This is a genomic window from uncultured Roseibium sp., assembly GCF_947494555.1.
Classification (GTDB): Bacteria; Pseudomonadota; Alphaproteobacteria; order Rhizobiales; family Stappiaceae; genus Roseibium.
Map to the genome: position 1 here is coordinate 458,739 of NZ_CANLVF010000002.1, position 230,686 is coordinate 689,424.

At 56.5% G+C, this 230,686-nt stretch carries 206 protein-coding genes (2 of these 206 only partly in view); 108 read left to right on the forward strand and 98 right to left on the reverse strand.

Annotated elements, in window-relative coordinates; translation table 11 throughout:
• The 5 genes from Q0915_RS10630 to Q0915_RS10650 all read right to left on the reverse strand — a co-directional run.
• A protein-coding gene (locus tag Q0915_RS10630; RefSeq protein ID WP_299471147.1) for a DUF971 domain-containing protein crosses the window boundary here: on the reverse strand, positions 1-261 show its 5' portion. 108 nt of this gene lie to the left of the window's left edge; only the first 261 of its 369 coding nucleotides appear in the window; it begins with the start codon at positions 259-261; its stop codon lies off the left edge, out of view.
• A 63-nt stretch (positions 262-324) separates the two neighbouring features.
• On the reverse strand, positions 325-1,761 hold the full coding sequence (locus Q0915_RS10635; RefSeq protein WP_299471149.1) for a deoxyribodipyrimidine photo-lyase: 1,437 nt from the start codon (positions 1,759-1,761) through the stop codon (positions 325-327).
• Positions 1,762-1,868: 107 nt separating this feature from the next.
• On the reverse strand, positions 1,869-2,303 hold the full coding sequence (locus Q0915_RS10640) for an SRPBCC domain-containing protein (protein ID WP_299471151.1): 435 nt from the start codon (positions 2,301-2,303) through the stop codon (positions 1,869-1,871).
• Positions 2,300-2,641 (reverse strand): metalloregulator ArsR/SmtB family transcription factor, encoded by a 342-nt coding sequence (locus Q0915_RS10645; RefSeq protein WP_299471153.1) that lies wholly within the window; start codon positions 2,639-2,641, stop codon positions 2,300-2,302. The genes Q0915_RS10640 and Q0915_RS10645 overlap by 4 nt, the downstream gene beginning before the upstream one ends.
• Entirely contained in the window at positions 2,638-3,084 is a 447-nt protein-coding gene (locus Q0915_RS10650; RefSeq protein ID WP_299471155.1) for a cupin domain-containing protein, read from the reverse strand. The genes Q0915_RS10645 and Q0915_RS10650 overlap by 4 nt, the downstream gene beginning before the upstream one ends.
• A 157-nt stretch (positions 3,085-3,241) precedes the next feature.
• On the opposite strand from Q0915_RS10650, the gene Q0915_RS10655 reads away from it, so the two are divergent.
• The 3 genes from Q0915_RS10655 (at position 3,242) to moaA (ending at position 5,989) form a co-directional block, all read left to right on the forward strand.
• Positions 3,242-4,348: a twin-arginine translocation pathway signal protein gene (locus Q0915_RS10655; RefSeq protein WP_299471156.1), complete on the forward strand. Its 1,107-nt coding sequence runs from the start codon at positions 3,242-3,244 to the stop codon at positions 4,346-4,348.
• Positions 4,341-4,787, forward strand: a complete 447-nt coding sequence (locus tag Q0915_RS10660; RefSeq protein ID WP_299471158.1) for a MarR family transcriptional regulator — start codon at positions 4,341-4,343, stop codon at positions 4,785-4,787. The genes Q0915_RS10655 and Q0915_RS10660 overlap by 8 nt, the downstream gene beginning before the upstream one ends.
• Before the next feature lie 212 nt (positions 4,788-4,999).
• Positions 5,000-5,989, forward strand: coding sequence for a GTP 3',8-cyclase MoaA (moaA, locus tag Q0915_RS10665; protein ID WP_299472306.1), 990 nt, complete (start codon positions 5,000-5,002; stop codon positions 5,987-5,989).
• A 57-nt stretch (positions 5,990-6,046) separates the two neighbouring features.
• Here moaA and Q0915_RS10670 read toward each other — a convergent pair whose 3' ends face one another.
• A complete protein-coding gene (locus Q0915_RS10670; protein WP_299471160.1) occupies positions 6,047-7,285 on the reverse strand; it encodes a multidrug effflux MFS transporter in 1,239 nt (412 codons plus the stop codon).
• 328 nt (positions 7,286-7,613) lie between these two features.
• Complete coding sequence (locus Q0915_RS10675) at positions 7,614-8,756, reverse strand: Mrp/NBP35 family ATP-binding protein (RefSeq protein WP_299471162.1); 1,143 nt, start codon at positions 8,754-8,756, stop codon at positions 7,614-7,616.
• Positions 8,757-9,003: 247 nt separating this feature from the next.
• Between Q0915_RS10675 and Q0915_RS10680 the strand changes: the two genes are divergently transcribed.
• The 7 genes from Q0915_RS10680 (at position 9,004) to glp (ending at position 14,549) form a co-directional block, all read left to right on the forward strand.
• On the forward strand, positions 9,004-9,684 hold the full coding sequence (locus Q0915_RS10680) for an SDR family oxidoreductase (RefSeq protein ID WP_299471164.1): 681 nt from the start codon (positions 9,004-9,006) through the stop codon (positions 9,682-9,684).
• Positions 9,685-9,719: 35 nt separating this feature from the next.
• The gene (locus Q0915_RS10685; RefSeq protein WP_299471166.1) at positions 9,720-10,310 is read left to right on the forward strand and encodes a GNAT family protein; all 591 of its coding nucleotides are present in this window, start codon (positions 9,720-9,722) and stop codon (positions 10,308-10,310) included.
• Positions 10,311-10,517: 207 nt separating this feature from the next.
• On the forward strand, positions 10,518-10,976 hold the full coding sequence (locus tag Q0915_RS10690; protein WP_299471168.1) for a BLUF domain-containing protein: 459 nt from the start codon (positions 10,518-10,520) through the stop codon (positions 10,974-10,976).
• A gap of 234 nt (positions 10,977-11,210) precedes the next feature.
• Entirely contained in the window at positions 11,211-12,107 is an 897-nt protein-coding gene (gene fdhD / locus Q0915_RS10695) for a formate dehydrogenase accessory sulfurtransferase FdhD (RefSeq protein ID WP_299471170.1), read from the forward strand.
• Entirely contained in the window at positions 12,107-12,757 is a 651-nt protein-coding gene (gene mobA / locus Q0915_RS10700) for a molybdenum cofactor guanylyltransferase MobA (protein ID WP_299471172.1), read from the forward strand. Before fdhD ends, mobA begins: the two co-directional genes overlap by 1 nt.
• Positions 12,754-13,275, forward strand: coding sequence for a molybdopterin-guanine dinucleotide biosynthesis protein B (mobB, locus tag Q0915_RS10705; RefSeq protein WP_299471174.1), 522 nt, complete (start codon positions 12,754-12,756; stop codon positions 13,273-13,275). The genes mobA and mobB overlap by 4 nt, the downstream gene beginning before the upstream one ends.
• Complete coding sequence (glp, locus tag Q0915_RS10710) at positions 13,272-14,549, forward strand: gephyrin-like molybdotransferase Glp (RefSeq protein WP_299471176.1); 1,278 nt, start codon at positions 13,272-13,274, stop codon at positions 14,547-14,549. Before mobB ends, glp begins: the two co-directional genes overlap by 4 nt.
• Positions 14,550-14,588: 39 nt before the next feature.
• Here the strand turns inward: glp and Q0915_RS10715 are convergent, their stop codons facing one another.
• Positions 14,589-15,584 carry an MBL fold metallo-hydrolase gene (locus Q0915_RS10715; RefSeq protein WP_299471177.1) on the reverse strand — a complete coding sequence of 332 codons (996 nt, stop codon included), beginning with the start codon at positions 15,582-15,584 and terminating at the stop codon, positions 14,589-14,591.
• Between the two features lie 181 nt (positions 15,585-15,765).
• Here Q0915_RS10715 and Q0915_RS10720 point away from each other — a divergent pair, with 181 nt between their 5' ends.
• A complete protein-coding gene (locus Q0915_RS10720; protein ID WP_299471179.1) occupies positions 15,766-16,692 on the forward strand; it encodes a LysR family transcriptional regulator in 927 nt (308 codons plus the stop codon).
• Positions 16,693-16,702: 10 nt separating this feature from the next.
• On the opposite strand, the gene Q0915_RS10725 is transcribed toward Q0915_RS10720, so the two are convergent.
• The gene (locus tag Q0915_RS10725; protein ID WP_299471181.1) at positions 16,703-17,350 is read right to left on the reverse strand and encodes a glutathione S-transferase family protein; all 648 of its coding nucleotides are present in this window, start codon (positions 17,348-17,350) and stop codon (positions 16,703-16,705) included.
• A 400-nt stretch (positions 17,351-17,750) separates the two neighbouring features.
• On the opposite strand from Q0915_RS10725, the gene Q0915_RS10730 reads away from it, so the two are divergent.
• The 4 genes from Q0915_RS10730 to Q0915_RS10745 all read left to right on the forward strand — a co-directional run bounded on the left by Q0915_RS10730 (position 17,751) and on the right by Q0915_RS10745 (position 21,404).
• Positions 17,751-18,527, forward strand: a complete 777-nt coding sequence (locus Q0915_RS10730; protein WP_299471183.1) for an ABC transporter substrate-binding protein — start codon at positions 17,751-17,753, stop codon at positions 18,525-18,527.
• A gap of 130 nt (positions 18,528-18,657) precedes the next feature.
• Positions 18,658-19,371: an ABC transporter permease gene (locus Q0915_RS10735; RefSeq protein ID WP_299472307.1), complete on the forward strand. Its 714-nt coding sequence runs from the start codon at positions 18,658-18,660 to the stop codon at positions 19,369-19,371.
• Positions 19,368-20,195 carry an ABC transporter permease gene (locus Q0915_RS10740; RefSeq protein ID WP_299471185.1) on the forward strand — a complete coding sequence of 276 codons (828 nt, stop codon included), beginning with the start codon at positions 19,368-19,370 and terminating at the stop codon, positions 20,193-20,195. Before Q0915_RS10735 ends, Q0915_RS10740 begins: the two co-directional genes overlap by 4 nt.
• A gap of 42 nt (positions 20,196-20,237) precedes the next feature.
• The gene (locus tag Q0915_RS10745; RefSeq protein ID WP_299471186.1) at positions 20,238-21,404 is read left to right on the forward strand and encodes a PLP-dependent aspartate aminotransferase family protein; all 1,167 of its coding nucleotides are present in this window, start codon (positions 20,238-20,240) and stop codon (positions 21,402-21,404) included.
• Positions 21,405-21,518: 114 nt separating this feature from the next.
• Here the strand turns inward: Q0915_RS10745 and Q0915_RS10750 are convergent, their stop codons facing one another.
• The gene (locus Q0915_RS10750) at positions 21,519-22,088 is read right to left on the reverse strand and encodes a hypothetical protein (RefSeq protein ID WP_299471188.1); all 570 of its coding nucleotides are present in this window, start codon (positions 22,086-22,088) and stop codon (positions 21,519-21,521) included.
• A gap of 140 nt (positions 22,089-22,228) precedes the next feature.
• Positions 22,229-23,080 (reverse strand): glutaredoxin 3, encoded by an 852-nt coding sequence (gene grxC / locus Q0915_RS10760; RefSeq protein ID WP_366525282.1) that lies wholly within the window; start codon positions 23,078-23,080, stop codon positions 22,229-22,231.
• A gap of 383 nt (positions 23,081-23,463) precedes the next feature.
• On the opposite strand from grxC, the gene Q0915_RS10765 reads away from it, so the two are divergent.
• Positions 23,464-23,763 (forward strand): hypothetical protein, encoded by a 300-nt coding sequence (locus tag Q0915_RS10765; protein ID WP_299471192.1) that lies wholly within the window; start codon positions 23,464-23,466, stop codon positions 23,761-23,763.
• A gap of 50 nt (positions 23,764-23,813) precedes the next feature.
• Here the strand turns inward: Q0915_RS10765 and Q0915_RS10770 are convergent, their stop codons facing one another.
• A complete protein-coding gene (locus Q0915_RS10770; protein WP_299471194.1) occupies positions 23,814-24,728 on the reverse strand; it encodes a LysR family transcriptional regulator in 915 nt (304 codons plus the stop codon).
• A 98-nt stretch (positions 24,729-24,826) separates the two neighbouring features.
• On the opposite strand from Q0915_RS10770, the gene Q0915_RS10775 reads away from it, so the two are divergent.
• From Q0915_RS10775 to Q0915_RS10785, 3 genes are all read left to right on the forward strand, one after another.
• Entirely contained in the window at positions 24,827-24,979 is a 153-nt protein-coding gene (locus tag Q0915_RS10775; RefSeq protein ID WP_299471196.1) for a hypothetical protein, read from the forward strand.
• 123 nt (positions 24,980-25,102) lie between these two features.
• Positions 25,103-25,984 carry an NAD(P)-dependent oxidoreductase gene (locus Q0915_RS10780; protein WP_299471198.1) on the forward strand — a complete coding sequence of 294 codons (882 nt, stop codon included), beginning with the start codon at positions 25,103-25,105 and terminating at the stop codon, positions 25,982-25,984.
• 55 nt (positions 25,985-26,039) lie between these two features.
• Positions 26,040-26,702, forward strand: coding sequence for a DNA alkylation repair protein (locus Q0915_RS10785; protein ID WP_299544275.1), 663 nt, complete (start codon positions 26,040-26,042; stop codon positions 26,700-26,702).
• 7 nt (positions 26,703-26,709) lie between these two features.
• On the opposite strand, the gene Q0915_RS10790 is transcribed toward Q0915_RS10785, so the two are convergent.
• The 3 genes from Q0915_RS10790 to Q0915_RS10800 all read right to left on the reverse strand — a co-directional run bounded on the left by Q0915_RS10790 (position 26,710) and on the right by Q0915_RS10800 (position 31,202).
• Positions 26,710-27,783, reverse strand: a complete 1,074-nt coding sequence (locus Q0915_RS10790; RefSeq protein ID WP_299471204.1) for a hybrid-cluster NAD(P)-dependent oxidoreductase — start codon at positions 27,781-27,783, stop codon at positions 26,710-26,712.
• Between the two features lie 4 nt (positions 27,784-27,787).
• A complete protein-coding gene (locus tag Q0915_RS10795) occupies positions 27,788-29,023 on the reverse strand; it encodes an aromatic ring-hydroxylating dioxygenase subunit alpha (protein ID WP_299471205.1) in 1,236 nt (411 codons plus the stop codon).
• 142 nt (positions 29,024-29,165) lie between these two features.
• A complete protein-coding gene (locus Q0915_RS10800; RefSeq protein ID WP_299471207.1) occupies positions 29,166-31,202 on the reverse strand; it encodes an NADH:flavin oxidoreductase in 2,037 nt (678 codons plus the stop codon).
• Positions 31,203-31,382: 180 nt separating this feature from the next.
• Between Q0915_RS10800 and Q0915_RS10805 the strand changes: the two genes are divergently transcribed.
• The gene (locus tag Q0915_RS10805; protein WP_299472309.1) at positions 31,383-32,012 is read left to right on the forward strand and encodes a TetR/AcrR family transcriptional regulator; all 630 of its coding nucleotides are present in this window, start codon (positions 31,383-31,385) and stop codon (positions 32,010-32,012) included.
• 27 nt (positions 32,013-32,039) lie between these two features.
• Here the strand turns inward: Q0915_RS10805 and Q0915_RS10810 are convergent, their stop codons facing one another.
• The 3 genes from Q0915_RS10810 to Q0915_RS10820 all read right to left on the reverse strand — a co-directional run bounded on the left by Q0915_RS10810 (position 32,040) and on the right by Q0915_RS10820 (position 34,770).
• Complete coding sequence (locus tag Q0915_RS10810) at positions 32,040-33,347, reverse strand: glycosyltransferase family 87 protein (RefSeq protein ID WP_299471210.1); 1,308 nt, start codon at positions 33,345-33,347, stop codon at positions 32,040-32,042.
• 173 nt (positions 33,348-33,520) lie between these two features.
• On the reverse strand, positions 33,521-34,006 hold the full coding sequence (locus Q0915_RS10815) for an Lrp/AsnC family transcriptional regulator (protein ID WP_299472310.1): 486 nt from the start codon (positions 34,004-34,006) through the stop codon (positions 33,521-33,523).
• Between the two features lie 161 nt (positions 34,007-34,167).
• Positions 34,168-34,770 (reverse strand): uracil-DNA glycosylase family protein, encoded by a 603-nt coding sequence (locus Q0915_RS10820; protein ID WP_299472311.1) that lies wholly within the window; start codon positions 34,768-34,770, stop codon positions 34,168-34,170.
• 168 nt (positions 34,771-34,938) lie between these two features.
• Here Q0915_RS10820 and Q0915_RS10825 point away from each other — a divergent pair, with 168 nt between their 5' ends.
• Positions 34,939-36,489 carry a HAMP domain-containing sensor histidine kinase gene (locus Q0915_RS10825; RefSeq protein ID WP_299471213.1) on the forward strand — a complete coding sequence of 517 codons (1,551 nt, stop codon included), beginning with the start codon at positions 34,939-34,941 and terminating at the stop codon, positions 36,487-36,489.
• A 2-nt stretch (positions 36,490-36,491) separates the two neighbouring features.
• Here the strand turns inward: Q0915_RS10825 and cobT are convergent, their stop codons facing one another.
• A complete protein-coding gene (cobT, locus tag Q0915_RS10830) occupies positions 36,492-37,514 on the reverse strand; it encodes a nicotinate-nucleotide--dimethylbenzimidazole phosphoribosyltransferase (protein WP_299471215.1) in 1,023 nt (340 codons plus the stop codon).
• 104 nt (positions 37,515-37,618) lie between these two features.
• Here cobT and Q0915_RS10835 point away from each other — a divergent pair, with 104 nt between their 5' ends.
• The 4 genes from Q0915_RS10835 (at position 37,619) to Q0915_RS10850 (ending at position 40,671) form a co-directional block, all read left to right on the forward strand.
• Positions 37,619-38,491 carry an adenosylcobinamide-GDP ribazoletransferase gene (locus Q0915_RS10835; protein ID WP_299471219.1) on the forward strand — a complete coding sequence of 291 codons (873 nt, stop codon included), beginning with the start codon at positions 37,619-37,621 and terminating at the stop codon, positions 38,489-38,491.
• A gap of 28 nt (positions 38,492-38,519) precedes the next feature.
• The gene (locus Q0915_RS10840) at positions 38,520-39,707 is read left to right on the forward strand and encodes an alpha/beta hydrolase (protein WP_299471221.1); all 1,188 of its coding nucleotides are present in this window, start codon (positions 38,520-38,522) and stop codon (positions 39,705-39,707) included.
• 71 nt (positions 39,708-39,778) lie between these two features.
• Positions 39,779-39,958, forward strand: coding sequence for a DUF1289 domain-containing protein (locus tag Q0915_RS10845; protein WP_299471223.1), 180 nt, complete (start codon positions 39,779-39,781; stop codon positions 39,956-39,958).
• Positions 39,958-40,671: a TIGR02281 family clan AA aspartic protease gene (locus Q0915_RS10850; protein WP_299471226.1), complete on the forward strand. Its 714-nt coding sequence runs from the start codon at positions 39,958-39,960 to the stop codon at positions 40,669-40,671. Before Q0915_RS10845 ends, Q0915_RS10850 begins: the two co-directional genes overlap by 1 nt.
• A 226-nt stretch (positions 40,672-40,897) precedes the next feature.
• On the opposite strand, the gene Q0915_RS10855 is transcribed toward Q0915_RS10850, so the two are convergent.
• The 6 genes from Q0915_RS10855 to Q0915_RS10880 form a co-directional block, all read right to left on the reverse strand.
• Complete coding sequence (locus tag Q0915_RS10855; RefSeq protein WP_299471229.1) at positions 40,898-41,524, reverse strand: VPLPA-CTERM sorting domain-containing protein; 627 nt, start codon at positions 41,522-41,524, stop codon at positions 40,898-40,900.
• Positions 41,525-41,552: 28 nt separating this feature from the next.
• Positions 41,553-57,794, reverse strand: a complete 16,242-nt coding sequence (locus Q0915_RS10860; RefSeq protein WP_299471232.1) for an Ig-like domain-containing protein — start codon at positions 57,792-57,794, stop codon at positions 41,553-41,555.
• Between the two features lie 611 nt (positions 57,795-58,405).
• On the reverse strand, positions 58,406-59,425 hold the full coding sequence (gene dusA, locus Q0915_RS10865; protein ID WP_299471235.1) for a tRNA dihydrouridine(20/20a) synthase DusA: 1,020 nt from the start codon (positions 59,423-59,425) through the stop codon (positions 58,406-58,408).
• Positions 59,426-59,522: 97 nt separating this feature from the next.
• Positions 59,523-60,587: a TRAP transporter substrate-binding protein gene (locus Q0915_RS10870; RefSeq protein ID WP_299471237.1), complete on the reverse strand. Its 1,065-nt coding sequence runs from the start codon at positions 60,585-60,587 to the stop codon at positions 59,523-59,525.
• Positions 60,588-60,603: 16 nt separating this feature from the next.
• Positions 60,604-62,160: a TRAP transporter large permease subunit gene (locus tag Q0915_RS10875; RefSeq protein ID WP_299471240.1), complete on the reverse strand. Its 1,557-nt coding sequence runs from the start codon at positions 62,158-62,160 to the stop codon at positions 60,604-60,606.
• Positions 62,157-62,678, reverse strand: a complete 522-nt coding sequence (locus tag Q0915_RS10880) for a TRAP transporter small permease subunit (protein ID WP_299471243.1) — start codon at positions 62,676-62,678, stop codon at positions 62,157-62,159. The genes Q0915_RS10875 and Q0915_RS10880 overlap by 4 nt, the downstream gene beginning before the upstream one ends.
• A 176-nt stretch (positions 62,679-62,854) precedes the next feature.
• Between Q0915_RS10880 and Q0915_RS10885 the strand changes: the two genes are divergently transcribed.
• Entirely contained in the window at positions 62,855-63,730 is an 876-nt protein-coding gene (locus Q0915_RS10885) for an NHL repeat-containing protein (RefSeq protein WP_299471246.1), read from the forward strand.
• 43 nt (positions 63,731-63,773) lie between these two features.
• Here the strand turns inward: Q0915_RS10885 and cydX are convergent, their stop codons facing one another.
• The 5 genes from cydX to cydD all read right to left on the reverse strand — a co-directional run bounded on the left by cydX (position 63,774) and on the right by cydD (position 70,413).
• Positions 63,774-63,899, reverse strand: coding sequence for a cytochrome bd-I oxidase subunit CydX (gene cydX, locus Q0915_RS10890; RefSeq protein WP_299471250.1), 126 nt, complete (start codon positions 63,897-63,899; stop codon positions 63,774-63,776).
• 12 nt (positions 63,900-63,911) lie between these two features.
• Positions 63,912-65,069, reverse strand: coding sequence for a cytochrome d ubiquinol oxidase subunit II (gene cydB, locus Q0915_RS10895; protein WP_299471253.1), 1,158 nt, complete (start codon positions 65,067-65,069; stop codon positions 63,912-63,914).
• A gap of 6 nt (positions 65,070-65,075) precedes the next feature.
• Positions 65,076-66,680, reverse strand: coding sequence for a cytochrome ubiquinol oxidase subunit I (locus Q0915_RS10900; protein WP_299471255.1), 1,605 nt, complete (start codon positions 66,678-66,680; stop codon positions 65,076-65,078).
• 272 nt (positions 66,681-66,952) lie between these two features.
• Positions 66,953-68,623 carry a thiol reductant ABC exporter subunit CydC gene (gene cydC / locus Q0915_RS10905; protein WP_299471257.1) on the reverse strand — a complete coding sequence of 557 codons (1,671 nt, stop codon included), beginning with the start codon at positions 68,621-68,623 and terminating at the stop codon, positions 66,953-66,955.
• Positions 68,620-70,413 (reverse strand): thiol reductant ABC exporter subunit CydD, encoded by a 1,794-nt coding sequence (cydD, locus tag Q0915_RS10910; protein ID WP_299471259.1) that lies wholly within the window; start codon positions 70,411-70,413, stop codon positions 68,620-68,622. Before cydD ends, cydC begins: the two co-directional genes overlap by 4 nt.
• Positions 70,414-70,664: 251 nt before the next feature.
• Between cydD and Q0915_RS10915 the strand changes: the two genes are divergently transcribed.
• A complete protein-coding gene (locus Q0915_RS10915; protein ID WP_299471261.1) occupies positions 70,665-70,982 on the forward strand; it encodes a hypothetical protein in 318 nt (105 codons plus the stop codon).
• Between the two features lie 57 nt (positions 70,983-71,039).
• On the opposite strand, the gene Q0915_RS10920 is transcribed toward Q0915_RS10915, so the two are convergent.
• Positions 71,040-72,539, reverse strand: coding sequence for a CoA-acylating methylmalonate-semialdehyde dehydrogenase (locus Q0915_RS10920; protein WP_299471263.1), 1,500 nt, complete (start codon positions 72,537-72,539; stop codon positions 71,040-71,042).
• A gap of 305 nt (positions 72,540-72,844) precedes the next feature.
• Between Q0915_RS10920 and Q0915_RS10925 the strand changes: the two genes are divergently transcribed.
• Positions 72,845-73,726, forward strand: coding sequence for a LysR family transcriptional regulator (locus Q0915_RS10925; RefSeq protein WP_299471264.1), 882 nt, complete (start codon positions 72,845-72,847; stop codon positions 73,724-73,726).
• 8 nt (positions 73,727-73,734) lie between these two features.
• On the opposite strand, the gene Q0915_RS10930 is transcribed toward Q0915_RS10925, so the two are convergent.
• Complete coding sequence (locus Q0915_RS10930; RefSeq protein ID WP_299471266.1) at positions 73,735-74,343, reverse strand: thiamine phosphate synthase; 609 nt, start codon at positions 74,341-74,343, stop codon at positions 73,735-73,737.
• Between the two features lie 42 nt (positions 74,344-74,385).
• Positions 74,386-74,910 (reverse strand): DNA topology modulation protein FlaR, encoded by a 525-nt coding sequence (locus Q0915_RS10935; protein ID WP_299471268.1) that lies wholly within the window; start codon positions 74,908-74,910, stop codon positions 74,386-74,388.
• 147 nt (positions 74,911-75,057) lie between these two features.
• On the opposite strand from Q0915_RS10935, the gene Q0915_RS10940 reads away from it, so the two are divergent.
• The 3 genes from Q0915_RS10940 (at position 75,058) to Q0915_RS10950 (ending at position 77,834) form a co-directional block, all read left to right on the forward strand.
• A complete protein-coding gene (locus Q0915_RS10940) occupies positions 75,058-75,993 on the forward strand; it encodes a pirin family protein (RefSeq protein ID WP_299471270.1) in 936 nt (311 codons plus the stop codon).
• Positions 75,994-76,222: 229 nt separating this feature from the next.
• On the forward strand, positions 76,223-76,939 hold the full coding sequence (locus Q0915_RS10945; protein WP_299471272.1) for a class II aldolase/adducin family protein: 717 nt from the start codon (positions 76,223-76,225) through the stop codon (positions 76,937-76,939).
• Position 76,940: 1 nt separating this feature from the next.
• Positions 76,941-77,834: an ROK family protein gene (locus Q0915_RS10950; RefSeq protein ID WP_299471274.1), complete on the forward strand. Its 894-nt coding sequence runs from the start codon at positions 76,941-76,943 to the stop codon at positions 77,832-77,834.
• Positions 77,835-77,838: 4 nt separating this feature from the next.
• Here Q0915_RS10950 and Q0915_RS10955 read toward each other — a convergent pair whose 3' ends face one another.
• Positions 77,839-78,837 (reverse strand): DMT family transporter, encoded by a 999-nt coding sequence (locus Q0915_RS10955; protein WP_299471276.1) that lies wholly within the window; start codon positions 78,835-78,837, stop codon positions 77,839-77,841.
• A 310-nt stretch (positions 78,838-79,147) separates the two neighbouring features.
• Here Q0915_RS10955 and Q0915_RS10960 point away from each other — a divergent pair, with 310 nt between their 5' ends.
• On the forward strand, positions 79,148-79,657 hold the full coding sequence (locus Q0915_RS10960) for a MarR family winged helix-turn-helix transcriptional regulator (protein ID WP_299472312.1): 510 nt from the start codon (positions 79,148-79,150) through the stop codon (positions 79,655-79,657).
• A 38-nt stretch (positions 79,658-79,695) separates the two neighbouring features.
• On the opposite strand, the gene Q0915_RS10965 is transcribed toward Q0915_RS10960, so the two are convergent.
• Complete coding sequence (locus Q0915_RS10965) at positions 79,696-80,559, reverse strand: LysR family transcriptional regulator (RefSeq protein ID WP_299471278.1); 864 nt, start codon at positions 80,557-80,559, stop codon at positions 79,696-79,698.
• A 94-nt stretch (positions 80,560-80,653) separates the two neighbouring features.
• Here Q0915_RS10965 and Q0915_RS10970 point away from each other — a divergent pair, with 94 nt between their 5' ends.
• Positions 80,654-81,796 (forward strand): TauD/TfdA family dioxygenase, encoded by a 1,143-nt coding sequence (locus Q0915_RS10970; protein ID WP_299471280.1) that lies wholly within the window; start codon positions 80,654-80,656, stop codon positions 81,794-81,796.
• Positions 81,793-82,401: an HD domain-containing protein gene (locus Q0915_RS10975; RefSeq protein ID WP_299471282.1), complete on the forward strand. Its 609-nt coding sequence runs from the start codon at positions 81,793-81,795 to the stop codon at positions 82,399-82,401. The genes Q0915_RS10970 and Q0915_RS10975 overlap by 4 nt, the downstream gene beginning before the upstream one ends.
• A 52-nt stretch (positions 82,402-82,453) precedes the next feature.
• Here the strand turns inward: Q0915_RS10975 and Q0915_RS10980 are convergent, their stop codons facing one another.
• Positions 82,454-83,491: a M23 family metallopeptidase gene (locus Q0915_RS10980; RefSeq protein WP_299471284.1), complete on the reverse strand. Its 1,038-nt coding sequence runs from the start codon at positions 83,489-83,491 to the stop codon at positions 82,454-82,456.
• Positions 83,492-83,601: 110 nt separating this feature from the next.
• On the opposite strand from Q0915_RS10980, the gene Q0915_RS10985 reads away from it, so the two are divergent.
• Positions 83,602-84,366 (forward strand): FKBP-type peptidyl-prolyl cis-trans isomerase, encoded by a 765-nt coding sequence (locus tag Q0915_RS10985; RefSeq protein ID WP_299471286.1) that lies wholly within the window; start codon positions 83,602-83,604, stop codon positions 84,364-84,366.
• A 50-nt stretch (positions 84,367-84,416) separates the two neighbouring features.
• On the opposite strand, the gene Q0915_RS10990 is transcribed toward Q0915_RS10985, so the two are convergent.
• A complete protein-coding gene (locus tag Q0915_RS10990; protein ID WP_299471288.1) occupies positions 84,417-85,838 on the reverse strand; it encodes an 8-oxoguanine deaminase in 1,422 nt (473 codons plus the stop codon).
• 114 nt (positions 85,839-85,952) lie between these two features.
• Positions 85,953-87,353, reverse strand: a complete 1,401-nt coding sequence (gene sthA / locus Q0915_RS10995) for a Si-specific NAD(P)(+) transhydrogenase (RefSeq protein WP_299471291.1) — start codon at positions 87,351-87,353, stop codon at positions 85,953-85,955.
• 408 nt (positions 87,354-87,761) lie between these two features.
• Between sthA and Q0915_RS11000 the strand changes: the two genes are divergently transcribed.
• The 3 genes from Q0915_RS11000 (at position 87,762) to Q0915_RS11010 (ending at position 91,693) form a co-directional block, all read left to right on the forward strand.
• Complete coding sequence (locus tag Q0915_RS11000) at positions 87,762-89,948, forward strand: anthranilate synthase component I (RefSeq protein ID WP_299471293.1); 2,187 nt, start codon at positions 87,762-87,764, stop codon at positions 89,946-89,948.
• A 66-nt stretch (positions 89,949-90,014) separates the two neighbouring features.
• Positions 90,015-90,539, forward strand: a complete 525-nt coding sequence (locus tag Q0915_RS11005; RefSeq protein WP_299471297.1) for a TerB family tellurite resistance protein — start codon at positions 90,015-90,017, stop codon at positions 90,537-90,539.
• Between the two features lie 215 nt (positions 90,540-90,754).
• Positions 90,755-91,693: a hypothetical protein gene (locus tag Q0915_RS11010; RefSeq protein ID WP_299471299.1), complete on the forward strand. Its 939-nt coding sequence runs from the start codon at positions 90,755-90,757 to the stop codon at positions 91,691-91,693.
• Positions 91,694-91,710: 17 nt separating this feature from the next.
• On the opposite strand, the gene Q0915_RS11015 is transcribed toward Q0915_RS11010, so the two are convergent.
• Together Q0915_RS11015 and ilvD are read right to left on the reverse strand one after the other, a co-directional pair.
• The gene (locus tag Q0915_RS11015; protein ID WP_299471301.1) at positions 91,711-92,802 is read right to left on the reverse strand and encodes a metal-dependent hydrolase; all 1,092 of its coding nucleotides are present in this window, start codon (positions 92,800-92,802) and stop codon (positions 91,711-91,713) included.
• Between the two features lie 134 nt (positions 92,803-92,936).
• Complete coding sequence (gene ilvD, locus Q0915_RS11020; protein WP_299471304.1) at positions 92,937-94,781, reverse strand: dihydroxy-acid dehydratase; 1,845 nt, start codon at positions 94,779-94,781, stop codon at positions 92,937-92,939.
• A gap of 355 nt (positions 94,782-95,136) precedes the next feature.
• On the opposite strand from ilvD, the gene Q0915_RS11025 reads away from it, so the two are divergent.
• The gene (locus Q0915_RS11025; protein WP_299471306.1) at positions 95,137-96,486 is read left to right on the forward strand and encodes a sugar porter family MFS transporter; all 1,350 of its coding nucleotides are present in this window, start codon (positions 95,137-95,139) and stop codon (positions 96,484-96,486) included.
• Between the two features lie 126 nt (positions 96,487-96,612).
• Here Q0915_RS11025 and Q0915_RS11030 read toward each other — a convergent pair whose 3' ends face one another.
• The 3 genes from Q0915_RS11030 to Q0915_RS11040 all read right to left on the reverse strand — a co-directional run bounded on the left by Q0915_RS11030 (position 96,613) and on the right by Q0915_RS11040 (position 99,712).
• Positions 96,613-97,719, reverse strand: coding sequence for an alkene reductase (locus Q0915_RS11030; RefSeq protein WP_299471309.1), 1,107 nt, complete (start codon positions 97,717-97,719; stop codon positions 96,613-96,615).
• A gap of 116 nt (positions 97,720-97,835) precedes the next feature.
• A complete protein-coding gene (locus tag Q0915_RS11035; protein ID WP_299471312.1) occupies positions 97,836-98,432 on the reverse strand; it encodes a TetR/AcrR family transcriptional regulator in 597 nt (198 codons plus the stop codon).
• Between the two features lie 101 nt (positions 98,433-98,533).
• On the reverse strand, positions 98,534-99,712 hold the full coding sequence (locus tag Q0915_RS11040; protein ID WP_299471314.1) for an ABC transporter substrate-binding protein: 1,179 nt from the start codon (positions 99,710-99,712) through the stop codon (positions 98,534-98,536).
• Between the two features lie 286 nt (positions 99,713-99,998).
• On the opposite strand from Q0915_RS11040, the gene Q0915_RS11045 reads away from it, so the two are divergent.
• The 3 genes from Q0915_RS11045 to Q0915_RS11055 all read left to right on the forward strand — a co-directional run bounded on the left by Q0915_RS11045 (position 99,999) and on the right by Q0915_RS11055 (position 103,183).
• On the forward strand, positions 99,999-101,207 hold the full coding sequence (locus tag Q0915_RS11045) for an SH3 domain-containing protein (protein WP_299471316.1): 1,209 nt from the start codon (positions 99,999-100,001) through the stop codon (positions 101,205-101,207).
• 139 nt (positions 101,208-101,346) lie between these two features.
• Positions 101,347-101,844, forward strand: a complete 498-nt coding sequence (locus Q0915_RS11050; protein ID WP_299471319.1) for a hypothetical protein — start codon at positions 101,347-101,349, stop codon at positions 101,842-101,844.
• A 142-nt stretch (positions 101,845-101,986) separates the two neighbouring features.
• Positions 101,987-103,183, forward strand: a complete 1,197-nt coding sequence (locus Q0915_RS11055) for a lytic murein transglycosylase (RefSeq protein ID WP_299471321.1) — start codon at positions 101,987-101,989, stop codon at positions 103,181-103,183.
• A gap of 384 nt (positions 103,184-103,567) precedes the next feature.
• Here the strand turns inward: Q0915_RS11055 and Q0915_RS11060 are convergent, their stop codons facing one another.
• From Q0915_RS11060 to Q0915_RS11070, 3 genes are all read right to left on the reverse strand, one after another.
• Positions 103,568-104,491, reverse strand: a complete 924-nt coding sequence (locus tag Q0915_RS11060; protein ID WP_299471323.1) for a class I SAM-dependent methyltransferase — start codon at positions 104,489-104,491, stop codon at positions 103,568-103,570.
• A gap of 272 nt (positions 104,492-104,763) precedes the next feature.
• Positions 104,764-105,327, reverse strand: coding sequence for a cupin domain-containing protein (locus Q0915_RS11065; protein WP_299471325.1), 564 nt, complete (start codon positions 105,325-105,327; stop codon positions 104,764-104,766).
• 17 nt (positions 105,328-105,344) lie between these two features.
• Positions 105,345-106,049, reverse strand: coding sequence for a metal-dependent hydrolase (locus tag Q0915_RS11070; protein WP_299471328.1), 705 nt, complete (start codon positions 106,047-106,049; stop codon positions 105,345-105,347).
• A gap of 143 nt (positions 106,050-106,192) precedes the next feature.
• Here Q0915_RS11070 and ruvX point away from each other — a divergent pair, with 143 nt between their 5' ends.
• The 12 genes from ruvX to rpmG all read left to right on the forward strand — a co-directional run bounded on the left by ruvX (position 106,193) and on the right by rpmG (position 119,157).
• On the forward strand, positions 106,193-106,678 hold the full coding sequence (ruvX, locus tag Q0915_RS11075; RefSeq protein ID WP_299471331.1) for a Holliday junction resolvase RuvX: 486 nt from the start codon (positions 106,193-106,195) through the stop codon (positions 106,676-106,678).
• A 160-nt stretch (positions 106,679-106,838) separates the two neighbouring features.
• Entirely contained in the window at positions 106,839-107,804 is a 966-nt protein-coding gene (locus tag Q0915_RS11080; protein WP_299471335.1) for an aspartate carbamoyltransferase catalytic subunit, read from the forward strand.
• A gap of 12 nt (positions 107,805-107,816) precedes the next feature.
• Positions 107,817-109,118 carry a dihydroorotase gene (locus tag Q0915_RS11085; RefSeq protein ID WP_299471339.1) on the forward strand — a complete coding sequence of 434 codons (1,302 nt, stop codon included), beginning with the start codon at positions 107,817-107,819 and terminating at the stop codon, positions 109,116-109,118.
• Positions 109,119-109,248: 130 nt separating this feature from the next.
• Positions 109,249-110,028, forward strand: coding sequence for a DUF3108 domain-containing protein (locus Q0915_RS11090; protein ID WP_299471343.1), 780 nt, complete (start codon positions 109,249-109,251; stop codon positions 110,026-110,028).
• Positions 110,029-110,190: 162 nt separating this feature from the next.
• A complete protein-coding gene (gene plsY / locus Q0915_RS11095) occupies positions 110,191-110,856 on the forward strand; it encodes a glycerol-3-phosphate 1-O-acyltransferase PlsY (RefSeq protein ID WP_299471345.1) in 666 nt (221 codons plus the stop codon).
• Positions 110,853-111,998, forward strand: coding sequence for a DNA-processing protein DprA (dprA, locus tag Q0915_RS11100; RefSeq protein ID WP_299471349.1), 1,146 nt, complete (start codon positions 110,853-110,855; stop codon positions 111,996-111,998). The genes plsY and dprA overlap by 4 nt, the downstream gene beginning before the upstream one ends.
• A 187-nt stretch (positions 111,999-112,185) precedes the next feature.
• Entirely contained in the window at positions 112,186-114,849 is a 2,664-nt protein-coding gene (topA, locus tag Q0915_RS11105) for a type I DNA topoisomerase (RefSeq protein WP_299471352.1), read from the forward strand.
• A gap of 62 nt (positions 114,850-114,911) precedes the next feature.
• Positions 114,912-117,164, forward strand: a complete 2,253-nt coding sequence (gene rnr / locus Q0915_RS11110; protein WP_299472313.1) for a ribonuclease R — start codon at positions 114,912-114,914, stop codon at positions 117,162-117,164.
• Positions 117,161-117,631: a DUF983 domain-containing protein gene (locus tag Q0915_RS11115; RefSeq protein WP_299471354.1), complete on the forward strand. Its 471-nt coding sequence runs from the start codon at positions 117,161-117,163 to the stop codon at positions 117,629-117,631. The genes rnr and Q0915_RS11115 overlap by 4 nt, the downstream gene beginning before the upstream one ends.
• Positions 117,628-118,374, forward strand: a complete 747-nt coding sequence (locus tag Q0915_RS11120) for an NUDIX hydrolase (RefSeq protein WP_299471356.1) — start codon at positions 117,628-117,630, stop codon at positions 118,372-118,374. The genes Q0915_RS11115 and Q0915_RS11120 overlap by 4 nt, the downstream gene beginning before the upstream one ends.
• A gap of 68 nt (positions 118,375-118,442) precedes the next feature.
• The gene (locus tag Q0915_RS11125; protein ID WP_299471359.1) at positions 118,443-118,835 is read left to right on the forward strand and encodes a RidA family protein; all 393 of its coding nucleotides are present in this window, start codon (positions 118,443-118,445) and stop codon (positions 118,833-118,835) included.
• 154 nt (positions 118,836-118,989) lie between these two features.
• On the forward strand, positions 118,990-119,157 hold the full coding sequence (gene rpmG, locus Q0915_RS11130) for a 50S ribosomal protein L33 (protein ID WP_299471361.1): 168 nt from the start codon (positions 118,990-118,992) through the stop codon (positions 119,155-119,157).
• A gap of 529 nt (positions 119,158-119,686) precedes the next feature.
• On the opposite strand, the gene Q0915_RS11135 is transcribed toward rpmG, so the two are convergent.
• Positions 119,687-120,058 carry a response regulator gene (locus Q0915_RS11135; RefSeq protein WP_299472314.1) on the reverse strand — a complete coding sequence of 124 codons (372 nt, stop codon included), beginning with the start codon at positions 120,056-120,058 and terminating at the stop codon, positions 119,687-119,689.
• A gap of 143 nt (positions 120,059-120,201) precedes the next feature.
• On the opposite strand from Q0915_RS11135, the gene Q0915_RS11140 reads away from it, so the two are divergent.
• From Q0915_RS11140 to Q0915_RS11150, 3 genes are read left to right on the forward strand one after another with little or no spacing between them, the layout of a single operon-like run.
• Complete coding sequence (locus Q0915_RS11140; protein ID WP_299472315.1) at positions 120,202-120,492, forward strand: DUF3572 domain-containing protein; 291 nt, start codon at positions 120,202-120,204, stop codon at positions 120,490-120,492.
• Positions 120,485-121,147 carry a hypothetical protein gene (locus tag Q0915_RS11145; RefSeq protein WP_299471363.1) on the forward strand — a complete coding sequence of 221 codons (663 nt, stop codon included), beginning with the start codon at positions 120,485-120,487 and terminating at the stop codon, positions 121,145-121,147. Before Q0915_RS11140 ends, Q0915_RS11145 begins: the two co-directional genes overlap by 8 nt.
• Positions 121,148-121,194: 47 nt before the next feature.
• Positions 121,195-122,499 carry a DNA polymerase IV gene (locus Q0915_RS11150; RefSeq protein ID WP_299471365.1) on the forward strand — a complete coding sequence of 435 codons (1,305 nt, stop codon included), beginning with the start codon at positions 121,195-121,197 and terminating at the stop codon, positions 122,497-122,499.
• Between the two features lie 2 nt (positions 122,500-122,501).
• On the opposite strand, the gene Q0915_RS11155 is transcribed toward Q0915_RS11150, so the two are convergent.
• The gene (locus tag Q0915_RS11155; protein WP_299471369.1) at positions 122,502-123,377 is read right to left on the reverse strand and encodes a cell envelope integrity EipB family protein; all 876 of its coding nucleotides are present in this window, start codon (positions 123,375-123,377) and stop codon (positions 122,502-122,504) included.
• A 276-nt stretch (positions 123,378-123,653) separates the two neighbouring features.
• On the opposite strand from Q0915_RS11155, the gene Q0915_RS11160 reads away from it, so the two are divergent.
• The 3 genes from Q0915_RS11160 (at position 123,654) to Q0915_RS11170 (ending at position 126,410) form a co-directional block, all read left to right on the forward strand.
• A complete protein-coding gene (locus Q0915_RS11160) occupies positions 123,654-124,118 on the forward strand; it encodes a RidA family protein (protein ID WP_299471374.1) in 465 nt (154 codons plus the stop codon).
• 56 nt (positions 124,119-124,174) lie between these two features.
• Positions 124,175-124,951, forward strand: coding sequence for a glycerophosphodiester phosphodiesterase family protein (locus tag Q0915_RS11165; RefSeq protein ID WP_299471376.1), 777 nt, complete (start codon positions 124,175-124,177; stop codon positions 124,949-124,951).
• A 127-nt stretch (positions 124,952-125,078) separates the two neighbouring features.
• Complete coding sequence (locus Q0915_RS11170) at positions 125,079-126,410, forward strand: GNAT family N-acetyltransferase (RefSeq protein ID WP_299471378.1); 1,332 nt, start codon at positions 125,079-125,081, stop codon at positions 126,408-126,410.
• A gap of 15 nt (positions 126,411-126,425) precedes the next feature.
• Here Q0915_RS11170 and Q0915_RS11175 read toward each other — a convergent pair whose 3' ends face one another.
• The 4 genes from Q0915_RS11175 to Q0915_RS11190 form a co-directional block, all read right to left on the reverse strand.
• Positions 126,426-127,280, reverse strand: coding sequence for a GNAT family N-acetyltransferase (locus tag Q0915_RS11175; RefSeq protein WP_299471380.1), 855 nt, complete (start codon positions 127,278-127,280; stop codon positions 126,426-126,428).
• A 205-nt stretch (positions 127,281-127,485) separates the two neighbouring features.
• A complete protein-coding gene (locus Q0915_RS11180; protein ID WP_299471382.1) occupies positions 127,486-127,806 on the reverse strand; it encodes an antibiotic biosynthesis monooxygenase family protein in 321 nt (106 codons plus the stop codon).
• A 91-nt stretch (positions 127,807-127,897) separates the two neighbouring features.
• Positions 127,898-129,112 carry an aminotransferase class I/II-fold pyridoxal phosphate-dependent enzyme gene (locus tag Q0915_RS11185; protein ID WP_299471384.1) on the reverse strand — a complete coding sequence of 405 codons (1,215 nt, stop codon included), beginning with the start codon at positions 129,110-129,112 and terminating at the stop codon, positions 127,898-127,900.
• A gap of 29 nt (positions 129,113-129,141) precedes the next feature.
• The gene (locus Q0915_RS11190; protein ID WP_299471386.1) at positions 129,142-130,077 is read right to left on the reverse strand and encodes a LysR substrate-binding domain-containing protein; all 936 of its coding nucleotides are present in this window, start codon (positions 130,075-130,077) and stop codon (positions 129,142-129,144) included.
• A 124-nt stretch (positions 130,078-130,201) separates the two neighbouring features.
• Here Q0915_RS11190 and Q0915_RS11195 point away from each other — a divergent pair, with 124 nt between their 5' ends.
• Positions 130,202-130,387, forward strand: a complete 186-nt coding sequence (locus tag Q0915_RS11195) for a YdcH family protein (protein WP_299471388.1) — start codon at positions 130,202-130,204, stop codon at positions 130,385-130,387.
• 35 nt (positions 130,388-130,422) lie between these two features.
• A complete protein-coding gene (locus tag Q0915_RS11200) occupies positions 130,423-130,620 on the forward strand; it encodes a hypothetical protein (protein ID WP_299471390.1) in 198 nt (65 codons plus the stop codon).
• Between the two features lie 112 nt (positions 130,621-130,732).
• Here Q0915_RS11200 and Q0915_RS11205 read toward each other — a convergent pair whose 3' ends face one another.
• The 4 genes from Q0915_RS11205 to Q0915_RS11220 all read right to left on the reverse strand — a co-directional run bounded on the left by Q0915_RS11205 (position 130,733) and on the right by Q0915_RS11220 (position 137,313).
• Complete coding sequence (locus Q0915_RS11205; RefSeq protein WP_299471392.1) at positions 130,733-133,837, reverse strand: efflux RND transporter permease subunit; 3,105 nt, start codon at positions 133,835-133,837, stop codon at positions 130,733-130,735.
• Between the two features lie 33 nt (positions 133,838-133,870).
• Positions 133,871-134,965, reverse strand: coding sequence for an efflux RND transporter periplasmic adaptor subunit (locus tag Q0915_RS11210; RefSeq protein WP_299471394.1), 1,095 nt, complete (start codon positions 134,963-134,965; stop codon positions 133,871-133,873).
• Positions 134,966-134,984: 19 nt separating this feature from the next.
• Positions 134,985-135,542: a TetR/AcrR family transcriptional regulator gene (locus Q0915_RS11215; RefSeq protein WP_299471396.1), complete on the reverse strand. Its 558-nt coding sequence runs from the start codon at positions 135,540-135,542 to the stop codon at positions 134,985-134,987.
• A gap of 163 nt (positions 135,543-135,705) precedes the next feature.
• Positions 135,706-137,313: an EAL domain-containing protein gene (locus Q0915_RS11220; RefSeq protein ID WP_299471398.1), complete on the reverse strand. Its 1,608-nt coding sequence runs from the start codon at positions 137,311-137,313 to the stop codon at positions 135,706-135,708.
• A gap of 192 nt (positions 137,314-137,505) precedes the next feature.
• Here Q0915_RS11220 and Q0915_RS11225 point away from each other — a divergent pair, with 192 nt between their 5' ends.
• Complete coding sequence (locus Q0915_RS11225) at positions 137,506-138,405, forward strand: sugar kinase (protein WP_299471400.1); 900 nt, start codon at positions 137,506-137,508, stop codon at positions 138,403-138,405.
• 122 nt (positions 138,406-138,527) lie between these two features.
• On the forward strand, positions 138,528-139,700 hold the full coding sequence (locus tag Q0915_RS11230; protein WP_299471402.1) for a hypothetical protein: 1,173 nt from the start codon (positions 138,528-138,530) through the stop codon (positions 139,698-139,700).
• 111 nt (positions 139,701-139,811) lie between these two features.
• Here Q0915_RS11230 and aspS read toward each other — a convergent pair whose 3' ends face one another.
• A complete protein-coding gene (aspS, locus tag Q0915_RS11235; protein WP_299471404.1) occupies positions 139,812-141,593 on the reverse strand; it encodes an aspartate--tRNA ligase in 1,782 nt (593 codons plus the stop codon).
• Between the two features lie 195 nt (positions 141,594-141,788).
• Between aspS and Q0915_RS11240 the strand changes: the two genes are divergently transcribed.
• The 3 genes from Q0915_RS11240 to Q0915_RS11250 all read left to right on the forward strand — a co-directional run bounded on the left by Q0915_RS11240 (position 141,789) and on the right by Q0915_RS11250 (position 142,958).
• The gene (locus tag Q0915_RS11240; RefSeq protein ID WP_299471406.1) at positions 141,789-142,079 is read left to right on the forward strand and encodes a hypothetical protein; all 291 of its coding nucleotides are present in this window, start codon (positions 141,789-141,791) and stop codon (positions 142,077-142,079) included.
• Between the two features lie 126 nt (positions 142,080-142,205).
• Positions 142,206-142,361, forward strand: coding sequence for a DUF5993 family protein (locus tag Q0915_RS11245; RefSeq protein ID WP_299471408.1), 156 nt, complete (start codon positions 142,206-142,208; stop codon positions 142,359-142,361).
• 9 nt (positions 142,362-142,370) lie between these two features.
• Positions 142,371-142,958, forward strand: coding sequence for a disulfide bond formation protein B (locus tag Q0915_RS11250; RefSeq protein WP_299471410.1), 588 nt, complete (start codon positions 142,371-142,373; stop codon positions 142,956-142,958).
• 99 nt (positions 142,959-143,057) lie between these two features.
• Here Q0915_RS11250 and Q0915_RS11255 read toward each other — a convergent pair whose 3' ends face one another.
• Entirely contained in the window at positions 143,058-143,411 is a 354-nt protein-coding gene (locus Q0915_RS11255) for a helix-turn-helix domain-containing protein (protein WP_299471412.1), read from the reverse strand.
• A 106-nt stretch (positions 143,412-143,517) separates the two neighbouring features.
• Between Q0915_RS11255 and Q0915_RS11260 the strand changes: the two genes are divergently transcribed.
• Positions 143,518-144,630 carry an NADH:flavin oxidoreductase gene (locus tag Q0915_RS11260; protein WP_299471414.1) on the forward strand — a complete coding sequence of 371 codons (1,113 nt, stop codon included), beginning with the start codon at positions 143,518-143,520 and terminating at the stop codon, positions 144,628-144,630.
• Positions 144,631-144,709: 79 nt separating this feature from the next.
• Here Q0915_RS11260 and Q0915_RS11265 read toward each other — a convergent pair whose 3' ends face one another.
• A complete protein-coding gene (locus Q0915_RS11265; protein ID WP_299471416.1) occupies positions 144,710-145,336 on the reverse strand; it encodes a ParA family protein in 627 nt (208 codons plus the stop codon).
• Between the two features lie 147 nt (positions 145,337-145,483).
• Between Q0915_RS11265 and rnd the strand changes: the two genes are divergently transcribed.
• A complete protein-coding gene (gene rnd, locus Q0915_RS11270) occupies positions 145,484-146,668 on the forward strand; it encodes a ribonuclease D (RefSeq protein ID WP_299471417.1) in 1,185 nt (394 codons plus the stop codon).
• An 8-nt stretch (positions 146,669-146,676) separates the two neighbouring features.
• On the opposite strand, the gene Q0915_RS11275 is transcribed toward rnd, so the two are convergent.
• The 4 genes from Q0915_RS11275 to Q0915_RS11290 form a co-directional block, all read right to left on the reverse strand.
• Entirely contained in the window at positions 146,677-148,197 is a 1,521-nt protein-coding gene (locus Q0915_RS11275) for a Ppx/GppA phosphatase family protein (RefSeq protein ID WP_299471419.1), read from the reverse strand.
• A gap of 1 nt (position 148,198) precedes the next feature.
• Positions 148,199-150,409: an RNA degradosome polyphosphate kinase gene (locus Q0915_RS11280; RefSeq protein WP_299471422.1), complete on the reverse strand. Its 2,211-nt coding sequence runs from the start codon at positions 150,407-150,409 to the stop codon at positions 148,199-148,201.
• 113 nt (positions 150,410-150,522) lie between these two features.
• Positions 150,523-151,200 (reverse strand): AAA family ATPase, encoded by a 678-nt coding sequence (locus Q0915_RS11285; RefSeq protein ID WP_299471424.1) that lies wholly within the window; start codon positions 151,198-151,200, stop codon positions 150,523-150,525.
• Positions 151,201-151,211: 11 nt separating this feature from the next.
• Complete coding sequence (locus Q0915_RS11290; RefSeq protein ID WP_299471425.1) at positions 151,212-152,297, reverse strand: AI-2E family transporter; 1,086 nt, start codon at positions 152,295-152,297, stop codon at positions 151,212-151,214.
• A gap of 226 nt (positions 152,298-152,523) precedes the next feature.
• Between Q0915_RS11290 and purM the strand changes: the two genes are divergently transcribed.
• Entirely contained in the window at positions 152,524-153,606 is a 1,083-nt protein-coding gene (purM, locus tag Q0915_RS11295) for a phosphoribosylformylglycinamidine cyclo-ligase (protein WP_299471427.1), read from the forward strand.
• Positions 153,603-154,253 carry a phosphoribosylglycinamide formyltransferase gene (gene purN, locus Q0915_RS11300; protein ID WP_299471429.1) on the forward strand — a complete coding sequence of 217 codons (651 nt, stop codon included), beginning with the start codon at positions 153,603-153,605 and terminating at the stop codon, positions 154,251-154,253. Before purM ends, purN begins: the two co-directional genes overlap by 4 nt.
• Before the next feature lie 26 nt (positions 154,254-154,279).
• On the opposite strand, the gene Q0915_RS11305 is transcribed toward purN, so the two are convergent.
• Positions 154,280-155,173, reverse strand: coding sequence for an amidohydrolase family protein (locus Q0915_RS11305; RefSeq protein WP_299471431.1), 894 nt, complete (start codon positions 155,171-155,173; stop codon positions 154,280-154,282).
• A 187-nt stretch (positions 155,174-155,360) separates the two neighbouring features.
• On the opposite strand from Q0915_RS11305, the gene Q0915_RS11310 reads away from it, so the two are divergent.
• The 3 genes from Q0915_RS11310 (at position 155,361) to Q0915_RS11320 (ending at position 158,702) form a co-directional block, all read left to right on the forward strand.
• Positions 155,361-156,527 (forward strand): exo-alpha-sialidase, encoded by a 1,167-nt coding sequence (locus Q0915_RS11310; RefSeq protein WP_366525283.1) that lies wholly within the window; start codon positions 155,361-155,363, stop codon positions 156,525-156,527.
• A gap of 197 nt (positions 156,528-156,724) precedes the next feature.
• Positions 156,725-158,119 (forward strand): PLP-dependent aminotransferase family protein, encoded by a 1,395-nt coding sequence (locus Q0915_RS11315; RefSeq protein WP_299471434.1) that lies wholly within the window; start codon positions 156,725-156,727, stop codon positions 158,117-158,119.
• Positions 158,120-158,294: 175 nt separating this feature from the next.
• On the forward strand, positions 158,295-158,702 hold the full coding sequence (locus Q0915_RS11320) for a DUF983 domain-containing protein (protein ID WP_299471436.1): 408 nt from the start codon (positions 158,295-158,297) through the stop codon (positions 158,700-158,702).
• A gap of 90 nt (positions 158,703-158,792) precedes the next feature.
• On the opposite strand, the gene Q0915_RS11325 is transcribed toward Q0915_RS11320, so the two are convergent.
• The 4 genes from Q0915_RS11325 to ndk form a co-directional block, all read right to left on the reverse strand.
• Positions 158,793-159,464 carry a hypothetical protein gene (locus tag Q0915_RS11325; RefSeq protein ID WP_299471438.1) on the reverse strand — a complete coding sequence of 224 codons (672 nt, stop codon included), beginning with the start codon at positions 159,462-159,464 and terminating at the stop codon, positions 158,793-158,795.
• A 107-nt stretch (positions 159,465-159,571) separates the two neighbouring features.
• Entirely contained in the window at positions 159,572-161,671 is a 2,100-nt protein-coding gene (locus Q0915_RS11330; RefSeq protein ID WP_299471440.1) for a molybdopterin oxidoreductase family protein, read from the reverse strand.
• Positions 161,672-161,785: 114 nt separating this feature from the next.
• Positions 161,786-162,901, reverse strand: a complete 1,116-nt coding sequence (locus tag Q0915_RS11335) for a YHYH protein (protein ID WP_299471442.1) — start codon at positions 162,899-162,901, stop codon at positions 161,786-161,788.
• 172 nt (positions 162,902-163,073) lie between these two features.
• Positions 163,074-163,496, reverse strand: coding sequence for a nucleoside-diphosphate kinase (gene ndk, locus Q0915_RS11340; RefSeq protein WP_299471444.1), 423 nt, complete (start codon positions 163,494-163,496; stop codon positions 163,074-163,076).
• A 263-nt stretch (positions 163,497-163,759) separates the two neighbouring features.
• On the opposite strand from ndk, the gene Q0915_RS11345 reads away from it, so the two are divergent.
• Entirely contained in the window at positions 163,760-164,623 is an 864-nt protein-coding gene (locus tag Q0915_RS11345; RefSeq protein ID WP_299471446.1) for a DUF4344 domain-containing metallopeptidase, read from the forward strand.
• On the opposite strand, the gene Q0915_RS11350 is transcribed toward Q0915_RS11345, so the two are convergent.
• Positions 164,593-165,630 (reverse strand): AraC family transcriptional regulator, encoded by a 1,038-nt coding sequence (locus Q0915_RS11350; RefSeq protein WP_299471448.1) that lies wholly within the window; start codon positions 165,628-165,630, stop codon positions 164,593-164,595. The two genes, Q0915_RS11345 and Q0915_RS11350, sit on opposite strands and share 31 nt — an antisense overlap.
• 138 nt (positions 165,631-165,768) lie before the next feature.
• Between Q0915_RS11350 and Q0915_RS11355 the strand changes: the two genes are divergently transcribed.
• From Q0915_RS11355 to Q0915_RS11370, 4 genes are all read left to right on the forward strand, one after another.
• Entirely contained in the window at positions 165,769-166,845 is a 1,077-nt protein-coding gene (locus Q0915_RS11355) for an alpha/beta fold hydrolase (protein WP_299471450.1), read from the forward strand.
• A gap of 106 nt (positions 166,846-166,951) precedes the next feature.
• Positions 166,952-168,835: an ATP-binding cassette domain-containing protein gene (locus tag Q0915_RS11360; RefSeq protein ID WP_299471452.1), complete on the forward strand. Its 1,884-nt coding sequence runs from the start codon at positions 166,952-166,954 to the stop codon at positions 168,833-168,835.
• Between the two features lie 510 nt (positions 168,836-169,345).
• Positions 169,346-169,516 carry a hypothetical protein gene (locus Q0915_RS11365; RefSeq protein ID WP_299471454.1) on the forward strand — a complete coding sequence of 57 codons (171 nt, stop codon included), beginning with the start codon at positions 169,346-169,348 and terminating at the stop codon, positions 169,514-169,516.
• A gap of 146 nt (positions 169,517-169,662) precedes the next feature.
• Positions 169,663-170,430 carry a hypothetical protein gene (locus Q0915_RS11370; protein ID WP_299471456.1) on the forward strand — a complete coding sequence of 256 codons (768 nt, stop codon included), beginning with the start codon at positions 169,663-169,665 and terminating at the stop codon, positions 170,428-170,430.
• A 59-nt stretch (positions 170,431-170,489) separates the two neighbouring features.
• On the opposite strand, the gene Q0915_RS11375 is transcribed toward Q0915_RS11370, so the two are convergent.
• The gene (locus tag Q0915_RS11375; RefSeq protein ID WP_299471458.1) at positions 170,490-170,942 is read right to left on the reverse strand and encodes a DNA polymerase III subunit chi; all 453 of its coding nucleotides are present in this window, start codon (positions 170,940-170,942) and stop codon (positions 170,490-170,492) included.
• Between the two features lie 448 nt (positions 170,943-171,390).
• Complete coding sequence (locus Q0915_RS11380; RefSeq protein ID WP_299471460.1) at positions 171,391-172,890, reverse strand: leucyl aminopeptidase; 1,500 nt, start codon at positions 172,888-172,890, stop codon at positions 171,391-171,393.
• Between the two features lie 233 nt (positions 172,891-173,123).
• Here Q0915_RS11380 and lptF point away from each other — a divergent pair, with 233 nt between their 5' ends.
• From lptF to Q0915_RS11415, 7 genes are all read left to right on the forward strand, one after another.
• Positions 173,124-174,308, forward strand: coding sequence for an LPS export ABC transporter permease LptF (gene lptF, locus Q0915_RS11385; RefSeq protein ID WP_299471462.1), 1,185 nt, complete (start codon positions 173,124-173,126; stop codon positions 174,306-174,308).
• Positions 174,305-175,399 (forward strand): LPS export ABC transporter permease LptG, encoded by a 1,095-nt coding sequence (gene lptG, locus Q0915_RS11390; RefSeq protein WP_299471464.1) that lies wholly within the window; start codon positions 174,305-174,307, stop codon positions 175,397-175,399. The genes lptF and lptG overlap by 4 nt, the downstream gene beginning before the upstream one ends.
• Positions 175,400-175,404: 5 nt before the next feature.
• Complete coding sequence (locus Q0915_RS11395; protein ID WP_299471466.1) at positions 175,405-177,777, forward strand: LPS-assembly protein LptD; 2,373 nt, start codon at positions 175,405-175,407, stop codon at positions 177,775-177,777.
• Positions 177,778-177,981: 204 nt separating this feature from the next.
• Positions 177,982-178,902 carry a peptidylprolyl isomerase gene (locus Q0915_RS11400; RefSeq protein WP_299471468.1) on the forward strand — a complete coding sequence of 307 codons (921 nt, stop codon included), beginning with the start codon at positions 177,982-177,984 and terminating at the stop codon, positions 178,900-178,902.
• Between the two features lie 5 nt (positions 178,903-178,907).
• Positions 178,908-179,927, forward strand: a complete 1,020-nt coding sequence (gene pdxA / locus Q0915_RS11405; RefSeq protein WP_299471470.1) for a 4-hydroxythreonine-4-phosphate dehydrogenase PdxA — start codon at positions 178,908-178,910, stop codon at positions 179,925-179,927.
• Positions 179,927-180,769 (forward strand): 16S rRNA (adenine(1518)-N(6)/adenine(1519)-N(6))-dimethyltransferase RsmA, encoded by an 843-nt coding sequence (gene rsmA / locus Q0915_RS11410; protein WP_299471472.1) that lies wholly within the window; start codon positions 179,927-179,929, stop codon positions 180,767-180,769. The genes pdxA and rsmA overlap by 1 nt, the downstream gene beginning before the upstream one ends.
• A 272-nt stretch (positions 180,770-181,041) precedes the next feature.
• On the forward strand, positions 181,042-181,965 hold the full coding sequence (locus Q0915_RS11415; RefSeq protein WP_299471474.1) for a LysR family transcriptional regulator: 924 nt from the start codon (positions 181,042-181,044) through the stop codon (positions 181,963-181,965).
• Between the two features lie 18 nt (positions 181,966-181,983).
• On the opposite strand, the gene gmk is transcribed toward Q0915_RS11415, so the two are convergent.
• From gmk to fabD, 7 genes are all read right to left on the reverse strand, one after another.
• On the reverse strand, positions 181,984-182,679 hold the full coding sequence (gene gmk, locus Q0915_RS11420) for a guanylate kinase (RefSeq protein ID WP_299471476.1): 696 nt from the start codon (positions 182,677-182,679) through the stop codon (positions 181,984-181,986).
• Positions 182,680-182,684: 5 nt separating this feature from the next.
• Positions 182,685-183,578 carry a YicC/YloC family endoribonuclease gene (locus Q0915_RS11425; RefSeq protein WP_299471478.1) on the reverse strand — a complete coding sequence of 298 codons (894 nt, stop codon included), beginning with the start codon at positions 183,576-183,578 and terminating at the stop codon, positions 182,685-182,687.
• A gap of 69 nt (positions 183,579-183,647) precedes the next feature.
• Positions 183,648-184,778, reverse strand: coding sequence for an endolytic transglycosylase MltG (mltG, locus tag Q0915_RS11430; protein WP_299471480.1), 1,131 nt, complete (start codon positions 184,776-184,778; stop codon positions 183,648-183,650).
• 123 nt (positions 184,779-184,901) lie between these two features.
• On the reverse strand, positions 184,902-186,167 hold the full coding sequence (gene fabF / locus Q0915_RS11435; RefSeq protein ID WP_299471482.1) for a beta-ketoacyl-ACP synthase II: 1,266 nt from the start codon (positions 186,165-186,167) through the stop codon (positions 184,902-184,904).
• An 83-nt stretch (positions 186,168-186,250) separates the two neighbouring features.
• Complete coding sequence (locus tag Q0915_RS11440) at positions 186,251-186,484, reverse strand: acyl carrier protein (RefSeq protein ID WP_008194310.1); 234 nt, start codon at positions 186,482-186,484, stop codon at positions 186,251-186,253.
• A 243-nt stretch (positions 186,485-186,727) separates the two neighbouring features.
• Complete coding sequence (fabG, locus tag Q0915_RS11445; protein WP_299471484.1) at positions 186,728-187,465, reverse strand: 3-oxoacyl-[acyl-carrier-protein] reductase; 738 nt, start codon at positions 187,463-187,465, stop codon at positions 186,728-186,730.
• Positions 187,466-187,531: 66 nt separating this feature from the next.
• On the reverse strand, positions 187,532-188,476 hold the full coding sequence (fabD, locus tag Q0915_RS11450) for an ACP S-malonyltransferase (RefSeq protein WP_299471486.1): 945 nt from the start codon (positions 188,474-188,476) through the stop codon (positions 187,532-187,534).
• Between the two features lie 444 nt (positions 188,477-188,920).
• Between fabD and Q0915_RS11455 the strand changes: the two genes are divergently transcribed.
• The 11 genes from Q0915_RS11455 to Q0915_RS11505 all read left to right on the forward strand — a co-directional run bounded on the left by Q0915_RS11455 (position 188,921) and on the right by Q0915_RS11505 (position 199,607).
• On the forward strand, positions 188,921-189,409 hold the full coding sequence (locus Q0915_RS11455) for a VPLPA-CTERM sorting domain-containing protein (RefSeq protein ID WP_299471488.1): 489 nt from the start codon (positions 188,921-188,923) through the stop codon (positions 189,407-189,409).
• A gap of 350 nt (positions 189,410-189,759) precedes the next feature.
• Positions 189,760-190,206, forward strand: coding sequence for a 30S ribosomal protein S6 (rpsF, locus tag Q0915_RS11460; RefSeq protein WP_299471490.1), 447 nt, complete (start codon positions 189,760-189,762; stop codon positions 190,204-190,206).
• 6 nt (positions 190,207-190,212) lie between these two features.
• On the forward strand, positions 190,213-190,461 hold the full coding sequence (gene rpsR / locus Q0915_RS11465) for a 30S ribosomal protein S18 (RefSeq protein ID WP_029066450.1): 249 nt from the start codon (positions 190,213-190,215) through the stop codon (positions 190,459-190,461).
• A gap of 109 nt (positions 190,462-190,570) precedes the next feature.
• Positions 190,571-191,179 (forward strand): 50S ribosomal protein L9, encoded by a 609-nt coding sequence (gene rplI / locus Q0915_RS11470; protein WP_299471495.1) that lies wholly within the window; start codon positions 190,571-190,573, stop codon positions 191,177-191,179.
• A 369-nt stretch (positions 191,180-191,548) separates the two neighbouring features.
• A complete protein-coding gene (locus tag Q0915_RS11475) occupies positions 191,549-193,033 on the forward strand; it encodes a replicative DNA helicase (RefSeq protein ID WP_299471497.1) in 1,485 nt (494 codons plus the stop codon).
• Positions 193,034-193,268: 235 nt separating this feature from the next.
• Positions 193,269-193,544 carry a PilZ domain-containing protein gene (locus tag Q0915_RS11480; RefSeq protein ID WP_299471499.1) on the forward strand — a complete coding sequence of 92 codons (276 nt, stop codon included), beginning with the start codon at positions 193,269-193,271 and terminating at the stop codon, positions 193,542-193,544.
• Positions 193,545-194,014: 470 nt separating this feature from the next.
• A complete protein-coding gene (alr, locus tag Q0915_RS11485) occupies positions 194,015-195,157 on the forward strand; it encodes an alanine racemase (RefSeq protein ID WP_299471501.1) in 1,143 nt (380 codons plus the stop codon).
• A gap of 11 nt (positions 195,158-195,168) precedes the next feature.
• Positions 195,169-196,563 carry a DNA repair protein RadA gene (gene radA / locus Q0915_RS11490; RefSeq protein ID WP_299471503.1) on the forward strand — a complete coding sequence of 465 codons (1,395 nt, stop codon included), beginning with the start codon at positions 195,169-195,171 and terminating at the stop codon, positions 196,561-196,563.
• A gap of 75 nt (positions 196,564-196,638) precedes the next feature.
• Positions 196,639-197,250 carry a CvpA family protein gene (locus tag Q0915_RS11495; protein ID WP_299471505.1) on the forward strand — a complete coding sequence of 204 codons (612 nt, stop codon included), beginning with the start codon at positions 196,639-196,641 and terminating at the stop codon, positions 197,248-197,250.
• A 145-nt stretch (positions 197,251-197,395) separates the two neighbouring features.
• The gene (purF, locus tag Q0915_RS11500; RefSeq protein ID WP_299471507.1) at positions 197,396-198,868 is read left to right on the forward strand and encodes an amidophosphoribosyltransferase; all 1,473 of its coding nucleotides are present in this window, start codon (positions 197,396-197,398) and stop codon (positions 198,866-198,868) included.
• A gap of 10 nt (positions 198,869-198,878) precedes the next feature.
• Positions 198,879-199,607 carry an SDR family NAD(P)-dependent oxidoreductase gene (locus Q0915_RS11505; protein ID WP_299471509.1) on the forward strand — a complete coding sequence of 243 codons (729 nt, stop codon included), beginning with the start codon at positions 198,879-198,881 and terminating at the stop codon, positions 199,605-199,607.
• 227 nt (positions 199,608-199,834) lie between these two features.
• On the opposite strand, the gene Q0915_RS11510 is transcribed toward Q0915_RS11505, so the two are convergent.
• On the reverse strand, positions 199,835-200,149 hold the full coding sequence (locus Q0915_RS11510; RefSeq protein WP_299471511.1) for a hypothetical protein: 315 nt from the start codon (positions 200,147-200,149) through the stop codon (positions 199,835-199,837).
• 263 nt (positions 200,150-200,412) lie between these two features.
• Here Q0915_RS11510 and Q0915_RS11515 point away from each other — a divergent pair, with 263 nt between their 5' ends.
• A complete protein-coding gene (locus tag Q0915_RS11515) occupies positions 200,413-200,784 on the forward strand; it encodes a VOC family protein (RefSeq protein WP_299471513.1) in 372 nt (123 codons plus the stop codon).
• A 7-nt stretch (positions 200,785-200,791) separates the two neighbouring features.
• Here the strand turns inward: Q0915_RS11515 and Q0915_RS11520 are convergent, their stop codons facing one another.
• The 6 genes from Q0915_RS11520 to Q0915_RS11545 all read right to left on the reverse strand — a co-directional run bounded on the left by Q0915_RS11520 (position 200,792) and on the right by Q0915_RS11545 (position 206,663).
• Positions 200,792-201,592: an inositol monophosphatase family protein gene (locus Q0915_RS11520; protein ID WP_299471515.1), complete on the reverse strand. Its 801-nt coding sequence runs from the start codon at positions 201,590-201,592 to the stop codon at positions 200,792-200,794.
• A gap of 85 nt (positions 201,593-201,677) precedes the next feature.
• On the reverse strand, positions 201,678-203,105 hold the full coding sequence (gene der, locus Q0915_RS11525) for a ribosome biogenesis GTPase Der (RefSeq protein WP_299471517.1): 1,428 nt from the start codon (positions 203,103-203,105) through the stop codon (positions 201,678-201,680).
• A 151-nt stretch (positions 203,106-203,256) separates the two neighbouring features.
• Positions 203,257-204,609, reverse strand: coding sequence for a PQQ-binding-like beta-propeller repeat protein (locus Q0915_RS11530; RefSeq protein ID WP_299471519.1), 1,353 nt, complete (start codon positions 204,607-204,609; stop codon positions 203,257-203,259).
• Entirely contained in the window at positions 204,606-205,289 is a 684-nt protein-coding gene (locus tag Q0915_RS11535; RefSeq protein WP_299471521.1) for a tetratricopeptide repeat protein, read from the reverse strand. The genes Q0915_RS11530 and Q0915_RS11535 overlap by 4 nt, the downstream gene beginning before the upstream one ends.
• A gap of 197 nt (positions 205,290-205,486) precedes the next feature.
• Positions 205,487-206,065: an NnrU family protein gene (locus tag Q0915_RS11540; protein WP_299471523.1), complete on the reverse strand. Its 579-nt coding sequence runs from the start codon at positions 206,063-206,065 to the stop codon at positions 205,487-205,489.
• Positions 206,066-206,252: 187 nt separating this feature from the next.
• Positions 206,253-206,663 (reverse strand): Fur family transcriptional regulator, encoded by a 411-nt coding sequence (locus tag Q0915_RS11545; protein WP_299471525.1) that lies wholly within the window; start codon positions 206,661-206,663, stop codon positions 206,253-206,255.
• Between the two features lie 402 nt (positions 206,664-207,065).
• Here Q0915_RS11545 and Q0915_RS11550 point away from each other — a divergent pair, with 402 nt between their 5' ends.
• Positions 207,066-208,460, forward strand: coding sequence for a mannose-1-phosphate guanylyltransferase/mannose-6-phosphate isomerase (locus Q0915_RS11550; protein WP_299471527.1), 1,395 nt, complete (start codon positions 207,066-207,068; stop codon positions 208,458-208,460).
• A 90-nt stretch (positions 208,461-208,550) separates the two neighbouring features.
• The gene (pcaF, locus tag Q0915_RS11555; RefSeq protein ID WP_299471529.1) at positions 208,551-209,756 is read left to right on the forward strand and encodes a 3-oxoadipyl-CoA thiolase; all 1,206 of its coding nucleotides are present in this window, start codon (positions 208,551-208,553) and stop codon (positions 209,754-209,756) included.
• Here the strand turns inward: pcaF and Q0915_RS11560 are convergent.
• From Q0915_RS11560 to puuE, 4 genes are all read right to left on the reverse strand, one after another.
• Positions 209,723-210,115: a hypothetical protein gene (locus Q0915_RS11560; protein WP_299471531.1), complete on the reverse strand. Its 393-nt coding sequence runs from the start codon at positions 210,113-210,115 to the stop codon at positions 209,723-209,725. The genes pcaF and Q0915_RS11560 overlap by 34 nt on opposite strands.
• A 197-nt stretch (positions 210,116-210,312) precedes the next feature.
• Complete coding sequence (locus Q0915_RS11565; protein ID WP_299471533.1) at positions 210,313-210,696, reverse strand: helix-turn-helix domain-containing protein; 384 nt, start codon at positions 210,694-210,696, stop codon at positions 210,313-210,315.
• Complete coding sequence (locus tag Q0915_RS11570) at positions 210,693-211,136, reverse strand: hypothetical protein (RefSeq protein ID WP_299471535.1); 444 nt, start codon at positions 211,134-211,136, stop codon at positions 210,693-210,695. Before Q0915_RS11570 ends, Q0915_RS11565 begins: the two co-directional genes overlap by 4 nt.
• Positions 211,137-211,799: 663 nt before the next feature.
• Positions 211,800-212,711 (reverse strand): allantoinase PuuE, encoded by a 912-nt coding sequence (gene puuE / locus Q0915_RS11575; RefSeq protein WP_299471536.1) that lies wholly within the window; start codon positions 212,709-212,711, stop codon positions 211,800-211,802.
• Between the two features lie 232 nt (positions 212,712-212,943).
• Here puuE and Q0915_RS11580 point away from each other — a divergent pair, with 232 nt between their 5' ends.
• Positions 212,944-213,093 carry a hypothetical protein gene (locus tag Q0915_RS11580; RefSeq protein ID WP_299471538.1) on the forward strand — a complete coding sequence of 50 codons (150 nt, stop codon included), beginning with the start codon at positions 212,944-212,946 and terminating at the stop codon, positions 213,091-213,093.
• A 28-nt stretch (positions 213,094-213,121) separates the two neighbouring features.
• Here Q0915_RS11580 and Q0915_RS11585 read toward each other — a convergent pair whose 3' ends face one another.
• On the reverse strand, positions 213,122-213,502 hold the full coding sequence (locus Q0915_RS11585; RefSeq protein WP_299471540.1) for a hypothetical protein: 381 nt from the start codon (positions 213,500-213,502) through the stop codon (positions 213,122-213,124).
• Positions 213,503-213,818: 316 nt separating this feature from the next.
• Between Q0915_RS11585 and Q0915_RS11590 the strand changes: the two genes are divergently transcribed.
• The 5 genes from Q0915_RS11590 to Q0915_RS11610 all read left to right on the forward strand — a co-directional run bounded on the left by Q0915_RS11590 (position 213,819) and on the right by Q0915_RS11610 (position 221,644).
• Complete coding sequence (locus Q0915_RS11590; RefSeq protein WP_299471542.1) at positions 213,819-214,370, forward strand: PadR family transcriptional regulator; 552 nt, start codon at positions 213,819-213,821, stop codon at positions 214,368-214,370.
• 24 nt (positions 214,371-214,394) lie between these two features.
• On the forward strand, positions 214,395-215,498 hold the full coding sequence (locus tag Q0915_RS11595) for an efflux RND transporter periplasmic adaptor subunit (RefSeq protein WP_299471544.1): 1,104 nt from the start codon (positions 214,395-214,397) through the stop codon (positions 215,496-215,498).
• Positions 215,495-219,475 (forward strand): efflux RND transporter permease subunit, encoded by a 3,981-nt coding sequence (locus Q0915_RS11600; protein WP_299471546.1) that lies wholly within the window; start codon positions 215,495-215,497, stop codon positions 219,473-219,475. Before Q0915_RS11595 ends, Q0915_RS11600 begins: the two co-directional genes overlap by 4 nt.
• 143 nt (positions 219,476-219,618) lie before the next feature.
• Positions 219,619-220,527, forward strand: coding sequence for a fatty acid desaturase family protein (locus tag Q0915_RS11605; protein ID WP_299471548.1), 909 nt, complete (start codon positions 219,619-219,621; stop codon positions 220,525-220,527).
• Positions 220,528-220,693: 166 nt separating this feature from the next.
• Positions 220,694-221,644 (forward strand): bifunctional helix-turn-helix transcriptional regulator/GNAT family N-acetyltransferase, encoded by a 951-nt coding sequence (locus Q0915_RS11610; RefSeq protein WP_299471550.1) that lies wholly within the window; start codon positions 220,694-220,696, stop codon positions 221,642-221,644.
• A gap of 10 nt (positions 221,645-221,654) precedes the next feature.
• On the opposite strand, the gene Q0915_RS11615 is transcribed toward Q0915_RS11610, so the two are convergent.
• From Q0915_RS11615 to Q0915_RS11630, 4 genes are all read right to left on the reverse strand, one after another.
• Positions 221,655-222,188 (reverse strand): N-acetyltransferase, encoded by a 534-nt coding sequence (locus tag Q0915_RS11615; protein WP_299471552.1) that lies wholly within the window; start codon positions 222,186-222,188, stop codon positions 221,655-221,657.
• A gap of 81 nt (positions 222,189-222,269) precedes the next feature.
• The gene (locus tag Q0915_RS11620; RefSeq protein ID WP_299472317.1) at positions 222,270-223,022 is read right to left on the reverse strand and encodes an SDR family oxidoreductase; all 753 of its coding nucleotides are present in this window, start codon (positions 223,020-223,022) and stop codon (positions 222,270-222,272) included.
• Positions 223,023-223,103: 81 nt separating this feature from the next.
• Positions 223,104-223,910: a phosphatidylcholine/phosphatidylserine synthase gene (locus Q0915_RS11625; RefSeq protein ID WP_366525287.1), complete on the reverse strand. Its 807-nt coding sequence runs from the start codon at positions 223,908-223,910 to the stop codon at positions 223,104-223,106.
• A gap of 74 nt (positions 223,911-223,984) precedes the next feature.
• Positions 223,985-224,689, reverse strand: a complete 705-nt coding sequence (locus tag Q0915_RS11630; protein WP_299471556.1) for a phosphatidylserine decarboxylase — start codon at positions 224,687-224,689, stop codon at positions 223,985-223,987.
• 350 nt (positions 224,690-225,039) lie between these two features.
• Between Q0915_RS11630 and Q0915_RS11635 the strand changes: the two genes are divergently transcribed.
• A complete protein-coding gene (locus Q0915_RS11635) occupies positions 225,040-225,930 on the forward strand; it encodes a hypothetical protein (RefSeq protein WP_299471558.1) in 891 nt (296 codons plus the stop codon).
• Positions 225,931-226,005: 75 nt separating this feature from the next.
• Here Q0915_RS11635 and Q0915_RS11640 read toward each other — a convergent pair whose 3' ends face one another.
• A complete protein-coding gene (locus tag Q0915_RS11640; protein ID WP_299471560.1) occupies positions 226,006-226,923 on the reverse strand; it encodes a LysR family transcriptional regulator in 918 nt (305 codons plus the stop codon).
• Between the two features lie 96 nt (positions 226,924-227,019).
• On the opposite strand from Q0915_RS11640, the gene Q0915_RS11645 reads away from it, so the two are divergent.
• Positions 227,020-227,211, forward strand: coding sequence for a hypothetical protein (locus Q0915_RS11645; protein WP_299471562.1), 192 nt, complete (start codon positions 227,020-227,022; stop codon positions 227,209-227,211).
• Positions 227,212-227,231: 20 nt separating this feature from the next.
• Here the strand turns inward: Q0915_RS11645 and Q0915_RS11650 are convergent, their stop codons facing one another.
• The 3 genes from Q0915_RS11650 to Q0915_RS11660 form a co-directional block, all read right to left on the reverse strand.
• Positions 227,232-229,106: an ABC transporter ATP-binding protein/permease gene (locus Q0915_RS11650; RefSeq protein WP_299472318.1), complete on the reverse strand. Its 1,875-nt coding sequence runs from the start codon at positions 229,104-229,106 to the stop codon at positions 227,232-227,234.
• Positions 229,107-229,217: 111 nt separating this feature from the next.
• Complete coding sequence (locus Q0915_RS11655; protein ID WP_299471564.1) at positions 229,218-229,610, reverse strand: metalloregulator ArsR/SmtB family transcription factor; 393 nt, start codon at positions 229,608-229,610, stop codon at positions 229,218-229,220.
• 134 nt (positions 229,611-229,744) lie between these two features.
• A protein-coding gene (locus tag Q0915_RS11660) for a LysM peptidoglycan-binding domain-containing protein (RefSeq protein WP_299471566.1) crosses the window boundary here: on the reverse strand, positions 229,745-230,686 show its 3' portion. 873 nt of this gene lie beyond the right edge of the window; 942 of the gene's 1,815 nt are visible here — the last part of the coding sequence; the start codon falls outside the window, past its right edge — the gene reads right to left on this strand; the stop codon is at positions 229,745-229,747.

A 230,686-nucleotide genomic window follows, 5' to 3' on the forward strand; every position in this document is an offset into this window, starting at 1 on the left:
AGAGTTGTGCATGTCGTCGAAATGGATCCGGACTGCGTAATTGCCAACCGGTTCTACTTTGATGATCTCAACATTACGTTTGCCGGGAACCGTTTTCTTCTGGGAGGGTGCATGTCCCTTGACCTCTGCCGATGGCGAACAAACACGCAGATACTCCGCCGCGAGGTCGTGTTTCGCGCCATTGTTGAAGGCGATCGTCAGCGTTTTCCTGTCACTGGAAACGCGCAGTTCGGTTGGCCAGGGGTCTGAGTTTGCGGTCATTTGGAGATTTGCCTGCGAGATTTCATCAACTTGGTGCGGACGATAGCGAGCAGCGTGCCTCCGTCAAGCGGCGTTTTGACCCGCAAGCTTGACGGCTTCGTACCCTTCCAGAGCCGCTTGCCTTGCAGCCGCGTGATCGACAATCGGCGAAGGATAGTCGATACCCAGAACAATACCGGCACGCTCCAAGGCCGCTTCCGGCGCGTTGAACGGTTCAAACAGGTAGGGCGTCTCTAGATCACACAACTCCGGAACCCACCGGCGCACATAAACACCCTCCGGATCGAATTTCTGACCCTGGGTGATCGGATTGAATATCCGGAAATACGGCGCTGCGTCGGCGCCTGACCCCGTCACCCACTGCCAGCTTGCGGAGTTGTTTGCAAGGTCAGCATCCAGAAGCGTGTCGCGGAACCAGGCTTCGCCGTGGTGCCAGTGCAGACGCAGGTGCTTGACCAGGAAACTTGCAACGATCATGCGAACACGATTGTGCATGTATCCGGTCTTCCAGAGTTCACGCATGCCTGCGTCGACGATCGGATATCCCGTTCGCCCTTTCTGCCAGCGCTCCAGATCGTCCGGGACCTCCCGCCATGGATAAGCGTCGAATGTTGGGCGCCAGTTAGATTTCGGCAACTCGGGGAAGTGATAAAGGAGGTGGTAAGAGAATTCCCGCCAGGCAATTTCCGACAGGAATTTCTGGCCGTCTTTGCCCAGGTCTGGCGCTTCGTTCATAGTCTTCTGTGTCTCAAACCAGATCTGCCGCGGAGAAATATCTCCAATGTGCAAATGCGGAGACAATCTCGACACGTTTGGAAGATCCGGCCGATTGCGCAGGGTTCCGTAGCCTTCGAGATCTGCTTCCAGGAACGCTTCCAGGCGCTCCTTCGCACCCAGTTCGCCCGGTGACCAAAGATCCTCCCAGCCTTCCGCCCAGTTCGGATTTTGCGGCAGAAGTCCAAGGCACTCCAGCGGCTCCCCCTCAGAATACGCGACATATTCGATATTTTCGGGCTCCGGGAGCGGCGCTTTCACGTCCAGTTGCTGAGCGGTTTTCCAGAAAGGCGAATACACCTTGAAAGGGCCGCCGGCCTTGTTGGTCAGCTCCCAAGGTTCAAACAATAGCGAAGCCTTGAAGCTCTCCACATTGAACCCGTCAGACCTCAACAGTGCCTTGATCTCGGTGTCCCGTTCGATCGCATGTGGCTCGTAGCACCGATTCCAGCAGACATTGCTGACCTCAGCCTGCCTGGCAATTTGCGGTAGGAGGAAACGGGCATCCCCTTTGAGGATCACAAGACCTGGAAGTCTTTGCTGCAGAGCGGACAGGCTGTGATGCAGCCACCACTTGCTTGCACCTCCAAGGGGATAAGGGTCTCCGGTCTGTTGCGGGTCTTCATGAATGAACACCGGCAAAACCGGCCCATTCTTGGCGGCCTCAAACAATGCGGGATTATCCGCGGTTCTTAAGTCCTGCCGGAACCAGACGAGTGTCGACATGCTGCCTCTTCATAACGCGTGTTACCCAATACGTCAGAGATAGCAGCTGGATCAATGATGCGGCCGGCGAACATGTTCGCCGGCCACTCTGCCTCAAGAAAGACCAATCAGGCCGGCTGGAGTGCTTTCGCCACCTCCCGCAGCCGCCCGAAATGTGCGTCCCAGCCGGCATCAAGGGCGCTCAGCATTTGGAATGCGGCTTGCCCCGCGGCTTCTTCAATCCCTTCGTGCGAGAGCGACAAACGCGTTCCACCAGCCGCATTCTCCAAAGACCAGCGCACGGTCGTCATCGCCCCATTAAGGGGCTTCACCGTGAAGGTGTAGACGAGGCTTTCATGGGGCCGCATTTCGAGCACCTTGCCCCAGCAGATTTTTTGCATGTCGCCGTGCTGATCGAGAAGTGTGAAGTCTTCACCTTCCTTCAGATCATCCTGCGCCGGATGAAACCAGCGTGCCAGCTTGTCCTTTTCCGTTAGAAACGACCACACGACGTCGCGTGGAGCATTCAGGAACACTGTCTTCGTGATGGTTGTCGCACTCATTTTTTGCGTCCTTTCTCTTCCTGCATCTCCTTGGCAATTTCCCTCTGCAGATCAGAGAGTTTGCCGTCCCAGAACTGATCGAAATATCCAAGCCATTCGAATGCCGACTTCAAAGGCGCGGGTACCAGGCTGCTCCGCCGCTCTCGGCCAATGACTTCACGTTTGATGAGGCCCCCCTCTTCAAGGATCGCCAGATGTTTGTTTATGGCCGTTCGTGTGATGTCGAACCGAGATGCGATATCTGCGATTGCCAGGCTCTCACGCGACAGATGAACCAGGATTTCGCGCCTTGTCGGATCGGCCAGAGCGCGAAAGACGCCCTGTGGTCCGGTGTTCATTGCCCCTCCTCCCCAACCGGTAGAAAGTCGAACGCGCCGTCCTGGTAAAGAAATGTGACGCAGTCCGACTTTGAGACACATTTGCTCAAATGGGCCAGCCCGGCAGGGATTTCGTAGAAGTCTCCAGCCTTCAAAACGGTCTCTTCACCAACAACGACCTGGTCCGGCAAGTGGACCATTTCCCCCTCTACGACGATGCCGTACATGCCGGCGCTCTTTACGTGAACGGGACTGACGAGGCCGGCCGGCAGACGAACCATCGCCATGTAGCTCTCCTCAAACCGTTTCCCTTTCAAAGCAGCGAAGGCGACGCCCTCCGGCGTTACTTCCCAGGACAAATCAGACTGCGTTGCCAGCCTGATGTCAGTTGCCCCGGCCTGGAGAACGTTCAAAAACCCGACAGTCGAAACAGCGGCCGTTCCCAAAAATTTTGCAATCCACATACCATGCTCCTCATGACACCTTTTGGTGACATATTAAATGACACCTTTTAGTTTCATTTCAAGTCTTCCTGAAAAATTATTTCGATCCAAAGATCAGATATTGATTTTAGTTCGACTTCGCACTATTTAGTTCGACATCGCACTAATGGAGTTACAAATGACTTTGACGCGCAGAAAAACGCTCGCAATCCTCGGGGGCGGCTTCATTGTGGCGGCAGGAGCTGCCACCGGTACATTCTTGACAACCAGAACCCCTTCCACAGCACTTGCACCCTGGGACGCAGCAGGGGCGTTTGAAGATCCACGCCTTTTTGCACTCTCCTACGCTCTTCTGGCTCCCAACCCTCACAACAGGCAGCCATGGCTTGTGGAGCTCGACACGCCCGACGGCTTCCTGTTGCACAGGGACGTCAAACGGGATCTGCCGCATACTGACCCGCACCAAAGACAGATATTCGTCGGACTCGGCTGCTTCCTCGAGTTGATGGCAGTTGCGGCAACCCTGAAAAACAGAACCGCCGAGGTTGACCTGTTTCCGGATGGAACGGACGGCCCTGTCGCTCGAGTGCGCCTGGCGGCCGGCGGCGGCGTCGACCGCCTGGCAAATCAGATCCTGGCCCGCAGGACCTGCAAGGAACCGTTCGAAAACCGCCCCGTGCCGCAAGAAAGCCTGGCGCAATTGAGACAATACGGAACAGCCATCACGGATACTGCTGAAGTGGCGCGCATCAGAAAGCTCACCTGGGACGCATGGCTAACGGAAACGAATACCCATCGAACGTTGAAAGAGAGCGTGGATTTGATGCGGTTCGGAAAGTCGGAAATCAACGCTAACCCGGATGGTATTGATCTTGGAGGCCCCTTTCTGGAGAGCCTTATGCTGGCCGGTATTCTTACGCGAGAAAATCAGCTCGACCCGGAATCGGCAGGCTTTCAGGAAGGCATAAAGATCTACCAGGAGATGCTGGCAGCGACACCGGCCTACATGGTTCTGACGACGCCACAAAATTCCAGACAAGACCAGATCGAAGCGGGGCGCCGCTGGCTGCGACTGAACCTGGAGACGACCCGGCTTGGCCTGTCGCTGCATCCTGTCAGCCAGGCGCTGCAGGAATTCAAGGAAATGGAACCTTACTATCAGCAGGCCCACCAGCTACTTGCCAAACCCGGAGAAACCGTTCAGATGCTTGGGCGGCTGGGTTATGGACCGACAGTGCCGCCCTCGCCCCGCTGGCCGCTCGAGACACGGATCATGAATGGATAACGATACCCGGACACTCTTTTTCTCTTTCTTCAACGAAGTCGGGATCATTGCGCAACTCAGCCGCACCGCTCTTGAGGCGCGGCTGCCAAAGGGATTGACCTTGCCGCATTTCAGCGTCGTGAACCACCTGATCCGCGTGAAAGACGGACAAACGCCGCTCGCGCTCGCCAACGCGTTCCAGGTGCCCAAGACGACAATGACGCATACGCTTGGTGGACTGACCGCAAATGGATTTGTTGAGATACGTCCGAACCCTGACGACGGCCGCAGTAAAACTGTCTGGCTGACAGATGCCGGTCGACGCTTTCGCGAGGATGCGATCCGATCGATCGATCCGGACATCGAGGTTTTCAAATCGCAATATCCGGAAGAGAAAATTCGCGAGATCGTTCCGGAACTTGCAGCTATTCGTGCCCTACTCGACGCAGCACGCGACTAGAGCGCTTTTAGCCGCCGATTGACAAAATTACACCGACAAGTTTACCTAGTGACGCAATCCGGACAATGATCGTCCAGTTTTGATTGATATTGCCTTCAAGCGCGCCATATGATGGGGCCAAGAACAAAGAAGTTTTGGGAGAGCAGAGCGTGACAGACGGAAAGATAGTCGTACCATCGAAACAGTCGGACGGCCCAGAAGTCCCTTCTCCGATGATCGATCCCTTTGGTCGCGCTGTCACATATCTCCGGGTTTCAGTCACAGACCGCTGTGATTTCCGCTGCGTTTATTGCATGGCGGAAGACATGACGTTCCTGCCCAAGCGAGAAGTCCTGAGCCTGGAGGAACTCGACCGTCTTTGCACCGCATTCATTGAAAAAGGTGTTCGAAAGCTGCGTCTGACCGGCGGAGAACCGCTCGTGCGCAAGAACATCATGAGTCTGATCCGGGGCCTTGGACGCCATCTTGACAGCGGCGCGCTCGAAGAACTTACGCTCACGACAAACGGCTCCCAGCTCGCACGTTTTGCAGACGAACTCTATGACTGCGGCGTCCGGCGCATCAACGTGTCGATCGATACGCTCGATACACAGAAGTTCAAGGCCATTACGCGCTGGGGCGATCTCGGCAAAGTCATGGATGGAATTCGGGCCGCGACCGAGGCTGGCCTGAAAATCAAGATCAACATGGTCGCGCTCAAAGATGTGAACGAACATGAGATCGTCTCGATGATTGAGTGGTGCCATGACCAGGGCCACGATCTGACTTTGATCGAGACAATGCCCCTTGGCGAAATCGACGGTGATCGCACCGACCAGTATTTGCCGCTGTCGAAAGTGCGTGCAAACCTTTCGGAACAGTTCACACTCACCGACATTCCCTACAAGACCGGTGGTCCCGCGCGATACGTCACGATTGAAGAAACAGGCGGACGTCTCGGGTTTATCACGCCGTTGACCCATAACTTCTGTGAAAGCTGCAATCGCGTGCGCGTCACATGCACCGGCCAGCTTTACATGTGCCTTGGCCAGGACGACATGGCAGATCTGAGAGCACCGCTTAGGGCATCAGAGGGCAATGACCTCCTGAATGATGCGATTGACGAGGCAATCGGGCGCAAACCAAAGGGTCATGATTTTGTGATTGACCGGAAATCAAGGCAGCCCGCTGTGTCACGTCACATGAGCGTCACGGGCGGCTGACGGCCAAAGCACCACCAACACAAACTTCTAGCTCGTGCCTTCGCCAGGTCTACGCGCTCATTCCGCAGGCATCAGTTCCTGAGCACCTTCGACGCGCTTGATTGAGAGCGCGGCGAACAGACTGATCACGATACCTATTGCCATGATCAGGATCATGCTCCAGGGAGAGCCCGCAAGGAAGCTTTCAGCAAACAGCCAGGCCACGAGCGAGCCGGCGAATGCGCCCATACCGACCTGCATCGACGTGACTAGTCCGGATGCCGCACCGGCGAGTTTCGGACGAACGCTGACGGCACCCGAGATCGCACTCGGGAGGCAGACACCGTTACCAAGTCCCAAAACGAACATCGGCAGAAACAGGCTTGCTGCCGTTACGATGCCGAAATAAGCAAAGCCGCCTATCAGGCAGACCGAGAACACACTTATGAGCGTTCCCGTCAATATCATCGGATAAAGGCCAATCCGCGCTGCAAATCGGCCGGATATGTAATTACCGACAATGTATCCAAGGGCAACGAACATGAAGTAGAAGCCCATCTCCGCTGCACTTAGAGACAGAAGTTGCGCGGCAATGAAAGGAGCTCCACCGAGATAGGCAAAATAGGTCAGCGCTGAGAATGCAGCCGTCAGTGCATAGCTCCAGAAGAGACGCTCCTTTATCAGGATGCCATAGGAACGAAGAACCTGCCCCGGACCGACACGGCTGCGATGACGGTTTGTTTCCGGCAGCAGGAAAATGCTGGCTGCCAAAACGGCTAACCCAATCAGCAACAGCAGAAAGAAGCCGCCCTGCCATCCGTAGAACTGGTCAAGCAGCCCCCCGACCGCCGGCGCGATGGTGGGCATCACTGCCATGCCCATTGTCACATAGCCGATCATGCTTGCCGATTGCCTTGGACCGTAAATGTCGCGGACAATGGCACGCCCGAGGACCATACCGGTACACCCACCGGCCGCCTGAAGAACGCGGGCTGCAATCAGGGCTTCGATTGTCGGTGCAATCAGGCACAGGATGCTGCCGAGGACGAACAAAACCATGCCGACCACAATTACCGGACGGCGGCCAAACTGGTCTGACAACGGACCCCAGAAGAGTTGCGAGACAGCGACAGCGATAAAATAGGCCGACATGGAGAGTTGGATTTCACCTGCAGACGCCGAGAAGACAATCATCATCCCGGCCAGCGAGGGCAAATAGATCTGCATCGCCAAGGGGCTGACCGTTGAAATCGCGATCAGCACGCCAATGGAAGGAACACCTTCATTTTGCACTGGTTTTGAATGGCGAAGTGCCATGCCCGCTGATGTACCTTCTACATAGAATTGAAGAGTCGAATGACTCAACGGAGGGTACTCTAAGCACGTGGCGTGATCAGCGCGTGAAACCCCAGATAACGCTAGGTAAACCTGTTAATATCCGGCGGCAGGCAAGGAACGGTCCGCGCGTAACATACCTCATAAATATCTGTAAAATAATATCTTTACGCAGAGACCATTCAGTCCAGCCTACTGAATTGAACAGCCGTTTTCACCAGCTGACGTGACAGGGTCGCAAGCCCAAAAAGAAGGAGAACCCGTTTTGGCCGGTGTTGGTACCGGCCAAAACGAGTTTCATTGCCATGCATTAATCGAAGACGATTTTGGGCGCGCTGCGATCAGCATTGGCCGCAGGGTCCTCAATCGCGGACACGACCTGTGCCGCGATCTGCTTGTAGATCGCGGCAACCGGCCCCTCGGGGTCGGAAACCACAATGGGTGTTCCCGCATCAGACGTTTCCCGGATTTTCATGGTCAAAGGAATTTCGCCCAGGAACGGGACGCCAAGTCTGGTCGCTTCCGCACGTGCGCCGCCATGACCGAAGATATCATGCCGGCTGCCGCAGTCCGGGCACATGAAATAGCTCATGTTTTCGATGATGCCGAGAACGGGAACATCGACACGCTTGAACATATTCAGCCCCTTGCGCGCGTCGATCAGGGCGAGATCCTGCGGCGTGGACACGATAACAGCGCCTGCAAGCGGCACCTGTTGCGCCATTGTCAGCTGGGCATCGCCTGTTCCAGGAGGCATGTCGACAACCAGAACATCAAGATCTCCCCAGGCGACTTCCCTCAACATTTGAGTAAGCGCCGATATGACCATCGGACCACGCCAGATCATCGGGGTTTCCTCTTCGACCATGAACCCCATCGACATCACCTTGATGCCATAACCTTCCAGCGGTTTCAGAATCCGACCGGAAACCGACTCGGGCCTGCCCGACACATTGAACAACCTCGGCACCGACGGACCGTAGATGTCTGCGTCCAGCACGCCCACCTTCAGGCCGTTGGACGCCATGCCGAGCGCAAGGTTTGCCGTTGTGGTCGATTTGCCAACACCGCCCTTTCCGGATGCGACGGCGACAATGTGTTTGATCCCCGGAACACCGGGCTTTGGTGTGGCCTGCTCTTCCGCCCCCCTCTGAGGCTGGCGTGGCGCAGGCTTTGTCGGCGTATTGCGTGCGCCGCCCGGCGCGCGTTCGGCTGTGAGGGCAACCATCGCGTTTTCAACGCCATCGACTTCACGGACCACTTTTTCCGCAGCCTGGCGTAAGGGCTCGAGTTCCTGCGCCCTTTCGGCCGGCACCGTTATGGAGAAGGCGACACGGCCATCCGACACGAAAACGTCGGAGACAAGACCGAGCGAAATGATATCCCCTTCCAGATCCGGGCCCTTGATTTGCCGCAGCTTTTCGATGACCGCATTTTTGGTTGTTTCGCTCATAGACAGGTCCTGTTGTTTCACCTGCAAAATAGCAAGTGAGCTGGTATTTTGAACGGAAACTTAATTTCCACGGCGACAAAAACAACCTGCCAAATTGCTGCAATTGCCTAATTGGGACAGCGGCAGCCATTTCTTGCTTCTTTTATTCGGATGAAAAAGATCAAAGCGGGTTGCGTACGAGAGCTCCGGAGATAGTCTGAGCCACCAATTCACACCGTTCCGGTTCGCAATAAATTCAGGACGATCAATGCCCACATGCCTTATCACCGCAACCAATCGCGGGATCGGATTCGAACTTGCTCGTGCAGCACTCTCAGATGGTTGGCAAGTGTTTGGTTCTGTCAGAACACCTGACGCTGCCCGCCAGAGCGCCGAGCAGCTTGGCCAAGATTACATTCCTCTGGTTTTCGACGTGACGGATCGAGAGGCCTTAAGCGCTGTTGCTCATGAAATACCGGGAAAACTGGACCTTCTGATCAACAACGCGGGCGTCCTCTCAAGGGAGCGGAACTCGCCGCTGGACATGGATTTCGATGTCTTCCTGAAAACGCTTGAGGTCAATACGCTCGCACCGCTTGCGGTTTCCCAGGCGTTTCTGCCGCATCTTCGCAAATCTGACAGCGCCAGAATCCTGACGATCTCAAGCCAGATGTCGTGGATGGGTTATCGCAAATCGGACGCGCTCTCCTATCGCGTCTCAAAAGCCGCGGTCAACAAGGTCATGCAAGGCCTTTCGACCGAGCTCGAACCGGAGGGTATTCCCGTCGCCCTGATCGATCCGGGCTGGGTGCGGACGGATATGGGTGGCCTCGGCGCTGACAATGATGCCGCTGTGGTTGCCAAAGGGATACTGAACGTTGCTTCCTCGCTGCAGCTAACCGACACAGGCAAGTTTTTCAAATGGAGCGGTGAAGAACGGCCGTTCTAACGCAATCCGCACCCTATCCATGTTGGAGTATCTGAATGAGCTGGCCTCCTGCAATCACCTTGAACGGCACGCATGCATCGCTCACCCCGCTTTCGCAAGCTCACGCGGCCGAGCTTGCCGAAGCATGTGCGGAAGCTGACCTCTGGAAGGCCTGGTACACTTCCATACCTTCTCCAGATCAGGTGTCACACGAAATCGATCGGCGTCTTGCGCTTCAAAAGACAGGATCCATGCTGCCGTTCGCAGTGCTGACGCCGGACGGCAAGGCAGTCGGCATGACCACATACATGAACATCGACGCGGTACATAAGAGAGTGGAAATCGGCTCGACCTGGTATCGCAAGTCCGTTCAGCGCACACCGCTCAATACTGAATGCAAGCTCATGCTACTCGCCCATGCCTTTGAAGATCTTGACTGCATTGCGGTAGAATTCCGCACTCATTTCATGAACAGGCAAAGCCGCACAGCGATCGAGCGTCTTGGGGCAAAGCTAGATGGCGTGCTCAGATCCCATCAGCGAACAGCGGACGGTTCGCTTCGAGATACGGCCGTTTATTCGATTCTCGCGCACGAATGGCCAGCAGTTAAAAATGGGTTGAACTTCAAGCTAACCGAGTATCGCTGAGCCGGACTTTCCACACAAAGATCAGGAACGGTTGTTTTACACAGCTTTCTTTAACCAAGAACGCATCTGTGAAGCACAACTTTTCCCGGAACCTTGGGATATTCGTGTTGTTTTCCACGCTCTTCTTTGAAATTGACTAAGATTTTAAGCAATTGTGAGGAATTGAAGCGCAGGCTGGTTCTATCGGCAAAAACGATTGGACACGCAATGGAGCTTTACCGCGCTTGCTATCGCAGCAAAATCAAATGGGGAAACATGCGTTTACCCCTTCCCGACGAAATCGACAGGACCCTGCTTCGGATCCGCCGGATCAACCGGAAGGCCGGTGTGACGGGTGCGCTTTTGCTTGTGGACCAGCACATCATTCAAGTGCTCGAAGGCCAGACAGGACAGGTCCTGGACACGGTCTACTGTGTGATGAATGATCCGCGGTTGAACGACATCGAAGGCATCATTCACGAACCGGTCGACTTTCGTCTGTTTCCGAATTCACTGATGTTCTTCCGAGATCTGACCGACGGCGTCGCTGCCTCGCAATATCCCGTTCTGCGTCCGCTGCTTGATCATCCCGCAGAAGTAACGCGCGACGAGGCCTATTTGGCGTTCAGTCACTTTGCTTCGGAACTGCAGGCGGGCAGACTGACCAACGACATGCTGATGATCTGATCTATTGGTCTTATCGCTCTTTTGAGCAAACGCCTTTTGTCAGGTCGTGCGCGCATGAATGACAAATCCCGGGATCAGGGTGAATTTCGGCTCCATGCTGTCCAGTGCCCACCCTGTTCTTCCCGGGTCTCGCGACGTTAAGGTCGTTTGCCGATTTGGACACAAGCGTCTCTTTTGCAAAGTAAGTTCTTGCCCTTCCCCTTTTGCGTCCCATAGTGTTTCGAAAACAGATACATGTGGAGTCGCGCGCCTTTGTCAGGCCCTTACCTGCTGCAACCCGATCCTCTGGATTCCAGGCTTTCAACCTCCGTCAGCGGCACAGACCAGAACGGAGCTGTTGTTGAAACACGGGTCGTAACCGAGAAGCCGTTGACGCTTTACCTGAATTCACAGGAAGTCGTCACCATGATGACTATCGGCGATCATCCCGACTTGCTAGCCGTCGGCTACCTTAAAAACCAGAACATGCTGGCGGAAGACGACGTCATCACCGGGATCGATTTTGACGAAGACCTCGATGTCGTTGTGGTGCGGACTGAGCGGGAAACGAATTTTGAGGAAAAACTCAAGAAGAAAGTCCGAACCTCAGGATGTGCCCAGGGCACTGTTTTCGGCGATGTCATGGAAGGCTTCGAGACAGTCTCTCTGGCACCGGATGCAAGGCTAAAGACTTCCTGGCTCTACGCTCTTACAAAAACCATCAACACAACTCCTTCGCTTTACCTGGAGGCGGGTGCGATCCACGGCTGCGTTCTGTGCCGAGAGGACACGCCTCTGGTTTATATGGAAGATGTCGGCCGGCACAATGCAGTCGACAAGATCGCGGGCTGGATGGTGCTGAACGAAGTCCCGGCGGAGGACAAGATGTTTTACACCACCGGCCGGTTGACATCCGAAATGGTCATAAAGACCGTCATGATGGGGATCCCCATCCTTGTTTCGCGATCAGGTTTCACGGCCTGGGGTGTCGAGTTGGCCCGGCAGGCAGGCCTAACCCTGATCGGACGCGCCAGAGGCAAGCGCTTTGTTGCGCTGTCAGGTGCCGAACGCATCGATTTCGATATGGATCCGGGCAGTGCGGATGACGAACCTGAGAAGGTGAAACGAAAAGGGAGTTTGGCAGCAAAATGATGGCGAAGCGGAAAGCTTTGACCGCAGACAAGGTGCTCGGCTGTGTTTTGGCGGGCGGCCAATCCAGACGTATGGGCGGAGGCGACAAAAGCCTTTTGGATCTCGGCGGAAAATCCATGCTGGACATAATTCTTGCCAGGTTGTCACCTCAGGTTCCGAACATCATCTTGAATGCCAATGGCGATCCTCAAAGGTTCGCTCGGTATGAACTGCCCGTTATGGCGGATCCGATTGGCGAATTTGCCGGACCATTGGCAGGTGTTCTTGCAGGACTGACCTATGCCGCCGAAAACTGTCCAGGCGTCAGCCACGTGGTCTCTGTTGCCGGCGATACGCCGTTTTTTCCAACCGCGCTTGTTGAAAGCCTGATCGGCGCTGTTCCGGCAGATGAACCGGTGATCGCCCTTGCGTCCTCGTCCAGCAAACTCCATCCCGTGTTCGGGCTTTGGCCTGTCAGCCTTCTGAATGATCTTCAGACCTGGCTTCGAACCGGTCAAAGTGGAAAGGTTTTGGCATTTGTCGACCGGCACGACAGTGTCGAGGTTTCCTTTGATCTGGACCCGGCAACCGGGCTCGACCCGTTCTTCAATGCAAACCGGCCCGACGATCTGGCCACCGTACGCAAAACTCTGAGTGCCTGCTTCTCATGACACATACACCCGTCTTCGGTATCACGGGCTGGAAGAACTCCGGCAAGACGCAGCTCGTGACCCGTCTGGTTGCCGAATTCACGGCCCGCGGGTTCAAGGTGTCAACGGTGAAACACGCACACCACAATTTTGATATCGACCGGCCCGGTGCCGACAGCTACAGGCACCGGGAAGCCGGGGCAAGCGAAGTCGCTCTTGTCTCGGGACGACGATGGGCCCTCATGCACGAACTTCGAAACGAAGAAGAACCACCTCTTGAAGATATCCTCGCCCGTCTGGCTCCATGCGATCTCATTTTGATCGAAGGCTACAAGCGCGAAAACCATCCCAAGATCGAGGCGCGTCGCACCGAAACCGTCGATCGGGGACCTCTCGCACCGAAGGACCCAAATATTTTAGCCGTCGCTGCCGACCATCCCCTGCCCAACGAAGCTCTTCCGGCTTTCGATCTCGACGACGTCGCCTCTATGGCCGATTTCATTCAAGATCACCTCAAGCTCAGCGGAACGGCACCATGACGGCAAAAACCCTGCTGGACGATTGCTTCCTGCATGACAAGGATCGTCTGAGGCACGCTGAAGCCCTCGAGATCCTCAAGAGCAGACTCACCGCTATTACCGGAATTGAAACGGTCAGGCTTGAAGATGCTCTGGAACGCATTCTGGCTGAAGACCTCACAGCTCCACGTAATGTTCCCCTGGCGGATAATTCAGCGGTCGACGGATACGCCTTCCGGCACGCGGATTTCGACGAAGCCGGAGGTTTTTTCCGTCTACAGCAGCGCGTTGCCGCTGGGCACGCGAGCAACACCCTGCTAGGGCCATGGGCGGCAGCCCGCATATTCACCGGTGCCGTCATGCCTCCCGGATCCGACACCGTCGCGATGCAGGAAGATTGTGAAACGCACGTTCAGGACGGCGAGAATTTCGTTATCGTGCCACAGGGCCTGAAGAAAGGTGCAAATTGCCGGAAGGCTGGCGAGGATGTCGCGGAAGGCGCATCTATTTTGCAATCAGGACAAAGACTGCGCCCGCAGGATCTTGCCGCAATTGCTTCAACCGGACAGCCTGATGTGCAAGCCTACACAAAACTGAATGTTGCGCTCATCTCGACGGGAGATGAACTGCGGCGCCCCGGCGAGCTGATCACGGTTGGCGACGTTTATGATGCCAATCATTTCCTCTTGCGAGGTCTGGCCGACACAGTCCCCGTCAACATCGAGGATCTCGGGATCCTGAAAGACGATGAAGACGTGGTCGAGGGAACCTTGCGTGACGCGGCTGCGAAGTTCGACATCATCCTGACAACAGGAGGGGCAAGCCGTGGAGAAGAAGACCACGTGCTTCATGCTCTCGACAGGCTCGGCAACAGGCATATGTGGCAGCTGGCCATCAAGCCCGGCCGGCCAATGATGTTCGGAAACATCGGATCGTGCGTTTTCCTCGGTTTGCCGGGCAATCCGGTTGCGGCGATGGTGTGCTTTCTTCTTTATGCACGCCCGGTGATCAGCGTGCTTGCGGGCGGTCCGTTTCTTGAGCCACAAGCGTTTCCGTTGCCGGCGGCATTTGACATTCCGAAAAAGAAGGCGGACAGGCGCGAATTCTACCGTGGCTTTTTGCAAACAGACGAACACGGCAGAACCTGTGCCCAGAAGTTCATGCGCGACGGTTCGGGCCTGATCACGGGGCTGCGCGAAGCAGACGGTCTCATCGAAATCCCTGAAGATGTCACGCACATCAAGAAGGGCGACACCGTCGCCTTTCTTCCGTTTTCCGGGTTCGGCATAAGGTGAGCCCGGCAGTTTCCCGCCGGGCGCAATAACGGCAGCTTATCAATAGGCGTAAGGCCAGTTCGCCGGCACAAAGCGGTAGGTATCACCGGTCTTCACGACCCGTCCCATGCCCGGGAAGGGAATATGAGCACCGGCAAAGAACAATTTCTCGCTCGCGGCCTGGTCGAAGAATTTCTGGCGCGTTTGAGCCGCCTGGGCGGAATCGATGTCGAAGCCGATGCCCCAGTCCGGTTTGTCGAACTGATACACCGTCATGTGAATGATGTCGCCCGCGACCACCAGGGTTTCCCCATTGCTGTCAAAGACATATCCGGTATGACCAGGTGTGTGACCAGGCAACGCCATCGACCGAACGCCAGGCATCAGTTCCTTGTCGCCCGAGAACAGCGTCTGATTGCCCTTGTAGGCATCAGCTGCCTGGCGCGCACCGAGAAAGAAGGTTTTGAACTGTTCCGGTGCACCATTCATCGCAGCGTCGTCAAACCAGAAAGCATTATCGACTTCCGGGAGAATGAGCTCGGCATTGGCGAACACTCTGTTGCCATCGCCATCCACTGCACCGAACAGGTGGTCCGGATGCATGTGGGTGATCATTATCGCATCGATTTGGTCAGGCGATACACCCGCGGCTTCCAGCGCGGACGGCAAACGCCCCATTGTCGGGCCGAGGGCATCGGACGTACCGGCATCAACCAGCACAAGGCGTTCGCCCGTATTGACCAGATAGGCATTCACCGGGATGCGCAGAGCGTCCCCATCGATGAGCGCTGCTTCGCGCAAGCGCTGACCTTCGTCCGCGTCGTAGCCGACAACCACTTCCGGAGTGACATCGAGGTAACCGTCCAATAGAGCGGTAACTTCCATGTCACCCACCTTGTAGCGCAATGCACCGGCCATCGGCTCGCCAGCCTTCGGTGCTGCTGCGTTCGCTGCGCCAGGCACAAAAGTGACACCGCCAGCGGCTGCAAGCGCGCCTGCCCCGGCCGCCGCGCCCAGAAGAGATCGTCTGGAGAGAGAGAGATTGGATTGGGTCATGTAGTGCCTCCCGGCTTGACCTGAAGAAGATGCTTTTGAAGAACCCCGGCCGTGACACCGGTGGGGCTCTCTAGAAAGTGTTTCATTCGACGCGGTTTAGAAGAGCTGCAAGCCTTATAAAACTCATAAGCAAGAGTTATATATCGGCCCGGTACCCACGCTCTTTGGAATGCGAGATAATATGGACAAGCTCAGCGCGCTTTCCGGATTCGTTCAGTCGGTCAATCTTGGAAGTTTTTCCGCCGCGGCCAAGCACCTCGGCGTTTCCCAGCCCGCTATCAGTCAGCAGGTCAGGAGCCTGGAGGACCAGCTCGGCGCTCGTCTCTTGAACCGCACCACCCGGCAATTGCGTCTGACCGAAGCAGGTGAGCGTTACTATGCTTACGCACGCGATATCCTGGAGCGGCTCGTGGAGGCCGACAGAGCGGTTCAAAGCGATGAGGCCCAAATGTCGGGACAGCTCTCGATCGGGCTGCCACTCGGATTTGCAGAGAGCGTCCTGTCGGATTTCCTGATCCGCTTCAAGAAAGAGCACCCCTGCCTCGTCCTCGATGTTTCAATGTCCGATCAGTTCGTTGACGTTATCCAGGAGCGTCTCGACCTTTCCATCCGCATGGGCGAAATCAAGGACGAACGGCTGATCGTGCGACGGCTGGGCGTCGCACAGCGGTGCCTGGTCGCTTCACCCGATTATCTGGCGAGGAAAGGTCGTCCGCGCCACCCGGCAGATCTGCCGGATCACGACTACCTGCTTTACAAGAACATCTCGACCGGCGACCGCGTGCCTTTCATAAGCAAGCTCGGGGAAAAACTATCCATCAAGATCGCCCCCACAATGATCGTCAACAACTCAGCGACATTGCGCCAGGCGGCGCTTGCAGGTCTTGGAATTTCGATCGCCAACCGCTGGCTGATCGAGCCTTACCTGTCGACGGGCGAGCTGGAACTGGTGCTGCCGGAGTGGCAGTACCCGCCGCATCCGATTCATGCGGTCTATCCGTCCAACCGGTTCATTCCGACCAAGGTTCGCCGGTTCGTTGATCAGCTTCAGGCTTATTTCAGGGAAAAAGGCGCCCTGGACCAGTCGTTCCACGGCAAGGCAAATTGAAAGGTCTCGCCTAGACCTCGTCCACCGCGACGTACCAGGTTTCCTTCAGCGCGTCCGCTTCCCAGGCTTGCCAGGCGTCCGTTCCTGTCAGGGCCGCATGATATTGCTGGTAAACCGGAGCATCCGTCAAAGTGTAGGTCGCGAACCTGCTGACGACCGGCGCATACATGGCGTCGGCTATGGTGAAATCACCAAAGAGGAAAGGACCGCCTGAATTCTCCAGGCATTCACTCCAGATCTCGAGGATTCGCTCGATATCCGCAGTAACGGCCACGTCCACGGCCAAAACCTCTATTGGGCGACGCATATTCATTGGGCATGCGTTGCGCAGGGCGGAAAAACCGGAATGCATCTCGGCAGATACGGCGCGGGCCGTGGCACGTGCTCTTTTGTCTTCCGGCCAGAGACCTTTTTCCGGGAAACAATCGGCAGCGTATTCAAGTATCGCCAGACTGTCCCAGACCGTCAGATCGCCGTCTTTAAGAACGGGGACTTTCATGCTCGGAGAAAACGCACGGAACTCGGGATTCCCGTTTTCAAAATCAAAGGGAACAAGTTTCTCCTCGAACGGGATCTTCTTGTGGCGAAGGGCGATCCAAGGCCGCAGTGACCAGGACGAATAGTTCTTGTTTCCGATGAAGAGTTCGAAAGATGTCATCCTGCACTCCTGCTTCGCGGCCAATAGCACTTATAAAAATCGGGCGATCCGAATTTGCGTTTGACCATTGCTAGTGGGTTGGAGCTGCGAGAACCAATTCAACTGTTTCATGGTTTGATGAACAAGTTTGATCCATCGCCTCTTCGCTCCCCCTGTGGAGAGGCCGATACCACACCCTCGCCACTGCCCGGAAAACGGTCGGATTGTACTTTCAACTCACAGCCTAGCGATGCCTTCCCCACGGGCACACACGCGCAAGGCGCGAAAAACACAAAATTGCACTGTGTTTTTTTCGTAGGCATGCTTGAAATTTAGTCGGAAGTGTATGGAATAGGGCCATCGGGCAAAAAGGCGGGACGAACCCGCTTGCGCCGCGAACAAAATATTAGGGGAATTGAAAATGCGTGTTTTGCGTATGGCTGCAGCCGCTGTTGCTGTTCTGGCTGCCGTTGGCGGCGCTCAGGCGAAAGATTGGTCAAAGGTCCGTATCGGCACTGAAGGCGCCTACCCTCCATTCAACAATATGACGGCAAACGGTGATCTGGTCGGTTTTGATATCGACGTCGCCAAGGCTCTTTGTGAAGAAATGAAGGTCGAGTGTGAATTCGTCATCTCTGATTGGGACGGCATCATTCCAGGCCTGCAAGCCGGAAAATTTGACGCGATTATCGCGTCAATGTCCATCACAGACGAGCGTAAAGAAAAAGTAGACTTCACCAACAAGTACTACAATACACCGCCTGCTATCGCTGTGCTGAAGGAGTCAAAACTGGCCGGCACGACCGACGCAGATCTGGACGGGGCGAAGTTGGGTGCACAGTCTGCATCGACGCACTCGAACTATGCTGAAGAGAAACTGTCTTCTGCGAGCCTGAGCCTTTATCCAACCGCGGAAGAATACAAGCTCGATTTGTCCAGTGGCCGACTGGATGCTGTCATCGATGACGTTGTCGTGCTTTCGGAGTGGCTGGGGACAGAAGACGGAACTTGCTGCAAAATTCTTGGAACTCTCACACCGGACCCTGTCATCAATGGTGAAGGCGCAGGTATTGCCATTCGCAAGGACGATGGCGAGTTGAAAGAAATGTTCAACAAGGCCCTCGAGACAATATTGGCAAATGGAAAATACAAAGAAATCAACGACACGTATTTCACATTTGATGTCTATGGTGGCTGAGTTTGTTAACTTAGCAACTTGATTCAAGCGCGGCGCGCTCACACGTGCCGCGTTTTTTGTGATTGAAGAATGTATCTTCAGCCGACTTGGGACCTTTTCATCAAATTCCAGAAGAAAGTTTCAATGGCCCATGAATGAAATATTGACGCTTTTGTCCTTCGGGGATGAAGGCTGGGGTGATCAAATCGCCAGAGGCGTGCTTGTGACGGTTTCTCTGGCGGTTGTAACTTTACCCTTCGGGCTTGTGCTTGGCTTTTTTATTGCGCTCGCAAAAAACTCTTCCGAACCCAGTTTGAAGCTAGCGTCGAATATCTACACAACAATTTTTCGCGGCCTTCCCGAACTGCTTACGCTTTTTCTGGTTTTTTACGGGCTTCAGATTGGACTTCAACTAGCGCTCAAACTAATGGGTTTCGAAGTCGCAATTGAGGTCAATTCCTTCGCGGCCGGAGTGGTCGCTCTTTCCGTTGTATTCTCATCTTATGCTTCAGAGGCGTTTTTGTCGGCGTTTCGCGGCATACCGCAAGGACAATATGAAGGCGGATACGCTCTTGGACTTTCAAAAACACAGACACTCGGACTTGTGGTCCTGCCACAACTCATACGACTTGCGCTTCCTGCGCTTGGGAACCTTTGGTTAATTCTTCTCAAAGATACCGCACTTGTCTCTGTGATTGGCCTCGAAGATCTGCTGCGTATGTCCGGCATTGCGGCACGGGTGACTAAAGAACCATTCCTATTCTTTGGTTTGGCATGTCTGATTTATCTTGTTCTTGCAATGTTGTCTTCCACGGGTCTCGTGCGCATTGAGCGCTGGTCGAAACGGGGAGACGTTTCAAAGTGATAGCAGCCTCCCCTGAAACTGGAAAAACGCGCCCGCCATCTCCACCACGCCCTTGGACCAATACACGTATTGCAGGCCACGTGCTGATGGTGGTTTGGATCCTTTCGGGCATTTCCCTGATCTACTATCTGGGCTCCAACATTCAGAGCACGTTTTTCCAAAAATACTGGTTCAAGTTTGTAGTGGGGTTCGTCGTTACGCTTCAGATTGTGTCGGTCTCACTTCTTATTGGCGCTATTTTGAGCCTTGTGATCGCACTTGCCAGGAATTCAAAACAAAAAATCTTTGCTTGGCCCGCGTACGCTTATGTCTATTTCTTTCGCGGCACACCGCTCATAGCGCAGACATTTTTGATCTATTACGGAGCGGGTTCATTCAGACATGAACTCGAAGCTGTTGGTCTTTGGACTTTTTTCCGGGAGGCCTGGTATTGTGTCATTTTGGCGTTTTCGCTGAATACGTCAGCATATCAGGCGGAGATCCTGCGTGGTGCTATTCTGAATGTTCCGAAGGGGCAGTGGGAAGGAGCATCCGCACTGGGGCTTTCACGACCCGTTACGTTTTTCAAGGTCATTCTGCCGCAAGCACTGATGGTCGCGCTTCGTCCCTACGGCAACGAGATCATTCTAATGATCAAGGGGTCGGCAATCGCGTCCATCGTCACGATCTATGATCTGATGGGTGAGACACGACGCGCCTATTCCCGTTCCTATGACTTTCAAGCCTATATCTGGGCGGCCGTCCTCTATCTTCTCATCGTGGAAACGCTTCGCCGGGTCTGGGACAAGATTGAAGCGCGTCTCACCCGCCACCTGAAGCGCTAATCTCGGTCGCCATTTCCAAACGCAAGAACCCGACAAGGTCACATGTCCAAATCTCCAACTCAAAGCGCCGGTCTTCATCCCGACAGCCTTCTTGCGCATGCCGGTGGTGGCTTTGACCCGGCGACGGGCGCTGTCGTTCCGCCGATCCAGACGGCGACGACATTCGTGCGCGATGAAGACTACCAACCAGTTCTCGCCGGTCACATTTACAGCCGGGACAGCAATACGCTTTACGATAAAACGGAGAAGCTGATCGCCTCTCTCGAAGAAGGTGCACAGAGCCGCCTGTTCGCTTCAGGCATGGCTGCAATCGCGGCGATTATTCGCAGCGTCAAGCCGGGTGGAACGGTGCTGGCGCAGTCCGGTATCTATTGGGGCACAACTCTTTTTCTTCGCAAGCACTGCGCGCGCAACAACATAGTGCTCGTGGAGGCTGACGCGAGTGATCTGGAAGCTTTTCGTGACGAGTTTTCGATCACACAGCCCGACATGGTCTGGCTTGAAGTGCCCAGCAATCCCTTTTTGAAGGTTGCGGACATTCGGGAGATCTCAAAACTCTGCAAACGCGGGAACGCAGTCCTTGCCGTTGATGCAACTGCGGCAACACCCCTGATCCTGAAACCCCTCGCCTTCGGCGCGGATCTCGTCGTGCATGCCGCCACGAAGGCCCTCAATGGCCATTCCGACCTGCTCGGCGGTGTGGTGACGGTCGCTGATCCGGCCAGCGAAACCTGGACATTCATTTGCGAGGAGCGACAGAACGCCGGTGCGGTGCTGGGTTCCTTCGAAACCTGGCTGTTGCTCCGCGGGCTTCGAACTTTGGCCCTTCGTGTTGAAAGAATGAATGCCAATGCCATCCATCTGGCAAACTTTCTCCAAACACACACGAACGTCGAGGCAGTGCTTTATCCCGGACTTTCAAACCACCCGCAGCACGAACTGGCCAAGTCCCAGATGACCGGCGGCTTCGGGTCGCTGATGTCCGTGCTTGTCAAAGGCAACGAAGGGTCTGCGCTGAAAGTTGCCGGAAATCTGGATGTCTTCCAGCGAGCCACGTCTCTTGGTGGGACGGAAAGCCTCGTGGAGCACCGGTACACGATCGAAGGTGAAGGCTCGGGCATCCCGGAAAACCTTCTTCGCCTTTCGATCGGGATAGAACACGGACCGGATCTCGTTGCGGACATGGATCAGGCGCTGACTTCGATTTAGCCGCTTTTCTGCAAAGTCAGTGCGATCTCGAGTGCGACGCCGTGTCGGCCGTATTTGAGGTCGGCTCCCTAGACATCTGGGCATCGCAACCATCCGAAGCGTCTGGTCGAAAGGTCACTCCAATTCCCGGTGTCGTTCATGAATTCCTTCGCGCGACAGGACCAGCCATGCGTCCCGCGCCGCCTCAATGGGCCGGACAATCATGACACCGTTGGCGTTGGCATAGCGTCGCTGTGTGAGGGCACTGTCCCAATTCCGCTGCAGCAGTCCCTCAAAGGCGGCAACCGTCGAATTCACCTCGATGACCTCGTCGAACTCCGAAAGCGTCATGTAAGGACGTGTTGCAGGATGAAGCGCTATGGTTCTCGGCCGCTCGATATCGGACCGTCTCAAAACAGCCAAGGCCTCGCTGCTGGCAATAAAGGTGTCGGTCAAAAGGATACCGTGGACGTATTGGGCTATTGCGACCATCTCCGCAGCATCCGGATGAGCGGCGCAAATCATCAAATGCGTGGCATCTCCCTTGACGCAACGCTCCAGCATGCCGCTTGCATCCGCCGCATAAAGTATCTGCGCCTTACTTCGGCGTTCTCTGAGATGGTTGCGCAACACAAAATCATGGTTGGTGCCTTCGCGGCCCAATGTGACGTAAATCGCTTCGTCTTCCGCGCGTGAGTGTTGCAATTGCTTCCCCCCTAACCGAACGGATGTCCGTATTTCGCTGAGATCTTGTATTGTGTGAACCGGACTTCATCGCCCTGCCCGTTTTACCGCAGCCGGGACATCAATCCGGATCAGGCTCGCAATGCCCCCTTTCACCAGCGCTATGTCTTCTTACCCGCAAGCAATGCCTCCAGCCGATCGCCGTTCTCAAGCGCAGCCAGGTCATCGCCCCCACCGATGTGGGTTGGGCCGACAAAAATCTGCGGAACCGTGCGGCGGCCATTACTGCGTGCAACCATGACATTCGCCGCTTCCGGATCGCGCTGAACGTCAACCTCGACAAAAGGCACCTCGTTTTTCTCCAGGAGCGCCATTGCTGCGCGGCAATGGGGGCAACCGGGCGCTGTGTAAATCAGAACGCCGGGTCCATGCTCGCGAGCCACATTGTCCTGAAGCCATGCGATTACCTCGGCAGCCGACCTGTTGGGCGGGAACACAGGGTAAAATACTTGCTCAACGGTGCCGTCCTTGACGATAAGGGTAATTCGTTTGATCAGCCGCATGCCCTCCGCCACCACGGTCGGCAGACGCATGGCGTCGGAGAGTTCGAAATCAGCGTCGCTCAGGATCGGAAATGACAGATCCAGGCGATTGGAAAGCTCGTTCTGATACGCGGAGGTCTGCGTGCTCAAGCCGAACACTGTCACTCCGAAGGCCGCAAACACATCCTGTTCGGCCTGAAACGATAATGTCTGCGGCGTGCATCCGCGCGCGCCGGGAATGTCGTTCCAGCCAGGCGGCAACTCGACGCCTGGAACGCCCGTCATCGGATAGGCATAGACGACCACTCGACCCGGCAGTTTGGACAGATCCACCCGGTCTCCGGACGTTGCGCGCAATCGAACAGCGGGCATTTTCATGCCCGTCAGATGATCTGCACCGCCATCGTCGGCCGGGCGCGGAAGATCGTCGGGAAGAACGAGTGGATTGGTCGTATTTTGCGCACCTGTCATGCGTTGTGTTCTCCGATTGCCTTCGTTTTCATGCCTCAAAAGAGGCCGCTCGGACAGATCCAGTATACGGATTAAGTCTGTACTGGTTGGGTCAAGGTGCTCCTGAAAGATGTGGATCTTTCGTTGATGCGCTGCGAGTGAGGCACGGATGCGTCCACTTCGCCTGGCGAATTGCAGCGCTCATTACGGCTGTCATATCCCGCCAGAAAGCAAAGGCTGCCTTTTGTCGGTCTTTCTCCGGATTTGCCGATACTGCGAGGCCGGATTTGCCCTGTGTTCCATTCAAACGCATTCGCGTGACAACAGTCACAGACAAAATCCGCTTCAGCGAATAGCGTCCTTTCTGAAGGCCAAGGCCTGTTTTTTAAGAAAGGATTTTCGTAATGCCACATTTCAAAACCTGGGATTTCCCAAGATATCAGGGGCTCGGTGCATCCAATGCTGACACTTTCGAATTTGTCAAAGACCTCAAGGACGAGACCGGACAGGATCCGACTTCCACCGATCTCACCGAATTCGACAATGGTCGACAAACCGCGTCTGATGGTGCCGTTCCAACAGAGGATTTTTCCCTGAACTTTGAAGAAATCAAGGTTACCTTTTCAGACGCTGCGGTTCTCGATTTCGAATTGACGGGAGACCCGGCGTTTTCACCAAGCATCATTGACGATTTTACATTTTAAGCCGATGAAAAACGGATAGGGCAAAGACCGGGCAATCGACGAGACAAAGTCTATGTGTCGAAATCCTGGCCGTGTGCCCTATTCGCATCTTCTCCGATCATGGTGCACAGCCAGGTCATCAGTTTCTTCAGGGGCGGACGCTTTACGCCCTGCCGCGTCAACATGTGATAGCCGGTTCCCGGGTCTTCTTCATCCTCGAAAAGCACCTGCAGGCTGCCGGCATCGATATCCGGCTTGATGAAGGCCTTTGCAGTCGCCGACACCCCCTCGCCGCGCCGCAGCCCCTCAAGGAGCATGTAACCTGGCAGATGGATGATGTTGAGCTTCTCGCAGGGCACGACTCCCTGATTTTCCATCCAGATCGCAAGTTCGTTGGTGCCGTATTCCTGCAGCCACGGAAAACCAAGAATGTCCTCAGGGCCGCTAATCGCCTTGTCGCCGATAAGACATCTCGCTGCGACGACGGCAAAGTTTGTGGGCAAAAGCATTTCGGAATCCAGACCGGGCCAGTCTCCCTTGCCGAAGCGGATCGCCAGGTCCGTACCACCCGGGGTCAGTTCAACGACCTCCGCCGTTGGATTGAGCATCAACTCTATGTCCGGGTGCTTCAGCCGGAAATCGTTGATGCGGGGCATCAGCCAACTGACCGCGAATGTGGGGGTCATGGTGATATTCAACGGCCTTGCCTGATCGTCCTTAAGCAGTGCATCGACGGATTCCCGAATGGCCTCAAATCCACCTTTCAGACCGCTGAACAGTTGCTCCCCCTCCAGCGTCAGGGCAACACCCCGGCCCTCCCGCACGATCAGCTTCAGCCCCATGAAACTCTCAAGGCTCCGGATCTGCTGACTGACGGCTGCGTGGGTGACATTAAGTTCCCGTCCTGCTGCCGAAAGACTTTTCGCTTCTGCAACGGCGGCAAACACTTTGAGACTGTTCAGTGGAGGGAGCGAACGCCAATCCATATGTTATTTTTCCTTACATATCTAAAATCTTCCTGACTCGCACTTTTCCATGTTCTTAGCCATATTCGTTACAGCAACGACGTGAGGAGTGTAAGTCAATGTTAGATATTTATGCACGTAGCTTCCTGGAAGCAACCCGTGTCGACACGACTGAACGGCAAGACCCGGCAACGAAGAAGCGTCTGGCGAAAGAAGCGGCTCAGGAAGCCATTCTCGACCGCATCTGGCGTCGCAGGCCTTATTGGCTCTGATCAAAGCACCTTTGCCGGCCGGCGATGCTGACAGGCGCCGGCAAATATCCTAAAACGCAGACGATAAATTCATCGAAAGGCCCGGTTCGCATACCGGGCCTTGTTCTGCGAAGGGAGCGCGTCATGGCAAAGGTTGCATTCATCGGTCTGGGTGTCATGGGATATCCGATGGCCGGCTACCTGAAAACCAAGGGCGGTCATGACGTGACGGTCTATAACCGCACAACGGCAAAGGCCGAGAAATGGGCAGCCGAATATGGCGGTGCATTTGCCGCAACACCGAAAGAGGCCGCAGATGGATGCGACTTCGTGTTTGCCTGTGTTGGCAACGATAATGACTTGCGTTCGGTCACCACGGGTGAAAACGGCGCATTCCACGCACTGAAGGAAGGCGCCATCTTCGTCGACAACACGACGGCCTCTGCAGATGTTGCCCGCGAACTCCATGCGGCTGCCAAAGCAAGGGGATGCGGTTTCATTGACGCGCCGGTTTCCGGTGGACAGGCGGGCGCTGAAAACGGCGCCCTTACTGTCATGTGTGGCGGTGATGCAAAGGATTTCGAGGCGGCTCAGCCGGTGATTGAGTGCTTTGCAAAATTCGTCGGCCTGATGGGTGACAGCGGCGCCGGGCAGTTGACCAAAATGGTCAATCAGATCTGCATCGCAGGGCTCGTTCAGGGCCTTTCCGAGGCGATCCACTTTGCAAAGAAAGCGGATCTGGACGTTGAAAAGGTAATCTCGGCCATTCGCGGCGGTGCCGCTCAGTCGTGGCAGATGGAAAACCGCTGGGAAACCATGCGCAACGGCCAATTCGAATTCGGATTTGCCGTGAATTGGATGCGCAAGGACCTCGGCATTTGTCTGCAGACTGCCAATGAAACCGGTGCCCGCCTGCCGGTTACGGCACTTGTCGATCAGTTTTATGGCGAGGTCCAGGCGATGGGCGGACAGCGCTGGGACACATCAAGCCTGATCGCGCGCCTGGAACACGCCGAAAAGAAATAGTCGTCCGCCCATGTCGTCAGCATCATCATCCGCGCCTGGCTGGACCGCCACAGCAGTGCTCGAGAGGCTCGAGGAGTTGGGCTCGGAAGAAAACCGAACCGGCTTGGCCCGGTTCGGGATCGACGCGAGCAGGGCATTTGGCGTTCCGCTTTCAATCCTGCGACCATTTGCAAAGGAAATCGCGGGATCGTCGGCCCTTGCTGGTGAACTTTGGGCATCGGGATTTCACGAAGCCCGTCTGCTTGCGATCCTGCTCACAAAGCCCAAGGACATGACACCTGACCTTGCGCAGTCTTGGCTCGAAGACATTCAGTCTTGGGATTTGTGCGACCAGCTCACCAATGTTCTGGCGAGGCGCAAAGACTCCGATGCCCTCGTTCAGGGTCTCGTCGGCGATGAACGGGAGTTTGTCAAACGCGCCGGGTTTGCGCTCATCGCCTGGCGCGCGGTTCACGCAAAATCATCACCAGACAGCGAGTTCATCGCCTATCTCGACCTGATCCGCGAAGCGTCGACTGACGAGCGTAACTTTGTCTGGAAGGCAGTCCACTGGGCCCTGCGCCAGATCGGCAAGCGGTCTGCAGAATTGCACGGTCCGGCTCTCGTCCTCGGCGAAGAACTTGCCTCTTCAAACGACAAAACAGCCCGCAAGATTGGCCGCGAAACTGTCAAAGAGCTTTCTTCCGACAAGGTGCGGGCACGCCTGTCGCTGACCTAGTTCATCCCTAAACCTCTACTTCGACGGTTCCAATGGGGTTGGAACAACAGGCAAGAATATAGCCCGCCTCGATATCGTCTTCGCTGATGCCACCGGAATGGACCATGTGCACCTCGCCGTCGACCTTCCTGACCTTGCAAGTACCGCAGACGCCGAATGTACAGCCGGACGGTATGTTGAGGCCCGCATCCTTTGCAACGGCAAGCACCGTATCCGTTTCCGAGCACCATGCTGAAACACCGGAATTGGCAAAAACGATTTGCGCCTGACTGTCTTCCTGGGGGACCACGTCGTCGAATTCGGTGAGTTCCGCCTTGGTTTCCGCTGGAGCCTGAAAACTCTCCTGATGATAGCGGTCCATGTCATAGCCGAGCGCGTTCAGGATCTCGCGCACCGCATCCATGAAGCCTTCCGGACCGCAACAATAGACATCCCTATCAAGATAGTCATTGCACATCAGCCCAAGCATCAGCTGGTTGAAATGCCCCTGATAACCGGTCCAGACCTCGTAAGGATCGCTCTGGTTTACGACAAAATGGAGCTGCAGCCCGGTGACCCTGCTCGCCATGTATTCCAGTTTCTGGCGGAAGATCAGTTCGACGGGCCGGTTGGCGCATTGAATAAAGCAGATATCGGGATCTTCACCACGCTCAAACAGTGTCTGTGCCATTGACATCATGGGCGTCACACCGGAGCCGGCCGAAATGAACAGGAACTTGCCGTCAGGGTTCGGAGGCAGGTGAAAAAGCCCCGCTGGTCCGAATGCCTTGAGCTGCATGCCAGGCTTCAGATTGTCGAGCATCCAGCGTGAGCCACGGCTGTCCGATTGCGCCTTTACAGTGACGGACACATAGGCATTCGACACCGGAGAAGACGACAGCGTGTAGGTCCGTTGAACGTTGCCTTCCGGAACAGGGAGGTCCAACGTGATGAACTGCCCTGCCCTGTAGACAAACGTTGCCCCGGAGGGCGGGCGAAACGAAAAGGTCTTCACGTTGGGGGCTTCGGGAACCACCATCACGCATTCAAGCAGTTCACTGTCGTTCCAGACAGGCGTTTCTCGGCCGGGCTTCGGGATCATCACGTTACTCCGCAGCCACACGGAAACGGCCGATCAGTGCCGCCTCAAGCGTTCGCGCATACCAGTCGACAAACTGGATGACGCCGCTTTCCTGAACAGGTGAATACGGTCCAGGCTCATAGGCCGGAGAACAGATACCGATCTGGTTTTCTTCAACAATCCGCCGATCTTCGTCGTTCGTGTGGGTCCAGACTTCGGTCAACCGGTCAAGGTCATAATCGACCCCTTCCTGTGCATCCTTGTGAACCAGCCAGGTCGTCGTTACCTCCGATTCCATGGGACCGACCGGCAAGACCCTGAAGACCAGGACCTGATCTGAAAGGAAGTGGTTCCAGGTGTTCGGATAGTTGAAGAACAGGCACGTTCCGGCATTGTCAAAGGGAACCGAGCCAATGCGCTTCGATACTGCCGCCTTGCCGTCCATCGTGTAGCTGACGGCTTCGCCAAGAAACGGGATGCGGACCAAACGCCATTGTTCATTGTCGGAAATCAGGTACTTGGCCGGCAACCCGGCATTTTCACAACGCTCTACATGGGCTTTTCCCGCGTTGGAAGTCGAAGAATCGTCAGCGCCCACGAGGTTGGGATCATCAGGAAACGTCCGGCACAGGGAAGGATGCGAACCGGAACAGTGGTAGCACTCCCGGTTGTTTTCAAGCACCAGCTTCCAGTTACCCTTCTCAGTGATTGTCGATTGGTGTGCGACTTTCAGATTGCTGAGATCATGAGGACCAAGATACCGCTTGGCCTGTTTCTGAAGGTCCGAAATGTCGGGGGCAATTTCGGCGAGACAGATGAACACCATCCCAGAAACATCGACGCAGTGAACTGTTTTCAGACCGTGATCAGCCGGCTTGAAGTCCGATCCCATCTCACGTGCCCAGAGCAGCGCGCCGTCCAACTCGTAGGTCCACTGGTGATAAGGGCAAACGAGCTTCGGCGCGGATCCCCTTGCCGCGGAACAGATGCGGCTGCCACGATGGCGACAAGAGTTGTGAAAGGCCCGGATGACGCCGTCGGCGCCACGTACAACGATGACCGAATAAGCGCCGATCTGAAGCGTCACAAAATTACCCGTCTTCGGGATCTCCGAAGAAACCGCCGCGAAAACCCAGTCCTTCTGCCAGATATGCTTCAAGTCGGCCTGAAAGACGGTTTCTGCAGTGTAAAAAGCCTGCGGCAGTGAATAGCCTTCCCGCCGGCTCATCAACAAGGAGAGAATGTCCGCATCGCTGTACATGTTTCGATCCTGATTCTACCGGGTCCACCGGTCGTTTTGCGTTGCGAAAATTAGGCCTGCCACTGTCTCGTTTCGTAGCGCAAAAACGGCATTCACTTATCCAAGTGAGACGCTGCTCAAAAAAAGCGCAGAGCAGAATTTGTCAGATGTCTTTTACAAGCCGTAGCGCGTCGTAAATGGCTGCGTGGGTGTTACGCGCCGCGACTGCGTCGCCGATACGAAACAAGGCAAATTCGCCTGCCGGATTGGCATCCAGGGGCTGAGGTTGTCCGAAGATCAGAGCTTCCTGCTTCACAGCGCCCAGGTTTTTTGAGCGCGGTTTGAGTTCGAAATAGAGTTCGTCCATCGGGACCGTGCCATGATTGACAACAATCTGGTCGAACGCTCTTTCCTCAATGTGTTTCGAATAGTCCGTGCCGATCACAGCAGTGAGCATGTTCCCGGACCGCCGGGCGGCCCGCAAGCGATAGGTCACTGTGAAGCGAACATCCTTGCCCTGCAGCGCACGCATGTAGGGTACCAGGTTCATCGCCATAACATCGGGGGCAAACGATCTGTCCGGTGTCATGATTTCAACGTGTGCGCCGGATGCTGCAACGATTTCAGCGGCTTGCAGTGCCGCGTGATCACCCGCATCGTCATAAACGAGAACCCGCCTGCCCGGCTTCACGTCTCCCGCAATGATGTCCCATGAAGACACAACGAGATCGTTGCCTTCCGACAAAACTTCCGTGTGCGGCAGTCCTCCCGTGGCAACAATCACCACATCCGGACTGTCGGCTGCAATGTCATCAGCTTCCGCGAACGTATTGAATCTGAAGCGCACATTTCGTGCCATGCACTGTTCAAGCCGCCAGTCGATGATCGAGATCATTTCCCGCCGGCGTTCGGACTGAGCGGTCAGCCGGATCTGACCACCGGCGTCCGCGGCTGCCTCATAGACAGTGACGTCGTGACCGCGTTCAGCGGCAACCCTGGCAGCTTCCATACCCGCAGGCCCCGCGCCGACGACAACCACCTTCTTTTTTTCGCCTGCCTCACGTATTTCTTGAGGCATGGTCAGTTCCCGGCCCGTGGCCGGGTTATGGATGCAAAGAGCATCACCGGCCTGATAGATCCGGTCGAGACAATAAGTTGCACCAACGCAAGGACGGATGTCTTCTTCGCGTTTTTCAGCGATCTTTCTGACGATGAGAGGATCTGCCATATGAGCACGCGTCATGCCGACCATGTCCAGGAGCCCCTCCGCAATTGCGTGGCGAGCCGTCGCAACGTCGGGAATCTTCGCCGCATGAAAGGTCGGCAGACCGATTTCCCTGCGGATCTTTCCGGCAAAGTCCAAATGCGGCGCGTTGCGCATGCCCTGAACCGGAATTACGTCGGTCAGGCCCGGATCGGTATCGATGTGGCCGCGGATGACATTCAAAAAATCAATCTGACCCGTCTGCTTGAGGGTTCGCGCGATTGCCAGGCCGTCTTTTTCGGTCAGCCCGCCTTCCATGTCTTCATCCGCTGTGAACCGGATCCCGACGATAAAGTCGTCACCCACCCTTTTGCGCACCGCGTCGATGACCTCGATCGAGAATCGCATCCGGTTTTGCAGCGAACCGCCATACGGTCCATCGAGCGTGTTCGTGGAAGGTGACCAGAACTGATCCATCAAATGACCGTAGGCCTGGAGTTCAATGCCATCCATTCCGCCTTCTTTCATGCGCTCGGCGGCATCTGCATAGTCCACGATAATCCGATCAATATCCCAGTCTTCAACCTGCTTGGGGAATGCCCTGTGCGCTGCTTCGCGCTCGTGGCTCGGCGCGACAGCGGGAAGCCAGTCGCCTTTGTTCCAATGCGTCCGGCGCCCGAGATGCGTGAGTTGGATCATCACGGCGCACCCGTGTTCGTGACAGGCGTCGGTCAAGCGCCTGATCCAGGGAACGACCTCGTCCTTATAGGCAAGGATATTGTTGAAGACCGGCGGAGAGTTCCTTGAAACAGCTGCCGATCCGGCCGTCATCGTCATGGCAACGCCTGCCCTTGCGCGCACCTCATGATAGGCCCTGTACCGGTCCTTCGGCATACCGTCTTCCGGATAGGCAGGTTCATGCGACGTGATCATGATCCTGTTTTTCAGAGTAAGGTTCTTCAGCTGATACGGTTGCAGCAACGGATCCCTTGACATGCGCTTCCCTCATCTTGCGGCCGGTCGCGGTGTTCCCGACCGCATGCGACACTAAATTGTGCTGCAGGTCGATGAAAAGTCTCAAATCCGACATTAATGTCGTTTTTTATGACACTCATGTCAGTTTTGATTGAAAGCGCTGCCGTCTGCTGCTAACCCGAAGCTATGAGCGACCCTTTGATCGAAAAGACCAGCGGTTGGCGTGGCACGCGCGATGTCTGGATTCAGGCGGCATATGAGGCATTGTTGGACAGCGGCATCGACTCGGTAAAGGTCATGCCGCTTGCCGATCGGCTCGGTCTCTCGCGCACCAGTTTCTACGGCCACTTTGCAGATCGCGACGACCTCCTGAGTGCCTTGATTTCGCTCTGGCAGTCAAAAAACACAGGAAACCTCATCAAACGATCAGAGGACTACGCAGACTCGATTACCGAAGCGATCCTCAATGTGTTTGACCTTTGGCTTTTGCCGGAACTGTTTGATTCCCGACTGGAATTTGCCGTTCGCAACTGGGCGCACACCGAACAGCACCTCGCAGACATGCTGGATGACGCCGACCGAACAAGGGTCGCCGCACTGCAGGCAATGTTCGAACGCTTCGGCTATGACGCCCAACATGCGAATATCCGCGCCAACACTGTCTACCAGACCCAGATCGGATACATATCAATGAAGAAGGACGGCCCGACGGACCCGTTGGAACCCCGTCTCAAGCGGATGCGCTACTATGCGGAGATCTTCGCAGGCCAGCCGGTCAGCGATGCAGAAGCTGCGCGTTTCTTCTCAAGACATCCTTTCAAGGCCAGCTGATCGCGCGACGCGATAGACTTCCGAAAGTCACGATGCGGCGTGCATACGCGTCCCGTCGCCTTGAGAGTGCCCGGGCCGCGAACGAGCTTCCCTGCTAAGAAGCACCCAGACCTGACACAGCACCACCAGAGCTATCAGGGGCACGAGGCTCGAGAATATCATTGATGTCAGCCAGTCGCGGGCGGACAGGACGTCGTGGATTGTCGGAGAGATCCATAAAAGAGCGGCGGTTGCCTGCAATGTCAGCGGCCACCTTGGCACCTCTTTCAAGACAATCAACAACGCAATCGAGTAAAACAGCCAATCGTAGTACATAAAGGACGGTGACGCCAAAGTGACGGCCAGCATCGAGACGGCAACAGCACGTATCCTTGGGAGCCGCCGCGCGGCAAACCACACCACCACGGCAGCAAAGGCAATCGACAAAAGTTGCGTTGCAAGACGCATCTCCGGCGATACACCCCACTTTCCAAACGAGCTGCCGACCGTCGACATCATACCGTGATTGGCTGAGAACTGAATAGAATGTGCTCCATCCTGCATTGAGGTCAGGAACGCTTCCCAAAGCCCGGCACCATATATGGCAACAGACAGAGCAAGCAGACCAATCGTGCCGATTGTGGCGTAGAAAAAGGTGCGCCAGTCCCGTGCTGCGAAAAGAAACACAGGTAGCAGCAATCCGTACTGTGGTTTGATTGTCACCAGTGCAAGAGCCATTCCGCTCAAAAACGGTTTGTCACGGCTGTGCAACATTGCAAACAACAAGAGAAAAGTGATCAACGGCGAGAGCTGGAGGAGTTGAAAAGCGTAGAACGCGCCAGGCGACAAAAGCATGAAGAGATACGGCCACGCGGCAAGATTTGGCCTGATCATGTAGATCATTCCGAAGAAACTTGCGAAGAAGACCGTCATCCCGACCAGCTTTGCGGCCGGATAACTCAACAGCGCCAGCGGTTCAAAAATGAGCAAGGCGTGAGGCGGGTTCAGAAACAGAAGATTTTCATTCTTTTCGGAAAACGGTGCGCTGAAAAGGACGGGGTCGTAAGCTTCCGCGGCCCGGCCCTGGAGAGCCATTTCGCCGGCCCTGTAGAACGCGACGAAATCTTCCCGCTGCACGTCAGACAAGTTGCTGTGGAAGTCAAACAAACCGCCCCAGTCGTTCTGGTACCAGGAAGATCCCAGGAAGATGGATACGGCTATCAAAACAAAGACGAAAACCGGTCCACCAAACCTGTTGTTCAGATCGTCAGCTCTGAGGAGATCAAGCAAACGCGCCCGAACCTTCAAAAGGCCGGTGCAGGCTGACGAAATCGTATTAAAGGCTGCAGAAACCAAGTCCGGCCTCGCGGTTCTGAAAACACGTTTAAACCAAGTTACTTGGCTCCCGTGAAATTGCAGTTAACCGGCTTGCTTAACGCGATATTTATGCTCCGCCCCCCCCCGCTTTGGCGAATGCGAAGCTTATGGAATCCGGACAGCAATTTTGTTTCGCTGCCTTTTGTCCGCCATCAAGTCTCTGCGCGTGGTTTTTCGGGTATTACGTAGGCTAAGGGCAAAGCCGTCGTATTCTTTATCTGTTCCATTGCGAACGTCGTCGACACATCCGAAATGTCGATCTTGGCAATGAGCTTCTTGTAAAAGGTATCATAGGCTTCGATGTCGGGAACAGCGACCCGGAGCAGGTAGTCGACCTGCCCGGCCATACGGTAAAACTCTACAACTTCCGGAAACTCCTGAATGACATCGGCGAATTTCTTGAGCCAGTCCTCGGAATGCTGGTTGGTGGTGATCGCGACAAACGCAGTCACCTTCGCGTTTACCTTGGCCGGGTCGAGCAACGCGACACGTCCTGTAATGACGCCATCTTCTTCCATTTTCTGGATCCGCCGCCAACAAGGTGTTGTCGACAACCCTACCCGTCGTCCAATCTCCGCGACGGGAATGGTGCAGTCTTCCTGCAGGATGGACAGAATACGGCGATCGATGCGGTCAATCATTTCCGAGGCCTTCGGTTCGACGGCTTTTTCATGAGAACACTTGCGCTCTATCCGCAGCATTTTTTTCCGCGAAAGAAGCGATATACGTATCCTATTTTTCGAAACGCCTGTCAATTCTCGAAAAAATTAGGATTTTTTGCCAATCCCTTTGCATCTTCCTAAATCAGCCGCGCCACTTCCTTTCGCAAGACCGGGAGCAATTCGCTGTCAAACCAGGGGTTTTTCTTGAGCCACGCATTGTTACGCCATGAGGGATGCGGCAAAGGGATAACTTTGGGCTTTCCCGGTTTTGGAGCTGCTTCGAAATAGATGGTCCAGGCAGCGACTGTTTCCGTCAGGCTCTTCTTGCGCGCGGGACCGAGGTGATAGGCCTGAGCGTATTGCCCGATCACAATGACCAGCTCGAGTTGCCCCATCTGCGCAAACAAATCGTCGTGCCAAAGACTGCGGCATTCCTTTCTCGGTGGAAGATCGCCGCCTTTTGAATCCAGACCCGGAAAACAGAAGCCCATTGGAATGATCGCCAAACGGGCCGGATCGTAGAAAACCTCCTCATCAATATCCATCCAGTTTCTGAGCCGGTCACCGGACGGATCGGTAAACGGCCTTCCGCTTTGGTGGACACGCGTACCGGGCGCCTGGCCGCAGATACAAAGCCTTGCGGTGGAAGACACCTGAAGCACCGGACGGGGCTCGTGTTGCAGTGGTTTTCCACTCGGATCCTCCAAGCACTTACGGCAAGCCCGGATGCGCTCTGAGATCCCTTCGAGCTTCGAGGAATTCGGTTTGAAAGACAACGAGTTGCACCTTGATACAGCTGATTAAGACAATCCTTACCACGATCTTGAGGACGATCTTAAGGAATGGTGAGTCAGTGTGGCGAAACACGCAGTATCACAATAACGAAATCAACACCGTCCGGGCGTCCGATGAAGTCCCACGCGTCACAAACCGAAAGCGATATTCTCGCTATCAACAAGCAACGTGCGCTCCGGCGCCGGGAAATGGCGCGTTCGGTCCGCGACATCCGCAGCCGCCTCGGGGCTTCTGATACGCGGCAATCGACATTTGAGCACGAGCGTCAGCATCTATTCGCCGATACCCGCATAAATGCCGCTTTTGCCGCACCGCTTCTGGCGCTCATCGTGGCGGCGATTTCGTCGTTGTGGGTTAGTCCGCAATTTATGGGTGCCTGGTTTTTGGTGACTATCTGCACCCACTTTCTGATGGTGGTCATCAGCCATTCATACGAAAAGGCTCCGTCCGATCAGAAAGTACGCATCATCTGGCGCAGACGCTTCACAATCGGCGATTTCATCTATGGATGCAGCTGGGCCATGTTCTTCCTCATGCCCGAAGCCATCGGGTCCGGCGACGGTCTGGTGATCTTTCATTTCGCCACGCTGTTGATCGTGATCGCGATGAATACGATGCAGTCCGCCAATCTGCCCAAGTGCCTGCTGGCAAGCACATTACCGATCACGTTCGTCGTGACTTTCAGTTTCCTGCAACAGTCCAGCGCAGTTCACTATACGCTCGCAGCAATGGCGATCGGCGCGCAAGGCTTCTTCCTCATTCTGGGAAACCAGCTTCTCAAGAATGCAAACACGATGCTGGAGTATCGCGCCGAGAAAGACCACCTCATTGCGGAACTGGAGACGGCAAACTCCGTTTCCGATGAAGCGCGCCGCCGCGCCGAGGCCGCCAATCTGGCCAAATCCCGTTTTCTCGCAACAATGAGCCACGAGTTACGCACCCCGTTGAACGCCATTCTCGGTTTCTCGGAAATCATGAAGGACGAAGTTCTCGGGCCGATGGAAAACAAGAACTACCGGTCCTATGCCGAGGACATTCACGGCTCAGGAGATCATCTCCTCAATCTGATCAACGAAATTCTGGATCTGTCGCGGATCGAAGCCGGTCGGCATGAGCTGCACGAAGAGCCTATTCTTCTGGAGGATGTCGTCGCCGAATGCGGAACCATGATGAAAGTGCGCGCAAAGGCAAAGTCTATCGCGCTGCATCACTCGCATCAGGCAGACCTGCCGCGCGTTTGGGCCGACGAACGCGCGCTGAGGCAAGTCATTTTGAACCTTATGTCAAACGCGGTGAAATTCACGCCGGTCGGCGGAGAAGTCCGCGTCAATCTCGGTCCGACCACCGACGGTGGCCAATATGTTTCCATCCGCGACAATGGCCCCGGCATACCGGAAGAAGAAATTCCAACGGTTCTGGAAGCCTTCGGTCAGGGATCACATGCGATCAAGAGCGCAGAACAGGGAACAGGACTTGGGCTTTCCATCGTTCAGGCGCTTGTCAGCATGCATGACGGCAAATTCTCCATAAAGTCGCGGCTGAGAGAAGGCACCGAGGTTACAGTCAGCCTGCCTCCGTCCCGAAACATGAGCTACGCGAAGGAAACGAAGGCACGTCCAGCAGAAGCTTTTGACCCGCGCAACAGAAATGCCCGTTCCGCCTGACGTCAGGATTTTCCGGAAACACCCGCGTCTGCGAAGGTTGCCATTCCCGAATGCGTCTCGGCGGCTGCCTTGACGAAACCGGCAGCAAGCGCTGCGCCCGACCCTTCCCCCAATCGCATGCCGAAATCGAACAGAGCGTCCTTGCCCATGTGTTCAAGAACCCTGGCATGCGAGTGTTCGGCCGAAACATGTGCAAACAGACAATGGTCGAGACCGGCCGGATCCATTGCATAAACGACGGCTGCTGCCGCGGTCGTGACGAAGCCGTCGACGATTACGGGCACACGCTGTAACCGGGCCGCAACGATCAGGCCTGCCATTGCCGCAATTTCCCGCCCGCCAGTCCGGCGCAGAATTTCCAGCGGATCTTTCTCTCCGTTCAAGCGAGCAACGGCCATTTCGACCGCGGCGCGTTTTCTCGCGAGGCCGTCGTCGTCAACACCGGTTCCGCGTCCAACCCAGTCGGCTGCATTTCCGCCAAACAACCCGTGAAACACGGCTGCAGCGACAGTTGTATTGCCAATGCCCATTTCACCAAGACAGATGAGGTCTATTCCACCTGCCAGCGCTTCCATTCCATAAGCCATCGTCGCCGCGCAATTGGCTTCATCCATCGCATCTTCGCGCGTGATGCTTGGCGTCGGCATGTCCACCGCAAGATCAAACACCTTCAGACCGATGTCGTTCGCGCGGCAAAGCTGATTTATGGCCGCGCCACCTGCCGCGAAGTTCTCAACCATCTGCTTGTTTACAGCACTGGGAAATGCGGAAACGCCTTCTTCGGCGACGCCGTGCGCCGAGGCGAAGATCGCGACCATCGGTCTGGTGATCTTCGGCGGTGCCTTGCCTGACCAGGCCGCAAGCCATTCCGTGATCTCCTCGAGCCGCCCAAGCGATCCTGCCGGTTTTGTCAACTGACTGTCGCGCTCCCTGACTTTCGCCAGCGCTTCCTCATCCGGGCCCGGCATCGACTTTACGAGGTTCCGGATGTCATCAAAGGGAAGCGCAGTTTCGGAAAGGGACATTTTCTTTTTCCCGGTCTGTTTTTGGTTGCGAGCCGACATTTGGTCCTGCTAGGCGGCTGATCTATAACCGCGCCTTGGAAAAACTCAAGCACAGGACCGGCCTGATGAGCCCCGAAACCGACCAATACCCAGTTTCTGGACAGAAACCGCGTCCCGACGCGCCAAAACCCGGTTCCAAGGACATCGCGTACCACATCAGGCTATTTGCGGCTGATACCGCAACGTGGGTCCGGTTCTTCTCTCGTTTGTCCTTGCACCAGGTGAATTCGCTGGACAATCCTGCGGCAGCACCCCAATTCGACAAGTCCGCCAGAGCTGCTCCGCTCGCGGGATTTGTGGTCGGACTACCGGCAGCAGGCTTCGGCATGCTGCTCGCATATACGGATCTACCGGCGCTTGTTGTTGCCGCATTTGCGGTCGCTGCGCTCGCAGCCACGACCGGAGCACTTCATGAAGACGGTCTGAGTGATCTTGCGGATGGATTTTTTGGTGGCGCAACGCGCGACAAGCGCCTGGAGATCATGAAAGACAGCCGGATCGGTTCATTCGGTGCGCTGGCTCTTGCTCTGTCAGTTTTGCTGCGCGTCGCCCTGCTGGCCGCCTTGTGGCAACGCTTCAGCCCGGCAGATGCTGCATTGTTGTTTTTGGCATCCGAAAGCATCAGCCGGACACTGCTCGTATGGCAGTGGCATCAGCAGACCCTTGCCCGTCCGAAAGGACTGGCTGCCCGATTTGGCAAACCTGACGGCAGTGCCCTGAAACAGGCGGTCCTGATCACCGTCCCGTTGCTGGTACCTGCCGCTCTGCTCCTTTCAATTCCTGCACTTTTGCTCGGACTTTTAATCGCAACTAGCGCCGCATATGGCCTTGGACACATGGCGTTTAAAAAAATCGGTGGTGTTACGGGCGATGTCCTGGGAGCTATTCAGCAAATCTGCGGGCTTGGATTCTTGACTGGTATGCTTATGGTGCCCTGAGAAGGCGCAGCGTGGGCAGCTATTCACAATGACACCGAGATATATCGCAACGACATCCGACACTCGTTCCCGGCCTATCCGGGAACTGGTGCTGCTGGTGTCTTTTATTATCCTGGCCGCATGCGGCAGCCGGCCTGAGGTCGGCGCTCTGGCGTTGAGCGAAGTTCCGGCGCAAGGGGCTGAGACGCATGATATTTTGGTTGTGACGACACGGGAGCGTGACAGCCGACCGGACACTTATTTCAATGGAGAGCGGAGCCAGCAGACCAGCTATGCGCAGGCGAGCATTTCGGTTCCACCCAGCCACGAAATCAGTCAAGTGGAATGGCCCGACAAGCTGCCGGGAAATCCGGAAACCGACTTCGTCGCCCGCAGTGCCAGCTATATCGAAGACAAAAGCGCCTTCACGCGGGAACTCAATGCGAAGCTGGCGAAACTGCCCAAAGGCAAGCGGGAAGTATTCCTCTTTATCCACGGGTACAACACCCTCTTTCCAGAAGCGCTTTATCGCTTCGTGCAGGTCGTCCATGACGGAGACATCGAGGCCGTACCGGTTCTGTTCACCTGGGCATCACGCGGAAAACTGCAGGACTACGTCTATGACCTGAACAGCGCCGCCATAGCGCGCCAGGCGCTGGCGGAGACGATGCTCCAGCTATCGAAATCAAACGCAGAAAAGATCACTGTACTGGCTCACTCCATGGGCAACTGGCTGCTTATGGAGACCGCGATCCAGTCGTCACCCGCGCAGCGCAAAGCCCTTGAAGGAAAAGTCGACGTTGCCATTCTGGCAGCGCCGGATATCGACATTGACCTCTTCAAAGCTCAGTTGAGGAAACTCGGCACGCCTGCCAACCCCTACGTCGTTGTGGTTTCGCGCGACGACAGGGCATTGCGTCTTTCCAGAGCAATCGCAGGCGGTAAGGAACGCGTCGGCGCCTACTCCAATGACGCAGAACTCGCCGAGCTTGGCGCAATCGTCATTGATGTGACCGAGCTCGATTCCCTTGACGCAGCAAACCACTCCAAGTTTGCCCAACTGGCCCAACTCAGCCCTGAATTTCGCAAGACGCTCGGTCAGACCGGATTGCGTTCCGCGTCGGACACCGCGCGGGGGGCAAAGCTTGGCGACAGCCTTGGCACATTTGTCGGAAACACGGTCGCGTTGCCGGTCAACATCATTACAGCACCGTTCACATACTCCGGCGGCGGCTGACGACGTAATTTGGACCCCGCCAGACGCTTTTAAGTCTTGGCAAGGACACAATCTGTGTCCATATCCGCCATATGAACTCGCCATGCATACAACTTTGCCAAATTGACGAGACGACCGGCCTGTGCGCCGGCTGTTTACGCTCGCTCGACGAAATTGCAGGTTGGACCGGTTTCAGCGAAGAACGCCGATCGGAAATCATGACCGACCTTTCCAGCCGCCGCCTCCTTGAGAGCGAAGAAAGCCTCGATTAATGGGTGGCCCCAGGCAGATCCGTGGCTTTGTCGTTGCCGCCCTCGTAATTGTTATGGGCGTAATGGCGTTTTTCTTTTTTTTCGGTGATCCGACAGATCCCGAGAACATCAACTTCGACGATTCCGGCCCTCGCGTTGTCGCGCTATCCGCACTTGCATTTGTGTTTCTTGCGAGTTTTGTGTTCGGTCAGCCCAAGGTGCGGGAAATTGTCCAGGGAACGCTGTTTTGGGGCGGTCTTTGTGCCTTGCTCGTGGTTGGCTATACCTATCGTACCGATCTGGTGCAGGCTGGATATCGCGTTCTCGGCGCGCTTGCCCCCGGCCTTGCTGTAACGCAACCGGACGGCTCCATCCTGATTGTTCGCGATGCCAGTGGCCATTTCGTTGTAGACGGCCGCGTCAATGGATCCCGGACAAACTTTCTTCTAGATACGGGTGCCAGTGCGGTTGTCTTGACGTTTAACGATGCCAAGCGTGCAGGTTACGATCCGGCCGAGCTTTCCTTCACCGTGCCTGTCTCGACTGCGAATGGCCGTGCGATGGTTGCTCCAATTCAGATCGATACCATTTCGGTCGGCGATCATACGTTCAGCAATGTCAGAGGGTTTGTTGCCCGCGATGGATCGCTGGGAGGCAGCCTTTTCGGCCTCACAGCCTTGGACCGGCTCAGAAGCTGGCGCATTGAGGGCGATCGTCTCATCATGAACCCATGACCACTAAGCCCCCTGCCAAAACGCAAGGGGAAAGTGCATCTGATACGAAAATCGCAGCCGAGCCTGGCATCAACTCGACTGCGCTCAATTCACGTCAAAAGGCTAATAACGCGGACAAGGTCAGCCTGGGCCAACCTTGAACCGTCAAATTTCAAAAGGCGTAAGACATTCCGCTGCAGGCTGTGTTAAACCTGCTAGCGGCTGGCAAATTCCATGGCCAGTGTTGTCAGGCGAGCGTGCGCCTGCGCAGCCATCCAAGACCGACGAGTGCGGTCAGCAGAAGTGGCAGACCGGCCGGTATCGGTATGACCGCCGACGGGGCAACCTTGGCAATGCTCACAGAACCGATGTAAGGGCCGTCAAATCGTACCAACTCGGTGTCCTCCAAATTGTCGAACGGATTGTCACCCAGCATCTCGAACGTGTCGAACGCGATTGTCATCAGAACCTGGCTACCGAATGCACCGGATGCGGATCCGCCGATGACATCGAGCAGAAATTCTATCGTATCCGTTTCATACCCGGCATCCGTTGCAACGCCGGACAGAAACAGACCGTTGTCATCGAAAACGTCGAAACCGCCGGTAAGTGTATTCGCCGGGTCAGTCGGATCGAATCCGATGATGAAATCGACAAAGGCGGCTCCGGTTGGGCTGACCCCATCCGAAGAATCGATATCGGCGCCGAATGTGGCGAGGTCACCGAATGGCGCGTTGTCAAAGTACTCAATCAGAGCAAAGCTCGCATTGAGCGTCGGTGGCTCGGTCGTAAGACCAAGCCCCGCAGCCGATGCGCCTTGAACCCCAAAGGCCAGGCTGATTGTCATAAACACACTTATAACAAGTCTTTTCATTTAAAATTCCCCTGTACGCCCAAACAAGTTAAAGGATATCAGGTCCATTATCGTTGATTATTGTCAGATTGTCAGCAGTCACATTATCTCCGCGTACGTAGATCGCGTCACGATCGCCATCAAGGTAAATGATGGCACCGCCAGAGAAGTTCCGAATAAAGGACACGTCGGCTGCACCCGCTTCAAATACAATCTCATCGACACCGACTTCGTAGTCAAGAATAACGTCACGCTCACGAATACCGTTCAGTGTCTCTTCTCCGAAGATAAACTGATCGGCACCGCCGTCGCCAACCATTCTGTCATACCTGCCGCCGAGTGAGCGGATCGCATCGTCCTGGTCAGTTCCGACAAGATAGTCGCTTGCGGATGTTCCGATGATCTCGTTGGGTCCTCCACCTTCGTTCACATCCGTCACGCTGACAAAGACCAGTTCGGAATCCGTCAGTGTTCCGTCGCTTACCTGCACTTCGACTTCGTAGACGTTGTCGGTATCCGCGTCGCCCGGAGCTTCGAAGTCCGGCGCATTTATAAAGCTGAACGTTCCATCGGACGCCATCTGGAAGAGAGCTGCATCCGCGCCACCCGAGATCGAGAATGTTAGTATGGCATCGTCGACATCTGTAGCTGTTGCAGTTCCAACCGCGGTTGAGTTTTCCGGGATCGAGATCGGACCGATTGCGGCCAGCACAGGCGCATCATTGACGCCAGTGACGGTAACCGTCACATCGTTCTGAACCGTCGCGCCTTGCTGATCCTGCGCCTCGACCGTGATCGTCACATTGCGGGTTTCCCCGTCGTTCAGATCCTGGAAGCCTGTGCCTGGATCGAACGTCAGAGTGGTTCCCAGGATCGATGCGGAGCCTTCCAAAGGTTGGCCCGCCACCGTGTAGGTGAGCGTTGTGCCGTCGTCTTCGCCATCCGCGTCGTCACCGAGCGTGGCAAGATCAAGTGTGACAGCCGGACCATCCTCTGCAGCATTCAACACACCTGCTGCAAGCGTCGGATCGTCGTTGACGCCGGTCACAGTGACCGTCACATCGTTCTGAACCGTGGCTCCACGTTGATCCTCAGCCTCGACCGTGACTGTCACATCGCGGGTTTCCCCCGCGTTCAGGTCCTGGAAGTCTGCTCCTGGATTGAAGGTCAGAGTGGTTCCCAGGATCGATGCGGAACCTTCGGACGGCTGTCCCACCACCGTATAAGTCAGCGTCGTGCCGTCGTCTTCGTTATCCGCGTCGTCACCGAGGGTCGACAAATCGAGCGTTACGGCCGCTCCGTCTTCAACGGCATTCAGGACGCCTGCCCCCAGTGTCGGGTCATCGTTGACGCCCGTCACGGTAACCGTGACAGTTCCTTCACTAGATGATGCTCCATGGCTATCGGTTGCCGTGACGCCGATAATGACACCACGGGTTTCACCTTCATTCAGATCCTGGAAGTCTGCCCCTGGATCGAAGTTCAGGTTAGTTCCGTTGAGCGAGGCCGTACCCTCGCCGGGCAGTGTCGTGACACCGTATGTCAGCGTCGTTCCGTCATCGTCGGTGTCAATGTCGTCGCCGAGCGTTGACAGGTTGAGACTGACAGGCACACCATCCTCAGCCGCATTCATCACGCCGTTGGCAACCGTTGGCGCATCGTTCACACCTGTCACCGTCAGTGTAACATTGGCTGTGCTGAATCCGCCGTTCCCATCGGTAATTGTATAGGTGAAGAACTCAGCGCTGCTGGATCCGACCGCGAGATCTTCAAACGCCCCGTTGGGATCATAATCGAAGGTTCCATCAGAGTTGACCGTCAGGATTGCTCCAGAGTCCAGATTAATCGGCACGCCGACATTTGCCGGATCGCCATCGACTTCGGTCACCGAAAGCGGATCACCGTTGGGATCGGAGTCCGCACCGTTCCCGTTGTCGGCAAAGAGGCTTCCAGACAGTGGGTTGTCTTCGTCCGTTGTCAGATCATCGTTTTGTGCGATCGGCGTACTCGACCCCTGAACGTTGACGGTTACCGTCGCCGTATCAAAACCGCCGTTGCCATCGGTGATCGTATACATGAACTGAGCCGCACCGGTGAAACCTGTCATCGGTGTGAACGTCACGTTGCCGCCCGCAAGCTGCACCGTGCCGCCCGAAACCGCAGTTACACCGGTCACCGCGAGTGGCTGAACGACTTCCGGATCACCGTCGTCGTCATTGCTGAGCAAGGTGCCCGTCGCGATCACAATCGGTGTTTCGAAGCCCGTCGAAATGCCTGCATCGTCATTTGCAACAGGGTCGTCGTTCACCGGGTTCACTGTAATCGTAGCAGTTGCCTGCACGGTTCCGCCGTTACCGTCGCTCACCTCATAAATGAAGCTGTCAGTGCCGTTGAAGTCAGCGTCAGGCGTGTAGTCGAATGACCCGTCTGCGTTCAAATTCAGCGTACCGTTCGAAACGTCTGAAATCAGCTGACTGATTGTAAGTCCGTCGCCGTCGACATCCGAATCGTTGCTCAAGACGCCAGTGCCAACAAGGACATTCAACGAACCGTCTTCGTCGAGCGAATAGGTATCGTCTTGGGCGTCAGGATCATCGTTCACGCCCGCGACCGTCACAACAACGTCGTTTTGTACCGTCGCACCCTGTTGATCCTGCGCTTCGACCGTGATCGTCACGTCGCGGGTTTCACCGACACCGAGGTCCTGGAAATCAGCGCCGGGATCGAAAGTCAGTGTCGTCCCGAGGATGGATGCAGACCCTTCGGACGGCTGTGCCGCCACGGAATAGGCCAGCGTTGTGCCGTCATCTTCACCATCGGCGTCATCACCGAGCGTGGACAGATCCAGCGTCACAGCCGGACCGTCTTCAGCGGCGTTGAGTATACCCGCGCCCAAGGTCGGGTCGTCGTTCACGCCAGTCACGGTCACTGTGACGTCGTTTTGAACTGTCGCACCCTGCTGGTCCTGAGCCTCCACCGTGATCGTCACGTCGCGGGTTTCGCCGGCGTTCAGATCCTGGAAGTCTGCCCCCGGATCGAAGGTCAAGGTCGTACCAAGGATCGATGCGGACCCTTCGGACGGTTGTGCTGCCACGGAATAGGCCAGCGTTGTGCCGTCATCTTCACCATCGGCGTCATCACCGAGCGTGGACAGATCCAGCGTCACAGCCGGACCGTCTTCAGCGGCGTTGAGTATACCCGCGCCCAAGGTCGGGTCGTCGTTCACGCCAGTCACGGTCACTGTGACGTCGTTTTGAACTGTCGCACCCTGCTGGTCCTGAGCCTCCACCGTGATCGTCACATCGCGGGTTTCCCCGGCGTTCAGATCCTGGAAGTCTGCCCCTGGATCAAAGGTCAAGGTCCTACCAAGGATCGATGCGGACCCTTCGGACGGCTGCGCCGCCACGGAATAGGCAAGCGTCGTGCCGTCGTCTTCACCATCGGCGTCATCACCGAGTGTCGACAGATCGAGCATCACAGCCGGACCGTCTTCAGCAGCGTTGAGAACACCTGCGCCCAGTGTCGGATCATCGTTCACACCGGTCACGGTCACCGTGACGTCGTTCTGGACCGTAGCTCCCCGTTGATCCTCAGCTTCGACCGTAACTGTCACATCGCGGGTTTCCCCGGCGTTCAGATCCTGGAAGTCAGCTCCCGGATCAAAGGTCAATGTCGTACCAAGGACCGATGCGGACCCTTCGGCCGGTTGCCCTGCCACGGAATAGGTCAGCGTCGTGCCGTCGTCTTCGCTGTCCGCGTCGTCACCGAGTGTCGACAGATCAAGCATTACCGCCGGACCGTCCTCAACAGCATTGAGAATGCCTGCGCCCAGCGTAGGATCATCATTCACGCCGAGAACCGAAACGGTAACGGTGCCTTCGTTGGAAGATGCCGCGTTGCTGTCCGTTGCGGTCACGCCGATCGTGACGTCACGGGTTTCGCCCTCGTTCAGATCCTGGAAATCCGCGCCGGGATCGAAGTTTAGGTTGGTACCGGTGATTGAAGCTGAACCTTCGCCCGGCTGTGTCGTGATCGCATAGCCGAGTGTGGACCCGTCATCGTCGCTATCGACGTCGTCTCCAAGCGTCGCAAGGTTCAGGTTGACAGGCGCGCCATCTTCGACGGCATTCATTGCACCATTTGCAACCGTTGGATCGTCATTGAGACCCGTGACGGTTACGGTGACAACACCGGTATCGGAACCATTGTTGCTGTCGGTGATCGTGTAACTGAACGTATCCGTCGTCGACCCGCCAACCGCGAGGGACTCAAAGCTTCCGTTCGGATCGTAGTCGAAGGTTCCATTTGCGTTGAGTGTTAGCAATGCGCCGGAAACCAGCGTGATTTGCGAGCCGACGGACGCCATCAGACCATTCACCGCCGTGACGCTGAACGGATCTCCCTCAGGATCAAAGTCGGCACCGTTGCCGTTGTCCAGGAAGACACTTCCGGAAAGCAATGTCGCTTCGTCCGTCGTGACGGAATCGTTCTGCGCAACCGGCGCGTTGGAACCCTGAACAGTGATATTCACCGTCGCAGTTGCCATTCCACCATTCGCATCTGTTATGTCGTAGGTGAACGAGTCGGGGCCCGAATACCCATTGTTCGGGGTATAGGTTACCGTTCCGTCCAGTTCGATGACCGCCGTACCGTTTGAAGGCGTGCTGACGGCCGTTACGGTGAATGTATCACCATTATCGACGTCGAAATCATTGCTTGCCACGTCGATGTTGACCGGCGTGTTCAGCTGAGTGCTGCGCGTATCATCGTTCGCCGTCGGATCATCATTTACGCCGGTGATGGTAATCGTTCCCGTCGCTGACGCGGTGAGGTTCGAGCCGGCCTCTTCAACGACGTATGTGAACGAGATATCACGGGTATCGCCCACATTGAGTTCGTTATACGTGTTGGCCGTATCGAAGCTCAGATCACCATTTGCATCGACCTGCAGAACGCCTCCGCCGGCCACGACGATCGGCGCTCCGACAAGGCCATTATTGCCGTTGATGGACACCACAGTCAGCGCATCGCCTTCCGGATCGATATCCGCCCCGTTTCCGTTGTCGCTGAAGACATTACCCGCAAGCGTACTGTCTTCATCAACCGTGAAGTCGTCATCCTGCGCATTCACATTGTCATCAGCGCCGGAGATAAACGCGGTGACCGTTGCCGTGTCGCTCAGCCCCCCATCGTCAGTGATGGTGTAAGTGAAGCTGTCGGTAGTGTTCTGACCGCTTGCAAGCGATTGGATGCTTGTCGATGTTGTCGGATCATAAACCAGGTCTCCGGTTGCGGAGATGCTGACCGTTGCGCCAGACGCGAGCACAATGGTTGCGCCCGGTGTGTATGCGTTTCCGTCAATCGCGGTAATCGAGAACGGATCGCCGCCCGGATCACTGTCGCCGACAAAGACATTCACGGTGTTGCTAACAGTATCTTCGTCGATCGAGAAGCTTTCGTTGTCCGCGTTTGGCGCTGCGTTATCGACAGTCACCATGAACGAGGTGCTTTCCACCGAGCCGTTCTGATCGTCGATACTCAGGTTTACCGTGTAAGTGCCTTCGCTCTGGTAGAAGTTCACCAGGCTCGGCATTTTCGACGTGGTGGTGAAGTTTACGTCTGGGTCACCCTCGCCGTAATTCACGGTTATCGCGTAAGTGTCGTTGTCCGGATCGCCAATTATGGCCTGGATATTGAGGTTGGAACCTTCTGAAATCGTCTGGTTTCCAATCGGTGCCAGAGCGACAGGATCATTGACCGGCGTGACGGTGATAAACGTCTGCGCGATCGCCGAGGCAAAGCTGGTGCCATCCGAACCAGTCCATCCAAAGTCCGCAGATCCGTTGAAGTCCGCAGGCGGAATATAAACAAGCGCGCCGGCATTGAGCTCGGCAACCGTGACGACCTGACCTGGCGCGACCGGTGAATTGTTGTATTCCAGCGTCCCTGTGGATGGGAGAACGTCAATGCGGATCTCGGCCAGCGCCTGGTTTTCGGCATCCTGGTATCCGGCCTCAAAGGTGGCCGCATCGAAGACAAGGTTCGTGTCTTCCGCCGTGGAGGCATTGATATCCGTCACCACCGGCGCAGAGTTCGAGAACACTTGATAGAACACGCCATCGCTCGACCCGTCCCCGGCCGACGCGCTGGTAACCGATGTCCAGCTGACAACAAATCCGCCATTGTCGAGCGCGGCCACTGACGGCTCGTCCTGAGTGCTGGACGTTTCGGTGTTGACCTGTAATGGACCGTCAATTCGGTTTCCATTGGCCGCATATTGCTGCGCGAAGATGCCCCAACCGCTTCCGTCTGTTCCGTTATTGTCCGCAAAGACAATGACATAACCACCGCTGGACAGCGCAGCTATATCAACCTGACTTTGGGTATTTATACGTTGATCGTTGACGCGGAACTCCTGTCCGATCGGCAGTCCGGCAGCGTCATATTGCTGAGCAAAGACCCCATCCGCCGAGCCGTCCTGACCCGAGCTCTCCCATACGATCACATGACCGCCACCGACAAGGCCGACAATTTTCGGGTTGTCCTGCGAACTGTCTGTGTAGCTGTTGGCCTGGAGTTCGCCACCAACCGCGGTGTAATTGGCAACACTGTCGGCATAGACCTGATAGAAAACACCGTTCGAGTCACCGTCACCCGCCGATCCGGAATTCTGCGATTTCCAGGTGATGGCAAAGCCGCCATTTGCGAACGCTGTAACGCTCGGCTGATCCTGAGTACCGGAGTTCTCGGAGTTGACAAGGAATTCCGCGCCAATCGCCGTGCCATCGGGCTGGTAAACCTGCGCCCAGACATCCCAGCCAGAACCGCCGCCTCCAGTGTTACCGAAACTCGTCCAGGTGACGACATAGTCGCCGTTGGCAAGAACCGTGATGTCCGGTTCGTACTGCGTGGAACTGAAATAGGTGTTGACCTGGGTTTCCGCTCCAGCCGTCGTCCCGTCATCGTTGTAGCGTTGCATGAAGACGCCGGAGCCACTGCCATCGGAACCACTGTCATCACGCCAGGTTACAGCCCAACCGCCTGTATCCAGACCGGTTACACTCGGTTCGTACTGAGAACTCGCAACCGTGGTGTTTACCAGAAATTCCGTTCCAACGGCGTTGCCGTTTGCATCGAACCGCTGGCCGTATACGCCGTAGGTGTTTACCGAGTCCTGATTGTAGCTTCGCCAGACAATGACAAAACCACCGTCAATCAGGTAGGCGACATCGCTCTGAGACTGTTCGTTAATTGTCTCGGTGTTCGCACGCCGTTCACCAAATACCGGTCCCGCGCCATCAATTTCAGAGGTGACATTGATTGTCACGAGGCTTGGATCGCTTACACCGCCATCACCATCGCCGACCTGCACGCGAACCACACGGCTCGCATCGGGATCATCTGACGTATTGCGGTAGGTCAGGTTCTCGACCAACAATTCGACAATTGCGATTGTGGCATTGGCATTCAGCGAGATCTCGAAGGGATCTCCGGCAACACCGGATTCGACTATGGTGCCGACCTGCGTGCCGTTGACGAATACATTGTTCGCTGTAATCGTGATGCCCTGGTCCTGACGCAGCCCGAGATTGTCCTGCGTAAAGTTATCCGGTGCCGATACCTGGTTCTGGTAGCCGCGCGTGCTGATGACGTTGTCGAGACGGATGAAACCGCCATCGAAATCCGCGCTATCACTATCCGAAAGCGCTACCGCATTGTTCGCATCGAGCAGTTGCGGCCCGATGTTCAGCTGATTTTCAAGATAGGTGACAGTTTCATTGACACCTTGCAGGATTGGGCGTCCGACCAGGTTGAAGTTCGCCGGATCGCCGAGGATCTGGCTGAAGACCCCATTGGAAGACCCGTCCCCTGCCGATGCACTTGTGGTCGACGTCCAGCTTACAATGACGGATCCGTCAGCCAGAAGATCGACAGATGGTTGGTTCTGTGTCGATGACGTCTCGGTATTGACGGTGATTTGCCCGTCAACACGATTACCATTGGCGTCGAACTGCTGCGCCATGATCCCCTGACCAGAGCCATCAACACCGGTCGTATCCCGGAAGACAACAACAAAACCGCCGTCTGGTGTTCCGACAATCTCGGCGTTATCCTGAGAATTCGTAACAATCTCATTCACAAGGAATGGCTGCGTGGTTGCAACACCGGTGTTCGTGAAGAGTTGCGCATAGGTGCCATTGGCAGAGCCGTCACGACCGCCCGTATCCGTCCAGGACACAACGAAGCCGCCACCTGCAAGCGAGGTGATGTTCGGCTGTAGCTGCGAGCCCGAGAACGAGCTTGTCAGGTTTATTTCGCTCGTTGCGAAGCTGTTGGTCCCGTTGACAATCCGCAGAACGATGTCGGATGTGCTCGAATCTTCCCAGACAACGGCATAGTTTCCGTTGTTGAGGCCGACAACATCAGGCTGATCCTGCGTGCCGGACGCATTCGTGTTGATCGTGAATTCAGTGCCCTGGGCAACTCCGGCATTGTCGTAGAACCGGCCCTGGATCTCAGAACCAGTGGAACTGTACCAAACCGCCATGAAGCCGTTGGCCTGCCCTGCAGCCAGTTCTATCTGGGTGTCGGAGCTTGATGTGGAATCATTTATGCGGAACTCTGATCCGAGCGGTGTGCCATCGGCCGCAAACCTTTGCGCAAAGACGCCGGAGCCGTCGCCAACACCAACACCTTGCCATGCGACAACAAAACTGCCATCAGCCATACCGATCGCCGAAGATGTGTTCTGCGTGCCGGCAAATGTTGTATTCACCTGGAATTCCGACCCAACCGGCTGACCGTTCGCGTCATAACGCTGGCCGAAAATACCGGTGTCGTTTGTCCCAGGATTATCCTGGTTGGACGATTGCCACACAACGACATGGCCACCACCCGCCAAACCGGCAACATCGGAGGTATCCTGTACTCCTGCTGTAAAGCTGTTGACCTGTTTTTCCGTGTCGACTTTTTCAAACCCATCCAGTTCGGGCGTGATTGAGATCGTGAACGTCTGATGTTCGCTGACGCCGCCATCGCCGTCAGAAAGCGTTACCTCAACCTCACGCGTATCCTGCGGATCATTGGAGGGGTTGCGGTAGTTGAGACCGTTCAAAAGGGTCTCGACTCGTTCCGGAGTTGCATTGGCGTTCAAAAGAACTTGCAAGCCGTTGCCCGACTGGCCATCGGCCTCGAGCGTTCCGATTGACACACCACCAACACTGACCGAGCTTCCGGCTATGAGGATTCCCGTTCCGGCAAAGGTCATGATGTCCTGAGTGAGGTCATCAGGTGCGTTGAACTGCTCTGCGGCGGCATAGTCGCGCACGATGTGAACCATCAGACGGCCGCCATCAAGATCAGCGCTATCCAGATCCGCAATAGCGACCGAGCCCGTCGCAAAGATCTGCGTAAAGCCGGCATTCAACGTTGCTTCGTCCAGTGTAACGTCAACAAGCCCGTTGACATACGGATCATCACTTGTCGTCTGTGCGGCTGTACCGTAGAGGCGGATGAAAACGCCTTGGTCGCTGCCATCTCCGGCGGAACCGGAAGTGTTTGAATCCCAGGCAACTACAACGCGCCCGTCGCTGAGCGTGGTTGCGGCCGGGTGATCCTGAGTGGATAAAAATTCCTCGTTAACGCGGAAACTTCCGTCGACCCGGTTCCCGGACGCGTCATAGCGCTGCGCGAAAATGTCAGTCCCGCCGCCCAGACGGCTTGAACCATCATTCCAGGTAACCAGCCAGCCGCCATCTGCGGTTCCGGTCACATCAGGCTGTCCCTGGGTCGAGCCGATGTAGTCGCTCACCTGCTCTTCGCCGCCAACCGGCGACCCGCTCGCGTCATAGCGCTGCATGAACACGCCATCGCCGCTTGCGTCCGGCGCCTGCCACACAATGACAAAGCCGCCATCGGTCAATGACGCAATAGCAGGCGTATCCTGTGCGCCTGTGGTCGTTGTGTTCACCACAACTTCCGACCCTTGCGGCACACCGACATCGTCGAAACGCTGGAATGCGACGCCCCAGCTGTTTCCGTCGACCCCATTACTTTGCCAGACAGCGACGAAACCGCCCCCTGTCAGTCCGACAACGTCGACATTTGACTGGGTGCTGCTTGTGAAAGTGTTGAGGACGATGTCGGATCCGGAAATCGGCGTCCCATCGGCCTGGAAGACACGGCCGATCACACCCTGCCCACTGCCGTCACCAGCTCCTGCGGAGGTTTCCGAGCCCCATGTTACGACAAAGTTGCCATTTGCAAGCGCAGCTACACTTGGATTGTACTGCGAGGAGCTGGTCTGAAGGTTCAACTGGAACTCGGTCCCACCGACGCCATTGGCATCGAAGATCCGCGCATGGACATCCTGTCCAGAGCTTCCCGGGCCTTCCCAAACGGTGACCCAGCCACCGCCTGTCAGACCAGCGACATCCGCCTGATCCTGTTGGCCGTTGGTGAATTGGTTGACCAGAACTTCAGGACCGATTGGTTCTCCAGCAGCCGTATAGCGCTGCTGATAGACACCATAGTCAAACCCGTTAGAGCTGTCCTGATTGTAGCTTTCCCACGTGACGACAAATCCGCCATCGGACAGCTCGGTTAAAGTTGCAAAATATTGCGTGCTCGTTGTAAACGCGTTGACCTGCATTTCGCCGCCGAGGGCAACAGTCGTTCCATCCGTTTCGGGAGTGATTGACAGGTCAAAGTCGCGATCGCCCGTGGTTGCGTTTGCGGCATCGGTCACGCGCACATCGAAACGCACAATCGACGCGGGACCATCCGAATTGTTGGTGTAACGGAAGGCCTCGATCAGTGCGTCGACTGCATTCTGCGTCGCTGCCGCAACGAGATTGATCCGAAGATCGGCACCGTTCTGTCCGTCAAGCGTGCCATCGACCGTACCGATCACGACGCCCTGGTACGAGATGTCGTTTCCGCTAACCCCAATCTGATTGAGACCGGTCCCGTCATTTGTAACCGATAGTGTCTCGAAATTTGATCCACTACGGCTCGTTGGCGCATTCCTGTATCCAAGATCTACGAAACCGCCATCAAAACCGTTTACAAGCGTGTAGTCGAAATCAACAGCCGGATCGAGACGGATTCCTGCTTCGACTTCGCTTTCGGTCGCCTGCAGATGGTCAACATCGGTAAGGAAAATGCCAGCTGCGGCTGCGCTGCCCTCGATGTCGATCCGAATACTGTCGCCTTCGCTCAAGCCACCGTCGCCGTCCGATACCCGAACACTGACCTGCCGCTCAGAACCCGCAACCGGGTTGGTCGAGCTGTAACCGATCTGCTCCAGGAGGAAGCGGACATTCGCCGCATTGGCATTTGCATTGAGATTGATGACGAAGTCGTTGCCGTTTACACCATCGTCAATGGCATCGATCGTGCCGATAATGGTGCCGTCGTAAAGTACATCCGATCCGGATGTCGTGATTCCCTTGCCGGAAATGACGCTGAGCTGGTCGTCTGTCGTGGAGCGGTAGCTCAAATGCTTCAACTCAACGGAACCGCCGTCAAAGTCAGCACTGTCGAAATCGGACAATTGCAGGCCATTATCGATGATCTGCGGCGTTCCGATTGTGGCGACGTCAAAGTCAACGACCACCGCGAGATTTTCGACATCTGGGACAAAGTTAGCCGGCTGCAGCGTGCCCGCCTCGCCCAAAACTCTCGTGAATACGCCAGAGCCGCTGCCGTCGCCGGCTGGAGCAGAATTGGCAGACGTCCAGACGGCCGCGATACCAGTGTCTGTTCCGTCGGTTATTTCGACGATCTGAACTTCGTTCTGCGTGCTGGTAATTTCGTCGTTGATCAGAACAGGGCCGTCCAGGCGCGAACCATCTGGATTGAACTGCTGCAGGAAAACGCCCACGCCAGAACCGTCCGAGCCGCTTGAATCATCGTAAGCAATAGCGAAACCGCCGTTGGACAGTCCGACGACATCGCGAATCTGCTGTGTGCTGGACACCTGTTCGTTGACCAGGAACTCACTCCCGATCGGTGTCGCATCGGCAGCAAACAGCTGCGCCATTACCGACACGCCGCTGCCGTCAATGCCGGTATCATCATACCAGGCCACAACGAAGCGGCCATCGCTCAGATAGTCGACCTTGGGCAGATACTGTCCGCCATTTGTGGTGGTATTTACGAGGAACTCGGGCCCGACAAGCGTCCCGCTGCTGTCTATGCGTTGACCATAGACGCCGAAACTTGCCCCGTCCTGAGCGCTCTGATCTTCCCAGACCACAACGACATTGCCCGCAGAATCCACCGAAACGTCAGAATTGCGTTGCGTTCCGGCTGTGACCGTCGTGTTGACAGTGAATTCTGATCCCTGAGAAACGCCGGTTCCGTTGAAATACTGACCGCGAATATCCCAGGTATTGGAGTCTCCGTTGAAAGAGGACCACGTGACGAGGAAACCGCCTGGGACAGCGGTTACAGCCGGTTGATCCTGTGTCGAGAAGACGACGGTTTCAACCATGAACTCGGCTGTGCGAACACTGCCGTCGTCATTGTGTACTTGCGCCTTGATGTAGCCGGACGAATTGGTCGAATCCTGCCACACTACGACGTAGCCACCACCGTCGGCGGCGCCAATGCCCGCGACCTGAGGATCGTTCTGGTTGCCTGCGGTCAGCGAATTCACCTGGAATTCGTCACCAATTGCCTGTCCGGACGCGTCAAATCGCTGTGCAAAGATACCGTTGTCGAACGTGCCGGCGTCCTGGTCAGTAGAGACCCAGACCGAGACATAACCACCAGACGCCAGTGCTCCGACATCGGGCGCGTTTTGCGTGCTGTCCTCGAAGCTGTTGACCTGGCTCTCCGCGAAGAGCGGCATGATCGCGTTGGCTTCGGCTTCTTCATTGACCAGAACCTGCACATTGACCGGCGTCGCAGCGCCTCCGTCTCCGTCAGTCAGCGTAATGCGGAATATCCGGCCGGGGATCGGGTCATCCGACGGGTTTGAGTAGGTGACCTGTTCAAGAAGAGCCTCGACTGCATCGGGAGTTGCGCTGCTGTTGAGATTCAATGTCAACGCAGCTCCATTGGACCCATCGGACACAATGGTCCCGATGACTGTTCCGCCGAAGGTCACATTCGCCCCGGAGACGCCGATTTCGCCCGCACCTGTCCCCTGGTTATTGATACCAAGATTGTCCTGGGTTTCGTTGTCTGGCGCATTGAAAAGCGTCTGTGTGGCAATTGCACCGGTCCGGGAAATGCTCAGCAACCCGCCGTCAAAATCCGCACTGTCGCTGTCGGCAACATGTGCGCTTGCAAACAGATGCTGCGGAGCTGAGTTCACATCGGATTCGTCGAAATTAACGACTGACTGTGCAATGGACAGAACCGGATTGTTCTGCGCTCCCGTGTAATTCGCAGGATCGCCGACAATCTGCATGACAATACCCGGACCGGATCCGTCACGGCCGGAATCATCACGCCAGGCGATTACCGTGTCGCCGTTGTTCAGTGTTGCGATCGTACTTTGGTACTGACTGCCAGACCGGTCCTGGTTGACGAGGATTTCTCCGTCAACGCGGTTGCCGGACGCATCGTAGTGCTGAATGATGATATTGTAGGAGCCGTCATAAATTGACGCTGTTGTTTCGAATGCAACCGCAAAGCCACCACCCGGCAAGCCCGTGACAACAGGCTGGTCCTGAGTACCCTGCGTCACTTCGTTGACAAGAAACTGTCCTCCGACAGCAGTCCCCGTGGCGTCGTAAATCTGGCCGTATACGCCAGAACCGCTTGAATCCAGACCGCTCTGATCGGTCCAGACGATGACATACCCGCCGCCGTCAAGCGCCGCGATCTCGGGCCACCTTTGCGCACCTGTTTCGGAGGTGTTGACCCGGATCTCCGCCGATACCGGCGTGCCGTCGGCGGCATAAACTCGTGTTGCAATCTCATAGGTGCCTGTTCCACCCTGATCGAACGTTTCCCACGTTAGAGCAAAGCCTCCTCCAGAAAGCGCAACGATCTCGGGATTTCCCTGTGTCGAAGGCAGGAAAGTATTCGCAACGATTTCGCTACCGACCTTTGCGCCTGAAGCATCGAACCGTTGAACGGTAACATCGAAAGTCGTCTGTCCAGAAAACGTGTGGAATTGGCTCCAGGCAATTGCAAAACTGCCATCAGCGAAGGTTGCCACACTCGGTTCCCACTGCGTCGAAAACGGCGTCGCAGGAACCGAAATTTCACTGCCCACCGGTTGCGAGTTGGCGTCGAAAACCTGCGCCTTTACGTACAATATCCCAGGGTCGCCCTGGTCGTACCAGGTCGCAATAAATCCGCCGGCGTTCGCTCCGCCGGTGATCCCCGCGACATCGACCTGCTGCTGGCTGCCAAGGACTTGGGTGTTGACGATGAACTCGTTCCCGGACGGGACGCCGTTGGCGCTGTATCTTTGACCAAAAATTCCGTATGTGTTGCCATTCAAAGTGTCCTGGGAGAACGATTCCCAAAGGACCACCCAGCCACCATCAGAAAGCGCAGCAACTGCTGGCTCCTGTTGCGTGGAATTGAAGAAAGTGTTGACGTCGATATCGTTCGCATAGATCGGACGTGGTGCGTCGTCCTCGGGAATAACCGTTACGGCGACGGTCACAGGATCCGAGGCGCTGCCGTCACCATCCTCCAGCAGAAGCGCAAGTTGCACGTTTTCAGCCGGGTCATCTGACGGGTTTTCGTATGTCAGGTTTTCTGCAACTGCTTCAACTGCCTGCCGGTCCGCGTTGGCATTGAAGGTCACCACAAATGGAGCACTGTTGGTTCCGTCGGACGTGATCGTCCCGATCAGAACACCACCAAAGGTAACGTCGGTCCCGGAAACACCGACCTGCCCTGCCCCGGTTCCCTGATCGCGAAGTCCAAGGATATCGTCATCCAGACCTGCCGCCATATTGAACTGGTTCTGGTCGTTCGTTGCCGTGATACGCGTGACGCTTAGACGACCACCATCAAAGTCTGCCGGCCCGGATACCGCTACCGCGCCGGACGCATCGAGGATCTGCGGGCCCGACTGCAGCTGGGCCTCCGTGAACGTGATTGCCGTATCGAACGCCTCCAGGATCGGCGACGCCGGTGCCATGATGTTGGAATTGTCCAGTTCCAGGAAGCGCTGATAGACTGAACGGCCGCTGCCGTCGCCGTTCGCGGCGGGGTAGTCCCATCCGACAACAATCCCCCCGTTCGCGAGAGCGATCACATCCGGACGGCGAGGATCGGTGCCGGTGCCATCATCGTTGATGATGATGTCATCGGTAAGCGGTGTGCCTGTTGCATCGAAATGACGGCCAACGATGTCAAAAGTGGAACCGTTCGGGGTTCCGTAGCCGTACCAGGTTACAAAAAATCCTCCGTCCGGTGTTGCGGTTACAGCCGGTTCCCACTGCCAGTTGGCAGTGGTCTGATTGACAAGGAATTCGCTGCCGACATCCGCACCCGAAGCGTCGTAAATCTGAGCATATACGCCGCCTGAACTACCGTCCGAACCGTTGTAATCGGTCCAGACAACCACAAAGCCGCCGCCGTCCAATGCGACGACATCTTGCTCGGTTTGCTGGCCGGCTGTCGTGCTGTTGACCTGGAACTCCGTGCCTTGGGGCGTACCGCTTGCGTCGTAGCGCTGAGCGAAAATACCGCTGCTGGAGCCGTCCGCACCGGAATCGTCACGCCAGACGATCACAAACCCGCCGTCGTTCAATGCTGCAATTTCCGGAGACGCCTGGGTGCTTGGCGTTGTGGTGTTGACCTCGATTTCCGCTCCTTGAGGCACACCGGATGGGTCAAAGCGTTGAGCGCGAATGTCGTATGTAAACGTTTCGTCGTTGAAGGAAGCCCAGGTGACGACGTAGCCACCGCCGGTCAGGCCGGTAACTTCGGGCTCGTTTTGCGTCGAATAAACCTCGGTGTTCGCCTGGAACTCGCTCCCGGTGGGCTGGCCGTTTGCGTCGAATTTGCGCGCGAAAATCGTAATTCCATTCTGCGCTTGCCATGTAACGACGAAGCCACCATCGGCGGTGCCCGCCACGCCACCGATCGTCTGGCTGCCGACTGTTTCCTCTTCGATGAAAAAGGGTAGCCCGACCCGTTCTCCGAAATCATTGTACAGTTGCGCGACAAGGCCATCACCAGATCCGTTCTGGCTTGCCGATTGCCACACTGTGACGTACCCACCGCCGGCAAGCGCCGCCATGTGCGTGTTGTCCTGATCACCAGATGTGTAGATATTTACCTGTACTTCTTCGGAAACAAAGCCAACCATTGCAGCCCCCATAAAATCGAAAACTTGTAAATGAAACGAGCAGGCAATATCCGCCCGTTCACTACTTAAGTGGGTAAGTAGTGTTGATCGTTCGTGTAATGACGCTCAAAGGTATCCCTGCATTCCAAAAATCAGTGTCTCAAACGCGGGATGTCGTCCGAGAACTCATATTTCCAACGTATAAAATCAAATTTCCAATTAGAGATACCCCTTCTACCCTAACGTTATCCTATGCCAGCAAAAATGCATTGTTAACCCTCTATTTACGAAAAAACTGCAGATCCAGCACCGATAGAACGATTTTCGATGTACTTTCGATGAAGCTAGACTCACCATAACTCATTGTATTCATGTATTTTTTTAACACTTATACAAACTTGCATTTTTGCAATCACAAATCAGACACTATTTTGACCAGACGGCCAGAAAATATCAGAAAAATTGAAATCCTTTACAGTGACACAACCTCAGGTCATTGTTTCGGGTTGTTGAATCTCATGCAGATGTTCACGTCACAAGCCGGAATCAGGCGTTTCCTGACGCCATTGACTCGCATATCCGGCTCCTTTTTGCAGCTGGATCGTCTAAGTATTAATTAAAATTCAAGTTGATTATTCAGCCGCTTCCGCAGAGGGAGTTTCAGGTGACACGGCAGCAAGCGCACGTTTGACAACCTCCAACCCGGCGCTTGGCTTGATCGCGTCGACGGTGAGGATTCGTCGCCAGCTTCGTGCACCGGGGCGGCCATGAAACAGTCCCAACATATGCCGCGTCATATGAGCGAGTTTGACGCCCTTGCGGAGCTGATCTTCCAAGTAGGTCATGTGGGCATTGACCGCTTGCCAGGGCGCAACCTCGCCCTCACCCTCACCGTAGAACCGATGGTCGACATCGCCCAAAATCTGAGGCGTTTGATAGGCGGCACGGCCAAACATCAATCCATCAAGTACTTCGAGGAAAGGTTTTGCCTGGTCGAGTGTCTGCAGTCCGCCATTCAAACCGATGAACTTATCCGGGAAACGGTCTTTCAGCCGCACCACGCGATTATAGTCCAAAGGTGGAATGTCCCGGTTCTCCTTTGGGCTGAGCCCCTTGAGCCAAGCCTTGCGCGCATGCACCCAAAGCGCGTCCGAACCTGCGCCAAAAACAGCGTCAGCCATCCGATCAAGAGCCTCTTCCGGATCCTGGTCGTCCACGCCGATCCGACACTTGACTGTCACCGGAATGTCGACGGCATCTTTCATGGCCGAAACACAGGCTGCCACCAGTGCCGGCTCCTGCATCAGGCACGCTCCGAAACGGCCTGACTGCACCCGATCTGACGGACATCCGACATTGATATTGACTTCGTCATATCCAAAGTCAGCCACGATCCTTGCAGACGCTGCCATGTCCTTCGGGTCGGAACCTCCAAGCTGGCAGGCAATCGGATGCTCCAGATCGGAAAACCCGAGCAAGTGTTCCCGGTCTCCGTGAATAACGGCACCTGTCGTCACCATCTCGGTATAGAGGAGCGCATGGCGCGACAACTGCCGGTGAAATGCGCGGCAGTGCCTGTCGGTCCACTCCATCATCGGCGCAACGGAAAAGCGTGGCTGATGGCTGGAATAAAGGCGGTCGGGTGTCGTCATGGGCGCCTAGATATCATCAGCGGGCCCTGGACGCAAAAGGTGCGGTGGCATGGCTGCTCCAGCGGACCTGCATGGCAAATCCGCTGGATCGCGAAGGCTAGACCCGTTGCGTGAACGTTGCGGCCTTCACCTCGATTGCGTAATCCTTTGCGAGCGTCAGAAACGCGTCATAGCTTTTCTGAACCTCAGCGAATGTCGGGTTGGCTTCAGCGTTTTCCGTCATGACCTCTGCAACAGCGGTTTTCAGGGCCGCAAGTACGTCCTCCGGGAATGCGGCAAAGGTGACGCCGTCCGCCTTCAGTTTCTGCATTGCGACCGCGTTGAAATAGTCGAATTGCGCGGTGGTTTCCACGGACGTTGCCTCTGCAGCATTGGCGATCACTGCCTGCAGATGTGCCGGCAGTCCTTCGAATGCTTCCTTGTTGACGACGATTTCAAGCGCAGCCGAGGGTTCGTGGAAGGCCGGTACATAGCAATACTTGGCGACCTTTTGCAGACCGAAGGCCATGTCCAGCATCGGACCGACCCACTCGGCGGCATCGATCGCGCCGGACTGGAATGCCGGGAAGATTTCCGGTGGTGGAAGCAGGACCGCATTGACACCCAATTTGCGCATCGCCTCGCCGCCGAGACCAGCGATCCGCATATTCAGACCAGCAAGATCGTTCAGGCTTTCGATAGGCTTCTTGAACCAGCCTGCTGCCTGAACACCGGAACTGCCGGAATAAAACGGCTTCAATCCCCGCTCGGCATAGATCCCGTCCCAGAGTTCCTGACCGCCCCCGTAACGAAGCCACGCTGTTGTTTCGACAGCCGTCATGCCGAAAGGCACGGCGGAGAAAAAGTGAAGCGCGGAGTTCTTGGACGCGGCGTAATAAGGCGTCGAATGGCCGATTTCCGCCGTTCCCTGTTCCACCGCGTCTTCCACGCCAAAGGGCGGCACCAGTTCGCCGCCTGAAAAGACCTTGAGCGTAAGCTGTCCGTCGGACATGGCCGCGACACGTTCGGCAAACGAGGTCACATTCGTGCCGACGCCAGGAGCCTTGGCAGGAAAAGATGTCGGCAGTTTCCATTCGACCTTGCCCTGCGCAATGGCAGGCGCTGCCAAAACCGTCGCGGGGGCTGCAACCGCCCCAGCCTTCAGGAATTCCCGTCTTTTCATGTCAAAGCTCCTCTGATCAAAACAAAACTCCGGGCAGCCAGGTCGCAAGAGCCGGAAACAAAGCGACCAGGGCAAGCGCCAACAACTGGATTGCCACGAAGGGTATCACGGCGACGTAGATCTGTGTCGTTGCAATCTCCTGCGGGGCCACGGACCGGAAGTAAAAAAGTGCAAAGCCAAAAGGCGGCGTTAGAAACGACGTCTGAAGGTTCAGGGCGATCAGAACCGCGAACCAGACGGGACTGATGTCTGTCTGCAGAATGATCGGTCCGACAATCGGAACCACGATGAAGATGATTTCGACGAACTCGAGAATGAACCCGAGCAGAAAAATGACCAGCATCGTCAGCAACAGCATGCCATAAGCGCCGCCCGGCAAGGACTGGAGCAACTCAGCAACATGCTCGTCGCCGTCAAAGCCCCGAAAGACAAGCGACAAAATGCTGGCGGCAATTACAATGCCGAAGATCATACCGGTGATCGTGACCGTTTCACGCAGTGCGGACGCAAGGATACCGACACGCACGAGCGATGAAGACACTGCGAGCATCAGGCCCAGCGTTCCGGCGGTTGCGGCAACGGAAAGCGCGGACTTCGCTGTCCAGCTGATACGGCCGCCGTCGAAATCAAGACCTAGAAACCCGGTCTGTCGCAGGATCAGGAGCACAAACGCCAAAACGGCACAGGCAAGAGCGGAGTGGGAAATGCGCCGTCCTTGCCCCGCAGCGGCAATCAGCAATGCACCCGCTACTCCAACGCTGGCCGCTTCGGTAGGAGTGGCAACGCCGATCAGGATACTGCCCAGGACGGCCACAATCAGGCCGAGCGTCGGCGCTATGGCCGTTGCAAGCTGCCGTCCAGTGACTGCCTCCTGTCCCGATGCCTGCTTTGCGCCCTCTCCGTTTCGGCTGAGCCTGAAGACGACGAAACCTGCGTAGAGCGAAACCAGCAGTAACCCAGGCAGCAAGGCCCCTGCAAAAAGATCACCGACTGTCACCGGATCGGGCGCAAAATTTCCGGCTTCCTGCTGTGCTTCGAAATAGGCATTGGAGATCTGGTCTCCCAGGAGAATCAGCACGATCGAGGGGGGAATGATTTGCCCCAGCGTACCGCTTGCACAGATCAGTCCACTGCTCATGTGCTTGTCGACACCGGCCTTCAGGAGCGCAGGGAGCATAATTGAACCCAGCATGACAATGGTCGCGCCAATGATCCCCGTCGAGGCCGCGATCAGGGCACTTACAAGAACGACCGATAGTGCAAGCGCTGACTGATTGCCGCCCAGCGCCGCACTCAGGCTCTTGAGCATTCGCTCCGCCTGTTGCGATTTTTCCAGGAGCAGGCCCATCAGCACAAACAGGGGCACCGCCAGAAGGAGCGGGTTTGTCATGATGCCGAATATCCGTTGCGGAACGGCCTGGAAGAAGACGAGGTCAAAATCGCCGAAAGATGCCGCCAGGAGAGCAACGAGGGTGGGCGCACCCGCGATGGCCAGCAACACGGGGACGCCGGACAAGATGCAGGCGAAGACCGCGAGCGCCATCACAAGAAGCCAGACGATCTCGATGCTCATGATGCCTTCCGCCGAAAGAACCCGATCACCCGCGCAAGGGTCAGCAAGATGACCAGCACCGGCAGGATCAGCAGAAAAGTTTTGACGAGGAAAAGGCCGGGTAGACCTCCCGTTTCGGGGGACCCTTCCAAGATCACCCAGGAACTGCGCACCAATGGGTAGGCCATCCACATCATGATGACAAAGACGGGCAGTGCCAGCACCATGTCGCCCAGCCAGTCAATCCTGCGATTGGTTTCATCGGAAAGTCTCTGCCGGAAAACATCGACGCGTACATGCCTGTCCGCTTCGAACGACACGGCAACGGAAAGGGCCACAAGCGATGCGAACGCATAGTTGACGGCGTCCTGGATTTCCAGAAAACCGAAGCCCAGAAGATACCGCATCAGAACCATCGACAGCTGGCCGAGAAAGACGATCACCGCGAGGATCATGCAGATCCGCCTTACCCCTGAAAACACCACCCGTATCAAAAGCACACTTCCTGCCAAATGCCGTTCTTCGAGCAGCGTCGCCATTGCGCGCACCCTGCCGGGCGCTTCAACTTATTCAGCCCCCAGGGCTTTGTATACTCACAACCGGCTCGCGGCGTCCAAACGTTTCGACATTGACCGGCAAGTTGACCGATTCCCGCTTTCACAGCACGATACCCATTCGCTCGACGACCCTTTTCTTACCGAAAGGGAGACCATCGATGAGGATCGGCATCGGAGTATTCGTTCTTGCATGTCTTACCTTTGCGACCGCACTCGCCGAGGACGGCCCTGCCCCATTTGCTTCGTTCGACAAAGCGGGGCCCGAAGAGCTGAACGATCCGCATGACCTTGCATTTGGACCTGATGGGCGCCTTTATGTCGCCGACAAGTTCGGGCACAGGATCGCAGTTGTCGATCCGGACACGCTCGAAGTTGTGGAAAGCCTGAGTGCCGGAAAATTGCCCGGTGCGCATGACATTTCGTTCGGTCCGGAAGGAGAAGTCGCGGTCGCTGTGACCGGACTTGGCAGCGTCTTCGTTTTCAGCAGTGTCGAAACGCTTGATATCGCGCCGCGCACGATGCTGGCCGCTCCTGGAACCGAAGGCGCCCTCGCCCACAGCAACGGGCGTATTTATGCCATGGCAGGCGGCACCGGTCTTCTGATCGCTTATGAAAACGGAGGGGCGGTCGCAAGCGTGGGTTCGCATCCTGGTGCACATGATGTCGCAGAAGGTCCGGACGGATCCGTCTGGGTGGCCGACAACTTCAACCGGCGTCTGGTGCGCTATTCACCGGATCTTGAAAAACTGCAAACGGTCGAGGGTCCGCAGTTCGGCTTTTACGGGCCCCGCTATCTGGACATCGATGGTTTCGGCAGGCTCGTCGTCGCGGATCAGGACGCGCATCGGATCCTTTTGATTGACCCGGATGTGGATGGAGGCGCCGTTCTTCTGGGTGTTCTGGGCACAGGAAAGCCAGGAAAAGGTCCCAATCTCTTCGACGATCCCGAGGGCGTCGCCATCCGCGGCAACGACTATTACTTCTCCGACAGCGACAATAACAGGATTGTCCGCTATACGGTCGCCATCAACTGACCCGATGGGACATGACCGGGGAATTCGCCGGCCAAAACCTCAATCACGTGCGATGAATGCGCTGCTGTTCGTTGCGCTCGTCGTCGGAGCGCAATTCTAGCCACATGGCGTTCAGAATCGCCAGGCAACATGCCAGAGGCATTCCGAGGATCCAGGCAAAATACCACATGAAAATGTCTCCTCAGTAGGCCGTATGGTTGTCGCGCTCGATGGTCTCTTCGTCCACCTTGCCCCATAGCACCCTGTAAACCCAGGCCGTATAGACCAGAATGATTGGCAGGAAAATCACGGTTGCCACCAGCATATTGAACAAGGTCCGGTGGGTCGATGAGGCGTCCCAGACTGTCAAACTTGCTTCAGGCTGCACCGACGACGGCAGGATGAAAGGAAACATCGAAATGCCGACGGTCGCGATAATTCCGACAATTGCCGACTTCGAGAACGCGAAAATTGGCATCTCCATCCGGGTCTGCAGCAGGATGAGCGTTCCCAGCATCCCGAGGAAGCCCAAACCCGGTACGATCCAAAGAAGCGGGTAAGCGCTATAGTTCGCCATCCATGCGCCATCTTCGATCACCGCTTCCTTGGCGAGCGGATTTGCCTGCATGTTTGGATCGACCTCATTGGTAATCCGGAAGCCGTCGACATATCCGCTGGCCACCAGGTATCCCCCGAGTGCAAAAAGAACAATCCCGAAAAGTGCGGCGAAGGTCCCGATCCTGCGCGCCCTTCGCGCAATGTCTCCCGATGCGCGCATGACAAGCCAGACGCATCCATGCATGACGAGCATTGCGACGGAGAGCAGCCCGCACAGCAGAGAGAACGGCGAGAACAGTCCGAAGAACGAACCTTCATAGGTCATGCGCAGATCGTTATCGAGAGAATACGGCACACCCAGCAGGACATTGCCGACGGCAACGCCGAACACCAGTGCAGGCACAAACGAGCCAATAAAAAGTGCCCAGTCCCAGGTGTTCCGCCAGGACGGGTCGGGCCTCTTTGACCTATACTTGAAGGCTACGGGCCGCAGGATCATGGCAGCGAGCACCACAAACATCGCGAGGTAAAATCCGGAAAAGCTGATCGCATAGAGTGGCGGCCAGGCGGCGAAGATCGCGCCGCCACCCAGGATAAACCAGACCTGGTTTCCTTCCCAGGTCGGACCGATCGTGTTGATCACGATCCGCCGTTCGATATCCGTTTCGGCGATGAAGGGCAGCATTGTTCCTACCCCCATGTCGAAGCCGTCGGTCACGGCGAAACCGATCAGGAGCACGCCGAGCAGCACCCACCAGATCACCTTAAGTGTCGAATAGTCGATCATTTCATAAAGGATCATCTCTGGTCACTCCGCAGGGACAGGGGCTGCACCGGAAACCGGTCTTGTTTCTGCAGGCGGCAGCGCATCGGCCGTCTCGCCGTCTTCGGGACCAATCCTGATATACTTGATCATCAACGTGACTTCGATCACCAGAAGTGTGCTGTAGAGAATGACGAACCCAGCAAGCGTCAGGAGGACTTCCGTAACCGACAGGCTGGATACGGCCGCCGATGTCGGCAGCATACTCTCGATGATCCACGGCTGACGTCCATACTCGGCGACGAACCAACCCATTTCGCAGGCAATCCAGGGCAACGGGATCGACCAAACCGCGACATGCAGCAGCCAACGGCGTTTTTCACGCAGCACATCGAGCTTGCCTGTGGACGAGTAGTAGAAGAACACGGTCGTCAGGAGGATGAAGAAGAAACCGCAGGCGACCATGATCCGGAAGGCATAGAACATCGGGAAAACGTTCGGAACAGTTGACCAGGCAGCTTCCTCGATCTGCGCCGTCGTCGCCTCCATCGGATTGTCCGTGTAGGGAAGCAGGAGGTAGGCATAGCCGAGGGAATTCGCGTTGTAGCGGAAGGTCTCGCGCACCTCCTCAGTAACAGTGTCCGGGTTCTCGCGGATTTTCTGCAGCGCATCCCATGCGATTGCACCTTGCCGGATCCGATCCTTTGAACGGTCCACCAGTTCATTGATGCCCGGAATGACGGTATCCAGCGAACGGGTCGCAATCAGGCCCATCACATACGGAACCTCGATCGCGAAGATGTTTTCGCGCTTTTCCATGTCCGGCCAGGCAACCACATTGAATGCAGCCGGCGCCGGCTCCGTGTGCCACATGGCCTCGATCGTGGCGAGTTTCATCTTCTGGTTCAGGTTGGCTTCGTACCCGCTTTCATCACCGAGGACGACGACGGAAAGCGCTGACGCAAAGCCGAATGCGGATGCAATCGCCATGGATCGTTTGGCGATCTGCAGATGCCGGCCCTGAAGCATGTACCAGGCGGAAATACCCAGCATGAAGAGGGCTGCAGTCACATAACCCGCTGAAACCGTGTGGACAAACTTGGCTTGCGCGACCGGATTGAACAGGACATCGAAGAAACTGTTGACTTCCATGCGCATGGTTTCCGGATTGAACTCGGCGCCGACCGGATTTTGCATCCAGCCATTGGCAATCAGGATCCAGAGAGCGGAGAAATTCGTGCCAATCGCCACCGCCCACGTGGCCGCCAGATGTTGCCTTTTAGAGAGCTTGTCCCAACCGAAGAAAAAGAGCCCGACAAAAGTCGCCTCCATGAAGAACGCCATAAGGCCTTCAATGGCGAGCGGCGCACCGAAGACATCGCCGACATACTGGCTGAAATACGCCCAGTTCATACCGAACTGGAATTCCATCGTCAGACCGGTGGCAACTCCCAGCACGAAGTTGATCCCGAACAACGTCCCCCAGAACTTGACCATGCGCTTCCAGATCTCGCGCCCGGTCATCACATAAACCGTCTCCATCGTCGCGAGCAAAATGGACAAGCCGATGGTCAAGGGCACAAACAGGAAGTGGTAGAGCGCTGTCATGGCAAATTGCAGCCGGGACAGGTCAACGACGCTTAGTTCCATCGTATTCCCCCTTTTCAAGCCGACATTGGCTTGAGCATCTGGTCAGGGCGATCTTTGAACCTCTGCGCATCAGCCGGACAACCGCACGATGCGCCAGACTGCATGCATTGTTCCCGTCAAAACAACGGTTCAAAGCAACACGCTAACGAGTCTGGATCGTGACCCAGCCCAGGTGACAGGTCAATGCGACAGATCGTATTCAACAACCTGAAATCGCAAAAAAGCGAACGCACACCTTGTAAAGAGCCGAAACAATCCAGGAGCAACCGGTGTCAGCTGTCAGACATATTGTCCAGATTGACGACCCGGTCCGCGGACTCGATTTCGCGCTGCTTGTGAGCGATCATCAGTACGGAGGCCGTTCCCCGGAATTTGAAAAAGCGCTCCAGGACTTCGCTCGCAGTCACCTGGTCCAGGCCTTCGGTCATTTCGTCCAGAATGAACAGGCTCGGACGCGTCAGAAATGCCCTTGCAAGTGCGAGCCGGCGCAACTCACCGCCCGACAGACCAAGTCCGCCCTCTCCCAGGACACAATTCAGGCCGTCTGGGTCCGATGCGATTCGATCAACGAGGACTGATCGCTCCAAAGCACTCCAAAGGTCTTGCTCACTTGCACTCGGGTTCGCCACACGCAGATTATCAGCAATCGTATCGTTGAAGAAATAGGGACGTTGACCCAGGACCGTGACCGTATCGCTAAGTTCAGTGGCCCTGTAGGCTTCGATGTTTCGCCCGTTAAGCAGAATTTGCCCGGTGTCGACGCTCCGAAGTCGCGCAGCCAGAGAGGCAATGGTGCTCTTTCCGCGCCCGCTTCGGCCCGAAAGCGCAACAATCTCACCGGGTTTGACGTCGAATGAGAAGCGTTCCAGAACCGGGTCGATAGCTCCGGGATACGTGAACGATACGGACGCAAAGCTCAGAACACATTCTGACTGATCGGCGGGCACGGGCTGATCGTTGTTCGATCCGGCGCCGGTTTTCGCCTTGTTGTTTTGGTGCGCCGTCAAGTCTGTGCGTCTTGCGGCCAGTTCGGACCTTGGCAGGTTCGTCAGACCCAGCAGAACCGCTGACACCAGTTCCGGCAGCGCGATGACCGCCAGAACGAGGCCGACGGCAGCGGGAACACCAAGTGTTCCGTCCGCGACATTCCAAATGCACACAAGCAGCATGGCGGCAAGGAATGTCTGGCCAACAAAACCTGAAAGTGCCGCGAACCCCGCTGCGCGTCTTTCGCGCCAATTTTCAGAATCCTGCAGCCGCCGCTCGGCTTCAAGAATGCCGTCGACGGCCTTGTCGAGCCCCCCATAAACTGCAAGGTCCCGTCTTCCTGCAGCGAGGTCCGCCGTCCGAAGACGCATAGCTTCGGAAGCTGCGTCTGCTCGCCGAGCCATTTGCCTGTCGGACCTTGAGACAACACTGCGGGCCAGAAACGCCCAGAAAGCCATGAACGACAACCCGGTCAAAAACACGGACGCCGAGACGGTCCACCAGATGAAAAGCAAAAAGACAGCGATGGTTACTGCCAGCGAGATAGGCACCACGAGACGGAGATAGACGGTGTCGAGCGCAGCGACGTCTGCGGTCAAACGATTCAAGACCAATCCCGTCCGGCGCCCTTCAGACACTTTTTCAGCACTGGTTGCAAACAGACGGTTTCGCAGGTCACTCAGGAACCGGAAGGTCGCGTCGTGCGTCAAAACGCGCTCACCGTAACGTCCGGCTGTTCGAATGATGGCAAGTGCCCTGATGATCGCGCTCGGCGCGAATATGTTCAAAAAAGCGCCACTTAAACCCGCCAAGGCCGCCGCCGTGATGAACCACCCGGAAACGCCGAGCAACAAGAGACCTGCTGCGGCGGGCAGTATCGCAACAATAATGCCGAGACAAAAATGCAAGCGATCATGCCGGAATTGGCTTTTGGCAACCTGCCAGATCGGGCTCATGAAACAGGCTCCAATCCAGCTTCAACAACCCTGTCCAGGTCAACGCGCCGTCCGGCCAATTTCAGGACGGCAGGATCGTGTGTCGCGATAAGGGCTGTTCGGTCCCGCGTGAGCGCTGTCAATCCGCCAATTACGTCTCTTGCCGTCTCCGGGTCGAGACCCGCCGTCGGCTCATCGGCAATCAGAATTGTCGAATTGCTGCGCATCGCGGCACGCGCCAGTGCGACACGCCGAATTTCACCAACCGATAGGCCAAACCCGTCTTCCCCCAGTTGTGTCGCAAGCCCCTGCGGCAAACGACGGACAAGGTTTTCAGCGCCGGCGAGACGAAGAGCGTTCCAGATGTCCGCTTCGCTCACGCTCGTGGGATCAGGTAAGCCTTTGAGCAAATTGGATTTCACACTGCCATGAAACAGCGTTGGCGCTTGACCGAGCCACATTACGTGCTGGCGCAGTTCGCCGGCGGCAATGTTGGCATCAACCTCATTGATCTGGACAGATCCGCCATCAGGTTTGCGATATCCGAGAATGAGGTCCAGAAGGCTTGTCTTTCCGGAACCGCTTGCGCCTGAAATTAGTACGGTTTCACCCACACCGACATGAAGCGAAAATCTGCTGAAAATCGGCCTTCCGCTAACCTCAAGCGACACTTCGTTGAAGGACACACATGGGTTGGCCAGCGTCTCATTCGAAGCTGTAAATGTCTTCGCTGCTGATCTCTTCACAAGATCAGATGCCGACACAGTTCCTTCTGTTTCAATCTCCGCCAAGAGCAACGAGAGTTTTTGCATGGCTGCGATACCGGCAGCACGGTCGTGGTAGGCGGTTGAAAAGGCGCGAAGCGGTGCAAAAAATTCTGGGGCGAGCAGAAGGATAAACAGGCCTTGCGAAAAGCCTAACGGTGTTCCCCAGGCACCAACATTGAGATCTCCCAGCAAGGAAAATCCGATGTAAACCGCCGAAAACGCGATGCCTAGTGCTGAAAAGAGCTCCAGCACGGTCGACGACAAAAAGGCGATTTTCAGCACTTTCATCGTACCGGTCCTGAAGCGCTCACCAGCATCACGGATATCGGCTTTGGTTCCTTCCAGAGCACCGAATAGTTTCAGCGTTTCCAGTCCCCTGATCCGGTCCAGCAATACTCCGCTCAGTCGTGTGAGCTCTTCTTGCTGTGATGCGCTGGCCGCTTTGGCGCGTGAGCCGATCAGCGCCATGAACAGCGGTATCAAGGGGCCGCTGACCAGCAAGATCAGCGCGGCAAGCCAACTGTACCAGGCTGTCATGGCAACTATTGCAAGCGGCACCAGCCTCAAACGCATGAGCTGGGGTATGAAGTTCCTGTAATAAGGGCCGAGCAGATCAACCTGATCAACGACGTGGGCGGCGAATGCACCGGCAACCGGAAAGCTGTCAGAAGGAGATCGTGTCGTTGTCGCTCTCAGCAGCCTGGATCTTGCCTGGCTTTGTATACTACGGGCCGCCGTCAGGCTTTGGGTCTGCGCAAAGCGCACGAGCGTGACTCGAGCAATGGCGATCATGACAACGGCAGCTGCGGCCAACAGCAGTTGAGGTGTCATGTCGGAGGCAAGGAGCGTGCGTTCCTGGGTTGCCACACCTGACAAAACTGTTCCAAGGGTCCAGGCCAGAAATCCGGCCTGTGGGATCCACAAAAGATCGGAAACCGCCAGGAAGACGCCTGCAAGGTTCAACGCTTTCGTGTCGGCGGCACCGGGCTCGCCTATTGAAAAGGCGTTATCCGCGTCTTTTGCAATCCCTTCCCGAGCGTCCAAAAATTGAACCTTTCCAGGCTGTTATCCCAAGCTCCGTTGTATACGGCGAAAATCGACCGACTTGGATTTTGAAACGGATCCTCTCCCACGTTTCTCTTACAGCCTGAGGATCGATTTCTCCACATTGGACGGGCTTAAACCTGTGCGACATTTTTTAAGACGGCGTTGCGGCCTATCGTCCTGACAGAAGGTTGTCAGGAGCGGTGTGCGATATTCGGTGTCCCGATTCAATTCAAGATCTGGAGATAGATATGAAAGAGCCATGCCTCGAACTGGTCGTGTTCAAGGTCAAGGACACCGCCAACGCGCGCCTGGCGCGGCGCGCCGCTCAAGACACCGTCAGAAATTACGAAGGCTTCATTTCCTGGACCGCGTATGAATCGGTCGAGGATGAAGGTCTGTTTGCCGATATGGTGCTCTGGCAGAACCTTGAGTGCGCAAAAAAGGCCTCAGAGAAGGTAATGAAGGATCCGGCCTTCGCCGCCATTCTTGCCGAAATCGACGGGGTCCTGACGATTTCTCATTACGCTGCGGACCGCGTGGTTGAAGTACAGGTGGCAGCGGCCTGAAAAACAAAGAGCGGCGCCCAAAGGCGCCGCTCTCAATGTTCGCGTGACGATCGCGTCTTATTTCATGGTCGGGATGACGAATTCAGCGCCGTCCTTCAATCCGGACGGCCAGCGCGACGTGACGGTTTTGGTGCGCGTATAGAATTTGAAGCCATCCGGTCCATGCTGGTTCAGGTCGCCGAAACCGGACTTTTTCCAGCCGCCGAACGTGTGATAGGCAAGCGGTACGGGGATCGGAACGTTGATGCCGACCATGCCGATGTTGATCTTGGATGCGAAGTCTCGCGCGGTGTCGCCGTCGCGCGTGAAGATCGCTGTGCCGTTGCCGTATTCGTGGCTGAGCGGCAGGTCCAGCGCTTCTTCGTAGTTTTCCGCACGAACGACGGACAGAACAGGGCCAAAGATCTCGGTTTTGTAGATATCCATGTCCTTGGTGACGTTGTCGAAAAGACAGCCGCCCATGAAAAAGCCGTCCTCATAGCCCTGCATGGAGAAGTCCCGCCCGTCGACGACAAGCTTGGCGCCTTCCTTGACGCCCTGGTCGACAAGTCCTCGCACCCGGCCAAGCGCTTCCTTGGTCACAAGCGGTCCGAAATCGACATCGTCACCAGCCGTGTAGGGTCCGATCTTCAAAGCTTCGACTTTCGGTGCCAGCTTTTCGATCAAGGCGTTTGCAGTGGTTTCCCCGACCGGGACAGCCACGGAAACCGCCATGCAACGTTCACCCGCAGCGCCGTACCCCGCTCCGACAAGTGCGTCAGCAGCCTGATCCAGATCGGCGTCCGGCATAATGATCATGTGGTTCTTCGCGCCGCCGAAACACTGGGCACGTTTTCCAGCCGCCGTCGCGCGGGAATAAACATACTGCGCGATCGGCGTTGAACCGACAAAGCCGACAGCCTGGATGGTCTCATCGTCGCAGATGGCATCAACGGCACTCTTGTCACCGTTGACGACATTCAGAACACCAGCTGGAAGGCCTGCTTCCATCATCAGTTCTGCAAGCATGATCGGCACGGACGGGTCGCGTTCGGACGGCTTCAGGATAAACGCATTGCCGCACGCAATCGCCGGGCAGAACTTCCACATCGGGATCATCGCCGGAAAGTTGAACGGCGTGATGCCCGCAACGACGCCAAGCGGCTGACGCATGGAATACATGTCGATGCCCGGACCTGCCCCTTCGGTGAATTCGCCTTTCAGAAGATGAGGCGCGCCGATGCAGAATTCTGCGACCTCAAGACCTCTGATGACGTCGCCTTTGGCATCCGGCAGGGTCTTGCCGTGCTCACGCGACAACGCTTCAGCAAGCTTGTCCATGTCTCGGTTCAAAAGGTCGACGAATTTCATCATCACACGAGCGCGGCGCTGCGGATTTGTGGCAGCCCAGCCAACCTGCGCCGCAGCTGCGCTGGCGACGGCGGCATCAATTTCCGCCTGGCTCGCGAGCGCCACCTGCGCCTGAATCTCTCCGGTCGCGGGGTTGTAAACGTCGGCAAAGCGGCCTGACGTACCCTCCACGTGCTTTCCATCAACAAAATGACCGATCATTTGCATCTGCGTTTCTCCCATCAAACCCGGGAACCGCCGAAAGCGCGGCAGCGTTCCATTTTATGTCAGCGTCTTTGTCGCTTTTATTTTTGTTGCATACAAGATCCAGATTTCCGGATCTGTTGTGCATTTTTTGAAGTTATGTCATGTGTCTGCCTCAGCTTCGCAGACGTTTCGGTGCTTGTCATCTCTGTTGGAAAAGGGATCGGACGACGGGCCGGTTCTACCTTTAAAGGTCGGAGCGACTGAACTGCCTCAAGAGAGACACTTGCGAGGAAAAACCTGTCGGAACGAAATAGCCAGGACAAGCAATGAACTGGGACGACATTCGAATTTTTCTTTCCATCGCCCGCACAGGACAAATTCTGGCGGCCGCAAAGAGGATGGGCGTCAATCACGCAACCGTTGCCAGACGCCTGACTTCGCTCGAGAACAGCCTTGGGACCCGGCTCTTCGACCGTTCAACATCCGGATGCCTTCTGACCGAAGCTGGTAGCCGTTTCTTCGACCGCGCAGAGCGCATGGAAGCCGAAGTCGTCGCGGCAGAAGCGGACCTGGGAGGAGACACGCCTGAAATTACCGGAACCGTCCGCATAGGCGCACCTGATGGGTTTGGCGTGGCTTATCTTGCGCCAAGGCTTGGCAAACTGACCGACAGGCATCCCGGCTTGACCGTGCAGCTTGTTCCTGTGGCGCGTTCGTTCTCGCTGTCGCGCCGCGAGGCCGATATCGCGGTTACCATCGACCGTCCGGAAACCGGCCGGCTGGTTGCCGGAAAGCTGGTGGATTACGCACTCGGTCTTTATGCATCCAAAGCGTATTTACAGGAGCGTGGTATCCCGGCGTCTCCTGCCGATCTTGGCGCACACGATCTCATCGGGTACGTGGAAGATCTGCTTTATTCACCGCAACTCAACTATGGCACCGAATTCACCAAGGACTGGACGGCCCGTTTCGAGATCGCATCCGCGCTTGGCCAGACAGAGGCGGTACGCGGTGGCGCAGGCATTGGTATCCTGCACGATTTTATCGCACGCGAAGACGATGATTTTGTTGCCGTTTTGCCGAAATTGAGACTTCACCGGTCATACTGGATGGTGACGCACGAAAGTTCTCGCCCGCTTCGTCATGTCGCCGCCGTTCAAGACTTTCTGCGCGATCAGGTCGCGCGCGATAAAATCATGTTTGCCTAGTTCGTTGATTACCGTCGCCAGGCTTGAGTTGCTTCTATCCAGTCAGCAGCTCGTTGTTCAGGGTCATTGTGGCGTGTCACATCACCGATGACCGCAATGCTGTCAGCACCGTTTTCCAGGACGTCCCTGCTCCGTTCCAGTGTAATGCCCCCAATCGCCACGAGCGGCAGGTCACCAATCTGGCGCTTCCAGCCGCCGATTTTCTCAAGGCCTTGAGGAGCCCACGTCAGAGATTTCGAACGGGTTGGAAAGACAGGCCCCAGAGCGACATAGTCGGGGTCGACCGAGAGCGCCGTGTCGAGTTCATCTCCGTCATGTGTGGAAACGCCCAAACGCAGGCCCGCCCGTCGGATCGCATCCAGATCGGCATCGGCAAGGTCTTCCTGGCCCAGATGAAGAAAATCGCACTCCGTGTCTATCGCCAGTTTCCAGTGATCATTGACGATGAGCTGACATCCGTGCCGGTCGCAAATTGCCTTGGAGGCGGATATCTCTTCGCGCAGGCCCTCTTCCGGCTGGTCCTTGATGCGCAACTGAAGCAACTTGACGCCCTTGGGCACCAGACGGCCGACCCATTCGGCACTGTCGACTAATGGATAGAATGGATCGAGTTTCATTCCTGCGCCTTCTTTTTGACTACGTGATTGACCTTGCCGATATCAGGTCCCGGCTTTTAGCGCCTGCAAAAAAGCACTGAGTTCGGTCTTCGTCCTCAATCTGACGACCTTCAGGTGTTCGTGGGGCGCTTCATAAATCGCAACGAGCTTGGCGCGTGCGCTGTGGCGTGTGCGCCAGATAAAACTCAAAAATTCAACCGTTTGCCAGTTGAACTGCTCCGGACACCCCTCGGCCAGATCAGGCCGGGTCTGTCCATGGTGTATGACCGCGCGCTTCAAGACCCGAAATATCCTCAGCCAGACAGGGACATCCAGCCAGATGAATGTATCGGCCCGCGCGACCCGCTCTGCGTAGGTGGCTGAATGACCGCCCTCGAAGATCCATTCGTCCTTCATGTGGACTTCGTGGGTCATCCGGCTCTTTTCTTCACGTGCTCTTTCCACCCAGCCTGAGAGCCAATGAATCTGGTCCATATGATAGACCGGAAGACCGGTAAGCTCGCCGAGGCGCATGGCAAGCGTGCTTTTTCCAGAGCCTGGACCGCCGACGATCATCACGCGTTTCATGGGGGCACCTTGGAAGAGCTTGCGGGGCCGCCGTTATACACGCTTCCAATTGTCAGGGAAGATGGAAACGCACTGTTCAATGGACACTTTCGCAGTGCCGGCCCTATCTAGGGAACCAGACGCGAATTTGAAGGCAAGGAGAGGCCCATGAGCTGGTTGAACAGTCCTGACCCGATACCTGGCAACGCAGCAAGTTGCGATCCCATCGACACGATCATCGTTCCGCGTACCTCCGACCTCGGCGGTTTTTCGGTGCGCCGTGCCCTTCCGTCCGCAAAAAGGCGCATGGTCGGACCATTCATCTTCTTCGACCAGATGGGGCCTGCGGAGCTTCTTGTCGGTGGCGGCATCGACGTGCGCCCTCACCCGCATATCGGACTTGCCACGGTCACCTATCTGTTCGAAGGCGAGATGTATCACCGCGACAGCCTCGGAACAGAGATCGCAATCGCACCGGGTGCGCTCAACTGGATGAGCGCCGGCAAGGGTATTGTTCATTCCGAGCGCGAGCGGCCTGAGCGGCTGCAGGCAAAGCGCCCGTTGTTTGGCCTTCAAAGCTGGGTTGCCCTGCCCAAACATCTTGAGGAAGGCGATCCGACGTTCCAGCATCACGGGACAGCGGAGCAGCCCGAATTTGCCGACAAGGGTGCATCGGTCAAGCTGATTGCAGGCAGTCTCTACGGTCATACAGCGCCTGTGAAAACCGCATCGGACATGTTTTACGCCGACATTGCGCTGGAACCAGGTGCAAAAGTACCGCTCGATGCCGGATGGGAAGAGCGCGGGCTCTATACCGTTTCGGGGCAAATTACGATCGCCGGACAGGCCTTTGATCCGGCGCAGCTTCTTGTGTTCAAACCCGGCGACAGTCTTGTTGTTGAAAACAACTCTCCAGAACCAGCTCGCTTCGTCGTTCTGGGCGGCGAACCCATGGACGGTGACCGGTACATCTGGTGGAACTTCGTATCCTCTTCAAAGGAACGTATCGAACAAGCCAAGGAAGACTGGAAACTTGGCCGTTTCGACACGGTTCCGGGCGATGCGGAGGAGTTTATTCCCCTGCCGGACCGGCCCGGACCGTAAAACACCGAGACGCACTCGACCTTATAGCCCGCTGTGCGGGGAAGCCGGATCAACCTGCTTCCCCGCACATTCGTTTCAACGGTCATATCGAGCCGCTCGGAACAGGCTTTGCAGGTTTCGTGAGGTTTCGGATGCCAAGCACTTGCATTTGCGTTCAGTTCTCTGCCAATAAGATGCCCGATCTGAGGACGTTCCGGCGTCTCTAGCCTTATTCACTCCGAGAACCGCGATGCCGAAAAAGTCTTCTTTCCCAGGCGACACCAAAAAACTGCGCCGCGAAATTATCGAAACGGCGCGGTCCCTCCCCCGTCTTGGTTTGACAAAGGGGACGTCGGGCAACGTCAGCGCGCGGGTGAAATCCGGATTTCTGATCACGCCTTCGGGAACCCCGTATGAAGAGCTGAGCGAAGACAAGATCGTCGCGCTCGACCTGAAGGGCCGTTATCGCGGAGATATCCTGCCGTCGTCCGAGTGGCGGATGCATCTGGATTTCTATCTCGCCAAACCGAAATGCGGCGCGGTTGTTCACTGTCACAGCCCGAGAGCAACAGCCCTCTCCTGCCATCGCCGGGGCATCCCGGCATTCCATTACATGATCGCGATGGCGGGCGGTGATCGCATCGAGTGTGCAGATTATGCAAGCTTTGGCACACGCGCGCTTTCGCAAGCCATGGTCGCTGCGCTCGGAGATCGGAACGCCTGTCTTCTGGCCAACCACGGCCAGATTGCGGGAGGGTCGAACCTCATGAAAGCGCTAGCGCTTGCAGAAGGCCTCGAGGACCTTGCAGACCAGTATCTCTCTGCCCTTGTTCTTGGCGAACCGGTGATCCTGGACGAACAGGAAATGGCCGACATTCTGGTAAAATTCAAAAGCTACGGCAAACAGACCAGCGAGCTGACCAAGGGACAGGGCGCGGCGTTCGAACTGCCGAAAAGGTTGGACTGACATGCGCTTGGGAATTGACTGGGGCGGAACCAAAATCGAAATAATCGCCTTGTCGCAGGACGGAACCGAAATGTTCCGGCAACGGGTGGACACGCCGCGCGACGACTATGAAGGCTGTCTTCAGGCTGTCAAATTCCTGGTCAGTTCTGCAGAAAAGGCAACAGGCGAAACAGGTACGCTCGGGCTCGGTATTCCGGGCTCGCTATCGCCCAAGTCAGGATTGGTCAAGAACGCAAATTCGACTTGGATGAACGGCAAGCCGCTCGACAAGGACCTTGAGGCAGTCCTCGGGCGCCCTGTGCGCATTCAAAACGATGCGAATTGTCTTGCCGTTTCCGAGGCGACAGACGGCGCGGGTGCCGGAGCCCATGTGGTTCATGCCATCATCATCGGGACGGGCAGCGGATCCGGCATCGCTATTGACGCCAGGGCCCATCTTGGCGCCAACGGAATCGGCGGTGAATGGGGGGCAATCACCGTGCCCTGGCTTGCTGCGGACGAGTACCCGGGGCCCGACAGTTGGATCGGCCACAAAGGGGTCATTGATCGCTGGTGCTCGGGCACCGGCTTTCAGCTCGACTACAAGGAAAAGACCGGCAATTTGCTGAAAGGGCATGAAATCATGGCTCTCAAGCGGTCTGGCGATCCTGTGGCGAGCGGGATTTATACGCGCTATGTCAGCCGTCTCGCCCGCTCCCTTGCCATGTCGGCCAACCTGCTTGATCCGGACGTTTTCGTGCTTGGCGGCGGCATGTCCAATATTGACGAACTCTATCAGGACCTGCCTCCCGCGATGGCTCCCTATATCTTTTCCGATACATTCGACACGCCGATCCGCAAGGCTGTGCACGGCGACAGCTCCGGCGTCCGTGGCGCTGCCTGGCTCTGGAACTGATCTCTCAAGCCTTCGCCATGAGACGGCGCTGTCCGATTGTGACCAGGACGATGCCGATGCCGACAAAAGCAACTGCGGATATTTTCGCAGCGTTCGGAACTTCGTTGAAGACCAGGTAGCCGAGGACAAGCCCGACAACGGCGGCAACTGATCCGATCTGACTGAGATAAACGGGACCTGCAGTCTGCTGAAGCCGGAAGTAAAGACCATATTGCAAACCGAATATTGCTGTTTGCGCCGCAAGCAGCGTCACGGCCTGCGTGGTCCAGGCTGTTGGGATGACAGGGATACCCCATGACGCGGTGAAGGCGGCCAGCGCAAGAAAACCGATCGCCATCATACCAAGGGCCAGATCAACGGGCTTGGCCCCTTTCGGCCATTTTAGCGTTCGATAGATGTTTCCGGCGGCAAGGAAAAACGGAATCGATAGCGCAAGTGCCGACCAGAATGAAGCTTCAGCGGAAAGTTGTGCGCCGGAAATGGCAAGCAGGACACCACCGGCAACACCTGACAGAACGCCACCTGCCATCAGAAGCTGGAAGCGCTGGAGGCGCAACACGACCGCAAACGCATATGTCAGGACAAGGGGAAACGCGTAACAAAGCGCGACGAACCCGGCGCCGACTTTTGGCGCTGCGGCAACTGCGATCATATTGGGCAATATGAACAATATGCCGGTTATGAAGACATAGACGAGCAACTGCCTAAGTGGCGCTTTGTCCGTTCTCCCCTGATTGCGCCGGGACTTAAAGCCGGCCAGTCTTGTTGCGGTAAACAAACCGACGGCTCCGCCAAGTATCGACCATTGCAGCAGAGCGACAGGATGCCAGCCAAGTTCCGGCGCGGCCTTGGCAAACAAGGTCGATATGCCGAGAAAGGCACCAACGATCAACAACAGTACCAAAGGCAGCTCGAGCAGGTTCTGACCGCCCGATGTGCGCCGTTGCCGCTTTCCGCCTGTTCCCGGTTCCGTTTGAAACTTTTGTCTGGCCATGCCTGTCATTGGACCTTTCCCTCGAACGGTTTGGCAACCCTTCTGCCAAAGTCACAGTCATAGATAACATGATTTATCTTGATTTCAAGATACTTAATTTCAAGATTCTTGATGGTCATTGACAACACGTTTGCGAAAATGAAACTGTCAAACCGTCAAACTGCCTGGAGGCTCAACTGTTTTCCAACATTTGCCGGCTACACGTCTTTCGGTCGCTGGTTCGAATGTGCAGGAGCCTGGAGATTGAGAAATGACCAAAGCGCCAAACGAGACGTCAGATGGTTCAAAACACCTTTTTGGCGATCCGGCAGACCTGTTGATGGACCGGGCAGAAAGGGCGAGCCGGCAGTGGCAGAAGGAAGTGCCCGAGGTTGCCGACAAGCTGCAGCCGATGGTTTTGCTTGGGCGCCTCAACGAGGCGGCGCAGCTTATGAACCGGGACTACCTGGTACCGGCCTATGCGGAAATAGGACTGAAACTCGGGGAGTTCGACGTCCTGGCAACACTCGTCAGGTCCGGGCCTCCCTACAAGCTCACGCCGACCGAACTATACAGATCCACAATGATGAGCTCAGGCGGCATGACCGCACGGGTGGACAAACTTGAAAGAGCCGGGCTCGTGGAGAGATGTCCGCACCCCGAGGATCGACGCGCACTCACCGTCTGCGTCACACCCAAAGGCCTCAAGCTGGTCAGGGACATGATCCCGGACTATGTCGACACGCAGCATATGGCCGTCAAAGGATTGACCGAAGACGAACAGGCGCAACTGTCAAAGCTCCTTGAAAAGCTCATCAAGACCGCCAACAATCCGGTTCCGGAAAAATGATCTGAAAAGATCAGTTGTCGAAAGGCAGTCGGTAGGATTCACCCAATCGACTTCAACTCTTTTTCGAGAATGTTCCATTGTGTGCGAGAGACCGCTTCCCGGGCTGCAAGCAGCCAATAGGTCTGATGGTGTGAAAGACTGTCCTTCGATACGCGCCTGAGATGCCCTGCATTCAGGTCTTCCTGGCATAGAGGCAGCGAAGCAAGCATCACGCCGGCACCTCGCCTCGCCGCCGCCAGACCGGCGAAAAACGTGTCGAACAAGAGGTCAGGAAGAGGCGTCGACGGTGTTCCGAACCTCGCTGACCATTCATGCCAGCCCGGACGTGGACCAACGACGGCAATGCGAGGCAGGAACGTCCAGTCGCCCGCTCCTTTCAAAAGCGACGGCGCGGCAACCGGGGCAATGACCTCATTATAGAGCGGTGTCTTATAGGCCACCGTCCAGTCACCAGACCCATATCTGATCTGCACCGCTCCCGGTTCGCCTTGCACCTCGCCTGACAAGACCAAAGTCTTGAAAGAAAGCTGGGTATCGACCCCGGACCGCAGCCCTGCCAAACGCGGCAGCAGCCACAGGTCGATGATCGACGCGCTTGCGGAAATCGTCAGTCGCTCGCGCGACAACCCAAAAAGCCCTTCCGAGCTTTCACGCAAGCTTTCCAAGGCCGTACGCACATGCGGAAGCCACGTTTCACCTTCCACTGTAAGCGCGATACTGCGCGGCTGGCGCAGGAAGAGCTGGGTATTCAGGCGCCTTTCCAGCTTGCCGATCCGTTGACTGATTGCTGATTGGGTCAGTCCGGTTTCCTGGGCGGCTGCGGTAAAACTGCCAGTACGCGCGGCAACTTCAAACGCCCGCACCCATTCAAGAGGCAGATTGTCGAACCGGGATTTATCCATTAGCAAAACCGAATCTCAGGCACGTAATTCCTAATTTGATTTTATAGGACGATCAGTCGAGGTTGTCATTGGTGATAAAGGAGAGGCCCGGCAAATGAGCGACGTTACAATAAGCGAGGCGGGAAACATCCTCGTTCTCGCCACGGATCAAGGCCTGTTCAGGTTCCATGCCGTCTGGTTGCGCGACAATGCCTGGGACGAAGAAACCCGGTCGCGCACGAACGGGCAACGCCTGATAGCACTTCGCGACATCGACGCGAATGTCACCATTTCCGCAGCGCGTATCGACGACGGCACCGTCTCCGTCACCTTTGCGCCTGAAAACAAAGAGATCCGGTATTCGCTCGGATGGCTGATCACTAATGCCTACGACCGCCCCCAAAGGACTGAGAAAGGCTGGCTTGCCGCCAACGTGGAAACCTGGGACGCCACTCTCAGCGACAAAATTCCATCTGACGACTTTGGGCGTGTCGCCACCGATCAGGGTGCCAAACACCACTGGCTCTCGGGTGTGGCGCGGTATGGGTTCGGCAAGCTTACCAATGGACCAATAGAAGATCAGGCTTTGATGAGGGTCGTTGACCTGTTCGGACATGTAAGAGAAACCAATTACGGACGCCACTTTGAGGTCCGCACCGAAGTCAATCCGACCAACCTTGCCTATACGGGCCTCGGGCTTCAGGCACATACCGATAACCCCTACCGTGACCCGGTACCGACGGTGCAGGTGCTTTATTGTCTGGAAAGCTCGGCAGCTGGCGGCGAAAATATGGTGGTGGACGGTTTTTGGGCGGCCCTTCGCCTCAAGGCCGAGAATCCGGATTGGTTCGGCGTTTTGAGCCGCTATTGCACGCGTTTTGAGTACGCTGGCGATAAAGGCGTCGTCCTGCGGTCCCGCAGACCGATGCTCGAACTCGCACCGGACGGCGAACTCACGGCGGTTCGCTTCAACAACCGGTCAGCGGCCGCAACGACGGACGTTCCCTTCGAAGACATGGCGCTCTATTACGAAGCGTACCGAAGACTTGGCGAGATCATTGACGACCCCGCAATGGAAGTCACTTTCCGCTTGGAGCCCGGCGAATGTTTCCTCGTTGACAACACCCGGGTTCTTCACGCCCGCAAGGCTTATTCAGGAACGGGCACGCGCTGGCTCCAGGGATGCTATGCCGACAAGGACGGCCTTTTGTCCACTCTGGCGTCTTTGCAGGCGACAATGCATGAGGCAGCCGAATGAGCCAGCAGGATTTCTCCACGCTTTCACGAGACAATATCGTGGCGTTTCTGGGAGACATTTTCGAACGTTGCGGTGACGAGGAGTATCTCGGCGAGCCGGTTACAATGGCGCAACACATGCTTCAAGGTGCAAGTCTCGCCGAGCAGAGGGGCCTCGACGATGAGATAATCGTGGGTGCCCTGCTGCACGATATCGGTCACTTCACATCTGAGTTCGGTACCTTTTCGATGGAGGACACCAAGGACCGATATCACGAGGAAGCCGGTGCCAGGGTTCTCAGTGCCTTCTTTCCCGCGGTGATCGTTGACTGCGTGCGATACCACGTGGCGGCTAAAAGGTATTTGTGCGCAACAAAGCCCGAATACTTCGACCGGCTTTCAGAGGCATCGGTTCACTCGCTCAATCTTCAGGGCGGCCCCATGAGCAGTGACGAGGTCGCCGAGTTCGAAAGAAACCCGAATCTGGAGAAGATTATCCAGGTGCGGCACCTCGACGAAGCAGGCAAAGAACCGGATATGGCAACTCCGGACTATTGGCATTTTGCGCCGATGGTGCAGAGCCTGGTTGACCGGCATCTTTTCGCACAAGGCGAAATACCGGCGTGACCGATCGAGCCGTTTGAGGCGCGGACCGGCGCCTATTTCGTAGATCTTTGTTTCAACCGTCGAGGGCGAACCGGGAGGTTTTTTGCCGGAAAACTTCGCCGTTGCGAACGAGGGTCACTGTGCCGGTGTAATCGCCGGCCGGCCAGGTCGCTGACCTGAGCTTGCGCCCCGCAAAGGCCACCCACTGCGCCTTTTGCCGTTCGACCGGCTCGCCTTCCGATTCAGCAAGGATCCCCTCCGGCCCCTCCACTCGCAGCGTGACACGGTCACCTTTTTGCAGATTGATCAACCTGGCAAAGAAAACGAGCGCAGGAGAGCGGCTCTCCGGCTGCGAAGCGAGCCCCTGTTCAAGGTCCAGCGATTTTACCGGCCCGTCCGCAAAACCGGACTGAATGATCGTGCCTTCGGCATCGGCGAGGAGCGGTTCAATGTCTCCCTGCCAGAGCGGTTGGTCATAAGATAGGGTCTCGCTTGTTCCCTCGTTGCAACGCGTAAGACGCGGCCCCGCCTGATCGAAACTTCCCAGAAACGGATCGACCGTTTTACCGTCCTTGCGAACCGAGAGATGCACGTGGGGGAATGCCGCGAACCCTGAATATCCGACTTGACCAAGTTTCTGGCCGCGTTCGACCCGATCCCCCCCCGAAACGGCAAGGGAACCCTGGCGGAGATGGCAATATTGCGTTTCCCAGCCGCCTCCGTGTGCAATCACAACGCCGTTGCCGCATTCCTTGTCCGCGACACGTTGCCTGTCTTGTTCCGAGACGACAAGCCTGTCCGGCATCTCGTCTCGCACCCCTCGCACAACCCCTGGCGCTGATGCGACGACATCCGCGGTTTCCGCAGTGTCCAAAACGCGGAAGTCCGTGCCCTTATGGCCGTCATAACCGGCGCGGAAGCAGGTCGCTGTCTGGACTTCGCTGCCGGGATCGATATCTACATAGTTCTGGACGAAACAGTCTTCACCGAGCTTGCAGACGATGGGAAGCCCCAGCTCGAGATCTGCTGCCGATGATGAATTGGCCGACATCAGACCGACTCCAAGAGCGATGGTTCCCTTCACCAATGTCACGTTCAAAAGCCGCATCATCGACAGATCCTTTTCAAGTTATGGCTCGTAAAGACACCGTGACTTGCAATCAAGCGGTCGATGGCCGACCTTTCCCGAAACTAGTCTCAAAATTCTATGGAACAAGCGTGATGATTAAGTGGCTGACCACTGTTTTGATGGCGTTCTTTTTGTGTCTCCCGGCAGCTGCGCAGGAAGAACTTCAAATCAAGGACATTGAAAAGGGAACCGGAGAAGAGGCCAATGTCGGTGAAACCGTCGTCGTTCACTACACCGGTTGGCTGATGGACGGCACGAAATTCGATTCAAGCGTGGATCGGGGAACCCCGTTCTCGTTCACGCTCGGCGAAAGACGGGTTATTCCCGGGTGGGAAAAGGGTGTTGAGGGCATGCAGGTCGGCGGCAAGCGTGAACTGATCATTCCCCCAGAGATGGCTTACGGCGCACAAGGTGCGGGCGGCGTCATTCCACCGAATGCAACATTGAAGTTCGAGATCGAACTCCTGGATGTGAAGGGCAAGAAGTTCTCCGATATCGGCAACAAGGAATTGGAGGAAAAACTCGCAGCGGGCGCGACCGTCATCGATATTCGACGTCCGGACGAGTGGCGCGAAACAGGCGTCCTTGAGGGAAGCCATCTGGTCACCTTTTTCGATGAAAGCGGAAACGTGAACCCGGAATTCGGTGCCAAGCTGCAGCAGCTGATTTCAGGTCCGGCAGACGAAGTCGTTCTGATCTGCCGCACGGGACGCCGCAGTCAGGTTTTGTCGGAATATCTCGCAGGCCAGGCGGGCTTTACCAACGTCGTCAACGTTCAGGACGGTATCATGAGCTGGATTGCTGATGGCGGACAAGTTGCGGAAGCGACCATGCCTGAGAAATGCTGGCTTTGCTGATCCGACAGCTCTTTTCAAATAAGCAGGAATGTGCGGGCGCCCGGACTGAATCAATCCCCGGTGGCGAGGTCCAGGCTCATGCGGTTATGGTCCCGAATAACCTTGTCTATGTCCAAGGTGACGATCTGTCCGTCAGCAACCAGAATCTTGCCGTTGACGACGGTCGTCCTGGCTAATTGCGGACTGCAAAACACGACGGCCGCTACCGGATCGTGGAGCCCGCCGGCAAACTGCAATGAATTAAGACCAAGCGTGAAGAAATCAGCGCACTTTCCTGTTTCCAAAGATCCTATGTCGTCCCGCCCCAAGACGGAAGCGCCGCCGAGTGTCGCAAGTTCCAACGCCTCACGGGCGGTCATCCACTCTCCGGCCCGCGAAGGGTGCGCCAGGGGAAGTGACGGGGTTCCATCCGTTTCTACGGTGGGCTGCAAACCCAGATTGAGCCTTGCCAGCAACATCGCCTGACGGACTTCGGACAGCATGTTGGATCCGTCATTGCTGGCCGACCCATCCACGCCCAATCCGACTTTCACACCCGCAGCCATGTATTTCTTGATCGGCGCTATTCCGGACGCGAGACGCATGTTCGAACACGGGCAATGGGCTGCACCACAGCCCGTTTTTGCAAAAAGCTGTATTTCGCCGTCATTCACGTGGATTGCATGGGCAAACCAGACATCCTCGCCTACCCAGTCGAGATCTTCCATCCACTCCACGGGGCGTTTTTTGAAGCGTTGCAGCGTATAGTGTTCTTCGTCCAGTGTTTCGCAAAGATGCGTGTGCAGCATGACGCCCTTGTCACGCGCCAAAAGAGCGCTCTCGCGCAACAGTTCTTCTGATACCGAGAATGGAGAGCACGGTGCCACGACGACCTGTGTCATCGCACCAGCGTCCGGGTTGTGATAGCGATCGATTACTCGAATTGTGTCTTTGAGAATGTCATCTTCGTCCTCGACACACTCATCGGGTGGCAAGCCACCCTTGCTTTCGCCAAGTGACATCGAACCGCGGCTGGCGTGAAAGCGCACGCCAAGATCTTGCGCCGCCTCGATCAGGTAGTCGACCTTGTTTCCGCTCTGGAAAAGGTAGGAATGATCGAACACGGTGGTGCAGCCGGAAAGCGCCAGCTCTGCAAGACCGACCAGCGCACTCGCTCTGGACGCATCCGGACCGGTCCTTGCCCAAACCCGGTAATGCGCCTGCAGCCAGGGAAACAGGTTGTTGTTTTGTGCAGCGGGCAGGTTGCGTGTCAGTGTTTGATTGAGGTGATGATGGGTGTTCACGAAACCGGGGAGAACAATTTCTCCCGACGCATCAATCACCATTTCTGCGGTATCTGGCAGCTCTTCTGAAGGGCCGACCTGTGTAATGAAACCGTTTTCGGCATAGAGCCCGCCCTTCCTGATCTCACGGCGCTCCTTGTCCATCGTGACAAGTATGTCCGCGTTTTTCAAAAGAAGTGTGCGTGGCATCTGTGACTTTCGCGGTCGCTCGAATCAAACATGGCGTGAATGCATAGCGTATGCGCGATACCGATCGGTTACCAAGACAGTCAAAAGCAAAGACGGTCAGCGATTTACGCCATACTAATCGGGAAGCGGCGGCATCCGGTTCCACGCGTCGAGCGCCGCGATCTTGTAAGCTTCGGCAAGCGTCGGGTAGTTGAACGTGTTTTCAACGAAATACTCCAGCGTTCCTTTCAGGTTGAGAACCGCCTGCCCGATATGAACGAGTTCCGTTGCCCCCTCACCCACGATGTGGCAACCAAGCAGACGCCTCGTCTTGAGCGAAAAAATCATCTTCAGCATTCCGGTATCGAGACCCATGATGTGGCCGCGAGAGGTTTCCCGGAAACGCGCGACGCCGCATTCATATGGGATGCCACGTTCCTTGATTTCTTCCTCGGTCATGCCGACGGTCGAAATTTCCGGAACGGCATAGATTCCATAGGGAAAATAATCAGGCGGGTCATAAGCCGATTCACCAAGCGCATGGCAGGCAGCGATGCGGCCCTGCTCCATGGATGTGGACGCAAGACTTGGAAAGCCGATCACGTCGCCTGACGCAAATATGTGCGGAACCTCGGTCTGGAACGTGGACGGATCGACCTTCAGCCGGCCCCTGTGATCCACCGACAGGCCACATTTGTCCAGATTGAGTCTCGGTGTCGCGCCCATGCGTCCTGCAGCAAAGAGAATGACATTGGTGCGAACGCAGCGCCCTCCTTCCAGGGTGATTTCGCAATCCGCCGGGCCATGCTTTTCAATTTTCTCGACCGTGGCTCCAAACCGAAGAGCGATCCCGCGGTCGCGAAGCTGGTGCGTGAAATCAGCCACAAGTTCCTTGTCGAGGAAGTCGAGCATGGTCTCGCGCGGCTCCACGAGTGTCACATGAACGTCGAGCGCCGAGAAGATGGATGCATACTCCACGCCGATCACCCCCGCCCCGATGACGGCGATTGAGCGCGGGATCTCGCTCAGCTCCAGGATCTCGTCGCTGTCCAGAACATACTGGCCGTCGAACGGGACATATTCGGGACGAAACGGCTTGGTACCAACCGCGATAATGTATTTGTCGGCCTTGTATTTCAGGATTTCGCCGGCGTCGCCCTCAACTTCGATGACATGCGGGTCCAGAAATCGCGCCTCGCCACGAACGGTATCCACCTTGTTTCGGGAGAACTGGTGCTCAAGAACGTCAACCTCGTGATTGAGCGTAATGTGCAGCCGTGCCCTGAGGTCTGCAGCAGTGAGATCCTGTTTAACGCGATAGGAACTGCCGTAAAATCCGCGCTCGCGCCAACCTGTGAGATTGAGAACGGTCTCGCGCAGTGTTTTGGACGGGATCGTACCTGTGTGGACGGACACCACGCCGACCCTGCGGCCCCGCTCGACGACCAGAACATCCCGACCGAATTTCGCCGCCTGGATCGCAGCGCGCCGCCCCGCCGGCCCGCTCCCGATCACGATAAGATCGTAATGCTCCATGTGCCCCTCATTGCTCTTCCGACTGCGTCCCGTTCACAAGCACCGGAATCATGCCGAGCTCATGTTTGTTGACGCATTGCAAAACAGTATCTTGAATTGCGGGTCAAGACTGGCGGAAAAATATGAGCAGGTGCTTGCACGAATTGGACAAAAAAGCGGCAATTCAGGTCCGTCACTCAATAGACCGTTGCCATTGAAAGCCACTTCCGGTATGCGTCGTGGCATGAGAACGATCCTGAATTCAGTATGGTGGTGGCGCGGCGCGAAATAGGCGGCCTGCGATCAATCATGCTTTGAAAGGATCGAAGAAACTCACCAAAGGCCGCCGCGGGATACCGCTGGCGGCCTTGGTGTTTTAAGAGGCCGCCAATCTCCCAAATGGCCATCAGATACGGGAACGGAAATACCATGCCGCCGCTGGCAGATCAGAGTTACGAAACACCGAGCGGGATCACGATCCTGCGGTCGTCGCGCCCCTCCAACTACGATACGGGTACTTCCGAGTGGATTGACCGGTTGGACAGCGAGCTTGGCGCCGTTCTGTCTTCGTCCTATGAATATCCAGGGCGCTATACCCGCTGGGACATGGCATTGGTCAATCCGCCGCTCGTCCTTGAAGCAGCGGATCGCAAGGTCGAGATCCGGGCACTTAACGAGCGTGGCAAGATACTGGTGCCGGCGATTGCCGATGCACTGCGGCCGCTTGATGTCATAGACACCTTCAGTGCAAGCGACGACAAAATCGTTCTGACCGTCAAGAAACCCGATCGTCTCTTCAACGAGGAAGAACGGTCCCGTCAGCCTTCCACATTCTCCATTGTGCGCGCGATCAAGGATCTCTTTGCCTGCGATGATGACCAGCTCGGTCTCTATGGCACCTTCGGATATGACGTGGCGTTTCAGTTCGAGCAGATCGAACTGAAGCTGGAGCGACCGGACGATCAACGAGACGTAATCCTGTTCCTCCCGGACGAGATCCTCATCGTCGACCATCACGGCAAGCGTGCCTATGTGCTTGAATACGACTTTTCAGTGAATGGACGCACAACCAAAGGTCTTGAACGGACGGGGCAATCCAGTCCCTATGCGCCTGCCAACCGGGATCCCGGACGCGGCGATCATGAACCTGGCGAATACGCCAAGCTGGTTGAAAAGGCCAAGGACTACTTCCGGCGCGGCGACTTGTTCGAGACCGTTCCGGGGCAGACCTTCTACGAGCCTTGCGCCAATCCTCCATCCGCTGTCTCCAGGCGTCTTGCGCAGATAAACCCCTCTCCCTATTCCTTCTTCTTCAATCTGGGCAATGCCGAGTATCTCGTCGGAGCCTCACCGGAAATGTATGTGCGCGTGACCGGCGGGCGTCGCGTGGAGACCTGTCCGATCTCTGGAACCATCCGGCGCGGAAAAAACGCCATTGAAGACGAGGCCCAGATCCGCAAGCTCCTCAACTCCGCCAAGGACGAGGCGGAGCTTACGATGTGTTCCGACGTCGACCGGAACGACAAGAGCCGGGTCTGCGTTCCGGGCTCTGTCAAGGTGATCGGACGGCGGCAGATCGAAATGTATTCCCGCCTGATCCACACCGTGGATCATATCGAAGGCATCTTGCGACCGGACATGGACGCTCTCGATGCCTTCCTCTCCCATACATGGGCAGTAACCGTAACCGGGGCACCGAAACGATGGGCCATGCAGTTCATCGAAGATCACGAAAAGTCGCCGCGCGCCTGGTACGGCGGCGCAATTGGCGCCGTTCTGTTCAACGGTGACATGAACACCGGCCTCACATTGCGGACGGTTCGGATCAAGGACGGCACAGCTCAGATCCGTGCCGGTGCAACGCTGCTCTACGACAGTGTGCCGGAAGACGAAGAAGCGGAAACCGAACTCAAGGCCGAAGCCATGCGCGCTGCAGTGCGCGAGGCTGGACTTGCGGCAAAATCCTATGAAAAGCAGGAAAGCAGCAAGCCAGGAAACGGGCTGAAGATCCTGCTGATTGATCACGAAGACAGTTTCGTCCACACACTTGCGAATTATTTCAGACAAACCGGTGCAGAAGTCGTGACCTACCGGACACCGGTTGCTGACCATGTTTTTCACGATGTCAGTCCGGATCTGGTTGTTCTTTCGCCCGGACCGGGAAACCCGAAAGACTTCGACTGCGCTGCAACGATCGGCCGGGCGCGGGCCCGCGCATTGCCGATATTCGGCGTCTGTCTCGGTCTTCAGGCCCTTTCGGAATATTTCGGCGCAACGCTCGGCCAGCTTGAAATCCCGATGCATGGCAAACCATCTCCGATCAGTTTGTCCGGAAATTCGCTTCTCTTTGATGGCTTGAATGCGCCTGTGATTGTCGGGCGCTATCACTCGCTGTTTGCGAAGCGCGCGACCCTGCCGAGCGATATCCGGGTGACAGCCGAAACGGAAGACGGTGTTGTGATGGCGATCGAGCACGAAAAAGAGGCCATCGCCGCCGTGCAGTTTCATCCTGAATCGATCATGTCTTTGGATCAGGATGCCGGGCACAAGATCATCGAAAACGTCGTTAGCCGGCTTGTGCACCAAGGAGCACGCCAAGCTGAGCCGGTTTTGTAGTTTTTGTCACACCTCGTTAGCAAAAATTACGCTAAGGATGCGAGCAGAGATTGAAGGAGATTCCCCTTGCACATTCTGCTCGCACTTCTCGCGCTGGCCGCCGGTGCTGCCTACTGGCTCTACCGTGTTCGACAGGCGGCAGACACGACACGCGTGGTGCTGGATGCAGCGCACGATGTTAAGGCAGCCGCGCGCCGCTTCGGCTTTCGCACACGCGCCAATCAGCACCCAAGCGAAGGTGTCGATGACCCTCGTGTCACCGCGGCGGCGTTGCTCGTTCTTACCGCCGAAACGGACGGCGGGATTTCAAAAGCTGAACAGACGGTCATTCTCGAACGGCTGCAGGCTGTCTTTGAGATGTCCGCCGAAGCGGCCGACGAACTGTATCTGTTTGCCAAATGGCTCGCCAACCAGAGTACCAATCCGGATGACATGATCAGACGACTGATCAAAAGAACAGTTCACCTTGGCGGACGCGATACGCTGCCCGATCTCATTCAGATGGTCGCAGCCGTCGGGAATGCAGACACCGGCACTCTGACCGACGACACGGTTCACATAATAGAAAAACTCAAACAGCTGAGTAACTGAGTGAAATTCACTTGAATACGTTTCGAAATCGCGCCTGACGCTGCTTTCCGCCCGGTATTCAGCATATGCGCCTTTCAAAAAGTCTTTGAACCAAAATAAAGTTGATTAACAGATCGCGACGGAGTTCTATTGAATTCCAGTTTTGCTTTTGCACTGTTTTCACAGGCTGGCGCTATAATTATCGGGATCCATCGTTTGGATCCTGGGGAGACGCAATGACCGGCAGCACCAGTTGGACATCGGCATGGCACGTGCGGCTGTGCGGCAAAGCGATTGCTGCCGCGCTTTTGACGGGTGCGGTATCCGCTTCTTTGCCGGTCGCCGAGTTGCGCGCGCAGGACAATCAGGGGCTGCGGAACCACATTCTTGGGATTGGAAACTGCCCACCTTGGAATCCCCAGGCCCGGGAGGTCTGTTACAACAGCCTGGAAAGGGTTGTCGGCGCACTGAGCCCTCGCCTTGATGCCGAACCAGAAGCTGTTCATTTGCTGATCAACGAAGGCGCCAGCGCTTCGGCGCTGAAGCTGAAGGTCACGGAACTCGCCAACGGGCTGGGCCCTAACGACCGGTTGATCATCTATGCGAACCTGCCTCTCGGCCAGCTGGAGGCGGATCAAGGCGAAGAGGTCAACGGATATATTCTCGAGTTCTGGGCCAGCGAACAGCCTGAAACACCGGCCAATGCGATCAGCGAAGGAACATGGATATCAGCACCGGCCTTTGCGGCCATGATCCATACAATCCCGGCGGCTGAAGTTGTCCTGATGCTGGACACGAACAATTCCTACGCCGTCAACATGCATTTGCTGGATACGCATTCCGTCGACCACAAGGAGCGACCGGAGGCACTCGTTTCCTCCGCAGGTGCCGGTCAGACCGCCAACTATTCTGCCGACAGGACAATCTCGCTCTTCGCCAAACACCTCGCACTTGCGCTTGAGGAAACGGACGGGTCCCTGCAGGACGTCATGACGGTAGCCGTTGGCGGGACGCGTCAGGCCGCAATTCCGATTTGCGCGGCATTGAACGAACACAAGGAAGAAACCAGCGCCCCCTCGGCAGACTGCCAACAGGTCCCCCAGATTCACGATCCGAGCGCGATCCTGAACGACACGATGTTGCTACCGGTCATCGAGACAGTGCCGACCGAATAGCACCGGAGGAAGATTTGTCATCCGGACAATGCGCGGCCAGACGAGCAGGTTTCGGAGGTTTGCGCGACAGTCCAGTCACCAGCCGTCATTTCTGCCTTCCGGACGCTCGGGCGCCCCTGCAGACGTTCCTTGAACCAGGCCCAGTCTTCGGCGTCTATCCGTGAGAGGCCTGTCTCCCGCAAGGGCTCAATCGGCTGAATGCTTCCGGCCTCTATCTCTCCGATCGCAAAGCGGAAGGCGTATCCGGGTGTCAGACCCATGCGCAAATCCGAGACCACCACCTTGTCGTCCACGAGTTCTGAGCGGAAATAGCCCCTGCTGAACCATTCCAGTTTTTTGAATGCAGGTGTCTCTGAAAGACATGCCGTGAGCTCGGGATGGCGCGGGTGCTCATAAATCTCAGGTACGGTTTCGCCGTCCAGCAGCGAATAGTACATGTTTTCATAGCGATCTTCGCGCAAGCCGATCACCTTCCAGAGCAAGATATTGAACGGTGCTGCGATCGCGTAAATTTCCTGTGGCGGTTCACCTTCGCTCTGGAACAGCGTCTGTGCACGCGCTTCGACATATTGCTGGAGAACCACGCTCAAGCCCATGTAGCCGGTCGTGAAAACAAGCGCTCCAGCGACCCAGTTTCGCAATCTAGACGTCCAGTTTTTCTTGCAAAGCGCGTAAATCACCACGAGCAGAAGCGGCACCGAATAGATCGGGTCGATGATAAAGACCGAACCAACCCCCACCGGGTCGGGATATAGCGGCCAGAAAATCCGGGTTCCATAGACCGTCATCGCATCGATCATCGCGTGCGTTGTCAGAACCAGGAAAACAGCCCCCCAAGTCAGCCAACGATGGTCGCGAAGTCCCTTGAACAGGCGCATAAGGACTTCGCCGATCACAGGTGCTGCCAGCGCGTGGACGAAGATCGAATGCGACCAACCACGGTGGTACACGAAACTGTCGATCGGATCGTCGAATGGAATGAATACATCAAGGTCCGGAAGCGTGCCCAGCAATCCGCCCATCAGCGCGGCTTTGCGCGGTCCGATCTTGCTTCCGAGGCAGGCGGTCGACACGGCTGCACCCAGAACAAATTGCGTAATTGAATCCATATATAAGACCGTTTTGGCTAGGCTCGGTAAGGTTAGCCGGATATGTGGTAATGCGTACCCAAAGGCAAGAAGGCCATATAAAAAAGGCAGGTTTTCAAACCCGCCTTTTTCAAGAATAGAGCAAAAATTAGAGCTTAGTCGACTTCGCGCACGGCGCCCTTGGCGGCGCTCGTCGTCATTTTGGCATAGGCGCGGAGCGCCTTTGTGACCTTGCGCTTGCGTTTTTCGACAGGTTTCCAGGCGTCATCACCTTTGGCGTCCATGGCCGCGCGGCGTTGCGCCAGTTCCTCGTCCGAGATGTCGACCTTCAGGATCCGATTAGGGATGTCGATGACGATCGTATCGCCTTCTTCCACCAGCCCGACAGCGCCGCCTTCGGCAGCTTCCGGGGACATGTGCCCGATCGACAGGCCGGACGTGCCACCCGAGAAACGCCCGTCCGTGACCAGGGCACAATCCTTGCCGAGCCCCTTCGACTTCAGGTAACTCGTCGGATAGAGCATCTCCTGCATGCCAGGGCCACCGCGTGGTCCCTCATAGCGAATCAGAACAACGTCACCCGCTTTCACCTTGTTGGTCAGGATCGCGGAAACCGCGCTGTCCTGGCTTTCAAAAATACGGGCGGGACCCGTAAATTTCAGGATACTCTCATCGACGCCGGCGGTCTTCACCACGCAGCCTTCTTCGGCAATGTTACCGTAGAGCACCGCAAGTCCGCCATCCTGGCTGTAGGCATGTTCCCCTTCGCGAATGACACCGGTCTGACGGTCGAGATCGAGGTCGTCCCAGCGCCTGTTCTGACTGAACGCGGTTTGTGTCGGAACACCGCCGGGAGCCGCCTTGTAGAAATTATGTACGCTTTCCGAATTTGTCTGGCAGATGTCCCAACGCGCGAGCGCTTCCTTCATGGTTGTGGAGTGAACGGTCGGGATGTCGGTATGAAGCTTTCCGGCGCGGTCCAGTTCGCCGAGAATTCCCATGATGCCCCCTGCCCGGTGAACATCTTCCATGTGTATGTTCTCGACGGCGGGCGCGACCTTGCACAGAACCGGTACCTGCTTTGACAGGCGGTCGATGTCGTCCATCGTGAAACCGATTTCCCCCTCGTAGGAGGCAGCAAGAAGGTGCAGGATCGTGTTAGTCGACCCTCCCATGGAAATGTCGAGCGTCATGGCATTTTCGAACGCTTGGAAGTTCGCAATGTTGCGCGGCAGGACACTCTCGTCGTCTTGCTCGTAGTAGCGCTTGGCCAGATCGACGATCAGGTGTCCGGCCTCAACAAACAGGCGCTCGCGATCCGCGTGCGTTGCGAGCGTCGAACCGTTCCCTGGCAGCGCAAGACCCAGTGCTTCCGTCAGGCAGTTCATGGAGTTGGCGGTGAACATGCCGGAACACGAGCCGCAGGTCGGACAGGCATTTTGTTCCATTGCCAGAACATCGGCATCGGACATGCGGTCATCGGCGGCAGCAACCATGGCATCGACCAGGTCAATCGACTTCTGAACACCGTTTTCGAGGACCACCTTACCGGCCTCCATCGGTCCACCCGAAACGAACACGACAGGAATGTTCAGGCGCATGGCCGCGTTCAGCATTCCCGGCGTGATCTTGTCGCAGTTGGAGATGCAGACCAGGGCGTCGGCACAATGGCCGTTGACCATGTATTCCACAGCATCGGAAATAACTTCGCGGGAGGGCAGCGAATAGAGCATGCCGTCATGACCCATGGCGATGCCGTCATCAACTGCAATCGTGTTGAATTCCTTGGCGACACCGCCGGCTTTTTCAACTTCACGCGCGACCAGTTGCCCGAGGTCCTTCAGGTGCACGTGGCCCGGCACGAACTGTGTGAATGAGTTCGAAATCGCGATGATCGGTTTGCCGAAATCATCGTCCTTCATGCCGGTCGCGCGCCAAAGGCCCCGCGCTCCGGCCATGTTGCGGCCATGAGTGGATGTTCTGGAACGATACGGGGGCATAAGTCTCTCCCTACACTTTGCAGGCCTTCCGATCGCGTCGGCTTTGCAAGCCGAAATACGACGGAAATCCGCGCCCGATTTTGAGTTGATATGGGGTGTGACAGGTTTTTGACCAGAACGAAAGGCCGGAAAGTCAAAAAAGAGTACGGTACGGTACGGTTCCCTGTTCAGTGGTTTGCAATCTTCCCCGGGGCAGCCGTGCTTTTGTGATCTGTGGTTGCAGAAAGGCACTGTCCACGTCCGCTTTTGTCTTGCATCGACCGACTCGATCAGGCGAAGCTGAACGTCCACATAAACGAGCCCTGACACAAAACGGGCCGCCAAACACCGTGGACGCGTTCCGGGGAGAAACGCTTTGCTCTTTTTGATTGCACTACTGGCCGCAATTTTCGGCTTCCTTTTCGGCACGGATCAGGGCGTCATCTCAGGTGCCCTGCCCCTCTTGAAAAAAGAATTCGCCTTTACCGCTCAAAGCGAAGGGTTCATGACCGGTGCCGTGCCGTTTGGCGCCATTTTCGGCGCTTTGCTGGCGCTACTAACGGTCGACAAGTTCGGACGCCGACCTGTCCTGACATTCTGCGCGATCCTGTTTGCGGCCGGTTCCTTCGCCGCCGCCGCGGCCTTCAGCGTCTGGTCTCTCACACTTGCAAGACTGGTCATCGGTGCCGCGATCGGCGCCTCATCGCTGGTGGCCCCGATGTATCTGGCAGAGATCGCACCGGCTCGTATCCGGGGGGCCGTCGTCTCCGCCTTTCAGCTCATGATCACGATCGGTATTCTGGCAGCGTTTGTCGTCGATTGGGCATTCTCGTTTTCAGGGTCCTGGCGCTTGATGCTCGGGTTCAGCCTGGTTCCTGCCGTCATTTGTCTTGCCGGCATATTCAAGGCGCCTGAAAGCCCCCGATGGCTGGTCCTTGCCGGACGCGACAAGGATGCACGCGAAGTGCTGCAAACCGTTCAACCGGAGACAAGCCCGGAGCGGTTGGACAAGATCGTCAAGGAAATCGAAGACAGCCGACCGTCAGACCCGCGCGAAGAAAGCTGGAGCCGTTTCAAGGAACCGGCGCTTCGCGGCGTGCTGATCTTCTCCGTCCTGGCATTCTTCCTGCAGCAGTTCAGCGGCATCAACGTGATCATGAACTACGCCCCTCACATCCTTGAAAATGCCGGGTTCGAGGGCCTCGCCAACGAGCTTGTGGCAACAATAGGCATTGGCGCGTTGAATGTCGGGGTCACCATTCTGGCGATGATCGTTGTGGATCGTCTCGGCAGACGGCCGCTATTCATTTTCGGTTTTGCGGGCGCTTTCCTGAGCATGGCGCTTGTCGCCGTTCTGTTTCATCTGAACGACAACAATCTCGCCTGGCTCTCGCTCATCGGCCTGTTTTCGTTTGTATTTTTCTTCGCAATCAGCCTGGGGCCGCTTCCCTGGCTCTATATGTCCGAACTGTTCCCGCTGGCGCTCAGAGGCAAGGGAATGGCAATCGCATCGGTTTCCAACTGGCTCTGCAACTTCCTGGTCGTGTTCCTGTTTCCGACACTTGCGGCGAGCCTCGGCGAAGCTATGACATTCGGGCTGTTTTCGGCGTGCTGCGCGTTCGGGCTCTGGTATTCCTGGGCGTATGCGCCGGAAACACGCGGTCTTGTTCTGGAAGAAGTCGACCAGAATATCGCTCGGACCTCCGCCGGGAGCGTACCGGCTTAGCCGCCATCCGATGAATTCTGGATTGATACAAAAAAAAGCCGGTGCAGGCGGTCGCCTGCACCGGCAGACCGTCACGCTGACCTGGAAGGGTGGATGCCGGTCAGCGTGAGGGTCATTCCTTTACCGCTACTCGGCGGCAACTGTGCCTTCGGCAAGCGAGGGGTAATCCGTGTAGCCCTTCTCGCCGCCACCATAGAGCGTGTCCGGATCAAGCGCGTTCAGCGGCGCATCCTGTAACAGCCGGTCGACGAGGTCCGGATTGGAGATGAAGGGCCGACCGAAGGCAACGAGGTCGAGCGTATCCGCCTTTACAGCATCGATGGCCGACGCCCGGTCATAGCCGTTGTTGCCCATTCGTGCGCCTTCAAACAACGCGTAAAGCGCTGCCAGATCGCCACCATCGGGAATGTCGCGCGGACCTCCCGTCTGACCTTCGACCAAATGAAGATACGCAAGCCCGTATGCGTTCAAAGTCCTGATGACATGCGAGAAAGTTGCTTGCGGGTCGCTGTCTGAAATGTCGTTGGCGTTCGAGAAAGGGCTCAGCCGCACGCCTACACGGTCCCCGCCCCAGACCGATACAACCGCATCCATCACCTCGCGCAGGAATCGCGTCCGGTTTTCGACAGACCCGCCATACCGGTCATCGCGCTTGTTGGATCCGTCGCGCAGGAACTGATCGATCAGATATCCGTTTGCGGCGTGCACTTCCACGCCGTCAAAGCCGGCGCGCTTGGCATTCTCGGCGGCTTTCCGATAATCCACCACGATCCCGGGGATTTCGCTGGCATCCAGTGCCCGCGGCAGTGGTGTGTCCACAAACTGTTCGCCATCGAAAGTCTTGGAATTTGCCGCAATCGCAGACGGGGCAACGGGATCGACGCCATCGGGCTGCAGCACCGGATGCGAAATCCTGCCGACATGCCAGAGCTGCAGCACGATCTTACCGCCCTGGGCATGGACGGCGTCTGTCACCTTTTTCCAACCTGCGACCTGTGCTTCGGAGTGAATGCCAGGCGTCCATGCATACCCCTTGCCCTGGGGTGAAATCTGGGACGCCTCTGTGATAATCAGACCGGCGCCCGCCCGCTGACCATAGTATTTTACATGAATCTCGAACGGCGCGTCGTCCTCTGCCCGGGCGCGGTTTCGCGTCAATGGGGCCATGACAATGCGGTTCTTCAGCTCAACGGCTCCAACCCGTGCGGGCGTGAACAGCTTCAAATCAGACATCATCGGTTCCTTTTGGATGTTTTCCGGCTTTTGAACGATATTTCTGGACTGATCAGTCCAATATTAGACCTGCGGAAACTCTGTTTTGCTGTGTTTCAGCAGACATTTACCTCCCGTCAAGCCGGGAGTATTTCCCTTGCTTGTTTCAAGGTTTCGGCGATCCGCTCTGCCGGATAACCAGCTTTGCGAAGGGCCAGGGTCCCAATCGCAAGAGACGAGTAGGCACGTGCCTTGTCTCTCACGGTCTCCGGATTTGCGGGATCAAGAACGCGGGCAAAGATTTCCTCAATCTTCTCCAGATGACGACGGCCAATCGCGGCCACTTCTTCATCATGCGGCGCAAGCTCGGTAATGCAGTTCACCAGCATGCAGCCCTGTTTACCGCCGTCCGGATTGGACAGCGCGTGCATCATTGCATCAACTGGACTTCCAACCGCGGAGCCGGCAACGTCCCTCAAATTCTGAAGCCCGTTTTCGGAGTAATGTTCGAGAGCCCTCAAAAAGAGAGCCTGTTTGCTGCCAAATGCGGCATAAAAACTGGACCGGCTGAGTCCCATGGCCTTGGTAAGTTCGTCGAGCGATGTCGCTTCGTAGCCGTTCTTCCAGAACACGAGCAGCGCTTGTTCAAGAGCCGCCGCCTCGTCGAAATTGCGTGGCCGCCCCGGTCCTGCGACCTGCCTGCCTGCCTGAGACTGTGTTTTGGAATGCGCCATGACCCGAATATGGACTGCCCGTTCCGGAATACAAGTCTGTGGCGGAACATTTCTGGACCGACCAGTCCGAAAGGCCGGTCTGGCGAGGATTTTCCTTCAAATTACAATCGGCACGATCCGGAAAACGCATCGCCGACATCGTCAAAAACCCTTGCGATCGCTTCCATTTCATAGAGCCTGCTCGTACGGCGCACCCCTTCGACCAGATAAAAATCCTGGATTGGAAACTGGTTAGAGTTGAACCGGAAATCACCACGGACACTCTCGAAAGGCGCAGCGTTTATGGCCGAAATCAAGGCTTCCTGATCCTTCGCCCCGCCGGTCAGTTCCAGAGCGTAATGAATGAGTTTTGCAGCGTCGTAACCTTGCGCGGCAAATACGGAAGGAGCGTAATCATACGCGCGGCTGAATTCGCGAACAAACCGTTTGTTCGCCGGATTGTCCAGATTGGGTGCCCAGTGCGACGCAGAAAAAAGCCCCTCGCCCGTTTCCATCGTGTGGGGCAAGGTCACGGCATTCACGGTGCGCGATGACAGGAAGGGAATGATCCCCTTCAACCCGGAGGTCTGAAACTGACGGACAAGTTCGATACCCATGCCGCCCGGCATGAATGCGTAGATGGCATCCGGATCGATCTCAGCGATCTGATCGAATTCCGTTGAGAACCCGGTCTGACCGAGTTTGGGGAAAATCTCTCTTGCGATCTGTCCCTTGAAGTGCCGGCGGAAAGCGGCAATCGAATCGCGGGCCGCTTCATAATCCGGGGCAATCGTCACGACCCGCTGATAGCCTTTCAGGCTTGCATATCGTCCCATGGTCTCGTGGACCTGGTCGTCCTGCGGTGCCGTTGAAAAGAAGTAGCGGCTGCAATTGCGGCCGGCAATCGGCGCCGGACCCGAATGGGTACCTATGAAAACGGTTTTGGAACGGACGACCGGATCATGGACGGCCAGCATAACCCTGGAAAAATTCACGCCGACCAATACGTCAATTCCATATTCGTTGATCAGTTTGGTCGCCTCCTCGACAGCAAGGTCCGGATCCAGCTTGTCGTCGACGACAAAAATCTTGGTCGCCATGCCCCCAAGAGCGCCGTTGGACTGGTTGACCGCGAGCATGAAACCGTCATGCATATGTTTGCCGAAAACAGCAGCCGGCCCCGACAGGGTGGCCATAAAGCCGACCTTGAGTTCCTTGACTTCCTGAGCTGCCACGGAATGACACATCAAGATCATGCCGGTGAGAAAACCTGCGCATTTCGACAGTGCACCGCGAACCATTTGCATCTACCCAGTTGTCGGAGCACCGCCTGCCGCATTCGCCTGCAATCGATGTTCCGGTTCCTTCCGATCGAATCCAAGCATCGCAAAGACAGGTTATGCATTTGCAAACGGCGGACGCAGGAAGGCAACGCATAATCACAAGCCGGTCATATTTTTCGCAAAATACCCCAGAGTCGCCGCAATCCGGCCTGAGCGCGGTCGCATTGACGAAGGTTAATACATCCTTAATCAACAAAAGGTGACCGCCTTGCGCGCGCCCTAGCCGCATTACCAGGAGGGCCAAATGTATCCAGTAGCCGCGCCAGCCAACTCATGCGACCAAAATTCAACATCAAAAAGCAGCCGAAGGCCTGAAAAAGCGCCAAAATGCGATCTCAAGATCGTCGGCGGTGGCCAATCGAACAAAGATTTTCAAGAGTCTCTCCGGAGCATCGATCCAAGCGAGCTCGCGGCCAAGATCCTGCAGCTCCACGCCAACGCAAATGAAAAGGCCACACTTGAGAAGCAGGCTCCAAAACTTGTCGATGAGCCCGACGACAAACAGTTCGACATACCGAACGTCCTGCGAAAGCAGGATGGCTCGGAGCGGCTCGCGGATGTCGTAAGGCAGTCTCAGGAAGCCAAGGAGAGTCGCAAGGCCCGGGCAAATACCGACTCAAGCGGACCGAGCTTCAAGTTCCTTCTTGCCATAACGCTGTCGATCGGGCTCGCCGGTGGCGCCGCCATGGCGCTTGGCATTCCGGACATGCTGAAATCAGAAAATACGGATTTACGTCCGGTTGCGACGGAACGCATTGTCGCCGTACCCGAAATAGATCGCTCCAGCAACACTCAATCAGATGGAGAAGCGCTCCCCGTCTCCGTAAATGAGGACAATATGGCTGGCGGGTCCACCCTTACCGCCGAACCCGCGCAAATTGCCAAGGCAAAGGACAGAATCCGGGCAGCATTTGCCGCCGGCGGTGCGAGTGCGCCAAGTTCCTCGCCAACGCTGACATCCGGCCGGAATTCTCTAACGGATCAGCCTTCTTTTCTAGCTCCGGCTGTATCCGAGAATGCGGCATTGGCAGATACCACGCTCCCGGAACGGGCTGACTATCCCGTACTCGCCAGCAATTCGCCGGCGGCTGTCTTGCCGGAAAAGGCGATTGACCCTGCGAGTTCGCCCGGTGTTGCAGATACGAGCCAATCGACGGTCGCGCCCCTCGCCTCAACCGACACCAGTGGCGAGAATGCAAACCGAAGCGAAAGCAGTCCACTTCCGACTGAAAATACCGACGCCAGTACCAGCTTTCCCAATGCCGCGCGAACGCTCGCTTCGGTGAACATGCGTGTAAGCGAAGAAAAGAACGGCAGGATCCTCGCCGTTATCCCGAGCGGGACACAGGTCAAGTACGGTACCTGCGGAACATGGTGGTGTAGTGTTGAGCATGACGGAAAGACCGGCTTTATCGGCCAACGCTATCTCGAACGGTCTGCGCAGGCCCAATAGTCGCTTGTCATGGGCGCAAGTAGAGGCTTGTTAACACCGGTCCCCTAGGGTTGATCTTGTGGCACGTTATGGGCAGCAAAGCTCTCTATGAGCAAGCTAGTCGCATTCACGTGCAGGCACGACCTGAGGGAGACCCGAGATGCTCAAACGAGCGATGGTTTTTTCCAGCACCCTGGTGTTCGCGGTGGCATGTCTTCAACCCGGCATCGCGCAAGCTGACGGTACCGATTGCGTTGTCTACGCGACCGACTATGCGAATTCCTATGTCGGTAATGGCGATGTCGTCGGGGATACGGTGTCTGGCGGAATGGCCGGGGCAGTCGCAGGTGGTGCCTGGGCCGGTCCTTCCGGAGCTGTCCGAGGCGCACGCGCTGGGGGCGCTCTCGGTGTCCTGAACAATCTCGGATCCCTGCCCGGCGGCTGGCAATCGCTTTACGACATGGCCTTCCAGATGTGCCAACAGCAAGCATCCGGTGTGAATGCCGCTCCATATTACGCAGAGCCGGGTTATCCGGCCGCGCCTGGTCTCCATTCCCCTTCGTCAAATTGCAGATCATCCGCGCGCGTAAATGCGCCGTTCAAGCGAACGCCGGAAGGCGGGATTATCGCCAGTTCAGATTTCGGCGGCTGCCAATAGCAATCGTGGTCCAATGCTGCTGGTGGATGAGCCTGATTTTGCCTGCCGTATCGGTTGACGCCGCCGGCGAAGCACAGTCAACTATGGCCAATTTCGGGGCATTGACGCCCTTTGGCTGCAATCAGAAACCACAGGACATTTCATGACCCGCCGAATACCTTTTGCGTTCAAATTCACCACCGGACTTGTTGCTGGAATTTGCCTGACACTGACATCCGCCTATGCGCAGCAATGCGGCGGCGATTTCCGTCAGTTCCTGGCCGGTGTCAAGCAAGAGGCAGTCGCAAAGGGCCTGTCAGCGAATGCTGCAGACCGGACGCTCGGCGGTGCGCGGATTGACCAGAAGGTTCTCGCGCGCGACCGGGCGCAGGGCGTCTTCAAGATGACGTTCCTGGATTTTTCGAAGCGCGTTATCTCCAATTACCGCATGAAGAACGGCGCGGCGAACATGCAAAAACATGCTGGCATCTTTCAGCGCACCGAAAACGAATATGGTGTCCCGGCGCCAGTGATTACCGCGTTCTGGGCCCTGGAGACCGACTTCGGCGCGGTTCAGGGAGATTTCAACACCGTCAATGCACTGGCGACCCTTGCACATGACTGCCGCCGTCCGGAGCTGTTTCGTCCGCAACTGATTTCGGCGATTGAAATGGTGCAGAACGGGGATCTCGACCCGCAACGCACCACGGGCGCCTGGGCAGGTGAAATCGGCATGGTGCAGATGCTGCCGGAAGACATTATCAAGTTCGGGCGCGACGGCGACGGGGACGGGCACGTCAAGCTGAAGCAAAGTGCTCCCGATGCCATCCTGACAGCGGGCGCATTCATCAATCACCTGGGGTGGCGCAATGGTGAACCCTGGCTGCAGGAAGTCACCGTACCGCAAAATCTCAACTGGATCGAAACAGGCCTTGGAAAAACCAAGACTGGAAGTCAATGGGCAGCCCTTGGCATTGAGCCGCGCTGGGGGCAGATTTCGTCCAACCTTCCGGCATCGCTGCTTCTCCCGCAGGGGCGCAAAGGTCCCGCCTTTCTGGCCTATCCGAATTTCAATATCTACCTGGAATGGAACCAGTCGCTCATCTACACGACCTCTGCCGCCTATTTCGCAACACGCCTCGCAGGCGCTCCGCGCTACAACGCCGGAAATCCGGACCAGGGCCTGAATGACGCGCAAATGAAACAGCTTCAAACGAAGCTCCGCGCCAAAGGCTATGACGTCGGCAAGATCGACGGCATTCTGGGTGCGGGAACGCGAGCGGCCGTTCAGGATACGCAGCAAAAGCTCGGCATGCCGGCTGACGCCTGGCCGACCCCGGCGCTGCTAAACAGGTTGTAAGCGGCAAACCATCGCGGAGTTGGACTGGGCAAGGATGCCCGCACCGAACAAAGAGCGATTGCTGCTGGCCGCAAAACCTTCGGTTCTTGTGGCCGGGCAAGACTTATACCAATCTCAAGAAATAAGGACCTATCTGATGGCGCTGTTCCGGTTTTCCGGCAAGGCGCTTTGAGCAGGACGGCCTGGTTGGCCGTTCAAACAAGGCAACGCCGTCCGGAGAGCCGGAACAGGCCACCAAATGCCATGTTTGAAGGCTGTTCTGCCGCGTCGCAGGTTTTGGACGATAAACCATATCGCCCTGCAACCTGCTTCTTGCAGAACAGCCTTCAAACCCGGTCAGATCGGTTCTTATTTCTTGAGCTTGGTATTACTCCTCGAAGACCTTCAGAAACAGCCGCAGTAAGTCGCGCGTCCTTGCGTTGGACCCAGCTTGTGAAGCGTCACATAGTCCTGCGTCTGGACCAGCGGTCGTTTGGGTATCCAGAAATGTTCGATAACGAACTCGGTGATCTCAATCCGCTGCTCCAATGTGTACGCATGCGCCTGCGGGTAAAGCAGTATCATCCAGATGACGGACATGAAGAGATCGAAGTCGTCGACCCAAAATTTCACCTGGCGCATTTCCGAGACGATTTCGCTGTTTTTCAGCAATGTATCAAAACTCAGTTCATGCCGGAGGCCGAGCAGGTCCTGGTCCGTCGAGCTTTTGAAAAACTTGCCGGCGAAGTGGTTATAGAGCCAGGTGGTTGTGAACGGCCTCGTCTCGCGGGCCGACATCATTACAAGATGCATTGCGCCGTTTTCGGCGAGCACCTCATCGTAGAGTGCGCGGATCAACCTGGGCCAATCAGTGGCAGACGAATAATAAAGGCTGTGGTGGAGCGTAATCAGGTCCTGACGTTGCCCGTTCAAAAGCGTTTCGAGCGCGCGCTTGGCGACCGCACCGTTTTGAAAGTCCTTCGTGTAGTCGCCCTGTACAAGATGCACGTTGTCCAGCTGTTGGCGTACAAGCCGCTCTTGGAGCGTAGCAAGCGCCGCGCCGTCGATATCATAGAGCCAAAGCCCGCGTTGACACGCAGCCTGCAATATCCGGAACTGGGGCTCGTTGGCCGCCCCGATTGACAGCGCCGAGAGCTCTCGATCCGAAGCGACCCTGGTATGAATGGCGCGGATCGTTCGCATCAGGCTGGCCGCCACATCGGGCTTTTCATTGGCGTATCGTGCCCAGATCCGATTTTGTTCGAAGATATTGAATTCCGCGGCGTTCAATCCGCGTTCGACGAGACTGTCCGACTTGACCAAGTGCACGAGCGTATCCTCCGAGATAACCTGCGCCCGCGTTGGACCACATCCATCTGCCCGGCGCCTTAGCCAAAGAGATAAGCGTGCAGCCGCGCAATACCCGTGAAACTTTGTTCATGTGGGCTCGAACTAGATTAGAAATATTTCATAATCCGGAAGCACTGCCACAACCGTTGCTGAAGAGGGAGTGCTCCGAATCTTATTCAAATGGCAAAAGATGCCTCAAGACCGGCGATATCGGCTTTGATCACGCAGATTGTCTTTGTATTCAAACAGACCTACTTCACTTTCTCCAGTTCCGCGCCCGGGGGATCTTCTTCCGTAACGGGCTCACTGTCGTCTCCCAACAGAAAAACTGCCAGGATTTTTGCCGGCCCCTGCCCTGTATTTTCACCCTGGTGCGTCACTGTCATGGCCTCCAGCAATCCCTCGCCCTCGCGGAAGAGCTTCTTGCCGATGCCGTCGTAAATCACTGTAACTTCGCCCTGCAGAATATAGGCAAACAGTGGTGATCCGTGCTGATGCCAGGCCGTCTTTTCTCCCGGCTCCATCGTTACGACGATTGCCCTTACAGAGGGATTTTGCTGCGGAAAGGTCACCTTTTCGCCGGCAACTGTCAGGTCGCCGGAAAAAACCTCGCGCACATTCTCATAGGAGCCATGTTCGTGCGTATCCGCAGCCGCCTCGCTCTGACCAGAGGCCTCCGGCTTTTCCGCAGGTAAGGACGGGGCTGGTTTGTTCGACGGGAGAATTGACTTGTCAGCGGCTAATGCCGGCAAGGCCGCAATGCCGAATCCCAGCAGCAGAGCGGTACAGGCAGTTCTGAGGCGGTTGGTGGTCATGAGCGCTTTCAACATGTTCAAAGGTCAATGCTCGTTCCTGGGACCATGGTCCTGACCTTGTCGGCATCAGTACCCATGGCGGCGTGAAAAACGTCTGGCGTTTCGTCGATGATGGGGAACGTTCCGTAATGACATGGCACGATCGTATCGAATTCGAAGAAACGCGAACAGGCCATTGCTGCAACGCGGCCGCCCATCGTGAACCGGTCGCCGATTGGAACAATTCCGATTTTCGGGCGGTAAATCTCGTTGATGAGTGCCATGTCGGAGAAAATGTCCGTGTCGCCCATGTGATATAGCACCTTCTTTCCGGGGACCTCGACAATGACACCATGTGGATTGCCGAGGTAAATCGCCTCGCCCTCCCCCTGTTTGGACGAAGAGTGCTCGGCCTTGGTGAGCGCAACCTTGAAGGAACCGGTGTCCACCATGCCGCCTGTATTCATCGGACAGAAATTCTCAACACCCCGACGGTTGGCCCACATGCAGATCTCGAAATTGGAGATGAGCTGAGCGCCGGTTTTCTTCAGGATCTCGATCGAATCTCCGACATGATCATCATGACCGTGTGTCAGGATTACATGGGTCACGCCATCCGCAACCTGATCTACAGAGAGATCCTGCGGAAAGGAGGGATTTCCGTTCAGAAACGGATCGAACAGGATGGAAGTGCCTGCAAATTCAATCTTGAAGGCGGAATGCCCGTACCAGGTGAGCTGCATCAAAACCTCCCGAGAAAACATGGAACCGTTCCGCGACAATAGGCTCTCACCGGTAAACCGCAAGAACCCGACAGGCCGCTACGCACGCTTTTTCGCATCTGCTTGAACTGGTATTTTTCAACGCACCCTGATAAGGCCCGCTCATGGCAAATGATCCCGCACTGTCGCTCGAAGACTTTCTCGCCGTGCTACCCGCAAACACGCGTCTGATCGGCCTTGATCTCGGCACCAAGACCATCGGCCTTGGTCTTTCCGATCTCGGCCGCGGCATTGCGACGCCTATGGAGACCATCAGGCGAAAGAAATTCACAAATGATGCGGAAAAGCTGCTTGAAATCTGCGACGCACAGACTGTCGGCGGGATCGTGCTCGGCCTGCCTTTGAACATGGATGGAAGCGAAGGGCCTCGCGTGCAGGCGACGCGTGCCTTTGCCAGAAACCTGTCACAGAAAACAGAGCTTCCAATAACCTATTGGGACGAGCGCCTTTCGACTGCGGCGGTGACACGCACGCTCCTTGAAGCCGATTCCAGCCGCGCCAAGCGGGCCGAAGTCGTCGACAAGATGGCAGCAGCCTATATTCTTCAAGGGTTTCTGGACCGTTTGGGGTTCATATCGAACGCCGAGTAGACAAAGCTGTCCGGCCGGACTGAAAATTGGCCCGTAGCTGTTCGACTGCGATCCGGCACGACCTGTTTTTGTCCTTTCGTTCAAATATTTGACTGTCATGTGGACAGCGGGCATGAGTTGATTTCGTCTCTTGTACGCACTCGCGATTGGCCCTATAGCAATGGTCTCGATGACCGCGACAGATCCCCATCGAGACAACCCTTATCCCCATCGTCATTTGCTGGGCATAGAGGGTCTTCACCCCCACGAAATTTTAGGTCTTTTGGACCGTGCCGAGGAAGCCGTTGAGGTTTCCAGACAGGTCAACAAGCGGAAGCAGGTCCTGCATGGCCGCACCCAGATCAACCTGTTTTTCGAAAATTCGACCCGAACCCAAAGTTCTTTCGAGCTGGCCGGCAAGCGACTCGGCGCCGATGTAATGAACATGGCCGTTTCGCAGTCTTCGGTCAAAAAAGGCGAAACACTCATCGACACCGCGGCAACGCTGAATGCGATGCATCCGGACCTACTCGTCGTTCGGCACCACGCGGCCGGAGCTGTTCACCTGCTCGCCCGAAAGGTTGGCTGCTCGGTCGTCAATGCGGGTGACGGTCCGCATGAACATCCAACACAGGCTCTTCTCGATGCGCTGACGATCCGCAGGCACCGGGGCAAGATCGCGCGACTGACGGTCGCGATTTGCGGAGACATCGCGCATTCGCGGGTCGCCAGATCGAACATCATTCTCCTCAACGCACTCGGCGCACGTGTGCGGGTAATTGCGCCTTCTACGCTGCTGCCATCAGGGATCGCCAAGATGGGCGTTGAGGTCTTCAGCGACATGCGCGAGGGCCTCAAAGGGGCAGACATTGTCATGATGCTCCGGCTGCAGCGAGAGCGCATGAATGGCGCGTTTGTCCCGTCGGTTCGCGAATATTACCGCTACTATGGTCTCGATGCGGAAAAGCTGGCCTTTGCGCGTGAGGATGCATTGGTCATGCATCCAGGTCCCATGAATCGCGGTGTCGAGATCGACGCTTCCATTGCCGACGGACCTCAAAGTCTGATCCGGGAGCAGGTCGAGATGGGGGTGGCCGTCCGCATGGCCGTCCTTGAAGCGCTTGCGGCCAATCTGCCGAACCACTAGAGGGAATCAATCGTGGCACTTGATACTCCAAGACCTCTGGTACTCTCCAATGCCAGAGTGATCGATCCGGCACGAGAGCTGGACGCTCCGGGATCAATCATCATTGCAGACGGAACCATTCTCGCCGCCGGGCCGGAAGCCGCCAATCAGGGCGCGCCGTACGGCGCGGAAATCGTGGATTGCAAGGGTGCGATAGCCTGCCCGGGTCTGGTCGACACTTGCGTCTCGGTCGGAGAACCGGGTGCAGAACATCGCGAAACGCTTGCCAGCGCATCGCAGGCAGCTGCTGCGGGCGGTGTGACCACGATCTGTACCATGCCGGATACGGACCCGATCATTGACGACCCCGCCCTTGTCGACTTCATATTAAGGCGTGCTCGCGATACGGCGATCGTGAATGTGCATCCGCTTGCCGCCCTCACCAAGGGGCTCGAGGGCAAGGAAATGACCGAAATCGGGCTCTTGAAAGAGGCAGGCGCGGTCGCCTTCACCAGTGGGCACAGCTCTGTCAAGAATGCGCAGGTCATGCGGCGCATGATGACCTACGCGCGCGATTTCGATGCACTCGTCATCCACCATGCGGAAGATCCGGACCTTGCAGGCGGTGTCATGAATGCCGGTCTCAACGCAAGCTGGAAAGGCCTGTCCGGCGTTCCCCGGGAAGCCGAGATCATTATGCTGGAACGGGACCTGCGCCTTGTCGGCATGTCGAAAGGCAAATACCACGCGAACCTGATCTCCACATCTGACAGTGCCGATGTCATGCGCGCAGGCAAGGCCCGCGGGCTGGACATAACCGCCGGTATCTCGATCAATCATCTCACACACAATGAAAACGACATCGGCGCCTACCGAACCTTCTTCAAAATGTCGCCGCCTCTGCGCGACGAGGACGACCGCCAGGCAATGATTGCCGCTATCGCGGACGGAACGATCGACATTATCTGTTCCAATCATGACCCGCAGGATGTGGAAACCAAGCGCCATCCCTGGGCAGAAGCCGAGGACGGCGCCATCGGGCTCGAAACCCTCCTCGCGGCTGCCTTGCGGCTATACCATTCCGACCAGGTCGATCTCGTTACGCTCCTCGGTGCGATGACCAGCCGGCCCGCAGACAGGCTTGGACTGGAAACAGGCCGTCTTTCCAAAGGAGCACCTGCAGATATCGCTGTTTTCGACCTGGAACGGCCCTGGGTTCTGGAAAAAAGCGCAATCCGCTCGCGCTCGAAAAACACACCCTTTGAAGATGCCCGTTTTTCAGGGCGTGTTATTCAAACGGTGGTCGCCGGGAAAACCGTCTATAAATACGCGTGAGCATCCCGGCAACTGCCTGAATAAGGCATTCAGATTGCGTTCAGGCGCGATCGTATTGGATGGGGCATACGACCTCGCGTCATATGCCTTCTTTTTGTGGCGCGAAATGTGACCTTGAATGGATTCGTCTATGCGCTCGTTTCTGCTTTCTGCCTTTGCAATTGCCCTGACAACAGGTCAAGCCTCATCGGCTGATCTCTATATGAAATACAAGCTTTACGCTGTCGGCCTACCGATAGGCTCCGGTGTTCTGAATGTGGATCTGGACAACACGTCCTATTCGATCGATGCAAGCGGCGGTACGGCCGCGTTTGGAAAGCTGGTTTCAGACGGCAAGGGAAACGTAAGCGTGCGCGGTGACAACACCGGCGGTCAGCTTTCTCCCCAAAAATTTTCGCTCGACGTCAACAGCGAGGACGAAACGGGCACGATTACGATGCAAATGAGCAAGGGCGCACTCAAGAAGGTCGCCGTAAACCCACCCCAGGACCGCATGAACGAGCGCATCAAGGTGACACGTGATCATCTGAAAAACGTGCTCGACCCGTTGACCGCGGCTGTTTTTCCAGCGCCCAAGGGTCTATCCAAAGAGAGCTGCAATCGAACGCTCTCGCTGTTTGACGGCAAGGAACGCTACAACGTTCACCTGAGCTACAAGTCCAAACGGAATGCCCGAACCGCCGACGGGCGCTTCAATGGCAAGGTGCTCGTGTGCCGGGCGCGCTATGAACCGGTCGCGGGCCACAGGCCCAAACGCAAGACGATCCAGGAGCTTGCCAAGAACAAGTCGATGGAAATCTGGCTTGCTCCCGTCGGCGACAAGCCATTTCTGGTGCCTCTCAGAGCCAGCATAACGGCGCCCTTCGGCCCGCTTGTGGTCAAGGCCGAGAAATACAAGCTTTCCAAATAACCCATTGTCCTTGCGCTTAAGGCTCAAACGACTATCACAGCTGAGCGGCTTGCGGCGATTTCCTTGCTGCCGGGCTTTCGTCCCGGCAGGACTTGATCCACACCACCATGCAGGTAAATTGCCGCAGCAACACTTCTACACGCGATAAGGGAGTAGTTCCGCGTGCCCGATCCCATCAGCTGGGAATTTGCCTGGCCCTACTATCTTGCAGCCCTCGCCTTCGGCTACCTGCTGGGATCGATCCCGTTCGGACTGATTTTCACGCGCCTGGCCGGGCTGGGCGACATCCGCAACATCGGGTCGGGAAACATTGGCACAACCAATGTGCTGCGCACGGGCAACAAACTGATCGCAGCGGCAACGCTTCTCGGCGACGGCCTCAAGGGGACTGTCGCGGTTCTGGTGGTGGGCCACCTTTACGGTCAGGACCTGGCTGTTGTGGCAGGTCTCGGGGCCTTTCTGGGGCACCTCTTTCCTGTCTGGCTCAAGTTCAAGGGCGGCAAAGGCGTCGCAACCTACATCGGCATTCTGCTGGGGCTTTTCTGGCCCGCGGGACTGATCTTCATCGGGATCTGGCTCGGTATCGCGATCCTGTTCCGAATGTCCTCTCTGTCTGCGCTGACCGCCAGCCTTGCCACTCCGATCTTGCTTTATTTTGTCTTCAGCCAGTTCCAGCTCGCCGAGATGACACTCCTGATGACAGTGCTCCTGTGGGCCAAGCATCACGAGAATATCGGCAGGCTGCTGCGCGGTGAGGAAAGCCGTATTGGGTTCAAGTCCAAGCCCGCACCCGAGGGCGATGCGCAGACCGGCAACGGAGGCACATGAGCGGCGCTGAAGTCTATAAAACACGAAGCCTTACCGAGACACAGCGTCTTGCGTGGTTACGCCTGATACGATCTGAAAATATCGGACCTGCAACCTTTCGTGATCTGCTGAACCATACCGGCTCCGCCGAACGCGCCCTGGAATTTCTCCCTGAACTCTCCCGACGGGGCGGCAAAAAACGTTACAGGCTGTGCAGCCAGGAAGATGCTCTTGCTGAACTTGAAGCGCATGACCGGTTCGGGGCGCGTCTTGTCGCGATCGGAGAAGCCGACTACCCCACCCACCTGAGGCATATCGACGGACCTCCCCCGCTGCTTTCGGTAAAAGGCGGCCAGGTCACGACGAATTCCAGAATGGTTGCAATCGTTGGCGCGCGAAATGCCTCCATGTCGGGACGAAAACTGGCCAGCGCATTCGCGCGCGACCTCGGCAGACAAGGATTTGCGATCGCATCCGGACTTGCCAGGGGGATCGACGCAGCTGCGCATGATGCGTCCATCAACACCGGTACTGTTGCGGTCTTTGCAGGTGGCCTCAACATTCTTTATCCGCCCGAGCACAATAGACTTCTGGGCGCGATCCTTGAGGCCGGCGGCGCCGCAATCAGCGAAATGCCCTTTGGCTGGAAACCACGCGGACGCGACTTTCCAAGACGGAACCGATTGATTTCGGGCGTTTCGCTCGGCGTTGTCGTCATTGAGGCGGCAAAGGCCTCCGGCTCCCTCCATACCGCGCGGTATGCGCTCGAACAGAACCGCGACATATATGCGGTTCCCGGATCGCCGCTGGATCCACGTTCGGAAGGCGCGAACGGATTGATCCGCCAGGGCGCCATCTTGGCAAGATCCGCCGAGGATGTGCTGGAGGGGCTCGCTGCCCAGATGAACGCGGAGCTTCCCCTATTCAACGGTGTTCTGGAACCACCCGGCGCGCAGTCCGTCTCGCCGGCAGAACCTGACGACTTCCTGCGAACCAGGATCATCGAGGCCGTTGGTCCGGCCCCGGTTGAGCTCGATGAACTGATCCGGTTTGTGGGCTCCGATGCGCGCTCGGTCAATGTGGTCCTGCTCGAGCTGGAGCTTGCCGGACGGCTTGATCGGCACGCCGGGCAGAAAATCTCGCTGGTCATGGACCGGAACTGAAGACACTTGTCCGCTCACGGTGTGCATAATCGACCGTGGAAAACTGTGTGTATCAGGAGGTCACTTGACCGCGGACGCGCAAAGGTCCATTTGACAGGCGGCGCGTGATCCGTGATCGTCTGCGCAACTTAAATCTCCTTCTCCACCGGGCGGGGGCTCCGTTTCCGGCAAAATTATTTGGGTAAGAATGAACGTCGTCATTGTGGAATCGCCGGCGAAAGCCAAGACGATCAACAAATATCTGGGATCCGATTACACGGTATTGGCCTCTTACGGTCACGTGCGCGATCTGCCGCCAAAGGACGGATCGGTCCAGCCCGACGACAATTTCTCCATGAGCTGGCAAGTGGACAGCAAGTCCCAAAAGCGGCTCACGGAAATTGCCAACGCCGTAAAGGAGGCAGACCGCCTCATTCTCGCGACTGACCCCGACCGTGAAGGTGAAGCCATTTCCTGGCACGTACTGGAAGTTCTCCAGAAGAAACGTGTCCTGAAGGACAAGCACGTGGAACGCGTTGTGTTCAACGCGATCACGAAAAAGGCAATTCTCGAGGCGATGAACAACCCGCGGCAGCTCGATGCGCCGCTGGTTGATGCCTATCTTGCCCGCCGCGCGCTCGACTATCTGGTCGGCTTCACGCTCTCGCCGGTGCTTTGGCGCAAACTGCCTGGGGCACGCTCGGCCGGCCGTGTGCAATCGGTTGCGCTTCGCCTGATCTGCGACCGCGAGATGGAAATCGAGACGTTCAAGCCGCAGGAATACTGGTCCATCTTCGCCAACATGAAGACACCGGTGGGAGACATGTTCCAGGCCGGATTGACCGGATATGACGGCCGCAAGATCGGCCGCCACGATGTCAAGGACGGCACGGAAGCATCAACCATCAAAACCATGCTGGAAAGCGCTAGCTTTGCTGTCGACAGCGTGGTTTCCAAACCGGCGAAGCGCCATCCGGCTGCTCCGTTCACAACGTCCACGCTCCAGCAGGAAGCCTCCCGCAAGATGGGCTTTGCGGCCTCGCGCACCATGCAGGTTGCGCAGAAACTCTATGAAGGCATCTCCATCGGCGGCGAGACCTCAGGTCTCATCACCTATATGCGTACGGACGGTGTGCAGATTGCGGGCGAAGCGATTGACGCTGCCAGAAATGTCATCAGTCAGGATTTCGGCGACAAATACGTCCCTGAAAAACCGCGTGTCTATACGTCCAAGGCAAAGAACGCCCAGGAAGCTCACGAAGCCATCCGGCCGACAGACCTTTCCCGCCGTCCCAAGGATGTTGCCAAGTTTCTCGATCCGGACCAGGCAAAACTCTATGAGTTGATCTGGAAGCGGACCATGGCTTCTCAGATGGAGTCAGCCGTCCTGGAACGCACGACGATCGAAGTGCTTGCGAAAGGTTCCGGCAAGACAGCAAACTTGCGTGCAACCGGCTCGGTCGTGCGTTTCGACGGTTTCCTGACGCTCTATCAGGAAGGACGGGATGACGAAGAAGACGAGAACTCCCGCCGTCTGCCGGCTGTCGACGAAGGCGCGGCCCTAACCGCAACGTCCGTCGACGACAAGTCGGAAGCCATCGAGGCAACACAACATTTCACCACGCCGCCGCCGCGTTACACCGAAGCCAGCCTCGTCAAGAAAATGGAAGAGCTCGGCATTGGCCGACCCTCGACCTATGCCTCTACCCTGCAGACCCTTCGGGACCGGGACTATGTGGAGCTTGAGAAAAAGCAACTCGTACCGCAGGACAAGGGCCGCATCGTCACCGCGTTCCTGGAAAGCTTCTTTCATCGCTACGTGGAGTTCGATTTCACGGCCAGCCTCGAAGAACAGCTCGACAAGATTTCCGCCGGTGAACTCTCGTGGCAGGACGTGCTGCGGGATTTCTGGACCAATTTCTCCGGCGCCGTCGATGACATCAAGGACCTGCGCGTTGCCGAAGTGATCGACTCGCTCAACGAGTTGCTCGGTCCGCATATCTTCCCGCCGAAGGAAGACGGTAGCAACCCGCGCCAGTGCCCATCGTGCGACACCGGACAATTGTCTTTGAAAGTAAGCCGCTGGGGTGCCTTCATCGGTTGCTCCAACTATCCAGAATGCGGTTTCACCCGCCAGCTCGGCAAACCCAATGGTGAAGACGGGAATGCGGATGAAGGCCCCAAGGTGCTCGGCGTAGACCCGGACTCGGGACAGGAAATCTCGCTGCGGAATGGCCGCTTCGGCCCCTACGTTCAGCTCGGCGAGGAAGCCAAGCCGAGACGGGCTTCCCTGCCCAAGGGATGGTCGGCGCCTGACATGGATCTGGAGAAAGCGCTGCAACTGTTGTCGCTGCCGAGAGAAGTCGGGCTGCATCCTGAAGACGGCAAGATGATTACCGCCGGTATCGGCCGCTACGGCCCATTCGTCTTGCATGAGGGTACTTACGCCAATCTGTCGACGCCTGACGAGGTGTTCTCTGTCGGGATCAACCGGGCCGTAGATGCGCTTGCCGAAAAGCGGGCCAAAGGCGGCGGTCGCCGCGGCGCTGCCGCAACGCCGCTCAAGGAGCTTGGGGATCACCCGGACGAAGGCGGACCGGTCAACGTCTATGACGGCCGGTACGGCCCATACGTCAAACACGGCAAGATCAACGCGACCCTGCCGAAGGAAACGGATCCCAAGTCTGTCACGCTTGAACAGGCCCTTGAGCTGATTGCCGCGAAGGCAGCGGCAAAGGGTGGCAAAAAGAAAACCGCCGCCAAGAAAACAGCGGCAAAGAAAACCAAAACGTCCAGCGCCAAGTCGAAAACGGCAAAGAAGACAGACGTCGATGCCGCGTCGGAAGAGGTGCCCTGGGATGATGCGTCTTGAACGCCAAACGGATCAACACGCGCAAGCATACCAAACGCAAACACGCCAAGGTGCCGGGCGAAATGCCGTCCCGGGAAGATATTCTGGCGTTTGTAGCCGATAATCCCGGGCGCGCCGGCAAACGCGAAATTGCCCGCCATTTCGGCATTATCGGCGGCGCGCGGATCCATCTGAAAAAGATGCTCAAGGACCTCTCCGAGGAAGGTCTCATTGAAAAGCGCAACAAACGCATGATCCGGCCAGGCGACCTGCCGCCGGTCTTCGTTGCCAACCTGATCGGAAGAGACCGTGATGGCGAGCTTTTGGGCACCCCGCTCGACTGGGATGAGGAAGCCGGAGATCCACCGAAAATTCTGGTCCTCACGGGAAAGACCAAGTCGACCCAACCAGGCGTCGGCGATAGAGCGCTGATCCGGCTGACCGAAGCTGAGAGCGGTCCCGAAGCCAGTCACGTCGCGCGTGTCATCAAAGTCCTTGAGAAAAGACAGGGTGCAATCCTCGGCATATTCCGCAAGCGGGATGGCGATCGACCGCCCTACCTGGAACCGATCGATCGCAAGCAGCGGGAACTTGATGTCGACCCATCAGAGGTGAAAGAAGCAAACGATGGCGACCTGGTAAGTGTCCAGGTCACACGGTCGGGCCGTTATGGCCACCCGCGCGCCTCCATCGTGGAGCGCTTCGGGTCGATGCACTCTGAAAAGGCGGTTTCAGAGATCGCGCTTCAATCGCACGGCATTCCGCATGTCTTTCCGAACGCCGTTGAAGCCCAGGCTGAGGCAGCAAAACCTGTCGAAACACTGGGCAAGCGGGAAGACTGGCGCCAGATCCCGCTCATCACCATCGACCCGCCGGATGCAAAAGATCATGACGATGCCGTCTTTGCAGAACCGGATGAGAGCCCGGAAAATACGGGGGGCTACGTCGTCTATGTCGCGATTGCCGATGTCGCCCATTACGTGACAACGGGTTCGCCCATGGACCGGGAAGCGAACATCAGGGGAAATTCCGTCTACTTTCCCGACCGCGTGATCCCGATGTTGCCGGAGCGCATCTCCAATCTGCTTTGTTCCTTGCGCGAAAAGGAAGACAAGCCGGCAATGGCTGTGCGCATGGTGTTCGACAAGACCGGGCGCAAGACAAGCCACACTTTCCACCGGGTGCTTATGCGCTCGGCGGCAAAGCTCTCCTATCAGCAGGCGCAAAAGGCAATTGACGGAGTTCCGGATGAAGCGACCGAAACGCTGCTTGAAGGCGTTCTCAAGCCGCTCTGGAATGCCTACGAAGTTCTGAAAAAGGGCCGGGACGCACGCGAACCGCTTGAGCTTGACCTGCCGGAGCGAAAGATTGCGCTGAAGGAAGATGGCACAGTCGATCATGTTTTTGTTCCCGACAGGCTTGATGCGCACAAGCTGATCGAAGAGTTCATGATCCAGGCGAATGTCGCTGCGGCGGAGACGCTGGAGAAGAAGAAATCCCCCCTTCTCTATCGCGTTCACGATGCCTCGACGCCTGAGAAGCTCGAAAGCCTCAAGGACTTCCTGTCGACGCTCAACATGAAGCTGCCTTCCACAGGCGGCTTGAGACCGTCGGTGTTCAATGGGATCCTGTCGAAGGTGAAGGACACGCCGCAAGCGCATCTCGTCAACGAGGTGATCCTGCGCAGCCAGGCCCAGGCAGAGTATACGCCGCAGAATATCGGCCACTTCGGCCTCAATCTCCGGCGCTATGCGCATTTCACCTCGCCCATACGCCGCTATGCGGATCTGATTGTTCACAGGGGCCTGATTTCGGCGCTCGGACTTGGGTCCGACGGGTTGCCGGACGGAATTGAAAGCAAACTTGAAGCAGTCGGCGCAGAAATTTCTGCAGCTGAACGCCGTGCAATGCTGGCCGAGCGCGACACGATCGACAGGCTGATCGCCCTTTGGATGAGCGACCAAATCGGCGCGACTTTTCAAGGCCGTATAGCGGGCGTGATCAAGTCCGGGCTGTTCATACGCTTGCAGGATACCGGTGCGGACGGCTTCGTTCCTGCATCGACCATCGGTCTCGACTACTATCGATACGACGAAGGGTCGCATGCTCTGATTGGTGACAAATCCGGCGAGACTTATCAACTTGGCGATCAAGTGGAAGTCAGGCTGGTCGAAGCTGCACCTTTTGCCGGTGCACTGACCTTTGAACTGCTCAGTCAGGGACGTATCGCCGGCAAGAAGATTCGCAAAGGCGCTCCCAAAACACGGCGCGGTCCTCCTAAAGGCTCAAAAGTCAAGGCCTCCACAAGGAAAGCAAGCCGACGGAGGTCCAAGTGACGGTTCGATACGAATTGAAAGAAGACGTCGCTATTCCGGAAACCCAGGCGGAGAAACCGAGCCGCCCGGTCCTTCAGTCGATGATGCGCGGCGCTTTCAACAGATGCATGAATTGCGGCCAAGGCAGGCTTTTCGATGGCTTCCTTCAGACACGCCACGCATGCGACAAATGCGGCGAAGAGTTTCATCATCACCGGGCAGACGATGCACCGCCGTATTTCACGATAACGATCGTGGGGCACATTATCATTCCTGCGCTTCTGATCGTGGAAGTCATGTGGCGTCCGGCAATCTGGATCCACATGTCGATCTGGCTGCCCTTGACCGTCCTTCTGTCATTCGCCCTCATGCGGCCCATCAAGGGCGCTTTGGTGGGGCTGCAGTGGGCGCTTTACATGCATGGTTTCGATCCGGAGTCGGAAGACGAATTTCCTGTTGCCCCGCCCGATTCAGAAAGAATCACATGACCGGCTCATTCGAAAGGCAACTGGCGAAGGACGAAAAGGCCGGCGACTATCCCTATATCAGGCCAAAAGACGCGGCGACCCTGCTCATTCTGGATCGCGGCAAAGATGGAAACGTGAAGTTGCTGATGGGACGCCGCCACATGCGGCACACATTCATGCCGGGAAAGTTCGTCTTTCCGGGCGGCCGGGTCGACCCGGGCGATTCCCGTATTTCAAACGTTCTGCCGTATCATCCGGTCGTTGAAACCAAGCTTTCAAAAGGGCTTAAAAACAGCAGGTCCGCCGCACGCGTTCGCGCCTTTGCCCTGGCTGCCATCCGCGAAACCTATGAAGAAGCCGGATTGTTCGTTGGCCGGAAGTGCTCCGGCGTCGAGCTGCGCCTCGGTGCCGGGTTCGAAGCCTTCAGTGAGCGCGGCATTCAGCCAGATCTGGGTGGCTTGAGGATGATCGCGCGTGCGATCACACCTCCGCAGCGCCCACGGCGCTTCGACACACGCTTTCTAGCCGTTTGGGCGGACGCGGTTGCCGACGGTCTTCCCGGTGGTACCGGACCGTCCGGCGAGCTTGAGGACTGCGCCTGGCTGACCCTTGAAGAAGCGCGTGCAAAAGAGCTGCCACTGATCACGACAAAAATCCTGACTGATCTCGAGGACCGCCTCTCGGAGGACCCCGAGCTGGCACCCGAGACGGATGTTCCCTATTATTTCTTCCGCAATGGCTCGTTCGTGCGAGAACGGATCTGAATTCTTCACTCCCCCTTCATTGCCAATAATGCGGCGGACACACGCTCCGCCCTGCATGGAGCCGACCAATGACCAGACGCGCTATCGTCCCCGCCGAACTGCAGTCCTATTACGATGGGTGGATGATGTCGCCGGGCTTGTCCAGCGGCGATTTCGTTTTCCTGACCGGATTCACCGGAGTGAGCCCGGATGGCGACCTGCCCGCGGACGCAGAACAACAGATCAGAAACGCTTTTTACAAGGTCGAACTCGTCCTTCGGGAGGCTGAACTGGATTTCAGTGCAATCGTGGAAATGACCACCTATCACGTCGGTCTCCGCGATCATTTCGACGTCTTCAAGAACGTTCGTTCCGAGTTCGTTCAGGAGCCCTATCCGGCCTGGACAGCCATAGAGGTCGCCGGCTTTGTGCATGAAGATGCGATCGTTGAAATCAAAGTCATCGCAAGCCGGGAAAAATAGCTACTCAAACTGCTGTTGCAGTGCAGGCAATGCTTGACTTTCACGCCCTGATGAGTAGGTTGCGCGCTAATTTCAGACATTGGGGCAGATTCACCGCCAGCCAATCTGGCCATGAGAACCCTTTGCCCGACAACAGAGAACAGGATCCAAGGCCATGGCCAAGGCGACAACAATCAAAATCAAGCTCGTCTCTACGGCGGACACCGGTTTCTTCTACGTCACCAAGAAGAACTCCCGCACGATGACCGAAAAAATGGTCAAAAAGAAATACGACCCGGTTGCCAAGAAGCATGTCGAGTTCAAGGAAGCCAAGATCAAGTAAGATCTCCCGCTCCTGCCGATGAACAAGACCCGCCGTCACCCGGCGGGTTTTTTGTTGAAAAAATGAATGTGTTGGAAGCCGAATTTATCAGTCGCTTTATGCTGCGAACTGATGCTCACTTTGCGGCTGAAAAGTTAGTGGTCGGCGGGAACACGGCATTCGAGGAGGCCACTCTTCGGCCGGTTCCCAGCCGACCTGCCCCACGGACCCAGGAGATGCGGCGGACCTGAGCACTCCGAGGGGAAACGGTTGCCATGCAATTCGCAAGGCCAAAATACGTATAGCTAAATAAGCGATCAGGAAATTTCCTAATCAGCGGCCACACTACCCTATTGTATCCCAAATGCAATAAATTACGCAAAATATGCACAGAAACGATGGAGTTTTAGTAAATTCGTAACCTTAATGTGAGGCCGGACAATGGAATCAAATACTGTAAAAGATTGTCCATCTCACGGCCGGCCAACACTGATTGTCCCGGGTTTCAGCTTTATTTTGCCGGGAAAGTTGTTCGGTATCGCCGCCGCGATCACGCTTCGCCGAGATATGCCCGAACGGTTTCAAGAAACTTTGCGACTGAAATAGGCTTCGAAATATAAGCCTCGCACCCTCCCTGACGAATGCGCTCTTCGTCACCCTTCATGGCAAACGCGGTTACGGCAATAACCGGTATGGAGGAGATCGTCTCGTCTTCCTTGATCCATTTGGTGACTTCGAGACCGGACACTTCCGGCAACTGGATGTCCATCAGGATCAGATCCGGGTGGTTCTCACGAGCGAGCTTAAGAGCTTCAATTCCGGTTCGGGTCTGAAGCGTATTGTAGCCGTGCGCTTCCAGCAGATCATGAAACAGTTTCATGTTCAGCTCGTTGTCTTCCACGATCAATACGGTTTTTGCCATATAGTTCGGCCCTTTGCCCGGCATGTGGCCGGTCCCATTTCTCGACCCAGTCATTGCTCAGCGGTGGCACGCAGCCCGTACCCGCATTAGATTTGTTGTAACCCGGAATCGTTTCAGAAAGGCAAAAAAACACAATGAAAAATATGCAAGGAAAGTCATTATCCGTTGAAGAAGCTCAGGGAATTGCGACAGAAGCCCTTCTTCAACTCAGCCGGGATCCAGAACAAATCGGTCGATTTTTGGCTTTTTCCGGAATTGGACCGGAGATGATTCGAACCGCAGCCAGGGAACCGGGTTTCTTAGCCGGCGTTCTGGAGTTCTATATGATGGACGAACCGCTATTGCTTGCGTTCTGCGAAAATGCCGGTGTCCGGCCAACCATGATGGCTGCCGCCCGGTATGCGCTTGCCGGAGGCGAAAGGGAGGATGCCTGAACCGACACCGGTATTGCCTGAAGCCCTTGAACAGATCATGTCGTTGCCGAAATCCGGCAATCGGCTGATCATCTGCGATGTCGATGAGGTCATCCTTCATCTTATCAGGCACCTCGAAACCTATCTCCACGAGAGAGACCTGGTGTTCCTCAACCACGAATACCGCCTGACCGGCAATATCGGACGCCGGCATGATCATTCCGTCTTGTCGGCCGATCTCGTTCGAAAGCATCTGCTCAGCTTCTTTGACGCAATTAGCCATGCACAGGACATGGTTCATGGTGCCGATGTTGCCCTTAGCCGTCTTTCCGAAAGCTGGGATATCGTCTTGCTGACCAATCTGCCTGGAGGCCATAACAAGCCTGCCCGCGAAAAGCTCCTGGGCGGCTTCGGAATTCCCTATCCGGTCGTTACAAATTCGGGTCCGAAGGGCGGTGCCGTGGCAGCGCTTGCTGCCAATAGAGCGGGCCCGGTCGTGTTCATCGACGACAGTCCCACGAACCACACCTCGGTACAGGCCTCCCTGCCCTCTTCGGTTCAGATACAGTTCATCGCAGACCAGAGATTTCGGCAAGCCACCGCACCCGACAGCCATATCGACCTTCTGACCGGGGATTGGCAGGAGACGGCGGACTTCATCAGCGCTATTGTCTGATCAGCATCCGTAACCGGCGGGTATCTCCGCAACAGCGACGCGTTAACGTGACCGGACATCCGAAAGACCAAAAAGCGCTCTGCCGCGATTGCGGCGACAGACCGCCTGCATCTGCATCACGATGCCCGTCCTGCGGCAGTCCGCGACTTGTCGCGCATCCTGAACTTGACGTGCTTGCAATCGCGCATATCGACTGCGACGCCTTTTATGCAGCGATCGAAAAGCGGGACAATCCGGAGCTCCAGGATGTGCCGGTCATTGTCGGTGGCGGCCAGCGCGGTGTCGTGTCCACCTGCTGCTACATTGCCAGGATCTACGGCGTCCGTTCCGCGATGCCCATGTTCAAGGCCCTGGAAGCATGTCCCGACGCCGTGGTCATCAGGCCCAACATGGAAAAATACTCCGAGGTGGGCAAAGAAATCCGGGAGCGCATGCGCGCTTTGACACCGCTGGTCGAGCCGATATCAATCGACGAGGCGTTTCTCGACCTCACGGGAACCGAGCGTCTTCATCAGGCCCCACCGGCAGAAACGCTCGCAAAGTTCGTCGGAGGACTTGAAACCGACATAGGCATATCGGCTTCCGTTGGTCTCGCCCCGAACAAATTCCTAGCGAAACTCGCGTCCGACCTGGAAAAGCCAAGAGGATTTTCCGTTATCGGCGCGGAAGAGGCAGAAAGGGTGCTGGCGCCGATGCCTGTCGGCCGTATCTGGGGCGTTGGAAAGGTGTTCCAGAAGACGTTGGAAAAGGACGGGATCAAGACGATTGGCCAGTTGCAAACGATGGACGCAGCAGACCTTGCACGTCGATACGGATCCATCGGGCTGAGACTCGCGACCCTGTCGCACGGAGACGACAGCCGCATTGTGAAACCGCAACGTGGCGCGAAAAGCGTGTCCTCCGAGACAACGTTCCGCACCGACATTTCCAGCCTCGACACGCTCCGCCCGATCCTCAGAAATCTCTCGGAGAAAGTCTCCAGAAGGCTCAAGAAATCCGATCTCGCCGGGCGCGGAATAACGCTGAAGCTCAAGACGGCGGACTTCAAGACCATCACGCGTGCGCGCCATCTCGGGGATCCGACGCAACTGGCCGACAAAATCTATGCTGCAGGTGAAGCGCTTCTGGAAAACGAAACGGATGGAAGGCGGTTTCGACTGATCGGAATTGGCGTTGGTGACCTTGAGGCAGCCGACCGCGCGGACCCTCAAGACCTTCTCGACCAGTCAGCGGAACGGCGCAAGAATGCCGAATTGGCGATCGACAAGTTACGCGACAAATTCGGAAATTCTGCTGTGGAACTGGGCCTGACCCACGCCGCGAAGTCGGGCGCCAAACCGCGTGGTTCCTAGAATTACTCCTGTGGACAGTCGGTCTCGTCGAAGATCTCGAGCGACGCCATTTTTCCTTTGATGGTGAAATCCCCGTAGTCGAGCGTCAAACGCCCGCTGACGCCATTTTGAAACAGCCAGAACGACAACTGGTAGACCGGCATCACTTCACCTGCAGTGTCTTCTTCCTCGGGGTCGAAATAGGCAACGGTGACAGGCCAATAATTGAGACCCGCGAGCGGCGCATCAGGACCCTTTGCATCTGCCTTGATCTTGCTGGTCTTTTTCGCGCCGATGACCGACGTGGTGGAATAGACTTTCTCTCCCGTTTCAGCGCCGTCATAAATATCGGCAGCGATGAAAGGGACCCCGTCCTCACCAGCTTTCAGGATGCTCAAAAGATGTTCCGTCGGAAAAAGGACCTCCTTGCCGATCTCAAGCGACTTTTCGGACGGCTCCTTGAGCTTGATTGTCTTCTTGTCAGCGCCGGACTTGGCAGTCCCGCGCGATTCTTCGACAAGCTCCTGATCCACAAAGGTTTTTGTCAGGAACTGATAACTGTCCGTTTCAGGTTCCTCAAACGATGTCGTCTGAAGATCGGTGACCTGCGACCCGCCGTCATTATTCTGGAACCTGGTCACGAACCGGAAATTGACGCTGTAACCGTCACAGGCGTTGCCTGAAAACTCGTAGACCATGCGGCCTGTCAGCGACGCTATCCCGGAACTGTCGTCCTTATCGCCCAGTTTCATGTCATAGACGGCCCTGTGCGGAATGAGTTTCGCGCCGCTGGAGCCTGCCAGCGATGCGCCTTCAACCGTCACGGGAGCAAGAACACCACTTGCAAAAACCGCAACAAACGCACCCGCCAGAGATCCGGACATGAAAAGGCGTTGCATGTGTTTTTCCTCAATTTTCCAACGAAGTGACCGTCGGATCCGTCAGCGCTCATTATGCGGTTATACGCACGGTTCGCCACTGCGAAATCTCAACGCACGAACGAAATCGTGCACATAGTGACTTATTTCATAAATTCGGCCATTGAGAGACTTTTCCACCAGAGACAAATCGACTCCTCCACAGTTTCATATGTGCGCCAATGGCCGATTTGGCCTTGTCTCGATTTGCAATTTGGGCCATGACACCGGAAATTTTATACGAGGCGGAGACACCCCATGAGCACCATCGAAACCCGTTTGACCGAACTCGGAGTGTCGCTGCCGGAAGCAGCTGCCCCGGCAGCCAACTACGTGCCCTTTGTCAAAACGGGAAACCAGCTTTTTATCTCCGGTCAGCTGCCCATGGAAGGCGGCAAGATCCAGGTCACTGGCAAGCTTGGCGATGGCCTGGATGTCGAGCAGGGCAAGACTGCCGCCAGGATTTGTGCAATCAATCTGCTGGCACAAGCAAAGGCGGCTACCGGTGACCTCGACAAAGTCGTTCGCCTCGTCAAGATCGTCGGCTTCGTGAACTCGACCGCGGACTTCGTCGACCAGCCTCAGGTCATCAACGGCGCGTCTGATTTCCTCGTCGAGGCAATGGGTGACGCCGGACGGCATTCCCGTTCAGCAGTCAGCGCCGCCTCCCTTCCCTTCGGTGCGGGTGTTGAAATCGAGGCCATCTTCGAAGTCACAGACTAACTGTTTCGCCGTTTCACGCGCTGTCTCGAATAGGATCTCAGGAACGATTGCAGTCGATGACCACCGACCTTGAAGCCATATTCGCGCGCCCGGTTGCGCATCGCGGCTATCACGACGCAGACAATGGTGTCATCGAGAACAGCCCGACAGCTGTTGCCCAGGCGGTGGAAAAAGGCTTTGCGATTGAGGTTGACGTTCAGGAGACCGCCGATGGTGAAGCGCTGGTCTTCCATGATTATACGCTTGACCGCCTGGCAGAGGGAAACGGCAAGGTCATAGACGTTCCCTCTCATGAACTCGTTCAGATCCACATGAAAACGGGTACCGACAAGCTCTGGCTGCTCCAGGAGTTGTTTGAGCTTGTGGAAGGCAAAGTGCCGCTGGTGGTTGAAATCAAATCTCTGATGCGCCGCGATGCACAAGGCGACTTCGTTCGCCGTGTCACCGATCAGATTTCGGCTTATCAGGGCCCCGCCTGCCTCAAAACGTTCGATCCCGACATGCTGTCCCACGCCAAAAATCACAATTCCGACGTCCTGCGCGGGATCGTGGCCGACGGCGCGGAACCAGGACCCCAATATACGCGCTTCAGCCGAACGGACCGTTTCATCCTCCGTCATCTGCTTCATGCGCCCCGCACCCGTCCACATTTCATTTCCTATGGAATAAAGGATCTTCCCAGAGTTGGCCCGAGCCTGTTGCGCTCCGTGTTCAAACTGCCGCTCATGGCCTGGACCGTCAAAACGCGAGACCAGCGGGATACAGCTGCGCGATATGCGGACCAGATCGTTTTTGAGGGGTTTGACCCGGACAAAAGCGGTGGGAACTTGTGAACGAACTTCGGCCAGCGCTCCTCATTTCATGACACCGTTCGGCCAAAGAACTGTCTTTTCCTCTTGCGATGCAAAATGACAGCGCTACATTTTGAGTGTTGTCCCCAATTCTGGTTGCTGTTGACGCATGAGTTCTTCCCTGTCTGAGGAAAACCAAGATCCGAACGCCGCCGGCGACGGAGATCACCTTTCGCTGCGCATCCTGTCCTCGCTCAAGGATGTGCCCTGTGAAAAATGGGACGCAGTCGCAAATCCAGGCTGGTCGCTGAACGGCAATGGCAAGCTAACCAAAACCGAGGCGTGCTTGAGCCCGCAACAATCCGCCGAAGAAGAGATTGTTAGAGCGCTCGAACTCAGCTCTGAAGCACTTTCTGAAGAAATATCTTTTAACCCATTCTTGTCACATGCTTTTCTCGAGGCACTCGAAGCCTCTGATTGTGCAACAGATGCGACGGGCTGGCTGCCAAGACATATGCTTCTGGAGGATGGCGCCGGTACGGTCCTGGGCGCTGTTCCGGCTTATTTGAAGAGCCATTCGCAGGGAGAGTATGTCTTCGATCACAGCTGGGCGGATGCATTTTACAGAGCCGGTGGCGACTACTACCCCAAGCTACAGATATCAGTTCCCTTCACGCCGGCGACAGGCCGCCGGTTTCTGGTCGGTGCCGGCCTCAACAGGGAGGCCGGGCTGCAGGCGCTTGCAGCAGGTCTTGTTCAGGTGTGCCAGCGCAGTGGCGCGTCTTCCGTGCACGCCACTTTTCTGACCAAACCTGAATGGGACTGTCTCGGTGACCTCGGTTATCTCCGGCGGACGGACCAGCAGTTCCATTGGGAGAACAAAGGCTATGAGAGCTTCGACGGTTTCCTGGCCGATCTCGCGTCCAGAAAGCGAAAAGCGATCAAAAAAGAGCGGCGCGAGGCACTTTCAGCCGACGGGATCGAGGTTGAGTGGGTCACGGGATCTGATCTGACCGAAGCGCACTGGGATGCGTTTTACGGGTTCTATATGGATACCGGCTCGCGGAAATGGGGCCGGCCTTATCTCAATCGGAAGTTTTTCTCGCTGATCAACGAACGGCTCGCGGAGCGGACGCTTCTGGTACTTGCCAAGCGCAACGGGCGATATGTTGCCGGTGCACTGAATTTCATCGGTTCCGAAACACTCTTCGGTCGCCATTGGGGGTGCAACGAACACCACCCCTTCCTGCATTTCGAACTGTGCTACTATCAGGCCATCGACTTTGCCATTGCAAACGGTTTGAAAAGGGTCGAGGCAGGCGCTCAGGGTTCCCACAAACTGGCGCGCGGATATTTGCCCGCAACCACCTACTCCGCGCACTGGATCGCTCACGAGGGCCTGCATCAGGCTGTTTCGGACTACCTGGAAAGGGAACGGTTCGCAGTGGAGCGGGAAAACGAGGCCCTTGCCGAGCACGCTCCGTTCCGGAAAGACGACTAAGATCAAACGTCTTTTTCAGAAACTCAAGTGCATCTCAAACTGGCTCACGTGATCCTCGGCGCCTGCCTTGTCGAGAAAGGCATTGGTGTTCTTTGATGCTGCATCGACATTGACGAATGTCAGATAACCGGAGCCTACGGACTTTCCCAGAGCGCTCAACAACGCACGTCCAACCCCGCGCCGCCTGTGTTCCTTGTGAACGCCAATCTGGGCCACTGACCCATCCTCGTATGAAGCGGCCCATCCGATCAGGCTGGCGTCCTGGCGCACACCCCATAGATGGATCTTGTCGTGGAGCGCAGCCAGCGCTGCGCGGCTGTTTTGCGGCGTCGGCTGCGCGTCGAAATAATTGCTTTCGTCATCCGGCAAATCTTCCAGCGTGAGCGTTTCCAGCTTCAAATTGTTCGGGTCCGGGTTGGACAATCCGCTTTTCGGCACCTTGCAGACACGCAGTCCCCTTTGGGTCTTGAAGCCGAAAGAGCGGTAAGCATTCACGGCCTTTTCGTTCGTGGTTATAACCTCCAGCTGAAGCCCGCTTGCGCCCTCTGACTTTTGTTTTTCGAGAACAGTTTCGAAAAGGGTCCTGACGATCCCCTGTCTTCTGTGCCGAGGATCCGTGCCGACAGAGATGGCATATCCCCTTCCCGCAAAGGCTGGTCTTGGCGCACTGGACAACCAGAATCCTGCGATACCCGATCCATTCATGGAGACAAATGAGTGCTCCGCCGAATAGCCACGCTGTTTCTGAAAGTCTTTGAATTTGTCAATCGTCATGCTGAGCGGCACGTCGTAGTCCGAAAATGCGGTGTTCATGGCGGCGCACAGCTCTTCGGACCCAAGGTTCCGGCAATCGGTAATCTGGTAAGTCATGATTTCCTGGAAGTGTTTTGAAGGGACGCTACAGGGGTTTTCAATCAACCCGGCGCAGCGGGGTTTCGAAAAATTGGGCGGACGCCGGGTGCAATCAGCATCCTCTTGGTACCGGCTCCCGGCCTGCTTCAGGTCGAATGCCCATCAATATCCCTTGCTGGTCTGCCCAGCTTGGAAAGGCGAAATGGCCGTCAAGAAAACTGCCTCAGTTAAAGCTCTCTGCAACGTCATACATAACCGGCTCGAAGCTCTTGCAAAGCCCGTGGATCCGGCGATTTCGCTCCCGCATTTCAGGTGCACGCAGCATGGCGAGAAAGTCTTCCCGTTTGCGCCACTGGGAATAGTTGGCAATGCGCGTCTGGGCGTCGTTCACATGGAGCCCCGCTCCGATAAAACCCGGCTGGTGCCGAATGAAATTTTCATAGGCATCCTTCAACTCGTCGAGGAGGTCGAAACAGGTCCCAGGTGTCATTTCAAATGTCGTGATGACTGTTTGGCAATCACTGTTGCTGGAAATCTCTGGCATGGTTCTCCTCCTCCAAGTCTGCCTAAAGGCTGGCATGAAATGCGGGAGGCAGCAATACGGAGTGTCCCTGCACCCGCCGATTTATAAGTCGTCAGGCCAGCGCTCCCTCCAGATCCGCAATCAGATCATCCGCATCTTCCAATCCGACCGAAAGGCGGAAAATGCCGTCACCGGCATAGTCCCTGTAGGATTGCAGTTGTACGCCCTCGAGCCTGAACGAGGTTTCCATCAAAGGCTCCGTCTCCATCCAGAAGATAAGCGACCGATGATGCCCCAGCGAAACCGCATAGTGAATCACCTGCAGCCTGTCGATCATCTGCTGTGCGAGCAATCGTCCTTCCTGTGCGTCTCCAACCTGAAAGGCGATCATGCCTGAAAAGTTTGTCATCTGGCGCGATGCCAGTTCCGCCTGAGAGTGAGACGGAAGCCCCGGATAGACCACACGCGTGACCCGCGGATGGGTTTCGAGCCATGTTGCAACGGCAAGAGCGCCGGACTGATGCGCCTTCATTCTGAGCGGCAAGGTCGACAGTCCGCGCGCAATCAGCCAGGCGTTGAACGGCGACAGGACACCGCCGTGGTGAATTGCCGCCTCCTTGCGCATCTGTGCGATCAACGCAGATCGACCAGCGACGGCACCACCGACGGCGTCCCCGTGTCCGCCGATGTATTTCGTGATCGAATGCATGATCAGATCAACGCCAAGGCCGACCGCGTCCATGCCGAGCGGTGATGCGAAGGTCGCGTCGCAGCTGTGTAAAGCCCCTACCCCGTGCGCGAGCACCGAGACCGCGTTCAGATCCGTCAAACGCCCAATCGGATTTACGGGCGTTTCGGTGTGAATCAGCTTTGTGTTTGTCCTGAGCGCAGCTTCCAGTGCTGCAAGATCCGACATGTCGACCGTCGAGACCTCGATGCCCAGCCGAGGCAGCGTTTCACGCACAAGTTCGGCGACGCCCGCATAGGACACGTCGGAAACGATCACATGATCGCCCGTGGACAGGAAAGTCAGGAAAATCGCTGTCGCTGCGGCCATGCCCGACGCAAGGCAAAGGCAGCTTTCCGTCCCCTGGAGCGCCGCTATTTTTGCCTCAAGCATCGCGACCGAGGGGTTGTCCCAGCGGGAATAGATAAATGTGTCCCGTCCTTCTTGCAGATCGTGGGCGGAAAAACCGGCCACCTCGCTGCTAACGAAAGTGGAACTCATATGCAAAGGCGGCGAAGAGGCACCCGTTGTCGGGTCAGGACCTTCTCCGGCATGGATTGCCGTCGTCATCGGGCCGGGCTGCCTGTTGGTCTTTTTCATTGCGGTTCCCTTCTCAAGCGAAGGGTCGTCTAAGTGGATGCCGCCACGACGCCTTCGGCGCGCATATTCTTAACGGCCTCCAGAGCGAGCGAAAGCAGTTTCTCATAGTGCGCCGCCCGAGAGCTCCCGTGCCGCCACACAAGATACATGACCCGTTGCATTTCAATGCCTTCGACCTTCTTCAGAAGGAGGTTCGGCTCCTTTTGAAATTCCGAGGCCACATAGGCAGCGGGAAACAACGCGAGCCCCATGCCGATGGAGGCCATCTGGCGCAGCGCATCCAGGCTGGTGCCTTCATAGTCCTGCAGAAAATCCGCACCAGCGGCTCGTGCGAGCGCCTGGACATCATTGTGAAGCCGGAAACCCTGCCCCAGGGAGAGCAGCTTTTCGCCCTTGAGCAAGGCAACCGGAACGATGTCGAGGCCGGATAGCGGATGCGCGCGGGGAACGGCAAGGGAGACATCCTCGCTGCAGATCTCCCGTTCGGTGAGCTGGCCGCTCGGCGTGATGTCGGGGGATATGATGCAGTCGAGCGACCCGGCCGCCAGCCCCTCCTCCAGAAGATTGGGCCGGTCCTCGCGGATATAGAGTTCAAGATCAGGGAAATTGTGCTTCAGAATCGGCAGGAGATACGGCATGAAATATGGCCCAAATGTGGGCGAGACGCCCAGGCGGATCAATCCGCCGAGATTCGCCCGCCCAGCATGAGCTTCGGCCACAATTTCGTCCAAACTCTCAAGAGCCAGCCGCGCGAGCGGCAACAACCTTTCGCCTGCGGCCGTAAGCGTGATGTCACCGCCTCCTCGCTCCAGCAAACTGCTGCCGAGATGTTCCTCTAAGAGTTTGAATTGAGACGATAATGTTGGCTGTGAGACGTTGCATTTCTCAGCTGCTTTCCCGAAGTGCAGCGTTTCGGCCAGGGCGATAAAGTAGTCCAGCTGGCGTGGGGACGGTCTGAATCGCATCTTTGATTTCCCAATGATAGATTTCCTCTATCATCATAATACAAACAATGTATTTCTTCTATGCACCTTTCACCCCATATCTTGGTTGTCAACACAGCGACAGCCAACAGCATGGAGGTAGGCGATGTACAACCGTTTGAAGTCTTTGCGCAGCCAGCACAATACGCTGGATTCCCTCATCCGCCGTGAAGAGATGCATCCCTACCCGGATTCGCAACACATTCGATCCTTGAAGAAATTCAAGCTCCGCCTGCGCGATGAGATCAGCAAGATCGAAGACAGGTTGAACGCAAATCAGTTGGCCTACTGACTGGCCGCGAACTGTCCCCTGAGAGGAATACCGATATGAACCCGTTCTGGCCCTTCATGGCCTTACCTGCAATGCAGCCGAAGTTCACCCGCCGAACACGGTTGCAGGACCTGGAAGCACGCATGTCTTCTTTCTTGTCTGAAAAGCAGGCGTCGAGCACCAGCTGCCCCAAGGTGCTCGACAATATCAAGGTCGCCAAGTCGACCGTCCAGCGTGAGATGGCCACCGGCTGAGAGACCGGCCGAGTTTCCACCTTCCGAGACCAGTAGTGCCACGTCAGCTGGATCAACCCGTCCGCGAAGGCCCCGCGGACGGGTTCTATTTTTGTCGAACGGGTCTGCCAGACTACTCAGCCGGAGCTGCCAGTGCGTCCGGCGACGTCTCGACCTGCGCCTTGTCCTTCTTTGGTGGCCGTACCCTGAAAAACAAAGCGTAGAGAACCGGTGCCGCGATCAGGGTCAGGACCGTTGCAAACGCCAGGCCTCCCATGATCGTCACTGCCATGCCGCGGAAGAATGCGTCCGAAAGAAGCGGTGCCATTCCGAGGATTGTCGTAACCGCAGCCAGCATAACCGGGCGCATACGGGAGACACTGGCCGCCACGATCGCATCGTACTTGTCGCTGCCCTCTTCAATCAGCCTGTCAATTTCCTCCAGAAGGACGATGGCGTTCTTGATCAGCATTCCGGAAAGCGACAGAAGACCCAATAGAGACATAAAGCCGAAGGGCGTATCCGTCGCCAGCAAGGCGATTGCCACCCCGTTGACCGACATGGGTACTATCAGCCAGATGATCAGAGGCTGGCGTACCGATCCGAACAGCAAAATGGAGATGATCAGCATCACCAGAAAGCCGAGCGGCAACTGTGCTCCCAGCGAGGCTTGTGCATCATTGGTGCTTTCGTATTCGCCGCCCCACTCCAGGGCATAGCCCGGTGGCAGGGCTATCGCCTCGATCTGGGGCCTCACCCTTGCGAGCGCGGCGGTCGCTGTTTCGCCTGCGGTTGTCTCCGCCTTGACTGTGAGCGTTCGCACCCGGTCCCGTCGATGGATCAATGTATCCTGCGGCTCCATCAAGAACTCGCTTACAACCTGATCGATCGGAACGTATCTGCGCTGACCTGTACTCCAGACAAGAGAATCGGAGACGCTTTCGTTGACGGAAATGCCGTCCGGTCCGGCCTTTCGGGCGACGATCGGGATACTCTCGTCCACGTCCCGATAAGACCCCACCTGAACGCCCTCCGTCGCGAACTGGAGGGAGAGAGACAGCTCTTCCCGCGTAACGCCTGAAATCCGGGATCTGTCTTCATCAAAGACCGGGCGGACGACCAGTTCGCGCTGACGCCAGTCCGTGTTGACGTCCGCCAGCTTGTTTTCCGGCGATGAGAATATGGCCTGTGCCTCGTTCCCGAGACGCTTGAGAACATTCTCGTCAGGTCCTGAAAACCGTGCTTCGATCTTGGCACCGCCGCCGGGGCCGAAAACCAGACGTTTCGTGATGATCTGTGCCGAGGGAAACTGTTCTGCGAATTTTTCCCGCAGGTCCAGCGCCAGCATGTCGATATTGTCACGGCTGTCGGTGCGGATCAGCATATGGCCATACGCGGGATTTGCGTCTTCCGGAGAGTAGGTCAGCATGAACCGGGTCGCGCCGCCGCCAGCAAAACTGGTCACCGCCGCAACACGCTCGTCGTCCCGCACGATTTTTTCCATTTCCGTCAGATCGGCCTCCGTCGCACGGATGTCCGTGCCCTGAGGAGACCAGTAATGGACATAGAAAATCGGCGTATTGCTGTCCGGAAAGAAGGCCTGCTTCACGTTGCCGAAGGCCATGACACAGGCAACCGTGATCCCGATCAGCGCCACGACCGTGAGCAGCCGGACATGCAGCGTGCCGATCAGGAAACCGCGGTAGATCGTGTAAATGATGCCCTTGTAGGGATCGTTTCCGTCCAAGTTGCCGGTGGCCGTTCTGAAAAAGTACTTTCCGAACAGCGGGGTAACCGTGACGGCAAAGATCCAGGACAACAACAGGGAAATTCCGATAACGGCAAACAGCGAAAACAGGAATTCTCCCGTCGCGTCGGGTGACAGTCCGATACCGGAAAACGCCATGATGCCGATGACGGTAGCCCCCAGCAGTGGCCACATCGTTTGTTTCACCACACGGCTTGCCGCCTCGATCGCCTTTTGCCCGCGTTGCATGTTGATCATCATGCCTTCGGCGACGACGATCGCGTTATCGACCAGCATGCCCATGGCAATGATCAGTGCGCCAAGCGAAATGCGCTCCATCTCGATTGTGAATATGCGCATGAACAAAACGGTTGCCATCACTGTGAGCAGAAGCACTGTGCCCACGACGACGGCAGCCCGCCACCCCATGAAGAGCGCAAGCACGCCAATCACAATCACCACCGATGCAGCCAGGTTCAAAATGAACCCGTTCACTGACGCATCGACCACGACGTTTTGTTCATAGATCGGGTGGATCTGCATGCCGACCGGCAGCAAAGCTTCAATTTCTGCAAGCTTTGCCACCACTTTGTCGCCGACCTCGACAATGTTGGTTCCATCGACCTGCGAGACACCGATCGTCACCGCCTCGTGCCCGTTGTGACGGATCAATCGACTGGGCCGCTCCGGTTCTCCGAGTTCCAGGGTCGCAATATCGGACAGTCTGATCATGGCAGTGGAGCCAGGCCGGCCAATGACAAGATCCTCAATGCCGCGGAAGTCTTCGAAGGCCGACGGCGTCATCAGGCGGATTCGCGATTGCCCGGAAACGGCCGAACCGTTGGATTGGATTCGGTTTTCCGCATCCAGAACACCGACGATGTCGGTCATGGAAATGCCGAGACCGGCCATTTTATCCTGATCGACATCGAGATAGATCACGTCTTCGGGTTCGCCGGCGACCTCGACCTTGCCCACTCCGGGCACTGCCAGAAGTTCGCGCCGGATTCGCTTCACCGTGTTGCGGATGTCCCGGTTGGTGTAGCCATCAGCTGTGAATGCGTAAAACAGCCCGTAGACGTCACCGAAACTGTCATAGACCAACGGTGTACCGGCGCCGGAAGGCAGATTTCGAACCTCGTCGCCGACTTTCCGGCGCAGTTCGTCCCAGACCTGAGGCAATTCCGTCCCGTCGTAGGTCGGTTTGATCTCCACGCTGATGCGCGAAAGTCCAGGCTCCGAGACCGACCTGATCTCGTCCAGCTGCGGCATCTGCTGGATCGCGGTTTCGAGGATTTCCGTGACCTCGTTTTCCACCTCCGCCGCCGTGGCGCCAGGATAGACAGTGATGACCTGAGCTTCCTTGATCGTGAAAGCCGGATCTTCAAGACGCCCCACCGTGGTCAGGCCCCAAAGGCCGCCCAGGAGCGCCATCAGAACGATCATCCATGTGTTGACCGGCTTTTCGATGGAATAACGTGCAATATCCATAGGACCTGATCCTTCGTGTTGCGTGATTCAGGATCAGCGCAAACGGCGCACAGTCTGGCCGTCGCTCAAATAGGCAACACCGGCCGACACAATCTCGTCGCCCGGCGCCAGGCCTTCGCGCACGGGAATGTAGTTACCCATGATGGTTCCGATCTCAACAGGCTGTTTGGAAACCGCACCCGTATCATCGGCAAACTTCCAGACGAAGGTTCCACCCTCCCCGTCAACAGCAACGGACGCGGTCGGGACAAGAAACTGCTCGCCAAGCTCGAGGCCCTCCGGAACCAGTTTGACGATCACGGAGGCCGTCATGCCCGGAAACAATTGTTCCGCCTCCCCTCGCGGCATGGCAAGGGTGATGCGATAGGTTTGCGCGACATCGTCCACCTGGCTGGAATGTTCGCGATACTCAAGCGGGAATATCTTGTCGCCGTAGGCCGGGAATTTCGCTTCGATCGAAGACACTTCAGATTCCGTCACGCGGCCGAACAGGGCTTCCGCGACGTTGATGTCGACCTGAACCTCGGACACATCGTGCATCCGGACTATCGGGGTGCCGACACTTACCGTCGTGAAGTTGTCGACAAGACGCAGCGAGACAATGCCGTCAAACGGCGCCTCAAGCGACGTATATTCAACATTCTGGCGTGCCTCCTGGAGACGTTCGACGGCCAAATCGTGTTCATTCTTTTGTTCGTCAAAGGCCGACTGGGAAATCACCGAGCGAGCCTTGAGCGTTTCCAGCCGGTCCAGTTCCCGTTTGGCCTGGTCGAGATTGATCGTCGCTTCCCGAACCGCCCTGTCGTAGTCGGTCGTGTCCAGCTTTGCGATAAGATCGCCCTTTTTCACCTGCTGGCTTTCAAGAACCGGCAATTGGAGAAGCTTTCCGGAAACCTGGAACGACAAATCAACGGTCTGAACGGCAGCCACCCGCCCGGCGAACCGCCGCTCGATAAGGCCGATCTGGTCCGTAACCGTGAAAATCTTTGCCGGTCGAGGCGCTGCGTGCAGCTTGGCTTCCGCCTCTGCAATTGGGTTGGCGGCGTCTTCCTGGCACGCGGCCAACACACCTGCGGCGGCCAAAAACACCACCGCCCGGGCAAATGAAGCTCTTCGAATTCTCGACATCAGGTGCTCCATAATCATCCTAGTCCTGTTCAAGGCGGTGGCGGAGTTCGCTCAGCACCTCTGCCCGTTCGTTTTCGTTCAGAATAGAAACGCAATGCGCGACGGAAAAATGCAGCCCCTCCAGGCTTGCCCAGATCGCCATTGCCTTCCCGAATTGATCGGTCTCATCCGCTATTGCCGCCTTGAATTTGGCCTTCACCCTCAAGAACGGCTCGCTCAACGCAGGACGATCCGCAGTCGTTGCGAGAATGGCCTGTGCGACATCGCGCTTCGTTTCCAGCCAGCGTTCCGTCACGTCGATCATACCGCAGAGTGTCGGCGATCTTGATTGCAGATTGCTCTCTCGCGCCACCAGGACGTCCGCTTCGAATTGACCGACAAGGTACTCGACCATTCCGGTTATAAGCGCGTCTTTTGTCGGAAAGTTGTAAAGCACGCCCCCTTTTGAAAACCCGCTCTCTTCTGCCACAGCATCAATGGTCAGGCTTGGCGCGCCCGACCGGCGGATCACCTCCAGCGCGCCGGCAAGGATGTCGGATTTTGAGTCCTGTGAATTTCGCGAAGCTCTTGCTGTCATTTCAAACCGTCCAGTCAGTACAGTTGCCGCGTATATAAACCGTCCAGCCGGTACAGACAAGTCAGAAAGATCAAAACAGCAAAGATGTGAGCTGCCAATCGCGTGAGGTTGCGAAAGCTGGCGCGCATGGTCGGTAGGTTTTTTGAAGGTGTCCGTTCAGAGACTAGGCGGCGGCGTCCGACATGGCGGCTTCGTTTGCTGCCTGTTCGGCGGCAGCGGCTTCGGACGCCAGGCGCGCCCGCTCGTGTGCTTCGACTTCCATGCGCTCGGCAAATTCGATGAACTCGTTTGCCGGCATAGGCGCCGCAAAGAAATATCCTTGAGCCGCGGTAACGCCCAGTTCGAGCAAACGCTCAATTTGTTCTTCCTGTTCAACACCTTCGGCAATGATGCCCATGCCGAGATTGTCAGCCAGTTCCACCATGGAATCCACGATTGTGGTGGAATTGTCGTCGGAACTGATCGTGTCGATGAACATCTTGTCGATCTTGATGATGTCGACACCGAGTTTTTGCAGGTAGGCCATGCCTCCGTGGCCGGTTCCGACATCGTCGAGTGCAACACGGACGCCGAGGGCCTGAAGCTCCGCCATGATCTTGCGCGCCAGTTCCATGTCTTCGAGCGGGTGCCGCTCGGTGACTTCGACGACAATCTGCTGGAACGAAATCTTCGACTTCTCAAAAATGGACTTGATGTCGGCGACCACCTCGCGGTCCAGGAAATGCCCAGCAAAGAGGTTGATCGACAATTTGAAATCCGGATTGTCACCGTAGAGATCACCAACCTCTTCGGCAGAGACGCGCATCATGTGCCGGGTCATATCGAAGATATGGCCGTTGTTTTCCGCATATGCCATGAATTGCCCAGGCGACACGATCATGCCGTTTGGCCGCCTCCACCGCATCAGCACCTCGCAGCCACGCAGCCTCAGGCTCTCAATATCCATAACCGGCTGATAATAAGGAATGAATTCGCCATTCTGGATCGCTGCGATGAACTCGTCATTCGCTTCGCTCTCCGGCCGCCATGACAACCAGACACCGATTGCAACGAAAAGAACCGCGATACCGGCGCAAGCGGCGGCCGCAACCACCTTTAGGTCCTTGACCACGTAAAGGGCCGCGCTTTCGGGAGCAGTGATGGTCGCAACAAGCGGATAAAGTTCAGACATCACATCCACTGAGATGCTGCCTTCGGGTTTGGATTCTTCTGAGTTATAGCCACCCACATTGTACCAAAGCAGATTGTCACCCAGGCGCAGCTCGGCACGCCGATAGGACCTCAGATATTCAGGCCCCGGATCCATCGCGATCACCGCGGGCGTGACCTCTGCAAACAAACGCGTGCCGTCCTTCAGGTCCCAGCTGATCACGGCCGCTCTTGCACCCAGATAGTTGCGATCCAGCATTCCGATTCCAACAAGCGGACCGTCATCGCGAACCGGCGGTAGAATGATCTTACCGGCCAAATCGCGATCTGGAATGATGCACATGCGCTGGCCGGACGCATCGGCCAGCCCAAGCGCATCGATCATGCCACTTTCAACGATCAGCTTCTCGTAAATGACGCGGTCTTCGGCACTGCAGGTTTGAACGCCATCACGGTCAAGGCGCTGCAAAAGCGAAACCGTCGTACTGATCGCTTCCTCCGCGCGCCGGATCGACACGTGTCCCATCGCTTCCATCTCGGTGACGGCGCGGCGCTCGGCAAACTGGTTCAAAATGATGTTGATGGCAAACAAAGGTGTCGTCGCCAGGAAAAGGGCGATCATCACTGTCTTTGCAAAGCCAATGTACCGGAACGACAAAACTGGGCCTGTTTACCAATAAACTCTTTCTGACCATGGCCGATCTGGGTAAACAAGGACTGAATGGGTTGTTGTTTCATCCAGATCAAAGCTGCTGGCGCAGTGCCTGTGCTTAGGTGCGAACAAGGCGGATGAACGGGATAGCGGGAGAACCTCATGCAGGCACTGTTTGTAGGACAAGCCTATATCGACGTTACGTTTTTGACCGACACCTTCCCGACGGGCGATGAAAAGGCGATCGCCAAGGACTATGCAATCAGCTTCGGAGGAAATGCGGTCACTGCGGCGTTTTGCTGCGCAAAGCTGGGCGGCAAGCCGGAAATCCTCTGTTCACTTGCTGATGACTGGCTGGCGCGCATGTTCCTGGATATGGCGGCGGCCTACGGGATCTCCGTCCATGGCCGCAAGGTTCGGGAATCTTCCCTTTCCTTCATCATGCCCAAATCGGGAAAACGTGCCATTGTCCGCTGCCGTGACAATGATTTCCTGCACCCGTTTCCACCATTGACCCTGAGAGGAACAAAAGCGCTGCATCTGGACGGGCACATGCCCGATGCAGCTCATCACTACGCCGCCACCTGCAAGAACCTCGGCATCCTGACATCACTGGACGGTGGCGCCGTCCGCGAAAATACCGACGAATTGCTGGAGCACATCGACATCGCTGTCGTATCTGAGCGCTTCTGTCAGCAATTGGGCAAGACCACAGGCGAAACGCTCACCTATCTGCGATCCAAAAATTGTCCCGTAGGCGCTGTTACGCTCGGCGAACGCGGCATGGTCTGGTACGAAGCGGGCGGCCCGGACAAGACACTGCCTGCACTCAGTGTTCCGCTTCAGAAAGTCGTCGATTCAAACGGTGCCGGCGACGTTTTTCACGGCGCTTATATCGCCTCGTATCTCCAGTGGCCGGAGCGCAGCTGGTCCGATCACTTCGCGTTCGCGCGCGGGGCATCGACACATGCCATTCAGCACCTTGGCAACGAAGCCAGCCTTCCAACGCTGGAAGACGTGCAAAGGGCAACTGAGGAATTCCCCGAAAAGTCTGCTGCTTAAGACCGCAATAACCAAGACCACAATATCCACGCCATGAGCCTGATCACCCTTCAGGCTTACGCCTTGCCTCTGCACAAAACTTGGAGCAGAGTGTGCGCGCCTTTTTCTTGGTGGAGTTTCAAATGATGTTTTCCCCTTCGTCCCGCATTACGATTGGTCTTTGCACGGCCGTCAGCCTGATCGCACTTCAAGCGACACCTACCCTCGCCTTCGACCCGACCGGCAATGAGATTGCCGATGCATTCCTGTCCGTTCTGGATGGCCAGGAAGGAACTGTCGAAAGCTACGGCGGCGTCAATGAATCGGGCAACGCCGTTACAATCGAGAGCCTCGTAATCACGGATGAAAATGACCCGGACACGAAGGTCACAATCGCATCAACGGTCCTGAATGGTGGCGCGTTGCTCGGCAATGGGCGGCTGAAGCTCGACGGCCTCAGCCTGCAATCGCTGCAGCTCGACTCCGATGACGGCGGCATGACGCTTGAGTCTCTCGACGCGACCGAACTCGTTCTTCCTTCTGCAGAAGAAGCCGCTGCAGGTGGCACAGGAAGCCCAGGTTACAAGACCGTGGAGATCAAGAACGTCAATATCCAGGATGAGGACGGGAAAGTCGCCGATATTGCCGCGATTTCGTCTTCCATCGACAGCATGGACGGAGACCTGCCGACTTCCGGCAGCTTCTCGCTGACAGGTGCGACCATCGACGTCAACCAGCTGGAAGTGGAAGAAGCGAAGTCTCTCACCGAACTTGGGTATGAAACCCTGTCGCTGGATGTCTCCGCTTCCGGCAAGTGGGACCCGGAAGCTGCGACAATCGACATTCCGGAGTTGAAGATCGACGCCAAGGACGCCGCAAGTCTTTCCCTCGCCCTCTCGCTCGGCGGCGTCACACGTGAGGTCATCGAACAGCTCGAGGAAAAATCCGACAAACCGGAAGAAGCCATGGGCCTCCTGCAAAATGTGACACTGGTCAATGCCAAGATCCGGCTCGACGATGCGTCCCTGACCGGCCGCATTCTTGATCAGGAAGCCCAAAAGGCGGGTGTCGAGGTGCCGGTCTATGTCGCAGGCCTGACAGGCAGCCTCCCGCTGATGCTTGGAATGCTTCAGAACAAGGAACTCGAAGGCCAGGTGGCGCAAGCCGTGACGGAGTATCTGAACACGCCCGGCTCGCTTGAGATTATCGCAGCTCCAGGCGCGCCGGTTCCGTTTTCGCAGGTCATGGGAACAGCCATGCTAGCGCCCCAGATGATCCCGCAGATCCTGTCAGTCGGTATTACCGCAAATCAGTGAGCGTTGGTCTCAACAACGAAAAGCCCGGGAATTTCCCGGGCTTTTCGTTGTTGATCGGACATGTAGTGAGCTGTATCGCACGCTCAGGCCCGCGGCATCACTTAAGAGGGTTTATTCCTCAGGCAGGTTCAAGCGAAGATGCAGATCGCGCAGCTGGGCAGCGGTCGCTTCGCTGGGAGCACCCATCATGAGGTCTTCCGCTTTCTGGTTCATCGGGAAGAGCATCACTTCGCGGATATTGGCCTCATCTGCGAGCAGCATCACCATGCGGTCGATACCGGCCGCGCATCCACCGTGCGGCGGTGCGCCATACTGGAAGGCATTGACCATGCCGCCAAAACGATTGTCGACCTCTTCTGCCGGGTAACCGGCAATTTCGAAGGCCTTGTACATGATGTCAGGCTTGTGGTTCCGGATCGCACCTGACACGAGTTCATGACCGTTACATGCCAGATCGTATTGCCAGCCTTTGACGTCGAGAGGATCGCCGTGGAGTGCTTCCATTCCACCCTGCGGCATTGAGAACGGGTTGTGTTCGAAATCGATCTCGCCGGTTTCGTCATCACGCTCGTAAATCGGGAAATCGACGATCCAGGCAAACTCAAAGCGATCCTTGTCGGTGTGCCCGAGTTCCTCACCGATGATCACACGCGCTTTTGCGGCAACCGGCTCGAAATGTTTCGGTTTGCCGCCCAGGAAGAAGGCGGCATCGCCCATTTCCAGACCAAGCTGGACACGAATGGCTTCGGTCCGCTCCGGCCCGATGTTCTTGGCAAGCGGACCCGCCGCCTCCATCGATCCGTCTTCGGCCTTGCGCCAGAAAATGTACCCCATTCCCGGCAGACCTTCGCCCTGCGCAAACTTGTTCATCCGGTCGCAGAACTTGCGGCTACCGCCCTTCGGTGCCGGGATCGCGCGGATTTCCGTTCCCGGCTGTTCCAGCAGTTTGGCGAAGATAGCAAAGCCGGATCCGGCAAAATGCTCGGACACGATCTGCATCTTGATCGGGTTCCTGAGGTCCGGCTTGTCGGTGCCGTACCAAAGCGCAGAATCCTTATAGGCAATCTGCGGCCAGTTGCGGTTGACTGGCCTCCCCTTGCCAAATCTTTCAAAGCAGCCCGCCATGACAGGTTCGATCGTGTCGAACACGTCCTGCTGGGTGACAAAGGACATTTCCATGTCGAGCTGATAGAAGTCGGTCGGTGAGCGGTCCGCGCGTGGATCCTCGTCGCGGAAACACGGCGCTATCTGGAAATACTTGTCGAAGCCGGAAACCATCAGCAGCTGCTTGAACTGCTGCGGTGCCTGCGGCAGTGCGTAGAATTTGCCCGGATGCAGCCTGGAAGGCACAAGAAAGTCTCGTGCACCTTCAGGAGATGAAGCCGTGAGGATCGGTGTCTGAAACTCGTTGAAGCCGATGGACCACATGCGGTCGCGCAAATCCCGGACGACTTCGGAACGGAGCATCATGTTGGCATGCAGCTTCTCGCGCCGCAGATCGAGGAAACGGTATTGCAGCCGGACCTCTTCCGGGTATTCCAGATCGCCGAAGACAGGAAGCGGCAATTCCTTGGCAGAGCCGAGCACTTCCATTTCGCGAATGAATATCTCGACCTCTCCTGTCGGGAGCTCCGGATTGATTGTCTCGTCTGTACGCTTCTTCACGTTACCGTCGATGCGAATACACCACTCGGAGCGCACAGTTTCTGCAAGACTGAATGCTGCTGAGTCGGGATCCACCACACACTGCGTTACGCCGTAGTGGTCGCGAAGATCGATGAACAGCACCCCGCCGTGATCGCGGACCCTGTGGACCCAACCGGAAAGACGGATGGTCTGGCCTTCGTCGGACAGACGGAGATCACCGCATGTGTGGCTACGGTAGGGGTGCATGGGAATTCCTCGGCATTCTTCTTGGCATGGAAAATCAATACGGCCCGCCGAAGGCAGGCCGTGTCGGGCTGCACAAGCCATGTTGCGGGGCGAAAGTCAAGGGAGCGGCAATTCTGTTCCTTGCTGATCTGCCTGAGCTATGTCTCCATCACCATTGTTTTTAGGCCCAAGCGAACAAGAAAGTCTGCCAAAACCATGCCGATCAATCTGACCGACACCATACTTGAATGCCTCAAACGTCTGGAGGAGGAGGAGAAACTGGTCATCACAACGACTGTTCCTCAACACCTTGGCTCCAGGATTTGCGAAACCATCGCAAACGAGGTTCCGATACCGCCGATTTCGAAAGCCGAATTCACAGCCATACGAGCGCTGATACGCCAGGCCGTTGAGGACAAGCGATTTTTCGATGCCGAGATGCCCACGCTAACAGGCCTGACGGCAGACGCGTTCATAGATCTTGCCGAGAGGCTGCCGATCGAATGACTTTGGATTGAACACAGCAGCTCACCCCGATGGCTGCCGGTGAAACCTAGCGGAAAGGTTGAAGATTTCCGAGTTTCGCCCTTCTGTTATAAGTTCCTGTCCGTCCAATCAAAAGGAGGGCTGGAATTGATTTCTCTGCTTTTCGCACTCATGACAATTGCAATTGTCCTGGCCTGGCGGGATCATTGGCGCCTGTCTTACATGGTGTTCGCGGTTACACTGGCAATGAGCATCTATTGGCTCGACTTTCACGCCACGACACCCTTGTCGATCAAGCTGTAGGAGCCAACCATGATCATTCTGGCTCCGCACCCCTCACGGACGCTGAACGCAATCGGCCTTCTTGCAATATGTGGAATCCTGATTGCCGCCTATGCGTTTCAGTTTGCCCTCGATGAACTGCCCTGCCCGCTCTGTCTGTTGCAACGCGTTGCTTTGGTTGGTGTCGGCTACGGGCTGTGTCTCAACCTGATCTACGGCGCCAAACCACACCACTACGGCATCATGCTGCTGTCGGCCATTTACGGTGGAAGCGTTTCCGTACGGCAAATCCTGCTGCACATTGTTCCGGGTACAGGAAGCTATGGATCGCCCGTGCTTGGGCTGCACTACTACACTTGGGCGGGTCTCTGTTTCTTTCTGGTGATACTCGGAACAGCGATCATGCTGCTCTTTGAGGGACAGTACAAAAAGGCGCTTGTGGACAAACCCGAGCACGGTCGATTCGGCGGTCAGCCGCTCGCAAAATTCGCATTCTTTCTGATGCTTTTCCTCGCCCTTGCAAATGTGGTCTCGACTTTTCTGGAGTGCGGCCCCGGCATCTGTGATGATCCGCCGACTGACTACAAGCTGCTGGAGGAGCTGAAATCTGACGGCTGACTTGATGGCCGAGATACACCCGCCCCGTTATTCAGTGGTTGACGCCATGCCTATGACCGCTTGGTTCACAAAGTAGCTGCCGCGCCTCAGACCAGCGCACTACTCAGGCGACTGCTCCTCTTCCCGCCGCTGAAGCAGATAGTTTCGGGCCCAGTCTTCAAGCCGATCCAGGATCGGCTTGAGCGCTTCTCCATGAGCACTCAGAGAATACTCCACTTTCGGCGGAACCTGGGCGTACACAGTTCGTTTGATGATCCCGTGATCCTCCAGTTCTCGCAGCTGCTTGGTCAGCATGCGTTGGGAAATTGACGGAATCATCCGTTGCAAGGCGTTGAAGCGCATGGTCTTCCGGCAAAGGCACCAGAGGATCATGCCTTTCCACTTGCCGCCGATCAGGCCGAGCACGGTTTCGGTCGGACAAAACAGGGGATCTATAGGTTCGGGCAAGGCCATCTCCAATAGTTACTTTTTTGTAGGTATATGTCAAAATGTTGCGTACTAGGCAAGAACGCATGTGAGTTTTATCTCTTGGCCATCTTGATCAACAAGTGGATATTCCATGACTCACGACATGCCTCTCCTGTCCAATTCCGCCATTGGAAATCAGAACATTCGCAACCGGCTCGTGCTGGCGCCGATGTCCCGCGCTTCGGCTGAGGATGACGGGACGCCAACCCAATCGATGGCCGACTATTACGCAAGATTTGCAAGTGGCGGCTTCGGGCTGCTGATTGCTGAAGGAGCGTACGTCGATAGCCGGCACGCCCGGTGCTACGCCAATCAGCCGGGTCTTGTCACTGACAGGCATGAGGCGGGATGGAAAGTCGTTGCCGATGCCGTTCGGAACGAGAACGGCAAGATTTTTCTGCAGCTGATCCATGCAGGTTCCGTGTCGCAATTTGTAGACACGCCCCATGCTCCCTCGCCCGTGCGCCCCAATGGCACAATGCTGCAGGGTTATGGCCCCAGGCAGGGCCGCTACCAGATACCCAGCGAACTTGATCGCGATGGCATACAAAAAATCGAAGCTGCATTTGTCGAGGCGGCAAAACGGGCGGAACAAGCTGGTTTCGACGGTGTTGAAGTTCACTGCGCAAATGGCTACCTGCTGGACCAGTTTCTGACCGCAGAGAGCAATCTGCGCATGGACGCCTACGGAGGCAGCCTGAAGAACAGGTTGCGGCTCACCATCGACATTCTGGAGAAAACGCAACTGGCAACGTCCAGGCAATTTGCCGTCGGAGTTAGACTGTCGCAGGCCAAGGCAACACAACCGGACTACTTCTGGCCAAACGGTCTCCAGGATGCACGCGAAATCTTCCAGGGTGTCGCCGATGCCGGTGCTGATTTCATTCATTTGGCGAGCGAGAAAAACGGTTACGCCTACCACAGCACAGCCAACACAGGTGAAAACCTGACAGCATTTGCGCGGCAGTTGACAGGGCTACCTGTTATCGCGAACGGAGGTCTGCAGGACATTGCGCTGGCGAACCGGATTGTCTCGGATCAGCTCGCCGATTTCGTTTCCATTGGAAAGGCAGCCATGCTCAACACTGATCTCCCGCGCAAAATTGAAATGGGGACGCCCTTGAAGGGTTTCACCTACGACATGTTCAAATATGGCGTGACAATCGGCGCGCAGACCAAATGGGAAAACGAACAGGTGGCATAACTTTTTCAAACCTGCTCACCGCAAACTTGATCGTTGAATCACCCGGGTCGCGCACTAAGCGCGGGCGCGGCCTGCTGGTTCACGAATCCACGGCCTGCAGCAGGGGATGCCATTGCCCCCTTACCTCATGGGCCTTTGCATCCGAGCTGTCAAAAACGCCCGTCCCGTTCGCGGCATGGCGTGCGTAAAGGACCCGGTCGGAGATCCTTGCCAACAGTGGATATCCCTTTTTTGATAGCGTCTGCTCAAGATCTGCAACCTGGGTCGAACGCCGATTGATCCGGTTCGCGACGACGTGAATGTCCGCCTTGCCCTTTCTGACTTTCTTGATGTCGGAGATATTATCCAGAAACTTCAATGTGGCATTCCAGTCGAATGCCGATGCCAGAACGGGAACGACGATGTCTGAGGCTTCGGCTATCAGGTTTTTGGCAAGTTCCGAACGCAACCCGCCCGGACCATCGATCACGATTGCATCGAGTGTCTTGTCCTTGTCACCGAAGGTGCCGTCCTTGCTCCAGTTAAGACCCTCAATTTTCGCAAGCGCCTTAGGCCGGCGCTTGACCCAGGACAGGCTCGATTTCTGCCGGTCCGCATCCGCCAGGGCAACGTCCTCTCCGCGCATGGCGAGTGCAACGGCAAGATTCGTGGCAACCGTTGTCTTCCCGCATCCGCCCTTGGAATTCACAACAAGAATCTTGCGCATTTCCGCTCCCTTCTTCCCACAAAGCTTCGACCGTCCCGCACGCGCCAACATAGGCGCACTTATTGCGCTTTCACAAGTAGCTTCCCGCTTAAAAATTCCATTTCGTGGCGACAAAGCGGCAGAACTCGGTTATAGCTGAACGTCACCATGCATGTGATTACAAAAACAAAAGATCTCGCCGCGGCCTGTCAGCGGCTCGCTGCCAACGACTACGTAACCGTGGACACGGAGTTCCTCCGTGAAACCACTTTCTGGCCCAAGCTCTGCGTTATCCAGATGGCCGGACCGGATATGGCATTTATCGTTGATGCCTTGTCGGAAGGTCTGGACCTGGCACCGTTTTTCGATCTCATGAGCGATCAGAGCGTCACCAAGGTTTTTCACGCGGCCCGACAGGACATCGAAATCATCTATCATCTTGGTGAGCTCATTCCAGCGCCTCTGTTCGACACTCAGGTGGCGGCAATGGTCTGCGGCTTTGGCGACTCCATTTCCTACGACCAACTCGTCTACAAGGTGACCGGTGCCCGGATAGACAAATCCTCCCGGTTCACCGACTGGGCGCGGCGTCCACTGACAAACAAGCAGCTCGACTACGCGCTCGCGGACGTCACCCATTTGCGCGATGCCTATCAGTTCCTGAAGGCAAATCTGGCGGAGCAGAATCGCAGTCACTGGGTTCGCGACGAAATGGAAGTGCTGACATCGGTCGGGACTTACCGCGCCGAACCGGAGCAGGCCTGGCGGCGCCTTAAGCTCCGCGTCAGAAAGCCGATCGAACTGGCAGTCATGATGGAAGTGGCGGCATGGCGTGAGCGCGAGGCACAAGATCGGAATGTGCCGCGCAATCGCGTGATCAAGGACGACGCGATTTACGAACTTGCCGCGCAGCAACCGCAAGATCCCGACGCGATCACCCGGTTGAGAACAATCCCCAGAGGCTTTGAACGCTCCAAGTCCGCCGACGAAATATTAAACGCCATACGCCGCGCATTGAAGCTTCCCAAGGAAAGCCTGCCCAAGCTACCAAAGGGCCGTCAGGCGCCCGATGGTTCTGCAGCCGCGGTCGATCTTCTAAAAGTGCTTTTGAAGATGGTCAGCGAAGCCAATGGCGTCGCGGCCAAAGTGATTGCGACCGTGGATGATCTGGAAAAAATTGCAGCCGACGACGCGGCAGACGTCGCGGCCATGAAAGGGTGGCGCCGCGAGCTCTTCGGCGAACTCGCCCTGAAGCTCAAGCACGGCCAGGTAGCCCTCGCCTTTCAAGACAAGCAGATCATTGCCCTGCCGCAAACGGTGCCCGCCGAAATCAAGAAGCAGGCAGCCGAATAGACGCCAACTTATTCGATCCGCAGCGAAACCTCGGCATCTATAACTTTTGCGAGCTGAGCCGCCCGCTTGCGCAGGCGCTCACCATCCAGGTTCGCCAAGTCACTGCCAAGATCAAGAGCCAGGCCGCCGGCGGTTTTTTCAATACTTACCCTGGGCAGCAGTCCTGCCATGGACGCGCTCAGCAAAGAGGCGACACGCAAGGTCGCACCAAGTACTTTCGCCCGGATTCGAAGCCGGTCGGTGAACAATTTCCGGATGACCTGTGACAGCGCGCCTTCACGCAAACCCTGATGCCTGTAAAAGACAGCGGCGGCCAGATAGGCGCGGCTGGCGTGGTCCAACCCGACAAACGAGGCGTTCGAAATGATGTTAAGGCTCTGCTCACCACGGTAGTCAGGATGCGCTCGCCAACCGATGTCGGACAAAAGGCAAGCAGCATGGCGCAAGCGTCTCTCGTTGGCCGTTTCCTCGATTTCCAGAACCCTGAAAAACTCGTCCGTCCAAGCGATCAGTTCCTCTGCATGCGCCGGGGATCGGGCACGCAAAACACATAGCTCGCGTGCTGCCTCAATAACCGGATCCTGTTCCCGCATGCTTCGCGGAAGTTTTTCATGCAGCAGCCCTTCGCGCACACCCGTTGCAGAAAACACAAGTCGCTCAGCCTTCATGGAAGTCAGGACCTGTTCAAGCACAACGGCTCCAATCGGCACGAGCGGCCGGCGCTGCTTGGAGACCACTTCGGCAAGTTCGATCCCTTCCAGATAGGGGACAGCGATCTTCCGGCAAAACGAGACAGCCTCTTCGGCACTTATCTCGTAATTATGCATCACGTGGAGAGGATAGTCGTTCTGCATGAGATGCAAACGGCCCAGGGAGCGCCACGTACCGCCCACCGCAAAGAAGGTCCGTTCTCCAGGTGCAAGGTCCGGCCAGTCATATCCCTTCAGGGCAGCTTCGGTAACCTTGCGGGCTTTCTCGATCGAGCCACCGGCTTCCTCCGACAAGCGCAGGCCGCCGAGCGGCAAAGTCGCCCCCTGCCCAGGTTTTTTCTCGTCGATCTCGACCAGCTCGAGGCTGCCGCCGCCCATGTCGCCGACAATTCCACGCGGTTGCCAGAAGCCGGCAATTACGCCCAATGCGGAATAGTAAGCTTCCTCGCTGCCATCGAGTATCCGGACCGGCGCATCCAGATATTCCTCGACCTGGCGCACGAATTCACCACCATTGTCCGCATCGCGCGCAGCTGCAGTTGCGACGATGTAAAGGTCCTTGCAGCCGGTATGCTCGATAAGAGCCCGAAAGCGCGTCAGCTCCCGCAATGCAAGCTGCACGGACTCATCGGCGAGCCGTCCCGTCGAAGCGATGCCCTTGCCGAGGCCTGCAAGCAGCTTTTCATTGAACAGCATGGTCGGCGTGCGCGCTTTGCGCTCATAGATCACCAGGCGAACCGAGTTAGACCCGATGTCAACAACAGCTACCGGCCCTGTCCCGTTGAGGCGGCCCCGGGCAGGTTTGAATTGACCAGCCATTTTATGCTCTTTTTTGCCGTTTCAGGAACGGCTTGGGACGGTCGCTTTTCAAGGATTTACCCCTGCCCGAAAGTGAAGGATTGGTCATGAAATACCGGTGTGCGTTGAAGGGTTCCTCGTTTGCGCCCGGTTCGACACGCTCATGGCTGCCATCAGACAGGATGCGCCAACTCTGTTCGTTGTCCTTCAGGTTCGCAACCATGATCTGATCCAGAACCTGTTCGTGAACTGTCGCAGTAAGAAGCGGGGTCAGGACTTCAACACGGCGATCAATGTTGCGAGGCATCAGGTCGGCCGAGCCGATGTAGACATGTGCCTCCGGTGACGGCAAGCCATGTCCGTTGCCGAAACAGAAAATCCGTGAGTGCTCCAGGAAGCGCCCGATGATCGACTTCACCCGAATATTCTCCGACAGCCCGGCAATCCCCGGTCGCAGACAGCAAATACCCCGGATAACCAGATCGATCTGAACGCCTGCCTGGCTGGCTTTATACAGCGCATCGATTATTTCCGAATCGACCAGCGAATTCATCTTCATCCAGATCTGGGCGGGCCGCCCTGCTTTCGCATGCGCAATTTCGGCCTCCGTCAGCTCCAGCATCCGGCTTCGCAGGTTCACCGGTGACACAAGCAGATGGTTGAGCTCGTCGGGTTCGGCATATCCGGTTATGAAATTGAATACCCTTGCCGCATCCTCCGCGATCCCGGGATCGTCTGTGAAAAACGAGAGATCTTCATAAATGCGCGCCGTGATCGGGTGGTAGTTTCCGGTGCCTATATGGCAATAAGTTTTGAGCTGACCATGTTCCCGCTTGATCACCATGGACAGTTTGGAATGCGTCTTCAACTCGATAAAACCGAAGACGACCTGAACACCTGCACGCTCCAAATCGCGCGCCCACTTGATGTTCGCCTCCTCGTCAAACCTGGCCTTCAGCTCCACAAGTGCCGTGACGGACTTGCCAGCCTCGGCAGCTTCCGCGAGCGCCTTGACGATCGGCGAGTTGTTGGAGGTTCGGTAAAGGGTCTGCTTGATCGCAACCACATCCGGATCCCGTGCGGCCTGGCGCAGATACTGTACGACCACGTCGAAGGCTTCATAAGGATGATGGACGACAATATCCTTTTGATGGATCGCTGCCAGGCAATCGCCGCCATGCTCGCGAATCCGTTCCGGAAACCGGGCCGTATAGGGGTCGAACTTGAGATCGGGCCGCTCGAGATCAACAATTTGAGTCAGATTGTTCAGAGCAAGCAGGCCATTTGCCGAAAAGATCTCGCTCTTGCCGACATCGAGGGCATCGGCAACAAATTCCTGCAGGGCCGGCGGCGTCGTTTCCTGGATTTCAAGCCGGATAACAGACCCACGGCGCCGGCGTTTCAGCGCACTCTCGAACAATCGAACAAGATCTTCCGCCTCTTCCTCGATCTCCAGGTCGCTGTCCCGGATAACACGGAACGCGCCCTTGCCACGGATTTCATATCCGGGGAACAGGCGGCCGATGAACATGCTGACAACACGTTCAATCGCAATGAAGCGTGCCGCGCCGTTTTCATTGTCGGTCAGACGAACAAAGCGTTCAACCTGGTTCGGGATCCTGAGCAGCGCAATCATCCCCCGGCCGCCGGATGTCGGAACCAGTTCGAATACGATCGAAAATCCGAGATTCGGGATAAACGGAAAAGGGTGCGCCGGATCGATCGCAAGGGGGGTTAGCACCGGAAACACATATCCGAGGAAATACTCCTGGAGCCACTGCCTGTCGGATACGCTCAAGGCGTCCCGGTGAACGATCTCGATGCCCTCTTCGGCAATCTCGAGATGCAGGTCGCCCCAGATCCTTTGTTGCGAGGCTTGCAGGTCCAGCACCGCCTCACTGATCTTCTCGAGCTGTTCCGTCGGCGTCAGGCCGTCGTCGGAAAGATTGGTCACTTCGGCACGTTGCTGGCCACGCAGACCGGCGACGCGGACCATGAAAAACTCATCAAGATTGTTTGCTGAAATCGAAAGAAAACGCACACGCTCCAGAAGCGGATGGTTCGGGTTCATCGCTTCTTCCAGGACGCGCAAATTGAATTGCAACCAGGACAGTTCGCGGTTCATGAACCGCTCGGGTGTGTGGGCGATGCCGCGTTCGTCCGGTGTGTCTTCTCCTGTGCGCAGGTCCGACGAGGCGGCGACGATGTCCGAAAAATCAGTCGTTTCGTTCATGGAACCTATCCTCGCAATATGACACGGGCAGACCTCGCATCGTTTCGCTTTGGCGTGAGTAGCATGCCACGGGCGGCGCGCCTATGACACCAATGTCGCACGCTGCCGGTACACTAGCTCTTATGCACATTTTCCAGGACCCTGCCCGCCAGCTGTTTGGTAATTCTCACGCGTCCGGCAAGTGCCTCCTGGTCGATTGCCTCAACCGCCCTTATCGCAACATCGAGCGAACGCTCCATGCGAACGACAAGATAATCCACGACGCCGATATCGACCGAAATCTGTCGATCGGCAAACAGTTTGACGAGCACACGGCGCAGCAATTCGTCGTCCGGTTCCAGGATTTCGACAGGCGTTGCTGCCCGCAGCCGCGACATGAGGTCCGGAAGCGTAACCTTCCAGCTTGCGGGCCAGGTCCGGCTGGTGATCAGAACGTTTTTGCCTGCCTGCCTTGAGGCGTTCAGCAAATGAAAAAGCGCTGTATCCTCCACACCGAGATGGGCGTTTTCAACAATGGCAACGGGAGCGGCGACAAGATCCCTGACCGCTGCCTGTCGCAATTGACGCGCCGATACCACGCGTGCCCCGTGTTCATCTTCGAATGCGCGAACGAGATGCGTTTTTCCCGAGCCGACTGGACCAGCCAGAATTACAACGGGTGACGGCCAGTCCGGCCAGCGTTCCAAGAGGTCGAACGCCGCCCTGTTCGATGCCCCGACCAGATAATCATCGCGGCCAAGAGCAGCCTCGTGCGGTAGCTCTAACGGTAACTGACGCGGTGGTTCCGCCATGATCGTGCCACTTACTCTTCGGTCGCTGTCTTCGAACGGTCAATTCCTTTGTAGACCGGGCTTGCTAGGTACTGCTTCAGGCCAAAGCGTGCAAGCACACCGATCATGGCCGCAGCCGGAACAGCGATGAGCATCCCCACAAATCCAAAGAGATATCCAAAGGCAAACAGGGCAAACATCAGGGTTACCGGATGAAGGCCGGTGCTCTCACCGACCAGTTTCGGCTGCAGAATGTTGCCTTCCAGAAACTGACCGACAGCGAATATGGCACCGACCACCAGGATCCAGGGCCAGTCAGGCCAGAACTGGACGATTGCAATACCGACCGACAGGACAAGCCCGAGAACAGCTCCCACGAATGGAATGAAACTCACGAGCCCGGCAACCATGCCGATCAAAAGCCCGAAATTGAGCCCGACAAGGGCCAGTGAAACCGCGTAGAAAAAGCCAAGAATGACGCAGACGGACACCTGACCCCGCACAAACCCGGCAACGGCGGCATCCATTTCGACCGCAAGCCCGCGTATCTCGACAAGATGATCTCTCGGGATCCAGCTGTCGATGCATTCAACCATATGGTCCCAATCCAAAAGCAGATAAAACGCGACAACCGGGGTGATCACGAAAAGGGACAGGATCGACAGCAGTGCCTGGCCCCCGTTCCAGATCGACTGGGCCAGTTTGCCGATCACCGATGCGCCCTGCCCGATCAGATCGGTCATGGATGCCTGCAGATCTTCGGGCGAAAGCCCGGCATGGCTCGCCAAATTCGCTGGAAAGTATTTTGCAAGAAGCGCCTGGAGGCGCCGCACGAGATCCGGGAAATTCTCAAGGAAAGACGCAAGCTGATTGCCCAGAACCGGGAGCAGCAAAACGAAGAACACGACCAGCACGAGAATGAATGTGAACAGAATTGTCAGCGTGGCCCATAAACGCCCCATACCCAGTTTTTCAAGACGATCACAAATCGGATCCAGCAGATAGGCCACAGCCATTCCGGCAACAAACGGCAGAAGCACGCCGGAAAAGACGTATAAGAAGACGCAGAAAACAGCCAGGGAGAGCAACCAAAACTGTACCTGACGGCGCAAAGTCATAAAATTTCCCCTCAAACAGCTTTGAGCATCCACGCACTATACATCCGGGTCACGGTTGGATGCCACCAATGCTCTTATGTCGGCAGGCGCACAGCGGTCAAGAGGCCGAATTGCCTGTGAAGACTGCGGGCAGCTCTTGTGAAAAAGCCGGTAAGGCTGTATGCGCGGCAGTGTCAGTTGAGCGCGCGTTTTCTATCCGTGTGCCAGGAAACAGTCTGGAGCCGCCATGAGCCATTCCAAGCCTTCAGAGAGCAACGGCCTGACCTATGCCGATGCCGGTGTCGATATCGACGCCGGAAATGCGCTGATCGACCGCATCAAGCCGCTGGTCAAAGCGACGGCACGGCCTGGCGCCGATAGTGATATCGGTGGATTTGGCGGGCTTTTCGACCTGAAAAGCGCCGGCTTCAAGGATCCCGTCCTGGTGGCAGCGAATGACGGCGTCGGCACGAAACTGAAGATCGCTATCGAAACCGGTCAGCATCGGACAGTGGGGATCGACCTGGTCGCAATGTGCGTCAACGATCTTGTCGTCCAGGGCGCCGAGCCTCTGTTTTTTCTCGATTATTTTGCAACGGGCGCGCTTGATGTGGAAACCGCGACCGATGTCGTCGCTGGAATCGCAGACGGATGCAAACAGGCAGGCGCGGCACTGATCGGAGGCGAAACCGCCGAGATGCCGGGTATGTATGGCGACGGCGACTATGATTTGGCGGGATTTTCCGTCGGCGCTGTGGAACGGGGGGCGATCCTGCCGCGCAAAGACGTTGAAGCGGGTGACGTGCTCCTCGGACTTGCCTCTTCCGGCGTTCATTCGAACGGTTACTCGATGGTCCGCAAGATCATGGAACTTGCCGGACTGACCTGGTCAGATGAGGCACCTTTTGAGAACGGTAAGTCGCTTGGCGAAGCCCTGATGGAGCCGACCAGGATCTACGTCAAACCGGTGCTGGCGGCGCTTCGGGAAACAACGGGGATCAAGGCACTCGCGCACATTACCGGTGGCGGACTTCCGGAAAACCTGCCGCGTGTCCTTCCAGAAAACTGTTCTGCACGGATCGATCTCGCGTCGATCCGGGTTCCGGGTGTCTTTTCATGGCTTGCAAAGACAGGCGGTGTTGCGGAAAGCGAGATGTTGCGCACGTTCAACTGCGGTGTAGGCATGGTGATTGTCGTATCTGCCGGCGAAGCTGAGGCGGTATCGAAGGTTCTGGAACAAGCGGGCGAAACGGTCACCACGATCGGACAAATTGGTGACGCCGGCGCCGAGCCGGTCCTTTACGACAGTGCACTGGACCTGTCGGCATGAACCGCAAAAGAACAGCCGTTCTCATATCGGGCCGTGGCTCGAACATGGGCGCGTTGATCTCAGCTGCGATGGTGCCGGCCTTCCCGGCAGAAATTGCGCTTGTGATCGCCAACCGGCCGGATGCCAAGGGGCTTGAGCGTGCGGCCGAGTTCAACATTCCGACCGCTGTCGTCGATCACACGGATTTTTCAGGCGATCGGGAAGCCTTCGAAAAAGCCATCGATGAGGTCTTGCAGGAACACAAGATCGACCTGGTTGCCCTTGCCGGGTTCATGCGCATCCTGACGCCTTATCTGGTCAATACCTGGTCAGGCCGCATGATCAACATTCACCCGGCGCTCCTGCCCTCTTTCAAAGGGCTTGCGACGCACGAGCGCGCGCTTGACGAAGGCGTGAAGCTGCACGGCGCGACAGTGCATTTCGTTTCGGCGGAAATGGATGACGGCCCGATCATCATTCAGGGAGCCGTTCCGGTCCTCGATCACGACACGCCGGACACGCTGGCAGCCCGCGTTCTTGAGATCGAGCACAAGATTTATCCCAAAGCGCTTGAACTGGTTGCGTCCGGCAAAGCAAAGGTCGCCGGTGCGCGCGTTCTGAGCGATACGGACCAGGAAACGAATGCCGGACTGATCTGGCCGCAATAACAAATTTCCGGCGTTCCAAGCCGGTATCAGCGGGTGCCGATCTGGTCCAGTGTTATGTCGCGCCCGAACACGCGTTCAGCATTTTTATAGGCAATCTTCTCGGCGATCTCGCGTGGCAGTTTCGCCAGCCAGCGGCGGTTCATCGTCATGATTTCCGAATAGCTGTCCCACTGGCTGTTGACCCAGGTGTCGCTCCCGATCATCAGCCTATCCTGGAAGTCGAAAATGATCTCCAGCCACTGTGGATCAAGGTTCTCGCCTCTGCCGAGAATGTTGTATTCGCGCAAGGATGTGTCGGCGAGCAGGTCCGGATACGCGTCCATAAGCTCGTACACATCGGGCGCCGGCGTTCCCAGTCCCGCATGTGCCCAGATGATCTTCACGTCCGGATCCAGACCGTAAAGCCACCGGATCGGCTCCGTTCCCGAATGAACATGAAGATAGATATCGCGTTCTTTCGCCATTGAAATGATCTTGCGGAAAAGGGCCTCATCGGAGGTATCCAGCTGGCGGATGTGGAACTCGCCGATACCCTCATGCGGATATTGCTCAAGCCGGCCTTCCAGATAGGCGTCCATGCCATCGGACTTGGTCCAGTTGGAAGATCCGGCTGCCCCGTGATAGGGCCTGAGTTCGGGAACAATGCGCTTGGGCGCGTATTCCCAGAGCATGATCGTGCCTTCATCTGGTGTTGATGACACAAGCGCCATGGCAACGCCGTTCTCATCCATGAGCTCGATAACGCTTTTGACGGGGTACCTGTCCCACGCCGGTTCCTTGTAGTGAACATGCGCATCGAAAAGCGGCAGCTGCCAGACATCTTCGCCGATCGGTTCGTGTGTTCCGTCGGCAGATACCGGCACGATCGCCATCACCAGCGAAATGTAAACTCCAGTAGCAATCAAGTTTTTGAGCCGCATTCCTGACCTCAATCCATCCCTCTTCGAAACAGTCAACGAGTTCAAATTGTATCTGCAAAAAATCGATTTTTCTATCTAAGATGATAAAAAATTGACTTCATAGTTCGCCGCTGAAGTTACCAAAAGTACGGCTTACTGCAGCAAACTTGCTTGTGACGTGCTAAAATTGCGTGCCCACGGGAGGGACATGAAAATGCGCAACGGCGAGTTAACCGTCCTCACTGGAACCACCAAAGGGGCCTTTCTGATTTCGGGCGGCGCAGACCGGTCGGGCTGGGCAGTCGAGGGACCATATTGCGACGGATGGCCGATCAACCACGTCATCGGCGACGCGGAAAGCGGGACGATATGGGCCGGCGGTGGCGGCGACTGGAACGGTGCGGGCGTCTGGTGTTCTGAAGATGGTGGGGCTACCTGGAAGCTGACAAAACTTACCAGGGGGACGATCGATGACTGGGCGGCACAGGACCCTGATTTTGCAGCGATGATCGGCTGGACCGACGCCGAGCTGCCATTCGAGGATACGTTCACACAAATCTGGTCGCTCTGCTACTCCCACGGCAAGCTTTACGCCGGGGCCAAACCCGCGAGACTTCTTGCCAGCGCTGACGAGGGACAAAGCTTCCAACACGTGGAAAGCCTTTCGAACCATCCCTCCTCCGGCAGTTGGAACCCCGGCGCGGCCGGGCTCGTTCTGCATACGATCGTTCCGGACCCAGGCGATCCTGACAGGCTCTGGATCGGGATTTCAGCGGCCGGTGTCTTTGCAACGGAAGATGGCGGAAAGACCTGGGAGCGCCGCAACCGCCTTTCCAATGCAGCCGCATGCGAAAGTCACTCTCATCCTGCGGCCCCCAGCGACGGTGAAACAGGCCACTGCGTTCACAACATCATGCTGGCGCCCGGCAGCGGCGATCTGCTTTACCAACAGAACCATCATGGCGTCTGGCGGTCCTCCGACGGCGGGCGCAGCTGGGACGATATCAACAAGGGTCTTCCTTCAACCTTCGGCTTTCCCATCCGCATTCACCCGCGAGACCCGCAAACGATCTGGACTTTTCCGCTTAACGGGGATGCTGCGGGGCGATTTCCTCCAGATGCGGCAGCCGCGGTCTGGAAATCGGAAAACGGCGGCGAGACCTGGGAAGCAAAGCGAGAAGGCCTGCCGCAGACCGCCTGTTTCTTCACAGTGCTGCGCCAGGCAATGGCAGGCGATACACGGGACCCTGCCGGTCTTTATTTCGGCACCAACTCCGGTTCGATCTATGCCAGTTTCGATGAGGGCGACACCTGGACGGAAATCGCCAGGCATCTGCCGACTATTCTCTCTGTCGAGGTCATGGATCGGAACTGAGCGTCGGATAGTCGAGACATCAAACCCAGAGACCGCATCCGGACTTCAGGTTCTGATTGTTTTCCGCCAGCCTCTCGCGAGCCGGAACGATGAGAGAATGTTACTTATCCGCGCCGTTGCCACACATGGGGTGACAATGCAATTCAAATCACATATACAGTCAATATGCAGTCAATTTCAGAAAGATTTTCTCCCGCATGACCGACTGGTGCCCCGACCTTTCAAGCAGCAACGCACCGCGCTACATCGCCATTGCCGACAGCATCGAGGCTGATCTGACGACCGGACGCCTTAAGCCCGGAGACAGATTGCCGGCACAGCGTCATCTGGCCAAATTGCTTGGGCTCGATTTCACGACCGTTGCCCGTGGATACACAGAGGCGCGCAGACGCGGTTTCCTGTCGTCACAGGTTGGCAGCGGAACGTTCGTGACAGACCCGCGTCGAGAGGTCCTGCAGCAAAGTGTAGCCGCAGGTCCGGCGCGCGAATGTGCACCTGATTTTTCCATGAACCTTCCGCCTGAGCCAGACATCCGCAACCTGACGGCCATGATGCAGGAGAGCCTCGCGAGGCTTTCGACGGATCTGATGCCGTTACTGCGATATCAAAACCTCGAAGCTTCGGACCAGGACCAATCGGCAGCGGCCAGCTGGCTGGAAGGGGTCGGGCTTGCACCGAAATCTGAGCAGATCCTGTTTTCTCCCGGGGCGCAGGCTGCACTTTCCAGCCTGTTGGCGATGCTTGCCGAGCCCGGCGACCTTGTGGCCTGTGAGGCAGTCACCTATCCCGGCATCAGGTCGATTTGTGCGCAACTTCATCTGCAGTTGCGCGGCCTGGAAACTGATGAAAACGGCATTATCCCTGAGGCCTTTGAAGCAGCTTGCACGACAGGAAATCTGAAGGCGCTTTATCTCAATCCGACATTGCACAACCCGACGACAAGAACCGTTCCCTATAAACGCCGGCAGGAACTGGTGGCGGTAGCCCGGAAATTCGGGATCGCTATCCTTGAGGACGACGCCTACGGTCAACTCGTGCAAAGCGCGCCTTTGCCTTTTTCGGCGATCGCATCCGAACTGACCTGGTACATCGGCTCCCTTTCAAAGTCCCTTGGTGCCGGGCTCCGGCTCGCCTATGTTCTTGCTCCGAGCCGTGGAGCCTCCTGGCAGTTTTCGCGTGCGATCCGCACGCAGCAGGTTATGCCCTCGCCGCTCACACTTGCGCTGGCCACCAACTGGATCGAAAACGGAACCGCATCCGCGCTTCTGCAGGAAATCCGATCAGAAAGCGCCGCACGCCAGGGTCTGGTGTCCAAACGGCTCAAGAAGCTCGACTATTTGGCAGATCGGAACGGCTTTCACCTGTGGCTCACGCTGCCAGAAGGATGGAACCGCTCGGCATTTGTCAGTCAATTGCGCAACCTGCCGATCGGGCTGGTCGAGGCTGATGCCTTCACGGTGGCAGGCGCTCCGATAGAGGCTGTCAGGCTTGGGCTCGGCGGGCCTCTCAACCGAGAGCAGCTCGCAAACGCCCTCGACATTGTCTCGCAAACGATTGAAGCATCACCCGCCAAGGCCTCCGTTTATTTCTGAGCCACCTCGTACGGTGCATTGCATAACAGCAATGCCAATTTGCCGCAGCAATTCCGCTTGACTTGACTGCATCATATCTTAAATTGATTGCATTCACTTCCCATCATTTTCAAAGCGATAGGATCCACTCGTTCTTTCGGGAAAGTCCTGTAAGCCAATCAGGATTGGAAAGTCCATGACCACGATACAGAGCTGGCCGAAGCTGCCCCCAATTCAGACCGGTATCAAAGGCCGCTGTCCGCGCTGCGGTGAAGGAAAGATCTTTGACGGTTTTTTGAAACTGAAACCGGGATGCAGCAACTGCGGCCTGGATTACAGTTTTGCAGACCCTGCGGACGGCCCGGCCTTTTTTGTAATCTGCTTTGGCTGCATTCCGGCAGTCGCATTTGCAATCTGGCTGGAAATTGCCTTCACCGCCCCCTACTGGGTCCATCTGGTGACCACGCTTCCCCTGATTCTGCTGACCTGCATTCCCATGCTTCGTCCGCTCAAGGGGTGGCTCGTGGCAAGCCAGTATTTCTACAAGGCCGAAGAAGGCCGGCTGGCGGATGCTCAGACCACCACATCGGAACACCAGACCTGACAAGCGGGAGCCCCAAACCTTCGGTCGGGTCTGGCCAGGCAGCGTAGCCCTCTGGGATGCGCTGCTTTTTTTGTGATGTGGTCTGCCACTCTAGTTCGGTCCCAAGTCCTGAAGGCTTGGATCAAAAAGCCAACCGCCAGATTTCCAGACCGGATACCACTCATTTGCTACTCTTTGCCTGAGCTCAATCAGCGTGAGTTCTTGCTGTGTCCATGAGATGCTAGACGAGTATCTGATACAGGACGTCGGACGCATTCCACCACAAAATGTATTTTGCAACGCGTTTAATCGATCGTTCCATTGCAAAATGAAATGGAATTCACCTGCGATGAAGGACCACCCATCCGATCTTCTTTGTAAACTCGGTAACACAAGTGGTTTCCAGTCTACGCGCTGTTCAGGTGTTCCTGTGCTGGCCCGCCAACGCACAAGAGCCGCAGTTGAGGTCCAATGCGCGCCGCCGCGGTCCAACACCACAAAAAGATAAGTCTTGTGTTCGATTTTCCTGGAGAACACGTTGAAATCCCGTGTTTCCCAACTCTGCCGTATCTTCAAATGCTCCTTTAGTCTTTCCGGGAAAAAATTCAGATCTTCCAGTTGCACATTGCGGTTGTCTTGGAATTTTCTCGTGAACTCACCGGTCCCCATTCTGGTCTGATTTGGGAGTGTTTCTGCGAAGCTTTTGTGCATTGTTATTGGCAATGCGCCGAGGATGAGACACAGGCTCAATGCAAGCCGTAAGACCCAACGTGATATTGACATGGAGACCCTCCTGGCCCAAACAGGTGGGTGCACGCCATGCGCTCGACAAGGCTGAAGGCGCCTCTAAAGACCAGGTGTCCTCATCATTCAAGAGGCGATGGTGCGAATCAGGCAGCTTTGATCCAGACCGCCGTGTCGTGAAACGCTGCGCCGCCATAGGGCGCGACCGGGTCTGCGCCCGTCAACGTATTGATGCCTCTGCCGTCCTCGAACGCCGCGTTCGGCCAGATGCCTTCGGAGATGACCGTTCCGGGCGCGACCGTTTCCATGTGGCGCGCATGAAGCGTCACGGCACCTCGCCGGTTTCCCAATCTCACCTTCGCCCCGTCATCGATGCCAAAGCGCGCCGCGTCCTCGGGCCGGATCCAGACTTCCGGACGGCCTTCTTTCTTTTTCGACGTCTCGGTTTCGTTGAATGTGGTGTTCAGGAAAGACCGGGCGGGCGAAGTCGCAAGGCGCAGCGGATGGTCCTCGTCAGCCAGCTCAATCACATCCCACTGATCCGGCAATTCCGGCATGTCGCTGCAAGGACCGAACACGGTATCGCCGTCGGGTTTGTTCGGCGAAAAGGTCTTGCCCCAGGCAGGCTTGAAATGAAACTTGCCGTCACTGTGACCGAAGCCGTTCAAAAAGTGCGATGTTTCAAAATCCGGCTGCATATCGCGCCACTTTTCCGAATACAGCTTGTCAAAAGATCCATAGTCGGAGTTCTGCAGCAGCCAGTCGATGTGTTCACGCGCAGACATATCAAATCCGGGGTGAGACTTTGATTCAACGCGCTTTGCGATCTCATTGATTACGAAGATGTTTTCCCGCGGTCCTTCGGGCGGCTCAACGGCCTTGGGGCCGAGTGAGATATACTGGTGCCCACCGCCCTTGTAGATATCGTCGTGCTCCAGGAATTGTGTTGCCGGCAGAACGATGTCCGCCATTTGCGCGGTCTCGGTCATGAATTGCTCGTGGACCACGGTGAACAGATCCTCGCGCGCAAATCCCGCTTTGACCAGTTCCTGCTCGGGTGCAACGGACACGGGATTCGTGTTCTGCACCAGAAGTGCCTTCACCGGTGGGCCACCACGCAGCGCATCCGCGTCGCCGGTCAGTATCCGGCCGATCTGGCTTTGGTCGAGCGCCCGCACGGATTGGTCCATCAATGACGTCGCCTCGATCATCTCCTTGTTGAAGCGATAAATTCCGCCATTGTTGTGGAACGCGCCGCCGCCCTCATATTGCCAGCAGCCCGTGACACAGGCGATCGAGGCTGCCGCATGCATGCCGACAACGCCGTTGCGTGAGCGCGTGAACCCGTAGCCCAGGCGGAAGAACGTCTTTTTCGTTTCACCGATGTGCCGGGCGACCTTTTCGATCAGCGCAGGCTCCAGCCCGGTGATTTCAGCAGCCCAATCCGGCGTTCTGGCCTGAAGATGCGTTTCAAGTTCCTTCGGGCAATCGGTGAAGCAGTTCAGGTAATCCCAATCGGCAAAACCATCGCGAAAAAGCACATGCATGATGGCGCAAGCCAGTGCTGCATCCGTACCCGGCTTCAGCACCACGCCGATATCGGCCTGTTTCATGGTCTCGGTTTCGTAGACATCGACGACGATCACGCGCGCGCCGCGTTTCTTTCGCGCAGCGATGACATGCGTCATGACATTGACCTGCGTCGCCACGGGATTCGTACCCCAGATTACGATCTGGTCAGAATGTGCCATTTCCCGGGGATCGGGCCCGGCCAGCCTGCCGGTTCCGGCAGTGAACCCCGTCCAGGCCATGTTGGTGCAAAAAGTGTCGAACTGGCGTGAATAGCCTTTGGCGTGACGAAGCCTGTGAATACTGTCCCGTTGTACCTGTCCCATCGTTCCTGCGTAGTGATAGGGCCAGATGCTTTGCGCGCCGAATTCAGACTCGATTGCCAGAAACTTTTCAGCAATCAGATCGAGCGCGGCGTCCCAGGAAATCTCCTCAAACCGCGCCTCACCCTTCTTGCCAATCCGGCGCAACGGCGTCAGCAGCCGGTCCGGATGGTAGAGCCGCTCCGGATAGCGCGCGACCTTGGCGCAGACGACACCGGCCGTATAGGTGTTGTCGCGTGCCCCGTTGAGCCGCCGCACATCGCCATGGGGATAAAAATGCACATCCACCGAACATGCCGAAGGGCAATCGTGGGGACACGTGGAAAAGGTGCTCTTTGGTGTCGGCTGGTTCATGGAAAATCCAATCGGGAGTAGGCACGCATCTGAAAATAGGGCCAAGCCTTATGGAAAACAAAGGGAGACGCCGTCAAGCGTCTCCCGATCTTTTCGGTTCTCTCGTTTGGACTATCAGCTGCCGCTGCAGGGCGAACGGCCCCCTTGGCCACCGCCCTGCCCGCCGCGCTGCTGTCGAGGGCCGCGCTGGCCGCGTTGCGGAGGCGGACCACCCCGACGGACCCGTGGCGGGTGACCGCCCTGAACCTGAATGACTTGTGCCGCGATTTCAGTGTTGTCCTGGAACACCGCAAAATCGATTGTCGGACTGCCTTGGCCCTCTTCAAGGTTTCCACGGCGCTGGCCCCGCCCTTTCAATCGGGTAAAGCTAGCGTCCGGATTGCCCATCCAGCAACGCGGAATGAAGGGAAACGCGTCGGTCAGCACGTAGTGATATGTCCCGTTCGGATATTCGGGCGTGATCGCGAAGCGTCCATTGCACTGATCAAGGTCCCCGGCGCCCTCAACGAATGCCCAGTCCTGCGTGAACTTGCCGTTGTAGCTTCCACCCGGCCCGTCCGGGCGATTACCATTCTTGATCCGGTAACTGCTTTTCAGCTTTTTCATCGAGGATTTACGTTCCGGATCCGAATATCCGTATTGGCCATAGATCGGAAAACCGTCAGCCGCAAATCCAATCATTGCAGGGACGGAACGTCCGCCGCTTGCCGCCACGACGCCTGTTGGAATCCCGTGATAGTGATAGGTTCCATCAGGCTGGACATGGGCGTTGTATTTGTCGAGACCAAGCTTGCAGGCACCGCCCAACGCCTCGTAGTTCCATCCCGACCGGCGATTGTTCTGCCAGTATTCCGCCGTGCCAGGGTCCATCACGACACCGTTGACCGCGATGCCGAAAACGGATCCCTGCGCATCCTTTGCCCCGCCCGTCTTGCGCGGATTGAGCGGTACCTTCAAATTGTAGTTCTTTTTGGAAATGGCGTGCGGATTGTTGCGGTTGGGAAACTGCCCGGGTGCTTTGTCCGGGTAGCCATTTGCGCGGATCCGCCTTGTGTTGCCGTCAACGGTAATATCCGCACTTGCTTCAGCCTGCGGCAGAAAATGGTCCCAGATCTCATCCGCCGTGTGTTTGTGTTCAAGCGGTTCTTCTCCGCCAAGAGGCGCAGTCGTTTCATGTGCTGCGGCCGGTAATGCAATCAGAGCGCCTGCAAGCGCCAGTGTCAAACGCATTATGTTCTCCTGATTCCAGTACCACGACCTCGCTAATATGATGGCTTCGCACCTACCCCGCAGTCGTCAATTGGTAAGAATTTGTATCTGGATGTATCAGGACAGTGTTTCAGAAAAGAAAAGAAAAGCCGGCCCAAAGGACCGGCTTCCCGAATGATATTTTTCAGCTGTTTCAGCCGACGAGTTCGGTTCCGGAAAACCAGAACGCGATTTCTTCTGCAGCCGTTTCAGGCGCGTCTGAACCGTGCACGGAGTTTTCGCCGATGGACAAAGCATATTCCTTGCGGATCGTGCCCTCGGCTGCTTCAGCCGGGTTGGTCGCACCCATGACTTCACGGTTCTTGGCAATTGCGTTTTCACCTTCCAGAACCTGAACAACGGTCGGTCCGGAGGACATGAACTCGGTCAGTTCACCGAAGAACGGACGTTCCTTGTGAACGGCGTAGAATGCTTCGGCTTCACGCAGCGACATCCAGACCCGCCGTGAAGCAACCACCCGGAGGCCGGCTTCTTCCAGCTTTGCGGTGATCGCACCCGTCAGGTTGCGTTTGGTGGCATCCGGCTTGATCATGGAAAACGTGCGCTCAATCGCCATGGTTTTGTCTTTCTTGTCTCGATGGAGCGCCGACCCATTGCCGCGCCCGGAATTTCAGAAATTTCGCGGCCTTAATAACGGTGCACTGCCGCGCCCGCAAGGGGGCTGACCCATGACAATTTCATGTCGCTTAACAATACACCTCAGTGAAGCGCCATGACACGAGGAAGCTAATGGAATTGAAACCCCCTCGCGTATAGTCTCCGAGACGGAGGATCAATGCCGTAAAACATCGGCAAGATTCAAGATTGTGAGCTGAACTTATGGCCCCGATATTCAAAATCCTCGTCGCCGTCACTGCATTTTTAGCCTTGGCGATCGGTCCGATGCCATACACGGTTCCTGCGGAAGCGCAGGACGGAGCGCCAGCGTATCCCGGCCTTGAAGACAGCCTTCAAGACCTGGAACCGGACATACGCGAAGAGCTGCTTGAATTCGTGGCCGGCAATACGCTTTTCGTGATCTATCACGAAGGCGGGCACATGCTCGTCTCCGAACTCGAACTTCCCGTTCTCGCTCAGGAAGAAGATGCCGTCGACAATCTCGCGACGATATCGATGCTCTCGGCCGATACGGACAACATGGATCTCTACCTTTATCACGCGATGACAGGTTGGTTCCTGATGTCCGAGGAGGACTACGATGCGCTGGTCTTTTACGATTCTCACGATCTGGACCAGCAGCGCGGCTATCGTATGCTATGCATGATGGTAGGTGCTGACGAAGACGCCTTTCTGGACCTTGCCGAAGAACTCGCGCTTCCCGAAGACCGCATCGAGAACTGCGCGATTGACTATGAGCAGGCGGCCGATTCCTGGGAATATGTCACCGATCCCTTCGTTCGGGATCAGGACACACCGGCAGGCAAAATCAGTATTGTGTATGGCGACGCTCCAGATGAGCTGCGCACATTGGCGGCTTCGCTTCAGGAAAACGCACTTCTTGAAATGGTCGCCGAAGAACTCGACACCTTCTATGACCTGCCGGAAAACGTAACGTTCCGGGCCTCCGAGTGCCAGGAAGACAATGCCTTCTGGGATCCCAATGAGCGGGAAGTCATCCTGTGCTACGAACTTCTCGGCGGTTTTGCCGAGCTTTACCTTGAACTGCTCGCCGAAGAGGAATGAGCTTTCTTGCGGTAAGCGCCCGGTGCTTCACCGAATTGACGTTGAAATTCGCGGTAAAAGTTCGAGCGCGTCAGGAACCCCACTTCTTCATGTATGCGGGTAACGGGCTTGTCCGTCTCGGTCAGCATTCGCGCCGCCTCATCCAGCCTTACCTGGTTCACAAACTGACTGACATTCATGCCCGCAACATCGTTTATCGCCAGCGATAACTCCCTGTCGGGGGTTCCCGCGCGGCGGGCCAGCCTTGTCAGTGACAGAGACGCATCGCAGTAAAGGTTCTGCTCTATCAGAATCTGCCTGGCTCTTTCGACAAGTGTCTGCTTTTCCGGGGTCCCGCGGGCTTTGTTTGTGGACGGCCGGCGGGATGATTTCTGGCGCAGCGACATGACAGCAAGCGCGAGGGCGGCCATCAAAAATGCAAGGCTTGCATATGAAATCAACAGCGATGCGTGCTCCTGCATCTGCTGTGCAAAGAGAAGTGCGATCCAGATATCCGTCGCCATTGATGCCGCCATGGCCAGGATTGCGACGACCAGAAGCCTGAATACAAACCGGCTCTGTCCGGTCGGCACCTGCGACATCCGATCAGGCCCGCCGGACCAAATCAGAACCAGCGCAAAACAGTAGATCGCAAAACTCAGCCCGATCAATCCATCCACGAAACCGTCGACCCGAAGCGGGAACAACACGGCGACTGAGAACGCGAGCGCCACAGCCCCGTTCAGCAGAACCAGCTTTTTGGCTTTCGGGTCAGGCATGGTGAGCGCGGCGAAGGCCAGATAAAGCGTTGGTGCTATCCAGACAGGCAGCACGCGCTGAAGCGCTAGAAAGTCAAATACACCATAGGCAAAGCGCAGTCCGACAAGTCCCGCCTCCATGGCAAGAAGTACAAAAAGACCGACGAAGAACCCTCTCGAAAGGGTCGGCAGAGTGCGCCACATCAAGGCCGACAGGCCAAGGCCAAGGAATACGGCAGCGAGCAAAAAGGAAACCGGGATGCTGATCATGACGGCGCCCGAGAACTGAATGGCGTGACTGTCCTGTCCTTTATCACGTTTAAGGACAGGACACGGCTGCTCCGGCAATTGTCAACAGGCGTGTTGAGACCACAGGTAAGAACGGTCTCAATCGATACCGGAGGTCCCATGCCCTTTGAAGTCAATCGTTTTGCCAACATGCGTAAGACGCTGGTTCTTTCTCTTTCGCTTGCTTTTTGGTTCCCCCTCGCCGGCGATCTTGCTGCGCAGGAAAATACACAGTTAGCCTATGGCCCGGGTGTTGCCGACATCAACGTCAGCGACAAACGTACCGACCGCCCCCTTTCCGGAGACATCTGGTTTCCTTCCAACACACCCGGCAAACACTCACGCACCGACAAGAGTAAAGTCTGGCAAATGGCGCCAGCCGATCGGGATGCGATCATGGCAGAAGGACAGTTTCCTCTGCTCGTTGTCTCGCATGGCATGTACGGCAACACGTTCAATCAGGCCTGGCTCGCCTCGGAGTTGGCGCGCCGTGGCTATATCGTTGCGATGATCAACCATCCCGGAACCAGCACATTTTTGCGCGACCCCGCCCAGGCACGGGAATTGTGGGATCGGCCAGTCGACATATCCCGTCTGATTTCCCACCTGCTGCAAGATGAGTCGTTCGGTCCGCGCATCGACAGGAACAGAATTTTTGCAGCCGGCCACTCGCTGGGTGGCTTCACCGTGATGTTTCTGGCCGGTGCTGAATTCGACAACACCCGTTATCAAAGTGTTTGCGGAAGCGAACCGACCCTCGTCGTCTGCGAGGTGCTCAAGGGCTGGTCCGTTGCTGAAACAGAAGCCGACCGGATGGAAATGGCGGCGTCTCGAAAGGACGAGCGCGTTCGGAAAGTCATCAGCCTCGATCTTGGCGGCACACCGGTCTTTTCCCGCAAGAGCCTTCAACAGATTGAAACGCCCATTCTCGTGCTGGGGTCGGGCCGCGCCGATATGCTGGACCAGGACGTCGAGTCGCGGGCACTTGCGGCTGCCTTGCCCGCAGAATTCGTTGAGCACAAAGAATTCGAAGACGCCGGGCATTTCGACTTCATGGGTGTGTGCAAGCCGGAAGGCTTTGCCATCTTGAAGGAGCACGAGCCGGGCGACGAGATCGTCTGTATCAAGGGCAATACCGAGCGTGTAGCCCAGCACCAACGTATCCTGACGGAGATTTTGACCTTCCTGACACAGTGATCGTCAAAGTGGCAGGCAGTGCAGTGAAGCCACAGCCTGCCATATCATTGCCGTATCTCATGCTTTCCACTTGCAACACCGCGTTCGCTCCGCCAAACATCCGGCCATGTTGCAGATTTCAGACCTCACTTACCGGATTGCAGACCGCCTTCTTATCGACAAGGCCAGCGTCACGTTGCCGGGGAAAGCCAAAACCGGCCTCGTCGGCAGAAACGGTGCGGGAAAATCCACCCTCTTCAAGATCATTACCGGCGATCTTTCGACGGAAACCGGATCGGTCCGGATCCCCAAACGTGCGCGCATCGGCCAGGTCGCCCAGGAAGCTCCGGGGACCGAAGAGACCCTGATGGAAGTCGTTCTTGCTGCAGACAAGGAACGCAGCCGGTTGCTCGAGGCGGCAGAAGTTGAGACCGATCCGGACCGGATTGCGGACATCCACACACGCCTCGCCGATATTGGCGCCCATACGGCCGAAGCGCGCGCGGGTTCGATACTCTCCGGTCTCGGTTTCGACGCCGACGCCCAGAAACGCCCCTGCTCTTCCTTTTCCGGTGGCTGGCGGATGCGCGTTGCGCTCGCGGCTGTCCTATTCTCCGAACCCGACCTTCTGCTTCTGGACGAGCCGACGAACTACCTGGACCTGGAAGGTACGCTCTGGCTGGAAAACTACGTGGCGCGATATCCGCATCAGGTTCTCCTGATTTCCCATGACCGCGACCTTCTGAACAAGGCTGTCGACAGCATCGTGCATCTGGAACGAGGCAAGCTGACTTATTACTCCGGCGGTTATGACAGCTTTGACCGCCAGCGGCGCGAGGCCATGATCCTCGCCGAAAAGGCAAAGGAAAAACAGGATGCACAGCGCAAGCACATGCAGGCCTTTGTCGACCGCTTCCGCTACAAGGCCAGCAAAGCACGGCAGGCCCAGTCCCGGCTCAAGATGCTGGAAAAACTTCAGCCGATTGCCGCACTGACGGAAGAAAGCGGTAAGCCGATCCAGTTTCCCGACCCGCAAGCACAACTCGCGCCTCCCATTTTGAAACTTGAAGGCGTCTCGACCGGGTATGGAGAAACGAAAATCCTGTCCCGCCTGACGCTGAACATCGACACCGATGACCGCATCGCCCTTTTGGGTGCAAATGGAAACGGCAAGTCCACTTTCGCCAAGCTCATATCCGGACGCCTTGGTGCGATGGATGGGGCCATCAGCAAGGCTTCGAAACTCAAGATTGCGTTTTTTGCACAGCATCAACTTGATGAGCTCAGACCGTCGGAAAGCTCAGTGGCGCATGTGCGGGCATTGATGCCGGATGCACCGGAAGCCAAGGTCCGCGCGAGGGTCGCTCGGTTTGGATTGCCGACGGATCGTATGGAAACACCGGCGAAAGATCTTTCCGGTGGTGAGAAAGCGCGGTTGCTTCTGGGGCTCGCAACCTTTGACGGACCGCATCTTCTGATCCTCGATGAGCCGACAAACCACCTTGATATCGACAGCCGGGAAGCACTGATAATGGCATTGAACGACTATCAGGGCGCGGTTGTTCTGATCAGTCACGACAGGCATCTTGTCGAAGCTTGCGCCGACCGGCTCTGGCTCGTCGCCGATGGCAGGGTCGAACCCTATGACGGCGACATGGAAGACTATCGCCGCCTGATCCTTCAGGGGCCGGACGCCGTCCGGAAAGCAAGAAACCGCGAACAGGAAGAAGCCGACAGCGCTTCTGCGCAAGCAAAGAGGCGCGATGCAGCCCAGAAGCGCAGCCAGCTGAAACCGTTGAAGCAGAAGATAGATGCTGCAGAAAAGGAAATGGCTCGGCTGCAGGACAAGATCGCGAAGCTGGACGACGCCCTCGCGGATCCGGCCTTCTTTCAGAAGGAGCCCGACAGGGCCACAAAATTTGCCAAGGAACGGGCCTACTGCGAAAAGAAGCTGGTCAAAACAGAGGAAGAATGGCTGGAACTCTCAGCGGAATATGAGGAAGCCGGTTGAGCTGGATCACTCATTCCGCCAAATCGTTTCATAACGCAGATTTTCCGTAAAGGAATGCGGATTTTTCTTACGTAAATAAAACCTGAAATAACAACTAACCTTTGCTTTCAATTATTAATTGCTCCTTGTGAATATTTTTTGTTTGGCTAAATAGCTGGAATCATAGACGTAAATTCAGCCATCTTGATTTTTCTAAATTCTTAATTGACCTACTCACATTTCGTACGGAATTCGCGCTGAAAATAATACCGGGCGCCGTGGGATAGTCGGGTTCTACGAATGTCCGAATTTAAATACCGCGTTCCACAAAGGTACTCATAATGTTCGTTTCCAACACCCCTCTCAAATTGGCTATTGCGTTTGCTTTCCTAATTGCCCCGCTTGTCACAGATGGCCTACCGATTATTTCGGACACTGGCACGAAGGCTTTTGCCAAGAACGGGAATGGCAACGGCAACGGCAACGGCAACGGCAACGGCAACGGCAACGGGAATGGGAATGGGAATGGGAATGGGAACGCCAACGGAAACGGCAATGGAGGTGGCAACGGCGTCGCCGGCTATTCAAGCAGAGGTGGCAAATCCGCTTCCAAATCAAGAGGAAATGGCGGATTTGGATTATTTACCCGCGGAAAAGGAAATAAAACGGTCAGTAGAAAAAAAGGTAACGGGAAAGGCTTGAACGGTCTTTTGAGCAATGTGTTTGGAGACAAATCGAGTGGACGCAATCAAAAGACAACGCGTCGACACTCTTCTCAACAAAGCGCCAAGGCCACCGGCTACCGGCTACCGAAGAGCGAACGCGCAACTCTTGCGAGTATTTCCGCAATGCCGACACCTAGCCCTCGCCTCAAGGAAAAAAACCTGAATGCGCGGCTCGGGCGGCTCAATTCGCTCAAACGGAATTACAACGCCTATATCAATTCCAAGGATCCACATCTGGCTTCAGTGGTGGCGTTTGTTGGTGCGTCCATTGAATTCCAGAAGGCTTCTGAAGCCTTTGACTTGCTTTCCGAAGATCTGAAAACAGCGCGCGAAACTCTGCTTGACTCGATCGACAAGACAGGTTTGCCGGAAGATTTCGATATTTCAGGTTTGTCCACGCAAGAGATCACCGTCAGGGTGGCAGCGCAAATTGCCGACCTGGAAGCCCAAATTTCCGATCTTAAGTCTCTGGATCCCGGCAGCGTTCCGGACGATGCTGATCCGGTGAGTGATCAGATTGAAGCACTGCAAGCCAACATCGATTCCTTGAACGGAGTTGTTGAAAGTCAGACATTCGCAGATCTGCAAGATGCCGAAAGGGATATTGCGGATGCAGAAACAAATGTTGCTGAGCTCGCAGACAGCGTTTCGGACGAAGCACTGCGAGACGCGCTTGCCGGAATGATCAATGAGAATCGCGTCGATGCAATTGATGACGAAATGGTTGAGTGGGCAAGGGAGGTTCTGGACGGCAAGACCGAAGAAATCCGAAACGCGACGGAAGCCTCGGAAACACCTGATGTGCCGATTGACGATGCGGACAAGACGGCTTCGCTGCCCACGGGTGGCGAACCAACCGAGGATGATCTGCGGTTCAATCGGATTAACTGAAAAAAGCCTATTTCTCGGAGTTTAACACCAGTGGAAAGGGTATCCAGCCCAGCAACAATCTAGGCCTTCTTCTCCCAGCCTCCGGCAGAAGTCTGTTGCCAGTAGGCAATGTCGAACCCCTCCGACTTAGCCTCTTTCCAACGATTTCGCGCTTCTTCAAGCGCACTCTGATCGTTGCCGTCGAACATGTAGATTGCCCGCTTGTACCCGCTCAATTGTGGCGGATCTGCCCTGTCGACGAGAAACCGGACGTCAGCATTGTTGGGATTGTCCTTTTCCGCTGTCAGATAGATCGGCTGATGTTCGGCGAAACCATCGGTTTTCGTCCCATGCGGCAGAAAACTGTCGTCGGCAAACGTCCAGAGATGGGCATCCAAGGCATTGCAGCGCTCTTCGCTTCCTGTCTGGACAACGACTTTCCAGTCCCGCTCCAGACATTTCAGCAGAAGTTGCGGAAGAGCCGATTCAAGCGGCCTGTGCATTAGATGGTAGAACATCACTTCAACGGTCATGTTCCACTCCGTTCCGGTCATTTCTTTCAATGTGAACGAAAACGCGATGCGTCCGGTTTGGCGGGACTAAAGTGATGCTCTCATGCAACAGCATTTGCTCAATTCCATTTCACCGCGATTGCGACATAGACAGGCCACAAGACTCGTATCATTAACCCTTCGCAAATGTCGATTGACTAGGGTTTGTTCCCGGGAGAGATCCAAGGATCATTGCTGGGTGGCCGGTGTGCGGTAGTCCCGAACCGGCCAAAGAGGGGATTTTGTGAATGATTGCGCGTGTTGTTGTGTTTTTCGCATTGGTCGCTGTTGTTGCCGGTGCCACGCTCGGAATGGGAATGCTTGTTGAACCCGCGACGGCCTGCCAGACTTACAAGACTTGCTGAGCCAACCGGACAGAATTTAAAAAACCCGCCATTTGGCGGGTTTTTCTTTTTCCAATTGAATTTGTTCACCCTTCGTAGTGATCCGCCACGAGCTGATTGAGCAGCCGTACGCCATAACCTGATGCCCAACTCTGGCAGATATCGGTCTTCGGCGCTCCGAATGCCGTGCCTGCTATGTCCAGATGCGCCCAGGGCACACCGTTTGCGAAACGCTGCAGGAACTGCGCCGCAGTGACCGATCCGGCCCAACGGCCTCCGGTGTTTTTCACATCCGCATTCGGGGTATCAATCATTTTGTCGTAGCCCTTTGACAACGGCAGGCGCCAGAGCGGCTCGCCGCTCGCCTTCGCGGAGGAAAGCAGTTTTTCTGCCAGGTCGTCATCGTTTGCAAAAAGACCGGCATTGAGATTTCCGAGCGCCACGAGCACTGCCCCGGTCAGGGTCGCCAGATCGATCATGATCGAGGGCTTGTATTTTTCCTGGGTGTACCAGAGCGCATCCGCCAGCACGAGGCGTCCTTCCGCATCGGTGTTCAGGATCTCGATCGTCGTGCCGGACATTGCCGTGACAATATCGCCAGGACGCTGCGCGTTCCCGTCAGGCATGTTCTCCACCAGTCCGATAACGCCGATCACATTGGCCTTTGCCTTTCTGGCGGCAACAGCGTGCATCGCACCCACGACCGCGGCGGCACCGCCCATATCACCCTTCATGTCTTCCATACCGCCAGCCGGCTTGATCGAAATGCCGCCCGTATCGAACGTAACGCCCTTCCCGACAAATGCGACGGGAGCGTCGGCTTTCTTGCCTCCGTTCCAGCGCATTACCGCCAGGCGCGGTGGGCGTGCTGACCCTTGCGCCACTCCCAGAAGAGCAGCCATCTTGAGTTTCTTCATTTCCTTTTCGGTGAGGATGTCAATCTCAACACCGAGCTTTTCGAGCTCGGCCGCCTTTTTGGCAAATTCCACAGGTCCAAGGATATTCGCGGGTGCATTCACAAGATCACGCGCAAGGATAACGCCGTCCGCGATAGCCTCCGAGCCTGACCAGGATTTACGCGCCGCCTTCGGATCCGCGACCTTCAAGGTCAGTTTCAGATCCTTTTCGGGCTCTTCGCCTTTCTTCTTCGACTTATAAGCGTCGAAGCTGTAGGCGCGAAGCTTGGCGCCCATGGCGAATTCCGCCGCAGCCTGTGCGGAAATCTCGACACCTTCGGGAGCATCAAGCAGAACGTCCGCTGTCCCGGCTTTCGCTTTTGCCAGCGCCGCGAAAACCGTGCCGCCAAGCCCGCGCCAATCTTCATCCGTCAGATCTTCGGACTTGCCAATTCCAAAGACGATCAGCCGGTCAAGTCCGACGCCCGAAGGCGCGACCAAATCCAGGCTTGATTTCTTCTTGCCAGAAAATCCGGCGATACCGGCGGCCCGCTCCAAGCCTCCTTCCAAACCCGAAACAGCCTCTCCTGCGGTCTTGCCAAGGTCAAGGTTGTCCGAGGCCAGGAGAACGGCAACGCCCTTTTTGGGAACATCCGTCTTGGAAAAGGAGATTTTAGCGAGTTTGGTCATTCGTCGGTCCTTCAATAATCTTCCGATTGTTTCTTTGCATGAACGTGCAATTCTGTGGCGCGAAAACGGCCTGGATTTGTCCGCAAATCATGGGGTTTCAACAGCTTTTCGGCAAGAGCCGTCAAAATTAATGTATATTAACCATTCTTATTTATGCGGCGTTCACCACATTACGTGTTATTCGATGGCGGGCGTTTTTTACATTTTTTCTAGGGGACCTGGTCCGGCCAGACATGAACACGCTTGAACGGTACATAATCCGCCGGACACTTTATGCTTTCACCTTGACGATTGCAGCGATGACCGGAGTTGTGTGGGCGACGCAGGCCCTCAGACAACTGGATCTTGTAACGTCGAAGGGACAGACGATCGTTCAGTTTATCGGCATCACGATGCTGGCGCTTCCGTTCCTGATCATGATTGTCGCGCCGTTCGCGCTGATGCTTGCCCTGATCCTTGTTTTAAACGCGCTTTCCGGTGACAGCGAACTCATCGTTATCGATGCGAGCGGCGGATCAAGGTTTCTGGTTCTCAAGCCCGTCATGCTCTTCTCGGTTGCCGTCATGATGCTGATTGCGAGCTTGTCGCTTTACGTCGCTCCGACTGGGCTGGCACAGCTTAGGACGGAAATTACACGTGTGCGAGCTGACCTGGTTGCCAATATCGTGAAACCGGGCAAGTTTATCTCAGTCGAAAGCGGTCTTACCTTTCACATACGCAATCGGACCGGCAATGGCACTCTGGACGGCCTCCTGCTGCACGACACGCGCGATGCAGAAACCGCATTCACATATCAGGCCGACACCGGCCAGATCGTCGAAGCTTCGGATCGCACGCTTCTGATCATGCAAAACGGCACGATCCAGCGACGCCCCAAACAACAAGGCGATATTTCCATCGTCCGCTTTCAGTCCTATGCATTCGACCTTTCGAATCTGATCCCCGAAGCCGGAGAACCGGTATTCAAAGCCAGCGAACGCACAACCGCCAATCTTATCTCCCCAGGCCGGAATGATGCCTACGCATTGAAAAACCCGGACAAGCTGGCGAAAGAGCTGCACGAACGCTTCAGTCAGCCGCTTTATGCGATCGCGTTCGGCCTCATCGTATTTGCATTCCTCGGCAAGGCCAGAACGACCCGGCAGGGCCGCGGCGCTGCCATCGTCGGAGCGATCGCGTGCTGTGTCATCCTGCGGACCTCCGGATTCGGTGTTACAGCCATATCGGGCGTTTCGCCGATCTTGCTTGGTTTGCTTTATCTGGTTCCCGTCGCCGGATCGGGACTTGCCCTTTTCGCGATCTTCAAAGAGGAGCGCGGGCAACCACGCTGGCTGAGCAATCTGCAGCTTGCCGTGAACGAACGCATTGAAGCCATCGGCAACCGATTGAACAGCCGGCAAACCGGGGGTGCTTCATGATCCTCGGCAGAACGCTGGCAATCTATCTTTCGAACCGGTTTTTGAAGGCAATCCTGGGCCTTTTCCTGTTTGCAGCCGTTCTGATGTTCCTGTTCGACGTGCTGGAACTCGTCAGACGAGGCGGTGATCGCGAAGGCTTTTCTGTCCTGCGGGTTGCCCTGATATCGCTGCTTCGCGTGCCCCTGCTCCTCGAACAGGTCATTCCCTTCACGGTACTCTTCGGTTCCATTGCCGCCTTCGTTACGCTAAGCCGTGCTCTTGAACTTGTCGTAACCAGGGCATCAGGGATCTCGGTTTGGCAGTTTTCGTTGCCTGCAGTCGTGGTGGGCACCCTCCTCGGAATTTTCTCAATCACCGTTTACAACCCGGCAGCCGTCTGGTTTCAGCAGAAGTCGGATGAAGTCGCTACGGGCCTCTTCGGCTCCGACCAGACGTTTTTGCTGCAGAACACGAATGAAGTCTGGGTGCGGCAAGACGGGCTCGACGGCGAATCCGTGCTTCTTGCCAAGCAATTGCTGGATGGTGGAACAAGGCTTCTCGGTGTGACCGTCTTTACTTTCGGCAAGGACGGCACGTTCCGGGAACGGATCGAAGCCGATGAAGCTCGTCTGGGAGACGAAATCTGGTATCTGTCAGACGCGATCGTTTACACCACCGAGCAAGATCCACAGCCTTATGGACAATATCAGGTCAGCACATTTTTAACCGCGACGGAGGTGCGCGAGAGCATCGGATCGCCTGAATCGATCTCTTTCTGGAACCTGCCCCGCTTCATCGAATTGGCGAGAAATGCGGGTTTGCCAGCCTATAGGTACAATTTGCAGTACCAGACACTTCTGGCAAGACCGCTTCTTTTGGTCGCTATGATTTTGATTGCAGCGGCAGTTTCCCTTAAAGTATCGAGGTTTGGTGGCTTGGGAAGTATGATTCTGGGTGGAATCCTATCCGGGTTCGTGCTTTACGTTCTTACCGAGCTGGCCAAGGATTTCGGGGGGGCCGGGATCGTCCCTCCGCTGGTGGCTGCGTGGGCGCCTGGAGTGTTTGGAGTACTAATGGGGTTGACTATTCTCTTGCATCAGGAGGACGGATGAGGCCGATGTCTTTGCCGCCATTCCTGAAGACAGAGATGTGGGTTAAGCGGGGCAGTCTGCTGGCGGCGGCAAGCACGTTCGCCATAGCGGCAGCCCTTTTGCATGGTGTCACCTCCCATGCAACCGCTCAGGATCTGACCAGCGGTCTTACCGGTGAAATAGACGAAAACCAGGAACTTCTGCTCGAATCGAGTGAGATTACCTACGACTTTGACAACGACGTCATTGTCGCGACCGGCAGTGTTCAGGTCTATTACGACGGCAATACCGTACAGGCCCACAAAATCGTTTTTGACCGTAAAACAGGCCAGCTGACCGCCAGTGGCAATGTGATCTTCATTGAAACCAACGGGAACGTCGTTCGCACGCCAGAACTCACGCTTTCGGAGGACTTCGCGGACGGGTTTGCCAACGCGCTGCAGATCGACACGACCAAGCGAACACGCTTCCTCGCCGAAAAGGCACGGCGCGAAGGCAGTAACGTCACCACGATCGAAAATGGTGTCTATACGGTCTACACCAAGCCAACCAATCCGCCGGACAAGCCGCCGCTATGGCGCGTCCGCGCCGAAAAAATCATCCACAAGCAGCAGGAAAAGATTATCCGCTTCGAAAACGCTGCTTTTGAGGTCTACGGCAAGCCGATAGCTTATTTACCCTATCTTTCGATGCCTGATCCGTCCGTGAAGCGAAAGTCGGGGTTCCTGATCCCGAGCGGTATCGTGGATGACAAGCTCGGCTATGGTGTAACGGTGCCCTACTACTGGGCGCTAAGCCCGCACTACGACCTGACAACCACCTTGACGCCGCTTACAAAGCAGGGGCTCTTTGGTGACGTACAATACCGGCAAAGATTCAGAGCCGGCCAGGTGAGCTTTTCTGCCGCAGGTCTTTTCCAGGCACAGCCAAGTCAGTTTACGACATCAAGAGCCGACGAACGCTGGCGCGGTGCTGTCAATTCAACCGCTTCATTCCGCGTAAGCAAAGACTGGACCTTAGGCTGGAACATTACCTACAAGAGCGACCGGCAATTCTTCCAGGATTATTCCATGGCAAGTTTCGGTGGCGGCGATCCTTCCCAGATCTATTTTGAGGGCAGAAACGAGCGCAATCTGCTGTCGGTCAGGGCCTATGCGTTCCAGATTTCGCAGGAAGACTACGAAAACAGCGACTTCGACGCAGACGGGTTTTCCCCGATCGGGAGTTCTCTTCAAGACAAGCAGCCACTCGTACTTCCTGTCATCGACTATGATTATGTCTTTGCCGATCCCATTCTGGCAGGCGAACTCGCTCTGGCTGCGAATTTCACGTCTTTGACCCGCGACGAAACCGATGCCTTTTCAATTGACGGAGGAACGACGCCAAAGTTTCGCGGTGTAGACGGAACCTTCTCGCGCCTGTCAATGCAAGGGGACTGGCGTCGCACCTTCATCGATCCATTCGGTCAGACGTTTACGCCCTTTGCCTATATGCGGGGAGACCTCTTCTTCCTGGCATCACCCGACTCTGATGTGACCGCCCTCGCCGGTGAGAGCTTCGTCGGCCGCGCAATGCCGGCCGTCGGGCTTGAGTATCGATATCCGATCATCGCGACATTTCAGGGCGGCAACCAGGTTTTTGAGCCCATTGCCCAGGTTGTGGCCCGCCCGAATGAACAACGGATTGGTGAATTGCCGAACGATGATGCCCAAAGCATCGTGTTCGATACGACAACGCTGTTTGACTATGACAAGTTTTCGGGATTTGACCGGGCGGAAGGCGGAACGCGTCTCAACGTCGGGCTGAACTACAAGCTCCAGCTCGACAGCGGCTACTATCTGAGCGGTCTGTTCGGGCGTTCCTATCAGCTGGCAGGTGAAAACTCATACGCAGTCCCTGACATTCTTGGTGCCACCGAAGATTCGGGACTGGCGGCAGATCTGTCGGACTATGTCGGCAGCCTCTACCTGGATACCCAATATGGGGTGAAAGTCGGAGCCCAAGCGCGCTTCGATAAAGATGATTTCACCGTCAATCGCCTGCAGGCGCAAGCCAGTGCGATATACGGTCCAGTGGTTTCTTCCCTCGCCTATGCGTTTCTTGGCGAGCAACCTGATGTCGGGATCGATGATCCGCGGGAAGAAATTCTCGGAGCGGCCAGCCTTCGGCTGCAGGAAAACTGGCGCGTGTTCGGGTCCATGCGCTACGATATCGAAAACTCGAACATCGTTCAGGATGGTGTCGGCATTGGCTATGATGACGAAGGGTTTTCGCTGTCCGTTTCATTTGCAGAAGACCGCTCCCGTAATGACGGTGACACGGTTAACCGCACGCTTTATTTCCGCATCGGACTAAGAACAATCGGAAACACGCAAGTGTCGAGTGGCGCGCTGAACTGATAGAAGTTTCGGCTCTCGTTTATCCGGATGCAATCTGGTCGTTCACGACATTATGTGTACACAATGTGTCGTGAGACATTTTACTGCCATCAATTTGGGCATCATGCCGGTAATATTTTGAATTTGTGATCGCGATATGCGAGAAAGCGTACCACAAGAACATTAACTTCGGTTTGGCTTCTCGCCAGCACGGATGGTTGAACAATGCGACTGCGTTTCGTCCCGGTAATTTTGGGCCTTGTTCTGGCGTTAGCCGCGCCAGTAACGACACCTTCTCATGCGGCCATCAAGGTTACGGTCAACGACGTTCCAATCACCGACTATGATATCAGTCAGCGCGCCCGCCTTATCACGCTTACCCAGCGAAAGTCCGCGTCGATTGCAAAACGGCAAGCAGAGCAGGAGCTGATCGATGATCAGGTAAAGCTTGCAGAAGCCGAGCGAATGGGAATCGACATTGCCCAATCCCAGATCGACAACGCGTTCAACAACATTGCACGCAACGTTAAGATGTCGCCCTCACAGCTCTCTAAGGCGCTTCGCAGCGGAGGTGTGAAACCTGAGACCCTTAAAGCGAGGCTGAAGGCCCAGCTAGCCTGGAACCAGCTCCTGCAAAGGCGTTTCAGAGGCCAGATCGAAGTCGACGAATCCGACATTATTGCCGCCCTGCAAAAGAAGGACGAAGCCGAGCGGCAAAAGTCGGTCGAATATGATCTCAAGCGGATCATCGTCGTTGTTCCGAAAAACTCCTCAGGCGGCTTCAAGTCGAAACGCAAGCAGGAAAGCAACAAAATTCGCGCCGCATTCAACAGTTGCGACGAAGCTGGTAGCATTTTGGGTCAGTACAGCGAAGTTGTGGTGCAGCCCATCGGCCGCCGCCTGGAAACAGAACTTCCGGAAAATATACGCGACGAAATCAACTCGCTTTCGCCCGGCAGCCTGACCAAACCATCCACGACTCCGGTTGGCTATGAAATGATAGCGATTTGCGGCAAGCGGGAAATCGCGTCTGATATCGCGGTGCGCGCAGAGCTGGAAAACGAACTGCGCGCCAAAGAAGGCGAAAGCCAGTCTCGCAGGTATCTCATGGATGTTCGTCGCCGCGCGACAATCATCCACCGCTGATCGGAATGGACGCCAACAAAACGCCGGTTGCTGTCAGCATGGGAGAGCCTGCCGGGATCGGCCCGGAGCTGGCGTTACTCGCCTGGACCAACAGGAAATCTCTCAGGCTGCCACCGTTCTACATACGGGCTGACAAGTCGCTTTTGCAAGAGCGTGCAAACACGATTGGTCGGAAGATACCGCTCGAGGCCTGCGCGCCGGAAGATGCGTATTCCCTATTCCGAAAAGCACTGCCCGTGGTCCAGACAGGATCGCAGCTCTCTGACAAACCCGCGATCGAACAGGAAGAAACCGCTGCCACTGTCGTCGCCTCCATCGAGCACTGTGTAGAGGACGTCAGGGACGGAAGAGCGTCTAGTCTTGTGACGAGCCCGATCAACAAGGCAGCGCTCTATAAAACCGGCTTCTCGTTTCCAGGTCACACAGAATTCCTGGGCGCGCTTGCGGCTCAACATTGGCCAGGCGAGCCGGCAAATCCGATCATGATGATTGCCGGCCCGGAGTTGATGGTCATCCCTGCCACAATTCATATCCCGCTCAAAGATGTGCCGAGCAGCCTGAGCGAGGACCTTATCGTTGAGACAGCGCAAGTCGCTGCAAGGGACCTCAAGACACGCTTCGGATACACGCAGCCAAGGATTGCCATTTGTGGGCTGAACCCGCATGCAGGTGAAAATGCCTCGATGGGGAGCGAAGACAGGGACATTATCGCGCCGGCGGTCAAGAAACTGAACTCCATGGGAATTGCCGCAACCGGCCCCCACCCAGCCGATACGCTGTTCCATGCGGCCGCCCGTCAGACCTATGATTGCGCTATCGGCATGTATCACGACCAGGTGCTCGTGCCTGCCAAAACAATCGGGTTCGATGACAGTGTCAATGTCACACTCGGGCTTCCGTTTATCAGAACATCGCCCGATCACGGAACTGCCTATAATCTCGCAGGAACCGGAACGGCGCGGATCGACAGTTTCACTGCGTCTTTGCGCCTGGCGCATGCGCTCGCAAATCCAGACACGCTCTAATGGCCCAGATTGACGACCTCCCTCCGCTCCGGGATGTCATTTCCACTTATGGACTGAACGCGAAAAAGTCGCTCGGCCAGAATTTTCTGCTGGATTTGAACCTGACCTCCCGGATTGCCCGCTCAGCCGGAGACCTCAGTGATTGCACTGTGCTGGAAATCGGCCCAGGCCCAGGGGGCCTGACCCGCGCCCTGCTCGCTGCCGGTGCAAAGCGGGTTGTTGCGATCGAAAAGGACAGTCGCTGTCTCCCGGCGCTTGCTGAGATTTCAGACCATTATCCAGGACGGCTGGAGGTGATTGAGGGCGATGCCCTGCAACTGGACCCAGTGGTTCTTACCGGCGGCGACAAGGTCAGGATTGCGGCGAACCTGCCCTATAATGTTGGGACCCAATTGCTCGTCAACTGGATAACCACGCCGGCCTGGCCACCATTCTGGTCCTCACTGACGCTCATGTTTCAAAAGGAAGTCGGGGAGCGGATCGCAGCTCAGCCCGGTTCGAAAGCTTACGGACGCCTTGGCGTGCTTGCGGGCTGGCGCTGCAAGGGCGGTATCTTGTTTGACATCAGCCCCAAGGCTTTTACTCCGCCCCCCAAAGTTACATCTGCCGTTGTTCACCTGATCCCTAACGACAATCCCCTTCCCTGTGCTCTTGTCTCACTGGAGAAAGTGACGGCTGCTGCATTCGGCCAACGACGCAAAATGCTTCGCGCAAGCCTGAAGTCCCTTTCCGGCGATGCTGAGAACCTGATCCGGCAAGCCGGTTTAGAGCCGACGTCGCGCGCGGAAGAAATAGATATTGGCGGGTTCGCCGCGCTCGCGAATGTTTTCAAAGGTGTTTAGCTTCTCGGCTGTGGCCGGCTGCCCCGCAGAGGACTGAAATTTCTCTTGAATTTTTCGTCCCTCGTCCGGCACAAGATCCCGGCGCAGCCAATTCGGCCAATGCTCCTCGTCCCTAGAGAGATAGAGCGCCGCGGGCGCCATGTGTTGGCGACATCTGAAAAAGCGTTTGATCCAACTGCGCAACAACGTGATCTCCCCTGTGTTTACCAAGGGGAAAATGACAGTTCATATTCAATATGTAACTGAATGATCATGCATGATATCATTCAAAAATGAATAGCTTCGATTGGAACGCAATACGCGCGTTTTTGTGTGTTGTCGAAAACGGAAGTCTGAGTGGGGCTGCCAGGGAACTCAACGTCTCTCAACCGACATTGGGCAGGCAAATAACCCGACTTGAAGATCAACTCGAACTACGATTGTTTGACCGGCGGCAAACCGGCTTCGAACTCACCGACCAAGGAACACGCCTCGTTGCAGAGGCTCAGTCCTTGGCCCGCAGCGCGTCGAACTTCGCCCGTGCTGCCGATCTTGAGAAAGCAACCGCACCTCTTCACGTTTGCAAGATCACGCTGGGAGAATGGGGGCTGCACTTCCTGTCCGGTAAAACCGAAGAGATCCTGTCGGACCTCAAGGGCGTCCGGGTCGAGCTCTATGCTGACGATGCGTTCTGGGACCTCAGCAGGAATGCTGCAGATATCGCGATCGGCAACCGCGAGCCCAGACACTCGCACCTGATCGCACAGAAACTGGGTGACAGGAATTTCTTTGTCTACGCCTCCGAACGGTACCTTCGCTTACACCCTGAAGCGCACGACCCCAACACCTGGACGGCTCAATCCTGGGCAGGATATTGCGGCTCACGGGCACGTCTGAAGTCTGCGCAGGTTCTCAACAACCTACTGAACGGAAACGACTGCCGGTTTTCGGTGAACAGTTCCGTTGCCTTGTTGAACCTGCTGACGTCAGGCCAGGCGATGGGCGTGTTGCCTGACTGGATCGGAGAGCATGAAGGTCTGGTTCGCCTCTCAAAAGAGCCGCTGGCCCAAAATACGTCCTGGCTGAGCTTTCACGAGCGGTTGAGAATTCACCCGCAACTATCCGAAGTGAAACGCAGAATTATCAAGGTTTTCAAGGATCGCTATAAACTGACCGATCTGGATTTACAGGCACATCTGAATGGAGAACGCCTCTAGACCGCTTTTTTTCCATGGTCAGTCTGAGTTGCCCAACTCGTTTTCCAGATCGTCAACCATGCCCTGGATAAGCGGACCGATTTTCGGAGACCGGAACTGCTTCAAGCGCTCGGCTTTCAGTATCGCTCGAACATTCTCATAGGCGCGCTCAAGGTCATCGTTGACGACAACGTAGTCGTATTCTGACCAATGCCGCATTTCGCCCACCGCCGTTTTCATACGCTTGGCAATGATTTCATCTGCGTCTTCTGCCCGCCGGAACAGGCGCGATTTCATTTCAGCGATAGAAGGCGGCAAAATGAAAATCGAGACCACGTCGGAACGCATCTTTTCGTAAAGCTGGAACGTGCCCTGGATGTCGATATCGAAAAGTATGTCGCGACCATTTTCGATAGCATTCTCTACCGGCCCTCTGGGCGTTGCGTAATAGTTTCCGTGAACCTCCGCCCATTCCAGAAGTTCGTCGTGCTTATGCATCTGCTCGAAACGTTTCGGATCCAGAAATTTGTAGTGAACCCCGTCGACTTCGCTGGAACGCCGTGGCCGCGTCGTGACCGAAATGGAAAGCTCGAGATTGTCTTCCTTGTCCAACAACAGACGGGCGATGGTCGATTTTCCGGCCCCTGAGGGAGACGACAACACCAGCATCAAACCCCGGCGCTGCTGATCGGCCTGATCTGCGCTGACAGTTGTTCCGGCTGGTGCATCGGACATCGGATTCACTCCAGGTTCTGTATCTGCTCACGCATTTGATCAATAACAGCTTTCAAGTCCAGTCCAATTGCGGTCAGTTCCACGTCATTGGACTTTGAACACAGGGTATTGGCTTCCCTGTTGAACTCCTGCGCCAGGAAGTCGAGCCGGCGTCCGATCGCACCGCCGCTGTTCATCAGGTCCCGCACGGCCGCGACATGTGCATGCAAGCGATCCAGCTCTTCGCGGATGTCGGCTTTTGTCGCCAGGAATACAGCTTCCTGATGCAATCGTTGCGGATCAAGTTGTCCATCAGAAACATCCAGCAGATCGCTGACCTGCTTTTTCAACCGCGCCTTTATTGCCTCGGGCATACGGGCCGGAAGATGCTCCGCGGCCTCAGTCAAAGCAGCGATCCTGTCAATCTGCCCGGTGACGACGTCACTTATGGCCTGCCCCTCCGTATGCCGCATGTCGATCAGGTCGATAAGTGCGGCGTCCAGCGTTGTGAGCAATGCGGCATGGAGCGCGGCCTGGAATTCTTCGTCGTCGTCGGGTTCCTTCAGTTCGAAGACACCCTTTTGCGACAAGATGCCATCCAGCGAGGGCGGCGTCAGGTCCGGAACCCTTTGCTTCAGAAGCTCGATGGTGGACAGGACGGCGTCCAGGGCAGATTCGTTCACCTGAAGCTGCTGTTCGGACTGGTCTCTTTGCATTGCAAGACCGATGGACACATTTCCGCGTCTTAGAACTTTCCCGCAACGTTCTCTGATCTGAGGTTCGAGCGTTTCTAGTCCTGTTGGAATACGGATGCGCAGGTCGAGCGACTTTCCGTTGACAGACCTCAATTCCCAGGTCCATCGGACCGGCCCGCTCTCACCGAGGGACCGCGCAAACCCTGTCATGCTGGCAAGTGCCATGTGCCCCTCCGGAAGTTCACCGGGCCGTGCCTCTATCAGGTCTATCGGCTTCGTCGTGATTGACGCCGGTCAATTGGATGTCGCCGGTTGCGTTTCCTGCGGCTCTTCGGCCTGCCGCCGCTGGCGCTCGATCTGACGCCACTTGCGAACATTTTCCTGATGCTGCTCGTAGGTCTCGGCAAATACGTGACCACCTGTTCCGTCCGCGACAAAGAAAAGATCCTGTGTTCGCGACGGATTGGCAACGGCCTCCATTGCTGCGCGGCCGGGATTGCCGATGGGTCCGGGAGGCAGTCCATCTATCTGATAGGTGTTGTATTTGTTTTCAGCATTTATCTCGGATTGCTTGATGCCGGAGCGGTCCTTCAGCCAGGCTTCACCGCCATACAGACCATAGAGAATGGTCGGATCCGACTGTAGGCGCATGTTCTTGTTCAACCGATTGACAAAAACACCCGCAACGCGAGGCCGTTCATCGGCGAGCGCTGTTTCCTTTTCAACGATAGATGCCAAAACGACCAGTTCTTCCGGCGTCGCCACCGGAAGACCGTCCGTACGTCGTTCCCAGATTTCAGCCAGCAGGCGTCCCTGCGCTTTTTTCATCTGCTCAAGAACATCCTGGCGATTTGTGCCACGTGCAAAAGTGTATGTCTGCGGCAGCAGGTCGCCTTCTTCCGGCACTTCCGTGATCTCACCGACAAGAATCGGATGTTCGCGCACGCGGGCAATGATCTGCGCCGTGGTCCACCCTTCCGGAATGGTTACGGAATGCGTGACCGCGTTGCCTTCAACGAGGTCTTTCATGATCTCATGCATGGATACGCCCGGCGCGAAGGCATATTCGCCTGCTTTGAGATCCGTTGCGTTCTTGTAGAACCGGATCCCCAGATTGAAGACCCATTCATCGAACAAGCTGTCGTTGATAACGCCTCTACCGGCGAGCCGGTTGGTTATTCCCGAAAGCCCCGAGCCGGAAGCGATCACAACGGTCGCATCTTCGGTCAACGGACCCGGCTCCTCGAACTTCTGCTTTCCGAAATAAAGCGCACTGCCGACAGCTGCCAGTCCGAATACCGCAAGCGTGATTATCAAGTTGCTCAATATCACAAGGGGATTGCGCACATGCCTGGAGCGCTGCGGCGGTGCCGGCGCCGGTTCAGGTTGCAGAGCCTCACGCGGGCTTTTCGGCTTTATGCGCATATCGGGTCACACCTCCAAGATTGAGCCCGGAAACTTGACTTGGGCTCAAGCGGACCAGTTTTCAAAATCAATTTCTCAAGCCGGGTGTCAAGAATCAGACCGGCCTGAGAGAATTTGAAAGGGTTATGCGGCAACTTTACGGAAAACGAGAGACGCATTTGTTCCGCCGAAGCCAAATGAGTTCGACAAGGCCACATTCACGTCCAGTGTTTTCGGTGTGTGCGGAACCAGGTCGATCTCAGTCTCAACGGACGGATTGTCCAGATTGATTGTGGGAGGCGCCATGCCGTCCCGAATGGCAAGAACCGAGAAGATCGCCTCGACTGCTCCCGCAGCCCCCAACAGATGGCCGATCGAGGACTTAGTCGAGGACATGGTCAGGTTCGCGGCGTGGTCTCCGGCAAGCCTTGCCACGGCGCCGAGTTCAATTTCGTCACCGAGCGGTGTCGAAGTTCCATGCGCGTTGACGTAGTCGATCTCGGCAGGGGTGATATTTGCACGCTTCAGAGCCGCTTCCATGCATCTGTAAGCGCCGTCGCCATCCGACGACGGTGCCGTTATGTGGTGAGCATCTCCGGAAAGCCCATATCCGATGACTTCCGCATAGATCCTGGCACCGCGCTGCACGGCGTGCTCGTACTCTTCCAGCACCACGACACCTGCGCCCTCGCCCATGACAAAGCCATCCCGGGCAACGTCATAGGGGCGCGACCCTTTTTCGGGCGCATCGTTGAAACCGGTCGACAAGGCACGGCAAGCAGCAAAACCGGCGATGGCGAGACGACAAACCGGAGATTCGGCACCGCCAGCAACCATGACATCGGCGTCGCCGAAGGCAATCAGACGGGACGCGTCTCCAATTGCGTGCGCACCAGTCGAGCATGCGGTCACGACCGCATGGTTCGGACCCTTGAGGCCGTGACGAATGGAAACGTATCCACCGGCCAGATTGATCAGCCGGCCCGGGATGAAGAACGGGCTGATGCGCCTCGGACCTTTCTCGGCAAGAAGATGTGCCCCCTGCTCGATGCCCTGAAGACCGCCAATACCGGAACCGATCAAAACACCGGAGCGCGCCTGCTGTTCGTAAGTTTCGGCCTTGAAGCCGGAATCAGCCATTGCCTGATCGGCAGCAGCCATGGCGTAGACGATGAAGTCGTCGACCTTGCGCTGTTCCTTGACGTCCATCCAGTCATCCGGATTGAACGCTCCTTCCTCGTCCGCGTCGCGCGGTATCTGGCAGGCAATCTGGCATGCCAGATCGTCAACCTTGAAGTTCGCGACCTTGTTGGCCCCGCTCTTGCCCTCGAGGATCCTCTTCCAAGTGACATCGACGTTACCGCCCAGCGGCGACACCATGCCCAACCCAGTTACGACAACTCGCCTCATACACCTGCACTTACGTTTGAAGGGCCAGGCGGGGCATTCCCCGCCGGCCCGGTCTTTTGTCAGAATTCAAGAAGGGATGACCCTTACTTGTTTGCTTCCAGAAACTTCACGGCATCGCCAACGGTGAGAATGGTCTCTGCTGCAGTGTCTGGAATTTCAACGCCGAATTCTTCTTCAAATGCCATGACCAACTCAACGGTGTCGAGGCTGTCAGCGCCCAGATCGTCGATGAAGCTTGCGCCTTCCACAACCTTCTCCGCATCGACACCGAGGTGCTCGACAACGATTTTTTTCACCCGATCCGCGATATCGCTCATCTTTTACTTCCTTATTTTTCGTCTATTCATCTATCGCGAAACTGCCCCTGCCCGATCTCAAAGCGGCGGTGCCAACTCGCGGTGTTGAAGATGTCGGCGCGTCGCTGTACCGGAACACCAGTCTTTGCGACGCAATTCGTTACAATCGGCGGGTTGGTAACACACTTTGTTGACCATTACCAGCCAGTCCCGACCGCTTGCAAACGGCCCGGATTTTTTTTGCCTACTCGGCAAAATTTCCTTTTAAATCATGGCCATGCCGCCATTGACGTGCAACGTTTGACCCGTGATGTAAGCGGCCTCGTTGCTCGCAAGATAGAGCGCGGCAGAAGCAATCTCCCCGGACGTGCCCAAACGGCCAGCCGGAACGCTCGCCAAAATTGATTCTTTTTGCTTTTCGTTGAGCGCATCGGTCATGGCCGTTTCGATGAAGCCGGGAGCGATCGTGTTGACAGTGATGTTCCGGCTGGCCACTTCGCGCGCGAGCGACTTGTACATACCGATCATACCGGCTTTGGCTGCGGCATAGTTGACCTGGCCGGGATTGCCGGTCACGCCAACGACAGATGTGATGCCGACGATGCGTCCCGAGCGGCGCTTCATCATGCCTTTGATTGCAGCGCGGCAAAGGCGAAACCCCGAACTCAGGTTGACTTCAAGGACCTGATCCCATTCTTCGTCTTTCATGCGCATGAATATATTGTCACGCGTGATGCCGGCGTTGTTCACGAGAATGTCGACGGAGCCCATTTTTTCTTCGGCCGCCGGCAAAAGAGCATCCACGGCCGCGCGATCAGACAGGTTCGCAGGCGTTGCAAAGGCACGCTCACCGAGGTCTGCGGCAAGGGCCTCCAATTTTTCCGCACGTGTTCCAGAAAGGGAAACGGTGGCTCCCTGTGCATGCAGTGCGCGGGCGATCGCTTCGCCGATTCCGCCTGTCGCACCGGTGACGAGCGCGTTTTTCCCATCCAAGCTGAACATTTGGGGTCCTTCCCTGATCAATTTCTACCCGAGAACGGGTTTGTTTTTTACCTGGTCGTCCGGGTTTCAGCCGCCAATCTTGTCCAAAAGGGCGTCAATGTCTTCCGGAGTGTTCACGGCAAGCCCTGTCGCTTCCTTATGGATACGCCTGACCATTCCTGTGAGGACCTTGCCTGTTCCAACCTCTACAAAGGTCTCGATACCATTGCCAGCGAGCCAGCTGATGCTTTCGCGCCAACGAACCGTCCCGGTAACCTGTTCGACAAGTTTGGACCGGATCTCCGCCGGATCCGTAATTGGCGCGGCCAGCACATTGGCAACAAGCGGCACCACAGGCGATCTGATATCCGCGCTCGCCAGCGCTTCGGACATGGCATCGGCGGCAGGTGCCATCAATGCACAGTGGAATGGTGCACTGACCGGCAGCATCACGGCGCGCCGTGCGCCTTTTGCCTTGGCAATCTCAACCGCGCGTTCGACAGCGGCAAGGTGTCCCGATACAACGACCTGCCCAGGCGCGTTGTCATTGGCTGCCTGGCACACCTCTCCTTGCGCGGCTTCCTGTGCAACTTCGGCTACCACATCAAAATCCAGCCCCAGAAGGGCCGCCATCGCGCCGGCGCCCACCGGAACGGCGTTCTGCATGGCATCACCGCGCACACGCAACAGCCGGGCGGTTGTCGCGATATCCAGGCTGCCGGCGGCGGCAAGCGCAGAATATTCTCCCAGAGAGTGCCCAGCCACATAGGCAGCGGCCGAATTCAACGCGAGCCCCTTGGCTTCGAGCACACGCATTGTGGCAAGGCTGACGGCCATTAACGCGGGCTGCGCATTCGCTGTCAGGGTCAAGACCTCTTCGGGTCCGTCCCACATCACTTCAGAGAGTTTTTGTCCGAGCGCTTCGTCTACTTCCTCAAATACGGCTTTTGCTTCCGGAAAGGCATCGGCAAGACCTTTGCCCATTCCGACGGACTGGCTGCCTTGGCCGGGAAATGTGAATGCTATGGTCATTTGGGAACGCCTCCTTGAAACGTGCGCAGGGCCGGCTTCTACAAAAGAAGCAAACTGTCGGCTTTTGGAAGAAAGCGAAGTGTCGGCCCGGCAGCGCCAACTACGAACTTGGCGCGAGCCTATGATACGCTCTTGCCTGCGCTGTCAAGGCCCATAAGCCACTCTCATCCTGGAATCGAGCTCTTTTTGCCATAAATTCCGCCTTAAAAGCATATTGGAAATCAGCAGAAGACCCATTTTGCCCGACCAGCCGATTTTGTTTCCAGATGAGCTCTGTCGCGTTCTGCCGCGACCAAGTCTTTCAACCCTGGGTTTTTCTCATTGACACCCTACTCGCGGAAAAATAGCTTCTAGCAAAAATTGACAGTGTAATTTGGGGCAGGCTTTATGACGCACTTCATTTGCAGAATTCTATCCATAGCTGTTTTCGCGATTTTTGCAGTCGTGGCATCACACTCAGCGCATGCGGTCACGTATGATTTCAATTTCACCTTTATCAACAAGGATATACATGGTGGCGGTACGGTGACCGGCCTCGTTCGCGGATTGACCGAGGGCAGGTCGAGCGCAACCAGCGTGGAAGTTCTCACCAACAGCGACAATTTCGGAATTAACAGCTATTCACTTCCCTTTATCAGCAATTGGGACGTCGAAAACGGAGAAATCACGTTTGTCGATTTTGTCTCCCGGAGTGACAACGTCACCGACCTCGTTGGTGGATGCTGCATTCTGCATTTCTTCTTCTTTCCTGACGGTGGAGATGCGGAAGGTATTCTGAGAGACCCGAGCGTTTTCTCCGGCTCCACTTCTGGCGATTTCGGTCTCAAATTCACTCCCGTCCCACTCACACCGGTCCCAATTCCTGCCAGCGGATTGCTTTTGATGGCAGCAATTGCGGGCGTAGCGGGGCATCGGCGCTGGAAGCAGGCGTAGCGCTAAACACGCATCACTGTGGGTTGGAACCCGCCCTACGCTCCGGCGATCAGGGCTTCAACCTCAAGGAGTGCGCCCGTGTCCTCAGCAGTGATGAGGACAATTACCGGCGATATTTTGCTTCCGGAGGTTATCCACCGCGCTTTCGACTTGCATTTCCCCCAAAACGGAGTATAGAGCGCGCTTCATCCGGGATTTGGCCGGGGGCTGAAAGGAAGGGCGTTTGCCAGGATCTTTGAAAGATCCGACTTCCCGTGTTCCCGCTCTCGTTAGAACTCTCGTGCCTTTCCGGGGCTACGAGGAGGCTCCGCGCCGATCCCGCGTTGTCAACACGAAGAAAGGCTATCTTTATGCCTCTTTACGAGCACGTATTCCTGGCACGCCAGGACGTTTCGGCCCAGCAGGTCGAACAGCTTGTCGAACAGTACAAGGGCCTCATTGAAGGCGCCGGCGGTACGATCGGCAAAGTTGAAAATTGGGGTCTTCGGTCTCTTGCCTACCGTATCAAGAAGAACCGCAAGGCTCATTACACTCTGATGAACATTACCGCACCTCACGCTGCCGTTGCCGAAATGGAACGTCAGATGGGTCTGAGCGAAGATGTTCTGCGCTACATGACCTTCCGCGTCGGCGAGCTGGATGAAGAACCGTCCGCGATGATGCAGAAGCGTGACCGCGATGACCGCCGTGGCGGTGGACGTGGTGACCGCGGCGACAGAGGTGATCGCGGTGACAGAGGTGATCGCGGTGATCGCTCTGGCGGAAGCCGTCCCCCGCGCCGTGGTGAAGAGGAGTAAGAGACAATGGTTGATATTGCACAGCTTCCGAGCCGCCGCCCGTTCTTCCGTCGCCGGAAAACCTGCCCGTTCTCGGGGTCCAACGCTCCGAAGATCGACTACAAGGACATCCGTCTGCTACAGAGATACATCTCCGAGCGTGGCAAGATCGTTCCGAGCCGCATCACCGCAGTTTCCGCCAAGAAACAGCGTGAACTGGCACGCGCCATCAAGCGCGCCCGCCTGCTCGGCCTTCTGCCGTTCGTCATCAGCTAAGGCTTCCGTTTGGGAGCTGTCGTCTCCCGGGTTTGCCCGGGAGATCCGTATTGGGACCGCGGACAAACGGTCTCTAACCACCGGACAGGTGGGACAGTAGGAGACACAAATGCAAGTTATTCTTCTTGAACGCATCGCCAAACTCGGCCAGATGGGCGACACCGTCCGTGTTCGCGACGGCTATGCCCGCAATTACCTTTTGCCGCAAGGCAAGGCGCTTCGCGCCAACAAGGGCAACCTTGAGCGTTTTGAGCAACAGCGTGCTCAGCTGGAAGCCAGGAACCTGGAACGCAAGAGTGAAGCGGAAGCTGTCGCCTCCAAACTCGACGGCGAAGCTTTGGTCATGATCCGGTCCGCGGGCGAAACAGGACAGCTTTATGGTTCGGTATCCACCCGTGATATCGCAGAAGGACTGACGGAAGCCGGGTTTACTGTTTCCCGTGGGCAGGTGGAACTGCGCGCTCCGATCAAGACCATCGGAATGCACACGGTTCTGATCCGCCTGCACCCGGAAGTCGAAGTCAGTGTCATGGTCAATGTCGCTCGCTCCGAAGACGAAGCAGCGCGCCAGGCAGCCGGCGAGGACTTGACCACGCCGGAACAGGACGTCTTCGAGTTTGAAGAAGACGAAGAAGCAGAAGACGCGGAAGGAACCGAGGACGGTTCCGACGCCGAGGCGGAAGCAGAAGCTGAAGCTCCGGTCGAAGAAGACGTCTGATCCGCTGGAACAGCTTTCCGGCGACAATATGAACGGCGCTGCTTTCAGCGCCGTTTTTTTTGTTTTGCCAGCAATTCTTTTAACGGCACGGCCAACTACCCTAATCCAGCAATTCCAAAGTCCATGGCAACCTTTTGAATCAACTGCCCAAATTGTTAACCGGCAATTTACTTTCAAAAAAAGCCAATTGATTTCAATGAGTAAGAGCTATCACCTTGAGTCTTCAAACAGGTTTTGAGTCAAGCGGGATTCGAGTCTATCCCCGCTGATCTGCACCTGACAGTGGGAAACAATCTGAAGCCTTTTTGAGCCTTGAGACCGTCCCCGACAGAGGGTATGCCGGATGGACTTGGGTCATCGGGGGACGAAATGAAGGGCACATTACAGAAAGTCGAAACGGAAGAAGACATCCAACGTCTCGCACCGCATAACGCGGAGGCTGAAAGACAGTTGCTGGGTGCGATCCTCGTAAACAATGAAACGTTCTACCGGGTTTCCGACTTTCTCGAGCCGCACCACTTTTTTGTGCCCTCCCACCACGACATCTATGAAAAGGTCAGCCACCTCATCCGGGCCGGTAAAACCGCCTCACCCATCACGCTGAAAACCTTCTATCCCGCGGACGCAAAAATTGCGGACCTGTCCGCAACCCAGTTTCTCCTGCGCCTTGCCGGCGATGCAGCGTCCATCATCAATGCTGAGGACTATGGCCGTACCATCTACGACCTTGCCATCCGCCGGAACCTGATCCGGATCGGGGAGGACATGGTCAACATCGCGTTCGACGCTCCCATCGACGTCCCTCCCGGCCAGCAGATCGATGATGCGGAGCGCAGGCTGTTCGAGCTTGCCGAAACCGGTCGCAGTGAAGGTGGTTTCGTTTCATTCGGCGATGCGTTGACAGAAACCATAGAAATGGCGCATGCCGCCTACAACCGTGAAGGTGCATTGTCCGGAACCTCGACGGGACTGCGGGAACTCGACAAGCTTATGGGTGGCCTCCAGCAGTCCGACCTGATTGTTCTTGCCGGACGTCCGGCAATGGGCAAGACCTCTCTGGCGACAAACATCGCCTATAACATCGCGCAGGCTTACAAATCAGAAGAACAACCTGACGGCGCGCTTAAAACGATCAATGGCGGTGTCGTCGGGTTCTTCTCACTCGAGATGTCCGCAGAGCAGCTGGCAACACGTATCATTTCCGAGCAAGCGGAGATTTCCTCATCCAAAATCCGGCGCGGCGACATAACAGAAGCGGAATTTGAGAAACTCGCGGCATGTGCTCAGACAATGCAATCCGTTCCATTGCATGTGGACCAGACGGGCGGCATTTCGATCGCTTCGCTGGTCTCGAAGGCACGTCGGTTGAAGCGGCAGCGCGGCCTTGATCTGCTGGTTGTTGACTACATCCAGCTGCTCTCCGGCTCCGCCAAGAATTCGGGCAACAGGGTTCAGGAAATTACAGAGATCACAACAGGCCTGAAGGCTTTGGCAAAGGAACTGAACGTTCCGATAATTGCGTTGTCCCAGCTCTCGCGCCAGGTCGAGTCGCGTGATGACAAACGGCCGATGATGTCGGACCTGCGCGAGTCTGGCTCAATCGAGCAGGACGCCGATGTGATTCTGTTCGTTTACCGTGAAGAATACTATCTGTCCAAGACCGAACCGGAAGTCGGCTCTCCGGAATATGCGGCCTGGGAAGCCAAGCACGATGCCGCTCGAGGCAAGGCTGAAGTGATCATCGCAAAACAGAGACACGGCCCGACAGGCACGGCGAATCTGCACTTCCAGGGTGAATTCACCCGCTTCTCCGATCTTGCCGAAGACGATCACCTTCCTGAGCGTTACGAATGAAGCCTGCTCGACCTTGAATCCGCTGACTTGAGCGTGCAGGCCCGCAAGATTTTCAACGAAAAGTCGAAAATTTAAAATACTTCAATCAAAACGGGTTTCTGCACGGTCTATTTGGAAAACTTGTATCAATTTAGACTTGTCCAAATTGACAATTTTAAATCATCTTTAAGCCTCATTGTTTACCCTGGGTAATCAAACTTGAAGAGTTTCGAATGTTTTTTGGAAATGGGTCAACGTGAATTCATCGGTGCAAAAATTGAGGGAGGAAGCCAGAATCTTCCCCAGGAAGCGCTGCAAGTGGCCTGGTATTTTGAAACTCGACAAGGAGCACCAGCCTTGTGTTGTTGAAGATATCAGCGCAGGTGGCTGTCGAATTGCCACCAAAACAAAGGGCCTGAAGCCAAAGGCAAAGATTGTTCTGGAAGTGGAAAGCAGAAAACTTCGCTTTCACGGAGAGATTCGCTGGGTACGCACAGACGAATTGGGAATTGAGTTTCTCTATCAGGACTAGGCTTTTTCAATCTCGCGACTTCAGTCAAAAGAGCGCTGACCCTCAAAACCGCATTTGAGCTCCCAAACGCCGCATTTCTTTTCCATTTTTGAAACAGAACAGGTCCAATGCGATGGGCCAGAGCGGTTCCAGCTTAGCTGGAATCATTTGATGGCGTAGATTTGTTCCTTCTGCCAGGCGCGTCGCGCAGCGCGATACGGTGTATCGGGCAAACGGCGCTACGCAGCCGATGAGCAAATCTACGTCACCGTTGTCATATTGAAGTCGTGATCAAAACAACGAGCCAGGGCCGGGAGTTTTTGTTTCTGGCCACGTTGGCTCGACCTTATGGTGGAGCCACACCAATGTGATCGAGCCGCCTTGCCAGAAACAAAAAACTCTCCGGTCAAATGCTTCCAGCTAAACTTGAACCGCTCTAGACTGCGCAGCGATTCTATTGACGATACCGTTGCCGGAGCCCTGTCTGGACCATGCTTTTTGCTGCCGAAGATCCGTTTCACACCGATTTATATGGTGGCCGGTTGACAATCGACCTGGAGGCTATCGCCCAGAATTGGCGGTTCCTGAAAAGTAAGCTGACGGATAACACCGAATGCGCCGCGGCAGTAAAGGCGGATGCGTATGGGACGGGACAGGAGCCCTCTGGCCGGGCGCTCTTCGATGCAGGATGCCGAACCTTTTTTGTCGCCGTGCCGACGGAGGCAATTTCTCTCAGGCAAACGCTTCCCGATGCGACCATCTACGCCCTCAACGGGCTGTTGCCCGGAACGGCCGATCACTACCTGGAAAATGACATCCGCCCTGTTCTGGGTTCTTTGGTGGAAGTCCGGGATTGGATCAACCTGTGCAAGTCGGCGGGCCGGTCGTTTGATGCCGCGGTTCACGTCGATACGGGAATACACCGGTTGGGCCTCTCGCCGGATGAGTTTTCCGCCACATTGAGCGACGCCGATCTGATGGGACCTTTCGTTCCTTCGCTGCTTATGAGCCATCTGGCCTGCGGCTCGACCCCTGATCACGAAATGAACGGGCGTCAGCTCGAACTCTTTCGCGAGATAACGGCGCCCTACGCGCACATTAAGCGGTCGCTTGCGAATTCGGCGGGCGTTCTCATGGGTCATGAGTATCACTTCGATCTTGTGCGCCCTGGTATTTCTCTTTACGGCGGACAGGCGATTGAAACCGAAATAAATCCCATGAAACCCGTCGCCAAAGTCGAAGCGCGCATCATGATCGTGCGCAATGTTCCAGAAGGCGACACAATCGGGTACGGCGCGCGCCAGACCGCGAGACGCCATCTCAAAAACGCGGTCGTGGCCGCGGGATATGCGGACGGGATGCTCCGCAGCGCAAGTTCCTCCGACGACCGCGCCGGCGGGTTTGCAATGATCGAAGGTCACAAGGCACCGATCCTGGGTAGGATTTCGATGGACATGATCACTTTGGATGTCACCGATATTCCCGAAAACCTGGTCAAACGCGGTGCATTTGTGGAAATGCTCGGCCCCAATGTTGCAGCGGCCGATCTGGCGGCTTATGCCGAGACAATCGACTACGAATACCTGACAAGCCTGGGGCAACGCTTTCGCCGCGTATATGGCCCCCTCACCTGATAGGAGTATTCATGGCCAGGCGGTCCTCGTCATTTGTCTGCCAGTCATGTGGATCCGTCACCGCAAAGTGGGTCGGCCGCTGCGAGTCTTGCGGCGAGTGGAACACGATCGTCGAGGAGCAGACGGGCGGCGGCGTTGGTGGAGGACCCGGCCGAGCGCCGCGAAGCAAGGGCCGTGTTGTGCCTCTGGTGGGCCTATCCGGTGAATCCAAGGAAGCGCCCAGGATCCTGACAAAGGTCGCGGAACTGGATCGCGTGACCGGAGGAGGCTTCGTTCGCGGTTCCGCATTGCTTGTCGGCGGTGACCCGGGGATCGGCAAGTCGACGCTTCTGATCCAGGCAGCCGCCCAACTTGCGCGCCTTGGCCACAAGACAGTCTATATTTCCGGGGAAGAAGCGATTGGCCAGGTACGCCTGCGCGCAGAGCGCCTTGGCCTGACCGACGCACAGGTTGCCCTTGCCGCCGAAACGAGTGTCGAAGACATCCTTGCAACACTCGAAGCGGACAAACCGCCTGCAATGCTGATCCTTGATTCCGTCCAGACACTATGGACCGATCAGGTCGAGTCTCCGCCGGGTACCGTGACCCAGGTGCGCGCATCCGCCCAGGCCATGGTGCGCTACGCCAAAAAGAACGGTACAACGATGGTTCTCGTCGGGCATGTGACCAAGGACGGACAGATCGCGGGCCCCCGCGTCGTCGAACACATGGTCGATGCCGTGCTCTATTTCGAAGGGGACGGCGCGCACCAGTACCGGATCCTTCGGTCGGTGAAAAACCGGTTCGGTGCCACCGATGAGATCGGTGTCTTCGAGATGACCGGCAAGGGTCTTGTCGAAGTCTCAAATCCGTCTGCCCTTTTCCTGGGAGACCGGACGACAAGTACACCTGGCGCCGCGGTTTTCGCGGGGCTTGAAGGCTCGCGTCCCCTCCTCATCGAAATTCAGGCGCTCGTTGCCCAATCCTCGCTCGGTACACCAAGACGGGCGGTCATCGGCTGGGATGGTGCGCGGCTCTCAATGATCCTGGCGGTGCTCGAAGCCCGTTGCGGTGTCCGCTTCTCGCAGCATGATGTTTACCTGAATGTGGCCGGCGGCCTTAAAATCAACGAACCTGGTGCGGATCTTGCTGTTGCCGCGGCCCTGATATCCTCACTCAGCGGGCTTGCCCTTCCGGCCAATTGCGTCTATTTCGGCGAGGTCAGCCTGTCGGGTGCAATCCGGCCCGTGGCCCAGGCCCAGTCCAGGCTGAAGGAAGCTGAAAAGCTCGGCTTCGATCAGGCTATTTGTCCAGAGGGAAACCTCAAGGACGGTGCCGCATCATCGTTCAAGGCGACCGGCCTTTCGGAACTTGGGGACTTTGTCGCCAAACTCTCTACCGAGGCTAGTGCGTCAGGGGCCTCTTGAAGCAAGATGGCCATTGGATCGGAATAGAGATTTCAGCTCCGTTGTGAGCGCCAGACAGAGGGACTAATCAGGAACATGCCGATAACCATACTGGACGGACTGCTCTTGGCCATCATGTTCATTTCGGCGGTGCTTGCCATGATCCGCGGTTTTGTCAGGGAAGTGTTGTCGATTGTTTCCTGGGTGGCTGCGGCAGCGGCGGCGTTCCTGCTCTACGAACGGGTCTTGCCATACGCAAAACAATACATATCTCACGATCTGGTTGCGGCGGGCGCGTCGGCAGCCGCCGTGTTCCTCGTGACGCTCGTTATTGTCAGCTACATTACGATGCGGATCTCCGACTTCGTTCTGGACAGCAGGATCGGCGCACTCGACCGCACACTCGGTTTTGTGTTTGGTGCCGTGCGCGGGCTGCTGCTGGTCGTGGTCGCAATGATGTTCTTTAACTGGTTTGTCCAGACGGACCAGCAACCGGAATGGGTTCTCGATGCCAAATCAAGGCCTATCCTGCTGTCAATCGGCGAACGGCTGGTCGCCGTTTTGCCCGAAGATCCGGAAAAGGCGATCCTGGAAAGGATCAGGGACGCTGATCTGACCGGCGACGATGCAAGCGCGCCGTCGGAAGAGCCGGAATACAGCGATTCTGAGCGGCAAGGGCTTGAGCAATTGACGAGCGACAACAATTGACGCCGAAAACGGCGCAGACAGCGAAACGAAAATATCCCGCGTTCGCCTTGCCGCGTGCTGGATGACAATGCTGCTTTCGCACGAAAGCAGGACAATTCAATGTCCCGGGCCGGCTGCCCGCCGGCTGATAAAAGGAGTGTTCGCCATGGCTGGCGGAACGGAAGTGCACGAGCATCTTGACGTCGATGGCGACACGCTGCGCGAAGAATGCGGTGTGTTTGGAATTCTCGGACACGAGGATGCCAGCGCCCTTACCGCACTGGGCCTTCATGCCCTTCAGCATCGCGGTCAGGAGGCGGCAGGTATCGTCACCTTCGACAATGAGCAATTCCGCGCCGAACGCCATCTAGGACTTGTCGGCGACCATTTTTCCGATGCCGACACGATCGGGCGCCTGACTGGCCGCGCGGCAATCGGGCATGTGCGCTATTCAACGACAGGCGAGACAATTCTTCGGAACGTGCAGCCCCTATTCGCCGAGCTGGACGGCGGTGGCATCGCGGTCTGCCACAACGGCAATTTCACAAATGCGCTTACGCTCCGGCAACAGCTGATCCGTGACGGTGCGATCTGCCAATCGACATCCGACTCCGAAGTTGTGTTGCAGTTGGTGGCCCGCTCGCGCAAGAGCAAGATCGTTGAACGCTTCATCGAAGCAATCACGCAGATGGAGGGCGCTTATTCGCTGGTCGCCCTCACCTCCAAGAAGCTCATCGGTGCCCGTGATCCGCTCGGCATCCGCCCGCTGGTGCTCGGCGACCTGAACGGTGCACCGATCCTTGCTTCGGAGACATGCGCACTCGATATCATCGGTGCAAAGTTCATCCGTGAAGTCGAAAACGGCGAAGTGATCGTCTGCACATCCACGGGCATCCAGTCCTATTTTCCCTTCGGCAAACAAAAAGCGCGCCCCTGTATCTTCGAATACATCTATTTCTCGCGACCGGATTCGATTGTCGGCGGGCGCAGCGTTTATGACGTGCGCCGGGAAATGGGCAAGCAGCTCGCGCGCGAGACCGCTGTCGAAGCCGACGTCATCGTGCCGGTCCCCGACAGCGGTGTGCCGGCAGCGATCGGCTACAGCCAGGAAAGCGGCATTCCTTTTGAACTCGGCATTATCCGCAATCACTATGTCGGCCGGACATTCATCGAGCCGACACAGCAGATCCGAGCGCTCGGCGTGAAGATGAAACACTCGGCGAACCGGGCGCAGATCGAGGGTAAACGTGTCGTTCTTGTCGACGATAGCCTCGTGCGCGGCACGACTTCCGTGAAGATCGTCCAGATGATCCGGGAAGCAGGTGCAAGGGAAGTTCATTTCCGCCTCGCAAGTCCTCCCATCCGCTATTCCGACTATTACGGCATTGACACACCGGTTCGCGAAAAGCTGCTGGCGGCAAAATACAGCCTTGAGGAAATGCAGGCCTATATCGGAGCTGACAGCCTGGCGTTCCTCTCGGTGGACGGGATTTACAAGTCGATGGGCTACGACGGGCGTGATGATTCAGCACCGCAATTTACCGATCACTGTTTTACCGGTGACTACCCGACGCCCCTGACGGATCTTTCGGAAGACAACGACTTCGTCAGCGCACCGCGTCTCGTGGAGGTCGGTTAAGAGACTTAACATGACGAATGATTTTGAAGGCCGGGTTGCGCTGGTTACCGGCGCCTCCCGTGGCATAGGCTATCATCTGGCGAAGCGCCTGGGTGAACGCGGCGCTCACGTGATTGCACTGGCGCGTACCGTGGGTGGTCTTGAAGATCTTGATGATGAGATCAAGGCCGCAGGCGGCCAGACAACGCTCGTACCCGTCGATCTGACTGACTTCGACGCGCTGGATCGGCTCGGCGCTGCCATTTTCGAACGCTGGAAGAAGCTCGACATTCTCGTCGGCAATGCCGGTATGCTCGGAGTACTATCGCCGCTCGGTCACATCAGTCCCAAAGACTTCGAAAAGGTAATGGCTGTCAATGTAACTGCAAACTGGCGCCTGATCCGGTCGCTGGATCCGTTGTTGCGGCAGTCTGATGCAGGACGCGCGCTGTTTCTGACTGCGGTTCAGGCCCAGACGCGAACCGCATTCTGGGGTCTTCAATCCGTCAGCAAATCCGCGGTTGAAGCTATGACGAAAACCTGGGCGAACGAGAGCCTTCAAACGGCGATGAAAATCAATCTGGCGGACCCCGGTCCAACACGCACAGGTCTGCGCGCCAAGGCAATGCCAGGTGAAACCCCTGAGAACCTGCCGCATCCGGCGGAGATTGCCGATGAGCTTGTTGAGCTGGTCAAGGCCGACGTCTTCCGGACGGGTGAGCTCTTTGATCGCGTCAGTGGGGAATGGACTTTTGTGTGAACCTTTCAACGGGTTATGAAAAATAGCCGCCGGGTTCGCTTTCAAGGCTCCCGGGAGTTTGCTTATCTGCAATCGTTCCCGATATCTAAACCTTTTGACTTCTTCACCCAGGATGGCCCCTGCCGGACCATGTTTCCTGGTTGAATGGCGCCCTGTTTACAGCACCGCCGGTTCCGCGTGGGTTTCTGGTTAAGAAACCTGCTCCCGGACCCCGGAAGAAATCTGTCTTAGATTTCCTCCCAGTTCATGCTGATGGTCTCCACATGTGCCAGCGCAGAGTGTTCAAACCGGGCGAAGCTGTCAGACATACGGTCCGGTGCTGCTTCCGAAATGCCCATCAAGGCCATGCTTAGATCAAGATCCGAACCCTGGGTGGCCTGAACCTCGGGGCCAAGCATTGCAAGATCGCTCCAGCCGCTATGAGCCTTATCGGTCGCAAGACCCGTATCGCCATCCAGCTCTTCAAAATCAAAATCGAACGCACCATCGTTCGCGTCTTCGAAGTGATTGCTATCTGTTTCGTATGCTCTATCCAAATTCATGACAGTCTCCAATCAATACATAAATGTCCGCCGGAATAGCCCGGCGCCTTTCAAATGTGTGGATCGGATTTTTTTCAGAGAACCGTCATTCGCACAGGATCTTCATGCGAATTTACCGTCGATGCAAAAAAGGCGGCAGCGCTTTCGACCATGGCGCGCCTTCTAAACACCTTGTTCTTCCACCGTCCCGCGAACGTGGGACTTGTGTCAAAGGCAGGCATTTGAAAGCATGGACCTAACCCGCAACCTCAGGGAGAAACGTCATGAAACTCGGAGCATTTTCCATCAGTCTTTCGGTCCGTGACATCAAGAAGTCCAAAGCGTTTTACGAAGACCTCGGTTTTTCCGACATGGGCGGGTCCGGTGACGACGGCTGGCTCATCATGAAGAACGGCGAAACCGTCATCGGTCTCTTTCAGGGTATGTTTGAAAAGAACATGCTGACGTTCAATCCCGGATGGGATCAGAGCGCCAACAAGCTTGAAAAATTTCAAGATGTCAGGGAATTGCAGAAAGAACTCAAGGCAAAGGGGCACAAATTCGAAACAGAAGCCGATGAAACCTCAACCGGGCCGGCGAGTTTCGTGCTGATCGATCCTGACGGAAATCCTGTGCTTGTCGACCAGCACGTCTGACGTGTTGCTACTCGGCGGCTTCCAGCGGCGCAAAAGAACTGTCGGCGATTTCCTTGAGATCGGCAAAAACACCCGGTGCTCCAACGACGACACGCGCTCCATGATAAAGCGCATGGTTGACGTCCTGATCCATGACGAGGCCGCCAGCCTCTTTGATCAGCAACATTCCGGCGAGACAGTCCCACGCATTCATGTGCGATTCCACATAGCCGATCAGCCGCCCGGACGCCGCATATGCAAGCATAAGCCCTCCTGAGGCATTCCGGAAAAAGACACCGCCCTTGGATACCAGCGCGCCAACGACATTCACAGCATCGGTAATCGCTGTCCGGCCATTGAAGCCAACACCAACGGAACCGGAGGCAAGACTTTCGCTCGTGGAGGCCTTTATGGGTTTGCCGTCGAGGAATGCTCCCTGCCCTGCACCGGCGGTGAAGGTTTCACCTGCGACCGGATCGTGGATCACGCCGACGATAACCTGACCCTGATGGACACACGCAATGATAACGCACCATTGCGGGATACCGGTGACGAAATTGGCTGTTCCGTCAATCGGATCGGTCACCCAGGTATAGCCGGAAGACCCTTCTTCCATCCCGTGTTCTTCACCAAGAATGCTGTCGTCAGGATAAGATGCCGCAAGTTCTTTGCGAATGAGCGTTTCAACGTTCCTGTCGGCTTCCGAAACAAGATCCTGGTGTCCCTTCTGGGTAATCGTCAGCGTGTCGAGCTTCCGAAAATAGTCCAGACCGAGTTTGCCAGCCTTGATCGCAAGTTTCTCGGCAAATGCAAGCCGTTCGGAAATCATCAAATCACTCCTTCAAAACCAGACTGAGCAGTTTCATTGCTCGAATTGCCAAGCGCGCCGGTCGCGCAACTATTGGCGCCGAGGACTACTGGATTTTTCGTTTTTTCCTGGGGGCATAAGGGTTGTCCCCCTTTCGATAGGCAAGACGAATTGGCGTCCCATGGATGCCGAATGTCTCGCGCAGCGAGTTCACCAGATACCGCGAATAGCTTTCCGGCAATTGTTCCGGCCGGGAACAGAATACGACGAAATGCGGTGGCCGCGTTTTGGGTTGGGTCATGTAACGCAGCCTCACGCGGCGTCCGGACACGGCAGGCGGTGGGTGGTTGACCGTCACCCGGTCCAGCCAGCGGTTCAGTTTTGCCGTCGATACGTGTGCATTCCAAGCCTCATAGGCCTTGAACACACTTTCGACCAGACGGTTTACCCCCTGCCCTTGTATCCCGGACAGGGTCACGATCTGCACGCCTCTGATCTGATTGAAATAGCGTTCATTGGCGTCGCGGATCTTTTTCCAGGCAGCTTCCCGATCTTCGATCAGGTCCCATTTGTTTATCGCTATGACCAGCGCCCTGCCTTCCCGCGCGACGAGGTCAATGATCTGCAAGTCCTGTTTTTCGAACGACATTGTAGCGTCCAGCGTCACGACAACCACTTCGGCAAACTTGATCGCGCGCAGTGCGTCAGCAACAGACAGCTTTTCAAGTTTCTCCTGAACGCGCGCCTTCCTGCGGATCCCTGCCGTATCGAAAAGCTTGATGTGACGTTCGCGCCAGACCCAGTCGACGGAAATGGAGTCGCGCGTAATACCGGCTTCCGGTCCCGTCAACATACGGTCTTCGCCCAGCATCTTGTTGATCAGCGTCGATTTGCCCGCATTCGGTCTGCCGACGATTGCAACCCTCAGGGGCCGTTCCTTCGTCCCGGCCGGATCCTCTTCATCGATCAGTTCGCCGTCTTCGTCGACGTCGACATTTGTGATGGCTTCGTCGCGCTTTGCCTCTTCTTCTTCTGAAACCCGATCAACATGCGGTTTCAGGGCGTCGTAGAGGTCGGAAAGTCCTTCGCCGTGTTCGGCCGAAATCGCGATGGGATCGCCAAGACCCAGTGAATAGGATTCATAAAGACCGCTTTCCCCTGCACGGCCTTCGGCCTTGTTTGCAAGCAGGATAACCGGGCGTGTCGTCTTCCGCGCGACTTCCGCAAAATGAGCATCGAGCGGTGTGACACCGGCGCGTGCATCAATCAGAAAGAGGACGGCATCGGCTGTGTCGATCGCTTCTTCTGTCTGACGGCGCATTCTGCCTTCAAGAGAGCTCTTGTCCGCGTCTTCAAGTCCGGCCGTGTCGACAATCGTGAACCGCAAGTCACCCAGACGCGCCTCGCCTGGCCGCCTGTCCCGGGTGACGCCGGGCGTATCGTCGACAAGCGCCAGCCGTTTGCCGACAAGACGATTGAACAACGTGGACTTGCCGACATTCGGCCGTCCGATAATGGCGACAGTTGCGCCCACAGCAGTTACTCCTGACACGCGGGCTTCAGAAAGGTCCCAACCCCGAAATCCGCAAAACCTCTCCGCGCCGGTCTCGGCGGCAGGAAAGATGCACATGCATTTCACCGCACGGCTGAACGGGTCCGGTCGTTGCAACGGGACCCTTTGCAGCCTAGTTGAAAGCGGTGACCCCGTCTTTTCCACTCAAAACGATGACCCGGCCGCCAGCGACGATGGGCGTGACATATACGTCCGCATTGGTCCGCTGCGTGGTCATGATGTTTCCGCTCGTCGCGTCGACAATCGCTATTTGTCCGTCGCTAGAGAACGCCACAAGCGCACCATTGGCCAGTATCGGTCCGGCCCAATTCCGGCGGCGTTTTTTCTTTTCAGGCCTTGGAAGCGATGTAGCCCACAGCGTTTCGCCGTTCTTCAAATCAAGGGCTACCATGCGATCATCAAGATCGACCATGAAAAGGGCACTTCCGGAAACAACCGGCGTGTGAACGCTGCCGAGATCCTGCTCCCATCGCCGCAGACCCGTGCGCGCCTCTACGGCGACGGTTCTGCCCGCAACTCCGGTTGCATACACCATGTTCCCCGACACGACCGGGCTCGCGGACACATCTGCCAGGCCCGAAAGCGCCAATGTACGGAACCCCCTCGACACGCTGTCGATCCATTCGGCCTCGCCGGATTTCATGTCGATAGCCATGATCTCGCCGGAGGAAAACGGAACGATGACGCGATTGCCCGAAATCGCAGGATTGGCCACTGACAGCAACCCGGCCGTCTCTTCAATTCCAGCATATGTCCAGGCGACGGTGCCGTCGGTCTGGGAGAGCGCGTAAACCTCGTTTGATTGCGAAACAACGAAAACCTGACCGCCGCCTGCGACAGGCGCACCGCGCGCGGGCGTGTCCAAATCCGCGGTCCAAAGCACCTGCCCTGAACCGGCATCCATCGCAATCAATTGCCTGTAACTCGTTGCAGCATAAACAACGCCGCCGGCAACGGTTACACCGCCACCCGGACCAACGTCCCTCTCACCTTCGGGGCGGAGGTTTTGGGTCCAGACACGTCCCCCTGCTGTCGACAAGGCAACGACTTCGCCGTTGGGCTTATAGACGTAAATCTTGCTGCCATCACTTACAGGCCGTGCGGAAAGCCTCAGCCCCGAGGATGTCAGACCGCGCCCGGACGTTCCGACATTCGATCGCCAGGACGTTGTTCCGGAAATAGAAACCGCGACATTGCCGGGATCGTTTGAAAGTCCGCCGCCGCTCGTTGTCCAGGTCTGGCCACCGGTGGCGGGCCCTACATTGGCGGTCTGTCCGAGCGCTCTGGCAGTCGGATCAGCGCCATCGAAAACCGGCTGGCGCTCGCCAGGCAAAATCTTTTCCCTGGAAAACGGATTGACGGATTCGCCAAATTCGCTCACCGATCCGCAGCCGGTCAGGGCGAGAGACATTGCAAAGACACCAAGCAGGGTGTTCCTGCTGCGAAAACATGCCGCAAAATTCACTGATCGTTTCCTTCGCCGGCTGTCGCACTGTCACCGCTGCTGGCGCGGATCACATCGCGCAAAAGAGACGCGCGGTTAGACACGTCACCTGGCGTTTCCGGATCATTTTCAAGTGCGGAGATCCAGGTCTGAGCCGTTTCGTAATCACCGTTTTTCCAAGCACTTAATGCAAGAAGCTCACGTGCCGCGCCCCTGAAGGGCCCAGCATCGCCCGTCAATGACTCCACGCGGTCTGCGACGGCGGCATAATCTTCAAAATCAACCGCAATGTATCCAGCGCGCAAACTCGCCACGTTGCGCATGGCTTCCATCAGGCTGCTGTCACGGGAAAGCTGATCGAATGCCTCAAGCGCTTCCTGCGACTGACCCGAGTTTGCCATATCCGTCGCCATGCGCAGCTTCGCAAGCGCAGGATAACCACCAACCGAGCCTTCAAGATTGCCATAAAGCTCGGCTGCTTCCTGATACTGCCGGTTTTCGGACAATTCGACCGCGTCAAAAAAGATGTCGCCGGCTTCCTGAGACTGGACTTCCTGCCAGTAAAGCCAGGTGCGGTAGCCGATTGTTCCAATCACAATCAACACCGCAAAGGCGATTATCCAGAGACCAAACTTGTTCCAAAGCCGACGATACTTCTCCTGGCGAATGTCTTCATCGACTTCACGAAAAATGTCAGACATACGTGTCTTTTTCCTGCATTCGTCTTGCCGGTCCCTTACGGAACCGGACCACCACCCCGTTTTGAGTGGCGCACATTATCCATTTGATCCTTCTTGGGCAATTCCCTGAAGGGGCTTTAATCCCCCCTTCGTGGCGCAAGTGGGGCAATCCGTTCCAAATCGACAAAATCCCGGATGATTTTACCGCTACTTCCGCTCTATCCCACCGGCACACCGATGAGAAGGACATGGAGTTTCCACACGAACAGTCCGTAGAGCACGAGTCCGGCGAGAATCACCACGACATCGGAGTATTTTCCCGGCTCGCCGACGACCGGACCCTGCCCTGCTCCGGGCCCGCGTTTTTTAACCGATATGCGGTCAGCCACGGCCCAGAGGAAGAAACTGCTGAACAAGAGCACTGATGCGAGGTCGCCATTTGCAAGCAAATGCGACAACGCCCAAAGCTTGATCGCAACAAGCATCGGGTGTTTCAGCGCATTCTTAATCTTACTCGGAACGTATGCCGCGACCAGAAAAATGAATACCGGTACCATCAGCAGCATCGTAACGTGGTGAAGCCAGATTGGCGGATCGTAGACGAGCGGCGGGCCATTAAAGCGCGCTACACCGTAGCCATAGATGATCAGACCCAGGCCGACGGCCGACACAAGCGAGAACAAGCCCTTGTAAGGGTTTTCGCCGAGCCGCTCGATCAGACCGGCGCGCGTTGCCGGAAGCATCGGTACAATATGCATTCCAAAAAACAAGATAAGTCCGGCAATCAGCAAAGACATGCCGCTCTCCCTCAATCTGCCCATAACCGGCCCGGGAAACATCGCTTCGTCGGCGCCGCCAGCGGACCATAAGAGGCAGATGTGATGCCTGCAACAGGCATACGCCATCCGTTCAGGTGGAAAAGCGGATTGACCGCACGGCAATCAAATGCGGCTGACCAGGCAGCCCGCTCGCCGATACAACAGTTTACTGAGAGAGGTTTTTGCAATCCTTGCAGGTGCCACGCAGCTCAATCGTTGTTCTGGAAAGACTGAATTCCTGAGCTTTCGTCCATTCTTTCAACAATCGCATCACTTCATCGGGTGCGAACTCACGGACATCTCCGCATTTTTCGCAAATCGCGAATGCTGCCGTTCCATGGTCCGCACAGCCGGTATGCGCACATGCTACAAACGCGTTGAGGCTCTCCAACCTGTGGACCATTCCGTATTCGACCAGTTTGTCCAGCGCGCGATAGACCTGCAGCGGCGCCCGGAACCCGTTTTCACGCAGCAGATCGAGGATTGCGTAGGCTGTCAGCGGACCGCCTGCATCCGACAGCGACCCGAAGACGAGCGACTGGTTTTTAGTCAGATCGGGATGAGCATGCGCGGTCACTGTCAGTCTCCTGGTATCTTCGCCCCGGATCGAGATCTCGTATTTGCGAACCGGGTGTTATCCTTCTCACGAGTCCCCTGTCGTGGACAAGGCTGATGGGAAGCAGCTTCAGGAAAGCCACAACAAGAACCGGTAAAGACGATATATAGTCGTTCAGAACGGTATTGCCCGCCTTTTGACTGGATACCACTCCCGTGACGCCAGACGGAACCGCCGGTTTCAGTCCGGCGTCATGACAGATATGCAGGTAACGTGCAACAAAAGCTCACAGCGCGTCATCAGGATCATTGAACTGCGTCAATTCTCAGCTCAGACCGGACTTGAACCGGAGCTGTTAATCAATTCAACTTCAATGACGTATATATAGCGATCGGAATCTTGCTTGCATTCAGGACCACCTCCATGATCTTTCCCTGCATTTTATCCGGCGGCGTCGGCTCGAGGCTTTGGCCCCTTTCGCGCAAGGACAGGCCAAAGCAATTCCTGCCCTTGTTCGATGGTGAAAGCCTCTTTCAGAAAACGTGCAAGCGGGTCAACACCGACGGGTTCGCCGCGCCAATTGTTATCGGCAGCAATACGCACCGGTTTCAAATGGGCGAACAATTGTCTGATCTGGGCATTGCGGCGAACGCGATCCTGTTGGAACCGGTCGGCCGGAATACAGCGCCTCCCGCGCTGATCGCAGCGATCATCGCCGAAGAAAACGATCCTGACGCCTTGGTCCTGTTGCTGCCATCCGATCATCTCATTCGCAAGGAAGATGTCTTTCTCCAGAAAGTCCACGCGGCCGAAAGCACCGCCCGCGAGGGTTCAATCGTCACTTTCGGCATCACCCCGACGGAGCCAAATACCGGCTACGGCTATATCAAGGTGGCAGCGGGCGATGCACCGGTGCGTGCCGTCGAAGAATTCGTCGAAAAGCCAGACTACGAGAAAGCCGAGGGTTTTCTTCAAGATGGCAGTTACGTCTGGAACGCCGGTATCTTTCTTTATGCCGCCAGGACCATGATCGACGCCTTTCAAAAACACCAGCCCAAGCTTTATCAAGACGTGGTCGCCGTGATGCGAACCCGTCATAGTGATCTCGATTTTACCCGACTGGACCAGGACGCTTTTGCGAAGCTCGACAATATTTCCATCGACTACGCGATCATGGAAAAGGCGGACAATGTCTATTGTGCACCAGTGGCGCCCGAGTGGGACGACCTGGGGTCCTGGTCGGCAATCTGGACCGTCCTCGACAAGGATGACGAGGGGAATACAGGTCTGGGCGACACCCGATTCCTGGACAGCCGGAATTGTCTTGCTTATTCGCAGCAAAGTCTCGTTTCAGTCATCGGACTGGAAGATGTCATGGTGATTGCCACCAGCGACAGCGTTCTGGTTGCCCACAAGGACAGTGCGCAGGACGTCAAGCGCGTTGTCGAAGAGCTCAAGGAAGAAGGCCGAGACGAGGTCGACCGTCACACCCGCGCTTACAAACCCTGGGGGTATACGGAAAGAATAAGCGCAGGAGACCGGTTTGCAGTTCAATCCATGATGATCAAACCTGGAAAACAACTGAGCCTGCAAAGTCATCTCCACCGCACAGAGCACTGGGTGGTGGTTTCCGGCACGGTTGAAATCACCATTGATGGCCAAAAGAGCCTTCTGACGGAAAACCAGTCGGCCTACGTGCCGCTGGGTGCCCGCCACACGCTGCACAATCCAGGTAAGATCCCGGTTCGAATGATCGAGATCCAATCCGGGACCTATCTGGCTGAGGATGACATTCAGCGTCACCAGGACGGCACGTGAAACGGCCTACTGCACCCGCCTTGTTGCAATTGCAGGTGAAACCGGACAAGACCTAGGGACTGCCGATGTGGCGCTACCGGGGAAACGTCCATGCATCATGTATTTATCTGCGATTACGTGCGCACTCCTATAGGCCGCTACGGCGGCCGGCTCTCCGGCGTTCGAACGGACGATCTTGGAGCAATCCCCCTTGAAGCGCTGATCGAGCGCAATCAGGATGTCGACTGGACGCAGCTCGACGACGTCTTTTTCGGCTGCGCAAATCAGGCAGGAGAAGACAACCGCAATGTGGCCCGCATGTCCTCTCTGCTTGCCGGTCTTCCCGAAACAGTACCCGGTCTTACCCTCAACAGGCTGTGCGGTTCGGGCATGGACGCGGTGATGACCGCCGCGCGGGCAATCAAGTCCGGCGAAATGGATCTTGCGATTGCCGGTGGCGTCGAAAGCATGTCGCGTGCGCCTTTCGTCATGCCCAAAGCAGACACTGCTTTTTCGAGAAAAGCGGAGATTTTCGATACGACCATCGGCTGGCGTTTCATCAATCCTCTTCTCAAGCGGCAATACGGTGTGGATTCGATGCCGGAAACTGCTGAAAACGTCGCAGAAGATTTCTCGATTTCCCGGGCGGACCAGGATGCCTTTGCGCTGCGGAGCCAGCAAAAGGCGGAGGCGGCGCGAAAGGACGGGAGACTGGCGGAGGAAATCGTTCCCGTGATGATTCCGCAACGCAGGGGGGACCCGACCCTTGTCGACACCGACGAACATCCCCGTGCGGACACGAGCGTTGAAACGCTGGCGGCCCTGAAAGCACCTTTCCGCGAAAACGGCAGTGTGACCGCGGGCAATGCCTCCGGGGTCAATGATGGAGCCGCGGCTCTGTTGTTGGCATCCGAAACGGCAGTCGAAAAGTATGTCCTGAATCCGATCGCGCGGGTTGTCGGCGGTGCAACAGCCGGTGTTCCCCCACGCATCATGGGCATTGGTCCGGCGCCGGCAACACGTAAACTATGCGCGCGGATGGGACTGGCGTTGCCGGAGTTCGATATCATTGAACTGAATGAGGCGTTTGCTGCTCAGGCCATCGCCGTGATGCGAGATCTCGGGCTGCCGGAAGACAGTGAAACGCTCAATCCGAACGGCGGAGCCATAGCGCTTGGCCACCCGCTTGGAATGTCCGGTGCCCGCATCGTCGGGAGCGCCGCACTGGAATTAAAGAAACGCTCAGGCAGACTTGCACTTGCGACAATGTGTATTGGCGTCGGTCAGGGCATTGCCCTCGCACTGGCCGCTGCATGATAGCGCACAGCGACGGTGCGCTCTTTGTTCTCGGGTGTTTGAACCGGGTGAGACTGTGACCGCTTTTGCAGATCATCATTGAATTTGTCGAGCCGGTCGGCCAGACGCTCAAACACAAGAGACGGCATGCGCATCGCGGTGATGTAAAGCGTGACAAACTCATTCGTGGCCGCCTTCCAGCGGAAATCGCGCACCTCCCTGTACGCACCAGTTGCCAGAGTTTTCAACTCAACGGCATCTTCTACCATGGGACGAGCGAGCTGAACCGCCCGGTCCGGCCCGGTTGCAACCCAGACCGCCGCGAACACAGAAAAACACGCAAAAACAAGTATATGGATATTTCGCAACAAAAAACGCATTGCAACCCCAAGCATCAATTAAGACTTTATTAACTTTTTAACGTCGTAAAAGATGCACGCAGGAGACGCAACCGTCCCTATTCAGTTTTAAGTTGTATTTTCCGGATTAAGGTTAATCTGGAACCTGCCGCCCAAGACGCAAAAAGCGCGGGTGCCGATTTGCGGCTCCCGCGCTTTTCTGAGGTCTGAATACTTATTTAGGACGGACGCACCGCGGAAGAACGGATCTGCTCCTTGATGTCGTCATCGAGACTGTAACCCATGCCGACAAGCCAGCTGATGTTTACGCCATGGGGCTTGAGTTTCTTCCGCAGGAGGCAGATGTGAACGCGCACATTCTCAAGCTCAGGGCCGCCGTCGTCCCGATCCGCATACAGGAATGCATGAATCTGTTCCCTGTTTGCGAAATTCCGTTTCAGCAAGAACCGCAAGATTCGGGTCTGGATCCGGGTCAGGTCCCATTGCGGTGGAAAGACGATCTGCTGGTCAGCGATCAAACGCTCCAGTTCCGCAATCCGCGCTTCCTTTTGCTCCAGTTGTTCACGCAAGTGAACGATTTCATAGTCAAGCGCAAGGCTCATAGGCTGACCCTCCCGCCGATTTCATTGTGTTTCGGTTTAGACTGCGATGCCGATTGTTTTTCAAAAGCATGAGCAGTTGCCACCGGATTTGGATTCGTTGCCCCGACGTCTTTAGATGTCTGCCGCAAATTTGGTTTCATGGAGTTTCGTTCTCTTTTGGCCGTGACAATGCGCAACCCAACCGAAGCAGAGTTGCCGGCACAGATGTCACAGGTATCGGTGTTGTTTTCTTCGAGAAACGCTGTTTCATCCATTCTGGAGTGTTGTTGACCGGGCGTGTCCAACAGCAACGACACGCTCGCACTACTCCGCGCAAGGTAAATTTCACCAATGCGCGCTACCGCACCGGCGGTCGGGGAAACGACTTTATGTCCATTGAATTTGCATGATTTGACGCGGCGAGACTTGCTGCGCTGAGCCGCCAGCACAGACGTCGGCAATGCAGTTACCCACCCTTCATCGACGTGCAGGGGCGTGTATAGCCCTGCCCGCCCTCCGAAGTGAGGTCTATGAATAACTACGCTGCCCGCCGCATTCCATACAGTTGATAGATCCACAGTCTATTTGCCCGACATCCACCTGGTTTCACACAAGCCGGCCTCCGGCTGTGCAATTGAGTGAGCCTTGTCCCTTTCAGGATTTCCAGCTCAACACCCCCACCAACTTCAAAACCCGTGGGACGCGGACGCCTTCCAAAAAAAACTACAAAAACCGTGCAAATTCGTTCTTCTTCCGAAGTTGAATTTCGTACGTCAAAATATTCATGGTCAAAAATAACAGTATGTATAAAGACTTGGCGATTGGGGAAAGGCCACGGTCTTCTGCGTGCGAAGCCGGAAGCGTTTTGTCCAAGCACTTGCGAGCACCGCGTTTACCGCGCGTCTTGAGCGTCCGCTCGAAATTGGCTTCAGCTGCTTGATCACGCCGACCTAAATTCTACGTGTTTCAATCTTAACGTTAAAATTAACGAACGGTTTACTTACGCTGCGTGATGTTGTTTCTAGACCTCGTTGCGAGCAGTTATTTTCATTGCCCCGCGAGCCGCCCGGGAAACGGCTCGCGGGGTTAATTTCGTTTGGGATGAAGTTTAACCGAAGCCGCGCTCACCTGCGCCCATGATGGGCGTGCCAGTGCCAGGCGATGTCGATGCGACGTGTAATCCAGACGTCCGCGTGACTGGCAATATAGTCCAAAAAGCCGGCCAGAGATGCGGTGCGGCCCGGCCGTCCGGCCAGGCGGCAGTGTAGGCCGACACTGAGCATTTTTGGCGAACCTCGGCGGCCCTCATCGTACAACGTGTCGAAGGCATCCTTCAGGTATGCGAAGAACTGATCGCCCGAGTTGAACCCCTGAAGCGATGCAAAACGCATGTCGTTGGTGTCGAGGGCATATGGAATGACGAGATGATCTCCGTCAGGACCGTCGACCCAATAGGGCAAATCGTCCGCGTAGCTGTCGGAGTCATAGAGAAATCCGCCTTCTTCCTGCACCAGCTTCTGTGTTTGCATGGAACAGCGGCCCGTGTACCAGCCAAGCGGGCGCGCACCGGTCACCTCTTCGTGGATCTGGATCGCCTCAAGGATCTGGCGGCGTTCCTCGTCTTCTTCCATGTCCGCATGATCGATCCACTTCAAGCCGTGGGATGCGATCTCCCAGTCTGCCTCTTTCATCGCAGCCACGGCTTCACGGTTACGCTCAAGCGCAGAGGCAACGCCAAACACTGTTACCGGGAGCGTTCGTTCGGTGAACAATCGCCACAAGCGCCAAAACCCGGCGCGCGAGCCGTATTCATAGAGCGATTCCATGTTCCAGTGCCGCTTTCCGGGCCACGGCGCAGCACCTATGATTTCGGACAGAAACGCTTCGGATGCGGGATCGCCGTGAAGAATGTTGTTTTCGCCGCCTTCCTCGTAATTCAGGACAAATTGAACGGCCAGTTTTGCCTTGCTTGGCCACCTTGGGTCCGGTGGATTGCGGCCATATCCGATCATGTCGCGCGGATAATTCTCGCTCATTCATCTCTCCAGCTTTGCCGGTTTTGGTGCTTTGCCGACGCGCACCGAATCGCACAAATCAAGGGTCGTTGTCTGGCTGCACAAGAGAACGTAACACGGCTCACCACGCAAGCATCGCGGGTTGAGCGGATATGAAATTCGACAATATCTAAAATTTTATATGTCTCGTTATTCGCACTTTAGATCCTGCTGGCTTATCCCTGCTTTTGCGGAACAAATCTGGGAGGCGACCATGATCGCTAGGACTGACGAGATGAAGTTATCATCCGCAGGTTTGCTGCTCCTGTTGGCCGCCGCCGCCATGACCCTTTTTTCCGGCAATGGTTCGGGAACATCAAGCAAGGCCCAGGCAAACGCCATACACCACGGGTTTGTGGACTAATCGACTTTTCCATCGCGGCGAGCCCTGTTCAGGGCGTTCCCTGGCCTGAGTCCAACGTTCTGCGTCGCGCTTCAGCGCGGACAGGCAAAGGACTGCCGGTCGGAAAAAACGGAAACAGTTTCCGAGGCGTGCCGCCGCTGCTGTTCCGTTCCCCAAGGAGCATTATCGCGGAGCCGATCACGACGGATCCAAGCGTAATCACAAGACCGAACGCCAGCATGAGCACGGGAAGGAAAGGATCTTCAGCCGTCGATACAAGAACCCTGAGATTACCGATATTCGCCCAGAAAATTCCGGCCAGGACAAGCATCGCGATGCAAAACCCGGCGACGGCATTGATCGCCAGCAGACGGAAGAAGGGATCTTTTAGCAATTTCACAGGACCAAGGTTCACAATCGTATCTTTCATGAGCATTTTCCCGCTTGCTGCATGTGCGAACTATTCAACAAGGGTAGCGCGTCTTCAAGAAACAGCAAGGTTTCATTCGGACCGTAAAAAAGACTCCCTTAACCTTCCAAGGAGGCAGGTCGTCAATCGGGATGAGAGCCACCGAATTTTTGTGCGGCGCACCCTTGATTTGTTCCGGAATGATATATATTAGGTCGATATATCGATCCAGCATATACCCCTTTCTGCGCCACAGCCTGTGATGTCATCCAGCATTGCGATTATAGCGTAGGAAGGCCGTCAATCCGGAAGGACGCTTCCGGGAACGGAGAGATCCATGAGTGTAAGAAGTCTTTGCCTTGCCATTCTGTCCTTCGGGGATGCGACCGGATACGAGATCCGGAAAGAAAGCACCGATGGCCGGTTCAGCTATTTCGAGGACGCAAGCTTCGGATCGATCTACCCTGCCCTGGCACGACTTGAATCGGAAGGTCTCGTTACGGTTCGAGAAGAACCGCAAGCCGGAAAGCCAGCCCGGAAGGTGTATTCCATTACCGAGGCCGGGCGCGCGGAATTCATAAACTATCTCTGTGAGCCACAGGCTCCAGACACATTCAAATCTCCATTCCTCCTGATCGCGCTGAACGCCGCGCAGCTGCCGCCTGATGTGATCCGGCGTGCGCTGGAGCGCCGTAAGGCACAGGTTCTTGAAGAACTGCGGCTGCTGACGGATTCAGATGAAGAATGCAATCACCCTGGCTCCAACTGGACCAGAAGCTACGGCCTTGCATGCATGAATTGCACGTTGGCTTATCTGGAAGAACATGGCGATGCGCTTGTCAAGATCGCAGAAGATGCAGCAAAACCTGTGTCCGACGCCGCCGAGTAAGCCCGAGTTTCGGAGTACCGAGCAATGAAAGTTAAATTATCCTATATCATGGCGGTGGGTCTTGCCGCTGGCATCGGTTACTGGATGTCGAGCGGAACCGTGGTTATCGGCGGGGTCGGTGACGGTGACAACGCCGTGCCGCCACCCGCGGAGCGCGTGGCTGAGGGCGGAGACGCAACATTTCGCGTCCAGGTTCTGAACCTAACGGCACAGGACAGGCAGGCAATCCTGGAGGTCCGTGGGCGAACAGAAGCCGAAGCCAAGGTCGCTGTAAGGTCCGAAACCACGGATGACGTTGTGCGCCGCCCGGCACGGGAAGGCGCCTTTGTGTCAGCGGGCGATGTTTTGTGCGAGCTGGACGCCGGTACACGGGAAGCCAGGGTTCTGGAAGCCAAGGCCCTGTTCGCACAGGCTGAACTTGATCACACGGCGGCAACCAAGCTCGCCGACAAGGGCTTTACAGCTCAAACCCGCGCCGCTGCGACGCAGGCCGGGCTCGACGCGGCAAAAGCCCGCGTCCAGGAAGCCGAAATGGAGCTGGAACGCACGATTATTCGCTCCCCCATCGATGGCGTGATCGAGAGCCCGATGGCCGAGATCGGCGCACAGCTTGACAGTGGCGGTATTTGCGCGACGGTCGTCAATTCGGACCCAATGATCGCAATCGGTCAGGTCTCCGAGCTCAATGTCGGCCAGATTTCGCTCGGCATGCCGGCGGACGTGAAACTGGTCACCGGCGAAACGCTCAGCGGCAAGGTTCGCTATATCTCTCCGTCCGCAGAGCCGGACACACGTACGTTCCGCGTCGAAGTGGAGCTGCCAAACCCGGACGGCAAGGCACGAGACGGCATTACCGCCGTGACCCGGCTGCCCCTGCCCGTTGAAAAGGCGCACAAGATTTCACCTGCGATCCTGACACTCAGCGATGAAGGTGTTGTCGGCGTGCGCGCGGTCGATGATGACAACAAGACGGCATTTTATCCCGTCACCGTCCTCGGCGGTGAAAATGACGGTTTGTGGGTCGGTGGCCTGCCCGAAAAAGTGACTGTGATTGTTGTTGGCCAGGAATATGTCGGCGATGGCGAAGCCGTCGAACCGGTCTTTGAAACTGCGGAGCTCAGCGAATGATAAACATGCTTGAAGGCGTCCTCAGACGTCCCAAGACAGTCTTTGTGCTGATGATTGCTCTGCTGGTTGCAGGCGTGTTCAGCTATATCAGCATTCCAAAGGAAGACAGTCCCGACATTGACGTCCCGGTCTTCTATGTTTCCATCGTCCAGCAGGGTATTTCGCCCGAAGATGCCGAGCGGCTTCTGGTCCGCCCGATGGAGACGGAACTTCGCGGCCTCGACGGCTTGAAGGAAATCACGGCCATCGCGTCGGAAAGCCATGCCGGGATTGTTCTGGAATTCGACATCTCGTTCGACAAGGATGAGGCGCTCGCCGATGTCCGTGACAAGGTGGATGCGGCCAAGGGCGAACTGCCTGCGGATGCCGAAGAACCGACCATTTCGGAAACGAATTTCGCGCTTGTTCCGACAATCACGATCGCGCTTTCCGGCAGCGTGCCTGAACGCACACTTTACCAGCATGCGCGCCGCCTGAAGGACCAGGTCGAGGCGATCGACACCGTGCGTTCGGCTGATCTGACCGGTCACCGGGAAGAACAACTCGAAGTTCTGATCGATTCTGAGAAACTGGAATCCTACGCGATCACCCAGCAAGAACTTCTGACTTCGCTCTCGAACAACAACCAGCTTGTCCCTGCGGGTTTCATCGATGGCGGTCAGGGGCGTTTCAACGTCAAGGTTCCCGGCCTTGTCGAGACGGCCCTTGATGTTTACTCCCTGCCAATCAAGCAGGCTGGCGAGGGCGTTGTAACGCTTGCCGACGTGGCTGAAATCCGGCGCACGTTCAAGGACGCTGATTCCTATACACGCGTGAACGGCAGCCCTGCCATCGCGCTGAATGTCACCAAGCGGATCGGCACGAACATCATCGAGAACAACATTGCCATCCGCGCTGTTGTCGACGAAGCGACGAAAGACTGGCCCGAGACGATCCAGGTCGATTACATGATCGACATGTCGTCAAATATCTTCGAGGTGCTCGGCTCGCTGCAATCCTCGATCCTGACGGCAATCTTCCTCGTGATGATCCTGGTTCTGGCCGCCCTTGGACTGAGGTCTGCGCTGCTGGTCGGACTTGCGATCCCAACCTCCTTCATGGTCGGCTTCCTAATCCTGTCAGGCCTTGGCTATACCGTGAACATCATGGTCATGTTCGGTCTTGTGCTGACGGTGGGTATGCTCGTCGACGGCGCGATTGTCATGGTCGAGTATGCTGACCGTAAGGTAAGCGAAGGCATGGAAGACCGTGAAGCCTATATCCGGGCTGCGCGTCTCATGTTCTGGCCGATCGTTTCGTCAACCGCAACCACGCTCGTGGCATTCCTGCCCATGCTGCTGTGGCCGGGTGTTGCCGGCGAGTTCATGAGCTACCTGCCGATCATGGTGATCATCGTCCTGATGGCTGCGCTGCTGACGGCGATGGTGTTCCTGCCGGTCACCGGTGGCATCTTCGCGATGGTCACGCATTTCCTTGCGAGGAATGCGGCAGGTGTCCTGGCATTTTTGTTTGGCGTCATCGCCGCGGCAATGACACTTCTGTCCTTGCTCGTCGGCGTGGATCATTCTGCAGGACTGGGTGCAAACTTCGGAGCATATTTCTTTGCCGCGGTGACGTCGCTGTTCGTACTTCTTGTTGCGGCGGTAGCCACCTATTACGCAATTCGTCCGTTTGTCCGCTGGTACAGAAGGCGGATTACGGCAAGAACTGAAGTTGAGAAGCAAAAGCCGGTCAAGCAGTTCCGTTCGGTGACGTTTGTCTCGCTGGCCTTCGAGATGGTGGCCGTCGGCTTTGCTGCCTACTTCGCCTATTTCCTGGCAACCAGTCGTCCTGCGGAAGTAATCGACACGATCGGCTATGCGTTCGGCTCGCTTGCAAGCCTCGGACATCCGTTTACGGTTTTCACGCACCCGATTGCGCTCGAAACCGGGTTCTTCCTCGTCGTGTTCGCGCTCAGCCTGCTGGCGATCTGGGCCGCCTACAAAGCGATCTCACCGCTCGTTCATCTCACGGAATGGGTTTTTGACGGCGTCCGCAAGAATCTCGGCTTCGGGTCCCGCAACGGCGGCAGCCACAGCGACAAGCCTGAAGAACTGAGGTTCGATACTAGCACTGTCAAGGGCTTCACGGGTCTTTACGTGCGTCACCTGAAGCTTCTTGCGGGCAACCCTGTCGGCAACATCCTGACCCTTGTGGTTGTGTTGGGGACTTGTGCTCTGATATTCACATCCTTCGCCTCAAACCCAACCGGCGTTGAGTTCTTCGTCGACGAAGAACCGGACCAGGCTGTGGTGATGGTATCGGCCAGGGGCAATATGTCCGCGGCGGAGTCGCTTGAAATCGTCAAGCAAGTCGAGGCTGAGGTTCTTCAGACTGCGGGTATCCAGAATGTCATCACCTCCGCTTATCCTCCGGGCGGCGGAAGCGGGCCGGATTTCATCGGCGGCGTTCAGGACAAGCCGGGTGATCTCATTGGGGAGATGACGCTGGAACTGGCGAAATACTGCTGCCGCCGGAATGCCTCGGAGATCTTCGCCGAGATCCGGGACAGGTCCGCGGATATCCCCGGCATCAGGGTCGAGACGCGCAAGATCGAGGGCGGTCCTCCGACAGGCAAGGACATTCAGCTTGAGGTCACGTCCACCGACTATGACACCATGGTGGATCAGGTCGCCCGTATCCGGACACATCTGGACACGATGGAACACCTGATCGACCAGGAGGACGACCGGCCCCTGCCCGGCATTGAATGGCAGATCGACATCGACCGTGAACAGGCAGGCCGTTACCAGGCTGGTATCGGATCGGTCGGCAACATGGTCCAGCTGGTCACAAACGGTGTTCTGATCGGCAATTACCGTCCGACAGATTCCGAGGACGAGGTCGACATCCGGGTCCGGCTTCCAGCCGACGAGCGCACGCTCGACCGGTTCGACCAGCTACGCTTGCAGACACCGCTCGGTCTCGTCCCGATTGCCAACTTCATCGACCGTACTCCGGAGCCGAAAGTGTCTTCGATCACGCGGCGCGACGGCCTATATTCGATGATGCTGAAAGCGACAGTCGACAAGACGGCCGTCGATGCCGAAGGCAAGCCGTTGACGGTTGATGCCAAGGTACAGGAACTGAGTGATTGGCTCGACACCCAGACTTTCCCGGACAATGTCTATCTTCAGTTCCGCGGTGCGGATGAAGATCAGAAGGAATCCGGTGAGTTTCTGATGCGGGCGATGATGGCGTCCCTGTTCCTGATGTTCCTGATCCTGCTCACCCAGTTCAACTCGTTCTACCAGACCTTCCTGACGCTCTCGACAGTGGTCATGTCGGTCATGGGCGTGTTGCTCGGCATGATGCTGACGGGGCAGAAGTTCTCGATCATCATGACAGGAACCGGCGTGGTGGCGCTGGCGGGTATTGTCGTCAACAACGCGATTGTTCTGATCGATACCTATAACCGGTTCCGGCATGACGGGTTCGACCCGCTCGATGCGATCCTGAAGACGTCCGGCCAGCGTATCCGTCCGATCCTCTTGACGACGGTGACGACGATCGTCGGCCTGGTGCCGATGGCAACGGCCGTCAATCTGGACTTCTTCACCCAGACGATTGCGGTTGGCGGCATCACGGCGATCTGGTGGATCCAGCTGTCGACAGCGGTGATTTCCGGTCTCGCCTTCTCCACGATCCTGACACTCATCATGATCCCGGTGATGATTGCGGTCCCGAGTACCTGGGCACGGACATTCGGTGTGATCTGGAACATGATCACAAATGTCTGGGGCATGTTCCTTGCCCTCTTCGCAACGCGCCGCATTGCTGGCGTTGCCGAAGAGAACGAGGCAGACGCGGATCAGGACGTCGAGTGGACCGATCCAGAGCTCGAAAAAGAGCGTCCTGCAGCCAAAGTGGTGTCGATGCCGAAACCGGCACCGCCGAAGGTGCCACCGCAGGAACAGCCGCCGCTCGCGGCTGAGTAATCCCGCGAACAGGAAAATTTGCTGAAACCTCGAAAGGGCCATGCAACGCATGGCCCTTTTGCTTTCCACTCGCGTTGGAGGCGTTCAGGACTTGAAACTCCATTCAGGGAACGGCACGGTTAAACGCAATTCATGAGGGCCAGATGGATCACCGCACCTTCATTGCCGGACTGTCCGCATCTGAGCGCGCCAGGCTGACCGAAAAGTCGGACGCAAAAGGGCTCGTCATGCTCGTCCTGCATTTCGGATTGATCGCGTTGTTCGGTGCGCTGATCGCCCTTGGCGTCCCGGGTTGGCAGTTTTTGATGATGGCGCAGGGGATCCTGATCATCTTCCTGTTCACATTGCTCCACGAAACAGTTCACGGAACCGCGTTCCGGTCACCCTGGCTGAACGAGTGGGTTGCCAGGGTGTGCGGCTTCCTGATCGCCGTTCCCGCCGACTGGTTCCGGTACTTTCATTTTGCCCATCACCGGCATACACAGGACCCGGAAAAGGACCCCGAACTCGCGACCAGGAAACCGGAGACCGTCTGGCAATACATCGCGCATGTGAGCGGATTGCCGACGTGGAAAGGTGAATTCCAAACACTCTTCAATAACGCGATTGCAGACAACCGGGACGCTTTCGTACCCAAGAACGGGCGACGGAAAGTCCGTCGCGAAGCTATTGTCACGCTGGCGCTTTACGCGCTGCTGGCCGCTGTCTCTATCGCTTTCGGGTCGGGCGCGCTCCTCTATGTCTGGATCCTGCCCTGCCTTTTGGGTCAGCCGTTCCTGCGGCTATATCTCCTCGCCGAGCATGGCCGCTGCCCGTTTGTTGCAAATATGCTGGAAAACAGCCGGACGACCTACACAAATACCCTTGTTCGCAAGCTCGCCTGGAATATGCCCTACCACGCCGAACACCACAGTTATCCAACGGTGCCGTTCCACAAGCTGCCCGACTTGCATAGGCTGACGAAAGCGCATCTCGGTGCGACGTCGGACGGTTATTCCGAGTTTCATGCCGACTATCTGTCAGATCTGAAAGGTGCTCCAGGTTCGCATTGATCGTCTCTGTTCCAGTCAGTGGTTGTGCAGCAATCCTTCAACTCTGACACTCTGACACTCTGACACTCTGGCGAAAACATTGAACGCACTTCAATAAACAGGCTTGTCTGGCATCGGCCACACCGATATAGTTGCATCATACAACTAACTAATCGAGTGTCTCTTCATGACCGATGTTTCCCCTTCTCTCGTTCAGGATGTTCGCGCCGCGTCGCGCCAGCTTGTCCGCGAATTCGGCTTTCTCGACAAGACGATTGCCGGAACGGATCTCTCCGGGTCCGGTGTACACGCGATTCTGGAAATAGGCTTAAACCCTGGCGTGACGGCAAAAGAGCTTGCGGTCCGGCTGAAACTGGAAAAATCGACGATAAGCCGCCTGCTCAAATCGCTCGAAGTTCGGGGAGAAATCATTCAGACCAGATCGGAGCGCGACGGCAGGGTCTTCGGCCTTAGCCTGACGCACGCCGGTTGGAAAACCTACGGCAAGATCGATACCTACGGCGACGATCAGGCACGTGGGGCGCTTTCCAGAATACGGAACGGGTCCGCGCGTTCGGTTGCAGATGCTCTGACGACTTACGCCGATGCACTTTCGGACACATCGTCAGACGCGTCCGCAAATCATGATCGCCACGAGATCGTCGAAGGGTACCAGACGGGCATGATCGGCGACATTGCCGCGCTCCATGCCCGTACGCACGGTGCCATCATCGGCATGGGGCCGATTTTTGAAAGCGTTGTCTCCAAAGCGATGGCAGAGTTCATGCCCCGGATCGGTAACAGTACAAACAACAGTTGGAGCATTGTCGAGAAGGGTGAAGTCATCGGATCGATAACAATCGACGGCGAAGATCTGGACGGAAACGTCGCGCATCTTCGCTGGTTCATCCTGTCGGAAAAACTGCGCGGTCTCGGGCTCGGCAGGACGCTGCTTTCCAGGGCAATTACCCATTGCGACACCCAGGGCTTCGATGAAATCCACCTTTGGACACTGAAAGGGCTGGATGCGGCAAGGTCTCTTTATGAAAGCAGTGGATTTGAACTTGCAGACGAATATGTCGGCGATCAGTGGGGGAAGACTGTCACCGAGCAGATGTTCATACGCAAAAGGAGTTGATACAAGGCCGTCAGGACGACCACAGGGCGGGATCATTCCAGGCTTTTGGAACAACCAAAGTGCCTGCCAACTTTTCGTCCATGTCCCCACCCAGCCGCACAGACTGCCAAGCCTCTTTCCACTCAGACGGTATCGGGCACGGTGTTTCAACAAGGTCGTCCGCTTTGAAGCCGAAACGCCCGTAATAGGCCGGGTCGCCCAGAACCATCGCATGGATGGCATCGAGCTGCTCAAATCCTCTTCTCACCAGCTTGCTGCCGACACCCTGCTTCTGGTTTGCCGGAGCGGCGCACAACGGCCCAAGCAGGGCAACAACCCGTCCACATGGCTCAACTGAGCAATAAGTGAAAATGACATGCCCGACGAGACGCTTGTTCTGCACCGCCGCCAACGACAGCAATCGATCACTTCCTGCCAAGAGTTCGTTCACGAGGGGAAAGAGATCTTCATCCGGAAATGCCGCGCCATAGAGCGCTTCAATGTCGCCGAGATCCTCGGGTTTTGTCGGCCGGATTTCGATTTCGTCTTTCATCTGCCCTGCCATGAAGTAGCTTTCCAATACGGGAATGAAGTTAAACTTCCCAGCGTTGCGTCCAGTTTCACCGACGCAACGCTGGAGCCCATTTTAGGCCTTGGTGATGGAATTTCCACCGTCACAGAGCATCGCAGAACCAGTCACGAATGAACCTGCGTCAGACAACAGAAAGCGCGCGGCCTCTGCAATCTCCTCAGGCTCGGCCATCCGTTTCAACGCATGCAAATTAGCGACATGCTCATGAAAGGCGGGATCGTCCCCCGCCATCTCCGTTTTCGTGCCGCCCGGAAGCAAGGCATTGACCCGAATATTCTGCGGTCCGCATTCCACAGCAATGACTTGCGTCAATCCGATCAATCCGGCCTTGGAAGCCGCATAGGCCGCCATGCCCGGCAGGCCGATCGTGTGACCGACGAACGAGGATGTGAAGACAATCGATCCGCCGCCAGATTTCGCCATGGCCGGTATCTGATACCTTGCGGCCAGAAAGGCACTTGTCAGATTGGTTGAAATGACTTCGTTCCAACTCTGAAGGTCCATCTCGGCGAGCGGGCCCATTTCGCCGGGCATGCCGGCATTGTTGAACGCTCCGTCCAGTTGCCCGAAGGTTTCGAGCGCGACATTGACTGAAGCTTCGGAAAATCCGGGATCCGAAATATCACCGGAGAAAACCACGACACGTCCGGTCGCCTCATGAAGCGCATCCCTCACCGCTTCCAGGCGGTCCTTGCGCCGGGCTGCCAATACGAGATTGGCTCCTTCTTCGGCAAACATCCGCGCGGCGGCAGCGCCGATTCCACTGCTTGCGCCGGTAATCAAGATCGTTTTGTTCTGTAACACGATTGGCTCCTCATGGTTGTGAGGAGCTCTAATTGAACCAGATTCTTGTGCACCTAAACCCGATTTGCGAGACCGAATTGCAAGTCAGCCGCCATGGTCCTTGTCACGATCGGCAATGTTATCGAGATCCGTGTCACACTCATCGCCATCATCGTCCAGCGTCAGGTTTTCATCCGCCAAGACCAGTTTCCGATGCGCCCGCCAGGACACGGGAATAGCCAACAGATAAAGCACTGCAGCACCTGCCATCATGCGGAACGGATAGCTCACGGTCAGTGCAACGATCAGCACGGCGAGCACAATCAGCGGCAACACAAAATCCCGGCGTACTCGGGTACCAAGTGTTTTGCCGGAATAGGTCGGCAGGCGGCTGATCACCAGGAACGAGATCGCAATTGTATAGGCCGCAACGAATGCCGAGTCGGCAAACCAGTGCGGAAAAAGCCCAAGAAATTCAAGATAGAGCGGCAGCAGAACCGTCAATGCTCCTGCCGGCGCCGGCACGCCGGTGAAAAAGCGTGATGTCCAGGCCGGTTTATCGGGATCGTCAAGGGCAACGTTGAACCGTGCCAGACGCAGGGCCATGGAAATGGCGAAAATAAGCGCTGCGATCCAGCCCAGGTTCCCGGCGTCCTTGAGCAGCCAAAGATAGAGCATAAGAGCCGGAACAACACCGAAGTTGACGAAATCCGAGAGTGAATCCAGCTCCGCTCCGAAACGGGACGTCCCCTTCATCAGGCGTGCGACGCGACCGTCCAATCCATCGAGCACGGCGGCGAGCAGTACCGCGCCAACCGCAAATTCCCACCTGCCCTCGAATGCCATGCGCACAGCGGTCAGACCGGAGCACAGCGCAAGCAGCGTGACCAGGTTGGGCACGATAAGGCGCATCGGAACACGCCGGAACCTGGGTGCCGGCTTGCCTGTCTTTGTACCGCTTTGCTCAACTTTGGACACGTTCGACCTCAGCTCACACGCGTCAGGACTTGCGAGGCGCCTTCCGGCTGACCGAGATCCGCCAGAACCGTTTCACCCGCGATCATGGTCTGTCCAAGGGCCACCTTGGGCTGCGTGCCAACCGGGAAATAAACATCGAGACGGGACCCGAAACGGATCAGGCCGAAGCGGTCTCCGGCAAGGATCGTTTCGCCTTCACGGACAAAACAGACGATCCTGCGGGCGACCAAACCGGCAATCTGCACCACGCCGATGCGGTTTTCGCCCATTTCGATCACCAATCCATTGCGCTCGTTGTCATCGCTTGCCTTGTCGAGTTCGGCGTTCAGGAATTTACCGGCACGATAGGCCACACGCACAATGCGGCCGCCGACCGGGGCACGATTGACGTGGCAGTTGAACACATTCATGAAAATCGAAACCCGCATCAGCGGTTCATTGCCAAGTTCAAGCTCGGCAGGCGGGCGGGTAAGGCCAACCTGGCTCACAACCCCGTCCGCAGGAGAGATCACAAGTCCCTCGCCAACAGGTGTCACGCGTTTCGGGTCGCGGAAGAAGTAGCAAATCCACCCGGTGAAGAAGAGCCCTATCCAGAACAGCGGATCGACAAACCAGCCGACAACAAACGTTGCGACCAGCGAGATCGCAATAAATGGCCAACCCTCCCGATGGATCGGGACCATGGCTTTGGTGACGGAATCGACAATCGACATCAAGACTTTCCGGGTTCAGAACGGGGTGGAACCATCAACATCTCTACGTGCAAGAAACGCAAACCGTTCAAACACGCACCCGTTGCGCTTCATTGTTGTTCGCTTCTAGAGCTATTTTCACAATAAGAGAACAGTTTTTCAGGAAATCAGGCACAATTCCACGCATCCTCAACAGACTGATTTTACGTTCTCTGCCTGTTCAAATCGCAAACTGCCTTTCACTCGGCCTCAAGGCGCGTTGAAAGCCGGTCTCTGTGATTTCAGGCACGCCAGATCTTCCGAAATCCGGATACAGAAAGAATGCGATAATCCGTGCCGACAAAGCCGAAGCACTTACTTGGGAGGCGAACATGGCGGGCAAAACTCTGCCCACGGAAAACCAGCTTTTCTATCCCTTTGATACATCACCACCCGACGGTGGCAGGTGCATTGATAACGTTTATGAGGCGTTCGCCGGATATCGGTTCGAGGGCGGTTGGTGTCTCCAGTGCTTTACCAAGGAACTTGAGCAAAACGCACAGCGTCAAAGGGTGCGCGAAGCGCCCGCCAACTCCTTTGACATGATCTATTTCGAGCATCCCTCATGCTCAGGCGGTATTGATACTTTCCTGCATTTCCTTCCGCGAGGACTGGAGATCTCTTTCTTTGACAGCCGCCACTACATGGGTTTTCCCGACCAGATGTTGAAGCTTGGTGTTTTTCAATGGCGTGAAGAAGAACAAGCGGCGCTGCGCCACCTCTTCTGTCGTGTTGCCATCAGCTGGTTTTCAGAAGGAACAACGGAGCCACTGCAAGGGCCAACGCATCAGACTTCTTCCTGGGTCATGCGCGGCGATGCTCCGCTCCATATTCTGCAGGCGCTTTTCTTCCTGAGGATGGAACCGGGGGAGGTTTTCCGCTGGCTCCTCAAAATCGATACCAAGGCAGCTTGGTATGGCATCACGCAGTTGCTGAAAGACCCCTCGCCCGTTGAAAGCCCTGTTTATTTCGAGCTCGCCGAAGATCGATCGGAAGCCGATTACAACAAGGCCTGCGAGGCTCTCAATCGTCTATGCCTCGACAGCCTTTATGCCTCGCTTACCAGCGAGAGGATCTTTGAAAAATGGCTGGAAGTCAGCGATCAGGACCCGCGATTGGGCCAGGAATTGAGCGATGTCGAAAGCTACTATGATCCCGCAGCCTTTGTTCTCAGCAAAGAGCAGCGGGAAGAAGACGAACGCCTTCTACGCAAAGTTTTGTGACAAAAGTGCCGTTTTTATGATGAGAACGCGTTTCAGACGGAACACCGCCTCGCCCAGGAGACCGAGAGACGCACGTCAGGTCTGCGCGGCTTTGTAGTCGGTCTCCCAATAGGCGGGCCGTCCATATTTTGAGATCAGAAAATCAACCAATGCCGTCACCTTGGGCGGAATGAACTTTGCCGGCGGGTAAACAGCATAGATGTTGCCCGTGCGGGATACCGGATAGTTTTCCATCACCGCAATGAGCCTGCCGTCGCGAAGGTCCTCCCAGACGTGGGCGAGCGATTTCACCGTCAGACCAAGACCGTAGATTGCCGCATCATAAGCAAAATCACCGCTGTCGCCGGAAATCACCGGCTCTTCCAGATGGTAGGCGACTTCCCCTTCCGGTCCTTCGAAATACCACACGGGCATGGGATCGAAGCCGACGCAGTCGTGGTTGCGCAGATCTTCGGGCGATCTTGGTTCGCCCTTTCGTGCGAGATATTCCGGGCTTGCACATAATACTCTTGGATTTCCGCCGAGCTTACGGGCGATCAGGCTGGAATCGGGCAAAGGCGCGCCACGGATTGCCATGTCGTATCCTTCCGCGACAAGGTCGACGATCCTGTCGGTCATGTCGACCTCCAGCCTCAGCTCGGGGTAGCGTTGCCTGAACTCGGGCAAATACGGCAGGATGTGTTTGCGGCCGAAAAACACATTCAGCGACATGCGCAGCATGCCACGCGGTGTGTCCTCCGCGGCATCGATCAGCGCACGGGCACGATCCATTTCACCCAGCGCATTGCTTGTGTGGCGCAGGAAAACCTGACCGGCTTCCGTCAGCCCGGTGCGGCGGGTTGTCCGGGCGACGAGCTGCGAGCCAAGCTCGCGCTCCAGGTTGCTCAGCCGGCTGCTGGCCGCAGATGGTGACAGACCGAATTCACGGCCGGCCGCCGACAGGCTGCCAAGCTCGGCGACACGTTTGAAGAACTTCAGATCATCGATGCGCATTATTCGAAACTTTCGAAAGATATCTTCCAAGTTACCCCAATTCTTCGAAAGCTCGCAACATGAGATAAAGCTCCCACCACACGAAAGGAGCCTGTCATGATGCACACCGGAGATAACTACGAAAGACGCGCACGCGTTGCCCGCCACCGGGAATTGTGGGCTCTCGTCCAGGCGGTCGCCGCGCTTTTCTATGCCTCCGCACCCAGCCGGAGCGTTCACAGGAAAACGCCCGCTAATGATGCCGGACTGGACGGTATTGGCGCTACGAAACACGACCGCGCGGCCTAGGCCGCGCTCAGAACCAGGCCTTACTTGGCCGGAATGTAATCTGCGGTCTGCCCGCGCGTGACGATCCCGAGTTCGTCGTTTTCGCGGGCGGCCCGCAAACGCTCTTCAGCCTCATCAGCTTCACGCTGACGTGCCCACATGGACGCATACAGTCCGTTGAGCTCAAGAAGTTCGTTATGGGTGCCGCGTTCTGCGATTTCGCCAGCCTCAAGGACGATGATCTGATCGGCATTGACGACGGTGGACAACCGGTGCGCGATCACCAGTGTCGTTCTGTTGCGCGCAACCTGGTCCAGCGATGACTGGATCTCGCGCTCAGTGTGCGTGTCAAGCGCGGAGGTCGCTTCATCGAGGATCAGGATAGGAGGCGATTTCAGGATCGTCCGGGCGATTGCAACGCGCTGTTTTTCACCACCGGAAAGCTTCAGACCCCGTTCGCCAACCTCGGAGGCATAGCCCTGGGGAAGTCTTTCGATGAAGTCGTGAATCTGCGCCATGCGGGCAGCTTCCCTGACATCTTCCTCGCTTGCGTCAGGCCGTCCATATCGGATGTTGTAGGCAATCGTGTCGTTGAAGAGCACTGTGTCCTGAGGCACCATCCCGATTGCGCGCCGCACACTCGCCTGGGTAACATCGCGCACATCCTGACCGTCGATTTCCACCGCCCCGCCGGTAACATCGTAAAACCGGAACAGCAGACGCGAAATGGTCGATTTTCCCGCTCCGGACGGGCCAACAATGGCGATCGTCTTTCCTGCCGGCACTTCAAAATCAATGCCCTTCAATATCGGACGGTCGGCGTCATAGTGAAACCGGACATCCTTGAAGGATATCTTGCCGGCAACGGCCTTGATCGGTTCTGCCCCTTCCTTGTCCTTGATTTCAGCAGGCACCAGCAAAAGATCGAACATGGATTCGATGTCGGCGAGACCCTGCCTGATTTCCCGGTAAAGAAACCCGATGAAATTCAAAGGGATGGAAATCTGCATCAGCAGCGCATTGATCAGGACAAAGTCGCCGATATTCTGTTCGCCCGACAGCACGGCCTGTGCCGACAAGGCCATACAGGCGGCCATTCCAAAGCCGAGAATGATCGCCTGACCGAGATTGAGCCAGGCCAGCGACGTCCAGGTTTTCGTGGCAGCCTTTTCGTATTTTGCCATCGAAACATCGAACCGTTCCGCTTCCATGTTCTCGTTGCCGAAATACTTGACGGTCTCGAAGTTGAGCAGACTGTCGATTGCCTTGGAGTTGGCGTCGGTATCGCTCTCATTCATCTCCCTGCGGATGCCTATCCGCCAGTTGGAGCATTTGATCGTGAACCAGACATAGGCGGCAATCATGACCGCCACGATCACGACGTAGAAAAATCCGAACTGATACCAGATGACCGCCGCCATGATCGCAAACTCGAAGACCGTCGGCACACCGTTCAGGATCGTGAATCGGACAATGGATTCAATGCCCTTGACCCCGCGCTCAATAACACGGCTGAGACCACCGGTTCGGCGCGCCAGGTGATATCGAAGGGACAACTGGTGCAAATGGCGGAAGGTCATGATCGCAAGCTGACGCACGGCATGCTGCCCGACGCGGGCAAAAAGCGCATCGCGCAGCTGGTTGAAAGCGACCGCCAGAACGCGCGCGGCGTTATAGGCCAGCACGAGCATTACAGGTGCGACCAGAAAACCTGGCAGCCCCACATCAACACCGGTCAGCGCGTCGGTCGCCCACGCAAAGAAATAAGGCGACAGCACAGTGATGAATTTGGCGATAATCAGCGCAAAGACCGCAAGGAGCACACGCCGCTTCAGGTCGGGTCGATCCGACGGCCAGATATACGGCCACAGATTGGACAGTGTCGAGAGCGTACTCCCCTCGTCCGCGCTGACCACTTTTTGAGGTTTCGATGTCTGGCTGCCCGCAGCCGCATCGGCAGACGCTTGCGGCGAGGTGGCTTGTTTATCCGTCAATAGTATCTCCAGGGCCTGGATTGGCCCTTTTCTTTATTCGGTCTTGAGGATTGCCGGGCGCTCGCTCTGTGAGCCCGACGATGCCAGAGCATTCAGTTCTTCCCAGAATTCCTTCGAGCAGAATTCGGCCCTGCCAAGCATTTCCCGGTTCAAGAGATAGTGACAATTACGGCCTCGGGCATCGCAATGCAGAATACCAGCTTCCTTCAACACCTGCAGATGTTGCGAAACGGTGGATTGGGCGAGTGGAAGGTGATTGACGATCTCTCCACAGCAAGCCTCCTGCCTGGAGGCCAGCTGTTTGATGATTGCCAGCCGGGCGGGATGCCCGAGCGCACGAAAGAGCGCAGCAAGTTCCTCGCAGTTGGAGACGCATTTCGCCGTGTCTGCAGAAACTTCTATCGACGGCTGTTCCGTCTCGCTCATCAGGCTGCTCCATGGCTCAAGCAAAGTTGTTTCATCGTAAATATGCGATGAATGAACCAAAAAACAAGGGCGCAAAGCATTGGGAGGAAACCTCATGAGGCTTCCTCCCAGTGTAGCTTGTTCCGTTTTCGCGGCTAGCCCCGGTTGGCGGACCCGGGGTTCGGATCAGGCCAGTTCAGATCGCCCTCGGGTGTCAGGAAAACCTGCCCCGGGTAGATCAGGTCCGGGTCGCGGATCTGGTCCTGGTTCGCCTGATAGATGGTCGTGTAGCGGACACCGTCACCATAAAGGCGGCGAGAGATGCGCCAAAGGTTGTCGCCTTTGCGGATTATGACGACCGGCAGCGACTTTTGAACATCCGCGCCCTGGCTGTCTTGACCGCCGCCGCTTCCAGTCGCGACAACTTTCGTGAGAACGATTTGTTTTTCCTGTTCTTTTTCGAAGGTAACGGCTGCCCTGGCGTCGACCGTATTGCCATCTCCGCCTATCAGGTCGGCTCGGACTTCGATATCGCCTTCAGCAACGTTTTTGGTGCCCTCCACCAGCCATTTGCCACTGGAATTGACCTTTGCTTCGCCCTGGTAGTCTTCGCCCACATAAACACGCACCGATGAACCCGGTTTTCCGGTGCCGGCGACATAGACTTTGTCGGGCTCGGATTCGACCGCTTCCACCGTAACCTGGGGTGCCGGTTGATCCTGCGAAGCCGTAGCCAGGGAGCGTGTCGCCGTTCCTTCGGACTGTTGTGCACCGTTTGCTGAACCGGCTTGTTCGACAGAAGCTGTTTGTTGTTGAACGCCGTTACCGCTTACCTCGCCCGCCGCGGTCTCTGTGGTGGGGGCCCCTGACTGTGCCGTGGCAGTTGCAGGTGCCTGATCCGCGGCGCCCGGTGTTTGCGCTAGCCCTTCGCTCGTCCCGGAGCTTTCGGGTGCGGCCTGGTTTTCCGTTGCGGCGGTAACCTGGACATTTTCCTCGTTAGAAACACCGGCCGTTTGAGTCTGATCCGATTGAGCAGGCGTTTCTGGCTGGTTTTCCGATGCCTGTTGCGCGGGCTGTGGCCGGGGCTCAGACGCGTC

Excerpts from the sequence above, each read along its gene's own strand:
- Q0915_RS11475 (WP_299471497.1), top strand. The coding sequence starts at position 191,549 with ATGAAGGGCACATTACAGAAAGTCGAAACGGAAGAAGACATCCAACGT.
- Q0915_RS11355 (WP_299471450.1), top strand. The coding sequence starts at position 165,769 with ATGCCCTTTGAAGTCAATCGTTTTGCCAACATGCGTAAGACGCTGGTT.
- Q0915_RS10845 (WP_299471223.1), top strand. The coding sequence starts at position 39,779 with ATGAACTCGCCATGCATACAACTTTGCCAAATTGACGAGACGACCGGC.
- grxC (WP_366525282.1), bottom strand. The coding sequence starts at position 23,080 with ATGACAGGTGCGCAAAATACGACCAATCCACTCGTTCTTCCCGACGAT.
- Q0915_RS11495 (WP_299471505.1), top strand. The coding sequence starts at position 196,639 with ATGCCGATAACCATACTGGACGGACTGCTCTTGGCCATCATGTTCATT.
- Q0915_RS11055 (WP_299471321.1), top strand. The coding sequence starts at position 101,987 with ATGACCCGCCGAATACCTTTTGCGTTCAAATTCACCACCGGACTTGTT.
- Q0915_RS11010 (WP_299471299.1), top strand. The coding sequence starts at position 90,755 with ATGACCGGCAGCACCAGTTGGACATCGGCATGGCACGTGCGGCTGTGC.
- rnd (WP_299471417.1), top strand. The coding sequence starts at position 145,484 with ATGCATGTGATTACAAAAACAAAAGATCTCGCCGCGGCCTGTCAGCGG.
- Q0915_RS11640 (WP_299471560.1), bottom strand. The coding sequence starts at position 226,923 with ATGCGCATCGATGATCTGAAGTTCTTCAAACGTGTCGCCGAGCTTGGC.
- Q0915_RS11395 (WP_299471466.1), top strand. The coding sequence starts at position 175,405 with ATGTCTTTGCCGCCATTCCTGAAGACAGAGATGTGGGTTAAGCGGGGC.
- Q0915_RS10915 (WP_299471261.1), top strand. The coding sequence starts at position 70,665 with ATGAAAGAGCCATGCCTCGAACTGGTCGTGTTCAAGGTCAAGGACACC.
- Q0915_RS11535 (WP_299471521.1), bottom strand. The coding sequence starts at position 205,289 with ATGTCTGACATTTTTCGTGAAGTCGATGAAGACATTCGCCAGGAGAAG.
- Q0915_RS10990 (WP_299471288.1), bottom strand. The coding sequence starts at position 85,838 with ATGCCACGCACACTTCTTTTGAAAAACGCGGACATACTTGTCACGATG.
- Q0915_RS11655 (WP_299471564.1), bottom strand. The coding sequence starts at position 229,610 with ATGAGCGAGACGGAACAGCCGTCGATAGAAGTTTCTGCAGACACGGCG.
- Q0915_RS10885 (WP_299471246.1), top strand. The coding sequence starts at position 62,855 with ATGAGGATCGGCATCGGAGTATTCGTTCTTGCATGTCTTACCTTTGCG.
- Q0915_RS10745 (WP_299471186.1), top strand. The coding sequence starts at position 20,238 with ATGTCCAAATCTCCAACTCAAAGCGCCGGTCTTCATCCCGACAGCCTT.
- rsmA (WP_299471472.1), top strand. The coding sequence starts at position 179,927 with ATGGCCCAGATTGACGACCTCCCTCCGCTCCGGGATGTCATTTCCACT.
- Q0915_RS11375 (WP_299471458.1), bottom strand. The coding sequence starts at position 170,942 with ATGACCGTTGAAGTGATGTTCTACCATCTAATGCACAGGCCGCTTGAA.
- Q0915_RS10855 (WP_299471229.1), bottom strand. The coding sequence starts at position 41,524 with ATGAAAAGACTTGTTATAAGTGTGTTTATGACAATCAGCCTGGCCTTT.
- Q0915_RS11425 (WP_299471478.1), bottom strand. The coding sequence starts at position 183,578 with ATGGCACTTGCCAGCATGACAGGGTTTGCGCGGTCCCTCGGTGAGAGC.
- Q0915_RS11325 (WP_299471438.1), bottom strand. The coding sequence starts at position 159,464 with ATGTCAATATCACGTTGGGTCTTACGGCTTGCATTGAGCCTGTGTCTC.
- Q0915_RS10900 (WP_299471255.1), bottom strand. The coding sequence starts at position 66,680 with ATGGAACTAAGCGTCGTTGACCTGTCCCGGCTGCAATTTGCCATGACA.
- Q0915_RS11360 (WP_299471452.1), top strand. The coding sequence starts at position 166,952 with ATGTTGCAGATTTCAGACCTCACTTACCGGATTGCAGACCGCCTTCTT.
- Q0915_RS11255 (WP_299471412.1), bottom strand. The coding sequence starts at position 143,411 with ATGGCCTTGCCCGAACCTATAGATCCCCTGTTTTGTCCGACCGAAACC.
- Q0915_RS11310 (WP_366525283.1), top strand. The coding sequence starts at position 155,361 with ATGAAAATGCGCAACGGCGAGTTAACCGTCCTCACTGGAACCACCAAA.
- Q0915_RS11415 (WP_299471474.1), top strand. The coding sequence starts at position 181,042 with ATGAATAGCTTCGATTGGAACGCAATACGCGCGTTTTTGTGTGTTGTC.
- Q0915_RS10825 (WP_299471213.1), top strand. The coding sequence starts at position 34,939 with ATGAAGTCCCACGCGTCACAAACCGAAAGCGATATTCTCGCTATCAAC.
- Q0915_RS10980 (WP_299471284.1), bottom strand. The coding sequence starts at position 83,491 with ATGATGCGGCTTTTGAACGTGACATTGGTGAAGGGAACCATCGCTCTT.
- Q0915_RS10715 (WP_299471177.1), bottom strand. The coding sequence starts at position 15,584 with ATGACCCAATCCAATCTCTCTCTCTCCAGACGATCTCTTCTGGGCGCG.
- Q0915_RS11175 (WP_299471380.1), bottom strand. The coding sequence starts at position 127,280 with ATGACTTACCAGATTACCGATTGCCGGAACCTTGGGTCCGAAGAGCTG.
- Q0915_RS10945 (WP_299471272.1), top strand. The coding sequence starts at position 76,223 with ATGCCGAAAAAGTCTTCTTTCCCAGGCGACACCAAAAAACTGCGCCGC.
- Q0915_RS10685 (WP_299471166.1), top strand. The coding sequence starts at position 9,720 with ATGAGCTGGCCTCCTGCAATCACCTTGAACGGCACGCATGCATCGCTC.
- purN (WP_299471429.1), top strand. The coding sequence starts at position 153,603 with ATGAACCGCAAAAGAACAGCCGTTCTCATATCGGGCCGTGGCTCGAAC.
- Q0915_RS10780 (WP_299471198.1), top strand. The coding sequence starts at position 25,103 with ATGGCAAAGGTTGCATTCATCGGTCTGGGTGTCATGGGATATCCGATG.
- glp (WP_299471176.1), top strand. The coding sequence starts at position 13,272 with ATGACGGCAAAAACCCTGCTGGACGATTGCTTCCTGCATGACAAGGAT.
- Q0915_RS11600 (WP_299471546.1), top strand. The coding sequence starts at position 215,495 with ATGATAAACATGCTTGAAGGCGTCCTCAGACGTCCCAAGACAGTCTTT.
- Q0915_RS10795 (WP_299471205.1), bottom strand. The coding sequence starts at position 29,023 with ATGTACAGCGATGCGGACATTCTCTCCTTGTTGATGAGCCGGCGGGAA.
- Q0915_RS11170 (WP_299471378.1), top strand. The coding sequence starts at position 125,079 with ATGAGTTCTTCCCTGTCTGAGGAAAACCAAGATCCGAACGCCGCCGGC.
- fabD (WP_299471486.1), bottom strand. The coding sequence starts at position 188,476 with ATGACCATAGCATTCACATTTCCCGGCCAAGGCAGCCAGTCCGTCGGA.
- lptF (WP_299471462.1), top strand. The coding sequence starts at position 173,124 with ATGAACACGCTTGAACGGTACATAATCCGCCGGACACTTTATGCTTTC.
- Q0915_RS10800 (WP_299471207.1), bottom strand. The coding sequence starts at position 31,202 with ATGTCAAGGGATCCGTTGCTGCAACCGTATCAGCTGAAGAACCTTACT.
- Q0915_RS10840 (WP_299471221.1), top strand. The coding sequence starts at position 38,520 with ATGACACCGAGATATATCGCAACGACATCCGACACTCGTTCCCGGCCT.
- Q0915_RS11285 (WP_299471424.1), bottom strand. The coding sequence starts at position 151,200 with ATGGCGGAACCACCGCGTCAGTTACCGTTAGAGCTACCGCACGAGGCT.
- dprA (WP_299471349.1), top strand. The coding sequence starts at position 110,853 with ATGAGCGGCGCTGAAGTCTATAAAACACGAAGCCTTACCGAGACACAG.
- Q0915_RS11510 (WP_299471511.1), bottom strand. The coding sequence starts at position 200,149 with ATGAATTTGGATAGAGCATACGAAACAGATAGCAATCACTTCGAAGAC.
- cobT (WP_299471215.1), bottom strand. The coding sequence starts at position 37,514 with ATGTCCCTTTCCGAAACTGCGCTTCCCTTTGATGACATCCGGAACCTC.
- gmk (WP_299471476.1), bottom strand. The coding sequence starts at position 182,679 with ATGTCCGATGCACCAGCCGGAACAACTGTCAGCGCAGATCAGGCCGAT.
- Q0915_RS11290 (WP_299471425.1), bottom strand. The coding sequence starts at position 152,297 with ATGACTTTGCGCCGTCAGGTACAGTTTTGGTTGCTCTCCCTGGCTGTT.
- Q0915_RS11305 (WP_299471431.1), bottom strand. The coding sequence starts at position 155,173 with ATGCGGCTCAAAAACTTGATTGCTACTGGAGTTTACATTTCGCTGGTG.
- lptG (WP_299471464.1), top strand. The coding sequence starts at position 174,305 with ATGATCCTCGGCAGAACGCTGGCAATCTATCTTTCGAACCGGTTTTTG.
- moaA (WP_299472306.1), top strand. The coding sequence starts at position 5,000 with ATGATCGATCCCTTTGGTCGCGCTGTCACATATCTCCGGGTTTCAGTC.
- Q0915_RS11320 (WP_299471436.1), top strand. The coding sequence starts at position 158,295 with ATGACCACGATACAGAGCTGGCCGAAGCTGCCCCCAATTCAGACCGGT.
- Q0915_RS11225 (WP_299471400.1), top strand. The coding sequence starts at position 137,506 with ATGCAGGCACTGTTTGTAGGACAAGCCTATATCGACGTTACGTTTTTG.
- Q0915_RS10765 (WP_299471192.1), top strand. The coding sequence starts at position 23,464 with ATGCCACATTTCAAAACCTGGGATTTCCCAAGATATCAGGGGCTCGGT.
- topA (WP_299471352.1), top strand. The coding sequence starts at position 112,186 with ATGAACGTCGTCATTGTGGAATCGCCGGCGAAAGCCAAGACGATCAAC.
- purF (WP_299471507.1), top strand. The coding sequence starts at position 197,396 with ATGGCTGGCGGAACGGAAGTGCACGAGCATCTTGACGTCGATGGCGAC.
- Q0915_RS11260 (WP_299471414.1), top strand. The coding sequence starts at position 143,518 with ATGACTCACGACATGCCTCTCCTGTCCAATTCCGCCATTGGAAATCAG.
- Q0915_RS11045 (WP_299471316.1), top strand. The coding sequence starts at position 99,999 with ATGTATCCAGTAGCCGCGCCAGCCAACTCATGCGACCAAAATTCAACA.
- Q0915_RS10660 (WP_299471158.1), top strand. The coding sequence starts at position 4,341 with ATGGATAACGATACCCGGACACTCTTTTTCTCTTTCTTCAACGAAGTC.
- cydX (WP_299471250.1), bottom strand. The coding sequence starts at position 63,899 with ATGTGGTATTTTGCCTGGATCCTCGGAATGCCTCTGGCATGTTGCCTG.
- Q0915_RS11240 (WP_299471406.1), top strand. The coding sequence starts at position 141,789 with ATGCCGATCAATCTGACCGACACCATACTTGAATGCCTCAAACGTCTG.
- Q0915_RS11125 (WP_299471359.1), top strand. The coding sequence starts at position 118,443 with ATGACCAGACGCGCTATCGTCCCCGCCGAACTGCAGTCCTATTACGAT.
- Q0915_RS11040 (WP_299471314.1), bottom strand. The coding sequence starts at position 99,712 with ATGGTTCGCGGTGCACTGTCGAAATGCGCAGGTTTTCTCACCGGCATG.
- Q0915_RS11250 (WP_299471410.1), top strand. The coding sequence starts at position 142,371 with ATGATCATTCTGGCTCCGCACCCCTCACGGACGCTGAACGCAATCGGC.
- rplI (WP_299471495.1), top strand. The coding sequence starts at position 190,571 with ATGCAAGTTATTCTTCTTGAACGCATCGCCAAACTCGGCCAGATGGGC.
- Q0915_RS11210 (WP_299471394.1), bottom strand. The coding sequence starts at position 134,965 with ATGTCGAGAATTCGAAGAGCTTCATTTGCCCGGGCGGTGGTGTTTTTG.
- Q0915_RS11635 (WP_299471558.1), top strand. The coding sequence starts at position 225,040 with ATGGCGGGCAAAACTCTGCCCACGGAAAACCAGCTTTTCTATCCCTTT.
- Q0915_RS10690 (WP_299471168.1), top strand. The coding sequence starts at position 10,518 with ATGGAGCTTTACCGCGCTTGCTATCGCAGCAAAATCAAATGGGGAAAC.
- Q0915_RS11015 (WP_299471301.1), bottom strand. The coding sequence starts at position 92,802 with ATGGATTCAATTACGCAATTTGTTCTGGGTGCAGCCGTGTCGACCGCC.
- Q0915_RS11630 (WP_299471556.1), bottom strand. The coding sequence starts at position 224,689 with ATGTCGATTGTCGATTCCGTCACCAAAGCCATGGTCCCGATCCATCGG.
- alr (WP_299471501.1), top strand. The coding sequence starts at position 194,015 with ATGCTTTTTGCTGCCGAAGATCCGTTTCACACCGATTTATATGGTGGC.
- mltG (WP_299471480.1), bottom strand. The coding sequence starts at position 184,778 with ATGCGCATAAAGCCGAAAAGCCCGCGTGAGGCTCTGCAACCTGAACCG.
- Q0915_RS11030 (WP_299471309.1), bottom strand. The coding sequence starts at position 97,719 with ATGTCTGATTTGAAGCTGTTCACGCCCGCACGGGTTGGAGCCGTTGAG.
- Q0915_RS10950 (WP_299471274.1), top strand. The coding sequence starts at position 76,941 with ATGCGCTTGGGAATTGACTGGGGCGGAACCAAAATCGAAATAATCGCC.
- Q0915_RS11135 (WP_299472314.1), bottom strand. The coding sequence starts at position 120,058 with ATGGCAAAAACCGTATTGATCGTGGAAGACAACGAGCTGAACATGAAA.
- Q0915_RS11560 (WP_299471531.1), bottom strand. The coding sequence starts at position 210,115 with ATGCGTTTTTTGTTGCGAAATATCCATATACTTGTTTTTGCGTGTTTT.
- Q0915_RS11565 (WP_299471533.1), bottom strand. The coding sequence starts at position 210,696 with ATGAGCCTTGCGCTTGACTATGAAATCGTTCACTTGCGTGAACAACTG.
- Q0915_RS11000 (WP_299471293.1), top strand. The coding sequence starts at position 87,762 with ATGCCGCCGCTGGCAGATCAGAGTTACGAAACACCGAGCGGGATCACG.
- Q0915_RS11610 (WP_299471550.1), top strand. The coding sequence starts at position 220,694 with ATGACCGATGTTTCCCCTTCTCTCGTTCAGGATGTTCGCGCCGCGTCG.
- Q0915_RS11645 (WP_299471562.1), top strand. The coding sequence starts at position 227,020 with ATGATGCACACCGGAGATAACTACGAAAGACGCGCACGCGTTGCCCGC.
- rpsF (WP_299471490.1), top strand. The coding sequence starts at position 189,760 with ATGCCTCTTTACGAGCACGTATTCCTGGCACGCCAGGACGTTTCGGCC.
- Q0915_RS11050 (WP_299471319.1), top strand. The coding sequence starts at position 101,347 with ATGCTCAAACGAGCGATGGTTTTTTCCAGCACCCTGGTGTTCGCGGTG.
- Q0915_RS11625 (WP_366525287.1), bottom strand. The coding sequence starts at position 223,910 with ATGCGCCTTATCGTGCCCAACCTGGTCACGCTGCTTGCGCTGTGCTCC.
- Q0915_RS10655 (WP_299471156.1), top strand. The coding sequence starts at position 3,242 with ATGACTTTGACGCGCAGAAAAACGCTCGCAATCCTCGGGGGCGGCTTC.
- mobB (WP_299471174.1), top strand. The coding sequence starts at position 12,754 with ATGACACATACACCCGTCTTCGGTATCACGGGCTGGAAGAACTCCGGC.
- Q0915_RS10925 (WP_299471264.1), top strand. The coding sequence starts at position 72,845 with ATGAACTGGGACGACATTCGAATTTTTCTTTCCATCGCCCGCACAGGA.
- Q0915_RS11585 (WP_299471540.1), bottom strand. The coding sequence starts at position 213,502 with ATGAAAGATACGATTGTGAACCTTGGTCCTGTGAAATTGCTAAAAGAT.
- fdhD (WP_299471170.1), top strand. The coding sequence starts at position 11,211 with ATGTGGAGTCGCGCGCCTTTGTCAGGCCCTTACCTGCTGCAACCCGAT.
- Q0915_RS11590 (WP_299471542.1), top strand. The coding sequence starts at position 213,819 with ATGAGTGTAAGAAGTCTTTGCCTTGCCATTCTGTCCTTCGGGGATGCG.
- Q0915_RS10970 (WP_299471280.1), top strand. The coding sequence starts at position 80,654 with ATGAGCGACGTTACAATAAGCGAGGCGGGAAACATCCTCGTTCTCGCC.
- Q0915_RS11215 (WP_299471396.1), bottom strand. The coding sequence starts at position 135,542 with ATGACAGCAAGAGCTTCGCGAAATTCACAGGACTCAAAATCCGACATC.
- Q0915_RS10940 (WP_299471270.1), top strand. The coding sequence starts at position 75,058 with ATGAGCTGGTTGAACAGTCCTGACCCGATACCTGGCAACGCAGCAAGT.
- Q0915_RS11540 (WP_299471523.1), bottom strand. The coding sequence starts at position 206,065 with ATGTCTTTGCTGATTGCCGGACTTATCTTGTTTTTTGGAATGCATATT.
- fabG (WP_299471484.1), bottom strand. The coding sequence starts at position 187,465 with ATGTTCAGCTTGGATGGGAAAAACGCGCTCGTCACCGGTGCGACAGGC.
- Q0915_RS11120 (WP_299471356.1), top strand. The coding sequence starts at position 117,628 with ATGACCGGCTCATTCGAAAGGCAACTGGCGAAGGACGAAAAGGCCGGC.
- Q0915_RS11200 (WP_299471390.1), top strand. The coding sequence starts at position 130,423 with ATGAACCCGTTCTGGCCCTTCATGGCCTTACCTGCAATGCAGCCGAAG.
- ndk (WP_299471444.1), bottom strand. The coding sequence starts at position 163,496 with ATGGCGATTGAGCGCACGTTTTCCATGATCAAGCCGGATGCCACCAAA.
- Q0915_RS10645 (WP_299471153.1), bottom strand. The coding sequence starts at position 2,641 with ATGAACACCGGACCACAGGGCGTCTTTCGCGCTCTGGCCGATCCGACA.
- Q0915_RS11400 (WP_299471468.1), top strand. The coding sequence starts at position 177,982 with ATGCGACTGCGTTTCGTCCCGGTAATTTTGGGCCTTGTTCTGGCGTTA.
- cydC (WP_299471257.1), bottom strand. The coding sequence starts at position 68,623 with ATGAGCCCGATCTGGCAGGTTGCCAAAAGCCAATTCCGGCATGATCGC.
- Q0915_RS11195 (WP_299471388.1), top strand. The coding sequence starts at position 130,202 with ATGTACAACCGTTTGAAGTCTTTGCGCAGCCAGCACAATACGCTGGAT.
- Q0915_RS11265 (WP_299471416.1), bottom strand. The coding sequence starts at position 145,336 with ATGCGCAAGATTCTTGTTGTGAATTCCAAGGGCGGATGCGGGAAGACA.
- Q0915_RS10680 (WP_299471164.1), top strand. The coding sequence starts at position 9,004 with ATGCCCACATGCCTTATCACCGCAACCAATCGCGGGATCGGATTCGAA.
- Q0915_RS11065 (WP_299471325.1), bottom strand. The coding sequence starts at position 105,327 with ATGACCACCAACCGCCTCAGAACTGCCTGTACCGCTCTGCTGCTGGGA.
- radA (WP_299471503.1), top strand. The coding sequence starts at position 195,169 with ATGGCCAGGCGGTCCTCGTCATTTGTCTGCCAGTCATGTGGATCCGTC.
- Q0915_RS10725 (WP_299471181.1), bottom strand. The coding sequence starts at position 17,350 with ATGACATCTTTCGAACTCTTCATCGGAAACAAGAACTATTCGTCCTGG.
- Q0915_RS11180 (WP_299471382.1), bottom strand. The coding sequence starts at position 127,806 with ATGCCAGAGATTTCCAGCAACAGTGATTGCCAAACAGTCATCACGACA.
- Q0915_RS11345 (WP_299471446.1), top strand. The coding sequence starts at position 163,760 with ATGGCCCCGATATTCAAAATCCTCGTCGCCGTCACTGCATTTTTAGCC.
- dusA (WP_299471235.1), bottom strand. The coding sequence starts at position 59,425 with ATGACGACACCCGACCGCCTTTATTCCAGCCATCAGCCACGCTTTTCC.
- Q0915_RS10720 (WP_299471179.1), top strand. The coding sequence starts at position 15,766 with ATGGACAAGCTCAGCGCGCTTTCCGGATTCGTTCAGTCGGTCAATCTT.
- Q0915_RS10955 (WP_299471276.1), bottom strand. The coding sequence starts at position 78,837 with ATGACAGGCATGGCCAGACAAAAGTTTCAAACGGAACCGGGAACAGGC.
- Q0915_RS10985 (WP_299471286.1), top strand. The coding sequence starts at position 83,602 with ATGATTAAGTGGCTGACCACTGTTTTGATGGCGTTCTTTTTGTGTCTC.
- Q0915_RS11035 (WP_299471312.1), bottom strand. The coding sequence starts at position 98,432 with ATGGCGCATTCCAAAACACAGTCTCAGGCAGGCAGGCAGGTCGCAGGA.
- aspS (WP_299471404.1), bottom strand. The coding sequence starts at position 141,593 with ATGCACCCCTACCGTAGCCACACATGCGGTGATCTCCGTCTGTCCGAC.
- rpsR (WP_029066450.1), top strand. The coding sequence starts at position 190,213 with ATGGTTGATATTGCACAGCTTCCGAGCCGCCGCCCGTTCTTCCGTCGC.
- Q0915_RS11595 (WP_299471544.1), top strand. The coding sequence starts at position 214,395 with ATGAAAGTTAAATTATCCTATATCATGGCGGTGGGTCTTGCCGCTGGC.
- Q0915_RS11440 (WP_008194310.1), bottom strand. The coding sequence starts at position 186,484 with ATGAGCGATATCGCGGATCGGGTGAAAAAAATCGTTGTCGAGCACCTC.
- Q0915_RS11230 (WP_299471402.1), top strand. The coding sequence starts at position 138,528 with ATGATGTTTTCCCCTTCGTCCCGCATTACGATTGGTCTTTGCACGGCC.
- Q0915_RS10930 (WP_299471266.1), bottom strand. The coding sequence starts at position 74,343 with ATGAAACTCGATCCATTCTATCCATTAGTCGACAGTGCCGAATGGGTC.
- Q0915_RS11165 (WP_299471376.1), top strand. The coding sequence starts at position 124,175 with ATGACCACCGACCTTGAAGCCATATTCGCGCGCCCGGTTGCGCATCGC.
- Q0915_RS11550 (WP_299471527.1), top strand. The coding sequence starts at position 207,066 with ATGATCTTTCCCTGCATTTTATCCGGCGGCGTCGGCTCGAGGCTTTGG.
- Q0915_RS11185 (WP_299471384.1), bottom strand. The coding sequence starts at position 129,112 with ATGAAAAAGACCAACAGGCAGCCCGGCCCGATGACGACGGCAATCCAT.
- rnr (WP_299472313.1), top strand. The coding sequence starts at position 114,912 with ATGCCGTCCCGGGAAGATATTCTGGCGTTTGTAGCCGATAATCCCGGG.
- Q0915_RS11090 (WP_299471343.1), top strand. The coding sequence starts at position 109,249 with ATGCGCTCGTTTCTGCTTTCTGCCTTTGCAATTGCCCTGACAACAGGT.
- pdxA (WP_299471470.1), top strand. The coding sequence starts at position 178,908 with ATGGACGCCAACAAAACGCCGGTTGCTGTCAGCATGGGAGAGCCTGCC.
- Q0915_RS11505 (WP_299471509.1), top strand. The coding sequence starts at position 198,879 with ATGACGAATGATTTTGAAGGCCGGGTTGCGCTGGTTACCGGCGCCTCC.
- Q0915_RS10975 (WP_299471282.1), top strand. The coding sequence starts at position 81,793 with ATGAGCCAGCAGGATTTCTCCACGCTTTCACGAGACAATATCGTGGCG.
- Q0915_RS10675 (WP_299471162.1), bottom strand. The coding sequence starts at position 8,756 with ATGAGCGAAACAACCAAAAATGCGGTCATCGAAAAGCTGCGGCAAATC.
- Q0915_RS10920 (WP_299471263.1), bottom strand. The coding sequence starts at position 72,539 with ATGCAAATGATCGGTCATTTTGTTGATGGAAAGCACGTGGAGGGTACG.
- Q0915_RS11140 (WP_299472315.1), top strand. The coding sequence starts at position 120,202 with ATGCAAGGAAAGTCATTATCCGTTGAAGAAGCTCAGGGAATTGCGACA.
- ilvD (WP_299471304.1), bottom strand. The coding sequence starts at position 94,781 with ATGCCCCCGTATCGTTCCAGAACATCCACTCATGGCCGCAACATGGCC.
- Q0915_RS11190 (WP_299471386.1), bottom strand. The coding sequence starts at position 130,077 with ATGCGATTCAGACCGTCCCCACGCCAGCTGGACTACTTTATCGCCCTG.
- purM (WP_299471427.1), top strand. The coding sequence starts at position 152,524 with ATGAGCCATTCCAAGCCTTCAGAGAGCAACGGCCTGACCTATGCCGAT.
- sthA (WP_299471291.1), bottom strand. The coding sequence starts at position 87,353 with ATGGAGCATTACGATCTTATCGTGATCGGGAGCGGGCCGGCGGGGCGG.
- Q0915_RS10880 (WP_299471243.1), bottom strand. The coding sequence starts at position 62,678 with ATGGCGACGCTGCTCGAAGAACGGCATTTGGCAGGAAGTGTGCTTTTG.
- Q0915_RS11220 (WP_299471398.1), bottom strand. The coding sequence starts at position 137,313 with ATGATCGCCCTTTTCCTGGCGACGACACCTTTGTTTGCCATCAACATC.
- Q0915_RS10960 (WP_299472312.1), top strand. The coding sequence starts at position 79,148 with ATGGACCGGGCAGAAAGGGCGAGCCGGCAGTGGCAGAAGGAAGTGCCC.
- puuE (WP_299471536.1), bottom strand. The coding sequence starts at position 212,711 with ATGAGCGAGAATTATCCGCGCGACATGATCGGATATGGCCGCAATCCA.
- Q0915_RS10835 (WP_299471219.1), top strand. The coding sequence starts at position 37,619 with ATGAGCCCCGAAACCGACCAATACCCAGTTTCTGGACAGAAACCGCGT.
- Q0915_RS10775 (WP_299471196.1), top strand. The coding sequence starts at position 24,827 with ATGTTAGATATTTATGCACGTAGCTTCCTGGAAGCAACCCGTGTCGAC.
- Q0915_RS10870 (WP_299471237.1), bottom strand. The coding sequence starts at position 60,587 with ATGAAAAGACGGGAATTCCTGAAGGCTGGGGCGGTTGCAGCCCCCGCG.
- Q0915_RS11380 (WP_299471460.1), bottom strand. The coding sequence starts at position 172,890 with ATGACCAAACTCGCTAAAATCTCCTTTTCCAAGACGGATGTTCCCAAA.
- Q0915_RS11145 (WP_299471363.1), top strand. The coding sequence starts at position 120,485 with ATGCCTGAACCGACACCGGTATTGCCTGAAGCCCTTGAACAGATCATG.
- Q0915_RS10640 (WP_299471151.1), bottom strand. The coding sequence starts at position 2,303 with ATGAGTGCGACAACCATCACGAAGACAGTGTTCCTGAATGCTCCACGC.
- Q0915_RS11335 (WP_299471442.1), bottom strand. The coding sequence starts at position 162,901 with ATGCGTTTGACACTGGCGCTTGCAGGCGCTCTGATTGCATTACCGGCC.
- ruvX (WP_299471331.1), top strand. The coding sequence starts at position 106,193 with ATGGCAAATGATCCCGCACTGTCGCTCGAAGACTTTCTCGCCGTGCTA.
- Q0915_RS11605 (WP_299471548.1), top strand. The coding sequence starts at position 219,619 with ATGGATCACCGCACCTTCATTGCCGGACTGTCCGCATCTGAGCGCGCC.
- Q0915_RS10965 (WP_299471278.1), bottom strand. The coding sequence starts at position 80,559 with ATGGATAAATCCCGGTTCGACAATCTGCCTCTTGAATGGGTGCGGGCG.
- fabF (WP_299471482.1), bottom strand. The coding sequence starts at position 186,167 with ATGAGGCGAGTTGTCGTAACTGGGTTGGGCATGGTGTCGCCGCTGGGC.
- rpmG (WP_299471361.1), top strand. The coding sequence starts at position 118,990 with ATGGCCAAGGCGACAACAATCAAAATCAAGCTCGTCTCTACGGCGGAC.
- Q0915_RS10730 (WP_299471183.1), top strand. The coding sequence starts at position 17,751 with ATGCGTGTTTTGCGTATGGCTGCAGCCGCTGTTGCTGTTCTGGCTGCC.
- Q0915_RS11615 (WP_299471552.1), bottom strand. The coding sequence starts at position 222,188 with ATGGCAGGGCAGATGAAAGACGAAATCGAAATCCGGCCGACAAAACCC.
- Q0915_RS10860 (WP_299471232.1), bottom strand. The coding sequence starts at position 57,794 with ATGGTTGGCTTTGTTTCCGAAGAAGTACAGGTAAATATCTACACATCT.
- Q0915_RS10670 (WP_299471160.1), bottom strand. The coding sequence starts at position 7,285 with ATGGCACTTCGCCATTCAAAACCAGTGCAAAATGAAGGTGTTCCTTCC.
- Q0915_RS10935 (WP_299471268.1), bottom strand. The coding sequence starts at position 74,910 with ATGAAACGCGTGATGATCGTCGGCGGTCCAGGCTCTGGAAAAAGCACG.
- Q0915_RS11365 (WP_299471454.1), top strand. The coding sequence starts at position 169,346 with ATGGGAACGCCAACGGAAACGGCAATGGAGGTGGCAACGGCGTCGCCG.
- Q0915_RS10770 (WP_299471194.1), bottom strand. The coding sequence starts at position 24,728 with ATGGATTGGCGTTCGCTCCCTCCACTGAACAGTCTCAAAGTGTTTGCC.
- Q0915_RS11580 (WP_299471538.1), top strand. The coding sequence starts at position 212,944 with ATGATCGCTAGGACTGACGAGATGAAGTTATCATCCGCAGGTTTGCTG.
- Q0915_RS11160 (WP_299471374.1), top strand. The coding sequence starts at position 123,654 with ATGAGCACCATCGAAACCCGTTTGACCGAACTCGGAGTGTCGCTGCCG.
- Q0915_RS11275 (WP_299471419.1), bottom strand. The coding sequence starts at position 148,197 with ATGGCTGGTCAATTCAAACCTGCCCGGGGCCGCCTCAACGGGACAGGG.
- Q0915_RS11350 (WP_299471448.1), bottom strand. The coding sequence starts at position 165,630 with ATGATCAGCATCCCGGTTTCCTTTTTGCTCGCTGCCGTATTCCTTGGC.
- Q0915_RS11520 (WP_299471515.1), bottom strand. The coding sequence starts at position 201,592 with ATGATTTCCGAACGGCTTGCATTTGCCGAGAAACTTGCGATCAAGGCT.
- Q0915_RS11155 (WP_299471369.1), bottom strand. The coding sequence starts at position 123,377 with ATGCAACGCCTTTTCATGTCCGGATCTCTGGCGGGTGCGTTTGTTGCG.
- Q0915_RS10650 (WP_299471155.1), bottom strand. The coding sequence starts at position 3,084 with ATGTGGATTGCAAAATTTTTGGGAACGGCCGCTGTTTCGACTGTCGGG.
- Q0915_RS10875 (WP_299471240.1), bottom strand. The coding sequence starts at position 62,160 with ATGAGCATCGAGATCGTCTGGCTTCTTGTGATGGCGCTCGCGGTCTTC.
- Q0915_RS10635 (WP_299471149.1), bottom strand. The coding sequence starts at position 1,761 with ATGTCGACACTCGTCTGGTTCCGGCAGGACTTAAGAACCGCGGATAAT.
- Q0915_RS11315 (WP_299471434.1), top strand. The coding sequence starts at position 156,725 with ATGACCGACTGGTGCCCCGACCTTTCAAGCAGCAACGCACCGCGCTAC.
- Q0915_RS11205 (WP_299471392.1), bottom strand. The coding sequence starts at position 133,837 with ATGGATATTGCACGTTATTCCATCGAAAAGCCGGTCAACACATGGATG.
- Q0915_RS11070 (WP_299471328.1), bottom strand. The coding sequence starts at position 106,049 with ATGCAGCTCACCTGGTACGGGCATTCCGCCTTCAAGATTGAATTTGCA.
- cydB (WP_299471253.1), bottom strand. The coding sequence starts at position 65,069 with ATGATCCTTTATGAAATGATCGACTATTCGACACTTAAGGTGATCTGG.
- Q0915_RS11370 (WP_299471456.1), top strand. The coding sequence starts at position 169,663 with ATGCCGACACCTAGCCCTCGCCTCAAGGAAAAAAACCTGAATGCGCGG.
- Q0915_RS10850 (WP_299471226.1), top strand. The coding sequence starts at position 39,958 with ATGGGTGGCCCCAGGCAGATCCGTGGCTTTGTCGTTGCCGCCCTCGTA.
- Q0915_RS10790 (WP_299471204.1), bottom strand. The coding sequence starts at position 27,783 with ATGATCCCGAAGCCCGGCCGAGAAACGCCTGTCTGGAACGACAGTGAA.
- Q0915_RS11080 (WP_299471335.1), top strand. The coding sequence starts at position 106,839 with ATGGTCTCGATGACCGCGACAGATCCCCATCGAGACAACCCTTATCCC.
- pcaF (WP_299471529.1), top strand. The coding sequence starts at position 208,551 with ATGCATCATGTATTTATCTGCGATTACGTGCGCACTCCTATAGGCCGC.
- Q0915_RS10735 (WP_299472307.1), top strand. The coding sequence starts at position 18,658 with ATGAATGAAATATTGACGCTTTTGTCCTTCGGGGATGAAGGCTGGGGT.
- Q0915_RS11280 (WP_299471422.1), bottom strand. The coding sequence starts at position 150,409 with ATGAACGAAACGACTGATTTTTCGGACATCGTCGCCGCCTCGTCGGAC.
- Q0915_RS11515 (WP_299471513.1), top strand. The coding sequence starts at position 200,413 with ATGAAACTCGGAGCATTTTCCATCAGTCTTTCGGTCCGTGACATCAAG.
- mobA (WP_299471172.1), top strand. The coding sequence starts at position 12,107 with ATGGCGAAGCGGAAAGCTTTGACCGCAGACAAGGTGCTCGGCTGTGTT.
- Q0915_RS11330 (WP_299471440.1), bottom strand. The coding sequence starts at position 161,671 with ATGAACCAGCCGACACCAAAGAGCACCTTTTCCACGTGTCCCCACGAT.